Origin of the sequence: Agrococcus sp. BE272 (genome assembly GCF_031457935.1) — a bacterium.
GTDB lineage: Bacteria > Actinomycetota > Actinomycetes > Actinomycetales > Microbacteriaceae > Agrococcus > Agrococcus sediminis.
This window is the reverse complement of the sequence record NZ_JAVDXL010000002.1, coordinates 54,092-276,553: the sequence shown is the minus strand read 5'-3', so window position 1 is coordinate 276,553 and position 222,462 is coordinate 54,092. Positions and strand designations below refer to the sequence as shown.

Annotated in this window: 213 protein-coding genes, 2 tRNA genes, 1 other RNA gene, 2 pseudogenes and 1 riboswitch (2 of these 219 only partly in view); of the genes and pseudogenes, 90 read left to right on the top strand and 128 right to left on the bottom strand. The window is 74.0% G+C overall.

From position 1 onward, the window contains the following. The 7 genes from lepB to rpsP all read right to left on the bottom strand — a co-directional run. A protein-coding gene (lepB, locus tag J2X49_RS07715; RefSeq protein ID WP_146356877.1) for a signal peptidase I crosses the window boundary here: on the bottom strand, positions 1–581 show its 5' portion. Its footprint begins 193 nt before the window's first position; 581 of the gene's 774 nt are visible here — the first part of the coding sequence; its start codon is at positions 579–581; its stop codon lies off the left edge, out of view. A gap of 134 nt (positions 582–715) precedes the next feature. Further along, entirely contained in the window at positions 716–1,066 is a 351-nt protein-coding gene (gene rplS / locus J2X49_RS07710) for a 50S ribosomal protein L19 (protein ID WP_128188717.1), read from the bottom strand. Between the two features lie 169 nt (positions 1,067–1,235). Further along, on the bottom strand, positions 1,236–1,877 hold the full coding sequence (locus tag J2X49_RS07705; RefSeq protein ID WP_310124600.1) for a hypothetical protein: 642 nt from the start codon (positions 1,875–1,877) through the stop codon (positions 1,236–1,238). A 10-nt stretch (positions 1,878–1,887) separates the two neighbouring features. Further along, complete coding sequence (trmD, locus tag J2X49_RS07700; RefSeq protein WP_310124598.1) at positions 1,888–2,652, bottom strand: tRNA (guanosine(37)-N1)-methyltransferase TrmD; 765 nt, start codon at positions 2,650–2,652, stop codon at positions 1,888–1,890. A 3-nt stretch (positions 2,653–2,655) separates the two neighbouring features. After that, a complete protein-coding gene (gene rimM / locus J2X49_RS07695; protein WP_310124595.1) occupies positions 2,656–3,375 on the bottom strand; it encodes a ribosome maturation factor RimM in 720 nt (239 codons plus the stop codon). A 7-nt stretch (positions 3,376–3,382) separates the two neighbouring features. Beyond that, positions 3,383–3,619, bottom strand: a complete 237-nt coding sequence (locus J2X49_RS07690; protein ID WP_128188720.1) for an RNA-binding protein — start codon at positions 3,617–3,619, stop codon at positions 3,383–3,385. 2 nt (positions 3,620–3,621) lie between these two features. Then, positions 3,622–4,068 (bottom strand): 30S ribosomal protein S16, encoded by a 447-nt coding sequence (gene rpsP / locus J2X49_RS07685; protein ID WP_310124591.1) that lies wholly within the window; start codon positions 4,066–4,068, stop codon positions 3,622–3,624. A 185-nt stretch (positions 4,069–4,253) separates the two neighbouring features. Here rpsP and J2X49_RS07680 point away from each other — a divergent pair, with 185 nt between their 5' ends. Beyond that, positions 4,254–5,348 (top strand): glutamate--cysteine ligase, encoded by a 1,095-nt coding sequence (locus J2X49_RS07680; RefSeq protein ID WP_164877046.1) that lies wholly within the window; start codon positions 4,254–4,256, stop codon positions 5,346–5,348. On the opposite strand, the gene J2X49_RS07675 is transcribed toward J2X49_RS07680, so the two are convergent. Beyond that, a complete protein-coding gene (locus J2X49_RS07675) occupies positions 5,345–6,154 on the bottom strand; it encodes an LLM class F420-dependent oxidoreductase (RefSeq protein ID WP_128188723.1) in 810 nt (269 codons plus the stop codon). The two genes, J2X49_RS07680 and J2X49_RS07675, sit on opposite strands and share 4 nt — an antisense overlap. Positions 6,155–6,192: 38 nt before the next feature. Between J2X49_RS07675 and J2X49_RS07670 the strand changes: the two genes are divergently transcribed. Beyond that, positions 6,193–7,296, top strand: coding sequence for a GNAT family N-acetyltransferase (locus tag J2X49_RS07670; protein WP_310124586.1), 1,104 nt, complete (start codon positions 6,193–6,195; stop codon positions 7,294–7,296). Here the strand turns inward: J2X49_RS07670 and J2X49_RS07665 are convergent. Further along, positions 7,293–7,958 carry an NAD(P)H-binding protein gene (locus J2X49_RS07665; RefSeq protein ID WP_310124584.1) on the bottom strand — a complete coding sequence of 222 codons (666 nt, stop codon included), beginning with the start codon at positions 7,956–7,958 and terminating at the stop codon, positions 7,293–7,295. The two genes, J2X49_RS07670 and J2X49_RS07665, sit on opposite strands and share 4 nt — an antisense overlap. Before the next feature lie 38 nt (positions 7,959–7,996). Continuing rightward, entirely contained in the window at positions 7,997–9,538 is a 1,542-nt protein-coding gene (gene ffh, locus J2X49_RS07660; RefSeq protein ID WP_310124582.1) for a signal recognition particle protein, read from the bottom strand. 85 nt (positions 9,539–9,623) lie between these two features. On the opposite strand from ffh, the gene J2X49_RS07655 reads away from it, so the two are divergent. Next, on the top strand, positions 9,624–10,787 hold the full coding sequence (locus J2X49_RS07655) for an AMP-binding protein (protein ID WP_310124580.1): 1,164 nt from the start codon (positions 9,624–9,626) through the stop codon (positions 10,785–10,787). 94 nt (positions 10,788–10,881) lie between these two features. Here the strand turns inward: J2X49_RS07655 and ftsY are convergent, their stop codons facing one another. Continuing rightward, positions 10,882–11,751, bottom strand: coding sequence for a signal recognition particle-docking protein FtsY (ftsY, locus tag J2X49_RS07650; protein WP_128188728.1), 870 nt, complete (start codon positions 11,749–11,751; stop codon positions 10,882–10,884). Positions 11,752–11,957: 206 nt separating this feature from the next. On the opposite strand from ftsY, the pseudogene J2X49_RS07645 reads away from it, so the two are divergent. Then, positions 11,958–12,881: pseudogene (locus J2X49_RS07645) on the top strand (TerC family protein); the annotation flags it as partial. Positions 12,882–13,218: 337 nt separating this feature from the next. After that, the gene (locus tag J2X49_RS07640) at positions 13,219–14,043 is read left to right on the top strand and encodes a hypothetical protein (protein ID WP_310124576.1); all 825 of its coding nucleotides are present in this window, start codon (positions 13,219–13,221) and stop codon (positions 14,041–14,043) included. A 290-nt stretch (positions 14,044–14,333) separates the two neighbouring features. Here J2X49_RS07640 and J2X49_RS07635 read toward each other — a convergent pair whose 3' ends face one another. Beyond that, positions 14,334–15,449 (bottom strand): methyltransferase, encoded by a 1,116-nt coding sequence (locus J2X49_RS07635; RefSeq protein ID WP_310124572.1) that lies wholly within the window; start codon positions 15,447–15,449, stop codon positions 14,334–14,336. Between the two features lie 60 nt (positions 15,450–15,509). Between J2X49_RS07635 and J2X49_RS07630 the strand changes: the two genes are divergently transcribed. From J2X49_RS07630 to J2X49_RS07620, 3 genes are all read left to right on the top strand, one after another. Further along, a complete protein-coding gene (locus J2X49_RS07630) occupies positions 15,510–16,880 on the top strand; it encodes an FAD-binding oxidoreductase (RefSeq protein ID WP_310124570.1) in 1,371 nt (456 codons plus the stop codon). 67 nt (positions 16,881–16,947) lie between these two features. Continuing rightward, on the top strand, positions 16,948–17,616 hold the full coding sequence (locus J2X49_RS07625) for a hypothetical protein (RefSeq protein WP_310124568.1): 669 nt from the start codon (positions 16,948–16,950) through the stop codon (positions 17,614–17,616). A 196-nt stretch (positions 17,617–17,812) separates the two neighbouring features. After that, a complete protein-coding gene (locus J2X49_RS07620) occupies positions 17,813–18,109 on the top strand; it encodes a GIY-YIG nuclease family protein (protein ID WP_310124564.1) in 297 nt (98 codons plus the stop codon). A gap of 215 nt (positions 18,110–18,324) precedes the next feature. Here J2X49_RS07620 and smc read toward each other — a convergent pair whose 3' ends face one another. Continuing rightward, a complete protein-coding gene (gene smc, locus J2X49_RS07615) occupies positions 18,325–21,807 on the bottom strand; it encodes a chromosome segregation protein SMC (RefSeq protein ID WP_310124561.1) in 3,483 nt (1,160 codons plus the stop codon). A 123-nt stretch (positions 21,808–21,930) separates the two neighbouring features. On the opposite strand from smc, the gene J2X49_RS07610 reads away from it, so the two are divergent. The 3 genes from J2X49_RS07610 to J2X49_RS07600 are packed head-to-tail and all read left to right on the top strand — an operon-like array spanning position 21,931 to position 25,540. After that, positions 21,931–23,010: a hypothetical protein gene (locus J2X49_RS07610; protein WP_310124559.1), complete on the top strand. Its 1,080-nt coding sequence runs from the start codon at positions 21,931–21,933 to the stop codon at positions 23,008–23,010. Further along, the gene (locus J2X49_RS07605; RefSeq protein ID WP_310124556.1) at positions 23,007–24,140 is read left to right on the top strand and encodes a GNAT family N-acetyltransferase; all 1,134 of its coding nucleotides are present in this window, start codon (positions 23,007–23,009) and stop codon (positions 24,138–24,140) included. The genes J2X49_RS07610 and J2X49_RS07605 overlap by 4 nt, the downstream gene beginning before the upstream one ends. Continuing rightward, a complete protein-coding gene (locus J2X49_RS07600; RefSeq protein ID WP_310124553.1) occupies positions 24,137–25,540 on the top strand; it encodes an aldehyde dehydrogenase family protein in 1,404 nt (467 codons plus the stop codon). Before J2X49_RS07605 ends, J2X49_RS07600 begins: the two co-directional genes overlap by 4 nt. Positions 25,541–25,555: 15 nt before the next feature. On the opposite strand, the gene J2X49_RS07595 is transcribed toward J2X49_RS07600, so the two are convergent. From J2X49_RS07595 to J2X49_RS07575, 5 genes are read right to left on the bottom strand one after another with little or no spacing between them, the layout of a single operon-like run. Then, complete coding sequence (locus J2X49_RS07595; protein WP_310124550.1) at positions 25,556–26,188, bottom strand: DUF2461 domain-containing protein; 633 nt, start codon at positions 26,186–26,188, stop codon at positions 25,556–25,558. A 37-nt stretch (positions 26,189–26,225) separates the two neighbouring features. After that, entirely contained in the window at positions 26,226–27,158 is a 933-nt protein-coding gene (gene mutM / locus J2X49_RS07590) for a bifunctional DNA-formamidopyrimidine glycosylase/DNA-(apurinic or apyrimidinic site) lyase (RefSeq protein WP_310124548.1), read from the bottom strand. Between the two features lies 1 nt (position 27,159). Then, complete coding sequence (rnc, locus tag J2X49_RS07585) at positions 27,160–27,882, bottom strand: ribonuclease III (RefSeq protein ID WP_310124546.1); 723 nt, start codon at positions 27,880–27,882, stop codon at positions 27,160–27,162. Positions 27,883–27,904: 22 nt separating this feature from the next. Continuing rightward, positions 27,905–28,108, bottom strand: a complete 204-nt coding sequence (gene rpmF / locus J2X49_RS07580) for a 50S ribosomal protein L32 (protein ID WP_128190241.1) — start codon at positions 28,106–28,108, stop codon at positions 27,905–27,907. A 3-nt stretch (positions 28,109–28,111) separates the two neighbouring features. Further along, entirely contained in the window at positions 28,112–28,672 is a 561-nt protein-coding gene (locus J2X49_RS07575; protein ID WP_128190240.1) for a DUF177 domain-containing protein, read from the bottom strand. Positions 28,673–29,018: 346 nt separating this feature from the next. Here J2X49_RS07575 and J2X49_RS07570 point away from each other — a divergent pair, with 346 nt between their 5' ends. Next, entirely contained in the window at positions 29,019–30,527 is a 1,509-nt protein-coding gene (locus tag J2X49_RS07570; RefSeq protein ID WP_310124537.1) for a DUF222 domain-containing protein, read from the top strand. 37 nt (positions 30,528–30,564) lie between these two features. Here J2X49_RS07570 and J2X49_RS07565 read toward each other — a convergent pair whose 3' ends face one another. Further along, a complete protein-coding gene (locus tag J2X49_RS07565; RefSeq protein WP_310124534.1) occupies positions 30,565–31,353 on the bottom strand; it encodes a ZIP family metal transporter in 789 nt (262 codons plus the stop codon). Positions 31,354–31,438: 85 nt separating this feature from the next. Here J2X49_RS07565 and J2X49_RS07560 point away from each other — a divergent pair, with 85 nt between their 5' ends. Both J2X49_RS07560 and J2X49_RS07555 read left to right on the top strand, forming a co-directional pair. Then, entirely contained in the window at positions 31,439–32,881 is a 1,443-nt protein-coding gene (locus J2X49_RS07560; RefSeq protein ID WP_310124531.1) for an MFS transporter, read from the top strand. 40 nt (positions 32,882–32,921) lie between these two features. Beyond that, complete coding sequence (locus J2X49_RS07555) at positions 32,922–33,272, top strand: YciI family protein (protein ID WP_310124528.1); 351 nt, start codon at positions 32,922–32,924, stop codon at positions 33,270–33,272. Positions 33,273–33,301: 29 nt separating this feature from the next. Here the strand turns inward: J2X49_RS07555 and J2X49_RS07550 are convergent, their stop codons facing one another. Continuing rightward, complete coding sequence (locus J2X49_RS07550) at positions 33,302–34,075, bottom strand: SDR family oxidoreductase (RefSeq protein WP_310124526.1); 774 nt, start codon at positions 34,073–34,075, stop codon at positions 33,302–33,304. A 170-nt stretch (positions 34,076–34,245) separates the two neighbouring features. Between J2X49_RS07550 and J2X49_RS07545 the strand changes: the two genes are divergently transcribed. After that, positions 34,246–35,565 carry a bifunctional o-acetylhomoserine/o-acetylserine sulfhydrylase gene (locus J2X49_RS07545; protein WP_146356838.1) on the top strand — a complete coding sequence of 440 codons (1,320 nt, stop codon included), beginning with the start codon at positions 34,246–34,248 and terminating at the stop codon, positions 35,563–35,565. A gap of 22 nt (positions 35,566–35,587) precedes the next feature. Further along, the gene (locus tag J2X49_RS07540) at positions 35,588–36,814 is read left to right on the top strand and encodes a homoserine O-acetyltransferase (RefSeq protein ID WP_128189668.1); all 1,227 of its coding nucleotides are present in this window, start codon (positions 35,588–35,590) and stop codon (positions 36,812–36,814) included. A 294-nt stretch (positions 36,815–37,108) separates the two neighbouring features. Here the strand turns inward: J2X49_RS07540 and J2X49_RS07535 are convergent. The 5 genes and pseudogenes from J2X49_RS07535 to J2X49_RS07515 form a co-directional block, all read right to left on the bottom strand. Continuing rightward, positions 37,109–37,819, bottom strand: a pseudogene (locus tag J2X49_RS07535) (glycosyltransferase 87 family protein); the annotation flags it as partial. 167 nt (positions 37,820–37,986) lie between these two features. After that, on the bottom strand, positions 37,987–39,030 hold the full coding sequence (locus J2X49_RS07530; RefSeq protein WP_310124522.1) for a hemolysin family protein: 1,044 nt from the start codon (positions 39,028–39,030) through the stop codon (positions 37,987–37,989). After that, a complete protein-coding gene (locus tag J2X49_RS07525) occupies positions 39,027–40,340 on the bottom strand; it encodes a hemolysin family protein (protein ID WP_310124519.1) in 1,314 nt (437 codons plus the stop codon). The genes J2X49_RS07530 and J2X49_RS07525 overlap by 4 nt, the downstream gene beginning before the upstream one ends. Positions 40,341–40,403: 63 nt before the next feature. Continuing rightward, entirely contained in the window at positions 40,404–41,846 is a 1,443-nt protein-coding gene (locus J2X49_RS07520; protein ID WP_310124516.1) for a GuaB1 family IMP dehydrogenase-related protein, read from the bottom strand. A gap of 18 nt (positions 41,847–41,864) precedes the next feature. Further along, the gene (locus J2X49_RS07515) at positions 41,865–43,442 is read right to left on the bottom strand and encodes a bifunctional 3'-5' exonuclease/DNA polymerase (protein WP_310124514.1); all 1,578 of its coding nucleotides are present in this window, start codon (positions 43,440–43,442) and stop codon (positions 41,865–41,867) included. A 90-nt stretch (positions 43,443–43,532) separates the two neighbouring features. Here J2X49_RS07515 and J2X49_RS07510 point away from each other — a divergent pair, with 90 nt between their 5' ends. The 5 genes from J2X49_RS07510 to J2X49_RS07490 all read left to right on the top strand — a co-directional run bounded on the left by J2X49_RS07510 (position 43,533) and on the right by J2X49_RS07490 (position 51,875). After that, positions 43,533–44,039, top strand: coding sequence for an HNH endonuclease (locus tag J2X49_RS07510; protein ID WP_310124510.1), 507 nt, complete (start codon positions 43,533–43,535; stop codon positions 44,037–44,039). A gap of 93 nt (positions 44,040–44,132) precedes the next feature. Next, positions 44,133–47,984 carry a multifunctional oxoglutarate decarboxylase/oxoglutarate dehydrogenase thiamine pyrophosphate-binding subunit/dihydrolipoyllysine-residue succinyltransferase subunit gene (locus J2X49_RS07505; protein WP_310124508.1) on the top strand — a complete coding sequence of 1,284 codons (3,852 nt, stop codon included), beginning with the start codon at positions 44,133–44,135 and terminating at the stop codon, positions 47,982–47,984. A gap of 299 nt (positions 47,985–48,283) precedes the next feature. Then, complete coding sequence (locus J2X49_RS07500) at positions 48,284–49,666, top strand: sugar transferase (protein ID WP_310124507.1); 1,383 nt, start codon at positions 48,284–48,286, stop codon at positions 49,664–49,666. Between the two features lie 11 nt (positions 49,667–49,677). After that, positions 49,678–50,862 (top strand): glycosyltransferase, encoded by a 1,185-nt coding sequence (locus tag J2X49_RS07495; RefSeq protein WP_310124505.1) that lies wholly within the window; start codon positions 49,678–49,680, stop codon positions 50,860–50,862. Continuing rightward, positions 50,859–51,875 carry a hypothetical protein gene (locus tag J2X49_RS07490; RefSeq protein WP_310124504.1) on the top strand — a complete coding sequence of 339 codons (1,017 nt, stop codon included), beginning with the start codon at positions 50,859–50,861 and terminating at the stop codon, positions 51,873–51,875. Before J2X49_RS07495 ends, J2X49_RS07490 begins: the two co-directional genes overlap by 4 nt. Here J2X49_RS07490 and J2X49_RS07485 read toward each other — a convergent pair. Next, positions 51,855–53,285 (bottom strand): polysaccharide biosynthesis tyrosine autokinase, encoded by a 1,431-nt coding sequence (locus J2X49_RS07485; RefSeq protein ID WP_310124502.1) that lies wholly within the window; start codon positions 53,283–53,285, stop codon positions 51,855–51,857. The two genes, J2X49_RS07490 and J2X49_RS07485, sit on opposite strands and share 21 nt — an antisense overlap. 206 nt (positions 53,286–53,491) lie before the next feature. On the opposite strand from J2X49_RS07485, the gene J2X49_RS07480 reads away from it, so the two are divergent. From J2X49_RS07480 to J2X49_RS07470, 3 genes are read left to right on the top strand one after another with little or no spacing between them, the layout of a single operon-like run. After that, on the top strand, positions 53,492–54,562 hold the full coding sequence (locus J2X49_RS07480) for a polysaccharide pyruvyl transferase family protein (protein WP_310124499.1): 1,071 nt from the start codon (positions 53,492–53,494) through the stop codon (positions 54,560–54,562). After that, the gene (locus J2X49_RS07475) at positions 54,559–55,773 is read left to right on the top strand and encodes a Coenzyme F420 hydrogenase/dehydrogenase, beta subunit C-terminal domain (protein ID WP_310124497.1); all 1,215 of its coding nucleotides are present in this window, start codon (positions 54,559–54,561) and stop codon (positions 55,771–55,773) included. The genes J2X49_RS07480 and J2X49_RS07475 overlap by 4 nt, the downstream gene beginning before the upstream one ends. Then, on the top strand, positions 55,770–57,260 hold the full coding sequence (locus tag J2X49_RS07470) for a lipopolysaccharide biosynthesis protein (protein ID WP_310124496.1): 1,491 nt from the start codon (positions 55,770–55,772) through the stop codon (positions 57,258–57,260). Before J2X49_RS07475 ends, J2X49_RS07470 begins: the two co-directional genes overlap by 4 nt. Here the strand turns inward: J2X49_RS07470 and J2X49_RS07465 are convergent. The 3 genes from J2X49_RS07465 to J2X49_RS07455 are packed head-to-tail and all read right to left on the bottom strand — an operon-like array spanning position 57,199 to position 62,785. Beyond that, positions 57,199–58,485 (bottom strand): hypothetical protein, encoded by a 1,287-nt coding sequence (locus J2X49_RS07465; RefSeq protein ID WP_310124493.1) that lies wholly within the window; start codon positions 58,483–58,485, stop codon positions 57,199–57,201. The two genes, J2X49_RS07470 and J2X49_RS07465, sit on opposite strands and share 62 nt — an antisense overlap. Before the next feature lie 55 nt (positions 58,486–58,540). Continuing rightward, positions 58,541–62,062: a PKD domain-containing protein gene (locus J2X49_RS07460; RefSeq protein WP_310124490.1), complete on the bottom strand. Its 3,522-nt coding sequence runs from the start codon at positions 62,060–62,062 to the stop codon at positions 58,541–58,543. Between the two features lie 15 nt (positions 62,063–62,077). Then, entirely contained in the window at positions 62,078–62,785 is a 708-nt protein-coding gene (locus J2X49_RS07455; RefSeq protein WP_310124488.1) for a hypothetical protein, read from the bottom strand. A 177-nt stretch (positions 62,786–62,962) separates the two neighbouring features. On the opposite strand from J2X49_RS07455, the gene J2X49_RS07450 reads away from it, so the two are divergent. After that, a complete protein-coding gene (locus tag J2X49_RS07450) occupies positions 62,963–64,015 on the top strand; it encodes a glycosyltransferase family 1 protein (protein ID WP_310124485.1) in 1,053 nt (350 codons plus the stop codon). Positions 64,016–64,029: 14 nt separating this feature from the next. On the opposite strand, the gene J2X49_RS07445 is transcribed toward J2X49_RS07450, so the two are convergent. Genes J2X49_RS07445 through J2X49_RS07435 form a run of 3 tightly spaced genes read right to left on the bottom strand, consistent with a single transcriptional unit; the run spans position 64,030 to position 66,319 of the window. Beyond that, positions 64,030–64,647: a hypothetical protein gene (locus J2X49_RS07445; protein ID WP_310124483.1), complete on the bottom strand. Its 618-nt coding sequence runs from the start codon at positions 64,645–64,647 to the stop codon at positions 64,030–64,032. Next, positions 64,644–65,591, bottom strand: coding sequence for a glycosyltransferase family 2 protein (locus J2X49_RS07440; RefSeq protein WP_310124479.1), 948 nt, complete (start codon positions 65,589–65,591; stop codon positions 64,644–64,646). Before J2X49_RS07440 ends, J2X49_RS07445 begins: the two co-directional genes overlap by 4 nt. Then, on the bottom strand, positions 65,591–66,319 hold the full coding sequence (locus J2X49_RS07435) for a CDP-alcohol phosphatidyltransferase family protein (protein WP_310125985.1): 729 nt from the start codon (positions 66,317–66,319) through the stop codon (positions 65,591–65,593). The genes J2X49_RS07440 and J2X49_RS07435 overlap by 1 nt, the downstream gene beginning before the upstream one ends. A gap of 127 nt (positions 66,320–66,446) precedes the next feature. Between J2X49_RS07435 and J2X49_RS07430 the strand changes: the two genes are divergently transcribed. From J2X49_RS07430 to J2X49_RS07420, 3 genes are read left to right on the top strand one after another with little or no spacing between them, the layout of a single operon-like run. Beyond that, the gene (locus tag J2X49_RS07430) at positions 66,447–67,490 is read left to right on the top strand and encodes a glycosyltransferase (RefSeq protein ID WP_310124476.1); all 1,044 of its coding nucleotides are present in this window, start codon (positions 66,447–66,449) and stop codon (positions 67,488–67,490) included. Next, on the top strand, positions 67,487–68,416 hold the full coding sequence (locus tag J2X49_RS07425) for a glycosyltransferase (RefSeq protein WP_310124473.1): 930 nt from the start codon (positions 67,487–67,489) through the stop codon (positions 68,414–68,416). Before J2X49_RS07430 ends, J2X49_RS07425 begins: the two co-directional genes overlap by 4 nt. Positions 68,417–68,470: 54 nt before the next feature. Next, positions 68,471–68,929, top strand: coding sequence for an adenylyltransferase/cytidyltransferase family protein (locus J2X49_RS07420; RefSeq protein ID WP_310124471.1), 459 nt, complete (start codon positions 68,471–68,473; stop codon positions 68,927–68,929). A gap of 9 nt (positions 68,930–68,938) precedes the next feature. On the opposite strand, the gene J2X49_RS07415 is transcribed toward J2X49_RS07420, so the two are convergent. After that, on the bottom strand, positions 68,939–70,426 hold the full coding sequence (locus J2X49_RS07415; protein WP_310124468.1) for a helix-turn-helix domain-containing protein: 1,488 nt from the start codon (positions 70,424–70,426) through the stop codon (positions 68,939–68,941). 151 nt (positions 70,427–70,577) lie between these two features. Between J2X49_RS07415 and aceA the strand changes: the two genes are divergently transcribed. Together aceA and aceB are read left to right on the top strand one after the other, a co-directional pair. Next, entirely contained in the window at positions 70,578–71,876 is a 1,299-nt protein-coding gene (gene aceA / locus J2X49_RS07410) for an isocitrate lyase (protein ID WP_310124467.1), read from the top strand. 26 nt (positions 71,877–71,902) lie between these two features. Next, the gene (gene aceB, locus J2X49_RS07405; protein WP_310124464.1) at positions 71,903–73,543 is read left to right on the top strand and encodes a malate synthase A; all 1,641 of its coding nucleotides are present in this window, start codon (positions 71,903–71,905) and stop codon (positions 73,541–73,543) included. Between the two features lie 69 nt (positions 73,544–73,612). On the opposite strand, the gene J2X49_RS07400 is transcribed toward aceB, so the two are convergent. Together J2X49_RS07400 and J2X49_RS07395 are read right to left on the bottom strand one after the other, a co-directional pair. Beyond that, entirely contained in the window at positions 73,613–73,873 is a 261-nt protein-coding gene (locus tag J2X49_RS07400) for a zf-HC2 domain-containing protein (RefSeq protein ID WP_310124462.1), read from the bottom strand. Then, positions 73,870–74,505: a sigma-70 family RNA polymerase sigma factor gene (locus tag J2X49_RS07395; protein ID WP_146356973.1), complete on the bottom strand. Its 636-nt coding sequence runs from the start codon at positions 74,503–74,505 to the stop codon at positions 73,870–73,872. Before J2X49_RS07395 ends, J2X49_RS07400 begins: the two co-directional genes overlap by 4 nt. Positions 74,506–74,568: 63 nt before the next feature. Here J2X49_RS07395 and aroA point away from each other — a divergent pair, with 63 nt between their 5' ends. The 4 genes from aroA to J2X49_RS07375 are packed head-to-tail and all read left to right on the top strand — an operon-like array spanning position 74,569 to position 78,419. Then, a complete protein-coding gene (gene aroA / locus J2X49_RS07390; protein WP_310124458.1) occupies positions 74,569–75,879 on the top strand; it encodes a 3-phosphoshikimate 1-carboxyvinyltransferase in 1,311 nt (436 codons plus the stop codon). A 7-nt stretch (positions 75,880–75,886) separates the two neighbouring features. Further along, positions 75,887–76,927, top strand: coding sequence for a ribosome small subunit-dependent GTPase A (gene rsgA / locus J2X49_RS07385; RefSeq protein WP_310124456.1), 1,041 nt, complete (start codon positions 75,887–75,889; stop codon positions 76,925–76,927). A gap of 22 nt (positions 76,928–76,949) precedes the next feature. Further along, positions 76,950–77,726, top strand: a complete 777-nt coding sequence (gene hisN, locus J2X49_RS07380; RefSeq protein WP_310124452.1) for a histidinol-phosphatase — start codon at positions 76,950–76,952, stop codon at positions 77,724–77,726. A 48-nt stretch (positions 77,727–77,774) separates the two neighbouring features. Further along, a complete protein-coding gene (locus J2X49_RS07375; RefSeq protein ID WP_310124450.1) occupies positions 77,775–78,419 on the top strand; it encodes a methyltransferase domain-containing protein in 645 nt (214 codons plus the stop codon). A gap of 1 nt (position 78,420) precedes the next feature. On the opposite strand, the gene J2X49_RS07370 is transcribed toward J2X49_RS07375, so the two are convergent. Continuing rightward, positions 78,421–78,900, bottom strand: coding sequence for a VOC family protein (locus tag J2X49_RS07370; RefSeq protein ID WP_310124447.1), 480 nt, complete (start codon positions 78,898–78,900; stop codon positions 78,421–78,423). A gap of 47 nt (positions 78,901–78,947) precedes the next feature. Between J2X49_RS07370 and J2X49_RS07365 the strand changes: the two genes are divergently transcribed. Genes J2X49_RS07365 through J2X49_RS07355 form a run of 3 tightly spaced genes read left to right on the top strand, consistent with a single transcriptional unit; the run spans position 78,948 to position 80,637 of the window. Beyond that, the gene (locus tag J2X49_RS07365; RefSeq protein ID WP_246991600.1) at positions 78,948–79,238 is read left to right on the top strand and encodes a rhodanese-like domain-containing protein; all 291 of its coding nucleotides are present in this window, start codon (positions 78,948–78,950) and stop codon (positions 79,236–79,238) included. Between the two features lies 1 nt (position 79,239). Further along, positions 79,240–79,785, top strand: coding sequence for a TetR family transcriptional regulator (locus J2X49_RS07360; RefSeq protein ID WP_310124438.1), 546 nt, complete (start codon positions 79,240–79,242; stop codon positions 79,783–79,785). Between the two features lie 51 nt (positions 79,786–79,836). Next, positions 79,837–80,637, top strand: coding sequence for an SDR family oxidoreductase (locus J2X49_RS07355; RefSeq protein ID WP_310124435.1), 801 nt, complete (start codon positions 79,837–79,839; stop codon positions 80,635–80,637). Positions 80,638–80,661: 24 nt separating this feature from the next. Here J2X49_RS07355 and J2X49_RS07350 read toward each other — a convergent pair whose 3' ends face one another. From J2X49_RS07350 to ftsE, 6 genes are all read right to left on the bottom strand, one after another. Beyond that, positions 80,662–82,029: an aldehyde dehydrogenase family protein gene (locus J2X49_RS07350; protein ID WP_310124434.1), complete on the bottom strand. Its 1,368-nt coding sequence runs from the start codon at positions 82,027–82,029 to the stop codon at positions 80,662–80,664. Between the two features lie 79 nt (positions 82,030–82,108). Next, positions 82,109–82,479: a transfer-messenger RNA gene (gene ssrA, locus J2X49_RS07345) on the bottom strand. Between the two features lie 108 nt (positions 82,480–82,587). Beyond that, positions 82,588–83,616 (bottom strand): 6-phosphofructokinase, encoded by a 1,029-nt coding sequence (locus J2X49_RS07340; RefSeq protein WP_246991608.1) that lies wholly within the window; start codon positions 83,614–83,616, stop codon positions 82,588–82,590. 87 nt (positions 83,617–83,703) lie between these two features. Continuing rightward, on the bottom strand, positions 83,704–84,180 hold the full coding sequence (gene smpB / locus J2X49_RS07335) for an SsrA-binding protein SmpB (RefSeq protein ID WP_128188461.1): 477 nt from the start codon (positions 84,178–84,180) through the stop codon (positions 83,704–83,706). Positions 84,181–84,245: 65 nt separating this feature from the next. Beyond that, positions 84,246–85,160, bottom strand: a complete 915-nt coding sequence (gene ftsX / locus J2X49_RS07330) for a permease-like cell division protein FtsX (protein WP_128188460.1) — start codon at positions 85,158–85,160, stop codon at positions 84,246–84,248. Beyond that, positions 85,157–85,885 (bottom strand): cell division ATP-binding protein FtsE, encoded by a 729-nt coding sequence (gene ftsE, locus J2X49_RS07325; protein ID WP_128188459.1) that lies wholly within the window; start codon positions 85,883–85,885, stop codon positions 85,157–85,159. Before ftsE ends, ftsX begins: the two co-directional genes overlap by 4 nt. A gap of 494 nt (positions 85,886–86,379) precedes the next feature. On the opposite strand from ftsE, the gene J2X49_RS07320 reads away from it, so the two are divergent. Continuing rightward, positions 86,380–87,930 (top strand): hypothetical protein, encoded by a 1,551-nt coding sequence (locus J2X49_RS07320; protein ID WP_310124425.1) that lies wholly within the window; start codon positions 86,380–86,382, stop codon positions 87,928–87,930. Positions 87,931–87,994: 64 nt separating this feature from the next. On the opposite strand, the gene J2X49_RS07315 is transcribed toward J2X49_RS07320, so the two are convergent. Both J2X49_RS07315 and prfB read right to left on the bottom strand, forming a co-directional pair. Beyond that, positions 87,995–89,395, bottom strand: a complete 1,401-nt coding sequence (locus tag J2X49_RS07315; protein ID WP_310124424.1) for a 4-hydroxyphenylacetate 3-hydroxylase N-terminal domain-containing protein — start codon at positions 89,393–89,395, stop codon at positions 87,995–87,997. A gap of 21 nt (positions 89,396–89,416) precedes the next feature. Continuing rightward, the gene (prfB, locus tag J2X49_RS07310) at positions 89,417–90,532 is read right to left on the bottom strand and encodes a peptide chain release factor 2 (protein ID WP_128188457.1); all 1,116 of its coding nucleotides are present in this window, start codon (positions 90,530–90,532) and stop codon (positions 89,417–89,419) included. A gap of 65 nt (positions 90,533–90,597) precedes the next feature. Between prfB and J2X49_RS07305 the strand changes: the two genes are divergently transcribed. Both J2X49_RS07305 and J2X49_RS07300 read left to right on the top strand, forming a co-directional pair. After that, positions 90,598–91,827, top strand: coding sequence for an MFS transporter (locus tag J2X49_RS07305; protein WP_310124420.1), 1,230 nt, complete (start codon positions 90,598–90,600; stop codon positions 91,825–91,827). 127 nt (positions 91,828–91,954) lie between these two features. Then, the gene (locus tag J2X49_RS07300; protein ID WP_310124418.1) at positions 91,955–94,816 is read left to right on the top strand and encodes a PKD domain-containing protein; all 2,862 of its coding nucleotides are present in this window, start codon (positions 91,955–91,957) and stop codon (positions 94,814–94,816) included. Between the two features lie 14 nt (positions 94,817–94,830). On the opposite strand, the gene J2X49_RS07295 is transcribed toward J2X49_RS07300, so the two are convergent. The 14 genes from J2X49_RS07295 to J2X49_RS07230 all read right to left on the bottom strand — a co-directional run bounded on the left by J2X49_RS07295 (position 94,831) and on the right by J2X49_RS07230 (position 104,673). Then, the gene (locus J2X49_RS07295; protein ID WP_310124414.1) at positions 94,831–95,067 is read right to left on the bottom strand and encodes a hypothetical protein; all 237 of its coding nucleotides are present in this window, start codon (positions 95,065–95,067) and stop codon (positions 94,831–94,833) included. A 17-nt stretch (positions 95,068–95,084) separates the two neighbouring features. Further along, a complete protein-coding gene (locus J2X49_RS07290; RefSeq protein ID WP_310124411.1) occupies positions 95,085–95,531 on the bottom strand; it encodes a pilus assembly protein TadG-related protein in 447 nt (148 codons plus the stop codon). Further along, positions 95,528–96,001: a hypothetical protein gene (locus tag J2X49_RS07285; protein WP_310124409.1), complete on the bottom strand. Its 474-nt coding sequence runs from the start codon at positions 95,999–96,001 to the stop codon at positions 95,528–95,530. Before J2X49_RS07285 ends, J2X49_RS07290 begins: the two co-directional genes overlap by 4 nt. Further along, complete coding sequence (locus J2X49_RS07280) at positions 95,976–96,356, bottom strand: TadE/TadG family type IV pilus assembly protein (protein WP_310124406.1); 381 nt, start codon at positions 96,354–96,356, stop codon at positions 95,976–95,978. The genes J2X49_RS07285 and J2X49_RS07280 overlap by 26 nt, the downstream gene beginning before the upstream one ends. Further along, on the bottom strand, positions 96,356–96,544 hold the full coding sequence (locus tag J2X49_RS07275; RefSeq protein ID WP_310124403.1) for a hypothetical protein: 189 nt from the start codon (positions 96,542–96,544) through the stop codon (positions 96,356–96,358). Before J2X49_RS07275 ends, J2X49_RS07280 begins: the two co-directional genes overlap by 1 nt. A gap of 10 nt (positions 96,545–96,554) precedes the next feature. Beyond that, positions 96,555–97,490, bottom strand: coding sequence for a type II secretion system F family protein (locus J2X49_RS07270; protein ID WP_310124399.1), 936 nt, complete (start codon positions 97,488–97,490; stop codon positions 96,555–96,557). Then, positions 97,487–98,344, bottom strand: a complete 858-nt coding sequence (locus tag J2X49_RS07265; RefSeq protein ID WP_310124396.1) for a type II secretion system F family protein — start codon at positions 98,342–98,344, stop codon at positions 97,487–97,489. The genes J2X49_RS07270 and J2X49_RS07265 overlap by 4 nt, the downstream gene beginning before the upstream one ends. Further along, entirely contained in the window at positions 98,341–99,570 is a 1,230-nt protein-coding gene (locus J2X49_RS07260) for an ATPase, T2SS/T4P/T4SS family (protein WP_310124393.1), read from the bottom strand. Before J2X49_RS07260 ends, J2X49_RS07265 begins: the two co-directional genes overlap by 4 nt. A 55-nt stretch (positions 99,571–99,625) precedes the next feature. Continuing rightward, entirely contained in the window at positions 99,626–100,552 is a 927-nt protein-coding gene (locus J2X49_RS07255; RefSeq protein ID WP_310124389.1) for a hypothetical protein, read from the bottom strand. A gap of 39 nt (positions 100,553–100,591) precedes the next feature. Next, positions 100,592–101,395, bottom strand: coding sequence for an alpha/beta hydrolase (locus J2X49_RS07250; protein ID WP_310124386.1), 804 nt, complete (start codon positions 101,393–101,395; stop codon positions 100,592–100,594). Between the two features lie 10 nt (positions 101,396–101,405). After that, positions 101,406–102,110: a flavodoxin family protein gene (locus J2X49_RS07245; protein WP_310124383.1), complete on the bottom strand. Its 705-nt coding sequence runs from the start codon at positions 102,108–102,110 to the stop codon at positions 101,406–101,408. 66 nt (positions 102,111–102,176) lie between these two features. Next, positions 102,177–102,950, bottom strand: a complete 774-nt coding sequence (locus J2X49_RS07240) for a glucose 1-dehydrogenase (RefSeq protein ID WP_310124379.1) — start codon at positions 102,948–102,950, stop codon at positions 102,177–102,179. Between the two features lie 89 nt (positions 102,951–103,039). Continuing rightward, the gene (locus J2X49_RS07235; protein ID WP_310124376.1) at positions 103,040–103,897 is read right to left on the bottom strand and encodes a 3-hydroxyacyl-CoA dehydrogenase family protein; all 858 of its coding nucleotides are present in this window, start codon (positions 103,895–103,897) and stop codon (positions 103,040–103,042) included. Next, on the bottom strand, positions 103,894–104,673 hold the full coding sequence (locus J2X49_RS07230; protein WP_310124373.1) for an SDR family NAD(P)-dependent oxidoreductase: 780 nt from the start codon (positions 104,671–104,673) through the stop codon (positions 103,894–103,896). Before J2X49_RS07230 ends, J2X49_RS07235 begins: the two co-directional genes overlap by 4 nt. 64 nt (positions 104,674–104,737) lie before the next feature. On the opposite strand from J2X49_RS07230, the gene J2X49_RS07225 reads away from it, so the two are divergent. After that, positions 104,738–104,820: transfer RNA gene (locus J2X49_RS07225), tRNA-Leu, on the top strand. Between the two features lie 31 nt (positions 104,821–104,851). Next, complete coding sequence (locus J2X49_RS07220) at positions 104,852–105,577, top strand: DedA family protein (RefSeq protein WP_310124371.1); 726 nt, start codon at positions 104,852–104,854, stop codon at positions 105,575–105,577. A 16-nt stretch (positions 105,578–105,593) separates the two neighbouring features. Here the strand turns inward: J2X49_RS07220 and J2X49_RS07215 are convergent, their stop codons facing one another. The 7 genes from J2X49_RS07215 to murI are packed head-to-tail and all read right to left on the bottom strand — an operon-like array spanning position 105,594 to position 110,991. Further along, positions 105,594–106,247 carry a metal-dependent transcriptional regulator gene (locus J2X49_RS07215; protein WP_128188441.1) on the bottom strand — a complete coding sequence of 218 codons (654 nt, stop codon included), beginning with the start codon at positions 106,245–106,247 and terminating at the stop codon, positions 105,594–105,596. Further along, a complete protein-coding gene (locus tag J2X49_RS07210; RefSeq protein ID WP_310124365.1) occupies positions 106,228–107,100 on the bottom strand; it encodes a metal ABC transporter permease in 873 nt (290 codons plus the stop codon). The genes J2X49_RS07215 and J2X49_RS07210 overlap by 20 nt, the downstream gene beginning before the upstream one ends. After that, positions 107,100–107,828 (bottom strand): metal ABC transporter ATP-binding protein, encoded by a 729-nt coding sequence (locus J2X49_RS07205; protein WP_128188439.1) that lies wholly within the window; start codon positions 107,826–107,828, stop codon positions 107,100–107,102. Before J2X49_RS07205 ends, J2X49_RS07210 begins: the two co-directional genes overlap by 1 nt. Then, complete coding sequence (locus J2X49_RS07200) at positions 107,825–108,751, bottom strand: metal ABC transporter solute-binding protein, Zn/Mn family (protein ID WP_310124358.1); 927 nt, start codon at positions 108,749–108,751, stop codon at positions 107,825–107,827. Before J2X49_RS07200 ends, J2X49_RS07205 begins: the two co-directional genes overlap by 4 nt. 52 nt (positions 108,752–108,803) lie before the next feature. Continuing rightward, the gene (gene rdgB, locus J2X49_RS07195) at positions 108,804–109,421 is read right to left on the bottom strand and encodes an RdgB/HAM1 family non-canonical purine NTP pyrophosphatase (RefSeq protein WP_310124355.1); all 618 of its coding nucleotides are present in this window, start codon (positions 109,419–109,421) and stop codon (positions 108,804–108,806) included. Beyond that, positions 109,418–110,143, bottom strand: coding sequence for a ribonuclease PH (rph, locus tag J2X49_RS07190; protein ID WP_310124353.1), 726 nt, complete (start codon positions 110,141–110,143; stop codon positions 109,418–109,420). Before rph ends, rdgB begins: the two co-directional genes overlap by 4 nt. A gap of 11 nt (positions 110,144–110,154) precedes the next feature. Continuing rightward, entirely contained in the window at positions 110,155–110,991 is an 837-nt protein-coding gene (murI, locus tag J2X49_RS07185) for a glutamate racemase (RefSeq protein WP_310124351.1), read from the bottom strand. Between the two features lie 91 nt (positions 110,992–111,082). On the opposite strand from murI, the gene J2X49_RS07180 reads away from it, so the two are divergent. From J2X49_RS07180 to J2X49_RS07165, 4 genes are read left to right on the top strand one after another with little or no spacing between them, the layout of a single operon-like run. Next, entirely contained in the window at positions 111,083–111,895 is an 813-nt protein-coding gene (locus tag J2X49_RS07180) for an ABC transporter ATP-binding protein (RefSeq protein WP_146356745.1), read from the top strand. A gap of 9 nt (positions 111,896–111,904) precedes the next feature. Then, positions 111,905–112,546, top strand: coding sequence for an ABC transporter permease (locus J2X49_RS07175; protein WP_146356743.1), 642 nt, complete (start codon positions 111,905–111,907; stop codon positions 112,544–112,546). Next, positions 112,543–113,253 carry an ABC transporter permease subunit gene (locus J2X49_RS07170; RefSeq protein WP_310124343.1) on the top strand — a complete coding sequence of 237 codons (711 nt, stop codon included), beginning with the start codon at positions 112,543–112,545 and terminating at the stop codon, positions 113,251–113,253. The genes J2X49_RS07175 and J2X49_RS07170 overlap by 4 nt, the downstream gene beginning before the upstream one ends. Then, positions 113,250–114,182, top strand: coding sequence for an ABC transporter substrate-binding protein (locus J2X49_RS07165; RefSeq protein ID WP_310124340.1), 933 nt, complete (start codon positions 113,250–113,252; stop codon positions 114,180–114,182). Before J2X49_RS07170 ends, J2X49_RS07165 begins: the two co-directional genes overlap by 4 nt. Positions 114,183–114,209: 27 nt before the next feature. Here the strand turns inward: J2X49_RS07165 and J2X49_RS07160 are convergent, their stop codons facing one another. Beyond that, on the bottom strand, positions 114,210–114,767 hold the full coding sequence (locus J2X49_RS07160) for a GNAT family N-acetyltransferase (RefSeq protein ID WP_310125982.1): 558 nt from the start codon (positions 114,765–114,767) through the stop codon (positions 114,210–114,212). A gap of 81 nt (positions 114,768–114,848) precedes the next feature. On the opposite strand from J2X49_RS07160, the gene J2X49_RS07155 reads away from it, so the two are divergent. Then, positions 114,849–116,138 (top strand): nicotinate phosphoribosyltransferase, encoded by a 1,290-nt coding sequence (locus tag J2X49_RS07155; RefSeq protein WP_396131269.1) that lies wholly within the window; start codon positions 114,849–114,851, stop codon positions 116,136–116,138. An 18-nt stretch (positions 116,139–116,156) separates the two neighbouring features. On the opposite strand, the gene J2X49_RS07150 is transcribed toward J2X49_RS07155, so the two are convergent. Further along, positions 116,157–116,450: a DUF3039 domain-containing protein gene (locus J2X49_RS07150; RefSeq protein ID WP_146356735.1), complete on the bottom strand. Its 294-nt coding sequence runs from the start codon at positions 116,448–116,450 to the stop codon at positions 116,157–116,159. Between the two features lie 97 nt (positions 116,451–116,547). On the opposite strand from J2X49_RS07150, the gene J2X49_RS07145 reads away from it, so the two are divergent. After that, positions 116,548–117,495 carry a hypothetical protein gene (locus J2X49_RS07145; protein ID WP_310124337.1) on the top strand — a complete coding sequence of 316 codons (948 nt, stop codon included), beginning with the start codon at positions 116,548–116,550 and terminating at the stop codon, positions 117,493–117,495. Here the strand turns inward: J2X49_RS07145 and J2X49_RS07140 are convergent. Continuing rightward, positions 117,492–118,880: a trypsin-like peptidase domain-containing protein gene (locus J2X49_RS07140; protein ID WP_310124334.1), complete on the bottom strand. Its 1,389-nt coding sequence runs from the start codon at positions 118,878–118,880 to the stop codon at positions 117,492–117,494. The two genes, J2X49_RS07145 and J2X49_RS07140, sit on opposite strands and share 4 nt — an antisense overlap. Positions 118,881–118,972: 92 nt before the next feature. Here J2X49_RS07140 and J2X49_RS07135 point away from each other — a divergent pair, with 92 nt between their 5' ends. Further along, a complete protein-coding gene (locus tag J2X49_RS07135) occupies positions 118,973–120,181 on the top strand; it encodes an aminotransferase class I/II-fold pyridoxal phosphate-dependent enzyme (protein WP_310124330.1) in 1,209 nt (402 codons plus the stop codon). A gap of 4 nt (positions 120,182–120,185) precedes the next feature. Here J2X49_RS07135 and J2X49_RS07130 read toward each other — a convergent pair whose 3' ends face one another. Further along, a complete protein-coding gene (locus J2X49_RS07130) occupies positions 120,186–120,995 on the bottom strand; it encodes a nitrilase-related carbon-nitrogen hydrolase (RefSeq protein ID WP_310124327.1) in 810 nt (269 codons plus the stop codon). 73 nt (positions 120,996–121,068) lie between these two features. On the opposite strand from J2X49_RS07130, the gene J2X49_RS07125 reads away from it, so the two are divergent. Then, complete coding sequence (locus J2X49_RS07125; RefSeq protein ID WP_128188425.1) at positions 121,069–121,374, top strand: thiamine-binding protein; 306 nt, start codon at positions 121,069–121,071, stop codon at positions 121,372–121,374. After that, positions 121,371–122,084, top strand: a complete 714-nt coding sequence (locus J2X49_RS07120) for an AIM24 family protein (protein ID WP_310124326.1) — start codon at positions 121,371–121,373, stop codon at positions 122,082–122,084. Before J2X49_RS07125 ends, J2X49_RS07120 begins: the two co-directional genes overlap by 4 nt. 5 nt (positions 122,085–122,089) lie before the next feature. Here J2X49_RS07120 and J2X49_RS07115 read toward each other — a convergent pair whose 3' ends face one another. The 4 genes from J2X49_RS07115 to J2X49_RS07100 form a co-directional block, all read right to left on the bottom strand. Next, positions 122,090–122,857, bottom strand: a complete 768-nt coding sequence (locus J2X49_RS07115; protein ID WP_310124323.1) for a class I SAM-dependent methyltransferase — start codon at positions 122,855–122,857, stop codon at positions 122,090–122,092. Between the two features lie 78 nt (positions 122,858–122,935). Continuing rightward, positions 122,936–123,009, bottom strand: a tRNA-Met gene (locus J2X49_RS07110). Between the two features lie 46 nt (positions 123,010–123,055). Next, the gene (locus tag J2X49_RS07105) at positions 123,056–125,956 is read right to left on the bottom strand and encodes a UPF0182 family protein (RefSeq protein WP_310124320.1); all 2,901 of its coding nucleotides are present in this window, start codon (positions 125,954–125,956) and stop codon (positions 123,056–123,058) included. 121 nt (positions 125,957–126,077) lie between these two features. Further along, a complete protein-coding gene (locus J2X49_RS07100) occupies positions 126,078–127,214 on the bottom strand; it encodes a PDZ domain-containing protein (RefSeq protein ID WP_128188422.1) in 1,137 nt (378 codons plus the stop codon). 20 nt (positions 127,215–127,234) lie between these two features. On the opposite strand from J2X49_RS07100, the gene J2X49_RS07095 reads away from it, so the two are divergent. Both J2X49_RS07095 and J2X49_RS07090 read left to right on the top strand, forming a co-directional pair. Beyond that, positions 127,235–128,698: a zinc-dependent metalloprotease gene (locus J2X49_RS07095; RefSeq protein ID WP_310124316.1), complete on the top strand. Its 1,464-nt coding sequence runs from the start codon at positions 127,235–127,237 to the stop codon at positions 128,696–128,698. A 67-nt stretch (positions 128,699–128,765) separates the two neighbouring features. Further along, positions 128,766–129,473 (top strand): hypothetical protein, encoded by a 708-nt coding sequence (locus J2X49_RS07090; protein WP_310124315.1) that lies wholly within the window; start codon positions 128,766–128,768, stop codon positions 129,471–129,473. On the opposite strand, the gene J2X49_RS07085 is transcribed toward J2X49_RS07090, so the two are convergent. Both J2X49_RS07085 and nudC read right to left on the bottom strand, forming a co-directional pair. Beyond that, positions 129,400–131,139, bottom strand: coding sequence for an ATP-dependent helicase (locus tag J2X49_RS07085; protein WP_310124314.1), 1,740 nt, complete (start codon positions 131,137–131,139; stop codon positions 129,400–129,402). The two genes, J2X49_RS07090 and J2X49_RS07085, sit on opposite strands and share 74 nt — an antisense overlap. Further along, on the bottom strand, positions 131,106–132,020 hold the full coding sequence (gene nudC / locus J2X49_RS07080; protein WP_310124313.1) for an NAD(+) diphosphatase: 915 nt from the start codon (positions 132,018–132,020) through the stop codon (positions 131,106–131,108). Before nudC ends, J2X49_RS07085 begins: the two co-directional genes overlap by 34 nt. A gap of 58 nt (positions 132,021–132,078) precedes the next feature. On the opposite strand from nudC, the gene J2X49_RS07075 reads away from it, so the two are divergent. Further along, positions 132,079–133,119, top strand: a complete 1,041-nt coding sequence (locus tag J2X49_RS07075) for a phosphotransferase (RefSeq protein ID WP_310124311.1) — start codon at positions 132,079–132,081, stop codon at positions 133,117–133,119. A gap of 11 nt (positions 133,120–133,130) precedes the next feature. On the opposite strand, the gene J2X49_RS07070 is transcribed toward J2X49_RS07075, so the two are convergent. Then, on the bottom strand, positions 133,131–136,277 hold the full coding sequence (locus J2X49_RS07070; RefSeq protein ID WP_310124308.1) for an ATP-dependent DNA helicase: 3,147 nt from the start codon (positions 136,275–136,277) through the stop codon (positions 133,131–133,133). Then, positions 136,274–139,363: a PD-(D/E)XK nuclease family protein gene (locus J2X49_RS07065; protein ID WP_310124307.1), complete on the bottom strand. Its 3,090-nt coding sequence runs from the start codon at positions 139,361–139,363 to the stop codon at positions 136,274–136,276. Before J2X49_RS07065 ends, J2X49_RS07070 begins: the two co-directional genes overlap by 4 nt. 113 nt (positions 139,364–139,476) lie before the next feature. Between J2X49_RS07065 and J2X49_RS07060 the strand changes: the two genes are divergently transcribed. After that, a complete protein-coding gene (locus tag J2X49_RS07060; RefSeq protein ID WP_128190749.1) occupies positions 139,477–139,695 on the top strand; it encodes a DUF3107 domain-containing protein in 219 nt (72 codons plus the stop codon). Beyond that, on the top strand, positions 139,695–139,997 hold the full coding sequence (locus J2X49_RS07055) for a hypothetical protein (RefSeq protein ID WP_310124306.1): 303 nt from the start codon (positions 139,695–139,697) through the stop codon (positions 139,995–139,997). Before J2X49_RS07060 ends, J2X49_RS07055 begins: the two co-directional genes overlap by 1 nt. A gap of 36 nt (positions 139,998–140,033) precedes the next feature. On the opposite strand, the gene J2X49_RS07050 is transcribed toward J2X49_RS07055, so the two are convergent. After that, positions 140,034–140,756 carry a ferritin-like fold-containing protein gene (locus J2X49_RS07050; RefSeq protein WP_246991701.1) on the bottom strand — a complete coding sequence of 241 codons (723 nt, stop codon included), beginning with the start codon at positions 140,754–140,756 and terminating at the stop codon, positions 140,034–140,036. A 121-nt stretch (positions 140,757–140,877) separates the two neighbouring features. Here J2X49_RS07050 and J2X49_RS07045 point away from each other — a divergent pair, with 121 nt between their 5' ends. After that, positions 140,878–142,317, top strand: coding sequence for a DEAD/DEAH box helicase (locus J2X49_RS07045; RefSeq protein WP_192575897.1), 1,440 nt, complete (start codon positions 140,878–140,880; stop codon positions 142,315–142,317). A 380-nt stretch (positions 142,318–142,697) separates the two neighbouring features. Here J2X49_RS07045 and J2X49_RS07040 read toward each other — a convergent pair whose 3' ends face one another. Then, positions 142,698–143,567, bottom strand: a complete 870-nt coding sequence (locus J2X49_RS07040) for a PHP domain-containing protein (protein WP_310124301.1) — start codon at positions 143,565–143,567, stop codon at positions 142,698–142,700. A gap of 23 nt (positions 143,568–143,590) precedes the next feature. Here J2X49_RS07040 and J2X49_RS07035 point away from each other — a divergent pair, with 23 nt between their 5' ends. Further along, complete coding sequence (locus tag J2X49_RS07035) at positions 143,591–144,598, top strand: endonuclease/exonuclease/phosphatase family protein (RefSeq protein ID WP_310124299.1); 1,008 nt, start codon at positions 143,591–143,593, stop codon at positions 144,596–144,598. Here J2X49_RS07035 and J2X49_RS07030 read toward each other — a convergent pair. Beyond that, positions 144,586–145,365 carry a hypothetical protein gene (locus J2X49_RS07030; protein ID WP_310124297.1) on the bottom strand — a complete coding sequence of 260 codons (780 nt, stop codon included), beginning with the start codon at positions 145,363–145,365 and terminating at the stop codon, positions 144,586–144,588. The genes J2X49_RS07035 and J2X49_RS07030 overlap by 13 nt on opposite strands. A 57-nt stretch (positions 145,366–145,422) precedes the next feature. On the opposite strand from J2X49_RS07030, the gene J2X49_RS07025 reads away from it, so the two are divergent. Further along, positions 145,423–146,874, top strand: coding sequence for an aminopeptidase P family protein (locus J2X49_RS07025; protein WP_310124293.1), 1,452 nt, complete (start codon positions 145,423–145,425; stop codon positions 146,872–146,874). A gap of 3 nt (positions 146,875–146,877) precedes the next feature. Here J2X49_RS07025 and J2X49_RS07020 read toward each other — a convergent pair whose 3' ends face one another. Continuing rightward, entirely contained in the window at positions 146,878–147,546 is a 669-nt protein-coding gene (locus J2X49_RS07020) for a LysE/ArgO family amino acid transporter (RefSeq protein WP_310124291.1), read from the bottom strand. 85 nt (positions 147,547–147,631) lie between these two features. Between J2X49_RS07020 and J2X49_RS07015 the strand changes: the two genes are divergently transcribed. Next, positions 147,632–148,513, top strand: coding sequence for a LysR family transcriptional regulator ArgP (locus J2X49_RS07015; protein ID WP_310124287.1), 882 nt, complete (start codon positions 147,632–147,634; stop codon positions 148,511–148,513). Here J2X49_RS07015 and J2X49_RS07010 read toward each other — a convergent pair. Beyond that, on the bottom strand, positions 148,496–149,092 hold the full coding sequence (locus J2X49_RS07010) for a general stress protein (protein ID WP_310125976.1): 597 nt from the start codon (positions 149,090–149,092) through the stop codon (positions 148,496–148,498). The genes J2X49_RS07015 and J2X49_RS07010 overlap by 18 nt on opposite strands. Positions 149,093–149,178: 86 nt before the next feature. Between J2X49_RS07010 and J2X49_RS07005 the strand changes: the two genes are divergently transcribed. From J2X49_RS07005 to J2X49_RS06995, 3 genes are read left to right on the top strand one after another with little or no spacing between them, the layout of a single operon-like run. Then, positions 149,179–150,408, top strand: coding sequence for a magnesium transporter MgtE N-terminal domain-containing protein (locus J2X49_RS07005; protein ID WP_310124285.1), 1,230 nt, complete (start codon positions 149,179–149,181; stop codon positions 150,406–150,408). Positions 150,409–150,454: 46 nt separating this feature from the next. Continuing rightward, positions 150,455–150,886: a DUF1003 domain-containing protein gene (locus J2X49_RS07000; RefSeq protein ID WP_310125973.1), complete on the top strand. Its 432-nt coding sequence runs from the start codon at positions 150,455–150,457 to the stop codon at positions 150,884–150,886. Further along, positions 150,883–151,968 carry an Mrp/NBP35 family ATP-binding protein gene (locus J2X49_RS06995; RefSeq protein WP_310124282.1) on the top strand — a complete coding sequence of 362 codons (1,086 nt, stop codon included), beginning with the start codon at positions 150,883–150,885 and terminating at the stop codon, positions 151,966–151,968. The genes J2X49_RS07000 and J2X49_RS06995 overlap by 4 nt, the downstream gene beginning before the upstream one ends. Positions 151,969–151,981: 13 nt before the next feature. Here the strand turns inward: J2X49_RS06995 and J2X49_RS06990 are convergent, their stop codons facing one another. Next, positions 151,982–152,344: a Sec-independent protein translocase TatB gene (locus J2X49_RS06990; RefSeq protein ID WP_246991717.1), complete on the bottom strand. Its 363-nt coding sequence runs from the start codon at positions 152,342–152,344 to the stop codon at positions 151,982–151,984. A 97-nt stretch (positions 152,345–152,441) separates the two neighbouring features. On the opposite strand from J2X49_RS06990, the gene J2X49_RS06985 reads away from it, so the two are divergent. Then, complete coding sequence (locus J2X49_RS06985; RefSeq protein WP_128189916.1) at positions 152,442–153,083, top strand: O-methyltransferase; 642 nt, start codon at positions 152,442–152,444, stop codon at positions 153,081–153,083. Between the two features lie 81 nt (positions 153,084–153,164). Here the strand turns inward: J2X49_RS06985 and J2X49_RS06980 are convergent, their stop codons facing one another. From J2X49_RS06980 to dapE, 3 genes are all read right to left on the bottom strand, one after another. Beyond that, positions 153,165–153,338, bottom strand: a complete 174-nt coding sequence (locus J2X49_RS06980) for a DUF3117 domain-containing protein (protein WP_128189917.1) — start codon at positions 153,336–153,338, stop codon at positions 153,165–153,167. Between the two features lie 83 nt (positions 153,339–153,421). After that, positions 153,422–154,606 carry a hypothetical protein gene (locus J2X49_RS06975; RefSeq protein ID WP_310124272.1) on the bottom strand — a complete coding sequence of 395 codons (1,185 nt, stop codon included), beginning with the start codon at positions 154,604–154,606 and terminating at the stop codon, positions 153,422–153,424. Next, complete coding sequence (gene dapE / locus J2X49_RS06970; protein WP_246991721.1) at positions 154,588–155,670, bottom strand: succinyl-diaminopimelate desuccinylase; 1,083 nt, start codon at positions 155,668–155,670, stop codon at positions 154,588–154,590. The genes J2X49_RS06975 and dapE overlap by 19 nt, the downstream gene beginning before the upstream one ends. Positions 155,671–155,693: 23 nt before the next feature. Here dapE and J2X49_RS06965 point away from each other — a divergent pair, with 23 nt between their 5' ends. Genes J2X49_RS06965 through J2X49_RS06955 form a run of 3 tightly spaced genes read left to right on the top strand, consistent with a single transcriptional unit; the run spans position 155,694 to position 158,949 of the window. Beyond that, positions 155,694–156,605, top strand: a complete 912-nt coding sequence (locus J2X49_RS06965; RefSeq protein WP_310124268.1) for a tetrahydrodipicolinate N-succinyltransferase N-terminal domain-containing protein — start codon at positions 155,694–155,696, stop codon at positions 156,603–156,605. Continuing rightward, the gene (locus J2X49_RS06960; RefSeq protein WP_310124265.1) at positions 156,605–157,396 is read left to right on the top strand and encodes an ABC transporter ATP-binding protein; all 792 of its coding nucleotides are present in this window, start codon (positions 156,605–156,607) and stop codon (positions 157,394–157,396) included. The genes J2X49_RS06965 and J2X49_RS06960 overlap by 1 nt, the downstream gene beginning before the upstream one ends. Next, on the top strand, positions 157,372–158,949 hold the full coding sequence (locus J2X49_RS06955; RefSeq protein ID WP_310124263.1) for a hypothetical protein: 1,578 nt from the start codon (positions 157,372–157,374) through the stop codon (positions 158,947–158,949). Before J2X49_RS06960 ends, J2X49_RS06955 begins: the two co-directional genes overlap by 25 nt. A gap of 17 nt (positions 158,950–158,966) precedes the next feature. On the opposite strand, the gene J2X49_RS06950 is transcribed toward J2X49_RS06955, so the two are convergent. From J2X49_RS06950 to msuE, 6 genes are all read right to left on the bottom strand, one after another. Next, complete coding sequence (locus J2X49_RS06950) at positions 158,967–160,418, bottom strand: NCS2 family permease (RefSeq protein ID WP_310124261.1); 1,452 nt, start codon at positions 160,416–160,418, stop codon at positions 158,967–158,969. 64 nt (positions 160,419–160,482) lie between these two features. Continuing rightward, a complete protein-coding gene (locus J2X49_RS06945; protein WP_128189928.1) occupies positions 160,483–161,739 on the bottom strand; it encodes a citrate synthase in 1,257 nt (418 codons plus the stop codon). Between the two features lie 127 nt (positions 161,740–161,866). Then, positions 161,867–162,943 carry a succinyldiaminopimelate transaminase gene (dapC, locus tag J2X49_RS06940; RefSeq protein ID WP_310124258.1) on the bottom strand — a complete coding sequence of 359 codons (1,077 nt, stop codon included), beginning with the start codon at positions 162,941–162,943 and terminating at the stop codon, positions 161,867–161,869. A 15-nt stretch (positions 162,944–162,958) separates the two neighbouring features. Beyond that, positions 162,959–163,276, bottom strand: a complete 318-nt coding sequence (fdxA, locus tag J2X49_RS06935; protein ID WP_128189925.1) for a ferredoxin — start codon at positions 163,274–163,276, stop codon at positions 162,959–162,961. After that, a complete protein-coding gene (locus J2X49_RS06930; protein ID WP_310124255.1) occupies positions 163,273–164,394 on the bottom strand; it encodes a PIG-L family deacetylase in 1,122 nt (373 codons plus the stop codon). Before J2X49_RS06930 ends, fdxA begins: the two co-directional genes overlap by 4 nt. Before the next feature lie 47 nt (positions 164,395–164,441). Continuing rightward, on the bottom strand, positions 164,442–165,011 hold the full coding sequence (msuE, locus tag J2X49_RS06925; RefSeq protein ID WP_310124254.1) for an FMN reductase: 570 nt from the start codon (positions 165,009–165,011) through the stop codon (positions 164,442–164,444). Positions 165,012–165,132: 121 nt separating this feature from the next. Between msuE and J2X49_RS06920 the strand changes: the two genes are divergently transcribed. Both J2X49_RS06920 and J2X49_RS06915 read left to right on the top strand, forming a co-directional pair. Then, the gene (locus tag J2X49_RS06920; RefSeq protein ID WP_310124251.1) at positions 165,133–166,518 is read left to right on the top strand and encodes an LLM class flavin-dependent oxidoreductase; all 1,386 of its coding nucleotides are present in this window, start codon (positions 165,133–165,135) and stop codon (positions 166,516–166,518) included. 161 nt (positions 166,519–166,679) lie between these two features. Then, the gene (locus J2X49_RS06915; RefSeq protein ID WP_310124249.1) at positions 166,680–167,585 is read left to right on the top strand and encodes a DUF559 domain-containing protein; all 906 of its coding nucleotides are present in this window, start codon (positions 166,680–166,682) and stop codon (positions 167,583–167,585) included. 112 nt (positions 167,586–167,697) lie between these two features. Here the strand turns inward: J2X49_RS06915 and typA are convergent, their stop codons facing one another. Beyond that, complete coding sequence (gene typA / locus J2X49_RS06910; protein WP_128190585.1) at positions 167,698–169,602, bottom strand: translational GTPase TypA; 1,905 nt, start codon at positions 169,600–169,602, stop codon at positions 167,698–167,700. A gap of 90 nt (positions 169,603–169,692) precedes the next feature. After that, on the bottom strand, positions 169,693–171,393 hold the full coding sequence (locus tag J2X49_RS06905; protein ID WP_128189800.1) for an ABC transporter ATP-binding protein: 1,701 nt from the start codon (positions 171,391–171,393) through the stop codon (positions 169,693–169,695). A gap of 56 nt (positions 171,394–171,449) precedes the next feature. Here J2X49_RS06905 and J2X49_RS06900 point away from each other — a divergent pair, with 56 nt between their 5' ends. Beyond that, entirely contained in the window at positions 171,450–172,052 is a 603-nt protein-coding gene (locus J2X49_RS06900; protein ID WP_128189799.1) for a PH domain-containing protein, read from the top strand. 10 nt (positions 172,053–172,062) lie between these two features. On the opposite strand, the gene J2X49_RS06895 is transcribed toward J2X49_RS06900, so the two are convergent. The 3 genes from J2X49_RS06895 to J2X49_RS06885 all read right to left on the bottom strand — a co-directional run bounded on the left by J2X49_RS06895 (position 172,063) and on the right by J2X49_RS06885 (position 176,769). After that, on the bottom strand, positions 172,063–173,202 hold the full coding sequence (locus J2X49_RS06895; RefSeq protein WP_128189798.1) for an ABC transporter permease: 1,140 nt from the start codon (positions 173,200–173,202) through the stop codon (positions 172,063–172,065). After that, complete coding sequence (locus J2X49_RS06890; RefSeq protein ID WP_310124239.1) at positions 173,202–174,773, bottom strand: ABC transporter permease; 1,572 nt, start codon at positions 174,771–174,773, stop codon at positions 173,202–173,204. The genes J2X49_RS06895 and J2X49_RS06890 overlap by 1 nt, the downstream gene beginning before the upstream one ends. 163 nt (positions 174,774–174,936) lie before the next feature. Further along, positions 174,937–176,769 (bottom strand): ABC transporter family substrate-binding protein, encoded by a 1,833-nt coding sequence (locus tag J2X49_RS06885; protein WP_310124237.1) that lies wholly within the window; start codon positions 176,767–176,769, stop codon positions 174,937–174,939. Positions 176,770–176,986: 217 nt separating this feature from the next. Here J2X49_RS06885 and J2X49_RS06880 point away from each other — a divergent pair, with 217 nt between their 5' ends. Continuing rightward, positions 176,987–177,796, top strand: a complete 810-nt coding sequence (locus J2X49_RS06880; RefSeq protein WP_310124234.1) for a CPBP family intramembrane glutamic endopeptidase — start codon at positions 176,987–176,989, stop codon at positions 177,794–177,796. Positions 177,797–177,814: 18 nt separating this feature from the next. Here J2X49_RS06880 and J2X49_RS06875 read toward each other — a convergent pair whose 3' ends face one another. From J2X49_RS06875 to J2X49_RS06830, 10 genes are all read right to left on the bottom strand, one after another. Continuing rightward, entirely contained in the window at positions 177,815–179,617 is a 1,803-nt protein-coding gene (locus J2X49_RS06875) for an ABC transporter substrate-binding protein (RefSeq protein ID WP_310124232.1), read from the bottom strand. After that, positions 179,617–182,460, bottom strand: a complete 2,844-nt coding sequence (gcvP, locus tag J2X49_RS06870) for an aminomethyl-transferring glycine dehydrogenase (RefSeq protein ID WP_310124230.1) — start codon at positions 182,458–182,460, stop codon at positions 179,617–179,619. The genes J2X49_RS06875 and gcvP overlap by 1 nt, the downstream gene beginning before the upstream one ends. Further along, positions 182,460–182,819, bottom strand: coding sequence for a glycine cleavage system protein GcvH (gene gcvH, locus J2X49_RS06865; protein ID WP_146356661.1), 360 nt, complete (start codon positions 182,817–182,819; stop codon positions 182,460–182,462). The genes gcvP and gcvH overlap by 1 nt, the downstream gene beginning before the upstream one ends. Then, entirely contained in the window at positions 182,816–183,943 is a 1,128-nt protein-coding gene (gene gcvT, locus J2X49_RS06860) for a glycine cleavage system aminomethyltransferase GcvT (RefSeq protein WP_310124227.1), read from the bottom strand. The genes gcvH and gcvT overlap by 4 nt, the downstream gene beginning before the upstream one ends. A gap of 62 nt (positions 183,944–184,005) precedes the next feature. Continuing rightward, a riboswitch (glycine riboswitch) is annotated at positions 184,006–184,092 on the bottom strand. Positions 184,093–184,121: 29 nt separating this feature from the next. Then, on the bottom strand, positions 184,122–184,472 hold the full coding sequence (mnhG, locus tag J2X49_RS06855; protein WP_310124225.1) for a monovalent cation/H(+) antiporter subunit G: 351 nt from the start codon (positions 184,470–184,472) through the stop codon (positions 184,122–184,124). Continuing rightward, positions 184,469–184,804 carry a monovalent cation/H+ antiporter complex subunit F gene (locus tag J2X49_RS06850; protein WP_310124223.1) on the bottom strand — a complete coding sequence of 112 codons (336 nt, stop codon included), beginning with the start codon at positions 184,802–184,804 and terminating at the stop codon, positions 184,469–184,471. Before J2X49_RS06850 ends, mnhG begins: the two co-directional genes overlap by 4 nt. Continuing rightward, positions 184,804–185,334: a Na+/H+ antiporter subunit E gene (locus tag J2X49_RS06845; RefSeq protein ID WP_128189789.1), complete on the bottom strand. Its 531-nt coding sequence runs from the start codon at positions 185,332–185,334 to the stop codon at positions 184,804–184,806. The genes J2X49_RS06850 and J2X49_RS06845 overlap by 1 nt, the downstream gene beginning before the upstream one ends. Further along, entirely contained in the window at positions 185,331–186,839 is a 1,509-nt protein-coding gene (locus J2X49_RS06840) for a Na+/H+ antiporter subunit D (protein ID WP_310124220.1), read from the bottom strand. Before J2X49_RS06840 ends, J2X49_RS06845 begins: the two co-directional genes overlap by 4 nt. Beyond that, positions 186,839–187,282 (bottom strand): Na(+)/H(+) antiporter subunit C, encoded by a 444-nt coding sequence (locus J2X49_RS06835; protein WP_128189787.1) that lies wholly within the window; start codon positions 187,280–187,282, stop codon positions 186,839–186,841. The genes J2X49_RS06840 and J2X49_RS06835 overlap by 1 nt, the downstream gene beginning before the upstream one ends. Next, the gene (locus tag J2X49_RS06830) at positions 187,279–190,116 is read right to left on the bottom strand and encodes a Na+/H+ antiporter subunit A (RefSeq protein ID WP_310124217.1); all 2,838 of its coding nucleotides are present in this window, start codon (positions 190,114–190,116) and stop codon (positions 187,279–187,281) included. The genes J2X49_RS06835 and J2X49_RS06830 overlap by 4 nt, the downstream gene beginning before the upstream one ends. A 113-nt stretch (positions 190,117–190,229) precedes the next feature. Here J2X49_RS06830 and J2X49_RS06825 point away from each other — a divergent pair, with 113 nt between their 5' ends. From J2X49_RS06825 to J2X49_RS06810, 4 genes are all read left to right on the top strand, one after another. Continuing rightward, a complete protein-coding gene (locus J2X49_RS06825; RefSeq protein ID WP_310124214.1) occupies positions 190,230–191,384 on the top strand; it encodes an exonuclease SbcCD subunit D in 1,155 nt (384 codons plus the stop codon). Then, positions 191,381–194,368: an SMC family ATPase gene (locus tag J2X49_RS06820; RefSeq protein ID WP_310124211.1), complete on the top strand. Its 2,988-nt coding sequence runs from the start codon at positions 191,381–191,383 to the stop codon at positions 194,366–194,368. Before J2X49_RS06825 ends, J2X49_RS06820 begins: the two co-directional genes overlap by 4 nt. Positions 194,369–194,378: 10 nt before the next feature. After that, on the top strand, positions 194,379–195,539 hold the full coding sequence (locus J2X49_RS06815) for a Rossmann fold nucleotide-binding protein (protein WP_310124208.1): 1,161 nt from the start codon (positions 194,379–194,381) through the stop codon (positions 195,537–195,539). An 89-nt stretch (positions 195,540–195,628) separates the two neighbouring features. Then, positions 195,629–196,138, top strand: coding sequence for a general stress protein (locus J2X49_RS06810; RefSeq protein WP_128188884.1), 510 nt, complete (start codon positions 195,629–195,631; stop codon positions 196,136–196,138). Here the strand turns inward: J2X49_RS06810 and J2X49_RS06805 are convergent. Next, on the bottom strand, positions 196,086–197,669 hold the full coding sequence (locus J2X49_RS06805) for an MDR family MFS transporter (protein ID WP_310124203.1): 1,584 nt from the start codon (positions 197,667–197,669) through the stop codon (positions 196,086–196,088). The two genes, J2X49_RS06810 and J2X49_RS06805, sit on opposite strands and share 53 nt — an antisense overlap. Positions 197,670–197,749: 80 nt before the next feature. Further along, a complete protein-coding gene (locus J2X49_RS06800) occupies positions 197,750–198,157 on the bottom strand; it encodes a VOC family protein (RefSeq protein ID WP_310124200.1) in 408 nt (135 codons plus the stop codon). Between the two features lie 73 nt (positions 198,158–198,230). Here J2X49_RS06800 and J2X49_RS06795 point away from each other — a divergent pair, with 73 nt between their 5' ends. Genes J2X49_RS06795 through J2X49_RS06775 form a run of 5 tightly spaced genes read left to right on the top strand, consistent with a single transcriptional unit; the run spans position 198,231 to position 201,303 of the window. Then, positions 198,231–198,878 carry a TetR/AcrR family transcriptional regulator gene (locus tag J2X49_RS06795; protein ID WP_310124197.1) on the top strand — a complete coding sequence of 216 codons (648 nt, stop codon included), beginning with the start codon at positions 198,231–198,233 and terminating at the stop codon, positions 198,876–198,878. A gap of 60 nt (positions 198,879–198,938) precedes the next feature. After that, the gene (locus J2X49_RS06790) at positions 198,939–199,592 is read left to right on the top strand and encodes a CDP-alcohol phosphatidyltransferase family protein (RefSeq protein ID WP_246991771.1); all 654 of its coding nucleotides are present in this window, start codon (positions 198,939–198,941) and stop codon (positions 199,590–199,592) included. Further along, positions 199,589–200,044 carry a hypothetical protein gene (locus tag J2X49_RS06785; protein ID WP_246991772.1) on the top strand — a complete coding sequence of 152 codons (456 nt, stop codon included), beginning with the start codon at positions 199,589–199,591 and terminating at the stop codon, positions 200,042–200,044. The genes J2X49_RS06790 and J2X49_RS06785 overlap by 4 nt, the downstream gene beginning before the upstream one ends. Before the next feature lie 58 nt (positions 200,045–200,102). Beyond that, the gene (locus tag J2X49_RS06780) at positions 200,103–200,594 is read left to right on the top strand and encodes a GyrI-like domain-containing protein (protein WP_246991774.1); all 492 of its coding nucleotides are present in this window, start codon (positions 200,103–200,105) and stop codon (positions 200,592–200,594) included. 49 nt (positions 200,595–200,643) lie between these two features. Then, entirely contained in the window at positions 200,644–201,303 is a 660-nt protein-coding gene (locus tag J2X49_RS06775) for a DsbA family oxidoreductase (protein WP_310124188.1), read from the top strand. Positions 201,304–201,319: 16 nt separating this feature from the next. Here the strand turns inward: J2X49_RS06775 and J2X49_RS06770 are convergent, their stop codons facing one another. The 3 genes from J2X49_RS06770 to J2X49_RS06760 form a co-directional block, all read right to left on the bottom strand. Then, positions 201,320–202,069, bottom strand: a complete 750-nt coding sequence (locus tag J2X49_RS06770; protein WP_310124185.1) for a class I SAM-dependent methyltransferase — start codon at positions 202,067–202,069, stop codon at positions 201,320–201,322. A gap of 23 nt (positions 202,070–202,092) precedes the next feature. Further along, positions 202,093–204,219: an SNF2-related protein gene (locus J2X49_RS06765; protein ID WP_310124184.1), complete on the bottom strand. Its 2,127-nt coding sequence runs from the start codon at positions 204,217–204,219 to the stop codon at positions 202,093–202,095. Positions 204,220–204,485: 266 nt separating this feature from the next. Next, positions 204,486–204,935, bottom strand: a complete 450-nt coding sequence (locus J2X49_RS06760; protein WP_310124182.1) for an SRPBCC family protein — start codon at positions 204,933–204,935, stop codon at positions 204,486–204,488. Between the two features lie 136 nt (positions 204,936–205,071). Between J2X49_RS06760 and J2X49_RS06755 the strand changes: the two genes are divergently transcribed. Both J2X49_RS06755 and J2X49_RS06750 read left to right on the top strand, forming a co-directional pair. After that, complete coding sequence (locus J2X49_RS06755) at positions 205,072–205,494, top strand: Hsp20/alpha crystallin family protein (protein ID WP_310124181.1); 423 nt, start codon at positions 205,072–205,074, stop codon at positions 205,492–205,494. A gap of 5 nt (positions 205,495–205,499) precedes the next feature. Further along, positions 205,500–205,808 (top strand): biopolymer transporter Tol, encoded by a 309-nt coding sequence (locus J2X49_RS06750; protein ID WP_310124179.1) that lies wholly within the window; start codon positions 205,500–205,502, stop codon positions 205,806–205,808. Positions 205,809–205,821: 13 nt separating this feature from the next. Here the strand turns inward: J2X49_RS06750 and J2X49_RS06745 are convergent, their stop codons facing one another. Genes J2X49_RS06745 through J2X49_RS06735 form a run of 3 tightly spaced genes read right to left on the bottom strand, consistent with a single transcriptional unit; the run spans position 205,822 to position 207,255 of the window. After that, positions 205,822–206,535, bottom strand: coding sequence for a hypothetical protein (locus J2X49_RS06745; protein WP_310124176.1), 714 nt, complete (start codon positions 206,533–206,535; stop codon positions 205,822–205,824). A 17-nt stretch (positions 206,536–206,552) separates the two neighbouring features. Then, positions 206,553–207,008, bottom strand: coding sequence for a YdeI/OmpD-associated family protein (locus J2X49_RS06740; RefSeq protein ID WP_310124173.1), 456 nt, complete (start codon positions 207,006–207,008; stop codon positions 206,553–206,555). A 40-nt stretch (positions 207,009–207,048) separates the two neighbouring features. Continuing rightward, positions 207,049–207,255: a DUF2945 domain-containing protein gene (locus tag J2X49_RS06735; RefSeq protein WP_310124171.1), complete on the bottom strand. Its 207-nt coding sequence runs from the start codon at positions 207,253–207,255 to the stop codon at positions 207,049–207,051. 79 nt (positions 207,256–207,334) lie between these two features. Between J2X49_RS06735 and thpR the strand changes: the two genes are divergently transcribed. Together thpR and J2X49_RS06725 are read left to right on the top strand one after the other, a co-directional pair. Then, on the top strand, positions 207,335–207,886 hold the full coding sequence (gene thpR / locus J2X49_RS06730) for an RNA 2',3'-cyclic phosphodiesterase (RefSeq protein WP_310124170.1): 552 nt from the start codon (positions 207,335–207,337) through the stop codon (positions 207,884–207,886). A 51-nt stretch (positions 207,887–207,937) separates the two neighbouring features. Further along, positions 207,938–208,315, top strand: coding sequence for a nuclear transport factor 2 family protein (locus J2X49_RS06725; RefSeq protein WP_310124168.1), 378 nt, complete (start codon positions 207,938–207,940; stop codon positions 208,313–208,315). Positions 208,316–208,435: 120 nt separating this feature from the next. On the opposite strand, the gene J2X49_RS06720 is transcribed toward J2X49_RS06725, so the two are convergent. Further along, positions 208,436–208,582, bottom strand: a complete 147-nt coding sequence (locus J2X49_RS06720) for a hypothetical protein (RefSeq protein ID WP_310124166.1) — start codon at positions 208,580–208,582, stop codon at positions 208,436–208,438. Next, on the bottom strand, positions 208,579–208,776 hold the full coding sequence (locus J2X49_RS06715; RefSeq protein ID WP_310124165.1) for a hypothetical protein: 198 nt from the start codon (positions 208,774–208,776) through the stop codon (positions 208,579–208,581). Before J2X49_RS06715 ends, J2X49_RS06720 begins: the two co-directional genes overlap by 4 nt. A gap of 171 nt (positions 208,777–208,947) precedes the next feature. Between J2X49_RS06715 and J2X49_RS06710 the strand changes: the two genes are divergently transcribed. Continuing rightward, positions 208,948–209,277, top strand: coding sequence for a transcription initiation protein (locus J2X49_RS06710; RefSeq protein WP_310124163.1), 330 nt, complete (start codon positions 208,948–208,950; stop codon positions 209,275–209,277). Positions 209,278–209,304: 27 nt separating this feature from the next. On the opposite strand, the gene J2X49_RS06705 is transcribed toward J2X49_RS06710, so the two are convergent. The 3 genes from J2X49_RS06705 to J2X49_RS06695 all read right to left on the bottom strand — a co-directional run bounded on the left by J2X49_RS06705 (position 209,305) and on the right by J2X49_RS06695 (position 211,814). After that, a complete protein-coding gene (locus tag J2X49_RS06705) occupies positions 209,305–209,712 on the bottom strand; it encodes a VOC family protein (RefSeq protein ID WP_310124161.1) in 408 nt (135 codons plus the stop codon). Between the two features lie 88 nt (positions 209,713–209,800). After that, positions 209,801–211,462 carry an ABC-F family ATP-binding cassette domain-containing protein gene (locus tag J2X49_RS06700; protein ID WP_310124159.1) on the bottom strand — a complete coding sequence of 554 codons (1,662 nt, stop codon included), beginning with the start codon at positions 211,460–211,462 and terminating at the stop codon, positions 209,801–209,803. A gap of 40 nt (positions 211,463–211,502) precedes the next feature. After that, positions 211,503–211,814: a 4a-hydroxytetrahydrobiopterin dehydratase gene (locus J2X49_RS06695; RefSeq protein WP_310124158.1), complete on the bottom strand. Its 312-nt coding sequence runs from the start codon at positions 211,812–211,814 to the stop codon at positions 211,503–211,505. Positions 211,815–211,885: 71 nt separating this feature from the next. Here J2X49_RS06695 and arfB point away from each other — a divergent pair, with 71 nt between their 5' ends. Then, positions 211,886–212,326: an alternative ribosome rescue aminoacyl-tRNA hydrolase ArfB gene (gene arfB / locus J2X49_RS06690; protein ID WP_310124155.1), complete on the top strand. Its 441-nt coding sequence runs from the start codon at positions 211,886–211,888 to the stop codon at positions 212,324–212,326. 15 nt (positions 212,327–212,341) lie between these two features. Here arfB and J2X49_RS06685 read toward each other — a convergent pair whose 3' ends face one another. The 3 genes from J2X49_RS06685 to J2X49_RS06675 form a co-directional block, all read right to left on the bottom strand. Next, positions 212,342–212,818, bottom strand: a complete 477-nt coding sequence (locus J2X49_RS06685; protein WP_310124153.1) for a GNAT family N-acetyltransferase — start codon at positions 212,816–212,818, stop codon at positions 212,342–212,344. A gap of 72 nt (positions 212,819–212,890) precedes the next feature. After that, positions 212,891–213,184 carry a hypothetical protein gene (locus tag J2X49_RS06680; RefSeq protein ID WP_310124151.1) on the bottom strand — a complete coding sequence of 98 codons (294 nt, stop codon included), beginning with the start codon at positions 213,182–213,184 and terminating at the stop codon, positions 212,891–212,893. 127 nt (positions 213,185–213,311) lie between these two features. Continuing rightward, complete coding sequence (locus J2X49_RS06675; protein ID WP_310124149.1) at positions 213,312–214,145, bottom strand: FAD-dependent oxidoreductase; 834 nt, start codon at positions 214,143–214,145, stop codon at positions 213,312–213,314. A gap of 61 nt (positions 214,146–214,206) precedes the next feature. Here J2X49_RS06675 and J2X49_RS06670 point away from each other — a divergent pair, with 61 nt between their 5' ends. After that, complete coding sequence (locus J2X49_RS06670) at positions 214,207–214,545, top strand: TraR/DksA C4-type zinc finger protein (protein ID WP_310124147.1); 339 nt, start codon at positions 214,207–214,209, stop codon at positions 214,543–214,545. 48 nt (positions 214,546–214,593) lie between these two features. Here the strand turns inward: J2X49_RS06670 and J2X49_RS06665 are convergent, their stop codons facing one another. The 5 genes from J2X49_RS06665 to ychF form a co-directional block, all read right to left on the bottom strand. After that, positions 214,594–217,134 carry an excinuclease ABC subunit UvrA gene (locus tag J2X49_RS06665; protein WP_310124145.1) on the bottom strand — a complete coding sequence of 847 codons (2,541 nt, stop codon included), beginning with the start codon at positions 217,132–217,134 and terminating at the stop codon, positions 214,594–214,596. 75 nt (positions 217,135–217,209) lie between these two features. Continuing rightward, positions 217,210–217,935 carry a molybdopterin-binding protein gene (locus tag J2X49_RS06660; protein WP_310124143.1) on the bottom strand — a complete coding sequence of 242 codons (726 nt, stop codon included), beginning with the start codon at positions 217,933–217,935 and terminating at the stop codon, positions 217,210–217,212. A 239-nt stretch (positions 217,936–218,174) separates the two neighbouring features. Beyond that, the gene (locus J2X49_RS06655) at positions 218,175–218,591 is read right to left on the bottom strand and encodes a heme-binding protein (protein ID WP_128188852.1); all 417 of its coding nucleotides are present in this window, start codon (positions 218,589–218,591) and stop codon (positions 218,175–218,177) included. A gap of 140 nt (positions 218,592–218,731) precedes the next feature. Further along, a complete protein-coding gene (locus J2X49_RS06650) occupies positions 218,732–219,772 on the bottom strand; it encodes a serine hydrolase domain-containing protein (protein ID WP_275065522.1) in 1,041 nt (346 codons plus the stop codon). Positions 219,773–219,795: 23 nt separating this feature from the next. Continuing rightward, positions 219,796–220,869: a redox-regulated ATPase YchF gene (gene ychF / locus J2X49_RS06645; RefSeq protein ID WP_128188850.1), complete on the bottom strand. Its 1,074-nt coding sequence runs from the start codon at positions 220,867–220,869 to the stop codon at positions 219,796–219,798. Positions 220,870–220,990: 121 nt separating this feature from the next. Between ychF and J2X49_RS06640 the strand changes: the two genes are divergently transcribed. From J2X49_RS06640 to J2X49_RS06630, 3 genes are all read left to right on the top strand, one after another. Continuing rightward, positions 220,991–221,323: a hypothetical protein gene (locus tag J2X49_RS06640; protein ID WP_128188849.1), complete on the top strand. Its 333-nt coding sequence runs from the start codon at positions 220,991–220,993 to the stop codon at positions 221,321–221,323. A gap of 7 nt (positions 221,324–221,330) precedes the next feature. Further along, positions 221,331–221,612 (top strand): acylphosphatase, encoded by a 282-nt coding sequence (locus tag J2X49_RS06635; RefSeq protein WP_310124138.1) that lies wholly within the window; start codon positions 221,331–221,333, stop codon positions 221,610–221,612. 206 nt (positions 221,613–221,818) lie between these two features. Then, positions 221,819–222,462, top strand: partial view of a Glu/Leu/Phe/Val dehydrogenase dimerization domain-containing protein gene (locus J2X49_RS06630; RefSeq protein ID WP_310124136.1) — the 5' portion only. Its footprint extends 430 nt past the window's final position; 644 of the gene's 1,074 nt are visible here — the first part of the coding sequence; its start codon is at positions 221,819–221,821; its stop codon lies beyond the right edge, outside the window.

Sequence of the window (222,462 nt, the reverse complement as noted above, 5' to 3'; positions counted from 1 at the left end):
CCCGAGTGGTTGCGGTTGTCGCCGAGCACCCACAGGTGGCCCTCGGGCACCGTCACGTCGAACGACATGGAGCTCGCGGGCTGGCCGGCGAGGTCGAGGTGGAGGTAGGGCTCGTCGATGGGCACGCCGTTGACCGTGAGCTGCCCGAACTCGTTGCAGCACTGCACGCGGTCGCCGGGCAGGCCGATGACGCGCTTGATGAGGTAGCCGTGGTCGTCCTCGGGCGCGAGGCCGACGAAGGTCAGGAACCAGTCGATCGCGCCGACGAGGCCCGTCTCCTCCTCCTGCTCCGGCTCGGGCAGCCAGCCGCCCGGATCCTCGAACACGACGACCTCGCCGCGGTCGATCGCGAAGACCGTCGGCGTCAGGAGGCTCACGATGATGCGGTCGTCGACCTGCAGGGTGTCGTTCATCGACTCGGACGGGATCCAGAACGGCCGGATCAGGAACGTCTTCACGAGGAACGAGATCAGCAGCGCGACCAGGAAGATGACGGCCAGGTCGCGCAGGAACAGCAGGAAGCCGCGCCCGGATCCGCCGTCGCCCCGGCCCGTCTCGCCGGTCTCGACCGTCTCCGTCATCCCCGCCCTTTCGCCCTCGGCAAGTCTAGGTGCGAGCGCGTGCCCGCCCCGCGCCGCGCGCGCCGCCGTCGATCACGATTCGGCCACGAGCACGACGAACGGGGCCGGCATGCCGCCGGCCCCGTTCGCGTCGATCAGGAGTGGTCGCGCTTCTCGCGGATCTTGGCGGCCTTGCCGCGCAGGCCGCGCAGGTAGTAGAGCTTCGCGCGGCGGACGTCGCCGCGGCTGACGAGCTCGATCCGGTCGATGACCGGGGAGTGCACGGGGAAGGTGCGCTCGACGCCGACCTGGAACGACACCTTGCGGACCGTGAAGGTCTCGCGGACGCCGTGGCCCGAGCGGCCGATGACGACGCCCTGGAAGATCTGGACGCGCGAGCGCGAGCCCTCGATGATGTTGACGTGGACCTTGACGTTGTCGCCGGGGCGGAAGTCGGGGACGTCGGTGCGGAGGCTGGCTGCGTCGACCTTGTCGAGGATGTGCATGGCGGTATCGCTCTCTGCAGCCGCCACAGGTCGGCCGCGTTCTGGGTTCGGGGTGGGGTGCCGGTGTGCTCTCCCCTGTGGCAGAGGCCGCTCGAGAGCGGGAGCAGTGCATGGCACCAACGGGCCATTCTGCCACACGCGGATGCCCGGCGCGAACCCGAGCGCGGCGTCAGCGCCGGTCGTCGTCCTCGATGCGGATGACGCGGCCCGCCTGCGGGCCGTCGATGCGCTCGAAGGCGGCGTCCTCCTGGCGGGCGCGCTGCTCGATGACAGGCGCCTGCAGGTCGGCGACGACGCGCTCGACGCGGGCGCGCGTCTCGCGGCCGAGCTCGAGCACCTGGAGCCACGCGAGCACCGCGCCGCCGATGATGGTCGCCATCACCGCGATGGCGGTGAACGACTGGGATGCGGTGAGCCAGCCGTCGCCGAGCCACGCGGTGAGCGCGCTGCCGGTGCGGCCGCCGGCGGTGTCGACCACCGTGAGGCCCATGAGCGCGATGACGAGCAGCCAGGGGCCGATGAGGCGCACGTCGCGCCACGTGACTGCGCGCGGCCGGCGCACCTCCTTGCGGGCGACGGTGAGCCCCACGACGAGGCCGATGAGCAGCGCGAGGCCCGGGCCGAGGAAGGCCTGCAGCAGCAGCGCGTCGCCGAGCGGCGCACCGGCGAGCCCGCGGCCGAACATGATCCACGCGGGCAGCGCGATGATCGAGGCCACCATCGTCCAGAAGAAGGCGCGCAGCGGCCAGGGGCGGTCGGCGCCGGTCGCTGCCGGGCGCCGGCTGCCGGGGGTGCTCGCGCTCGTGGCCATGCCCCCGAGGCTACCGATCGGCGGCAGGGCGCGCCCGCGTGTTCGCTGAGGGCTGGCCGCCCTCCCCCGCCTCGTCGGCGGGCAGCAGGTCGGGTCGCACGCGGCGCGTACGCTCGAGCGCCTGCTCGTGGCGCCAGGCGGCGATCGCCGCGTGGTTGCCGCTGCGCAGCACCTCCGGCACCTCGAGCCCGCGCCAGGTCTGCGGCTTCGTGTACGACGGGTGCTCGAGCAGGCCCGCCTCGTGGCTCTCCTCGACGAGCGACTCCGGATTGCCGACGACGCCCGGCACGAGCCGGCCGATCGCCTCGATCATCGCCATCACCGCGACCTCGCCGCCGTTGAGCACGTAGTCGCCGAGGCTGACCTCGAGCACGCGCGCGCGGCCGGCGACGTGCTCGGCGACGCGCGCGTCGATGCCCTCGTAGCGGCCGCACGCGAAGACGATGCGCGGCTCGGCGGCGAGCTGCCTGGCGAGCGCCTGGGTGAAGGGCACGCCCGCGGGCGTCGGGAACACGACCAGCGCATCCGACCCCGCGCCGTCGTCCGACGGGCCGAGCAGCGCGTCGAAGGCCTCGCCCCACGGCTCGGGCCGCATGACCATGCCGGCGCCGCCGCCGTAGGGGGTGTCGTCGACGGTGCGGTGCCGGTCGTGGGTCCACTGCCGCAGGTCGTGCACGCCCAGCTCGAGCAGCCCGTCGCGGCGGGCCCGCCCGAGCAGCGAGACGTCGAGCACCCCGAAGAACTCCGGGAAGATCGTGACGATGTCGAGGCGCACGGCTCAGCCCCGCGCGGGCGGGTCGCCGGCGCCGTCGGCGGATGCCTCGGGCTCGGCGGGCACGTCGGCCACCATCGCGTCGGCCAGGGCCGCGTCGGCCTCGGCACCCGTCGCTGCGGCGGGCGCCTCGTCGTCGTCCGCCGCGGCGTCGTCGGACGTCGCCGGCGCGGTCGGCTCGTCGTCAGCGGCCTCGAGCTCCTCGAAGAGCCCGGGAGGCGGCGTGACGGTGATGCGGCCCGCGCGGAGGTCGACCTCGGGCACGATCGCCTTCACGAACGGCACCATGACCTCCTCGCCGCGGTGCTCGACGATCAGCATGTCCTGCGCGGGCAGCGGGTCGACGCGGATGACGCGGCCGACGCGCTCGCCGTCGCGCCAGACGTCGAGGCCGGCGAGCTGGTGCACGTACCAGGCGTCGGGCTCGGCGGGCAGCTCGGTGGCGTCCTGCTCGACCCACAGCACGGCCTTGATGAGCGACTCGGCCTCGGTGCGGTCGGTGACGCCGGCGAAGAACGCGACGGGGCTGCCGTTGTAGACGCGCAGCTCGAGCAGCTCGATCGACTTGCCGTGCCACTTCGACGACGTCGGCACCTGCAGCGCGAAGCGCGCGCCGGGCACGAAGCGGCGCTCGGGCTCATCGGTGTAGAGCTCGACCTTGATCGCGCCCTTCAGCCCGTGGGCCCTGGCGAGCCGGCCGACGCGCAGCTGCGTGCGCGCGGGCACGGCGGGCCTAGCGATCGGTGTCCACCACGTCCACGCGGACGCGGCGTCCTCCGGGGAGCGCACCGATGACCGTGCGCAGGGCGCCGGCGGTGCGACCGCCGCGCCCGATGACGCGGCCGAGGTCCTCGGGGTGCACGCGCACCTCGAGGACCTCGCCGCGCTGCGAGTCGCGCGCGCCGACGCGCACCTCGTCCGGGCGATCGACGATCCCCTTCACGAGGTGCTCGAGAGCATCGCGCAACATGCTCAGGACTCGGTCTTCTCGGCCTCGTCGGCGGCCGGGGCGGCCTCCTCGGCGTCGGTCGACTCGGTCGCGGCCGGGGCGGGCGCCTCGGCGGGCTTCTCGGCCTTGGGCTTCAGCACCGGCTTCTTGGCCTCGTCGGCGACGAACGCCTTCTTGCCCTCGCGCTGCTTGACCTGGTTCTCGGTCGAGCCCTCGCCCGAGAACTTGCCCCAGTCGCCGGTGAGCTTCAGCAGCGCGGCGACCTGCTCGGTCGGCTGCGCGCCGACGCCGAGCCAGTACTGGGCGCGCTCGCTGTCGATCTCGATGAGCGACGGGTGCTCGGTCGGGTGGTACTTGCCGATCTCCTCGATGACGCGGCCGTCGCGCTTGGTGCGCGAGTCGGCCACGACGACGCGGTAGTAGGGCGCGCGGATCTTGCCGAAGCGCTTCAGACGGATCTTGACTGCCACAGTTCTCCTGCTTTGTGTTCTCGTGGTTGCACCGCGGCCTGCGCACGTGGGTGATGCGCGACCCGCAAAGCTCGGTGAGCGGCGCGCGCCGGAGTAGAGGGTCGGGGCGCGTGCTCGACCCCCCATTCTGGCACACCCTGGCACGACCCGCGCGACATCCGGCCGCGCGGCCCTACCCTCGAGCCATGGAGTTCGCACCGTCCGCCCGCTCGACGCTCGGCGTCGAGTGGGAGCTGGCCGTCGTCGACCCGGCGACGGGCGAGATGGTGCCGCGGGCCGAGGAGCTGCTGCGGGCGATCGGCGACCGCCGCTTCGACCACGAGTTCCTCACGAGCATGATCGAGCTCATCACGGGCGTGCACGACACCACCGACGACGCGGTCGACGAGCTGCGGCGGATGCGCGACACGGCCGTCGAGGCGGCCGGACGGATCGGCGCGGCCCTCGTGGGCACCGGCACGCACCCGACGAGCCAGTGGCGCGACCAGCGCCAGGGCGACGACCCGCGCTACCGGCGCGTGATCGAGAAGGCCGGCGACTGGGGCCGCCGCCTCGTCATCTTCGGCGTGCACAACCACGTCGGCGTCGAGCAGCGCGACAAGGTCGTGCCGCTGCTGCGCACGATGCTCGACCGGCTGCCGCTCATCCTCGCGCTCTCGGCCTCGAGCCCCTTCTGGCAGGGCGCCGACACCGGCTACGCCTCGCACCGCACGATGCTGTTCCAGCAGCTGCCGACGGGCGGGCTGCCGCCGATGCTCGAGGACTGGGCGGAGTACGAGCGAACCCTCGCCGACATGCTGCGCGCGGGCGTGATCGACGACCTCGCTGAGCTGCGCTGGGACGTGCGGCCATCGCCGACGCTCGGCACGCTCGAGGTGCGCATCGCCGACGGCGCGCCGTCGATCGACGACCTCGCCGCGGTGACCGCGCTCACGCACTGCCTCGTCGAGGAGGCGTCGCGGGCGCTCGACGCCGGGCACGAACCGGCCCACCTGCCCTCGTGGCTCGTGCGCGAGAACAAGCTGCGCTCGGCCCGCGACGGGCTCGACGCGACCGCGATCGTCGACGCCGACGGCACGCTGCAGCCGGTGCGCGACGCGCTCGGCGACGCGGTCGAGCGGCTCGCGCCGATCGCCGCCGACCTCGGTGCGACGCGCTCGCTCGCCGCGGTCACGCGCGTCGTCGAGCGCGGCGGCTCGGCCGCGCTGCAGCGCGCCGCCTTCGCGCGCGGCGGGCACCGCGCGGTGCTCGACGAGCTGCTCGAGCAGCTGCGGGCCTAGGCGTTCTTCCGGTCGCGCCACTCGAGGAAGGCCGGCACGCGGTCGAGGGCGTAGCCGTCGGGCGTGTCGTCGCCCGAGAGGGGGATGGTCAGCAGCCGGGTTCCCGCCGCGTGCAGCGCGTCGAGGCGCTCGAAGCCGACGCCCCCGACGCCGTCGCGCACGCTCGCGCCGTTCGACACCTCGATCTCGTCGACGTCGCGCCCGAGCGCGTCGCACTGCTCGCGCAGCACGTCGAGCTTGTGCGGCAGCTCGTCGGGGCCGACGAAGGAGTGCCAGATGTCGGCGTGCCGCGCGACGAGCGGCAGCGTCTTCCGCTCCCCCTTGCCGCCGATGAGGATGGGCATCGCGCCGACCGGCGGCGGGTTGAGCCGCTCCCAGCGGGCACGGATGCGCGGGAGCGCCGCCGCGAGGGCGTCGAGCCGCGATCCGACCGAGCCGAAGTCGTAGCCGTACTCCAGGTAGTCGCGCTCGAACCATCCGGAGCCGATGCCGAAGACGAACCGGCCGCCGGAGATGTGGTCGATCGTGCGCGCGACATCGGCGAGCAGATCGGGGTTGCGGTACGAGTTGCAGAACACCAGCGGGCCGATCTGCACGCGCTCGGTCGCGACGGCCCACGCCGCCAGCTGCGCCGTCGCCTCGAAGTGCGCGCCGTCGGCGTCGCCCGAGAGCGGGAAGAAGTGGTCCCAGCCGAAGACGGCGTCGACGCCCATCTCCTCGAGCCGCCGCGCGGCGTCGATCGTGGCCTGCATGGTCGTGTGCTGCGGCGCGAGCTGCACGCCGATGCGAGTGGGTCGGTGGGTCATGCCTCGACCCTAGGGCCACCGCCTCATAGCCTGGTCGGGTGACCGCCGACCTCGCCCCGATCGCCGAGCGCGCCGCCGCGCCCGACACCCTCCCGCCGCTCACCGCCGGAGGCCTCACGTGGCGCCCGGCGACCGTCGACGACGCACCGGCGCTCACCGCGCTGCTCGGCGCCGTCGGCGAGGCCGACCGCGAACCGTACCGCGAGTCGCTCGACGAGGTGCGCGACGGCCTCGCCGCACCGTGGAAGCGGCTCGAGACCGACTCGATCCTCGGCTTCGACGCCGACGGCCGCCTCGTCGCATCCGGCTTCGCCGAGACGCGGCCCGGCGACGCGCGCACCGTGCGCGCCTTCGTCTTCGGCAACGTGCACCCCGAGCGCCGCGGCGAGGGCATCGGCGCGCAGCTGCAGGCATGGCTCATCGCCCGCGCCCGGCAGCTGCTCGCGGCCTCCGGGAAGGAGCTTCCGGCGCGCATCGCGACGTTCGCCGAGGACGACGCGCCCGAGTCGAAGCTGCGCCTGCACGAGGCGGGCGGCTTCGAGCCGCGCCGCTGGTTCGCCGACCTCAAGCGCCCGCTCGGCGCCGAGCACCCCATCCCGGAGGTCGAGCTCGCCGGCTCGCTGCGCCTCGTGCCGTGGAGCGCCGAGCTCGACGAGCCCACGCGGCTCGCGCACAACGACGCGTTCCGCGACCACTGGGGCAGCGAGCCGACCACCCCCGAGCAGTGGACGAGCGGCCGCAGCGAGTTCGCACCGGGTTGGTCGTGGCTCGTCGTCGACGACGCGCCCGACACCGCGGCGCTCCTCGCCGACCCCTCGACCGACGACGACACCCGCGCGGCCCTCGAGGCGGGCGCGCCGCTCGTCGTCGGGTACCAGCTCGCGAGCCGCTACGAGGGCGACTTCGCGCTGCGCGGCTACCGCTTCGGCTACACCGACCTGCTCGGCGTGCGCCGCGCCTACCGCGGCCGCCGCGTCGCGCTCGCGCTGCTGTCGGCCGGGATGCGCTCGTTCGCGGCCGACGGCATGGAGGCGGCGGTGCTCGACGTCGACACCGCGAGCCCGACGGGTGCCGATGGGCTGTACGCGAGCCTCGGCTACGCGAAGGTGTCCGGCTCGCACATGGCGTCGATCGAGCTCTAGCCCATGTTGGGCAGCGACCCGAGCGCCTCCGCGACCGGGGTGCCGCCGCGGTTCGCGCGGAGCGTCAGCCCGCGCACCGCGGGGTGCGCGACGACCTCGGCGATCATCCGCGCGACGGTGGCGCGCGAGATCTCGCCCGGCTCCAGCGACCCGGCCGGCGCATCGAGCTCGATGCCGGTCTCGTCGTCCATCGTCAGGGTCGACGGCGCCAGGATCACCCAGTCGGCGCCGGAGTCGCGGATCGCCTCGTCGACGATGGACTTCGCCTCGGCGTAGGCGAAGAACGGGTCGTCCTCGGCGATGCCGTGGTCGCGGCTCGCGCCGAAGTACGACACCATCACGAGCCGCGCGCCCGACCGCGTCACCGCATCCAGCACCCGCAGCGCCGCGTCCTGGTCGACGGCGCGCGTGCGCTCGGGCGAGCCGCCGCCGGCGCCGGCCGACCAGACGACGACGTCGAAGCCCTTCAGCAGCTCGTCGACGCCCGCCTGCTCGAGCCGCTCGAGGTCGCGCACGATCGGCTCGGCGCCGGACTCGGCGACCTCGGCCGCGTGGTCGGGGTTGCGGATGACGCCGTGGACGGTGTGCCCGGCGTCGCTGAGCATGCGCTGGGCGAGGAGGGCGACCCTGCCGTGGGCGCCGAGGACGAGGATGCGTGCCATGCGCCCACCGTACGCGCCGCGGGTGCGCGCCCGCTGGGTCAGCGGTTGCCGAGCATGCGCTGCAGCGCCTCCTGGTCGGTGTCGGAGAGCTGGCCGAACGCGCCGTCGGGCTTCGGCGCGCCGAACGCGCTGCCCTGCGGCTGCGCGGCGGGCGCGTCGGTGCGCTTCGCGGGGTTGCCCGAGCGCTTCAGCTGCTTGCCCTGCGGCTTGCCGCCCTTCTTGGGCGGGCGCATGCCCGCCGGCATCGGGCCCATGCCGGGCATGTTCGGCACGCCGCCCTTCGCGACCGTCTTCATCATCTTGGCGGCCTGCTCGAAGCGCGCGATGAGCTGGTTGACGTCGGTGACGGTGACGCCCGCGCCGCGGGCGATGCGCAGCCGGCGCGAGCCGTTGAGGATCTTCGACTGCTTGCGCTCCTGCGGCGTCATCGACTGGATGATGGCCTCGGTGCGCACGAGCTCGCGCTCGTCGAACGAGTCGATCGCCTCGCGCATGCCCTTCGCGCCCGGGAGCATGCCGAGCATCTGCTTGAAGTTGCCGGCCTTGCGCAGCTGCTGCATCTGCTTGAGGAAGTCCTCGAGCGTGAAGCCGTCGGTGGCGATGGCCTCGGCGAGGCGGTGCGCCTCCTCCTCGTCGAACGCCTTCTGCGCCTGCTCGATGAGGGTGAGGATGTCGCCCAGGTCGAGGATGCGGCTCGCCATGCGGTCGGGGTGGAACGGCTCGAAGTCGTCGAGCGTCTCGCCCGTGGAGGCGAAGAGGATCGGCTTGCCGGTGAGGCCGCGGATCGAGAGCGCCGCGCCGCCTCGGGCGTCGCCGTCGAGCTTCGTGAGCACGACGCCGGTGAAGTCGACGCCCTCCTGGAAGGCCTTCGCGGTCGCGACCGCGTCCTGGCCGATCATCGCGTCGATGACGAACAGCACCTCGTCGGGCTGCACGGCCTTCCGGATGTCGGCGGCCTGGCGCATCATGTCGGCGTCGACGCCGAGGCGGCCGGCGGTGTCGACGATGACGATGTCGTGCTGGCGGCGACGCGCCTCCGCGACGCCGTCGCGCGCGACGCGCACGGGGTCGCCGACGCCGTTGCCGGGCTCCGGGGCGAAGACGGGCACGCCCGCCTGGCCGCCGACCACCTGCAGCTGCGTGACGGCGTTGGGGCGCTGGAGGTCGCTCGCGACGAGCAGCGGCGTGTGCCCCTGCCCGGCGAGGTGCTTGGCGAGCTTGCCCGCGAGCGTCGTCTTGCCCGCGCCCTGGAGGCCGGCGAGCATGATCACGGTCGGCGGCGTCTTCGCCAGCTCGAGCCGACGGCTCTCGCCGCCGAGGATCGTGACGAGCTCGTCGTTGACGATCTTCACGACCTGCTGCGCCGGGTTCAGCGCGTCCGACACCTCCGCGCCGAGCGCGCGCTCGCGCACGGCGGCGGTGAAGGACTTGACGACCTCGAGCGCCACGTCGGCGTCGAGCAGGGCGCGACGGATCTCGCGCACCGTCCCGTCGACGTCCGCGGCGGAGAGCTTGCCCTTCGTGCGGAGCTTGGCGAGGGTCTCGGTGAGGCGGGTGGAGAGGGAACCGAACGCAGCCATGGTGGGCCCGAGTCTACCGCCGCGCCGCGCCGCCCTCGGGCGCGGCCGCCTGGCATGCTGGGTGCGTCACCACGAGGAGGACGGGATGCGCCTGAGAGGCATGCCGCCGACGCACGCGAGGTCGCTGTGGCGCAGCGTGCGGCGCCACGGCTTCACGATCACCGCGCTGGCGCGGCACGCCGCGCGGGTGCACGGCGACCGGCTGGGGCTGGTGGTCGACGGCTGGAGCGCCACGTTCGACGAGCTGTGGCGGGCCGCCGAGGGCGCGGCCGCCGTGCTGTACCTCGATCCGCTCGAGCGCCGCCCGCGGCCCGTGGTGGTCGCGGCCGCGGGCCCCGCGATGCCGGTCGCACTCCTCGGCGCGGCGCGGCTCGGCCTCGACGTCATGCCGATCAGCCCCGGCTCCCTCGAGGAGCTGCGCCCGGCGATCCCCCGCGACGCGCTGCTCGTGCACGACGGCGACGCACCCGAGTGGCACCGGGGGCCGACGGTCACGGGCGCGCAGATCCTCGAGTGGTCGGCGGCCGACGGCTCGGGGCTCGGGCGCACGCGCCGCCGCGCGCGGATCGCGCTGCCGTCGCAGTCGCTCGCGGGCACCGTGACGACGCACGTGCAGGGGGCGATGGGCGTGCAGGGCCTGCGCCAGCTCGCCGGCATCCACGACCGGCTGGGCGTCGAGGGCACCGACGTGATGCTCGCGTGCGCTCCCCTCCACCGCGGCAAGGGGCTGCAGCTGCTCGGCATGGCGCTGCTCACCGGCGCGACGCTCGTGAGCGCCGCCCACACGCCGCCGGCCGACCGCATCCGCATCATCCGCGACCGCTTCGTCTCGGTCGTCTCGGCGTCGCCCGGGCAGCTCACGGGCATCCTCGACGAGCTCGAGCGCACCGGCGAGGCGCCGCCGCGGCTGCGGCGCATCCTCGTCGCCGGGCAGGACCTCGACGCCGACCTCGTGCGCCGCCTGCACGCCGTGTGGGGGCCGATCGTGCTCACCGCCTACGGGTCGGTGCAGACCGGCACGGTCGCGCTCGCGACGCCGGAGGTGCTCTCGTCGCACCCGGGCACCGCGGGCCGCCGCCTCCCGGGCAGCGACTTCGGCATCGTCGGGCACGCGGGCCGCGGCGACGCGACCGGCCTGCTGTGGGTGCGCGGAGCGCACGCGACCGTCATCACGGAGGACCAGGCGCGCATCGAGGACGGCATGCTGACGATCGTCGGGCCGCTCACGCGGCCGGACACGGCCGACTGAGGGCTGCCCCGGGGTCTCGCGACGCGTGCGCCTGCGGCGCGCGCTCCTCGACCTTGAGCCCTCCGCGCTCACCGCGAGGGTGAGCGCTGCGGGCTCAACCCACCAGCTGCTCGACGAAGACGTGCGGCGTGAAGCCCGTCAGGTCGTCGATGCCCTCGCCCTGCCCGATGAGCTTGATGGGGATGCCGGTGCGCTCCTGCACGGCGAGGATGAAGCCGCCCTTGGCCGAGCCGTCGAGCTTCGTGATCACGAGGCCCGTGATGCCGGCGTGCTCGATGAAGGCCTGCGCCTGGCTGACGCCGTTCTGGCCCGTGGTCGCGTCGAGCACGAGCAGCACCTCCGAGATGGGCGACTGCTTCTCGATGACGCGCTTGATCTTGCCGAGCTCATCCATGAGCCCGCCCTTGGTGTGCAGGCGGCCCGCCGTGTCGACGATGCACATCGCGTGGCCGTGCGCCTTCGCTGCCTCGACCGTCTGGAAGGCGACGGATGCCGGATCCTGGCCCTCGCGCTCGGGGCGCACGATCGCGCTGCCGGCGCGCTGCGCCCACGTGGCGAGCTGCTCGACCGCGGCGGCGCGGAAGGTGTCCGCCGCGCCGACGACGACCGACTGGCCGTTGCGGACGAGGAAGCGGGCGAGCTTGCCGATCGTGGTGGTCTTGCCGACGCCGTTGACGCCCACGACGAGGATGACGGCCGGACGCTCCTGCAGCGACAGCGTCGGGTCGTAGGCGGCGAACCGCTCCTCGAGCCGCTCCCGCAGCATGCGCCGGAGGTCCTGCGGGTCGTCGACCATGAGTCGCTCGACGTCGGCGCGCAGCGCCGCGACCAGCTGCTCGGTGATGTCGGGGCCGAAGTCGGCGGTGATGAGGGCCGTCTCGAGGTCGTCCCAGGTCTCCTCCGTGATGGTCTCGCGCTGGAACATGCCCCGCAGGGCGCCGGAGAGAGACCACTTCGCTGCCATGGCTCCATGCTAGGCGGCGGGCCGGGTAGACTCGTCCCCTGGCGAAGGGGAGTATCCCGTCACGCCGCGATCGTCATCACGGAGCCCTCGGGCTCCCGGTCGCGGAGGCGCAGCAGCTTGCGCGGGAGAGACGTTCGCGTCCGTTCGCGCACCCCACTCGAGAGGCGTTCCGCTTGACTCCGTACCAGATCTTCGAGATCGCCTCCATGGCGATCCTCGTCGCCATCCTCATCTTCGACCTGCTGATCGTCGTGAAGCGGCCGCACGTGCCCTCCATGAAGGAGGCGACGACCTGGGTCGGCGTCTACGTCGGCCTCGCGCTCGTGTTCGCCGGCGTGCTGTGGGTGATGGGCGACGGCGTCAAGGCCGGCGAGTTCGTCACCGGCTGGCTGCTCGAGTACTCCCTCTCGATCGACAACCTGTTCGTCTTCATCATCATCCTGAGCCGCTTCACGGTGCCGAAGGAGATGCAGCAGCGAGTGCTCATGATCGGCATCATGATCGCGATCGTGCTGCGCGGCATCTTCATCCTCGTCGGCGTGCAGATCATCGAGCAGTTCTCGTGGGTGTTCTACATCTTCGGCGCCTACCTGGTCTACGTCGCCTGGAAGCAGGCCTTCGGCGACGAGGACGAGTCCGGCGAGAAGGACAACCTCGTCGTGCGGCTGCTGAAGCGCCGCGTGAACTTCACCGACCAGTGGAACGGCGGCAAGACGTCGATGCAGATCGACGGCGTGAAGTACTTCACGCCGTTCCTGATGGTGATCATCGCGCTCGGCACGACCGACCTGCTGTTCGCGATCGACTCGATCCCGGCGATCTTCTCGGTGACGACCGACCCGTTCCTGGTCTTCGCCTGCAACATCTTCGCGCTCATGGGCCTGCGCCAGCTCTACTTCCTGCTCGGCGGCCTGCTCGACCGCCTGGTGTACCTGCACTACGGCATCGCGGCGATCCTCGCCTTCATCGGCGTGAAGCTCGTCTTCCACGCCATGGAGGTCAACGAGCTCCCGTTCCTCAACAACGGCGAGCCGATCGAGTGGGTGCCCCACATCGAGACCTGGCACTCGCTCATCGTCATCCTCGCGTCGATGGTCGTCGCGACCGTCGCGTCGCTCGTGCGGATGCGCGTGGCGGCGAAGGAGACCGGCGACGCGTCGCTGCACCTAGGCCTCTCCGAGGCGGAGCTCGGCGCCGACGGGCACTACCACATCGTCGACGCCACGGGCACGACGTTCTACCGCCCGCTGCGCGTCGAGTCGACGCACACCGGCGGCCTCAAGGTCGTCGACGCGAAGGGCAAGGAGGCGCCCGCCGCCGACTTCCACGAGGACGTGCTCCGCGAGGCGGCGCACGAGGACATGGAGCCGGAGGCCATCGACGAGGTGCGCCGGCGCCTCGCGGAGGGCCACATCCTCGGCGAGCGCGAGCTCGACGAGCGCGACGACCGCAACGTCTGACCCGACCGTGACCGGAGCGCCCGGCATCCTCGCGTGGCTCGCGCCGCGCGCGGTGCCGGGCGTCGAGGTCGTGGCGCCCGACGGCTACCGGCGCGCGCTCCCCGGCCCGCGGGTGGCGCGCGCCGAGGTCGTCGACGGGGTCGCGCGCACCGCCGATCCCGACCTCGCGCGCGTGTTCGACCTGGGCGTCGACGGCATGGGCGGGGCGGATGCGCGACGCGCGGCCGACGAGCGGCTCGCGTGGGCCGCGGCGCGGCACGGCGTCCCGGCACTGGCGGCCGCGATCGCGGCGGCCCCCGCCCTGGCGCAGCCCGGCTGCGCGGACGCGCACGAGATGCTCGTGCGCGCGATCGTCGGCCAGCAGATCACCGTCGCGGCGGCGACGCTGCAGCTGGGGCTGCTGGCAGCGCTCGGCGATCCGCTGCCGCCGGCGCTCGCCGAGGAGGGGGTCGACCGCTGCTTCCCGACGATGGCGCAGGTGGCGGCGGGGGCCGACGTGCTGCGCGGCCCGGCCGCCAAGACGGCCGCCGTGCGACTTGCCGCCGAGGCGGTCGCGAGCGACGCGATCGACGTCTCCCCCGCATCCGACCTCGACGCCATGCGGCGGCAACTGCTCGAGCTGAAGGGCATCGGACCGTGGACGGTCGGGTACCTCTCGCTGCGGCTCGGCGACCCGGATGTGCTGCTGCTCGGCGACGTGGCCGTGCGGAAGGGCGCCGGGCGGCTCGGGATCGCCGACCTGCCCGCGCTCGCGGCCGACTGCGCCGGTCACCGGTCGGCGCTCATGCTGCGCTGCTGGGCGGCCAGCGCCAAACCTTCGACCGCAGGTTGAACCCACTTCTACCGGCCCTCTTGCGCCGCGGGTCGGCCGGGCGCATGATGATCCCACCTTCTTCGGAAGGGGATCCTCTTCGGAGGATCGGAGGCCCCGAGCACTCATACTGCTCGGGGCCTCCGCCTGTTCGGGGACGCCCCACCAGCCCCCGGAAGCACGAAGCCCGGCCACCTCATACGTGGCCGGGTTCCTGTGCCTCCATTCGAGCAGGCGCGTGCGACCCCGCGGTGGAGCGCGGTCGGCGTGTCGGTGACGCGCGGGTGAACGCGCGGTGAACCGGGCCGGGGTCAGGTGCGCCGCGTGGCCGTGACGGTGAACTTCGGGTCGCGGTGCACCTGCCGCGTCGGGCCGATGCGGTCGAGCTGCTGCCGGTAGCCGAGGTGGCTGTTCCAGACGCACCACAGCTCGCCGCCCGGCGCGAGGGCGCGGCCGGCGTCGGCGATGAGGCGCTCGGCCGCGCCGGTGTGCACCGCGGCGCCGATGTGGAACGGCGGGTTGAGCAGGATGAGCGGCGCCGAGGCGTCGGGCACGCCCTCGAGCCCGTCGGCCCGGCGCGCGCCGACGCGGTCGGCGACACCGTTCGCCTCGGCGGTGGCGCGCGTCGAGGCGATCGCCGCCTCGGAGGCGTCGAGCGCGAGCACCTGCACGTGCGGGCGGCGCAGGGCGAGCGCGACGCCGAGCACCCCCGTGCCGCACGCCAGGTCGATCGCGCGGTGCGCATCCGGCATCGCGTCGAGGTGCGCGAGCAGCGCGCGGGCGCCGATGTCGATGCCGGTGCCCGCGAACGCCGCGCCGTGCGCGACGACGACGAGCGGCAGACCGTCGAGGTCGTGCCGCCTGCTGCGCGGCCACGAGATGCCGGGACGCGTGGGGTCCTCGGCATGCAGCACGCGCGACTTGCGGCGGCCGAGCGACGCGTGCACGCTGCGGAAGCTGCGGCCGAGCAGCGCGTTCATGCCCATCGTCATGTGCTTGACGCGGCCGCCGGCGACGATCCGCACCCGGTCGTGGGCGTACGTGGCGACGAGCTCGGCGATCTCGTCGAGGGCGTCGAGCGAGCGCGGCAGCTGCAGGAGCACGAGCCTGGCGCCCTCGACGAGGGATGCGTCGAGGCCGTGGTGCGCGAAGCCGGCGATGCCGAGCTCGGCCGCGTTGGCGTCGAGCGCGCGCTCGCCCACGATCGAGTCCTGGTGCACCCGTACACGCTCGGCACCTGCCTGCAGCGCGCCGAGCGTGAGGGCCCCGTGGCGGTCGCCGATCACGACGACGTCCGCGGGCAGCCGGCCGCCGCGCATCGCCTCGTCGAGGATGAGGGCGTCGGATGCGTCGTGGGCCTGCAGCGTCGGATCCTCCACGTCGGGCCTGCGGCGCAGGCGGGCGAAGAGGGCGTCGCGGTCGGTCACGTCGTCGATCCTCCCAGGTCGGCCCTGGTGCGGGCGCGGGCGCGGCAGTACGGTCGCCGCGTGCCACTCCCGCAGCGCCCGCCGGCCACCGGATCGCTCGAAGCGCTGCGTCGCGCGCACCGGGGCGCGATCGCGCTGCCGGAGGACGACGGCTACGACGAGCAGCGCGCCCCGTGGAACCTGGCCGTCGAGCAGCGGCCCGCCGCCGTCGCCCATCCGCGGGACGTCGACGACCTGCGCGCGCTCCTCGTCGCGGCGCGCGACACCGGGGCGACCGTCGCCGTGCAGCCGTGCGGCCACGGCGCCACCGCGGCGCTCGACGGCGCGATCCTCACCCGCATGGCCGCCTTCGACCGGCTCGAGGTCGATGCGCGCGCCCGCACGGCGACGATCGGCGCGGGCGTGCCGTGGGCTCGGGTCATCGAGGCGCTCGACGGCACCGGGCTCGTCGTGCCGTCGGGCTCGAGCCGCGTGGTGACCGCCGCGGGCTACCTGCTCGGCGGCGGGCACTCGCTGCTCAGCCGCTCCACCGGGCTCGGCGCGCAGTCGCTGCGCGCCGCGTGGATCCTGCGGCCGGACGGCACGCACGAGCGCGTCGACGACGCATCCGACCCCGACACGATGTGGGCGATGCGCGGCGCCGGCGGCGTGGTGGGCATCGTCACGGCGCTCGAGCTCGACCTGCGCCCGGCGCCGGGGCTCGTGGGCGGCTCGATGGTGTTCGCCGAGGCCGACGGGCCGGCGGTGCTGCGCGCCGTGCGCGACGAGGCCGTCGACGCGCCGCGGGGCCTCAACGTCGCCGTCAGCTCGATGCGCGTGCCGGATGCGCCGATGGTGCCCGAGGCGGTGCGCGGGAAGCGCTTCATGAGCGTCGACGTCATTGCGATGGATGCGTCGGACCTCGGCGCGCTCGACGCCTTGCGTGCCGCCGCGACGCCCGTGCAGGAGCGCGTCGGCCCGACCTCCCAGGTGGTCCTCGCGGCCGCATCCATGGAGCCCGAGGAGCCCTCGCCGAGCCGCGGCACCGCGACCGCCCTCGATGGGCTCGACGACGCGACGATCGACGCGCTGCTCACGTGGCGGGCGCTGCCGGAGCAGGCGCCGCTGCTCGGCATCGCCATCCGGATGCTCGGCGGCGCGCTGGACGCGCCGTCTCGGCCCGCGTTCGCCTCGCTCGAGGGCGCCGCGTGGCTCACGATGGGACTCGCGCCGCTCCTGCCCGGCGTGCCGGCCGAGCCGGGCGACGCGAGCCTCGCCGGCCTCGACGCGCTGCTGCGGCCCGCCGCGTCGACGAGGCTCGTGCCGACCTTCCTCTCCCCCGGCGCGACGCTCGACGCGTGCGCCTCCCCCGCCGACCTCGCGAGGCTGCGGGCGATCCGCGACGCCGCCGACCCGCACGGCGTGCTGCACGAATGGCGCCTGCCCCGCTGAGGCCGGACGCGCGAATCGCGCCGAACGTTGGGATGTGGTTCGGGCTCCGCAGACCTACCGTGATGCCATGAGAAGCATCGTGCTGGCCGGCTGCGTCGCCGCCGCTGTCGTCTTCGCCGTCGCGGGCTGCGCGGCGAACCCCGGGGCGAGCCCCGGCACCGAGCCCACCGCATCCGACTCCCCCACCGCGCCCGCGCCGCCGGTCGTGACGGGCGAGGAGGCGCAGGCCCGCCTCGCCGACCTGCCGATGCCGAGCGCGGTCGAGCCGCTGATCGCGATCGGCACCGTGCTCGAGGGCGCCGACGGCACGCCGATGCTGTGCCTCGGTGCGGTGGCGGAGTCGGCCCCGCCCCAGTGCGCCGGGCCGGCGCTCGCCGGCTGGGACTGGGCGGCGGTCGAGCACCAGGAGACGTCGGGCGTGCGATGGGTGCAGGGCGTCGCGATGCAGGCGACCTACGACGCCGAGTCGCAGACCGCGACCCAGGTCGGCGAGCTGCTCGACCTCGCCGCCATCACGCTGCCGGCGATCGAGCACCCGACGGGCGACCTCGACGAGGCGACGATCGCCGCGGTGCAGGAGGACCTCATGACCCTCGACCGGCCGGATGTGCTGGGGCAGTTCGGGCTGGACGGCATCGTCGTGCTGCAGGTGCTCTACGACGACGGCTCGATGCAGGCGGCCGTCGACGACATCTACGGCGAGGGCGTCGTCTCCCTGGAGTCGGCCCTCCGCTGACCCCGCTCCCGCTGGTCGAGCCCCACCTCCCGCTGGTCGAGCCGCCGGCTCACCCCACCTCCGCTGGTCGAGCCGCCGGCCGCAGGCCGGCGAGTCGAGACCATCCGTCGCGCCCCTACCGGCGCGCCGAGTCGCCATCCACAGGCCGTCGCACCGCCCGCCCAGCCCCGCGCATCCACCTGCCAGCCTCAAGCGCATGGGATGGGTGTACATGCTCCGCTGCCGCGACGGCAGCTACTACGTCGGGAGCACGCGGGATCTCGATGCGCGCCTCGATCTCCACCGGCGCGGTCTCGGGGCGCAGTACACACGGCACCGCCTGCCGGTGGAGCTGGTCTGGTGCGAGGGCCTCGAGAGCATCGCCGACGCGTTCGCGATGGAGAAGCGGATCCAGGGCTGGAGCAGGGCGAAGCGGGAGGCGCTGATCCGCGGCGACTTCGCGGAGATCTCGCGGTTGGCGCATGTGCGGGGCGGGCGGCAGGCGCGGGAGTGAACGGGCGCTCGCCCGGGGGATCTCCCCCGGCGAGTGGTCTCGACTCGTCGGCCTGCGGCCGACGGCTCGACCAGCGGAGTGGGCCATCCGCCCGGGTGGTCTCGACTCGTCGGCCTGCGGCCGACGGCTCGACCAGCGGAGGGAGGCTCGACCAGCGGAGGGGTGGAGCCGACCGCTCGACCAGCGGAGGTAGCGGGGGCAGCGGGGGCGAGGGGCTACGCGTCGACGGGCTCGCGCTCGCGCGTCGTGCGCTGCCCGACGACCGCCGAGACGCCGTCCTGCCGCATCGAGACGCCGTAGAGCGCATCCGCGATCTCCATCGTGCGCTTCTGGTGCGTGATGATGATCAGCTGCGAGCTCTCGCGCAGCTGCTCGAAGACGGTCAGGAGGCGACCCAGGTTGGCGTCGTCGAGCGCCGCCTCGACCTCGTCCATGATGTAGAACGGGCTCGGCCGCGCCTTGAAGATCGCCACCATGAGCGCCACGGCCGCGAGCGACCGCTCGCCGCCCGAGAGCAACGAGATGCGGTCGATCTTCTTGCCGGCGGGCCGCACCGTCACCTCGACGCCGGTGTTCAGCAGGTCGTCGGGGTCGGTGAGCGCGAGCGCGCCGGAGCCGCCCGGGAACAGGATCGGGAAGACCTCGGTGAACGCCGCCTTCGTGTCCTCGAAGGCCGCCGCGAAGATCGACTCCATCGTCACGTCGAGGTCGGCGATGATCTGCTCGAGGTCCTTGCGGGTCTTCGCGAGGTCGGAGAGCTGCTCGGTGAGGAACGTGTGGCGCTGCTCGAGCGCCGCGAACTCCTCGAGCGCGAGCGGGTTGACGCGGCCGAGCCGCGCGAGCTTGCGCTCGGCGTCCTGCAGCCGCGCCTGCTCGGCCTTGCGGTCCCAGCCCTCCTCCGGCGCGTGCTCGGCGACCAGCACGGCCTCCTCGAGCCCCAGCTCGCTGCCGGCGCGCTCGAGCAGGTTCGACAGGTGCAGCCGCTGCTCGTACGTCTCCATCTCGGCGACGTGCACGTGCTCGGTGAGCTCCTGCAGCCGCTCGCGCAGCACGGCCTCGTCGCGCCGCAGCCGCCCGAGCTCCTCGTTGCGGTCGCGCCGGGCGGCCTCGCGCTCGGCGAGCACCGCGCGCGCCTCCTGCACCGAGCGCTCGGCGACGCCGAGCACCGGCGGGATCGCCGCGAGCACGCGCGACGCCTGCTCCCGCTGCCGCTCGCGCAGCACCGCGCGGCGCGCGGCCTCCTCGGCGCGCGCGCGCTGCGCCTCGACGTCGCGCTCGAGCGCTGCCGCGCGCGCGAGCTCGGCCCGCACGCGCTCCCGCGCGGTCTCGAGCTCGACGCGCAGGTCGGTCTCGGCGCCCCGCGCCGCCTCGAGCTCGGCCAGCAGGCCGTCCCGGGCGGATGCGTCGAGCATCGGCCGGGGCTTGTCCTGGAAGCGCTCGAGGGCGAGCTCGGCCGCCTCGACGGCTCGCCGGGCCTCGTCGATGCCGCCGCGCGCCTCCGCGAGCGCCGCGGCCGCGCGGTCGTGCTCGCCGGTGGCCGCCTCCAGGCGCGCGCGAGCCCGGCTGCGCTGCTCGCCCCGCGCCGCCGACGCCGCATCGTGGGCGCGGAGCGTCTCGAGCGCCTCGGCTGCCGCGCGCTTCGCCTGCTGGTGGGCCTGGCGGGCGTCCTCGAGCGCGCCCGCCTCGCGCTCGATCGCGGCCCGGAGCTCGTCGAGCCGCTCGATGGCGGCGTCGCGCTCGGCGAGCAGCTCGAGCCGCGACTGCGCGTCGTCCGAGCCGCCGCGCATGAGGTACTCGCTCACGTAGTCGCCGCGCCGCGTGACGATCGTCACCGGGGCACCGAGCTCGAGCGCCGCGATGCGGGGCCCGGCGTCGCGCGCGGCCTCGATCGTGTCGACCACGAACGTGAACGCGAGCACGCCGAGCACGCCGGCCGGCGCATCCACCACCGTCGGCGCGTGCACGGCGCCCTCGACCTCGGGCACCTCGGGGCGCATCGGCACCGCGTCGCCGACGACGGCCTCGATGCGGCCGAGGCCCGCGTCGTGCGCGTGCTCGATCGCCGCGGCAGCGGCATCGCGCGTCTCGGCGAGCACGGCCTCGCCGAGCGTGCCGAGCGCAGCCGCGATGGCCGCCTCGAAGCCCTTGCGCACCTTCACGCGCTCGGCGACGAGCCCGGTGACGCCAGCGATGCCGGCGTCGAGCAGGCCGGCGGATGCGTTGCCCGTCTCGAGCGCGGACGTCAGGGCCGACGTGCGGGCGGCGAGGGCGTCGCGCTCGCGCTCGACCGCGTGCAGCGCGTCGCGCCGCTCGTCGAGCGCGGCCGAGAGGGCGGCCTGCGCCTCGTCGGCGTCGCGGTAGGCGCCCGCGAGCGACTCCGCGTCGCCCGCCTCCTGCTCGTCGCCGAGCGCGCCCGCGGCCTCGGTCGCCTCGGCGAGCCGCTGCCGGGCGTTCGCGAGCGCGGTCTCGCGGCGCGCGACCTCCGCCTCCCGGGCGGCGAACGTCGACTGCGCGACCTCGACCTTCGAGCGGTGCCCCGCGGCCTCCAGGTCGTGCTTCGACACGAGCGCCGCCTGCGCGGCGATCTCCTCGTCGAGCGAGTCGAGCTCGGCGCGGGCGAGGGCGGTCGCGGCCGCCGCCTTGCCCAGCCGGCCCTCCGCATCCGCCACCCGGTCGCCGAGCGCGGCGGCCTCGTCGCGCGCGGCCCGCACCATGTCGGGCGTCACGAGCGGTGCAGCGTCTCCGAGGTCGGGCGCCTCCTCGAGCAGCGCGAGGCGCTGGCCGGCGAGCGCGTGCAGCGACTGCAGGCGCGAGAGCTCGCGCTCGAGGCCGTGCGCGACGGTGCGGGCGCGGTCGACGTCGTCGCCGACCATGGATTCCTCGATGCGGCCGGCGCGCAGCCGCGCCTGCTCGAGCTGCTCCTGCAGCACGATGCGCTCGGACTTCCGCTCCGACTCGGAGCGGGCGGCCGACTCGAGCTGGGCGCGCAGGCCCAGCACCTCGTCGGCGATGAGCCGGGCGCGCGCGTCGCGCACCGTCGCCTGGATGGTCGCCGCCTCCTTGGCGATCTCGGCCTGCTGGCCGAGCGGCTTCAGCTGCCGCCGGATCTCGCCCGCGAGGTCCTGCAGGCGCGTGAGGTTGGCCTGCATCGCGTCGAGCTTGCGGAGGGTCTTCTCCTTGCGGCGACGGTGCTTGAGGATGCCGGCGGCCTCCTCGATGTAGCCGCGGCGGTCGGCCGGCGTCGCCTGCAGCACGTTGTCGAGCTGGCCCTGACCGACGATGACGTGCATCTCGCGGCCGAGGCCGGAGTCGCTCAGCAGCTCCTGCACGTCGAGCAGCCGGCACGACTCGCCGTTGATCGCGTACTCGCTCCCGCCGTTGCGGAACAGGGTGCGCGAGATCTGCACCTCGGCGTACTCGATCGGCAGCGCGCCGTCGGCGTTGTCGATCACGAGCTCGACGTGCGCGCGGCCCAGCGGACCCGAGGTCGCCGTGCCGGCGAAGATGACGTCCTCCATCTTGCCGCCGCGGAGCGTCTTCGCCCCCTGCTCGCCCATCACCCACGCGAGCGCGTCGACGACGTTGGACTTGCCGGAGCCGTTGGGGCCGACGACGCACGTGACGCCCGGCTCGAACTGGAAGGTCGTGGGGCGCGCGAACGACTTGAAGCCCTTGACGGTGAGGGTCTTGAGGTGCATGCGGCTCCCGGGTCGTGCTCAGGCCACCGTAGCCGCGCGGTGGCTCGTTGCGCGCCAGGCGCGCGCGCGGCTAGTCTGCAAGGCTGCCCGCCGGCACGGTGCCGGTGCGAGCGGCGGAACCCCATGCAGATCGACATCCGCCCCTTCCCGCTGCCCGCGAGCCCCGACGAGCCCGGCGAGGCCGGCGAAGCGCTTCGTCGCTCGCACGAGTTCAACGAGCGCAGCAACGTGCTCCGCTACACCGAGGGCGTCTACGTGAACACGCTCGTCGAGCACCTGGCGTCGCTGCGACCCACCCATGACGGCCGCGTCGACCGCCTGCTGGCCTGGGACGGCGACGACCTCGTCGGGGTGCTCACGATGTACGCGCGGCTGCTGGACTCGGTCGACATGACGGAGGTGACGGTCGAGCCCGAGCCCCGGCTGCCGCTCGACGCGCAGCGCGAGGTGGCGGAGGCGCTCGTCGCCCGCGCGCACGAGGAGGCGGCCCGCGACGGCCGCACGACGATCGTGGTGTCGGCGATCGGCGCGGCGAACGGGCCCGTGACGGCGCGGACCGGCTTCGGCGGCGCCGACCCGTCGGAGCCCGGCACCGCGCCGCTCGTCGCGCGCGGCTACGAGCTCGAGCAGGTCTACCGCGTCTCGGTCGCCGAGCTCGCGGCGCTGCCCGACCTCGACGAGCGGCACGCTGCGGCGCTCGCACGGGCGAGCGCGTACGAGCTCGTGCGCTGGCAGGGCGAGACGCCTGCGGAGCACCGCGAGAGCATGCGCGCGCTGCACGAGCGCATGTCGATCGACGCCCCGGTCGCCGGGCTCGCCCTGGAGCCCGAGACGTGGGACGACGAGCGGCTCGCGGCGTTCGAGCAGTCGAAGCAGGAGGGCGGGCGCACGCTCCTGACCGTCGCCGCCCGCGAGCGCGCGACGGGCGAGCTCGCCGGCTTCACGACGCTCATCCTGCCCACGAGCGGCGCGACCGCGCGGCAGCACGACACGCTCGTCACGACCCCGCACCGCGGCCACGGCCTCGGCATGCTCATGAAGCTCGACAACCTGCTGCGCCTGCGCGAGCTGCGGCCCGACCTCGTGCGGGTCGTGACCTGGAACGCCGAGGAGAACCGTCCGATGCTCGCCGTGAACGAGGCATCCGGGTTCCTGCCCGTCGCCTACGAGGCGCAGTGGCAGTGGAAGGAGCAGCAGCCGTGACCGGCCACCGCGAGCTCGAGTGGATCGAGCTGCAGCGCCCCGCCGACGACTTCGACGAGCCGGCGCTCGCGCTCGTCGCGCGCTACGCCGACACCGCCAACCGCGTGACGCAGCACTTCTGGGGCGACGAGGCGTTCGACACGACCGTCGACGAGCTCGTCGCGAAGCTGCGCCACGACGAGGACTCGATCTCGCGCCGCTTCCTCATCGTCGAGGACGGCGTCGACGTGGCCCGCTGCGTCGCCGCGATCGGCCGCGAGGAGGGCGCGCGGGCCGCGTACCTCTCGGCGTGGGTCGTGCCCGAGGCGCGCGGCCGCGGCATCGGGCGGGCGCTCATGGAGCGCCTCGAGCGGGTCGGGGCCGAGCTCGGCGCTACGAGCCTGCAGGTGTGGGTCGACCACCGGCCGCCCGCCGAGGGCGACGCGGGCCTCGCGCCCGAGAGTGGGCACGGCGCGATCGCGGCCGACGCGCCCGCCCACCTGCTCACCTCCCTCGGCTACCGCCTCGAGCAGGTCGAGCGCATCTCCGAGCTCGACGTCGAGCGGGCCCGGCACGAGCTCGAGCGGCACCGGGCGGATGCGTCGGCGCACGCGGGCGAGGCCTACGAGGTGCGCTCGTGGGAGGGCGCGACGCCGCCGGAGCTGCGCGATGCGATGGCCGCGCTGCACGCCCGCATGGCGACCGACGCCCCGGCCGCGGGCCTCGACGTCGACGAGGAGACGTGGGATGCGGCCCGGCTGCAGCGCTACGAGGCCGAGATGGCCGAGGCCGGCCAGACGCCGCTGCAGGCCGCCGCGCTCCACCGCGCGACGGGCGAGGCGGTCGCGTTCACGATCCTGGTGCTGCCGGAGCCCGGCAAGCCGGCCTTCCAGGAGGACACGCTCGTGCACGCCGACCACCGCGGGCAGCGGCTCGGCATGCTCGTGAAGGCCGAGAACCTGCTGCAGCTCGGCCGCCGCCACCCCGACCGCACCCGCGTCATCACCTGGAACGCCGAGGAGAACCGGCCCATGCTCGCCGTCAACGAGGCGCTCGGGTTCGCGCCGATCGGCGTCGAGGGCGGCTGGCAGCGGCGGCTGCGCGCCGGCGACGAGGTGGGCACAGCCGCGCCTGGCACGATGAGCGCATGACCGACGCCGCCCCGAAGGCCCAGCCCGACGCATCCACGACCGGCATCGCCGCCGAGCTGCGCGAGGCGGTCGTGCGGGGCCTGACGCGCCCGCGCGCGTACCGCGAGCAGCAGCTCGACGCGCTCGGGCGGATGCTCGTGCAGCACGTGAGCGCGTGGGAGTCGGCGCTGCGCGACGACCTCGGCAAGAGCGCGATCGAGGCGCACCTGAGCGAGATCGGCTTCACGATCGCCGAGGCGCGCCACGCGCGCCGGAGCCTGCGCCGGTGGATGGCCGCGACGCCCGTGCCGGTGCCGGTCGCGCTGCAGCCGGCGAGCGCGCGGATCGTGCCCGAACCGCTCGGCGCGACGCTCGTCATCGCGCCGTGGAACTACCCGCTGCAGCTCGCGCTCGGTCCCGTCATCGGCGCGATCGCCGCCGGCAACGCCGTCGTCATCAAGCCCAGCGAGCTCGCCCCGGCGACGTCGCGGCTGCTCGCGACGCTCGTGCCGCAGTACCTCGATCCGCGCTCGGTGCGCGTCGTCGAGGGCGGCGTGCCCGAGACGACGGCGCTGCTCGAGCAGCGCTGGGACCTCATCTTCTACACCGGCAACGGCCGCGTCGCGCGGATCGTCGCGGCCGCGGCGGCGAAGCACCTGACCCCGACGGTGCTCGAGCTCGGCGGCAAGAGCCCCGTCTACGTGCACCGCTCCGCCGACATCCCGGCGGCGGCCCGCCGGATCGCCTGGAGCAAGTGGCTGAACGCCGGCCAGACGTGCGTCGCGCCCGACCACATCCGCGTCGACCGCGAGGTGGAGGCCGAGCTCGTCGAGGAGCTGCGCCGCGCGACCGCCGAGCAGCTCGGCGACGCGCGCACCTCGCCCGACTACGCGCGCATCATCAGCGCCGCCCACGCCGAGCGCCTGCAGGGGATGCTGGCAGACGGCACCGTCGTCACCGGCGGCGAGGTCGACGCCGAGGCCCGCTACGTCGCGCCGACGATCCTCACCGACGTCGACGAGTCGGGGGCGGCGATGCAGGAGGAGATCTTCGGCCCGATCCTGCCCGTGCTCCCCGTCGACGGGGTCGACGGCTTCCTCGAGACGATGCGCGGCGCCGACAAGCCGCTCGCGCTGTACGTCTTCGCCCGCGACGCCGACGTGGTGCGTCGCGTCGAGCGCGAGACCTCGTCGGGCGCGGTCGGCGTCAACGTCGCGCTCGCCCAGTACGGCGCGCGCACGATCCCCTTCGGCGGCGTCGGCGAGAGCGGCTCGGGCACGTACCATGGGCGGCACTCGTTCGAGGCGTTCAGCCACCGCAAGCCTGTGTTCTCGAAGCCCACCGCCATCGACACGCTGCGGATGGTCTACCCGCCGTTCACGCCCTGGCGAGAGCGGCTCACGCGCCGGCTGATGGGCTGACGGCGCCTCAGCGGTTCAGCGCTTGGGCGCGATGTGCGCTGCGGCCCAGCCGACGAGCGGCTGCAGGTCGTCCACGGTGTCGAAGAGGGCGTCGAGCAGGCCCGGGCCGGAGGCGTCCGCCGGCGACAGCTGCCGCCTGGCCGTGAGCCACTTGCGGCGCAGCAGCGCGATGCGCGGGTGCGCCGGGTCGACGCCGCGCGGCGCGGTCTTCAGCTGCTCGCCGCCGAGGTCGTACCCAGCCTGCTCGAGGTCGGCGACGATGCGCTCGAGCTCGGTGCCGGGCGCGGCCGCCTCGACCGCCGCCCGGTAGGCCTTCGTGAACGTCGCGTCGCCGAAGAAGCCGCCGCCGAGCGAGACGCCCGAGGCGTCGAGGTTGACGAACCAGCCGATGCCGGGCGCGCGCTGCGCGAAGAGCCCCTGCCGCGTCTTGTACGGCGTCTTGTCGTGGCTGAAGCGCACGTCGCGGTACGGCCGGTAGAGCTTGACGGCGCTCGCGATGGGCTCGAGCTCCTCGGCGAGCGCCTCGAACGGCGCGCGCACGGCCGCGTCGTAGCGCGGCTTGTTCTCCTGCCACCACGGCTTCTCGTTGTGCGCCTCGAGCTCGCGGTAGAAGGCGAACGCGTCGGGGGTGAATCCTTCGAAGGCCATCCCTCGAGCCTACGCGCGGCCGCCTCTGCCGGCGCCGTCAGGCGGCGATGCCGCGGGGCCTGCGCTGGCAGCGCGGGCAGCGCGTCGACGAGCGGTTGGCCCACGGCTCGCGCACCATCGTCGCCCCGCAGCGCGGGCACGGCAGGCCGCCGCGGCCGTAGGCGTTCAGGCGGTGCTCGAAGTAGCCGGCCTGGCCGTTGACGTTCACGTACTGCGCGTCGAACGACGTGCCGCCCTCGGCGAGCGCCTGCTCGAGCACGTCGCGCACGTCGGCGAGCAGCGCGAGCGCCCGCGCCTGCGTCAGCCGCTCCCCCGGCGTCGCGTAGTGCAGGCGGCTGCGCCAGAGCGCCTCGTCGGCGTAGATGTTGCCGATGCCCGACACGAGCGTCTGGTCGAGCAGCGCCGCCTTCACGCCCTGCCTGCGGCGGCGGAGGCGCCGCGCGACCGCGGATGCGTCGAAGGCGGGGTCGACCGGATCGAGCGCGATGTGCGCGGCCTGGTCGGGCACGCCGTCGACGAGCGGGCGCACGGCGAGGCCGCCGAAGATGCGCTGGTCGGCGAAGCGCACCTCGAGCGGACCGCGACCGGCAGCGTGCAGCGACGGCTGATCGAGGAGCAGGCGGATGCGCGTGTGGCGGTCGGCGGGCGCGCCGACCTCCCGCACCAGCAGCTGGCCGGACATCCCCAGGTGCGCGAGGAGCGCATCCGTCATGCCCGGGCCCCGGCCGCCGTCGGGCCCGTCGGCCGGGCCATCCCCAGGGGCGCCGAGCAGCGGCACCCACAGGAACTTGCCGCGCCGCGCGGGCGCGCCGAGGGTGCGGCCGACGAGGGCGGCCTCGAAGGCGGCGGCGTCGCCGGGGTGGCGGGCGATCGAGCGGCTGTCGAGCACCTCGACGCCCTCGACCCGGGCGCCGGTGACGGCGGGCGCGAGGCCCGCGCGCACGACCTCGACCTCGGGCAGCTCCGGCACGTCAGGCGCCCGGGGCGGCCGGAGCCGCCTCGGCGGTGAGGCGGCCGTGCGCGGCCAGCGCTGCCGCCATCTCGGCGACCTTCTTGCTCGTGCCCGTGCCCTCGGCGACGACCTCGCCGTCGATCCGCACCCGCGCGGCGAACGTGCGGGCGTGGTCGGGGCCGGTCGCCTCGAGCTCGTAGACGGGCGCGCCCATGCCGAGCGCGGCCGCGACCTCCTGCAGCGCCGTCTTCGGGTCGAGCGCGGCGCCGGTGCGGCCCGGATCGTCGAGCAGCGGGCCGACGAGGCGCAGCACGAGGTCGGCGGATGCGCGGTGGCCGGCGCTCAGGAATGCGGCGCCGAAGAGCGCCTCCATGGTGTCGGCGAGGATCGACGCCTTGCCGGCGCCGCCCGACGCGGCCTCGCCCTTGCCGAGCAGGATGTGCTCGCCGAGCCCGATCGCGCGCGCGACCTCGGCGAGCGCGACCGTCGACACGACGCCGGCGCGGCGCTTCGCGAGCTCGCCCTCGGTCGAGTCGGGGAATCGGCGGTACAGCTCGATCGTGATCGCCTGGCCGAGGATCGAGTCGCCGAGGAACTCGAGGCGCTCGTTGTGCGGCACGCCGCCGTGCTCATAGGCCCAGGAGCGGTGCGTGAGCGCCAACGACAGCAGCTCGGGGTCGATGTCGACCCCGAGCTGCTCGAGCAGTCGGCGCTGGCCCGCGGGAACCGCGTGGTCCGTCATGCGACGAAGGATCCGCGAGGGATCAGACGTCGGCGACCCTGCGGCCCTTGTACTCCATGTACAGCGGCGTGCCGGCCGAGTCCTCGACGACCTTCGCGCGGTGCGGGAGGCTGTAGACGGTCTTGCCGCCCTCGACGGTCTTGACCAGCTTGGGCGCCTCGGCCTTCCACTGCGAACGGCGCGCACGGGTGTTCGACCGCGACATCTTCCTCTTGGGAACAGCCATTGCTCACTCCTTCTTCGACGCCTGGGCGTCATCATCCGACGGTTCGTCGGCTACGTCTTGTGCGAATCCCTGGAGTGCTGCCCATCGCGGATCGATGGTCTCCTCCGGCACGAGATCGGTGCCCGGCTCGAGCCGCTCCCCTGTCTCAGGATCGAGCCCTGAGCAGTCCGGTCGGTCGACCGGCTGGAACGGCAGCGCCAGCACGACCGCGTCCCTGACTACCGGAAGGAGGTCGACAGTTTCGTCGACCACGAGATAGTCGGATTCCGACGCACCATCATACGCGAAGAGCTCGAGGAAGTCGACATCGACGTCCAGGTCGAACTCCGCGAGGCAGCGCGCGCAGGTCGCAAGGGCGGTGACGGAGGCCGTGCCCGTGGCGAGGATGCCCTCGTGGACGCTCTCGAGGCGCACGTCGAGGTCGATCGGCTGGTCGGGCAGCACCGCGGCGAGGCCCTCGCCGACCTTCTCCCCGAAGGGGGCGGTCTCCTCGACCTCGCGCATCCGGCCCGGCTTGTGCACGATGTCGCGCACGCTGAGCGCGAACGGGTGGGGGGTGGCCATGCCTCCAGTCTACGTGCGGCGCGGAGGTGCTCCCGCCGCGCCCGCCTCCTCCCCTCGCCCCGCTCGCCCTCACGCCACTGGTCGCGCCGCGGCGCCGCCGCTTCCGCTCCGCTGGTCGAGCGCGGCGCCGCCGAAGGCGGCACCGCGAGTCGAGACCACTCCGCGGGTTGCCCGCCCGCTCCCCTCCTCCCGCTTGGTCGAGAAGCACGCGGTCGCAGCCCGCTCGCGTCACGAGACCACGTGCGGTCGGCAGCGGGGTGGTCTCGAGACGGCCGGCTCCGCCGGCCTCCTCGACCAGCGGATGGGGGGCGGATGCCATGTCAGTGCCCCGTGGTTCCATGCCTGCATGGACGGCGACTGGGGCCTCGACGCGGAGGACTACATCGCGTCGATCCGCGCCGGCGCGATCGACCCGTACGGGCGCACCGCGGCCGAGCTCGAGGACGAGCTCGCGGCGTTCGACCGCGACTGGGGCGAGCGGCTCGCGGCGCTCACGCCCGACGAGCTCGAGGCGGTCATCGAGGGCCGCATGCAGGTCCCGCCGCTGCCCGGCCCGGCCGAGTCCGAACGCGCCGCCTGGCTGCGCCGCGAGGAGCAGTTCACCGGCCAGATCAAGGCGCTGCAGGCGCAGCGGGCGCGACTCGAGGCGCGCGAGCGGGAGCTGCTCGCCGCGCGCTTCCAGCGCGTCCGCGACGAGGGCGGCGAGGTCGTCACCGCGCTGCGGGAGGCGGCGTCGCTGCTCGCGGCGGAGCTGCGGCAGTCCGACCGGGCCGTCGAGCGGCGGATCACCGACGCGTGGCAGACGGTGACCGAGCTGCCCGCCGCCCACGAGGCCCACAAGTGCGGCCGCATCTCCGCCGGCCACCTCCGCGTCATCGAGCAGGCGACCCACCCGCTGCGCAGCGACGTCGACGCCGACCAGGCCGAGCGCGCCCGCGTCGAGCGGGAGCTCGTCGCGATCGCCGAGACGACCACGCCCGCCCGCCTGCGGTCGCGGTCGAAGCGGATCGTCGACCAGGCGCTCACCCAGCCGCTGCAGCAGCGGCACCGGGCGGCGATGGAGCGGCGCGACGTGTGGATGGTCGACGCCGGCGACGGGATGGTCGACATCGGCGCCCGCGTGCCCGCGATCGTCGGCGCCGGCATCTTCGACCGGCTCACGCAGGCCGCTCGATCGAAGCCGAAGGACGACCCGCGCACCTGGGACCAGTTCCGCGCCGACGCGTTCTGCGAGCTGCTCCTCACCGGCCAGACGCCGGATGACCTGCACGCGACCAACGCACTGACGGCCACCGTCGCGATCACCGTGCCCGCGACCGAGCTGCTGCGCGACACCGACGACGCGGACGAGCCGCAGCTGCGATTCCCGGCGCTGCTCGACGGTCGCGTGCTGGTCGACCCCGCCACCGTGCGCACGCTCGCGGCGGACACCGCCACCTGGGAGCGGCTCTTCACCCATCCGGTCACCGGGCTGCCCGTCACCGTCGACACCTACACGCCCAACCGCGCCCAGCGACGATGGCTCCGCGCGCGGGATGGCCGCTGCCGCTGGCCTGGGTGCGGCAACCCCGTCTCCCGCGCCGACCTCGACCACACGATCGACCACGCTGCGGGCGGGCCGACGAGCATCGAGAACTTGGCGCACCTCTGCCGAAGGCACCACACCATGAAGCACTCGACACGATGGAGCGTCCGGCAGCTGTCCGACGGCGTGCTCGAGTGGACGACACCCCTCGGGAAGGTCATCCGCGACGAACCGGAACCGCAGGGCCCGGCCTTCGCTGAGCGCGACCCGGTCTGGGGACTTCCCGTCACCTCCGGCACCGCACCACCCGGCGTCCCGCCACCCTTCTGAGCCTCGTGGGTTGCGCGGGCGCGGCAGCCCCGGCAGATCAGGCGAGCGACAGCACGAACGACAGCACGAAGCCCGCTGCCGTGCTCATCGCGACGGCTGGCCCTCCGTGCTCGTAGGCCTCCGGCATCAGCGTGTCGGCCAGGGATGCGATGACCGCGCCCGCCGCGAAGGCGAGCGGCAGCGAGATGGTCTGCTCGTCGACCACCGCGAGGGGGCCGGCGCCGAGCACCACCCCGCCCACGAGCAGCAGCGCACAGACCGACCACAGCCCCAGGATCTTGCCCCTCGACAACCCCTGCGCGCGCATCGACGACGCACCGACGAGCGCTTCCGGCAGGTTCGAGACGAAGATGGCGGCGAGCAGCGCGAGCCCCCCGGAGCCTTCGCTCAGAGAGACGCCCATCGCGACGTTCTCCGGCACGCCGTCGAGCGTGACCGCGGCGAGCAGCGCCAGCCCCGCCGCACCCCGCGTCGTCGCCTTCGTCGCCGGGCGATCGGACGCCGCCGCGTCCGTGTCGAGCTTCGCGCTCCCCGGGTGCTCGTCCGCCGCCTTCCCCGTGCCCGGCTGCGCGGCCCGGTCGAGCAGCGCACTCAGCAGCGTGAAGACGAGCGCGCCGACGAACAGGCCGATCGCCGCGCGCCAGATGCCGCCCTTCTCGAAGGCGTCCTCGAAGAGCTCGAACGCGAGCGCCGTGATGAGCGCGCCCGCCGCGAACGAGAGCAGCACGGCGAGCAGCCGCTTCGGCAGCTCGAACCGCACGCCGATCAGCGCGCCGATGATCAGCGCGCTCGAGGCGATGGCGCCGAACAGCAGAGACTGCCCCATGCGGTCAGGGTACGACCGAGGCGGCCGGCGTGGGGGACGGATCCCGTCGCGGCTCGAGGGCGGGTGTCGGTGCCATGATGCTCACGTGTCAGCGACCCGCGCCGTGCCCCTCGCGCTCATCGGCTGGCTCGTGTGCGTCGAGCTCACGAGCGGCGTGCTGCAGGGCTGGTACGTCACCCTCACCCCAGACATCGCCCGCCACCTGTCGGTCACCGATGCCGACGTCAACTGGTTCGAGGCCGGGCAGCTGCTGCTGTCGGCGCTCATGGTGCCCGTGCTCGCCAAGCTCGGCGACATGCAGGGCCACAAGCGCATGCTGCTGCTCTCGACCGTCATCACCGCCGCCGCGAGCTGGTGGATGGCGTTCTCAGGCGACTTCTGGAGCTACCTCATCGCCTTCTCGCTCCAAGGCGCGTACTCCGTGTGGCTGCCGCTCGAGGTCGCCCTCATCTTCGACCGCGGCCGTCGCGCCGGCGCCGCCGCCTCGACCACCCGCCGTGCCGCGGGCCTGCTCGTCATCGCGCTGCAGGCGGGCGCGATCCTCGGCGCCCTCGGCTCCGCGGTCGCGCTGGGCGCCTTCGACGAGGCGATGAGTCCGACGCTCATGGTGCCCGCTGCCATGGTGACGCTGACGTTCTTCGCGATCCTCTGGGGCGTGCCGGAGTCCGAGCCGCTCCCGGGCCGCAGCCTCGACGCCGGCGGCTTCGTGCTGCTCGCGCTCTCGCTCCTCACCATCACCTCCGGCCTCACGTTCCTCAAGATCGGTGGGGCGGATGCGTGGTGGGGCTGGGCCGTCATGCTCGTCGGCGTGGCGCTGCTGCTGCCGTTCGGCCGCTGGGTGCTCGGCCGCGACGACCCGGCGATCGACCTGCGCGTCATGCGCCGGCCCGAGATGTGGCCCGTGCAGCTCACCGCGGGGCTCGTCGGCGTCAGCCTGCTCGGCGCGCAGACGCCGCTCGCCACCTACGCCGGCACCGACCCGGCGCTCGGCTACGGCCTCGGGCTCGACGCCTCCGGCCGCTCGATCCTCATCGGCGTCTACCTGCTCTCGCTCATCGTCGGCGCAGGCCTCCTCGCGGCGCTGTCGGCGCGCATCCGTCCCCGGCTGCTGCTCATCGTCGCGGCGACGCTGGTCGGCGTCGGCTACCTGCTGCTCGTGCCCTTCCACCTCGAGGTGTGGCAGGTCTTCGCCTGCATGGCGATCGCCGGCGTCGGATCCGGCGCGCTCGTCGGCGCGCTGCCGGCGGCCGCGGCGGCCGCAGCGCCGCGCGGGCAGACCGGCGTCGCAGCGGCCATGACGAACACCACGAAGACGATCGGCGGCTCGTTCGCGTCGTCGGTCTTCGCGATCGTGCTCGCGGTCGGCGCGATCGGCACGGCCGCGAGCATCGGCGGCTACATCGTCGTCTGGATCGTGTGCGGCGTCACCGCGCTCGTCGCAGCCGCGGGACTCATCGCCGTGCCGCGCCTCGCCTTCGCCGACCCCGAGCCCGAGCCGGAGATCGCGCCCGCAGCATCGACCCGGTGACCCCTGACACCCCGACGCCCCGACGGCCTGAGGAGGACCCATGCCGCTCTACGCAGTGCTGATCTACGCCGACGACTCCGCGCACGCGCTCGACGCGAGCGAGGCCGACCTCGCCGAGCCCGACGGGCACGGCGACGAGCTCGCCGCATCCGGCGCCATGCGCGCGGCCTACGCGTTCACACCGCGGGCGCTCGCCAAGGCGATCCGCCCCGACGGCGTCGCCGACGGCCCGTTCATCGACGCACCCCAGGCGGTCGCCGGCGTGTACGTCATCGAGGCGGCCGACGAGGCTGCCGCGCTCGCGATCGCCGGCACCAACCCGGTCATCCGCGGCAGCGGCGGGGTCGAGGTGCGCCTCGTGCACAGCGGCGGCACCATCCCGCAGCCGTAGCCGGCCCCCGCACGGCGCGGGGCGAGCGCTCAGGCCTTCGCCTGCAGCGGCCCCTTGTGCACCATCCACGGGTGCGTCTGCGCGACCGGCTTGATGATGGTCTCGTCGACCGACACGTGCCCGGGCAGGGCGAGGATGTCGGTCATCACCTGGGCGACGTCGTCGGCCGAGAGCGGGTCCTGCACGTCCTTGTAGACGGCGTCGGCCTTCGCCCGGTCGCCGCCGAAGCGCACGAGGCTGAACTCCTCGGTCCACACCATCCCGGGCGCGACCTCCATCACCCGGATCGGCTCGCCGTGCAGCTCGAGCCGCAGCACGTCGACGAGCTGCTTCTCTGCCGACTTCGCGGCGTTGTAGCCGGAGCCGTTCTGGTACGCGACGGTCGCCGCGATCGACGTGACGACCATGATCTCGGCGTAGCCGCCATCGGCCGTCGACGCGCGCAGCAGCGGCAGCACCGCGTCGATGACGCGCTTCGTGCCGATGACGTTCGCCTCGAACATCCACCGCCAGTCCTCGATCGTCGTCTCGGCGAGCGGCGCGGCGCCCTTCGCCCCGCCCGCGACCTGCACGAGCCCGGTGGGGCGGAACGCGGCAGCCGCGTGGGCGAGCCGCTCGATGTCGGCCTCGTCGGTCAGGTCGGCCGAGAGCACCTCGCAGCCGGTCTCCGCGCGCAGCGCCTCGAGCCGCTCCGCCCGGCGCGCGACGGCGAGTACCGTCCAGCCGCGCGCGACCGACTGCCGCACCACCGCCTCCCCGATGCCGCTCGACGCCCCCGTGATGATCAGCCGCTTCTCGCTCATGCCGCCATGCAAGCATCCGACGGCCGCCCGGCGCCACTCGGCGGCCCCGCCCGGCAGGACCGCGCCCGCGCCCGAGTGTTACGCCGCGCGTCGCACCCGCCTGGCGCGCAGCGCCCGGACGGCGCACGCTGGAGCACGACCTGAGCCCCAGCCCACCCGAGGAGACCGCCATGAGCGACTGGAAGTTCGAGACCCTGCAGGTGCACGCGGGCGCGCAGCCCGACCCCACCACCAAGGCGCGCATCACGCCCGTCTACCGCACCACCTCCTACGTGTTCGACAACGCCGACCACGCCGCCCGCCTGTTCGGCCTCGCCGAGTTCGGCAACATCTACTCGCGCATCATGAACCCGACCAACGAGGTCGTCGAGCAGCGCATCGCCGCGCTCGAAGGGGGCAGCGCCGCCCTCCTCCTCGCCTCGGGCCAGGCCGCGACCACCTACGCGATCCTCAACATCGCGAACGCCGGCGACCACATCGTCTCGTCGTCGTCGATCTACGGCGGCACCTACAACCTCTTCCACTTCACGCTGCGGAAGCTCGGCGTCGAGGTGACCTTCGTCGAGGACCAGGACGACCTCGACGAGTGGCGCCGCGCCATCCGCCCCAACACCAAGGCGCTGTTCGCCGAGACGATCGGCAACCCGCGCATCAACCTGCTCGACATCGCGGGCGTCTCGAGCGTCGCGCACGACGCCGGGGTGCCGCTCATCGTCGACAACACGATCGCGACGCCGTACCTCATCCGCCCGCTCGAGCACGGCGCCGACATCGTCGTGCACTCGGCGACGAAGTTCCTCGGCGGCCACGGCTCCGTCGTCGCCGGCGCCATCGTCGACGGCGGGCGCTTCGCGTGGTCGGCGTCGGACAAGTTCCCGGGCCTCACGACGCCCGACGAGTCGTACCACGGCGTCACCTTCACCGAGGCGCTCGGCGACGCGATCGCGTACATCATCAAGGCGCGCGTGACGCTGCTGCGCGACGTCGGCGCATCCTCCTCCCCCGACACCGCGTGGCAGCTGCTGCAGGGCATCGAGACGCTCTCGCTGCGCCTCGACCGCCACGTCGCGAACGCCACCGCCGTCGCGCAGTTCCTGCAGGCGCACCCGCAGGTGACGCAGGTGCACTACGCGGGCCTCCCGTCGAGCCCGTGGCACGAGCGCGGCCAGCAGATCGCGCCGCGCGGCACCGGCGCGGTGCTGTCGTTCGAGCTCGCCGGCGGCGTCGAGGCGGGCAAGGCGCTCGTCGAGTCGCTCGAGCTCTTCAGCCACCTGGCGAACATCGGCGACGTGCGCTCGCTCGTCATCCACCCGGCCTCGACGACCCACGCGCAGCTGACGCCCGAGCAGCAGCTCACCGCCGGCGTCACCCCGGGCCTCGTGCGCCTCTCGGTCGGCATCGAGCACGTCGACGACCTCATCGCCGACCTCGGCCGCGGCCTCGAGGCGGCCGCCGCGAAGGCGGCGGAGCTCGACGCGGCCGCGGCCTGAGACCGGGCGGAGGCGGGCACCCGTGGACTGGCAGCTGAGCGACGACGCCCAGCCCGCCGCCAGGGTGCCCGCCTCCCGGCTCGCCGACCCCGCATCCACCCACGCCGCCGCGACCGACGCGCGCCCCGTGCCGGTCACGGGCGCCTGGCGGCCCGGCGACGACCCTGGCGACCGGCGCTTCGCCCGCATCGGCGACCTCGCGGTCGAGGCGGGCGGCACGGTGGCGGATGCCGTGCTCGCCTACGAGACGTGGGGTCGCCTCGACGAGCGGCGCGGCAACGCCGTGCTCGTGCTCCACGCGCTCACGGGCGACAGCCACGTCCGCGGCCCCGCCGGCCCCGGGCACGCGACCGCCGGCTGGTGGGAGGACGTCGTCGGCCCGGGCCTGGCGATCGACACCGACCGATTCTTCGTCGTCGCCCCCAACATGCTGGGCGGCTGCCAGGGCTCCACGGGGCCCGCCTCGCTCGACCACGACGGCGTCGAGTGGGGCTCCCGCTTCCCGCGCGTCACGATCCGCGACCAGGTGGAGGCGCAGCGCCGCCTCGCCGACGCGCTCGGCATCGAGCGCTGGCACGCGGTCGTCGGCGGCTCGATGGGCGGCATGCACGCGCTCGAGTGGGCGATCGAGCACCCCGAGCGCGTCGGCAGCGCGGCGCTGCTCGCCTCGAACGCGGCGACGAGCGCCGACCAGATCGCCCAGAACACGCTGCAGATCGAGGCCGTCACGACCGACCCGGGCTGGCTCGGCGGCGACTTCTACGACCTGCCCGGCCACGCGGGCCCCGCGCGCGGGCTCGCCCTCGCGCGCCGCATGGCGATGCTCGGCTACCGCTCGCCGCACGAGCTCAACGAGCGCTTCCGGCGCGAGTGGCAGTCGAGCGTCGACCCGCTCCACGGCGGCCGCTTCCAGGTCGAGTCGTACCTCGACGTGCACGGCAACCGCTTCACGCGCCGCTTCGACGCGGGCTCCTACGTGCGGCTCGTCGACGCGATGAGCACGCACGACGTCGGGCGCGGCCGCGGCGGCGTCGAGGCTGCGCTCGAGCGCGTCACCTCACCGGCGCTCGTCGTCGGCATCACGAGCGACCGGCTCTTCCCGGTCGCCGATCAGCAGCGGCTCGCGGCCGGGCTCCCCACGAGCGTCTCGGGCCCCGAGCCCGTCGTGCTCGAGAGCGGCTTCGGCCACGACGCCTTCCTCATCGAGTCCCGCCGCGTGGGCGACCTGCTCGCGACGCTCCTCGGCTGAGACGGCGAACGGCCCGCGCCGCGCGGCCCGCAGCAGCATCCACACCGCCCCGACGAGGATGCCGACGTGCACGAGGTTCCGCACCGTGAGCAGCAGCACGGCCGCCGGATGCGCGACCACGAGCCAGTCGTAGGTCCAGGGGAACTGCACCTGGGTGAGCACCGCGACGAGCGCGATCGCCCCGACGCCCCGCCAGTGCCGGCGCGCGCCCGCCTCGGCGAGCAGCAGCGCGGGCACGACGAGCCACAGGACGAACTGCGGCGAGCCGACCTTGTTCGTGACGATGAGCGCCGCGACCATCGCCACCGCGAGCCACACGATCGCCTCGCGCCCGTGCGAGCGACGCACCGCGATCGCGCCGACCGCGCACAGCAGCACCACGACCGCCACGAGCACTGGCGTCGCGAGCGCCGAGACCGTGCGCACGCCGTCGCCGCCCACCTGGAACGTCCAGATCTGGCGGTCGAAGAACACGAGCGCCTCGTCGACCGTCGCCGCCCACATGTACGGGGTCGCCGCGATCGCCTCGATCTGCAGCCCGCGGTCCTCCTGCTGCGTCAGGAACGACAGCGGATGCTCCGACCCCAGCAGGAGCGCGACGCCCAGCACGCCCGCCGACACGAGCGCGCCCGCGGCGAGCACGCGCATCCGCTCCCGCCGCGCGATCAGCATCGCGAGGTAGAGCACGCCGGGCCACACCTTCATCCACGCCGCGACCGTGAATGCCGCCGCCGCGATGCCCGGACGGCCCCCGCGCAGCACCGCGAGGCCGATGATGCAGACCGCGACCGCGACCGTGTCGATCCGGCCGAGCGCGACGGGCCCGAGCGCGAGCTGCAGCCCGAGCCACGTCCACGCCATCGTGCGCCCGCGCGGCACGTCGAGCAGCATGCGCAGCGCGACCGCGTCGATGGCCGTCACCATGAGCATCCACACGAGCGGCAGCGCATCCGGGCCCAGCACGTCGGCCACGAGGATCGGCGCCCACGCCAGCAGCGGGTACACCCACGGCACGTCGACCCCGAGCCACTCCCCCTGCTCGCCGCGCTCCACCCACGACGGGTAGACGTAGAGCACGTCGCCGTAGGCGTCAGAGACGCTCGGGATGGAGAGGATCGCGAGCAGCGCGTGCACGCCCCCGAACGCGAGCCACAGCCACGCCCGGTCGCGCGTCAGAAGAGCCTCCTCGTGGCGTCGCGGACCTCGCCGACGAGCTCCTCGATGATGTCCTCGAGGAACAGCAGGCCGGTCGTCGCGCCCTCCGCGTCGAACGACCGCGCGATGTGCGCACCCGTCGAGCGCATGATCGCGAGCGCGTCCTCGACATCCGACTCCTCGTAGATCGAGGCGAGCTGGCGGATGCGCTTGGCCGGCACGGGCTCGTCGGCCTGCACGTCGTCGGCGCCCAGCACGTCCTTGATGTGCACGTAACCGGTCGGGTGGCCCTCGGCGTCGGAGATCACGTAGCGCGAGAAGCCGCGCTCGCGCACGGCCGCCTCGACGTCGCCGGGCGTCGCCCCCGCGGGCAGCGTGACGATCTCGTCGAGCGGCAGCGCCACGTCGCGCACCCGGCGCTCGGTGAACTCGAACGTGCGCGAGATGGCGCCCGTCGGGTCGAACAGCAGCCCCTCGCGCTTCGAGGTCTCGACGATCGTCTCGACCTCGTCGATCGTGAAGGTGCTCGACGCCTCGTCGACCGGCTCGACGCGGAAGAGCCGCAGGATGCCGTTCGCGACCGCGTTCATCAGCCAGATGACGGGCTTGAACACGCGCGAGATGAGCACGAGCGGCGGGGCGAGCAGCAGCACCGCGCGGTCGGGCACCGAGAACGCGGCGTTCTTCGGCACCATCTCGCCGAGCACGACGTGCAGGTACGTGACGAGCAGCAGCGCGATCACGAACGCCACGACCGAGACGACCTCGGGCGCGAGGCCCGTGAACGCGAGCGGCCCCTCGAGCAGGTGGTGGATCGCCGGCTCGGAGACGTTGAGGATGAGCAGCGAGCAGATGGTGATGCCGAGCTGGCACATCGCCAGCATGAGCGAGACGTGCTCCATCGCCCACAGCGCGAGCTTCGCGGCGCGGTTGCCGCGGTCGGCGAGCGGCTCGATCTGGCTGCGCCGCGCCGAGATGACGGCGAACTCGGCGCCGACGAAGAAGGCGTTCGCGATCAGCAGGATCACGAGCCAGAGGATGCCCAGCCAGTCCTCGCTCATCGGTGCCCCTCCTCGGTCGCGGTCGGCCTCGCGGTGAACCGCACGCGGTCGACGCGGCGGCCGTCGACGCGCTCGACGCGCAGGCTGCCGCCCTCGACGTCGACCGTGTCGCCGACGGCGGGCAGCGAGCCCAGCTCGGCCATGATGAAGCCGCCGATCGTCTCGTAGGGGCCGTCGGGCGGCACGGCGACGCGCGTGCGCTCGAGCAGCTCGTCGGGGCGCAGCGAGCCCGGGAACGTCACCCATCCGGGGCCCTGCACGACCTCGACGAGGTGGCGGTCGTGCTCGTCGGCCACCTCGCCGACGACCTCCTCGATGAGGTCCTCGAGGGTCGCGATGCCGGCGGTGCCGCCGTACTCGTCGACGATGATCGCCATCTGGTAGCCGCGCTCCTTGAGGTCCGACAGCAGCGCGTCGAGGTGCAGCGACTCCGGCACGCGGTGCGGCTCCTCGGCGATCGCGGCGACCGGCACGTCGGCGCGGCGATCGCGCGGCACGGCGATCGCCTGCTTGATGTGGGCGATGCCCTGCACCTCGTCGAGGTCGCCGTCGATGACGGGGAACCGCGACAGCCCGGTCGCGTGCGCGAGGGCCACGAGGTCGGCGACCGACTCGGAGCGCTCGATCGCCTGCACGCGCGGGCGGGGCGTCATGACGTCGCCGGCGCTGAGCTCGGAGAAGCGGAGCGTGCGGGAGAGCAGCGTGGCCGCGCCGGCGTCGAGCGCGCCCTCCATGGCGCTGCGCCGCACGAGCGTCGAGAGCTCCTCGGCGGTGCGGGCGCCCGAGAGCTCCTCCTTCGGCTCGAGGCCGATGGAGCGCAGGATGCCGTTGGCCGAGCCGTTGAGCGCCAGGACCGCGGGCTTGAAGATCGCGGTGAAGGCGCGCTGGAAGGGGGTGACGGCGATCGCGGTGCCGAGCGGCCGCGCGAGGGCGAAGTTCTTGGGCACGAGCTCGCCGACGATCATCGACAGCACGGTGGCGCCGGTCATCGCGATCACGCTCGAGAGCGGATCCGCGAAGCCCTCGTCGAGCCCCCACGAGACCAGCACGGGCGTGAGCTGGCGCGAGATGGCCGGCTCCATCGTGTAGCCGGTGAGCAGCGTCGTGAGCGTGATGCCCAGCTGCGCGCTCGAGAGGTGCGTCGAGGTCTGGCGAAGCGCCTTGATCGTGCCCTCGAGCCGGCCCTCGCCGCGGGCGCGGCGCGCCTCGAGCTCGGAGCGGTCGAGGTTGACGAGCGCGAACTCGCTCGCCACGAAGAGGCCGGTCCCGATCGTGAGCACCACGCCGATGGAGATGAGGATCGCATCCATCAGCGGATCGGGTCCGGCGAGGGACTATGACTGTCGTCGTTCACCCGGGCATCCTACCGGGGCTCACCACGAGACCGGCAGCGCCTTGCCCTCCTCGTAGCCGGCCGCCGACTGCACGCCGACCCGCGCCCGCTCGCGGAACGCCGGCACCGTGTCGGCACCCGCGTACGTGAACGACGAGCGCACGCCGGCGGTGATCATGTCGACGAGGTCCTCGACGCTCGGCCGCTGCGGGTCGAGCAGGATCGTCGACGACGAGATGCCCTCGGCGAAGAGCCGCTTGCGCGCGAGCTCGTAGGCGTCGAGCTGGCCGAAGCGCCCGAGCACCGCGCGCGTCGACGCCATGCCCCACGACTCCTTGTAGAGGCGGCCCTGCCCGTCGCGCTGCAGCCGCCCCGGCGCCTCGATCGTGCCGGCGAACCACGAGCCGATCATCACGCTCGAGGCGCCGGCGGCGAGCGCGAGCGCGACGTCGCGCGGGTAGCGCACGCCGCCGTCGGCCCACACGCGCGCGCCGAGCTCGATCGCGGTCGCCGAGGTGTCGAGCACCGCCGAGAACTGCGGCCGCCCGACGGCCGTCATCATGCGCGTCGTGCACATGGCGCCCGGACCGACGCCCACCTTCAGGATCGACGCGCCCGCCGCGACGAGGTCGCGGACGCCGTCGGACGAGACGATGTTGCCCGCGGCGACCGGCACGTCGTCGCCCACCGCGGCGCGGACCGCCTCGAGCGCTCGCAGCATCCCCTCCTGGTGGCCGTGCGCCGTGTCGACGACGATCACGTCGGCGCCCGCGTCGACGAGGGCCTTCGCCTTCGCTCCGGGGTCGCCGTTGATGCCGACCGCGGCGGCGACGCTCAAGCGGCCGGATGCGTCGAGGGCGGGACGGTAGATGTCGGAGCGGATGGCGCCGAGGCGCGAGGCGATCCCGACCGCCCTGCCCTCCTCGACGACCGGCGCGACGTCGACGCCCTCGCGCTCGAGCGCGGCGAACATCGAGCGGCCGTCGACCGCGTCCGCCGGCGACAGGTGCGGCAGGTGCGAGTGCAGCAGGTCGCCGAGCCGCGCGTCGCCGAGCGCCGAGCCGAGCCGCTCCGCCGGGATCGCGCCGAGCAGCGTGCCGTCGGCGTCCTCGACGACCACCGCGTGCCCGGCCATCGCCGGCACCCGCTCGAGCACGTCCTGCACGACGTCGTCGGCGCTCGCCCGGTGCGGCGACTCGAGCCGCACCGGCTGCGCCTTCACCCAGTCGATCGACGCGACCGTCTCGTCGAGCGGCGGGTCCTGCGTGAGCACCGCCATGCCGCCGCGCCGCGCGAGCGTCGCCGCCATGCGCGGGCCGGTGACCGAGCTCATGTTCGAGGCGACGATCGGCAGCGACGCGCCCGTGCCGTCGTCGGGCGAGAGGTCGACGCTCATGCGGGAGCCGACGTCGCTGCGGCTGGGGACCAGGAACACGTCGGAGTAGGTGAGGTCGTGCTCCGGCAGGTCGTCGATGAAGCGCATGCCACCAGGGTAGAGCGGTCAGTCCTTCGCCTGACCCCAGTCGTCGACGACCGCGGTCTGCACCGGGAAGTCGACCGGGAAGTCGCCGAAGAGCACGCGGCCCGCGAGCGCCGCCGCCTCGCGCACCGACTCGGCCACCGCATCCGCGTGCTCCGCCGGCGCCTGCACGATCACCTCGTCGTGCAGGAAGCACACGAGCGCCGCGCCCTCGACGTCGCGGATCGCGCGGCGCACGCCGGCCATCCAGGCGAGCGCCCACTCGGCGGCGGTGCCCTGCACGACGAAGTTGCGCGTGAACCGGCCCCAGGCCCGCGCCTGCCGGGCGCCGCGCTCGTCGTCGCGCCAGCGCGGCGGCAGCGGCGACGTGCGCCCGAGCCACGTGCGCACGCGCTCGCGCCGCTCACCGGCCCGCGCCGCCTGCTCGACCGCCGCGAGCGCCTTCGGATAGGCGCGGGCGAGGCGCGGCAGCACCACCGCCGACTCGCCGGTCGTGCCGCCGTAGAGGGCGCCCAGCATGCCGAGCTTGCCGTGCTGGCGGCTGTCGACCACGCCCCGGTCGACGAGCCCCTGGTAGAGGTCGGCACCGCGCCCCGCCTCCGCGAGCGCCTTGTCGCGGGCGAGCGCGGCGAGCGCGCGCGGCTCGAGCTGCGCGGCGTCGGCGACCACGAGGCGCATGCCGGGCTCGGCCGCGACCGCGCCGCGGATCTGCCGCGCGATCTGCATCGCCCCCGAGCCCTCCGTCGCCCACCGGCCGGTGACGACGCCTCCCGGCACGTACTCGATCGCGAGCCGGCAGCGGCCCCGCTCGTCGACCCGCGCCCACCGCTGCGCCCACGCCCAGCCGTTGGCCGTGTGGAGCCGCGAGAGCCGCTTGTACGCCAGCAGCGGCCCGATCGCGGGGTGCTCGAGCTCGCGCAGCTCCCATCGCGACGTCGAGGACGCGTCGAGGCCGGCGCGCCGCAGCGCCCGCAGCACCTCCTGCGGCGAGTCGGGGTTGAGGCCGGGCTCGCCGAGCGCGGCGCGCACCTCGCCGGCGAGCTGCTCCATGCGCCGCGGCCTGCCGCCGGCGCCGGCGCCGCGCTCGCCGAGCGCCTCGACGAGCAGCGCATCGTGCCTCGCGCGGTCGAACGGCAGGCCCTCGCGGCCGAGCTCGGTCGCGACCACCGCCCCCATCGACTCCGCCCCGGCCAGCATCGCGAGGCCCGTGTCGGCCCCGATCGCGCGCTCCTGGGCGCCGAGCTGCAGCGCGAGCTCGCCGAGCGGCTCGGCCTCGGGCGCGAGCGAGAAGAGGCCCTCGGCGTCGCGCCGGAGCGGCCGCGACCAGCGCTCCTCGAGCGGGAGCCCGCGCGCATCGACGAGGATGCGGTGCACGAGCCGCACGTCGCGCGCGCGCTCGATGCGCACCCCGGCCGCGAGCAGCGCCGGCACGACCGCCCGCGCGTCCTGCCACACGAGGCGCGCGCCCGCCTGCGCCAGGCGCTCGTCGTCGGCGATGCGCTGCGCGTCGTGGGCGCGCACGTCGACGGCCCGCTCGCCGTCGAGCGTCGCCACCGCCATGCGCTCGCCGTGCGCCAGCGGCACGACCGCGACATCCATGGCCCGAGGCTACGCCGCGCCGCCCACGCGCTCGCGCGCCCATAGCCCCCGTTCACCGGCGTGGTGCACCATGTCCCTGGAGGCAGTGCGATGACCGCGCAGGTGGTGGTGCTCAACGCGACGCTCGAGCCGATCGGCGTCGCCTCGCTGCAGCGCGCCGTCGCCTTCATCGTCAAGGAGCGGGCGCAGATCATGCTCGCCGCCGACGGCACGATCCGGTCGAACTCGCTCGAGCTGCCCGTGCCGCGCGTCGTGGTCTTCAACGAGTACGTGCAGATCCCCCACACCCGGCTGTACGACCGCATGCCGTGGAGCAGGCGGGGCGTGCTCGACCGCGACCGCCGCCGCTGCGCCTACTGCGAGGGGCCGGGCGCGACGATCGACCACATCCACCCCGCCTCGCGCGGCGGCGCATCGACGTGGCTCAACACCATCACGGCGTGCGTGGCGTGCAACGGCGCGAAGGGCGACCGCACGCCGAGCGAGGCCGGCATGCCGCTGCGCTTCGAGCCGCGCGTCGTGTGGCGCCGCGAGGTCATGCTGCTCGCCGTCGAGGCCGCCGGCGTCGACCTCACGGAGCTCGGCCTGCGGCACTGAGCGCGGCCTCAGCGCGACTATGCTGGAGGGCGATGTCGCCGCGGACTGCCTGCGGCATGCCCGAGAAGAACATCGGAAGAGGCGATCGATACCGTGTCCAGCCCGGCGGACGACAGTGACTTCGGAGCGAACGAGTGGCTCGTCGAGGAGCAGTACCAGCTCTTCGTGAAGGACAGGGGGTCGGTCGCCCAGTCGTGGTGGCCCATCCTCGAGCGGTACGCCGCGCAGCGTGACGGCGGCGGTGCTGCCACCGGCATGAGCGAGGCGCCCAAGGCCGCGACCGCGACCGCCACGGCGGAGCCGCCGAAGCCCGCGGCGGCGACCGAGGCGCCCGCCGCTCCCGCCGCGACGCCCGCCCCGCCCAAGCAGCCCGCGCCGCCGCGGAAGCCCGTCCGCGCCGAGTCGCGCCCCGACCAGCCCGTCGACTCCGGCGAGGGCCAGCGCAACCAGGACGCGCCGCAGGAGAACACCGAGGGCCAGGCCGACACGCCCGCCCCCGCCAAGGCCGACGGCGGCATCGTCGCTCGCACGACGCGCCAGGCGGCGCGCCCGAAGCCCGTGCCCGCCGACGCGCCGACCGCGAGCGACAAGCAGGCGGCGAAGGAGGCGAAGCCGACCGAGGAGCCGGTCGTCACCACCCTCCGCGGCATGCCGAAGTCGCTCGCCGCCAACATGGACAAGTCGCTGTCGGTGCCGACCGCGACGAGCGTGCGCACCGTGCCGGCGAAGCTGATGATCGACCAGCGCATCGTCATCAACAACCACCTGCGCCGCACGCGCGGCGGCAAGGTCTCGTTCACGCACATCATCGGCTACGCCCTCGTGCAGGCGCTCAAGGCCTTCCCGAGCCAGAACGTCTACTACGACGAGATCGACGGCAAGCCCGCGATGGTCGCCCCGCCGCACATCAACCTCGGCATCGCGATCGACATGCCGAAGCCCGACGGCTCGCGCGCGCTGCTCGTGCCGAGCATCAAGAGCTGCGAGACGATGGACTTCTCGGAGTTCGTGGCCGCCTACGAGGCGCTCGTCAAGAAGGCGCGGGCAAACAAGCTCGAGGCCGGCGACTTCGCCGGCACCACCATCTCGCTCACGAACCCGGGCGGCATCGGCACCGTGCACTCGGTGCCGCGCCTCATGCAGGGCCAGGGCGCCATCATCGGCGTCGGCGCGCTCGACTACCCGGCGGAGTTCATGGGCTCGAGCCCCGAGCGGCTCGCCGAGGCGGGCATCGGCAAGACGGTCACCATGACCTCGACCTACGACCACCGCGTGATCCAGGGCGCCGGCTCGGGCGAGTTCCTGAAGATCGTGCACGGTCTGCTCGTGGGCGAGCAGGACTTCTACCGCGGCATCTTCGCCGACCTGCGCATCCCGTACGAGCCGATCAAGTGGTCGACCGACGTCTCCGTGCGCGCCGCCGACGAGCTCTCGAAGCAGACGCGCGTGGCGCAGCTCATCAACTCGTTCCGCGTGCGCGGCCACCTCATGGCGGACATCGACCCGCTCGAGTACGTGCAGCGCACCCACCCCGACCTCGAGATCGAGCAGCACGGCCTCTCGTTCTGGGACCTCGACCGCGAGTTCGTCACCGGCGGCTTCGGCGGCAAGCGCTCGGCGCTGCTGCGCGACATCCTCGGCGTGCTGCGCGACACCTACTGCCGCACCATCGGCATCGAGTACATGCACATCGCCGACCCGGCGCAGCGCCAGTGGTTCCAGAGCCACCTCGAGGTGCCGTACGTCAAGCCCACGCACGACGAGCAGATGCGCATCCTGCGCAAGCTCAACGAGGCCGAGGCCTTCGAGACGTTCCTGCAGACGAAGTACGTCGGCCAGAAGCGCTTCTCGCTCGAGGGCGCCGAGTCGATGATCGCGTTCCTCGACGCCGTGCTCGCCGGCAGCGCCGAGGCGGGCCTCGACGAGGTCGCCATCGGCATGCCGCACCGCGGCCGCCTCAACGTGCTGACCTCGATCGCCGGCAAGACCTACGGCCAGGTGTTCCAGGAGTTCGAGGGCGCCGCCGTCTTCCAGGGCTCCGGCGACGTGAAGTACCACCTGGGCAACCAGGGCGAGTTCACCGCCGCCGACGGCTCGACCGTCCCGGTCTACCTCGCCGCGAACCCCTCGCACCTCGAGGCGGTCAACGGCGTGCTCGAGGGCATCGTCCGCGCCAAGCAGGACCGCATCGGCGACGGCGAGCACTCGGTGCTCCCGATCCTCGTGCACGGCGACGCGGCGAACGCCGGCCAGGGCGTGGTCTTCGAGACGCACCAGCTGTCGCAGCTGCGCGCGTACCAGACCGGCGGCACCATCCACCTTGTCGTCAACAACCAGCTCGGCTTCACGACGCCCCCGAGCGAGTCGCGCTCGTCGACCTACGCGACCGACATCGCGAAGTCGATCCACGCGCCCGTGCTGCACGTGAACGGCGACGACCCCGAGGCCGTCGTGCGGGTCGCCGAGCTCGCGTTCCAGTACCGCCAGGAGTTCAAGCGCGACATCGTCGTCGACCTCATCTGCTACCGCCGCCGCGGGCACAACGAGGGCGACGACCCCACCATGACGCAGCCGCTCATGTACTCGCTCATCGAGGCCAAGCGCTCGGTGCGCACGCTCTACGCCGAGAACCTCGTCGGCCGCGGCGACATCACGAAGGACGAGTACGAGGCGGCGCAGGCCGACTTCCAGGGCAAGCTCGAGCAGGCGTTCATGGAGACGCACGCCGCCGCCACCGGCTCGATGCCCATCGTCACGCCGCACGCCGAGCAGGCGGTCGCGGGCGAGCCCGAGACGACCGGTGTCGACGCATCCGTCATCGCCGCCATCGGCGACGCGCACGGCAACGCGCCCGAGTCGTTCACGGTGCACCCGAAGGTCAAGCAGGTGCTCGACAAGCGCGTCAAGGCGAGCCGCGAGGGCGGCGTCGACTGGGCGTTCGGCGAGCTGCTCGCGCTCGGCTCGCTGCTGCTCGAGGGCACGCCGGTGCGCATGTCGGGCCAGGACACGCGTCGCGGCACCTTCGTGCAGCGCCACGCGGTCATGCACGACCGGCACAACGGCCAGGAGTGGCTGCCGCTGGCGAACCTCGGCGAGCAGCAGGGGCGCCTGTCGATCTACGACTCGCTCCTGAGCGAGTACGCGGCGATGGCCTTCGAGTACGGCTACTCGGTCGAGCGGCCCGACGCGCTCGTGCTGTGGGAGGCGCAGTTCGGCGACTTCGCCAACGGCGCGCAGATCGTGATCGACGAGTTCCTCGCCTCGGCCGAGCAGAAGTGGAACCAGCAGTCGTCGCTCGTGCTGCTGCTGCCGCACGGCTACGAGGGCGCGGGCCCCGACCACTCGTCGGCCCGCATCGAGCGGTTCCTGCAGCTGTCGGCCGAGAACAACATGACGATCGCCCGGCCGTCGACGCCCGCGAACCACTTCCACCTGCTGCGCCGCCAGGCGTACGCGCGCCCGCGCCGCCCGCTCGTGGTCTTCACGCCGAAGGCCATGCTGCGCCTGCGCGACGCGACGAGCGCGGTCGAGGACTTCACGAGCGGCCGCTTCCAGCCGGTGATCGACGACCAGCAGGTGCAGGATGCGGGCGCCGTCACGCGCGTGCTGCTGCACTCGGGCAAGATCCACTACGACCTGAAGGCCGAGCTCGCCAAGCGCGGTCGCAGCGACATCGCGCTCGTGCGGGTCGAGCAGCTCTACCCGCTGCCGGTGGACGAGATCAACGCCGCCGTCGACCGCTACCCGAACGCGCAGCTCGTCTGGGTGCAGGAGGAGCCGCTCAACCAGGGTGCGTGGCCGTTCGTGCACCTGGCGCTCCCCCGCCACCTGCACGGCCGCACGCTCAAGGTGGTCGGCCGCGCCGCATCCGCGAGCCCCGCGACCGGCTCCGCGAAGCGCTCGTCGCAGGAGCTGCAGGCCATCCTGGAGGCATCGCTCGGCTGAGCATCCTTCGGCTGAGCAACGCCTCAGCGCCGCCTGACGATCCCCGCATGAGTCCGCTCATGCGGGGATCGTCGCTTGCCGCCCCCATCCATCCCGCGCATACTCTGTTCTAGAACGGTGTTACGACGGTCGAGCGGGTGGTGCAGGTGGTCCAGGTGCAGGGAGCTGCGGCTCCGCCCGGAGTCCGCGCTCGCGCTCGCGCCGCCGCCGCCCTGACCCTCCCCGGTGCGCAGTCGCCCCGCGCGACGCAGACGCTCGCCAGGCGGTTGCAGTGGGAGCGCCGCAGCCGCATCCGCCTGGTGGCGTCGGACACCGCGATCGTGCTCGCCGTGACGGCGCTCGTCGCCCTCGGCGGCCTCGACACCGCCGCCATCGAGGTCGCCGCCTGGCCCGTGGAGCCGGCCCTCGCAGCGCCCCTCGCGACCATGATCGCGTGGCTCGTCGCACTCGCGGCCTTCCACTCCCGCGACTCGGCGATCCTCGGCGGCGGCGCGACCGAGTACCGCCGCGTCGCGCACGCGACCGGCATCGCCTTCGCCGTGCTCGCGGCCGCCGCGCTCGTCGCCGAGTGGCCGGAGCTGCGGCTGCAGCTGCTGCTCGCACTGCCCGTCGGCCTCGTCGGCCTGCTCATCAGCCGCTGGCAGTGGCGGCGCTGGCTGCTCGCCCGGCGCCGCGAGGGCGAGTGGGCGTCGCGCACCATCATCATCGGCGACCGCGACGAGGTCGCGTACGTGCTCGAGCGGCTCGGGGGCACCCGCGACCTCGCCTACCGGGTCGTGGGCGCCGCGGTCACGGGAGACCCCGGCGACCCGCTCGAGCTCGACGGCCGGCCGGTCCCGGTGCTCACCTCGAAGGCATCGATCGCGGAGAACGCAGAGCGGATGGGCGCCGACACGGTCATCGTCGCGGCGAAGCCCGACGCCGATCCCGACTACCTGACGCGCGTCAGCAGGCAGCTCGAGGGCACGTGCGCCGAGCTCGTGCTCTTCAGCAGGCTCACCGACGTCGCGGGGCCGAGGATCTCCTTCCGGCCCGTCGACGGCCTCCCGCTCGTCCAGGTGCGCATCCCCACGTTCGAGGGCGGCCGCCACGTGCTGAAGCGCGCGCTCGACATCGTCGTCGCGACCTGCGCGCTGCTCGCGATCGCGGTGCTCGCGGTGCCGATCGCGATCGCGATCCGGCTCGACTCCCCCGGCCCGGTGCTGTTCCGGCAGCAGCGGGTGGGGCGCGACGGCCGCACCTTCGGCATGCTGAAGTTCCGCACCATGCGCATCGACGCCGAGCAGCAGCTCGAGGCCCTGCGGGCGCAGAACGAGGGCGCCGGCCCGCTGTTCAAGCTGCGCAGCGACCCCCGCGTCACCCGGGTGGGCGCCGTGCTGCGCAAGTACTCCCTCGACGAGCTGCCGCAGTTCTGGAACGCGCTGAAGGGCGACATGAGCGTCGTCGGGCCGCGGCCGCCGCTGCCCGGCGAGGTCACCGCCTACGACGGCACCGTCATGCGCCGGCTGTACCTCAAGCCCGGCATCACCGGCCTCTGGCAGATCAGCGGGCGCAGCGACCTCTCGTGGGACGAGAGCGTGCGGCTCGACCTGCGCTACGTCGAGAACTGGTCGGTCATGCAGGACCTCATGATCATGGTCAAGACCGCCCGGGTGATGGTGCGCCCGGCCGGCGCGTACTGAGGCGGCCCCCGATGCGCATCGCGATGCTCGGCACCCGGGGCGTCCCCGCCGCCTACGGCGGCTTCGAGACGGCCGTCGAGGAGATCGGCTCGCGGCTGGCCGCGCGCGGGCATGAGGTCACCGTCTACGGCGACCGCGCGCATCCGCGCCTCGACGAGCACCTCGGCATGCGCCTCGTGCACGTGCCGTCGCTGCCGGTGAAGCAGCTCGAGACCCTCAGCCGCACCGGGATCGCGACGCTGCACGCGATCGCCGGCCCGCCACCGGACGCCGCGTTCGTCTTCAACGCCGCGAACGCGCCGTTCGTCTCGCTCCTGCGCGCCCGCGGCATCCCCGTCGCGGTGCACGTCGACGGGCTCGAGTGGCGGCGCGCGAAGTGGGGCGGCGCGGGCCGCGCCTACTACCGCTGGGCCGAGGCCCGCTCGGTGCGCACCGCCGACGCGCTCATCGCCGACGCTCCCGGCATCGCCGACTACTACCTGCGCGAGTTCCGGGTGCCGACCGAGCTCATCCGCTATGGCGCGCCGGTGCTGCACCGCTGCTCGACCGCACCGCTCCGGGCGCTGGGGCTCGACGCCGAGCGCTTCCACCTCGCGGTCGCGCGCTTCGAGCCCGAGAACCACGTGCTCGAGATCGTCGAGGGCTACCGGCGCAGCAGCGCCCGGCTGCCGCTCGCGGTCGTGGGGTCCGCGCCCTACAGCGCCGACTACACGCGCGCGGTGCGCGACGCGGCCGACGGCGACGACCGAATCCGCCTCCTCGGCGGCATCTGGGACCAGGAGCTGCTCGACGCGCTCTACGCCCACGCCTACACCTACGTGCACGGGCACTCGGTCGGCGGCACGAACCCGTCGCTGCTGCGCGCGATGGGCGCCGGCACCGCGACGATCGCCTTCGACGTCGACTTCAACCGCGAGGTGCTCGCCGACGACGCGTGGACCTTCCGCGGCCCCGAGCAGCTGGCCGCGGCACTCGCGCGGGCGGAGGCCGACGAGCCGCTCGTCATCGCGCGGGGCCTGCGCGCCCGCGAGCGCGCTGCGCGCGCCTTCCGCTGGGAGGACGTCGCCGACGAGTACGAGCGGCTCGCCGAGGAGCTCGCGACGGGCGCGTCGATGCATCCGCTCGGGCGTCGCGCGCAGCGGGCAGGGCGCGCGGCGGAGGCCACGGGGATCGCGCAGCCGGAAGTGCTGCTGTGACCGGCAGGCACGCGGGTGGCGGGCCCGACGGCGCGTCGATGCCGGCCGTCGAGCCCGGGCTCGCGTTCGTGACGGTGGTGTTCGAGCCCGAGCTGCCATTGCTGCGGCTGCAGGCGCGCTCGTTCCGGCAGCACCTCGCGCCCGACGACGTCGCCGAGCTGGTCGTGCTCGACAACTGCGCGGGCGGCATGGGCAGATCGGCGCAGCGCGCCGTGCTCGACGAGCTGGGCGAGGAGCTCGCGGCGCGCACCGCCTTCGTCCGCACCTCGGCCCTCGGGGTCGACGGCGGCACGAAGGGCTGGCGCAGCCAGCAGGCGGCGAAGCTGCTCGTCGCCCGCCGCCTCCGGAGCGAGCACATCGTGATCCTCGACGCGAAGAACCACCTGATCGGGGCGGCCTCCGCCGCGGACTTCGTCGGCCCCGACGGCCGCGTGCACGGCGCGACCCACCCGTACACCGAGCATCCGCTCCGGGCCGACCTGGAGCGCACGCTGCGGTACCTCGGCGCCGACGACGCCCGGATCGCCTCGCTGCTCGAGGCGTTCCCCCCGACCACCACGCCGTTCGTCATCCGCACTCAGGACGCGCGCAGGATGCTGGACGACGTCGAGCTCACCTCCGGCCGGCCGTTCGGCGAGGAGTTCGAGCGCGCAGGGCTCCTCGAGTTCTTCCTCTACTCCGGGTGGTGCATCCTGCGCGGATCCGGCATGCCCGTCGACGGCGAACCCATCCGGGCCCCCCTCGTGTGGCCACGGAAGGCCGACGAGCGGGGCGCCGCCGAGGCCATCCGCGACGCGAGCGACAGCGGCGCCGCCTGGTTCGCCGTCCACCGCCGCGCCCTCGCGCGCGCCGATGGGGCGACCACCGACCGGATCGTGGCGTTCTGGGTCGAGCGGGGGCTCATGACCGCGCCGGAGGCGCGCCGCTTCGTGCGCCGCTTCCGGCTCGGGTACATCCCCGCCGTCGGCCGGGCGCGGGCGGCGGAGCGCCTGTCACGCCTCCGCAGCCGGTGAGCCACCGGCCCGCACGAGCCGCCGGCGTCCCCACGCCGTGCGCCGCGGGGTCTGCACGTAGTAGGCAGCGCGATGGCTCGTAGTGCGCGCCTTGTTGAGCACGATGCCGAGGATCCTGCCGCCGGCGGACTCGATCGAGCGGATCGTGTTCGCGAGCTGCGGACGCCGGGTCCGGGACGCATCGACCACGATGACCACGCCGTCGACCAGCGGCGCCAGCAGGTTGGAGTCGGCGACCGTCAGGACCGGCGGGGAGTCGATGAGCACGACGTCGTAGCGGTGCGCGGCGCTGTCCAGCAGCGAGCGCAGCGCGAGCGAGGTGAGCACGGCGGCCGGGTTGGGCGGCAGCGCGCCGGTCGTGAGCACGTCGGGGCCGTCGTCGCGCCACGGCACGACCGCCTCGGCGAGCTTGACCTTGCCGAAGAGTGCCGTGGTGAGCCCGACCTCGCCGTCGATGCCGAAGAGCTCCGCGACGCGCGGGCGACGCAGGTCGCCGTCGATGATGAGGGTGCGCTCGCCGGCCGCCGCGAGCGTGAGCGACAGGTTGGCGGAGAAGGTCGACTTGCCCTCCGACGGGGACGCCGAGGTGATGAGCAGGCGGCGCGACTGGCCGTCGAGCGCCGAGAAGGCGAGCGCGGACTGGATGCGCCGCATGTCCTCCGCCACCGGGCTGTGGGGCTCCCGCGCGACGATGAGGCCCGCGGCTCCCGCGCGCTTCGTCCTCGTGACCGCGCCGAGCACCGGCAGGTTCGTGACGCGCGCCACCGCGGCCTCGTTGCGGACCCGCGTATCGGCCATGGTCGCGACGAAGGCGGCGAGCGCGCCGACGAGGAAGCCGACGGCCGCCGCGAGCAGCGCGTCGCGCGGCTTGTTCGGCACGGACTGCACCTCCGGCGGCACGGCGTCGTCGATCACCGAGGCGCTGATCGTCGCGGCACCGTCGGTGCTCTCCGCCGCGACCTCCTGCACGACCGCGGCCAGCTCGTCCGAGACGGTGTTGGCGATCTCCGCGGCTCGGTCGGGATCGGTCGAGGTGGCCGTGACGTCGAGGATGACCGTGTCCTGCGGGATCGTGATGGCGATCGATCGCGCCAGATCGCGAGGGGTCGTCCCGAGTGCGAGCCGCTCGATCACGGGCTCCAGCACCCGCGACGAGGTCGCGAGCCTCGCGAACGACAGCATCTGGTTCTGCGTGTAGGCGGAGCCCTGGTTGAGGTCGGCTCCCGAGGTGCCCTGGTTCAGCGCGAAGTAGAGCGACGCCCGCGCCTGGAACTCCGGCTCGACCGAGGACGACACGAGGTACCCCGCCGCACCGCCGAGCACGGTGAGGCCGGCCACGAGCGCCCAGAACTTGCGCAGCGCCTCCCAGACGTGGCCCAGCGTCCACTGCGCCGGCTCGGAGGCGGTCATGCCGGCGCACCGATCGCGGCAGCGCGCCCCGGGCGCGCGATGAGGACGCCCTCGCGCAGGAGCATGAGCCTCATGTCGGAGAGACTACCCACGGCGGGGCCGACTTCGACCCCGGCCACGGCTATCGTTTCCCCAGCAGGACCCGTCACGCGGCCCGCGAGTCGGACGACGCTGAGCCGCCGCTCGGGCAAGACGAGGAGGATGCGATGCGAGTCCTGATCGCGTGGGCAGACGACTCCTCCCCCAACCTCGGCGTCCGCGCGCTCGAGCAGGGCTCCGTCGCCCTGCTGCGCCGCGTCTGGCCCGCCGCGGAGTTCACCGCGATGAACTATGGGAGCCGGCCGGCCCAGATCCCGTGGGGATCGGACCGCTCGCTGCTCGCGGAGCGCGCGCTCGGACGCCTCGGCATGATGCGCTGGCTGGCGCAGTTCGACCTCATGTGGGACACGAGGTCGGGTGACAGCTGCTCCGACATCTACGGGCTCCCCCGGCACGTGACGATGTCGCTCGTGCACGAGTTCGCGGCGCAGGCGGGAGCGGCCGTCGCCCTGGCACCCCAGACCATCGGCCCCTTCCGGACCGCGCGCGGCCGCCTGCTCGCGCGCCGCAGCCTGCGGCGGAGCCGCTTCGTCTTCGCCCGTGACTCGCGCAGCGCCGACGCGGCCGCGCGCCTCGGGCGGCGCCCGGACGCGATCACGAGCGACCTCGCCTTCGCGCTGCCGCAGCCCGCGGGAGGAGAGGCGCACGACGTGCTGCTCAACGTCTCCGGTCTCCTGTGGGGGGACGACGCGCACGGCGACGCCTCGCGCTACCGGGCGACCATCCGGTCGGTGATCGACGGGCTGCTCGCCGACGGGCGATCGGTGACGCTGCTGCCGCACGTGCTCGACTCGGCGAAGGCCGACAACGACGTGCCCGTCTCCCGGGCGCTCGCCGAGGCCTACGGCGGGCGCGTCGGCCTGCGCATCCCGGCCGGCCTCGAGGATGCGCGCGCGGCGATCGCGGGCGCCCAGCTCGTGATCGGCGCGCGCATGCATGCGTGTCTCAACGCGCTCTCGACCGGGACGCCCGCCGTCGCGATGGCGTACTCGCGCAAGTTCGCGCCGCTCATGGCCGCGCTCGGGTGGCCGCACGTGGTGCAGCTGCACGCCGAGGATGTCGCGGCGACCGTGCTGGCCCGTTCCCGCGAGCAGGGGCTCGCGGCCGACGCGGCCGCGGCACGGGAGCGCGGGCGGCGCATGCTCGAGCCCGTCGCCGAGCGGCTGGCGGAGCGATGAGCGCGGCGCTGGAGCAGGAGATCGCCGACGTGCTCGGCCGTCGCGCCTGCTCCGGCTGCGGGCTGTGCACGCATCTCGATCCCGCGCTCCGCATGGAGCTCGACGCCGAGGGCTTCGCTCGGCCGCGTCTCGTCGGCGCCTCGCGCGCCGTCCCCGACGCCGCGGCGGTGTTCCGCCGCAGCTGCCCCGGGGTCGTGGTCCGCGCGCCGGACGCCGCGCCGGGCGCCGCCCGCGACCCGCTGCTGGGCGCGCAAGTGGGCGCGTGGCGGGCGTGGGCGGCGGATGCGGAGCTGCGCCACGCGGGCAGCAGCGGCGGAGCGCTCACCGCGCTGCACGCCTGGCTCGTGGCGAGCGGCAGAGCGGCTCGCGTCACCGGGGCTGCGGCGGACGCGGCCGAGCCGCGGCGGACCGTGCCCGTCACGATCGTGAGCCGCACCGACGCGCTGCGCGCGGCGGGCTCTCGCTACGCGCCCGTCGCCGCCCTCGACTCCCCGGACGTGCTCCGGCCCGGCAGCGCCGTGTGCGCCAAGCCGTGCGAGGTGTCTGCGCTCCGGCAGGCGGCCGCGGACCTCGTGCCCGGGGAGCCGCCCCTGCTGCTGTCGTTCTTCTGCGCCGGGACCCCGAGCCAGCGCGCGACCGACGAGCTGCTGCGGCAGCTCGGCGTGCAGGCCGATGAGCCCGTGACCGCGCTCCGCTATCGCGGGCTCGGCTGGCCCGGCCGCTTCCGCGCGCGGGCCGGCGGGCGCGAGGTCTCCGCGGACTACGAGGAGTCGTGGGGCTCCGTCCTCGGCCCGACGACGCAGTGGCGCTGCAAGGTGTGCGCGGATGGCGTGGGCGAGGCCGCCGACGTCGTGTCGGCGGATGCCTGGGAGGCCGACGAGCACGGCTACCCGTCCTTCGCCGACGGCGACGGGACGAGCGCGCTCATCGCGCGCACCGCGCGCGGCCGCCGCGCCGTGCTCGACGCCGCGGCCGCCGGCGTGCTCGAGCTCGCGCCGCTCGACATGAGAGCCCTCGCCGCAGCCCAGCCGCTGCAGACGCAGCGCCGGAGGTTCCTCCGGGCGCGGCTCTGGGGCTCGGCGCTCGCCGGGCGCCGGCCGCCCCGCTACCCGGGGTTCCAGCTGCTCGCGCTGACGCTCGCATCGCCACGCACGGGGCTGCGGGTGCTGCGCGGCACCTTCCGGCGCGTCCGGGCGGAGCAGGGGCGATGACGTCCTCCTCGCTCGCGCACGATGCCGCACGCGGCGCGCTCTTCACCCTGATGGCGCAAGGTGCGCGCATCGTGCTGCAGCTCGTCTCCGTGGTGGTGCTCGCCCGCCTGCTGAGCCCGCACGACTTCGGCATGCTGGCGATGGTGCTCGTGCTGGTCGGTCTCGGCGAGATCCTCCGCGACTTCGGCCTGACCTCCGCGTCGATCCAGGCGCCGCACCTCTCCGACGGCCAGCGCGACAACCTCTTCTGGCTGAACTCCGCCATCGGCCTGGGCCTCGCAACGGCCATGGTGCTCGCCTCCTGGGCGCTCGGCTCGATCACCGGCGAGCCCGAGATCGTGGGCATGGCGCAGTGGCTGTCGGTGCTGTTCCTGCTGAACGGGCTCGCCTCGCAGCATCGAGCGGGGCTCATGCGGCAGCTGCGGCTGCGACCGCTCGCGATCGTCGACGTCGCTGCCGCAGCGCTCGCCCTCGCCCTCGCCATCGCCGCGGCCGCGCTCGGCGCCGGCTACTGGGCGCTCGTGGTGCAGCAGCTCACCAACGGGCTCATCGGGCTCGTCGGCGTGCTCATCGCCGGCCGCTGGCTGCCGGGCCGCTACTCCCGTGCGCACAGCGTGCGCACGATGGTCACCTTCGGCGGCAGCCTCGTCGCGTCGAGCCTGGTGCAGTACGCGGCACGGCAGATCGACACGGTGCTCGTCGGCCTCCGGTTCGGCACCGCGCCGCTGGGCCTGTACAACCGCGCCTACCAGCTCGTGATGACGCCGCTCGGCCAGGTGCGCTCGCCGCTCCAGTCGGTGGCGCTCCCGCTGCTGTCGCGGCTGCAGCAGGACGCGCCGCGGTTCGAGAGCGCCGTCGTCGCGGCCCAGCTGGCGCTCGGGTACGTGCTCGGCATCCCGCTCGCGCTGCTCGCCGGGCTCGCCGAGCCCGTGGTGGCGATCATGCTCGGCGAGCCGTGGCTGCCGGCCTCGCCGCTCCTGCGCATGTTCGCCATCGCCGGCCTGCTCACGACGCTCGCCTACGTCGGCTACTGGGTCTACGTCGCGCGAGGGCTCGGAGGGCAGCTGCTGCGGTACACGCTCGTGACCGCCGCGATCAAGATCGTCTGCATCGTCGTCGGGTCGTTCTTCGGCATCGTGGGCGTCGCGATCGCCTTCGCCGTGCACCCCGCGATCGCCTGGCCGATCTCCCTCGCATGGCTCTCGCGCGTCACGCCGATGCCGACCCGGCAGCTCTACCTCGGCGCGGCCCGCATCGTCGCGGTCGCGTCGGTCGCCGGCCTCGGTGCGTGGGCGACCGGTCAGGCGGTCGCTTCGGCTGGATGGTGGGCGGAGGCGGGGGTCGGCGCAGCAGCAGGGCTGGCACTCGCCTCGATCGCGCTCGTGGTGCCCGCGTACCGGCGCGACGCTCGCTCGCTGGCCGCGTTCACGCGACTGATGGTGCGGCGCCGACGCCCGGCAGGCGAGTCGGGCGCAGCGCCGCGCTGAGGTCGCGATCTGCGGCATGCTCCCGGGCGTCCGGCTCCCGGGCGGGCCACGAGACCGCGAGGCCGAGCAGGAACCACAGCAGCATGCCGTACTGCGTGATGAGGGCGACGGCGAAGAGCGCCGGCAGCTGCGCGACGACCGCGATCGCGGCGGGGTTGCCGCGACCGCGGAGCACCGTCACGACGACGCCGGCGAAGGCGAGCGCCACGAGCGCGGTCGGCACCCAGCCGAAGCGCAGCGCGATGAGCAGGAGGGTGTTGTCGACCGACTGCGAGTACGTGCCGAGGTATGCCCCCTCGACGACCCTGTTGGTCCAGTCGCCGGCGCTGCCGAGCAGCTGGATCTCCGGCACGAGCGCGAGCAGGCCGGAGCGGTACTCGGCGCTGCCGCCGGCCTCGTCGCCGGCCTCGACGAAGACCGCGTCGAGGAAGGGCACGAGCAGCGCGACGGCGAGCGCCCCGCCGCCCACGATCCCCGCGCGGACCCCCCGGCGGATGCCCGGCAGCGCCACGAGGCTCAGCGCGATCGTGATCGCGGCGGTGATGAGGCCGATGCGGCTGAACGTCACGACGATGGCGCCGACGACGGCGACGAGCGCGAGCAGCACCACGGGCGCTCGCCAGCGCGAGGCGATCACGCACGAGCACGCCATCGCGAGCGACGCTCCGAGGGCGATCGAGTGGCCGAATGCGCCCTCGGCCCGCAGGAACGCCCCGCGCGGCTGCAGCGGCGACCACTCCGCGACCGGGCCGGAGCCGGGGATCAGCACGAAGGCGTTCGTGCCCGTCGCGAACTCCACGAGCGCGAGCACCGCAGCCGCGGTCGCGACGGCGGCGAGCGTGCGGGTCATGAAGTCGGCGCCGACGCGCTCGAGCACCAGCCTGCCCCACACGTAGGGCACGACCCACTGCAGCAGGGCGATGACGGTCGCCGAAAGCGTGGCGAGCTGCAGCGCGTGCAGGGCGACGACCAGCAGGGCGAAGCCGGCGACGGCGCCGTCGACTGCTCGCAGGCGCACATCCGAGATGCTCGCGACGATCGCCGCGAGCGTGAGGAGCGTGATCGCCGCCCAGAAGAAGCCGACGGATGCGCCGACCCAGATCGGCACGAAGAAGAGCGCGAGGGTCCAGGCGACGACCGTCGCCCGCGGGCTCGCCCGCAGCAGCAGGAGCATGACGAGCCCGCCGACGAGGCCGAGCGAGACCAGGAGCAGCGATGCGGTCATCGTCGCTCCTGGCTCGGCCGGCTCACGGGGCCAACCGTATCCGGCGCCTCACCGATCAGCCGAGGTCGGTCACCCGCACGGCGTCGAACGAGAACTGCCCGGTCGAGGTGGCGGCGCCGGCACGGTTGGCGTGGATGCCGATCGCGCCCACCGTGTTGGAGCCGGCGGTGTCGGTCACCGAGGTCTGCCAGCCGCTCGGCCGGGGCGTGCCGGTGCGCCACAGGCTCGCCGACATCGTGGTCGACGACGAGCCGGTGACCTCGACCTCGAGGGTGAAGGTGTCGCCTGCCGCCCTCGTGATGCCCGGCACCTGGTAGGTGCGCAGCACGGTCGTGCCGTGCTGCAGCACCAGCCAGACGGTGCCGTTGTCGCGCAGCCACGTGCGCACCCGGTAGTCGCCGGCGGAGGTCGAGCGCAGCAGCAATCCGGCGTAGGCGTTCCCGGAGGCCGGCGCCTCGGCGAGGCTCAGGTTCACCGAGACGCGCACGTCGCTGGCCGAGACACCGGCGAGCATCATGTTGCGGGTCGAGCCGGCCGGCAGTGCCATCCGGCCGGCTCCCGCGGAGACGGAGGTCGGCGCGGCGGTGCCGCTCTGCAGGGTCCAGCCTCCGCCGATGTCGGCGGTGCCCCATCCCTGCGCCACCGTGCGCGAGAAGTCGTCCGCCGCGACGAACTGCGCGGGCTGCGGCGCGGTGACGGTGACCGAGCGGGTCGCGGTGTCGGATGCGCCGCGGTCGTCGGTGACGGTGAGGGTCACCGTGTAGGTCCCCGCGGTCCCGTAGCCGTGCGTGGCGGTGCGCCCCGAGCCGTCGGCGGTGCCGTCGCCCCAGTCCCAGCTGTACGAGCCGATGGTGCCGTCCGGGTCGGTCGACGCCGAGGCGTCCACCGCGATGGAGAGCGCCGACGCCGAGGCAGTGAACGACGCGGTGGGCACCGCGTTCGCCGCCTGGACGGTCACGCTCCGCGTCTCGGTGTCGCTGATGCCGCGGCTGTCCGTCACCGTCAGGGTGATCGGGTACGTGCCGGCGGCGCCGTAGGTGTGCGACGCCGTGACGCCGCTCGCCACCGGCGTGCCGTCGCCGAAGTCCCAGCGGTACGACGCGATCGTCGCGCCCTCGTCGGCCGTCGATCCGGAGCCGTTCACATCGACGCGCAGGTTCGCGGTCGTCGACTGGAACTGCGCCGTCGGCGCCTCCTGGCCCTCGCCGACGGCGTGGTGCTGCTGCACCTGCACGTCGGTGAGTGCCGTCTCGTAGACCGCCACCTCGTCGATCAGACCCTCGAAGTACGCCGACGAGGGCGCGCTCGGCCAGCTGCCGAGGTTGTCGCCGCCGATGCGCCAGAACCCGGTGTAGGTCTGCGCGGAGGTCACCGACGCATCCTGCGCCACGCGCACGCCGTCGACGTAGAGCGCGATGCCGCCCGAGCTCTGGGTCGCGACCACGTGGTGCCACTGGCCGTCGTTGTAGGCGGCGCCCGAGGTGACCGTCCTGACCTGCCCCGGGTAGACGCCGAACGTGAGCCGCCCGTCGTTGCGCATGTAGACGTGGCGGTCGTAGCTGCTCGACGATCCCGTCTGCGCGCTGCCGAGGCCGATGAGCTTGCCGCCCCTCGTGGTGGTCGAGTTGAACCACAGCTCCACCGAGAACGCGGAGCCCGGCCGCCCGCTCGTGGCCGAGGAGACCCGGCCGTTCGTGGTGCCGTTGAAGTCCGACGCCGTCTGACCGGTCACGCCCGGCACGGCGCCCGGCGAGGCGTTCGAGACGCCGCTGCCGAACAGCGGGGCGGCGCCCCCGGTCCAGTCGGAGCGGATGCTGCCGAGCGGGTAGTAGAGGGTGGCTCCGTCGTCGAGCACGCGGTCGGCGTAGGCGGACGACTCGCCCGCCGCGACCGTCACCGTGGTGGACTGGCTCGTGACGCCGTTGCCGTCGCCGTCGACGGCGCGCACCGTGTAGGTGTAGGTCGCGCCCGGTGTCAGCCCGGTGTCGTCGAACAGCACACGGGGCTGCGACCACCAGCTCGACGGGACGATGCGCGACGTCACGACGCCCGCTGTGCCGGAGCGGCGCAGCTCGTACGTGAGGTCGCGGTCGTCCCGATCCCAGTTGCCGGGCATCGAGATGCGCACGCGACCGGCGACGACCGACGACGCGCTCGGCGCGCCCCACGCCGCAGCGGCGATGCGCGGCCCCTGCCGCGGGCCGTTGGGCGGCGAGGTGGAGAAGCGCACGATGCCCTCGTACCGCTGGTTGTTCACGCTCGTGAACTCGCCCGCGATCGCGATGAAGTCGCCCGTGCCGGTGATGTGGAGGCCGGCCTGGTTGAGGCCCGACGTCCGGCCGATCGTGAAGTCGGGGTACCAGGCGGTCGGCTCGGGCGCCGGGTAGCCGCTCCAGTCCTTGTAGATCGAGCTGACGCTCGGCGAGCGCGTGAGCGTGCCCTCGGCGGTGGCGGAGAACGCCTCGACGTACCGGTAGGTGCGGGGGCTGAGCTCGGGCGCGAGCCCGACGGTGTCGCACTGATGCGTGTGGCTCGTGGCGTAGACCGTCACCCCGGTCGAGAACACGCCGTAGTGGTCGCCGTGGCAGTCGGCGATCCAGCGGATCGCACCGGAGCCGGCCTCTGCGGCGAACACGCCCTCGAGGTTGCCGACGGTGGTGTTCGCGTAGACCCAGCCGGTGCCGTAGACGCCCGTGGCGTCGGTGGCCAGGGCGAAGATGCCCGCGCGTCCCGCGTTCGTGGTCCCCGACCATCCGTTGATGACGGTCTTGGGGGCGAGCCACCCGGAGTCGAGTGCGCCCGAGACCGGATCGATGGCAGCGAGGCCGCGCTGCACGACGCCGTTGGTCAGGTAGAAGCGGCCACCGACGATGATCTTGGCGCCGCCTGGCTCCACCACGATCGCGTCGCCCTGCCGGTCGGTCGTGGGAGCCCACGGGCGCAGCGCGCCGTTGGAGGTCGCGAAGGCCGCGAGGTTCTGCCGCGCGACGCCGTTCGCCTGGCTGAAGAGCCCGGTCAGGTAGACGGTGTCGGCCCGCACGGCGATGCCGTAGACGCCGGTGCCGCCGATCGCCGGGGCGAACCCGGGCACGAGCTGACCCGTGGCGGCGTCGAGCGCCGCGAAGTTCCACCGGGTCTGGCCGTTGACCGAGCTGAAGGAGCCGCCGATGTAGATGCGCGAGCCGTCGGGCGAGGCGGCGACGCCCTTGATGACCCCGTTCACCTGCGGGGCGAAGGGCAGCAGGTTCCCCGTCCGGATGTCGTAGGCGAGGATGTTGCTGCGCGGCGTGAGGTTCGTGCCGGGTGCCGCGAGGGGCGCGCGCGCGTTGGCGAAGCTGCCCACGGCGTAGACCGTGTTGCCGATCATCGCCTGCGACCAGACGTAGCCCTTGTCGATCTGCACCGTCGGCAGCGGATCGGCGGTGACCACGTCGTCGTCGCGCTGCTGCAGCGTCACCGGACCGGGCGGGACCTCGGCGGCGCCGACGACCGTCAGGCCGGAGACCAGCATCGCGCCGGTGGCGATGCCCGCGCCGAGCGCGAGCATCGCGGAGCGGAGGGGACGTCGGATGTGCATGGCAGGACCCATCTCTCAGGGAGTCGTTCCGGTGAAGACCGCGACCGGTTCGCCCGCGGCGTAGTTGATGGTGACCGTGACGTCGCGGCCGGAGGCCGGATCGAGCATGAAGACGTAGGTGCCCGTCGACGTCTGCCCGGGGGCGACGACGCCGGCGAGCGGCGACGGGGAGCCTGCGGTCGTGCCGATGCCGAGATCGCCGTCGGCGGTCTCGACGGTGACGACCGCGGAGTCGACCGACTGCGCCGAGGCGGAGCCGTTGCGCGCCTCCACCTCGACCACGAGGGCCGGACCGTCGACCTCGCCCGGGGTCTCGGCGGTGACCTGGATGACGCGCATCGCCACGACCTCCACCGTCATGCCGGTGTCGAAGGCGACCTCCTCGTCGAGCGAGGCGGCGGTGGTGGGCAGCGACGGAGCCGTCACCGGCGCGGCGGCGGGCGGGCCGCTCGGTGCGGGTGCCGGCACCATCGTCGCGCTGGGGACCGGGGCCGGCGGCCCTGCGGGCGCGGGCGTCGATGCGGGGGTCGAGGGAGCCGGGGTGGCCGCGGCGCTCGGCGGGCTGCTGCTGCCGACGGGATCGGAGGCCGGCGGGCCGGATGCGGCCGGGTCGACGGCGGGACCGCAACCGGCGAGGCCGAGGGCGAGCGCCGCCGCGAGGCCCGCGACCGCGACGGGCGCCGCCCATCGCCGCATCCGCGCTGCGCCCGGCTGCCGGTCCATGTGGCCCACTTCCCTCGCGATGCAGCCACGCCGGGTCGCGATGCGTCGCCGGGGCTGCCGTCACCCACGAGCGTAGCCATAACGCCGTTATTCCACGCTGTCGGACTCCCCTAAGATCTGCACAAGGCGGCGTTCGCCGCTCGAGCGCGACGGCTCGACCGACCAGCATGGAGACCGATGCGCATCCTCTTCGACGGCTACTGGTGGCATCAGGGGCCGCACGCGAACCGCACCGTGCAACGGGAGCTCATCCGCGCCTGGGCGCAGGAGTTCCCGGAGGACGAGCCGGTCGTCGCGCTCCGCTCGGACGCGGAGGCGAGCGGGCTGCCCGCGGGCGGGATCGTCGCCCGCACGCGCCTGTGGCCCCACGCGCTCTCCAACCGCTGGGAGCTGCCGCGGCTCGCGCGCCGCACGGGCGCCGACGTCGCGGTCGTGCACAACTACACCCCCGCCTCCGGCCGGTCGGTCGTGTTCATCCACGATGCGATGTTCGCCGAGCACCCGGAGTGGTTCTCGAGGCGGGAGCGGCTGTACTTCGCGCCGATGCTGCCATGGGCGGCGGACGCGTCGGTCGTGGCGACCTCGACCCGCACCGAGGCGGCCCGGATCCGGCGCCACGCGCCGTCCCTGGCGGCGCCGGTCGTGACCGGGCTCGGCATCCCGCCGGGGCTCGAGGTCGAGGGCCGGCGCCCGCCGGCGATCGCCGAGGGCACCGCCTTCGCCGTCTCCGTCGGCCGCCTCAACGTGCGGAAGAACCTCGAGACCGTGATGGCGGCGGCCGCGCGATCGTCGCGCATCACCTCCGCGAGGCCGCTCTGCATCGTCGGCGGCGACGCCCACTCCGGAGTCGGCTCCGCGGTGCCGGAGGAGGCGCGCCCGCTGCTCGACGACGGCAGCATCCTGATGCTGGGCCCCGTGCCCGACGAGGAACTCGCGTGGCTCTACGCGCACGCCGCCGTGACGGTGTCGCTCAGCCTCGACGAGGGGTTCGGCATGCCGTGCCTCGAGGCGGTCCGGTTCGGCTCGCCGCTCATCGCCAGCGACATCCCGGTGTTCCGCGAGACCGTGGGCGGATGCGCGGTGTTCGTGGATCCGCTCGATGCCGACGCGGTGGCCACGGCCATCGACGCGGCATGGGGCCACCGGCCCGAGCCGGCCGCGGTCGAGGACGTCCTGCGACGCTTCACCTGGGCCTCGGCCGCGCGCTCGCTGCGGGCCGCGATCGTCTGACGCTCGCCTCGGGACTACCTCGAGCCGGTGATGAGCGCGGCGATCTCGTCGGCCGCCGAGCGCACCGCGCGCACTGTCGAGCGGTGGACCCCGGTGCGCGACCGGTGCGCGTCGGCGATGTCCACGGGGTCCTGCAGCCGGCGGGTCAGCCCGGCGCGGCGAGGGGCGGGGAGCGGCCGGAGGCCGCGGCGGCCGTCGATGTGCCGCGCGAATGCCTCCACGGCCCAGGCGCCCTGCGGGCCCTCGTCGCCCCGGTAGCCGGCCCCGAGCCACGCGGCCTCGCGGAGCGTGAAGACGCGGCGCCGGCTCGCAGGTGCGGCGGCGACGACGGCGGCACGGATCTCGCGCGACGCGGCGAGCACGAGCGCTGCGCCCAGCGCGTCGTCGGGGTCGAGGTGCCGCGACCGGTGCGCGTCGGCGAGCTCGCCCCACCCCGGGCCGCCGTCGAAGTCGCGCACCTCCGCGCACACCGGCCACTCGGCCATCGCGCTGATGCCGGCGCTCGCCACCTCGACGCCGGCGAATCCGGCGCCCGCATCCGAGAACGCCTGGCGAAGGGAGAGCTCGGCCATCGGCGATCGGCAGACGTTGGCCGCGCACACCACGAGGATGCGCCCCTCCCCGGCGTTCACGGCAGCCGCTCCACGTTGCGGGGCGCGGTGCGCGCCGCGGCGCGGACGAGCCGGCGCCCGTCCCGCAGGCCGCGCAGGTACGCGCGCCAGGGGCGCACCGACGTCACGAGCTGACGGCGGCCGCCGCGCTTCAGGACGCCGTACGCGACGCGCGGCGCAGAGCCGCTCCACCGTTGGACCGCCTGGGCGTCGAGCCGCTTCACCGCGTAGAGCAGCCGGTTGCGGATGTTGTAGTAGTAGTACAGCTCGGACTTCGCCCTCGAGCGGCGCTCGCGCTCCTGCGTGCCGCCCCAGTCGTGCTCGACGACGGCATCCACGAGGGCGAGCCTGGCGCCCTGGTCGAGGGCCCGATGGGAGAGGTCGATGTCCTCCCAGTAGAGGAAGTAGTCCTCGTCGAAGCCGCCGAGGCGGCGCCACAGCGCAGCCGACATCGCGAAGCACGCGCCGGTCGCCCACTCGCGGCGCGGCGCACCCTGGAACCGCTCGCGGGCGGCCGCGCCGCGGGTGACCCCGTCGGCGAGGTAGAGGTCAGAGCCGGCGAACCAGGGGCTGCCGTCGCCGGAGAGCACGGTCGGCGACGCGAGGAGCATGGGGTCGGCCTCGACCGCGGCGACGAGCGCCTCGAGGGAGCGGTCGTCGATGCGGGCGTCGGGGTTGAGCGCGACGAGCACTCGAGCGCCGAGCTGCAGCGCCCGCGCGGCACCCGCGTTCGTGCCGCCGCCGAACCCGGCGTTCGCGTCGAGGAGGAGCGCCTCCCAGCCCTGCTGCGCCGCGAGCGCCCGGACCTGCTCGCGCTCCGCCTCGCCGCTGAAGCAGTCGACCACCACCAGGCGCGCGTCGTCGGGCAGCTCGAGCGCGGCGGCGTTGCGCCGGAGCAGGTCGCTCGAGGCGAAGCTCACCACGATCACCGCGAAGCGCAGCGCCTGCGCCGACCCGGCGCCCATCACGGACCCGTGCCCTGCGCTGCGTCGATCGAGCGCATCTCGCGGAACCACCGCACTGCCGCCAGCGCGAGGAACGCGGTGTTCGCCGCCGCGAGCGCCGCGTACGCCCAGAGGAACCCGGGCGTCCAGCCCCACAGCACGAACGCGAGGCACAGCACGCCGAAGTCGGTCGGCACGAGCAGCAGCGACCTCCCGAGCGTGCCGCCGCCGCGGGCGTGCGTCGAGACGACCCCCGCCTTGCCCTTCAGGAGGTCGTTGAGCAGCATGCCGAAGAACGCGACCACGCCGACGACCGAGAAGAGCATCGGCACCAGCAGCCACCAGGTGTCGCGGTACGGGGTGTGCAGCCAGAGCGCGACGAGCACCGCCAGGTGGAGCGCCGCGATCTTGACGGCGTCGACGAAGTGGTCGAGCCACTCCCCGGCGAGCGTGCCTCCGCCCCGCAGCCGAGCGACCTGGCCGTCCGCGGAGTCCCAGGCGTAGCCCAGCACGAGCAGTCCGGCCACGACCACGCCCGTCCACCACTGCGCCGGCAGCGCGACGAGCAGCACCAGGGCCGCGAAGGTGTGGGCTGCGCTCACCGCCGTGACCCGGTTGGGGCTCCAGCCGGCGCGATGCGCGGCCGCGGCGAGCACGCGGCCGATTTTGCGGTTGACGTAGACCGAGTACGCGGGCGCTCCGCGGGCGTGGCCCTTCTGCGCGGCCGCGAGCCGTCGGTGCGATGCCATGAACGACTCGGTCACGTCCGCCACCCCTGTCAGCTGGACCCGGAAGCCTCCGGCTCGCAGGCCGGTCGGTTGGCGCTGAGTCTAGGGCCATGCCCCCGGCACCCGGCAAGGTGGCACACTGTGGCCCGTGAGCACCCAGGCGCGGCCGCGGGCGCGGCCGATCCGCGTGATGCAGTCCTTCCGCACGCCCGGGCCGACGACGAATCCCTACATCCACCTCCTGGATCGGGCGCTCGCTGCGACCGAGGGCGTCGAGCACCTGCGGTTCGACCGGCGGAGGGCCATCCTCGGCAGGTACGACGTGCTGCAGCTCCACTGGCCCGAGACGCTCCTCGGCGGCTCGACGCCCGCCCGCGCGGCCGCGCGGCGCGCGTTCGCGCTGCTGCTGCGCCTTCGGCTCGCGCGGAGCCGCATCGCCGTGGTGCGCACGGTGCACAACGTGCAGCCCCACGAGGCGCTGCCCCGCTGGCAGCAGCGCCACCTCGACTGGATCGAGCGACGCACCGATCTGCGGATCGTGCTCAACGACCGCACGCCGGTGCCCGCCGGCAGCGCGACGGCGCTCATCCCGCACGGCCACTACCGCGACTGGTTCGCTCGTGCCGCCCCGCGCGAGCCGGAGCCGGGCACGCTCGGGTTCGTGGGCCTGGTGCGCCCCTACAAGGGCGTCGAGCAGCTGCTCGACGCGTTCGCGACGACCGCCTCGATCGCCCCGCACCTGCGCCTGCGCGTCGCAGGCAGCCCCGCGGACGCGGCCGTCGAGCGCGAGGTGCGCGACCGGGCCGCGAGGGATCCGCGAGTGGTGCTCGACCTGCGGCACCTCTCCGAGGCGGAGTTCGCGGACACCGTTCTGCAATGCGCCGGACTGGTGCTACCGTACCGTTCCATGCACAACTCGGGCGCAGTGCTGGCGGCCCTCTCGCTCGGCCGCCCCGTGCTCGTGCCGCGCAACGGGATCACCGAGGCGCTGGCCGCGGAGGTCGGCCCCGGGTGGGTCGAGGTGTTCGACGCCCCGCTCGACGGCGCGCACCTCGAGGCGTTCGCCGAGGTCGCCGCGCGGCGGCCGTCGACCCCGCCCGACCTCACGGCGCGCGAGTGGGACGGCGCAGGAGCAGCGCACCGCAGCGCCTTCGACCGCGCGATCGCGATCCGCCGGCGGAGCCGCGCATGACGGCGCCGCGCCTCCGGGTGGTCGTCGCCGTGCCCACGTTCCGCCGCAGCGAGCGCCTGCCGCGGCTCGTCGAGGCCATCCGCGCCGACGCGGCATCCGTCGACGTCGACACGCGCATCCTGCTGGTCGACAACGACCCGGCCGGCTCGGCGCGCGACGTCGCACGGGCCCTCGCCGCCGACTACCTGCTCGAGGAGACCCCCGGCATCGCCGCCGCGCGCCAGGCCGCGCTCGACGCAGCCGCAGGTGACGAGCTGGTGGTCATGCTCGACGACGACCTGATGCCCGAGCCCGGCTGGCTCGAGGGCCTCGTGGATGCGTGGCGGCAGCATCGCGCGGCCGCGGTCATGGGCTACGTGCGGTACGTCTGGCCCGAGGGCACCGACCCCTGGATCGCGGCTGGCGGCTTCATGCGCCGCACGCGCTTCCCGACCGGCACCCCGCTGCGCTCGCTCGCCACCGGCAACGTGCTCATCGACGGAGCGCAGGTTAGGGCCCTCGGTGTCGCGTTCGACGCCTCGCTGGGCCTGTCGGGCGGCTCCGACCTCGACTTCGGCCGCCGGCTGCTGGCAGCCGGCGGCCGCATCGTCGCGTCGGCGGAGTCGGTCGCCCGCGACGACATCGTCGAGGCGCGGACGACGCTCGCCTTCGTGCGCCGGCGCGCGATCTGCCAGGGGCAGGTGCGAGCGCGGCTCCTCAGCCGCGACGACCGCGTCGACGCGGAGCTCGCGAAGCGGGCTGGACACCTGGTCGGCGGCCTCGTGCGCATGCCGGTGTTCGCCCTCGCGGAGGGCTGGGCCCGGGCGCGCGGCGACCTGCCCGCGAGCGCGGTATTCCGGCGGCGCCTGTGGTTCGCCCAGGGGCGCGTGCTCGGCGCCGTCGGACGCGTCACGCACGAGTACGCCCGCGCTGCTCCTGCGGGCTGACCCGAGCCCTGTGCTAGTCTCCGTAACAACGTTCGTAAACGTACGGAGGTGCACATGCCGCAGCGCATCGGCTACGCCGCAGGCGCCTTCGACCTGTTCCACGTCGGCCACCTCAACGTGCTGCGGCACGCGCGCGAGCACTGCGACGTGCTCATCGCCGGCGTCGTGAGCGACGAGATGCTGCTGCAGGTGAAGGGCGTCGAGCCAGTGATCCCCACGCTCGAGCGCGTCGAGATCGTGCGCTCCATCCGCTTCGTGGACCGCGTGCACGTCGAGACCGTGCCCGACAAGCTCGACACCTGGCGCGAGGTCGGGTTCACGCACTTCTTCAAGGGCGACGACTGGCGGGGCACCGAGCGGGGCCTGCGACTCGAGCGCGAGCTCGGCGCGGTGGGCGTCGAGGTCGTCTACTTCCCCTACACGGCGCACACGTCGAGCACGGCCCTGCGGCGCGCGCTCAGCCTGCTCGAGGGCACGGCGGATGCGTCGCCCGCCCTCGCCCAGCACTCCTGACGCCGGGCGCTACGCCCGCGACGCGAGGAAGCTGTAGACCTCGGTCTCGTCGACGCCCGGGAAGGCCCCCGGCGGCAGCGCGGCGAGCAGGTGCGAGTGCGCCCGCGCGCTCGGCCACGCCTGCCCGGCCCAGGCCTCGGCGAGCTCGGCCGGCGGCGTGCGGCAGCACGAGGGGTCGGGGCAGCCCGAGATCGACCGCTCCTTGGTGCCCCTCCCCCGGAACCACTTCGCCTGCGAGAACGGGACGCCGATCGAGAGCGAGAACTCCCCCGACGGGCTTCGCTCGGTCATCGCCGTGCACCAGAAGGTGCCCGAGGGCGTCTCGGTGTACTGCTCGAAGGCGTTGACCTTGTCGGCGACGTCGAACACCTCGCGGCTCGTCCAGCGCTTGCAGACCGGCTGGCCCTCGATGGCGCCGGTGTGATCGGAGGGGAAGGTCACGTCGTCGTTCTCGTACGCCTTGTAGATGATCCCCGACTCGTGCACCTTCTGGAAGTGCAGCGGGATCCCGAGGTGCACGGTCGCGAGGTTCGTCAGCCGGTGCGCGGCCGTCTCGTACGAGACGGCGAACGCGTCGCGCAGGTCCTCGACCGCGAGCTGTCGCTCGTCCTTCGCCGCGCGCAGGAACTCGACGGCGGTGCGCTCGGGCATGAGGAGCGCCGCCGCGAAGTAGTTCGTCTCGATGCGCTGCCGCAGGAAGGCGCCGTAGTCGGCGGGCACCGAGTGCCCGAGCACGTGGTGCCCGAGCGCCTGCAGGAGCACCGACCGCGGGTCGTGGCCGATGCGGGAGGAGCGCGAGAGGTAGATGCGGCGGCGCTTGAGGTCGGTCACCGAGCGCGTCGAGTGCGGCAGGTCGCCGACGTGGTGCACGGTGAAGCCGAGCCGCTCGACGATCGCCGCGATGAGGTGCTGCGAGAGCGGCCCCGACTGGTAGCCGACCTTGTCGAGCATGCGCGCCGCCGCCGCCTCGATCTCGGGGAAGTGGTTGTCGCGCGCGCGCATCTCGGCCCGCAGCTGCGTGTTGGCGCGCCGCGCCTCCTCGGGCGTCGCGACCCGCTCCTCGGCGACCCGGTCGAGCTCATCGACGAGCGCGAGCATCGTCTCGAGCACGTCGTCGGGCGTGCGGGGGCCGATGCGCATCGTCGGCAGCCGCTTCTGCTGCCAGGTCGACGACTGCATGGCGCGCTCGAGCCGCAGCTCGAGCTCCGCGCGCCGCGACGGCGGCTCGATGCCCGTGAGGCGCTCGAGGCTCACGCCGTAGAGCGCGGCGAGCTGCTGCAGCTGCGAGAAGCGCGCCTCGCGCTTGCCCGTCTCGAAGCCCGACAGCTGCGACGGCGCGAGGCCGATGGCGTCGTGCACCGCATCGAGCGTGAGTCCGGCCTGCTTGCGCGCGTGCCGCAGCGCCTTGCCCAGCTGCAGCGCGTCGACCTGCGTGGGCGCGGGCGCCGAGCGCGCCGGTCGGTCCCAGGTGGCGGATGCGGTGCCTCGGTCGGTCATGCGAGCACCATACGGCAGTTCTGCGGGATCTGGCAGAAGTGATGATCTTCACCATGCGAACCGCCGCTCGCTGTGCAGTTCTGCACGCACAGTGGTGGCACGACCGGACGCCGAGGGCGCAGGAGCCCCGGCGCGACAGCAGGAGGACACCATGACCGAGCAGCACGACACGACGATGGCCACCGAGGCGGCCGAGCTCGAGCTCGAGTGGGCGGCGGACGCCCGCTGGAGCGGCATCGCCCGCGACTACAGCGCCGCCGACGTCATCCGCCTCCGGGGCTCCGTCGTCGAGGAGCACACGCTCGCCCGCCGCGGCGCGGAGCGCCTCTTCGACCGGCTGCACGCCGACGAGGCGCCGGTGCGCGCGCTCGGCGCACTCACCGGCAACCAGGCGGTGCAGCAGGTGCGCGCGGGGCTCGAGGCCATCTACCTCTCGGGCTGGCAGGTCGCGGCCGACGCCAACCTCTCGGGCCAGACCTACCCCGACCAGTCGCTCTACCCCGCCAACTCGGTGCCCGCGGTGGTGCGCCGCATCAACAACGCGCTGCAGCGCGCCGACCAGATCGAGCGCAGCGAGGGCCGCCGGGCCGTCGACGACTGGCTCGTGCCGATCGTCGCCGACGCGGAGGCCGGCTTCGGCGGACCGCTCAACGCGTTCGAGCTCATGCGCTCGATGATCACCGCCGGCGCGGCGGGCGTGCACTGGGAGGACCAGCTCGCGAGCGAGAAGAAGTGCGGGCACCTCGGCGGCAAGGTGCTCATCCCCACCCAGCAGCACGTGCGCACGCTCAACGCCGCGCGCCTCGCGGCCGACGTCGAGGACGTGCCGACCGTCATCATCGCCCGCACCGACGCCGAGGCGGCGACGCTCCTGACGAGCGACGTCGACGAGCGCGACCGCCCGTTCCTCACCGGCGAGCGCACGAGCGAGGGCTTCTACGAGGTGCGCAACGGCATCGAGCCGTGCATCGCCCGCGGCCGCGCCTACGCCGAGTACGCCGACCTGCTCTGGATGGAGACCGGCAAGCCCGACCTCGAGGTGGCCCGCCGCTTCGCGGAGGGCATCAAGGCCGAGTTCCCCGACCAGCTGCTCGCCTACAACTGCTCGCCGTCGTTCAACTGGCGCAAGCACCTCGACGACGACCAGATCGCCGCGTTCCAGCGCGAGCTCGGCGCGATGGGGTTCCGCTTCCAGTTCATCACCCTCGCCGGCTTCCACGCCCTCAACCACTCCATGTTCGACCTGGCGAAGGGCTACGCCGAGCACCACATGACGGCCTACGTCGACCTGCAGGAGCGCGAGTTCGCGGCGGAGGCCGACGGCTACACCGCCACGAAGCACCAGCGCGAGGTCGGCACCGGGTGGTTCGACCTCGTCGCCACCGCCCTCAACCCGAGCTCCGGCACGCTCGCGCTCGCCGGCTCGACCGAGTCCGAGCAGTTCCACTGATCCGCACCCACGTCAGGAGCCAGACCATGGACACCACGCGCATCCGCATCACCGCCCACGCCCCCGGTCAGGACCGGGTGCTCACCGACGAGGCGCTCGGCTTCCTGCTGCAGCTGCACGACGCGTTCGAGTGCACGCGCCAGCAGCTGCTGCAGGACCGCCGCCGGCGCCGCGCCGCGTTCGCCGACGGCGACAGCCCCCGCTTCCTCGAGTCGACGCGGCGCATCCGCGAGGACGCGAGCTGGCGGGTCGCCCCGCCCGCTCCCGGGCTCGAGGACCGCCGCGTCGAGATCACCGGCCCCATCGAGCGCAAGATGACCATCAACGCGCTCAACTCGGGCGCGAAGGTGTGGCTCGCCGACTGCGAGGACGCCTCGAGCCCCCTGTGGCGCAACGTCATCGCGAGCCAGGTGAACCTGCAGGACGCGATCCGCGGCACCATCGGGTTCACGAGCCCCGAGGGCAAGGAGTACCGGGTGACGGCCGCCGAGACGCCGACGATCGTCGTGCGGCCGCGCGGCTGGCACCTCGACGAGCACCGCATCCTCGTCGACGGCAAGCCCATGTCGGGATCGCTCGTCGACTTCGGGCTCCACGTGCTCCACAACGCCGACGACCTCATCGCCGCCGGCCGGGGCCCGTACTTCTACCTGCCGAAGCTCGAGAGCCACCACGAGGCGCGGCTCTGGAACGACGTGTTCGTCATGGCGCAGCAGCTGCTCGTGCTGCCGCAGGGCACGATCCGGGCCACCGTGCTCATCGAGACGATCACCGCGGCGTTCGAGATGGAGGAGATCCTCTTCGAGCTCCGCGAGCACTCGGCGGGCCTCAACGCCGGCCGCTGGGACTACCTGTTCTCGATGATCAAGGCGTTCCGGCTCCGCGGGCCGGAGTTCGTGCTCCCCGACCGCGCACGCCTCACGATGACCGCGCCGTTCATGCGCGCCTACACCGAGCAGCTGGTGCGTGCGTGCCACCGCCGCGGCGCGCACGCGATCGGCGGCATGGCGGCCTTCGTGCCGAGCGCGAAGGACCCGGAGGCGACCGAGCGCGCGCTCGCGGCGGTCGCGAGCGACAAGGCGCGCGAGGCGGGCGACGGCTTCGACGGCTCGTGGGTCGCGCACCCCGGCCTCGTCGAGACCTGCCGGAGCGCGTTCGACGCGGTGCTCGGCGACCGTCCCAACCAGCTCGAGCGCACCCGCGAGGACGTGCCGGTCGACGGCGCGGCGCTCATCGACCTCTCGACGACCGAGGGCGACATCACCGAGGCGGGGCTCCGCTCGAACATCGAGATCGGCATCCGCTACATGGAGGCGTGGCTGCGCGGGCACGGCGCCGTCGCGATCCACTCCCTCATGGAGGACGCGGCGACCGCCGAGATCTCGCGCTCGCAGGTGTGGCAGTGGATCCACAACGAGTCGGCCACCGCCGACGGCCGCACGATCACGCGCGAGCGCTGCGAGGCCATCGTCGACGAGCTGGCCGCGGGCTTCGACCGGAGCCCGGGAAACCGCTACCGCGAGGCGATCGCGCTGTTCCGCGAGATCGCGCTCGAGGAGACCTACCCGGCCTTCCTCACGCTCGCCGGCACCGAGCGCTACCTGGGCGACGGCGCCGAGCGGCCCATCACCGGTCCCATCCCGGTGCAGGAGCGCGTCGCGGCCTGAGCGGCGCGGGTGCAGACCGGCGACGGATGCGCGGGGCGGGGTCCGAGGGATCCCGCCCCGTCGTCCGTGTCAGGCGTGGCTCGCCTTCGCGGCCCGCAGGCTCTCGAGCAGCTTCGCTCGCAGCTCCTCGGGGGCGCGGTCCTTGCAGGCGCCCTGCAGCGCGGCGGTCAGCATCTCGCCGACGTGGTGCTCGGCCGAGCACTCCTCGCACTCCGCCAGGTGCGCGCGCACATCCGCGGCGTCCTCGGCGCAGAGCTCGTGGTGCAGGTACTCCTCGAGGGCGGCACGGGCCTCGGTGCAGTCCTTCTTGGCCTCAAGCGTCTCGCTCACGGCTTCTTCTCCTTCACGATGGTGTCCTGCACGGCGATGCCCTGCTCCCGGGCGTAGTCGGCCAGCAGGCCTCGCAGCAGCTTGCGGCCGCGGTGCAGGCGGCTCATGACGGTGCCGACGGGGGTCTCCATGACCTCGGCGGTCTCGGCGTAGCTGAGCCCCTCGACGTCGACCCAGTAGACCGCCATGCGGAAGTCGACCGGCACCTGCTGCAGCGCGTCCTTCACGATCCCGGAGGGCATCCGGTGGATCGCCTCGGCCTCGGCGCTGCGCGACGACATGGCGGTGAACGACTCGGCGTCGCCGATCTGCCACTCCTCCAGGTCGTCGAGGGGCGCCTCGAACGGCCTGCGCTGCTGCTTGCGGTAGGTGTTGATGTAGGTGTTGGTCTGGATGCGGTACAGCCACGCCCGCAGGTTCGTGCCCTGCTGGAACGAGTCGTACGCGGCGTAGGCCTTGAGCAGGGTCTCCTGCACGAGGTCGGCGGCGTCGGCCGGGTTGCGCGTCATGCGCATGGCGGCCGCGTAGAGCTGGTCGGCGTACTGCATCGCCTGCTCCACGAAGTCGTCGCGCTTGGCCTCGTCACGCTGCTCGTCCATCGCGGGCGAGTCTAGTGTCGCCGTCGGCGCCATGACCGTCGTCCCTGCCACAGGCCCCTCCTCTGCTGTCGCTGCCCGACCGATAGATTGCAACCGATGAGCCCGCTCGAGCATTCCCGCCCCTGGACCGCGCCGACCGCGACCGCGCGCCTCGACGCCCGCGTGCAGCTGCCCGGCTCGAAGAGCCTCACGAACCGCGCGCTGCTGCTGGCGGCCCTCGCCGACGCGCCCTCGACGCTGCACCGGCCGCTGCGCAGCCGCGACGCGCAGCTCATGACCGCGGGGCTGCGCGCGCTCGGAGCCGACATCCGCGAGGCGCCCGGCGACGGCCGATTCGGCCCCGACCTCGTCGTCGCCCCCGGCCCCGTCGTGGGCGGCGCATCCATCGACTGCGGGCTCGCCGGCACGGCGATGCGCTTCCTGCCGATCATGGCGGCGCTCGGCGACGGCCCGGTCGCGTTCGACGGCGACCCGCACGCGCGGAAGCGCCCCATGGACCGGACGATCGAGAGCCTGCGCGGCCTCGGCGTGCGGGTCGACGCCGACGAGCCGCGCCTGCCGTTCACCGTGCACGGCGCGGGGCGGGTGCGCGGCGGCGAGCTCGAGATCGACGCGAGCGCCTCGAGCCAGTTCGTCTCGGCGCTGCTGCTCGTCGCCGCCCGCTTCGACGAGGGCCTCACGCTGCACCACCGGGGCGAGCGGCTGCCGTCGCTGCCGCACATCGAGATGACGCTCGCGGCGCTGCGGCAGCGCGGCGTCGACGCCCGCGCGATCGGCGAGGCCTCGTGGCGGGTCGAGCCCGGCCCGATCGGGGCGCTCGACGAGCGCATCGAGCCCGACCTGTCGAACGCCGCGCCGTTCCTCGCGGCCGTGGTCGCGGTGGGCGGCCGGGTCGTGCTCGACGGCTGGCCGGACGGGACGACGCAGGTGGGGCGGCTGCTGCCCGAGCTGCTCGCCCCGTTCGGCGCCACGTCGTCGGTCGCCGACGGCTCGCTCACGATCGAGGCCGTCGGCGGCGAGATCCCCGGCGCGACGCTCGACATGCACGCCGCGGGCGAGCTCGCGCCGACCATCGTGGCGCTCGGCGCGCTCGCGTCGGGCCCGGTCGAGGTGACCGGGATCGGCCACATCCGCGGGCACGAGACCGACCGCATCCAGGCCCTCGTCGACGACATCGCCGCGCTCGGCGGCACCGCGACGGCGCTGCCCGACGGCATCCGCGTGGAGCCGGCACGCCTGACCGGCGGCCCGTGGCGCGCCTACGACGACCACCGCATCGCGACCGCCGGCGCGGTCGTGGGCCTCCGCGTGCCGGGCGTCGAGGTCGACGACATCGGCGCGACGGCGAAGACCATCCCGGAGTTCCCGGAGCTGTGGGCCGCGATGCTCGCGGGTGAGCTGGAGTGAGCCGCGCATGAGCTGGATGACCGAGCACGAGGACCCGTACGAGCAGTACGACGAGTCGAGCGTGCGCGAGCGCCCGAACCCGAAGGCCAACCGGCCGCGCTCGAAGCAGCGCCCCGAGCACGAGGACGCCGTCACCGGCATCGTCACCGCCGTCGACCGCGGCCGGTACACGCTCGCGGTGCGGATCGACGAGCAGGACGAGGCGATCGTCACGGCCGCCCGCGCGCGCGAGCTGCGCAAGCAGGCGATCGTCGCCGGCGACCGCGTCGACGTCGTGGGCGACACGACCGGCGAGACGGGCTCCCTCGCCCGCATCGTGCGCATCCAGCCGCGCACGACCGTGCTGCGCCGCTCCGCCGACGACACCGACGTGGTCGAGCGGGTCATCGTCGCGAACGCCGACGTGCTGCTCATGGTCGTCGCCGCCGCCGACCCCGAGCCGCGGCCTCGGCTCGTCGACCGCTACCTGGTCGCCGCGCTCGACGCCGGGATCACGCCGATCATGGTCGTGACGAAGACGGATGTCGCCGACCCCGAGCCGTTCCTCGCGAACTTCGCCGGGCTCGACATCGAGGTGTGGCGCTCGTCGATCGACGACCCGCCCGTCGACGCGCTCCGCGAGCGGCTCGACGGCCACACGACCGTCGCGGTGGGGCATTCGGGCGTCGGCAAGTCGACGCTCGTCAACGCGCTCGTGCCGGATGCCAAGCGCGCCGTCGGCCACGTGAACGCCGTCACCGGCCGCGGCCGCCACACCTCGTCGTCGACGGTGTCGTTCAAGCTCGGCTCCGGCTGGATCATCGACACCCCGGGCGTGCGCTCCTTCGGGCTCGGCCACGTCGCCACCGCGAACGTGCTGCGCGGCTTCCCCGACCTCGCCGAGGTCGCCGAGGACTGCCCGCGCGGCTGCACGCACCTCGTCGACGAGCAGTACTGCGAGCTCGCGATCGCGGCCGCGGACGGCCGCCTCGAGCCGCGCCGCGTCGACTCGATGCAGCGCATGCTCGGCACGCTCGTCGCCGCGCGCGAGCAGCGCCATCAGGAGTGACGCGCCGCCGTACGCTGGGATCGTGACCGGCTACGACGACGACCTCGACCTCGCCCTGCGGCTGGCGGATGCCGCCGACGCCATCTCGATGGAGCGCTTCGGCGCGCAGGACCTCGAGGTGACGACGAAGGCCGACACCACCCACGTCACCGACGCCGACCGCTCGGTCGAGCAGCGCATCCGCGCCGTGCTCGCCGAGGAGCGCCCCGACGACGCGATCTTCGGCGAGGAGTTCGGCACCTCGGGCGACGCGAGCCGCCAGTGGATCATCGATCCGATCGACGGCACCGCGCACTTCCTGCGCGGCGCACCCATCTGGGCGACGCTCATCGCGCTCGCGGTCGACGGGCGCCCGGTCGTGGGGGTCGTCTCCTCCCCTGCGCTCGGCGCGCGCTGGTGGGCCGCCGAGGGGCAGGGCGCGTGGACCGACCCCGCGCGGCCGCGGCCCATCCGGGTCTCGGGCGTCGGCGCGCTGTCGGACGCGGTGCTGTCGTACAACGCGATCCAGGGCTGGGACGGCGCGGGCCGGATCGACGACCTCGTCGCGCTGCAGCGCGACGTCTGGCGGGCGCGCTCCTACGGCGACGCGTGGAGCTACATGCTGCTCGCGGAGGGCAAGGTGGATGCGGTGGCCGAGTTCGACCTGAAGCCGTACGACATGGCCGCGCTCGTGCCCGTCGTGCAGGAGGCCGGCGGCACCTTCACCTCGGTCGACGGGCAGCCGGGCCCCTGGCACGGCTCGGCGCTCGCCACCAACGGGCGCCTGCACGACGCGCTGCTGGAGCGACTCGCGCGCTGAGGCTCGCCGCGGCTGTCGCTCCGATCGCGACGGGCGCATACTGGCGCCATGGCCGACTGCTGCGACTCGCGCGGGTGCGCGGAGGAGTTCGACGCCGCGTTCGCCGAGCGGATGGCGGCGCGCTACCGCCGGCGCGGCCTCACCCGCGCCGAGCGGCGCCTCGTCGACTTCCTCGCGGCCGAGGGCGTGCGGGGCGCGACCGTGCTCGAGATCGGCGGCGGCGTGGGCGAGATCGGGCTCGAGCTGCTGCGGCGCGGCGCCGAGCGCTGCACGACGCTCGAGCTGTCGTCGGCCTACGACGAGCAGGCGGCGCGGCTCGCCGCCGATGCGGGCGTGACCGACCGGGTGCGGCGGCGCATCGTCGACCTCGCAGCCGAGCCCGAGGCGGTCGAGCGGGCCGACCTCGTGGTGCTGCACCGGGTCGTGTGCTGCTACCCCGACGCCGGGCGCCTGCTCTCGGCCGCGGCCGGCCGGTGCCGCCGACGGCTCGCGTTCACCCACCCGAGCCGCGATCCCGCCTCGCGCCTCGGCTCGGCGGTCGAGAACGCGCTCGCCGGCACCCGCGGCATCCGCTACCGCTCCTTCCTCCACGCGCCGAGCGCCATGCTGCGCGCGCTCGAGGAGGGCGGGATGCGTCCGGTGCTGCCCGGCCGCGGGTGGCCGTGGCGGGTGCAGGGCCTCGTCGCGGCCTGAATCAGCCCGCGGCGGCCGCCTCGAGCGCCGCGACGTCGAGCTTCTGCATCGTGAGCATCGCGCGGGTGACCTCCGCCGAGCGCGGCGTCTGCATGAGCTCGCCGAGCTGCTTCGGGATGACCTGCCACGAGACGCCGAAGCGGTCGCGGCACCAGCCGCACTGCGACTCGGCGCCGCCGTCGGCGATCAGCCCCTCCCAGAGCCGGTCGACCTCCTCCTGCCCGTCGACGGTGACCGAGATCGACACCGCCTCGGACTGCGGGAACTGCGGCCCGCCGTTCAGCAGCTGGAAGGGGGCGCCGCCGATCGTCAGGTCGACCGTGAGGGCCTCGCCCGCGGGCGCGTCGCCGGGCCACGGGTTGTCGCCGGCCGGGATCCGCAGCACGTCGGTGATCTGCGAGCCCGGCACGAGCGAGACGTAGAGCTCGGCGGCCTCCTCGATGCGGCCGTCGAACCAGAGCACTGTGCGCACGTCGGTCATGGGGGCCATGATGCTCCTCGGCGCGCGCCTTGGGTAGCCTCGGATCCATGCGCGAGATCACGCCCGCCGAGGCCGCCGCCCTGCCGATCGTCGACGTGCGTGAGCCGCACGAGTGGCAGGCGGGGCACGCCGACGGCGCCATCCACATCCCGATGACCGAGATCGTCGCCCGCGTGGCCGAGGTGCCCGACGGCGCGGCGATCATCTGCCGCTCCGGCGCCCGCAGCGCCCAAGTGGTCGCCTACCTCGCGCAGCAGGGACTCGACGCGGCGAACGTCGAGGGCGGCACGCTGCGGTGGGCGGCCGAGGGCCGGCCGATGACCGGCCCCGTGGTCTGAGGTGGCGCGCTCCCCCGCCGACTCCGACGCGATCGCCCGGGCCGCGGCCCGGCTGTTCGTCGACCGTGGCTACGCGGCCACGACGGTGCGCGACATCGCTGCCGCGGCCGACGTCGATCCCGCGGTCGTCATCCGCCGCTTCGGCTCCAAGGAGGCGCTGTTCCTGCGCACCATGGAGTCGGAGGAGCTCGCGCGGGCATGGCGGGCGACGCTCGACGGCCCGCTCGGCACCTTCGGCGAGCGGTGCGCCGCGGCGCTGCTCGACAGCCGGCAGGACACCCGCGGCGTCTTCCTCGCGCTGCTGCGCGCGAGCGACGCCGAGGGCGTCGGCTCGCGGCTGCGCGACGCGCACGAGGAGCGCTTCGTGGCGCCGCTGCGCGAGCGGCTGGGCGGGGGCGATGCCGCCGACCTCCGCGCACGGCTCGCCGCGGCCGCGGCCGGTGGGCTGCTCTACGCCCTGTGGGCGGTGGGCGACGAGGCGCTCGACGCCGATCGGGACGCGCTCGTGCGCCGCTACGGCGCGGTGATCCAGGCGGCGATCGCGTAGCATCGCCTCAAGGCGTCAACTTAGTTGACGACCGACTCGAGGAGGAGACCCATGGAGATCACCGAGCGCACCTTCGTCGTCACCGGCGGCGGCAACGGCATCGGCCGCGAGGTCGTGCTGCAGCTGCTGCGCCGCGGCGCGCGCGTCGCAGCCGTCGACCTGAGCGAGGAGGGCCTCGCCGAGACCGCGCGGCTCGGCGCCGCGGGCGCCCGGCTCTCCACGCACCGGCTCAGCGTCGCCGACCGCGCCGCCGTCGAGGCGCTGCCCGACGCGGTGCTCGCCGCGCACGGCCAGGTCGACGGCCTGCTCAACGTCGCCGGCATCATCCAGCCGTTCCAGCGCATCGGCGAGCTGCCCTTCGAGCAGATCGAGCGCGTCATGCAGGTGAACTTCTGGGGCGTCGTGCACACCGTGACCGCGTTCCTGCCCCTCCTGCGCGCGCGGCCCGCCGCATCCGTCGTCAACGTGTCGAGCATGGGCGCGCTCGCGCCGGTGCCCGGCCAGTCGGCGTACGGCGCCAGCAAGGCGGCCGTCAAGCTGCTCACCGAGGGCATGCACGCCGAGCTCGAGGGCACGCCCGTCGCCGTCACGGTCGTCTTCCCCGGCGGCGTCGGCACGAACATCACCGGCAACTCGGGCGTCACGATGCGGCGCACCGCCGATGCCTCGGCGTCGGCCGGCTCGCTCACGAGCCCCGAGGACGCGGCGCGGCAGATCGTCGAGGCCGTGGCCTCCGGCGCGCCCCGCGTCGTCATCGGCAAGGACGCCCGGGCGCTCGACCGGCTCGCGCGCCTCATGCCCTCGAAGGTCGGCGGCATCATCGCCAAGAAGATGCGGGGCCTGCTCGACTGAGCAGACCCCGCAGTGCTCGCGTGCTCAGCCGACGACGAGCTTCTTGTTCATGAACTCCTCCATGCCGTGCGGGCCGAGCTCGCGGCCGAAGCCCGAGCGCTTCGTGCCGCCGAAGGGCATGTCGACGTCCTCGGAGCCGGCGCCGTTGATCGACACCATGCCGGCGTCGAGGCGGTCGGCGACCGCGAGGGCGAGCTCGGGGTCGGTGCACCAGACGCGCGCGCCGAGGCCGAAGGGCGTGCCGTTCGCGATGCGCACGGCGTCGTCGACGTCCTTCGCACGGTAGACGGTGCCGACCGGCCCGAAGAGCTCCTCGCGGTAGGCCTGCATCTGCTCGGTCACCCCGCCGAGCAGCGCGGGCGCGACGCGGGCGTCGCCGCCGTCGTCGAGCGAGCCGGCGAGCACCTCGGCGCCCTCCGCGACGGCCGACGCCGTCTGATGGCGCAGCCGCTCGGCGGCGGCCTGCGACGACAGGGGGCCCACGAGGGCGTCCTCGTCGCCCGGCTCCCCCACCGGCACCGCGGCGATCGCGGCGCCGAGCCGCGACGCGAAGTCGTCGTAGAGCTCGTCGAGCACGATGAAGCGCTTCGACGCGTTGCAGGACTGGCCCGAGTTCTCGAGCCGCGTGTCGACCGCCGCCTGCACCACGGCATCCATGTCGTCCGCCGACAGCACCACGAAGGGGTCGGAGCCGCCGAGCTCGAGCACGACCTTCTTGAGGTGGCGGCCGGCGACCTCGGCGACGGCCGCGCCCGCGCGCTCCGAGCCGGTCAGCGAGACGCCGCGCACGCGCGGGTCGGGGATGACGATGTCGGCGATCTGCTCGTTCGTCGCGAAGATGTTCTCGTACGCGCCGGCCGGCAGGCCCGCCTCGGCGAGGATCTCGGCGATCGCGGTGGCCGACCACGGGCACTGCGGCGCGTGCTTCAGCAGCACCGTGTTGCCGAGCATGAGGTTCGGGAAGGCGAAGCGCGCGACCTGGTAGTACGGGAAGTTCCAGGGCATGATGCCGAGGACCACGCCCTGCGCCGACTTGCGGATGCGCGCGTCGACGCCGGAGCGCACCTCGAGCACCTCGTCGGCGAGGAAGGCCTCGGCGTTGTCGACGTAGTACTGCACGATCTCGCCCGAGAACTCCGCCTCGGCGATGCCCTGCCCGAGCGGCTTGCCCATCTCGGTGCGGATGATCTCGGCGAGCTCCCGCGAGCGCGACGCGAACGCGTCGGCGGCCCGGCCGAGGATCGCCGCGCGCTCGGCCATCGGCGTCGTGCGCCACGGCTCGTACGCCGCGTCGGCGCGCTCGATCGCGGCGCGGATCTCCTCGTCGGTCGCCGTCGGGAACTCCTTGACGACCTGGCCGGTGTAGGGGTCGGTGACCCGGTACTCGCTCACGCTGCCTCCTCGCAGGATCGGATGATCCCAGCGTAATGGGGCGGCGGCGAGGGGCTCTCACAGCGTGCGACTCGACCGATGGTGGAGATGGGGGGAATCGAACCCCCGTCCAACGCTCGGACCGTGCGGCTTCTCCGGGTGCAGCTCAGGGGTGGCGTTCTGCTCGGCTCCGACCTTTGTCCTGAGCACCTAGGTCGACGAGCCCAGTCACAGGAAAAGTCCCGCGATGCCCTGTGACGCAGCATCGCAGCAAGCCCTCTTCATGACGCCAGGGTCCGGAGCGAGGGCGTCTCCGGTCTGACGGACTTCAGGCTCGCTTAGGCAGCGAGGGCGAAGTCGGTGCGCTTTGCGTTGGCACCTATGGGTTTGCAGGGGGCGTTGAAGAGATGACCCTGCATCCTCTACCCGCTTCCCGCAGCGACTGAGACGATGTCGAAACCGATCATCCCCGTGCTGGGTGCGAGTCGCACGCTGTGGAGTTGTCAAGGCCGGATGCGTCCGGCGCGCTGGCGGGGCCAGCCCACCATGGTACCGCGCCGGGCCGTCGCCCGGCAAGCGTCAGCCGAACAGCAGCTCCGCCTCGCGGTAGCGGTGGTCGGGCACGCGCTTGAGGTCGCCGAGCGCATCCGCCATCCGCACGCGCACGATGTCGGTGCCGCGCAGCGAGACCATCGAGCCCCACGCCTCGTCGGTGATCGCGTCGATCGCCGCGAGGCCGAAGCGGGTCGCGAGCACGCGGTCGGCGCCGCTCGGCGCGCCGCCGCGCTGGATGTGGCCGAGCACGGTCGCGCGCGACTCGATGCCGGTGCGCTCCTCGATCATCGGCGCGATGACCTCGCCGATGCCGCCGAGGCGCGGACGGTTGAAGGCGTCGAGCCCCTTGCGCGAGTACTCCTCCTCCATCCCCTCGAGCTTGAAGCCCTCGGAGACGACGACGAGCGGCGCGCGCCGGCGGTCGTAGACCGACTGCACGTACTCGCAGATCCACTCGATCGAGCGCGGCTGCTCGGGGATGAGGGTGACGTGCGCGCCGGTCGCGATGCCGGTGTGCAGCGCGATCCAGCCGACGTGCCGGCCCATCACCTCGAGCACCATGCAGCGCATGTGCGAGTCGCCGGTGGTGCGCAGGCGGTCGCCCGCCTCCGTGGCGATCTGCACGGCGGTGTCGAAGCCGAACGTGTAGTCGGTGGCGTCGAGGTCGTTGTCGATCGTCTTCGGCACGCCCACGATCGGGATGCCGTCCTCGGCGAGGCGGTTGGCCGCCGCGAGGGTGCCCTCGCCGCCGATCGCGATCACCGCGTCGATGCCGAGCCGCTCGAGCGTCGCGGCGATCTTGGCCGGCCCGCCGTTCGGCCCCTCGTAGGGGTTCGTGCGGCTCGTGCCGAGGATCGTGCCGCCGATGCGCGACGTGCCGCGCACCGACGAGCGGTTGAGCACGCGCACGTCGCCCTCGACGAGGCCGCGGTAGCCGTCGCGGATGCCCACGAACTCGAGGCCGTGGTGCACCATGCCGGTGAGCACGGCGGCGCGGATGACTGCGTTGAGTCCGGGGCAGTCGCCGCCGGACGTGAGGATGCCGACTCGCATTTCGCCTTCCACCGGAGGGCCCTGGGTGAATCCTGCCGGTGCCGACCATTCAACCCGTCGGCGCATGGCGATGTCGAACCGGTGCCGCTATTCGTTGAGGCGGTTCCTCGTGCGCATCGCCCGCTCCGCCTCGCGCTTGTCCTGCCGCTCGCGCAGCGCGTGGCGCTTGTCGTACTCCTTCTTGCCCTTCGCCACGGCGAGCTCGACCTTCGCCCGGCCGTCGGAGAAGTAGAGCGACAGCGGCACGAGCGTGTAGCCGCCCTGCGCCACCTTCGCGGCGAGCTTGTCGATCTCGTCGCGATGCAGCAGCAGCTTGCGCTTGCGGCGCGGCGGGTGGTTCGTCCAGGTGCCCTGGCCGTACTCGGGGATGTGCACCGCGTCGAGCCATGCCTCGCCGCGGTCGACGTAGGCGTAGCCGTCGACGAGCGACGCGCGCCCGGCCCGCAGCGACTTCACCTCGGTGCCGGTGAGCACGAGGCCCGCCTCGATGCGGTCCTCGATCGTGTAGTCGTGGCGCGCCTTGCGGTTCTGCGCCACGACCTTCTGGCCCTGTTCGCGAGGCATGGCGTGCTCCTGGGGTGTGCGGTCGTCGGATGCCCGGACGGGCAGCCGGCCAGTCTAGCGCGCGATCAGATCCGGAGGTACCGGCGGATCGCGACCGCCGCGGCCACTCCGGCGAAGAGCACGCCGATCCCGACGAGCACGGGCGCCACCACGAGCGCGTCGTCGATCGTGACGATGGCGATCGTCTGCAGCATCGGGGCCACGTAGCCCTGCAGGAAGAAGTGCACGAGCGCCACCACCGATCCGGCGGCGAGCACCGCTCCGATGAGCGCCGCGACCACCCCCTCGATGATGAACGGCGTCTGGATGAACCGGTTCGACGCGCCCACGAGCCGCATGATGCCGAGCTCCCGCTTGCGCGAGAAGGCGGAGAGGCGGATGGTCGTGGAGATCAGGAGCACGGCCGCGACGAGCATGAGCACGGCCACGCCGATCGCCGCGAGGCTCGCGGTGTTGAGCACCTGGAAGATCGGCTCGAGCAGCGCGCGCTGGTCGCGTACCTCCAGCACCCCCGGGAGCGCGGAGGTCGCCTCCCGGATGAGGTCGGCGTCCTGCGGCGAGGTCGGGCGCACCCACAGCGCCTCGTTCATGGTCTCGGGGCTCGCGAACTCGGCGCTCGCGGTGCCGCCGAACTGCTCCATGAAGTGCTCGTAGGCGAGCTGGCGGTCCTCGAACTCGACCGCCGCGACGTACGGCTCGATCGCGCCGCTGTCGAGCACGTCGCGCACCGCCTGCACCTGCTCCTCGGTGGCGGCGGTCTGCGTGCAGGTCGCGGTCGAGTCGACCGGCCCGCAGAAGTAGATCCCCACCTGGGCCCGGTCGTACCAGAAGCCCTTCATCTGGTTGATCTGCATCTGCAGCAGGATCGCCGCGCCCACGAACGAGAGCGAGATGAACGTGACGAGCACGACCGAGACGACGACCGAGAGGTTGCGGCGCAGGCCGTTCCAGACCTCGTTCGCGATCAGCTGGAGCCTCACGCGGTCTCCTCCTCGAGCTCGTCGACGCGCAGCTCCTCGAGGTGCCGGCGGTAGCTGCCGTGCGCCTCGTCGCGCATGATGCGGCCGGCGTCGAGCTCGACGACGCGCTTCTGCAGCTCGTCGACGATCGACGCCTCGTGCGTGGCCATGACGACCGTCGTGCCGCCCTCGTTGATGCGGGCGAGCAGCGCCATGATGCCCGCGCTCGTCGAGGGGTCGAGGTTGCCGGTGGGCTCGTCGGCGAGCAGGATCGGCGGGCGGTTCACGACCGCGCGGGCGATCGCCACGCGCTGCTGCTCACCGCCGGAGAGCTCGTGCGGCAGGCGGCTCGCCTTGCCGGCGAGGCCGACGATCTTCAGCACGTCGGGCACCGCCTCCGAGATGAAGCCGCGGCTCTTGCCGATCACCTGCAGGGTGAACGCGACGTTCTCGTACACCGTCTTGTTGTTCAGCAGGCGGAAGTCCTGGAAGACGACGCCGAGGTTGCGGCGGAAGAAGGGCACGCGGCGGCTCGGCAGCGCCTTCAGCCGCTGGCCGAGCACGTGCACCTCGCCGCTCGTGGGGCTCTCCTCGCGGAGCACCATGCGGATGAGGGTGCTCTTGCCGGAGCCGGAGGCGCCGACGAGGAAGACGAACTCGCCCTTGAGGATCTCCAGGGAGACGCCGTCGAGGGCCGGGCGGGCCTTGCGGGAGTAGGTCTTCGAGACCTCGTCGAAGCGGATCATGGCCTGTCGAGGGTATGGGCGGAGCGGCACCGGGCGGCGCATCGGCGCGGCGGGTCACGAACCCCGGATCGCGAACCGTGACACGCCGTGAGCGAATCCTGAGCCTTTACTGAGTCGTTATGGGGCTGTTACATTGACTCGGTCACGCACGGATCGGCTGTCTCGACCGCCTGGTCCTCTCACTCGTGCAGCACATCCCGACGAGGGTCACGAGCTCGTCGCAGGATCGGCACGGGGGCGCGCTGTCGCGCGCCGCAACCCCCCATACGCGTGGCCCACCCGTGGGCCCGCTTCCGCGCGCCCTCAGCGCGGGTTCGTCACCGATCACAGATTGCGAGAGCGCCTTGACTCAGCGCATCCCCGCCACCTCCACCGCACGCAGCATCCCGCACGGCCCGGACCACGCGCCGCGCGCCTCCCCCGCTCCACGATCGCTGTCGCGCCGCTCGCGCGCAGCGGCCGGCGCGGGCCTCGCGCTTGCCGCCTCCTCGGTCGTGGCCCTGGCAGCCCCCGGGGTCGCCAGCGCCCAGGGCCTCGAGGTCGGCGGCTCCGGCAACGACTACTACCTGAACGACGCCTTCACCGCCGTCGCGAACCACGAGTTCGAGCTCGGGCTCGACAGCGACCGCGTCTACTTCGGCGACTGGGACGGCAACGGCACCGACACGGCCATGGTCCGTCGCGGCGCGCAGTACTTCCCCACGCAGAGCAACGGCGCCCCGTCGCTCGGCGCCGGCGTGACCTACGGCCGCTCGACCGATCAGGTCGTCGTCGGCGACTGGGACGGCGACGGCCGCGACTCGCTCGCGATCCGCCGCGGCACGCAGTTCCACATCTCGAACACGATCTCCAGCGGCTCGGCCGAGCGCGTGGTGACGTACGGCCGCGACGGCGACGTGGTGCTCGTCGGGGACTGGGACGGCAACGGCACCGACACGTTCGCCGTCCGGCGCGGCGCCCAGTACCACATCCGCAACTCCCTGACCAGCGGCTTCGCCGACGAGGTCGTCCAGTACGGCCGGGCCTCGGATGCGGTGCTCGTGGGCGACTGGGACGGCGACGGCGACGACACGTTCGCGGTCCGTCGCGGCGCGACCTACTACGTCGCGAACACCATCCGCTCCGGCGCCGCCGACATCACCTTCACCTACGGGCGCTCGAGCGACATCGCCTTCGCCGGCGACTGGGACGGCGACGGCGAGCACACGCTCGGCGTGCGCCGCTCCGACTCCGCCGCGGCGGCCCAGCCCGCGCCCGCACCCGCGCCGAGCACCGGCATGCCCGGCCCCGACAACACCGGCGTGCCCGCCGGCGTGAGCCTCCGCGTGCACCGCGGCGACATCGTCGTGACCCAGCCCGGCACCGTGCTGAGCGGCCTCGACATCCACGGCTACGTCGACGTGCGCGCGGCGGACGTCACGATCCGCAACTCCATCATCCGCGGCGGCGCCGCGGGTGGACAGGACGCCCTCGTCCGCAGCGCGACGGCCGGCGCGAGCCTCACGATCGTCGACAGCGAGCTCGTCGCCGCCAACCCGAACCCGGGCATCGACGGCCTGCGCGGCTGGAACATCGACGCGGCTCGCCTCGACATCCACGGCGTGATCGACCCGGCGCACTTCTGGGGCTCCGGCAACGTGCAGCTGCGCGACTCCTGGCTGCACGACACCCTGCACTACGAGAACGACCCGGGCTGGAACGGCGGGCCGAGCCACGACGACGGCATCCAGATCCAGGGCGGCTCCGGCTACTGGATCACGGGCAACCGCATCGAGGACGCCGTCAACACCGCGATCATGATCACGCAGGACCAGGGCACGGTGTCGAACGTCGCGATCTCCGGCAACTTCCTCGACCACGGCGCGTGCACGGTCAACCTCGCGCAGAAGGACCGCGGCGCGTTCCAGAACATCGACATCGTCGACAACGTCTTCGGGTCGAACTCGCGGTACAACTGCCAGGTCATCCGCCCGACCTCGGGCGACATCTCGATCGGCGACAACACGACCGTCTCCGGCGCAGCGCCGCGGATCAACTTCCACTGATCCCCTGCCGTACGACAGCGCGGGCCGTCTCCTCCGGGAGGCGGCCCGCGCTGTCGTTGGGGGGTCAGTCCCGCCAGGCGTCGAGGCGCCCGGTCGCGCGGGCGTGGCCCAGGATGCCGACGTGGGTGCGCTCCGGCTGGCCCCAGTGGCTGCGCTCGTACAGCTCGTGCCGGGCGCCGAAGCCCGACGCGACCGCGTCCCACAGGGCGCCGAAGACCGCCAGCCGCTCCGACGCATCCGCCCCGCCCGAGCCGCGCAGCAGCCGCGCCGCGTCGGGGTGGTCGGCGAGCGCGCCCGCGGGCAGCGGCAGGTGCGCGAGCCCGGAGGCGAGCGAGGTCTGCAGCAGCGCGCGCATGCGGCCGTAGGCGTCGGGCGCGAGCGCCGAGAAGGCGAGCGCCGGCTCGACAGCCGGTCCCCAGGCGCGCCCGGCAGGGTCGTCGTCGCCGACCGGCCCCGCCTGCTCGATCATCGCGTCGCGCAGCCCCGCGACCGTGTGCCGCAGCGCGATGAGCTCGCCGAGCGCCGCCTGCACGCCACGCAGCTCGCCCGTGCCCATGATCTCCGTCGCCCGCACCGCGAGCCCGGCGATCCACTCGAGCTTGGCCTCGAGCCGCGTCGCCGACTGGAAGGCCAGCCGCGCGTTCCAGCCGACGGCGCCGCGGTTGTGGCCGAGCATCGTCTCGGCGTCGCGGATGAGCACGTCCTCCCACGGCACGAGCACGTCGTCGAAGACGACGAGCGCGTCGTGCTCGGCGAAGCGCGTCGCGAGCGGCTGGTCGTCGCGCGCGGGCGCGCCGCGCGTGTAGAGCGTGAGGCCCGGCGCGCCGACCGGCACCGTCGCGGCGATCGCGAAGTCGTCGTCCTGCACCTCGCCGCCGAAGTGCGACACGAGCAGCCGCTGCGCGGTCGCGGCGCCGGTGACGACCGCCTTCGCGCCGCGCAGCACGACGCCCTCGTCGGTCTCGCGCACCACGTGCAGGAAGACGTCGCCGACCTCGTCGGGCGGCAGGTCGCGGTCGACGGGCGGGTTGACGAGCGCCTGCGCGTAGTGCGTGACGGCGGCGGCGTCGCGCGCGAGCGTGCCGCGCACGCCGTCGGCGAAGCGCCCGTAGAACGAGGCGTGCGCGGCCATCGACGTCAGCACCGACGCGAGCGTCTCGGGCGTGCGGCCCATCCACCCGTGCGTCGTGCGCTGCCAGGCGCGGATCGCGTCGCGCTGCGCCCGGAGGTCGTCGCGCGAGCGCGGGATCGCGTAGAACGCATGGGTGCGCACGCCGTCGACGACCGTGGTGAGCGCATCCGCCTCGTCGCCGTGCAGGCGGTCGTAGAGCGAGGCGATGGTGGATGCGGCGCCGGCGAAGGCGGGATGGTCGGCGACGCGCTCGACGCGCGCGCCGTCGTGGACGACCGCCCGCCCGTCGTCGAGGCTCGCGAGGTAGTCGCTGCCGGTCTGCGGCTCGGTCATGGCGCTCCCCTGCCGCTCGGCCTAGTCGTCGGCGAGCTGCTGCTGCTTGCGCCAGCGGATGCCGGCGGCGATGAAGCCGTCGAGGTCGCCGTCGAAGACCGCGCTCGGGTTGTTGACCTCGTGCAGCGTGCGGAGGTCCTTGACCATCTGGTACGGCGCGAGCACGTAGGAGCGCATCTGGTCGCCCCAGCTCGCGCTGATGGTGCCGGCGAGCTCCTTCTTACGCGCCGCCTCCTCCTCGCGCTTGAGCAGCATCAGGCGGCTCTGCAGCACGCGCATCGCGGCGGCGCGGTTCTGGATCTGGCTCTTCTCGTTCTGCATCGAGACGACCGTGCCGGTCGGGAGGTGCGTGATGCGGACGGCGGAGTCGGTGGTGTTGACGCTCTGGCCGCCGGGGCCCGACGAGCGGAACACGTCGACCCGGATGTCGCTCTCGGGCACCTCGACCTCGTCGACCTGCTCGAAGAGCGGCACGACCTCGACGGCTGCGAACGAGGTCTGGCGCTTGCCCGCGGCGCCGAACGGGCTCATGCGCACCAGGCGGTGCGTGCCCGCCTCGACCGACATGTTGCCGAAGGCGTAGGGGGCGCTCAGCTCGAACGAGGCCGACTTGATGCCCGCCTCCTCCGCGTAGCTCGTCTCGTAGACGGTGACCGGCATGCCGTGCTGCTCGGCGTAGCGCAGGTACATGCGCAGCAGCATCTCGGCGAAGTCGGACGCGTCGACGCCGCCGGCGCCGGCGCGGATCGTGACGACGGCCGGCAGCGGGTCGAACTCGCCGTCGAGGAGCGTCTGGATCTCCATGTCGGCGACGATGCGCTGGATCGCGGCGAGCTCCTTCTTGGCCTCCTGCTGCGTCTCCTCGTCGCCCTCCTCGTTGGCCATCTCGACGAGCACCTCGAGGTCGTCGATGCGCGACTCGGTCTCGGTGATGCGCTTGAGGTCGGTCTGCGCGTGGCTCAGCTGGCTCGTGACCTTCTGGGCGGCGTCGGGGTCGTCCCAGAGGTCGGGGGCGCCGGCCTCCTCGGAGAGCCGCTCGATGTCGGCGGCGAGCCTGTCGACGTCGGCCACCGCCTTGATGTCGGCGAAGGTGGAGCGGAGGGCGGCGATGTCGCCGGCGATGTCGAGATCGGCCATGGTCCCCCCAGCCTACCGACGAGCGACCGCGCGGCCGCCCCGCGCATCCGCCGTAGGCTCGGATGGTGAGCGGCGTCGACCAGTCCGAGCGGTTCCCCTGGCGCAGGGTCGCCGGCGCCGCCTATGTGCCCACCGCCGCGTTCGCGATCGGCGAGGGCGCGGTCATCCCGTACATCCCGCTGATCGCCGGCGACCTGGGCGCGTCGCTCGCGGTCGCGGCGGTCGTCGCCGCGATGCTGACGGTCGGCCAGCTGGCCGGCGACTTGCCGGGCGGCGCGGTCGTGGGGCGCTTCGGCGAGCGCCCGACGATGATCGGCGCGGGCCTGCTCGTGCTCGTCGCGCTCGCGCTGGCCTTCGTCGCGAGCGAGGTGTGGATGCTCGGGGTCGCGATCTTCGTGCTCGGCCTCGGCCACGCGGTCTTCGGGCTCGCCCGCCACGCGTTCATGACGACGTACGTGCCGCTGCGCTACCGCGCCCGCGCGCTGTCGACGCTCGGCGGCATCTTCCGGATGGGCATGTTCGTGGGTCCGCTCATCGGCTCGGCCGTGCTCGGGCTCGGGCTCGGGCTGAGCGCCGTGTGGGTCGTGTGCGCGATCGGCACGGTGATCGCGATCGCCGTGCTCGTGGTGCTGCCCGACCCGACGTCGGTCTTCGAGCGCACGCCCGCGACGACCGGTGTGATCGAGCTCGCGTCGGAGCGCGCCGGCGTGTGGCAGGTGGTGCGCGAGCACGCGCGCGTGCTCGGCACGGTCGGCGTCGGGGCGGCGATGCTGTCGCTCGCCCGCTCGGCGCGCAGCGTGCTGCTGCCGCTGTGGGCGGTGTCGATCGGGCTCGACGGCGTCACCACGGGCCTCGTGATCGGCATCGCGGGCGGCGTCGACTTCGCGCTGTTCTTCGTCTCGGGCTGGGTGATGGATCGCTTCGGCCGGCTGTGGAGCGTCGTGCCGTCGCTGTCGATCATGGCGATCGCGTTCGTGCTGCTGGCCGCGTCGCACGACCTCGACGCGGCCACGACCTGGTTCATCGCCGCGGCGATCGTGCTCGCGCTCGGCAACGGGCTCGGCTCCGGCATCCTCATGACGCTCGGCGCCGACCTCGCCGACCGGCAGAACCCGGCGCCGTTCCTCGGCGCCTGGCGCCTCACCGTCGACCTCGGGGGCGCGGCCGCGCCGCTGCTCATCTCGCTGCTGGTCTCGGTCGCGTCGATCGCGTGGGCCGCGGGCGGCCTCGCCGTGCTGTGCGTCGCGGGGGCGGGGATGCTGCTGCGCTGGCTGCCGCGGAAGCCGCGGGAGTAGCCCCGGCAGGACCTGACGCAATCCTGCGTTGCCGGTCGTCCGGGCAGGTGGGATCATCGGCGCAGGAGGCGCTCGCCCCGATGCGCCGCACATCCGACGGCGTCACGGGCCAGAGCTGGAGGAGCTCGTGATCCTCGGACCCCGGTCCCGGCCCGCCGCGGCGATGCTCGCCTCGCTGGCCATCGTCGTCGGCCTCGCCGCGCCGACCGCCGCGAGCGCCGCGCCGCCCTCGGCGGCGCAGCTCGTCGGTCCCGCCGACGGCAGCACCACCACGAGCACGACCCCGACCATCAGCGTCTCGGCCACCGACCCGGACGGCGGCGCGCTCGAGGTCTCCTTCGAGGGCCGGCAGCTCGGAGCGACCGTGCCGGGCTCCACCGATGCCGATCCCTTCACGCTCGTGGTCGTGCCCGACACGCAGAACTACAGCTACGCGAACTTCGAGCACCTCGGCGCGCAGATGGACTGGATCGTCGGCAGCCGCGACCAGCTCGACACCGCGTTCGTCGCGCAGGTGGGTGACCTCGTGAGCGAGTGGACCATCCCCGGGCACTGGGCCGCCGTCTCGCCGGAGTTCGCCACGCTCGACGCGGCCGGCGTGCCGAACACCGTGCTGCCGGGCAACCACGACTTCGACAACGCCACGGGCGACATGAGCGTCTACAACCAGCACTTCCCACCGTCGCGCTACTCGAGCGCCTCCTGGAACACGGCCTCGACGCGGTACGGCGGCTATCTGGGCCAGTCCCAGTTCGGGCCCGACCCGGTCGATCGCGGCAACGCCGACAGCTACGCGCTGTTCACCGCCGGCGGGCACGACTTCCTCCTGCTCAACCTCGAGTGGGAGGCGCCCGGCTACGCGCTCGACTGGGCCGAGCGCGTGCTCGACGCGCACCCCGACCGCACGGTCATCATGGCGACCCACAGCTTCCTCACCGTCGCGGGCGCTCGCATGGCGACCGCGCAGCGCCCCGGCGGCACCCCGACCGCCGAGCTCTGGGAGGAGTTCGTGCGCACCAACTGCCAGATCCGCCTGGTCGTCGCCGGGCACGCGCACCAGGGCGACCTCGGCGAGGCGCACCGCACCGACGCCAACGCCTGCGGCGAGCCCGTGCACCAGATCCTGTCGAACTACCAGGGGCGGGCGAACGGCGGCGACGGGTGGCTGCGGTACTACACGTTCGACCCCGGCGCGGGCACCATGCGCGCGACGACGTACTCGCCGTCGCTCGACCAGCACGAGACCGACGCAGACTCGGCCTTCACGCTGCCGTTCGAGCTCGCCGCCGCGCAGCCGGCCCCATTCGTCCCGATCGCGACCCGCACCATCGCGTCGGGGGCGACGGCGTCGGCAGCCTGGCCGGGGCTCGAGCCGGACACCGCGTACGAGTGGCGCGCGGTCGTCGACGACGGCACCAGCAGGACGGTCTCGGCCTCCTGGACGCTGCGCACGCCCCCGCCCGCCGAGACCGTGCTCGCCGCAGACGCCTTCGCCCGCACGGTGACGGGCGAATGGGGCACCGCTGACGTCGGCGGTGCGTGGACAGCGGGCGGCGGGAGCGCCTCGCCGCTCTCGGTCGGAGGCGGACGCGGCGTGATGTCGCTGATCCCATCGCAGACGCGCGCGGCGATGCTGCCCGGCGTCGTCAGCGACGACGTCGTGCTCGAGGCTCTGGTCGCCTCGGACGTGGCCTCCTCCGGCGGCGCCGCCCACACCACGATCATCGGCAGGCAGATCGGTGCGTCGAGCTACGGGCTGAACGTGCGCTTCGAGCCGAACGGGGTGCTGCGCCTGTACCTCCTGCACGACAACACGGCCCTCGCGACCCGGCTGTCGACCTGGACGCCGGGCGCGCAGCTCGCGGTGCGGCTGTCGGTGACGGGCACGGGGCCGACGGCGCTCGCCGCGATGGTGTGGCCGAGCGGCACGGCACCGCCCTCGGACTGGCAGCTCACCGCCACGAGCACCGCGAGCGCGATGCAGGCGGCGGGCACGATCGGCATCAAGGCGTCGGTGAGCGGCACGTCGCGCGTCGCCACCACGCGGCTCTCCTTCGACGACCTGCGGGCCGTGACCGCCGCCGCGCCCACCCCGGTCAACGCATCCCCCACCGCGTCGTTCACGACTGCGGCGACGGGGCTCTCCGTCACGGCCGACGGCAGGGGCTCGCGGGACGCGGACGGCTCGATCGCGTCGTACGCGTGGCGCTTCGGCGACGGCGCGACCGCGTCGGGAGCGACCGCGGAGCACACCCACGCCGCCGCGGGCACCTACCCCGTCACGCTGACGGTCACGGACGACGACGGCGCGACGGCGAGCACCTCGCGCGAGGTGACGGTGACCGCTCCTCCGCCCCCGCCGGGCGCGGCGGTCGCCGCCGACGACTTCGAGCGCGCCGTGACGAGCGCATGGGGCAGCGCCGACGCCGGCGGCGCGTGGTCGACCACGGGCGGCACGGCGGCGTACAGCGTGGCGAGCGGGCGCGGCATCATGGCGCTCGCCCCCGGCTCGACGCGGCAGGCGACGCTCGGCGCGGTCGCGGTGACGGACTCGGTGGTGACGGTGCAGGTCAGCTCGAGCGCTGCGGCCGCCGGTGGCGCCGTCAGCGCGACCGTGCTGGGCAGGGCGGTCGGCACCGCGCACTACGCCGCGCGCATCCGGCTCGAGCCGGGCGGCGCCATCCGGCTGTTCCTGCTGCGCAACGAGACGGCCCTCGGCGGGCGCAGCTACGTGCTGCCCGGCGCGTCCGTGCCGGGCGAGCCGATCGCGCTGCGCCTGAGCGTGCAGGGCGCTTCGCCGACGGTGCTCGGCGCCCGCATCTGGCGCGTGGGGTCGCCGGAGCCGTCGAGCTGGCAGATCGAGGCGACGGATGCGACCGCTGCGCTGCAGACGGCGGGTTCGGTCGCGCTCAAGGGCTCGGTGTCCTCCAGCTCGACCGTCGCGACGACGCTGCTGCGCTTCGACGGCTACCGGGTCACCGCGGAGTGAGCCGCCGCCTGGCCTCACGCATCACGACGGAGCTCCTGCCTGGCCGCGAGGTCGTGGGCGATCGAGGTGGCCTCCTCGCGCAGCTCGTCGTCGCCGAGCTCGCCGGCCTGCACCTGCTGCACGAGCTGACGGAACCCGGGATGCTCCATCAGAGCGCGCAGGCCTGCGGCGGCCCGCTCGGGCTGGTCGGTCGGCAGGCTCGCCGCGACCGCGTCGACGTCGAACGGCAGCTCGTCGGGGTTCGCGCTCATGCCCGCGAGGGTACCGCTCAGTCGACGAAGACCGCCCGCGCGGTCGACGTCACGTCGAGGCGGATGCCCTCCGGCAGGAAGAGGGAGACCACCGGCGGGCGCCACGCGCTCGAGACCGTGACGGAGGCGCTGCGAGCGTCCGCGCTCGCGCCGTCGACGCGCACGTCGTGGAGGCCGGCGGCAGCGCGCGACGCCCACGCCGCGGCCGCCTCGTCGACGGCCGCGTCGGCGAGCTCGGGCGCGACGGCGGTGCCGTCGAAGCGCACCTGCTCGAGCGCGAACGCCTCGGCCGCCGCGAGCGCCGCGCCGTCGGCGACGGTGAAGAGCCGGCGCCGCTCGATCAGCATGCTGGTCGCCGCCGTCACCGCGAGGATGAGCGCGAGCGCGAGCGCCGCGAACCCCATGGTGAGCACGAGCGTCGAGCCGTCGTCCTCGCGCGCGAGGCGCCGCAGCACGCTCCTCACGGCGCACCGCCGAACGCCGAGACCGGCTGCGACGCGAGCGCCGAGACCGGGACGCCCATCCCGACGTCGAGCGCGAGCACGGGCGGCGCGAGCGGCAGCGGCACCGTCGCGTCGACCTGCACGGTGACGGTGCCGCGCGGCGTCTGGCAGTCGCCCGCCGCCGGCGCGCACGTGATCGCGACCTCGGCGGCCGCGGGCTCGACCCCGGCGTCGGCGAGCGCGACGCGGATCGCGCGGTCGGCGGCGGCGAGCCCCTCGTCGTGCCCGTCGGCCGCGGCGATGACGCGCGCCGCGTGCCGCGCCGCACCCTCGATGCCGAGCACGGCGTGCTGGATCTGCCCGAGCGAGAGCGCCAGGTAGACGAGCGGCACGAGCAGCAGCATCCCGACGGTCAGGAACTCGAGCGAGGCGCTGCCGGCGTCGTCGCCGAGCACGCGCCGCAGCTCAGCCCAGCGACTCGAGCGGCGCATGGCCGCGCACCTCCAGTCCGACCGGCCCGACGAGCCCGATCACCGGCAGCGGCGCCGCGACCCGGATCTCGATCGTCTCGAGCCCTGCGACGACCGCCGTCCCCGCCGACACCTGCTCCGCGTAGGCGGGCCCGACGGCGGTCGTGATCAGCTCGCGCGTGCGCGCGATGCCGGCCGACGCATCCGACCCGACCAGCGACGCGTGCCGCGCCCCCTCCGCGGCCGCGTCGGCGAGCGTCGCGCGCACGTGCAGCGCGAGCGAGAGCTGCACGACCGAGAGCACGAGCAGCACGAGCAGCCCGGCGACCATCGTGAACTCCGCGACCGCCGAGCCCCGCTCGTCGGCCAGGCGCATCAGAAGCTCGTGACCCTCGCGATGGCCTGCTCGAAGACGCCCGACAGGGCGGGCCCGGCGACCGTCCAGATGACGATGACGAGCCCCGCCGTCATGAGGGTGACGAGCACCCAGCCGGGCACGTCGCCGCGCTCCTCGTCGCGCATCCTCCCGACGAGGCGGGCGAAGCGGTAGCTGTCTGTGGACATGTCTCCTCCTTCAGAATCCGACCTGCAGCACATGGATGCCCGGCCACATCGCGAACGCCACCGTGGTCGGCAGCAGACCGAACACGAGCGGCACGAGCATCGAGATCTCCTTGCGGCCCGCCGCCTCGAGCAGGTCGCGCTTCGCGGCGTCGCGCGCGTCGAGCGCCTGCGCCTGCAGCGTCTGGGCGAGCGGCGTGCCGCGCTCGATCGCGCCGCGCATCTGCTCGACGCTGCGCGTGACCCCGGGATGCCCGAGCTCGTCGGCGAGTGCCCCGAGCGCGCTCGAGAGGCTCTCCCCCGCCGCCGACTGCGCGACGACGCCCGCGAGCTCGCTCCCGAGCGCGCTGCGGCCCGCGGCGCCGACCCGGCGCAGCGCGTCCTGCAGGCCCTCGCCCGCGGCGAGGCTCAGCGACAGGAACTCGAGGATCGACGGCAGCTCGCTCGAGATGCGCGCGAGCCGCCGCTTCGCGCGTCGCTGGAGCAGCCAGTCGACGGTGGCGGCGCCGATCGCGGCGCCGAGCAGCGCGAGCCCAGCGGGCAGCGCGAGCTGCCCCTGCTGCAGCGCGCCCACCACCCCGAGCGCCGCGCCGACGGCGGCGCCGAGCACCGTCCAGCGCAGCTGGCGGCCGCGGAAGTCGCTCACCGTCTCGCTCGCCGACGCCTGGCGCAGCCGGAGGCGGATGCCGTCGGGCGCGCCGAGCACCGCGTGCACGAGCGGCGCCAGCCGATCGCCGACCGGCGACGCGACCGCGCCGAGCACGCGCGCCGGGTCCACGCGCCTGCGTGCGAGCAGGTCGCGCGCGCCCGGCGAGACGTCGAGCACGTACGGCGCGACCCGGTGCAGCAGCAGCGGTCGGCGCAGGATCGGCACGAGGCTGACGAGCATCCACAGCCCGAGCCCGAGGCCGGCGCCGAGGATCAGTGCCCATCCGAGCGACGCGGTCACGCGAACCACCGCGCCTCGGTCGGCAGCGCGCCGATGCGGAGCATCACGCGGTAGGCGATGAAGGTCACGACCGCGCCGCCGCCGATGAGCGCGAGACCGCCGGGCGCGTTGTACGCCTGCGCCGCCTCGGGCCTGGTCGAGAGGATGAGCAGCACGATCCACGGCGCCGCGACGCCCAGCCGCGCCGCGCTGACGATCCACGTCTGCCTCGCCTCCAGCTCGCCGCGAGTCGCGAGGTCGACGCGCAGGTAGGCGGCGAGCTCGCGCAGCACCGTCGTCACCTCCGTGCCGCCGACCTCGCGCGCCATCCGGAGCGTCTCGAGGATGCGGTCGGCGACCGGATCGGCCAGGCGGTCCTTCAGTCGGTCGAGGGCGTAGCCGAAGGAGCCGGTCGCGCGGTGATCGGCCGCGTAGGCGGTGAAGGCCGCTCGCGTGATCTCCGGACCGGCGTGCGCGAGCTGCGCCACCGCATCCGGCAGCGCGAGCCCGCTCCGCACGGCGGAGACCAGGTGGTCGACGACGTCGGGCCAGACCGACGCCTGCGCTCGGCGGCGCCGCTTGGCGCGCCAGCGCACGGCGATCACGGGCCCGGCGGCGCCGGCGGCGAACGCGGCGGCCGCGACCGCCACCACCGGCGCGAGGGCGAGCGCGACGCCCGCGGCGAGGACGCCGGCCAGCACCGACACCGCCGCGAGCGCGAGGGGCGGGATGCCCTCGAGGCCCGCGTGCGTGAGGCGGTCGAGCAGTCGGCGGCGCGGCTGCGGATCCGGCGTGCGGGCGCTGCGCGGCCACAGCCACGGGCTGACGGCGAGCACGATGCCGAGGCCGAGGAGGCAGCCGAGCAGCCACGTCATGCGCGGCCCCCGAGCAGCCCGACGGGATCGATGCCGACCGCGGCGAACTTCGCCGTCCTCGCCGGGTGCGACCCGGTCGGCTCGAGCAGCCCGTCGCGCAGGGCGAACAGGGCGGATGCCTCGATGACACCGGCGGTGACCTGCCCCGTCGGCGCGAGGATCTCGACGACGCGGCGGTTGCCGCGCGCGTCGATCGCGAGGTGGACCACGAGGTCGACGCACTGCGCGACGGTGGGCACGACGAACCCCGCGTCGATGTTGCGCCCCGCGAGCAGCGGCAGCGTGGTGAGCTTCGTGAGCGCGTCGCGCGCGGAGTTCGCGTGGATCGAGCACATGCCGGAGACGCCGCAGTTGAGCGCCACGAGCAGGTCGAGCGCCTCGGCCTCGCGCACCTCGCCGACGACGAGCCGGTCGGGGCGCATCCGCAGGCTCTCCTTCACCAGCCGCCGCAGCGAGATCTCGCCCGTGCCCTCGAGCGACGGCTGCCGGCACTGGAGCCCCACGATGTCGTCGACGGGCGGATCGAGCTCGAAGGTCTCCTCGACCGTCACCACCCGCTCGCTCGGCCGCACGGCGGCGAGCAGGGCGTTCAGCATGGTGGTCTTGCCGGCGTGCGTCGGCCCGGAGACGAGGATGTTGCAGCCGGCGACGACCGCGCTGCGCAGGAACGCGGCGGCCTGCTGGCTGAGCGCGCCGCGCTCGACGAGCGCCGAGAGCGCGGCGAGCCGCCGGGCGAACTTGCGGATGTTGATCGACATCGCGCCGCGGGCGACGTCGCCGGATGCGACGTGGAGCCGGGAGCCGTCGGGCAGCGACGCGTCGACGAAGGGCGACGAGAGGTCGACGCGGCGGCCCGTCGTCGACAGCATCCGCTCGACGAGGTCGCGCACCTCGGTCTCGGTGAGCCGGATCGGCAGCTGCTCGCTGACGCCGCCGCGCGCGCAGAAGACGCGCGAGCCGTGGTTGACCCACAGCTCCTCGACCTCGGGATCGTCGAGGTAGGGCTGCAGCGGCCCGTAGCCCGAGACCGCCGCGAGCACGTCGCGCTCGGCCTGCCGCTCGTCGGCCAGCAGCGGCACGCTGCCGCCGAGCGAGCGCTCGGCGTAGGAGCGCACCGCGTCGCGCACGTAGCGCTCGGCGAGGTCGCCGGAGCGGGCCAGGTCGACCCCGTCGCGGCGCACCCTCGCCCGCACGGTGGCGGTGATCTCGGCGACGGCCTGGCGCATGCGAGCCAGTGAACCGCGAGCGCGTCAGCCCTCGCGGAAGTTCTCCACAGCCGCCTCAGCCCCCGTCAGCCCACCGCAGCACCCGCAGCGCCTTGAGCGTGATCCAGCGGCTCGGCTCCCCGACCGACCCGTAGTCGACGACCCGGTCGCCGCCGTGCACGACGTCGAGCGGCCAGCGGCCGTCGTCCCGCCGCTTCGAGCGCACGAGCTCGATCGCCTCGGCCATCCGCTCGTCGGGGCGGGCGCCCACGGCGCGGAAGTGCTCGAGCGCCCGCAGCGCGTCGTACTCGTGGCGCGGCGGGAAGGCGAAGCGCAGGTAGCCCTCGTCGACGATCTCGCCGGTCGAGCGCCGTCGCAGCAGCGAGCGCTCGAGCAGGTAGGCCTCGCCGCTCGCCCGCGCCTCGGGCACGCGCGGGTCGTCGCTCACGCGCTCGAACGCCGCGAGCGCTTCGAGCACCGCGATCGTCGTGTCGAACGACGAGCGCACCGAGCCGCGCTCCTGCTCGCAGTTCCAGCCGCCGTCCTCCATGCGCTCGCCGAGCAGCCGCTCGACGACCGGCGTCGCGTCCTCGCCGTAGTAGACGGCGTTCGTCACGAGCGCGCCGTTGATGCACGGCTCGACCTCGCCCTCGAAGAACGGCTCGTCGTCGTACTCCCAGCGCGTCACCCGCGCGACGTCGTCGATCGCCTGCCGCACCGCCGCATCCGCCGGGTCGACGCCCAGCAGCCGCAGCTCGGTCAGCACGTGGGCGGTGGATGTCCACGGCTGGCCGGGCAGCTCCGGCTCGGCCTTCGGGAAGTGCGCGCCGCCCGCCCACTGCCCGTCGGTCCCGCGGGCGGCGAGCAGCGCCGCGCCGTGGCCCTCGTGCGCGACCCTCGCGCGCTCGCGGGCCACGGCATCCGGATCCTCGTCGAGCAGGTCGGCCATCGCCTGCCAGCGGATCGAGGGATCGCCCCGCAGCAGCCAGTCGGTGACGCTCATGGCCGCATCCTGCCCCTCGCCGCCGACACGCGCCACGGGTCAGTCGAGGAACGCCAGCAGCGCCCGGTTGAACTCGTCGGCGTGGCTCACGTTGCAGCCGTGCGGTGCGCCGGAGATGACGTGCAGCTCGCTGTGCTCGATCGTCTCGTGCGTGCGGCGGCCGGAGCCCTCGAACGGCACCGTCTGGTCGCCGTCGCCGTGCAGCACGAGCACCGGCACGGTGATCGTGCCGAGGTCGTCGCGGAAGTCGGTGGTCGCCCACGCGTCCATCGCCCCGAGCGCCGCGGGCTGGTGCGACTGCAGGGCGAGCCGGATGCCCTCCTGGCGCTGCGCCTCGCTCACCTGCAGTCCCTCCTCGGTCGAGAAGAAGCCGGTCGTGAACTCGTCGAAGAACGCCTCGCGGTCGGCCTCGAGCCCCTTGCGGAGCGAGCGGTAGGCCTCTTCGGTGAGCGGACCCTCCGGGTTGTCGTCGGCGTGCAGCAGGTAGGGCGGCACCGCTGCCGCGAACACCACCGAGCGCACGCGCTCCTCGCCGTAGGTCGAGACGTAGCGCGCGACCTCGCCGCCGCCCATCGAGAAGCCGACGAGCGCGACGTCGCGCAGGTCGAGCTCGGTGAGCACCCGGTCGAGGTCGGCCGCGAGCGTGTCGTAGTCGTAGCCCTCGTCGGGCTTGTCGCTGCGGCCGAAGCCGCGGCGGTCGTAGGCGACGACGCGGTGGCCGGCGGCGGTGAGCGCCCCGGTCTGCGCCGCCCATGCCTCGGCCGAGAGCGGCCAGCCGTGCAGCAGCACGACGGGGCGGCCGTCGCCGCCCGAGTCCTCGATGTGCAGGCGGATGTCGGTCATGGTCGCGCTCCTATCTGTACTCGGGGTTCTGGAACCCGAAGCGCTCGCCGCGCTCCCAGGCGTTGCGGTCGTTGCCCTCGGTCGGGATGCCCCCGCGCAGCATGCGCGCGAGGTGCAGCAGGTTCCACGTCATGATCGTGATGTTGCGCTGCGTGAAGTCGTTGTCGGCGCCCGCGTGCGAGCCGTCGTCGAGCTCGTCGCCGTAGGAGGGGCCGGGGCCCGCCTCGCCCACCCAGCCCGCGTCGGCCTGCGGCGGGATGGTGCAGCCGAGGTGCTGCAGGGCGTAGAGCACCTCGCGCGCGACGTGCTTCATGCCGTCCTCGTTGCCGCCGACGAGGCATCCGCCGACCTTGCCGTAGTAGATCGACTGGCCGTGCTCGTTGAGCTCGCCCGACTCGGCGTAGAGGCGCTCGACCACGCGGCGCGTGGCGCTCGAGGCGTCGCCGAGCCAGATGGGGGTCGCGATCACGAGGATGTCGGCCCCGAGCACGCGGTCCCAGATGGCGGGCCAGGCGTCCTCGGCGGCGCCGTGCTCGGTCATGTCGGGCTGCACGCCCGGGGCGATCGCGTGGTCGACCGCGCGCACCACCTCGACCTCGACGCCCTGCTCGCGCAGGATGCGGGCGCTCGCCTCGATCAGCAGGTCGGTGTGGCTCTCGCCCGGCGACGGCGTGAGGCTGCCGTTGAAGTAGACGGCCTTGAGGGTCTCGGTCATGCACTCCACGCTGGCACGGAGCGGCTGGGAGCGCCATGGCAGTTCGGCGCTCCCGGCCGCGTCGGCTCACATGGCGCCGGTGTACCCGCCGTCGACGTGCAGCGTCGTCCCCGTGACGTAGGAGGAGGCGTCGCTGGCCAGCCACAGGCTCGCCTGCGCGATCTCGGCCGGCTGCGCGAAGCGGTGCAGCGCCGAGAGCTGCTTCGGGTACTCCTGCGGGTCGAGGCCGAACTGCTCGATGGCGCCGCGCAGCATCGGCGTGTCGACCGCGCCGGGGGCGACCGAGTTCACGCGGATCCCGTGCGGGCCGTTCTCGACAGCGGCGGTCTTCGTGAGCGCGTTCACGCCGTGCTTGGCGGCGTTGTACGCGACCGTCATCGGCTGCACGCGGAAGCCCGACGTCGACGAGATGTTGACGATCGAGCCGCCGTCGCCCTGCGCGAGCATCTGGCGCAGCTCGTACTTCAGCGTCAGCGCGGTGCCCTTCAGGTCCACCGACATGAGGCGGTCCCAGTAGGCCTCGTCGATCTCGGAGACCAGGCCCTGGTCGGGCGTGAGCGCCGCGTTGTTCACCGCGACGTCGAGCCGGCCGTAGCGCGCGACGGTCGTCGCGACCATCGCCTCGACCTGCTCGCCCTTCGAGATGTCGACCTGCACGAAGAGCGCATCGCCGCCCTTCGCGCGGATGTCGGCGGCGACCTCCTCGCCCTTCTCCACGTTGAAGTCGGCGACGACCACCTTCGCGCCGGCCTCGGCGAACAGCCGCGCCGTCGCCTCGCCCATGCCCATGGCGGCGCCGGTCACGATCGCGACCTTGTCCTGCAGCACCGGGAACGTCATCTTCGGATCCTCTCCCTCACGGGCGGCGCTCGTCGTCGCCCTCCATGAGGGGCAACACCCCGTGTACGGGGTTATTCCGAATTTGAACGTTACGGCTCGAGCGCGTCGCGGGCCGCGATGAGCGCCGCGAGCCTCGCCGCGAACCGCGCCGGCGCATCCGCCTCGCGCTCGAGGAAGCCGCGCCCGGTCTTCGCGCCGAGGTCGCCGCGCTCGGCCCGGTCGCGCAGCATCGCGGGGGCGGCGGATGCGTCGCCGAGGCTCGGCAGGATCCCGTCGGCCACGCTCGTCCAGACGTCGAGGCCGCCGAGGTCCATGATCTCGAAGGGCCCCGCGAGCGCCCAGCGCGGCCCGAGCCCGGCGGTCACCACGCGGTCGACCTGCTCGGGGCTCGCGACGCCCCGCTCGACGAGGTGCATCGCCTCGCGGTAGAGGGCCGCCTGCAGGCGGTTCGCGATGAAGCCCTCCACCTGGTGCGCGAGCGGCACGGCCGTCTTGCCCGCCGCGGTGAGCAGCGCCACCATCCGCTCGACGGTCTCCGGCGGCGTCGCGGGCCCCGGCACCACCTCGACGAGCGGCACGGTGTCGGCGGGGTTGAAGAAGTGCGCGATGACGAGCCGCGACGGGTCGCGCATGCCCGCCGCGAGCGCGTCGGCCCCGATCGACGAGGTGTTCGAGGCGATCACCGCGTCGGCGTTCGCCGCCTCGACCTCGGCGAGCAGCGCGCGCTTCAGCTCGAGCCGCTCGGGCGCGGCCTCGAGCACGAGCGTCGCGCCCTCGACCGCCGAGGCGACCGAGTCGTGCGCGGATGCGCCGGCCGAGTCGGCGGCACGGGCGGCGGCCGCCGGGTCGACGTCGAAGACCCGCACCTCGTGGCCGGCGCGCGCGAGCACCCGCGCGATGCCGGCCCCCATGACGCCGGCGCCGAGCACCGCGACGACCTCGCTCATCGGCCGCTCCCCCGCTCGATCCTCGCGCCGAGCCCGAAGCCGGCGATGAGCCGCGACGGCACGAGCGGCAGCAGCGGCGCCGCGAGCCGGTAGCGCCAGTCGCTCACGACGACGCCGCGCCGCCGGCGCAGGGCCGTGAGCCCCTCGCGCACGACGGTCGGCGCATCCGCCCACCCGGCACGCGGCACGGTGTCGGCCGCGACGCCCATCCGCTCGTGGAACTCCGTCGCGACGAAGCCGGGCAGGAGCGCCGTGACGGTCACGCCGTCGCGGCGGTAGCGGGCGTCGAGCGCGCGCGACAGGGCGATCACCTGCGCCTTCGCCGCAGCGTACGAGCCGCTCGGCAGGCGCCCGGCGAGGCTCGCGACGTTGAGGATGCCGCCGCGGCCGCGCTCGCGCATGCCGGGCAGCGCCGCGTGCGCGAGCCGCAGCGGCACCCACGTGAGCAGCTCGTGCATGGCGCGCTCGTCGGCGATGGCGGATGCGTGGAAGGGCTCGGCGACGGCGTGCCCGGCGTTGTTGACGAGCACGTCGACCGGCCGCGCGACGTCCTGCAGGCGCGCGGCGACCCGCTCGAGCCCGGCCTCGTCCGTGAGGTCGGCCGGCAGCACCTCGACGTCGGCCGCGCCGAGCGCGGGCAGCTCGGCCGCGAGCTCCCACAGGCGGTCGGCGCTGCGCGCGACGAGCACGAGCGCGAAGCCGTCGGCGGCGAGCTGGCGCGCGAACTCCGCGCCGAGCCCGGCCGAGGCGCCGGTCACGAGGGCGCGCATCTGCATGGCACAACCTTGGCAGAGCCGGAGCGTGGGGACCTGCGCGAAAAGGTACGCTGATCACACCCACGCGGGAGTGGTGGAATTGGCAGACACGCAGGATTTAGGTTCCTGTGCCCACGTGGCGTGGGGGTTCGAGTCCCCTCTCCCGCACGGCGACCGCCCATCGCGCGAAGGAGCGTCCGTGCCCCACCTGCCAGCCGAGTTCCTCATCGACATCGAGGGGCTGATCTCGGGCGCCGGCGTCTGGGCGCTGCTGCTGGTGTGCGCCATCGTGTTCGTCGAGACGGGGCTGCTCTTCGGCTTCCTGCTGCCGGGCGACACGCTGCTCGTGATCGCCGGCGTGCTCTCCTACACCGGCGTCATCCCGCAGCCCATCTGGCTCGTCATGCTCTGCATCTGGGCGTGCGCGGTCGCGGGCGACCAGCTGGGCTACTTCATCGGGCACAAGGCCGGGCCGCCCATCTTCCAGCGCAAGTCGTCGGGGCTCTTCTCGCATCGCACGATCGAGCGCACCAACCGCTTCTTCCTGAAGTACGGCGCGGCGGCGGTCATCATCGCCCGCTTCATCGGCATCGTCCGCACGTTCATGCCGGTCGCCGCGGGCGTCGGGCGCATGCCGTGGCCGCTGTTCTTCCGGCTCGACGTGCTCGGCGGCCTGCTGTGGGGCGCGGGGCTGCCGCTGCTCGGCTGGGGCGTCGCACACATCCCGGGCGTCGCCGACCTCGTCACCGAGTACATCGACCTCGTGCTGCTCGGCGTCGTCGCGATCGCCATCTGCTTCATCGTGTGGCACGCGATCCAGTCGCGGCGCGACGTCGAGCGCGAGATCCGCGACGGCAGCGCGACGGGCGCCGTCGAGACGCTCGACCTCTCGGGCACCGGCCAGCAGCCGGGCATCGAGCGCTGATCGCGCGAACCTCGGGTCAGGCGGCGAGCCAGATCGCCTGCGCCACGTCGGGGCCGACGTCGATCGTCGTCGAGCCGCTGCGCACCTGGATGGAGCCCGAGTAGGGCTTCTGCCCGAGCACCGTCAGCCGCGCGTCGAGCGCGACCCCGGCCCCGGCGAGGAACCGCAGCATGGCCGGGTCGGCGTCCGAGATGCGCACCACCGCGCCCGCGTGGCCGACCTCCGCATCGGCGAGCAGCACCGCATCCGGTCGCCGCACCGTGCCGTCGGCGGCCGGGATCGGGTCGCCGTGCGGGTCGCGCTCCGGGTCGCCGAGCGAGCGGGCGATCGAGTCGAGCAGCCGGTCGCTCAGCGCGTGCTCGAGGATCTCGGCCTCGTCGTGCACCTCGTCCCAGTCGTAGCCGTGCCGCTCGACGAGCCACGTCTCGACCACCCGGTGGCGCCGCACCTGCCGCACCGCGAGCGCGCGACCGTCGTCGGTCAGCTCGACCGCGCCGTAGGGGCGGTGGCGCACGAGGCCCGCGGCGGCGAGCTTCTTCACCATCTCGGTCACGGTGGAGTTCGCCAGTCCCAGGCGGGACGCGAGCTGCGAGGGGGTGATGGGCTCGGGCTGCCACTCGGTGTGGTGGTAGATCGCCTTGACGTAGTCCTCAGCCGCCGTCGACTGCATGACGCCTCGCTCTCGCCCACCGGATGACGAGCCCCCGGCGGGGCCCGAACAGCAACGCTAGCCCGAACGCGAGCCCCTGGGTCAGCACCACCGCGCCGCCCGGCGAGATGTCCATCCAGAAGGCCGCGATGAGCCCCACCATCGACGCGGCGACGGTGATGCCGACCGACCACGCGAGCAGCGCGTCCCACCGCACGGCGATGAGCGACGCGGTCGCGCCGGGGATGACGAGCATCGCGACGACGAGGATGATGCCGACCGCCTGCAGCGCGGTGACGACGGTGAGCGCGAGCGCGCCGAGCAGCACCGCGTGCAGCAGCCGCGGCCGCAGGCCGATCGCGTGGGCGTGGCCCGGGTCGAAGGCGACGAGGGTCAGGTCGCGGCGCAGCACGGCGAGCGTCGCGCAGACGATCGCGCCGACGACGAGCACCTGGGCGATGTCGGCGTCCGAGACGCCGAGCACGTTGCCGAAGAGGATGTGCTGCAGGTCGGTCTGGGCGGGCGTCACCGACACGATCACCAGCCCGAGCGCGAACAGCGTCGTGAACACGACGCCGATCGCCGCATCCGCCTTGATCCTCGACGCCGCCCGCACGCCGCCGATGAGCGCGACCGCGCCGATGCCGAACACGGCGGCGCCGATCGCGAACGGCAGCCCCAGGATGTACGCGAGCGCGACGCCGGGCAGCACCGAGTGCGAGACCGCATCGCCCATGAGCGACCACCCCATCTGCACGAGCCACGTCGACAGCAGCGCGCAGGCGACGGCGGCGACGAGCGTCACGAGGATCGCCCGCAGCATGAAGTCGTAGGCGAAGGGCGCGAGCAGCGCGTCGACGAGCCCCGCGTCCATCACCGCTCCTCCCTCGTGCCGGCGCCGAAGGCAGCGGCGATGCGCTCGGGTGTGAGCGTCTCGGCGGGCGGCCCGTGGTGCAGCAGCCGCCCGCGCAGCAGCAGCACCGAGTCGGCGAGCTCGGCCACCCCCGAGAGGTCGTGGTGCACGATCACCACGGTCCGGCCCTGGGCGCGGATGCCGCGCAGCACCTCGGTGATCTGCGCCTCGCTCGTGCGGTCGACGCCCGCGAACGGCTCGTCGAGCAGCAGCAGCTCGGCGTCCTGCGCGATCGCGCGGGCGACGAAGGCGCGCTTGCGCTGCCCGCCCGAGAGCTCGCCGATCTGCCGGTCGGCGAGGTCGGCGATGCCGAGCAGCGCGAGGGCCTCGTCGACGGCCGCGCGGTCGGCGGCGCGCGGGATGCGCAGCAGCCCCATCCGCCCGTAGCGGCCGGTCGTGACGACGTCGCGCACCGTCACCGGGAAGTCCCAGTCGACGGTCTCGGCCTGCGGCACCGAGGCGACGAGGCCGGCGCGGCGCGCCTCTGCAGGGGTGCGCCCGAGGATGCGCACCGTGCCCTCGTGCGGCACCCGCTCGAGCACGGCCGCGAGCATCGACGACTTGCCGGAGCCGTTGACCCCGACGAGCCCGGTGATCTCACCGGTGCGGATGCGCGCGGTCACGTCGGCGAGCGCGCGCACGTCGCCGTAGCGGACGCCGAGGTGCTCGGCGACGATGGCGTCGGTCATGCTCCCAGCCCCTCCAGGATGATGTCGATGTCGTGCGCGATGAGCGCGAGGTAGGTGGGCGCCGGACCGTCGGGCTCGGAGAGCGAGTCGACGTGCAGCCCGCCGTCGAAGCGCACGCCGGCGTTCCGCGCGATCTGCTGCTGGGTGCCCGGATGCGTCGTGGACTCGCAGAAGACCGTCGGCACGCGCGTCTCGGCGACGACGCCCGCGACCGCCGCGATCGACTGCGGCGTGCCCTGCCCGCCGGCGTTCACGGGCCACAGGCTCGCCTCGGCGAGCCCCGCGTCGCGGGCGAGGTAGCTGAAGGCGCCCTCGCACGTGACGAGCACGCGATGCTGCTCGGGCAGCAGCGCGACGCCCTCGCGCAGCCGCTCGCCCTCGGCCTCGAGCGCGGCCGTCACGGCGGCGGCGCGCGCGTCGATCGCGTCGCGCTCGGCGGGCACGAGGTCGCCGATCGCGACGCGCAGCGCCTCGACGTAGCGCGCCCCCTCGGCGGGCGAGACCCAGGCGTGGGCGTTGGGATTGCCCGCGTAGTGGCCGGTCTCGATCGGGATCGGGTCGACGACGTCGCTCAGCACGACGTGCGGCGCATCCGCGCGCTCGACCAGGGTCAGCAGCCAGTCGTCGATGCCCATGCCGTTCGTGACGACGAGGTCGGCGCCCTCGGTGCGCACGAGGTCGCCGGGCGTCGGCTCGTAGTCGTGCACCTCGACGCCGACCCGGGTGAGCGACTCGACCCGGGCGGCGTCGCCCGCGACCTCGCGCGCGATGTCGGCGATCACCGTGAAGGTCGCGAGCACGAGCGGCCGGCCGTCGTCCTCGACCGCGGCCGGCGCCGGCGACGCGCAGCCCGTCAGCGCGGCGACGGCGCACGCGATGGCGACGGCTACCCTTCGCCGTCCCGCACGCTGTGTTTTCGGCACACCGAAATCATGGCACAGGGATGCGCGAGCCGCATCCGCGAGGACAGCGCCGTCAGCGCCCGAGCACGCGCTCCGCGAGCGCCGTGAACGCGAGCCGCCGGTGGCTGCGCGCGTCCTTCTCCTCCGGGCTCAGCTCGGCGGCCGCCCTGCCGTCGGCGTCGTGCGGCACGAACACCGGGTCGTACCCGAACCCGCCCTCGCCGCGCGGCGCCTCCGCGATCTCGCCCCGCCAGTCGGCCCGCACCGCGAGCTCGCCGTCGGCGTCGACCCACGCCGCGGCGCAGACGAACTGCGCCCCGCGGTCGGCGTTCCCAGCGAGGTTCTCCAGCAGCAGCTCGAGGTTGTCGCGGTCGTCGCGCGTGCCGGCATAGCGCGCCGAGTGGATGCCGGGCGCGCCGTCGAGCGCGTCGACCTCGATGCCCGAGTCGTCGGCGAGCGCGGGCAGCCCGGTGCGCTCGTGCGCGGCGCGCGCCTTGATGAGCGCGTTCGCCTCGAACGTCTCGCCGTCCTCGACGGGCTCCGGGCCGCTGTCGGGCACGAGCTCGACGCCGGGCAGCAGCGGCGCGAGGATGCGCTGCAGCTCCTCCACCTTGTGCGGGTTGCGCGTCGCGACGACCACCTGCAGGCCCCCGCCGACGACATCGATGCCGGTCGCTCCCAGGTCGGTCATGCGCCGAGCGCCTCTCGCTGCAGCTCGGTCAGGCGTGCCGTGCCCGCGAGCGCCAGGTCGAGCATCCCGTCGAGCTCCGCGCGGTCGAAGGGCGCGCCCTCGGCGGTGCCCTGCACCTCGATGAGGAGGCCCCGGCCGGTCGCGACGACGTTCATGTCGGTGCCGGCGCGCACGTCCTCGACGTAGGCGAGGTCGAGCATCGGCTCGCCGTCGATCATCCCCACCGACACGGCGGCGACCGAGTCGATCAGCGGCGTCGCGCTCTTGGGCACGCGCCCCTCGGCCTGCGCCCAGCGGATCGCGTCCGCGAGCGCCACGTAGGCGCCCGTGATCGCGGCGGTGCGGGTGCCGCCGTCGGCCTGCAGCACGTCGCAGTCGACCGCGATCGAGAGCTCGCCGAGCGCCCGCATGTCGACGCCGGCGCGCAGGGAGCGGCCGATGAGGCGCGAGATCTCGTGGGTGCGGCCGCCGACCTTGCCGCGCACGCTCTCGCGGTCCATCCGCTCGTTCGTCGAGCGCGGCAGCATCGCGTACTCGGCCGTCACCCAGCCCTTGCCCTTGCCCGCCATCCAGCGGGGCACCGTGGGCATGACGGATGCGGTGCACAGCACCTTCGTGGCGCCGAAGGAGACGAGGGCGCTGCCCTCGGCCTGCTGGCTCCAGCCCCGCTCGATCGTCACGTCGCGCAGCTCGTCGAGCTGCCTGCCGTCCTTGCGTGCCATGCCTGGTCCTCTCAGTCGGTGCGGCCGGGGAGCTGGATGACCCCGGTCTGCGTGAACTCCACGTGCGTCACCTCGGGCCCGAGGAACCGGCGCGCGAGCCGCAGGAACGGCTCCTGCGCAGCGGTCGTCGCCTCGAACGCGTAGGCGGGCACGGCGTGCTCGGGCGCGAGCATGCGCCGGTCGCTCAGGATGCGGTAGACGTCGGCGGCGGTCTCCTCCGCGCTCGACACGAGCCGCACGCCGGGGCCGGCGACGTAGCCGATCGCGCCGGCGAGCAGCGGGTAGTGCGTGCAGCCGAGCACGAGCGTGTCGAGCTCCTCGGCCAGCAGCGGCTCGAGGTACTCGTGCGCGGCGGCGAGCACCTCGTCGCCGGTAGTGACGCCCGCCTCGACGAACTCGACGAAGCGCGGCGCGGCGCCGGCCGCGACGTGCGGCACGCCCGCCTCGGCGAACGCGCGCTGGTAGGCGCCCGAGCCGATCGTGCCCGCGGTGCCGATGACGCCGATCCGCCCGGAGCGGCTCTGGCGCACAGCCGCCCGCACGGCCGGGTCGATGACCTCGACGACCGGGATGCCCATCCCCTGCTCGTAGCGCTCGCGCGCGACGTCGAGGGTCGCCGCGGATGCGGTGTTGCAGGCGATGACGAGCATCTTCACGCCCTGCGCGACGAGCGTGTCGAGCACGTCGAGCGCGAGGCGCCGCACCTCCGACTGCGCGCGCGGGCCGTAGGGGCCGTTGGCGGTGTCGCCGATGTACGTGATCGACTCGGCGGGCAGCTGGTCGATGATCGCCCGCGCCACGGTGAGCCCGCCGACGCCGCTGTCGAAGACTCCGATCGGCCGCTGCACGTCGGCAAGCCTAGCCGCGGGGCGCGGGCACAGGATCCCGGAGGGGCTCGCGCGGTAGTCTCGGCACCCCGCGACCGGGAGGAGCCCCCGCGTGATCGAGTTCGCAGCCGTGCGCAAGGAGTACCCCGACGGCACGGTCGCCGTCGAGGACTTCAGCCTGGTCGTCCCCTCGCACGCCGTCGTGGTGCTCGTCGGCTCCTCCGGCTGCGGCAAGACGACCCTGCTGCGCATGGTGAACCGCATGGTCGATCCCACGAGCGGCACGGTCTCCATCGACGGCGACGACGTGCGCGCGATGGACAAGGTGCAGCTCCGCCGCTCGATCGGCTACGTGCTCCAGGCGGGCGGCCTGCTCCCCCACCGCACCGTCGCCGACAACGTCGCCACGGTGCCGGTGCTCGAGGGCGCGAACCGTCGCGAGGCGCGCCGCGCCGCGCTCGGCCTGCTCGAGCGCGTCGGCCTCGATCCGGCGCTCGGCGACCGCTACCCGCTGCAGCTCTCGGGCGGCCAGCAGCAGCGCGTCGGCGTCGCGCGAGCGCTCGCCGCCGATCCGAACATCCTGCTCATGGACGAGCCCTTCGGCGCCGTCGACCCCATCGTGCGCGACCAGCTGCAGGAGGAGATGCGCACGCTGCAGCGCGAGCTCGGCAAGACGATCCTCTTCGTCACGCACGACATCGACGAGGCCTTCGCGCTCGGCGACGAGGTGCTCGTGCTGCGCAAGGGCGCCGAGATCGCGCAGCGCGGCACGCCCGCCGAGATCCTCGCCCACCCCGCGGACGAGTTCGTCTCGCGCTTCGTGGGCGCGGGCACCGCGCGTCGCACGCTCTCGGTGCGCGAGGTCGACGGCCGCCGGATCGTCGTCGACGGCGACGACCGCCCCACCGGCGTGCTGGCGGAGTAGGCCCAGCCCATGAACTGGCTGAGCCAGAACCTGCACATCGTGTGGTCGCTGCTGCTCGACCACCTGTGGCTCTCGATCGTGCCCATCGTGCTCGCGCTCGTGATCTCGATCCCGCTCGGCTGGCTCGCCGCCCGCTATCCGCGCGCCCGCACCGCGCTGCTGACCGGCACCGGCCTCCTCTACGCGATCCCCTCGCTGGCCCTGTTCATCATGATCCCCGCGATCGTGGGCCTCTCGGCGCGCTCGCCCTGGGTCGCGATCATCGGCCTCACGCTCTACGGCTGCGCGTTGATGGTGCGCGGGGCCGCCGACGCCTTCGGATCGGTCTCGCGCGAGACGATGCTCGCCGCCGACGCCCTCGGCCACTCCCCCTGGGCGCGGTTCTGGGCGGTCGAGCTGCCGCTCTCCGGCCCGGTGCTCGTCTCCTCGCTGCGGGTCATGGCGGTCTCGACCGTCAGCCTCGTCACGATCGGCGCCGTGATCGGCATCTCGAGCCTCGGCACGCTCTTCACCGACGGCTTCCAGCGCGGCATCGACGCCTCGATCATCACGGGCATCGTGCTCACGGTCGTGGTCGCCTTCGCGATCGACGCGGTCGTGCTGCTGCTCGGCAGGCTCGCCATGCCCTGGCAGGCGGCGGTGCGCGCATGAACCTGTTCGCCGAGGCCCTCGCCTACCTCTTCGACCCCGCGAGCTGGCAGGGCACGAACTCGCTCGGCCTGCGCATCCTCGAGCACCTCGGCTTCTCGGGCGCCGTGCTGCTCGCCGCGGCCGCCATCGGCATCCCCGCCGGCGTGCTCATCGGTCACACCGGCAGGGGTCGCGGGCTCGTCGTGGCGCTGACGAGCGGCGCGCGCGCGATCCCCACCCTGGGGCTGCTCACGATCTTCGGCCTCGCCCTCGGCATCGGGCTCGAGGCCCCCTTCCTCGCCCTGCTCGTGCTCGCGCTGCCGCCCGTGCTGGCCGGGGCGTACGCCGGCGTCGAGGCCGTCGACCGGCAGGTGGTGGGCGCGGCGCGCGCGATCGGCATGACCGAGCGCGAGATCGTGCAGCGCGTCGAGCTGCCGCTCGCGGCGCCGGTGCTCATCGGCGGCGTGCGCTCGGCGGCCCTCCAGGTCATCTCGACCGCGACCCTCGCCGCGTACGTCTCGAACACGGGCCTCGGCAGGCCGATCTTCCAGGGCGTCAAGGCGGGCGACTACGAGGTCATGCTGGCCGGCGCCCTGCTCGTGGCGCTGCTCTCGCTCGTCGTCGAGCTCGTCTTCCAGGCGATCCAATCCGCGGCCGGCCGTCGTGCCGAACCGCACACCGTCCCCGCTCGGGCGTCCGCCCGCGCTCCAGAGAGGAACACCGCATGACCAGCATCCCCCGCAAGGCGGGCGCCGCCCTCGCCGCGATCGCAGCGACGGGCCTCGTGCTCACCGGCTGCGCGAACGCCGACCCGCTCGAGGAGGGCTCCGCCGAGCCCACGACGAGCGGCGAGGCGACGAGCCTCGTCGTCGGCTCGCAGGACTACTACTCGAACGAGATCATCGCCGAGCTCTACGCCCAGGCCCTCGAGGCCGGCGGCTACACGATCGAGCGCGACCTGCGCATCGGCCAGCGCGAGGTCTACCTGCCCGAGATCGAGTCGGGCGCGATCGACGTCTTCCCCGAGTACACGGGCCCGCTGCTGCAGGTGTGGGCCGAGGAGCCCACCGAGCGCCTCAGCGAGGACGTCTACGCGGCCCTCACCGAGGCCGCGCCCGAGGGCATCACGGTGCTCGACCAGGCGCCGGCCACCGACCAGGACTCCTACGTCGTCACGCGCGAGTTCGCCGAGGAGCACGACCTCACGACGATCGCCGACCTGGCGAACGTCGACGAGCCGCTCACGATGGGCGCCAACTCCGAGGCCGAGACCCGCCCGAACGGACCGCAGGGCCTCGCCGACACCTACGGCATCGAGGTCGGCTTCACGCCCATCGAGGACAGCGGCGGCCCGCTCACGATCCGCGCGCTGCAGGACGGCGACGTCCAGCTCGCGATCGTCTACACCGGCGACCCGTCGATCGCCGCGAACGACCTCGTCGTGCTCGAGGACCCCGAGGGCCTGTTCCTCGCCTCGAACGTCGTGCCGGTCGTGAGCGACCGCGTCGACGAGGAGGCGCAGGGCATCATCGACGAGGTGAGCGCAGCGCTGACCTCGGAGGAGCTCCTCGCCCTCAACGGCCGCTCGGTCGACGAGCAGGCACCGGCCGCCGACATCGCCGCCGCATGGCTCGAGGAGCAGGGCCTGCTCGGCTGAGCCTCCGCGACGACCCGGGAAGGGCGCTCACCCTCGCGGTGGGCGCCCTTCCCGCACCATGCGGTGCATCGGGATGCCGCCCCACGTCGGGCCCGTCGACACCCGCTCGTCGAGGTGCCGGAAGCCGCGGCGCTCGTAGAAGCGGCCCGCGCGCTCGTTGCCGTCGATGAGCCACAGGTACAGCGCGCGGTCGTCGACGACCGCGTCGAAGAGCGCGGCGCCGACCGCGGTGCCGTGCATCTCGGCGGCCACGTAGAGCCGGTCGAGCTCGCGCTCGGCGGGCGGCGGCACGAGCCCCAGCTCGACCTCCCAGCGGGCGGGCGCGGTGCTCGTCGCCGCGAGGCCCACGATGCGGTCGCCCTGCCAGGCGATGCGGCGCACGGCGTCGCCCGGCTCGGCGAAGGCGCGCGCGAGCCCGACCACGTTGGCCTGCGCGAGCCCGCGCACCCCGAAGTCGTCGGGCAGCCGGCCCGCGTACGTGCGCTCCTGCTCCCGCACGAGGAAGGCGGCCCAGGCGGGCGCGTCGGCGGGTGTCGGCTCGCGCAGCGCGACGCCGTCGGGCAGGGGGCGGATGGTTCGGGGCACCGAGCCACGCTACCGGGCGTCGTCGAGGCGGTCGCTCCAGGCCGCCGTCGTAGGCTGGCGCTCGTGACCGACACCGCGCTCATGACCGACCGCTACGAGCTGACGATGATCGATGCCGCGATGCGCTCCGGCACCGCGTTCCGGCCCTCCGTCTTCGAGGCCTTCGCCCGCCGCCTGCCGGGCGCCCGCCGCTACGGCGTGGTCGCCGGCACGGGCCGCTTCCTCGACCGGGTCGCCGAGTTCCGCTTCGGCGAGGAGGAGCTGCGCTTCCTCCGCGACCACCGCATCGTCTCGGCCGAGCTGCTCGACTGGCTGGCCGACTACCGCTTCTCGGGCGACATCCGCGGCTACGCGGAGGGCGAGCTCTACTTCCCCGGCTCCCCGATCCTGGTGGTCGAGGGCACCTTCGCCGAGGCGGTCGTGCTCGAGACCGTGGCGCTCTCGGTGCTCAACTACGACTCGGCCGTGGCGAACGCCGCGACGCGCATGACGCGCGCCGCGAAGGGGCGGCCGGTCGCCGAGATGGGCTCGCGCCGCGCGAGCGAGGAGTCGGCCGTGGCGGCCGCCCGCGCCGCGTACATCGCCGGCTTCGACGCCACCAGCAACCTCGCCGCGGGCGCCCGCTGGGGCATCCCCACCATGGGCACGGCGGCGCACTCGTTCACGCTGCTGCACGACTCCGAGGCCGAGGCCTTCCAGGCCCAGATCGACGTGCTCGGCGTCGGCACGACGCTGCTCGTCGACACCTACGACATCGAGCAGGGCATCCGCACGGCGATCGAGGTCGCCGGCACCGGCCTCGGCGGCATCCGCCTCGACTCCGGCGACCTCGCCGAGGTGGCCGCCGACGCCCGCGCGCTGCTCGACTCGCTCGGGGCGACCGGCACGCGCATCACCGTCACGAGCGACCTCGACGAGTACGCGATCGCGGGCCTGCAGGCGAGCCCGGTGGATGCGTACGGCGTCGGCACGAGCGTCGTCACCGGCTCGGGCGCGCCCGCCGCCGGCATGGTCTACAAGCTCGTCGCGCGCCAGGGCGACGACGGCGCCTGGGTGGGCGTCGGCAAGCGGAGCGAGGACAAGGCGTCGCACCCGGGCGAGAAGGTCGCGGTGCGCCGCCTCGAGGACGGCGTCGCCGTCGAGGAGGCGGTGCTCGTCACCGACCACCGCGCGACGCTCGACGCGGCGGCCGCCGGCGGCCGCGCGCTGCAGGTGCCGCTCGTGGCCGGCGGCGAGATCGACGACCGCTGGCTCGGCCACGGGGGCGTCGAGCTGGCGCGCGAGCGCCACGCCGCGTCGGTCGAGGAGCTGCCGGTCGAGGCGCACCGCCTCGCCCGCGGCGAGCCCGCCATCCCGACGGTGTTCCGCTGAGGCGCCGAGCGCCGGCGGCTACTCCTCGCGCAGGCGCTCGTAGATCTCCTTGCAGCTCGGGCAGATCGGGAACTTCTCCGGGTCGCGGCCCGGCGTCCACTTCTTGCCGCAGAGCGCCCGCACCGGCTTGCCCGAGAGCGCCGACTGCAGGATCTTCTCCTTCTTGACGTAGTGGGAGAAGCGATCGTGGTCGCCGTCCTCCACCGACTCCTCGTTGAGGAGCTTCTCGAGCTCGCGGTCGAGCACGTCGGTGCTCCCGCCGGAGCCGACGCTGCCGGGGCCAGGGCTGTCCGGTCCGAACGTGTCAGTCATGGGTCCATGATCCCACGCTCAGCCCGTTCCCGGCTCTCCTGGGCCATGCTTCTGGGGTACGCCGGGCACGGCCCGGACCGACGGGCAGGGGGACGCCATGCGAGAGATCGACCGCGACGAGGACCTGGGCTGGATGGTCAGGACGCTCGAGGGCATCCTGGGCGTGCAGCGGCCGCTCGTCGTCAACCACCTGCGAGCGCTGCGGCGCCGCAACCCGCAGATGACCCCCGCCGAGATGCTCGGCCGGCTCGAGCGGCAGTACCTCGCCGCCGTCTCCACCGGCGGCGCCGCGGTCGGCGCGAGCGCGGTCGCGCCCGGCATCGGCACGGTCGCATCGCTCGGGCTCACGATGGCCGAGACGATCGGCTTCCTCGAGGCGAGCGCCTTCTACGCGCAGGCGGTCGCCGAGGTGCACGGCATCGTCGTCGAGGACGAGGAGCGCGCGAAGGCGCTCGTGATGGGCATCATGCTCGGCAACGGCGGCACGGCGCTCGTGAAGCGGGCGACCGAGCGCGCCCTCGGCCGCGGCGCGGCCGGCAACGCGTTCTGGGGCGAGCTCATCACCTCGCGCCTGCCGAGCGGCTCGATGGGGCAGGTCGTCGACTTCCTGCGCCGCGCGTTCCTGCGGCGCATGGCGCGCAACACCGGTGCGTCGATGCTCGGCCGGGCGATGCCGTTCGGCATCGGCGCGGTGGTCGGCGGCGTCGGCAACAACATCCTCGGCCGGCAGATCGTGAAGGCCGCGAAGGAGGCCTTCGGGCCCGCGCCGGTCTCGTTCGACGCCAACCTCACCCCCGTCATCAAGGAGGTGCGGCCCAACCTCGGCCAGCGCATCCGCGAGGCGCGCGACATCGAGCGCGAGGGCCTCGCCGGGGGCCCGCGCCGGCTGCGCGAGCGGCGCGGGCAGGAGCAGCAGCACGAGCCGGGCCTCGGCCCGGACGAGGAGGTCGGCGGCGACGTCACCGAGCTGCGACGCGGCGACGGCGCGTCGCAGATGCAGGATGCACCCGGCGACGCGCCGTCGGACGAGAGCCGCGCGGGCTAGAGCCCGCCCAGCGTCACCTCGGCCTCGGCCTCCTGGCCGTCGCGCTGGTAGGCGACCGTCACGGTCGCGCCGGCGGCGTGGGCGCGCACCTGCGCGGTCGCGTCGATCGCGTTCGTCACCGGGGCGCCGTCGACGGCGGTGATCACGTCGCCCGGCTGCAGCCCGGCCGCCTCCGCGGCGCCGCCCTCCGACAGCTCGCGGATCTGCGCGCCGACCGTGCCGACGGAGGCGTCGGTCACGTCGCTGACGGTCGCCCCGAGCAGGCCGTGCGTCGCCTCGCCCGAGCCGATGAGCTCCTCGACGACGCGCTGCACGAGGCTCGACTCGATCGCGAAGCCGATGCCGATCGAGCCGGCCGACTCGCCCTGGCCCATGCTGGCGATCGCGACGTTGACGCCCACGAGCTGCCCGGAGGCGTTCAGCAGCGCGCCGCCCGAGTTGCCGGGGTTGATCGACGCATCCGTCTGCACGACGGGGATCGAGATGGCCTCCTGCGCGGCCTGCGCGCCGTTCTCCTGCCAGAAGCCGAACGGCGACTGCTCGGACTGCTGCTCGTCGCCCTCGGGGGCCGCGCTGCCGGCGATGCGCAGCCCGCGGTCGACGGCGGAGACGATGCCGTCGGTGACCGAGTTCGACAGGCCGAGCGGCGCGCCGATCGCGATCGCCGTGTCGCCGACGCGCACGTCGTCGCTCGAGGCGAAGGTCACGACCGGCAGGTCGGCGTCCACCTTGATGACCGCGAGGTCGACGACGGGGTCGGTGCCGACGACCTCGGCGGCGAGCAGCCGGCCGTCGCTCGTCTCTACGGTGATGGATGCGTCGGCCGCCTGGCCGTCGAGCGTCACGACGTGGTTGTTGGTCACGATGTAGCCGCCGGCCGCGACGGCCACGCCCGAGCCCTCGCCCGAGCCCGCTTGCGACGACGCCTGCACGGTGACGACCGAGGGGCCCGCGGCGGCCGCGACGTCGGCGATCGTCTGCGGGTCGGCGACCGTCTCGCCCGTGGTGCCGGCGTCCTGCGTCGCGGACTGCGACTGCGCCTGCGGCTGCAGCGTGCCGGCGAGCGCGCCGCCGCCGAAGCCGGCCGCGCCGCCGAGCAGCGCCGCCGCGACGACCGACGTCACGACGAGGCCGGTGCGCCGGCGCGGAGCGGCCGGCGCCGGGTGCGCCTGCGCCTGCGCCTGCGCCTGCGGGACCGGCTGGAACGGCCGGGTCGCGGCCCAGGGGTCGGGCCGGTCGGCCTGCGGCGCGGCAGCGGCCGGGGTGCCGGCGGGGGCGCCGGCGGGGACGGATGCGGTCGGGTGCTGCCAGCGCCAGTCGCCCTGGGGCGGCTGCGCGGGCTGCGGTCCCATGGGGTTCGGGACGCGGTCGTGCGGGTTGCTCATGGCTTCGAGGATCGCACCGGAGCCCATGCGATTCCCATGCGGTCCCGATGTCGATCCACCGGAAGGGATGCCGGAGCGGGTAGCGTCGGAGCATGGAGCAGGCACCCTGGCAGCGGACGGCGGCGGGCGCGGGCCTGCTCGGGGCGGACGGCCGGCTGGCCCCCACGATCTTCGCCGAGATGACGGCGCTCGCCACCAGGACCGGGGCGCTGAACCTCGGCCAGGGCTTCCCCGACGAGGACGGCCCGCGCGCCGTGCTCGACGCCGCGAAGCACGCGATCGACCACGGCCGCAACCAGTACGGTCCCGGCCGCGGGGCCCCCGAGCTCATCGACGCGATCATCGAGCACCAGCGTCGCTTCTACGGCATCGGCCTCGGCCGCGGCGACGTGCTCGTCACCGCGGGCGCGACCGAGGCGCTCGCCGCGACGATGCTCGCGTACCTCTCCCCCGGCGACGAGGTGATCGTCTTCGAGCCGTACTACGACGCCTACGCGGCGGTGGCGGCGCTCGCCGGCGCCGTGCTCGTGCCGGTGCCGCTCGCCGCGCCCGACTTCCAGCCGGACCCCGACCGCCTGCAGCGCGCGACGAGCCCGCGCACCCGGATGATCATCGTCAACTCGCCCCACAACCCGACGGGCGCGGTGTTCAGCGAGGAGGCGATGCGGCACATCGTGCGCGTCGCCGAGCGGCGCGACGCGATCATCGTCACCGACGAGGTCTACGAGCACCTCGTGTACGACGAGCGGCACGTGCCCGTGGCGGCGTTCGAGGCCGCGCGCGAGCGCCTCGTCTCGATCTCGTCGGCGGGCAAGACGTTCTCGATCACGGGCTGGAAGGTCGGCTGGATCATGTCGACGCCCGAGCGCATCGCGCAGATCGGCGCGGTGAAGCAGTACCTGACGTTCGTCAACGCGTCGCCGCTGCAGCCGGCCGTCGCGGTGGGCCTCCGCCTCGCCGACGAGCACTACGACACGATCGTGCAGACCTTCGCGCGCAAGCGCGACATCCTCGCGCGCGGCCTCCGCAAGGCCGGCTTCGCCGTCCACGACGCGATGGCGGGCTACTTCCTGCTCGCCGACGCCGCACCGCTCGGCATCGACGACGCCGCGGCGCTCGCGCGGCGGATGCCCGAGCTCGTCGGCGTGGTCGGGGTGCCGCTGTCGGCGCTCGCGCGCCCGTCGCGGCGCGACCTGCGCTCGACGATGCGCTTCGCCTTCTGCAAGTCGGACGACACGCTCCACCGGGCGGCATCGCAGCTCGCGGGCCTGAAGGACGCGGTGCTCGAGCCCGCGCGCTGAGCCCTCAGGCGACGCGGTAGCGCCGGTTCGCGAGCGACGGGTTCCGCGCGCGGGTCGCCGCCGTCACGGCCGGGTCGATCGGCGCGACGGCGATGCCCTCGCCGTCGCCGAGCGCGGCGAGCGCGACGCCCATCGGGTCGACGATCGCCGAGCAGCCGACGCCGAGCGGCGGGGCCTGGTCGGCGGCGACGACGTGCACGGTCGACTCGATCGCGCGCGCCGTCACGAGCGTCGTCCAGTGGCGCTCCTTCTGCGGCCCGCGCACCCACTCGGCGGGCACGACGACCACGTCGGCCCCCGCATCCACGAGCCTGCGCGTCGCCTCCGGGAAGCGCAGGTCGTAGCAGGTCTCGATGCCGATGCGCGTGCCGAGCGCCTCGACCACGGGCGCCTGCGCGACGTCGCCGGCCGTGAGCCAGTCGGACTCGCGGGTGCCGAACGCGTCGTAGAGGTGCACCTTGCGGTACGCCTCCCGGATGCCGTCGGCGTCGACCGCGACGACCGTGTTGGCGACGCCGCCCTCGATCCGCTCGAGCATGCCGGCGATCACGAGCGCGCCGTGCGCCGCCGCACGCTCGCGCAGCATCGCGGTGAAGGGCCCCTCGAGCGGCTCGGCGGCCGCGGGGGCGGTCGCCGCGAGGTCGGCGGAGCAGTGCTGCGAGTACTCGGGCAGCACGATGAGCCGCGCCCCGCGCTCGGCCGCGCGGTCGATCCACGCCGCGGCCGCGGCGCGGTTGGCCTCGACGTCCTCGCTCGGCGCCCACTGCACGGCGGCGGCCAGCAGCGGCGGCTCGGATGCTCTCGGGTCGCTCACGCCTCCAGCCTACGCAGGCGCGGTGGCGCGCTCAGGGTCGGGGTGCGAGGATCGCGGGGACGAAGGGAGCAGGATGCTCGTCGCATTCTCCATCGCCCCGGCCACCGCGGGCCCCGACGGCTCCGTGCACGACGCGGTCGCCGCCGCCGTGCGCGTCGTCCGCGAGAGCGGGCTGCCGAACCGCACCGACGCGATGTTCACGACGCTCGAGGGCGAGTGGGACGAGGTTTTCGACGTGGTGCGGCGCGCCACCGACGCCGTCCTCGCCGTGAGCCCCCGCGCATCCCTCGTCCTGAAGGCCGACATCCGACCGGGATGGACCGGCGAGCTCGACGGCAAGGTCGTCAGGCTCGAGCACGCCCTGGAGGGGGACGCATGAGGAGTGAGCTGTTCGCCGAGGCGAACCAGGAGGCCCAGTCGACCGATCGGTGGGTCAAGCAGTCGAGCAAGATGCTGCGGGTCAACGTGTCGAACGGCGGCGACGTGCTCGCCGCGAAGGGCGCGATGGTCGCCTACCAGGGCCAGATCGAGTTCCAGCACGAGGGCGCGGGCGCCGCGCGCATGCTGAAGAAGCTCGTCACCGGCGAGGGCGCCCCGCTCATGCGGATGCGCGGCCAGGGCGAGGTGTTCCTCGCCAGGGATGCGGCGAACGTGTTCACGGTGCTGCTCGAGAACGAGGGGCTGTCGGTGAGCGGCAAGAACCTGCTCGCCTTCGACCCGAACCTGCAGTGGGACATCAGGATGCTCCGCAGCGGCAACATCATGGCCGGCGGGCTCTTCAACCTCGAGCTCGGCGGGCACGGCACCGTCGGCGTCTCGTGCGAGGGGCAGCCGCTGCTGCTCGACTGCTCGCGCCAGCCCACGTTCGTCGACCCGAACGCGGCGGTCTGCTGGTCGTCGAACCTCAGCCCGAGCGTCGTCAGCAGCATGAACATGCGCTCGATGCTGCGCGGCGGCACGGGCGAGGCCTTCCAGCTGGCCTTCCACGGCCCGGGCTTCGTCGTCGTGCAGCCGAGCGAGGGCCGGCAGCAGCCGTCGGGCTCGAACGGCGGCGGCGGGGGCGGCGGCATCGGCGGCCTGTTCGAGTAGCCGGCTCAGCGCATGCCGACGGCCGCCCACGCGACGGCGCGCACCTCGAAGGGCGCTGCCGGCAGCAGCGCTCGGCAGCGCGCCGCGAGGTGCTGCCGAGCGGCGCGGTCGAGACCCGCGACGTGATCGCCCGCGGGCCCCACGCCCAGCTCGAACGGCGCCCACCAGTCGTCGAACGAGGCGAACGCGACCGTGACCGCGATGGGCACCTCGCGCGCGCGTGCGATGTCGGCGTCGGCGAGGATGCGCGCGAGGTCGCCCTCGCGCGATCCGGGGCGCGCCGCCTCCGAGGGCGGCGGGCCGTCTGCGATGTGGAGTGACGCCACCGCCTCCCAGAAGACCCCGAGCGGCCCCGTCGCGTGATCCCACACGCAGCACGCGACGGGGCCGCCGGGACGGGTCACGCGCACCATCTCCCGGACGCCCTGCACCGGGTCGCGCATGAAGTGCACGACGAGCTGCGCGAGCGCGGCGTCGAACGCGGCATCGGCGAAGGGCAGCGCCTCGGCCGCCGCCTCGAGCACCTCGACGCCCGGGTGCCGGGCGCGCGCCGCGGCCACGAAGGGCGGCGACGGGTCGACGGCCGCGACGTCGGCGCCGCGGCGCAGCAGCTCCGCCGTGAGCGCCCCCGGGCCGCAGCCGACGTCGAGCACGCGCGGGCGGCGGTGAGCGCCGGCGGGCACCCCCGCGAGATCCGCGAACACCGCGGCGAGCGGCTCCGAGAACCTGCCCATGAACCGGTCGTACGACTCGGCCGAGACCGCGAACCCCATGCGCAGAGGCTACGCCCGGACATGCAGAAGAGGCGCCCTCTCGGGCGCCTCTTCTCGTGCCGCAGTTCGCGGACTTCGTTGCGGGGACAGGATTTGAACCTGCGACCTCCGGGTTATGAGCCCGGCGAGCTACCGAGCTGCTCCACCCCGCGGCACAAGAAGAGACGTTACCAGGGATGTCGCCGCTCGGCAACTCGGCTACGGCGCGGGTGACTCCGTGGGCGCCGGCTCGGCAGGAGCGGACTCCTCCGGCAGCGGCTCGCCCTCGATCTGCGCCGAGAGCTCGACCGCCTCCTGCAGCGCCGCCGTGAGCCGCTGGTCGGCCTCCGCGGCCGCGACGAGGTCGTTCTCGGCGTAGGCCGCCTGGCGCTCCTGGAGCGCGGCGCCGGCCTCCTGCAGCACGGCGTCGAGCTGCGCCTGCAGATCGGTCGAGGGCTCCTGGCCCGGCTCGGCGGGCTCCTCCCCCGGCGCCGTCGGGTCGACGTCGGAGTCGCCCGCCTCGGCGCCCGAGTCGCCGCCGAAGAGCGAGTCGAGCGCCTCGTCGAGGGTGTCCTCGAAGGCGATGTCGTCGCCGAACGCCACCAGGATCTTGCGCAGCACCGGGTACGAGGTGGCACCGGTGGACTGCAGGTAGACCGGCTGCACGTAGAGCAGGCCGCCGCCGACCGGCAGGGTCAGCAGGTTGCCGTTCAGCACGTCGGAGGCGCCCTGCCGCAGCAGGTTGAGCTCCCGCGACACCTCGTCGTCGGTGTCGAAGGTGTTCTGCACCTGGCCGGGCCCCGGGATCGATCTGTCCTTGGGGAGCATCTGCAGCGTGAGCCTGCCGTAGTCCTCGGAGACCTCCCCGTCGGTCGAGCCCGCGTCGGCGTTCACCGAGAGGTAGCCGTAGAGGATCTCGCGGCCGTCGCGCGGGATGAACGTCGAGTAGAGCGTGAACGCCGGATCCTGCCCGTCGACCGACATCGTCAGGTAGTAGGGCGGCTGCGGCGGCGCGGGCACCTGCGAGTTCGACCACGTCGGGTCGGCGGGCGTCGACCACTGGTCGTCGCCCGAGAAGAACGTCGCCGGGTTCGTCACGTGGTAGTCGCCCAGGATGTTGCGCTGCAGCTTGAACATGTCGGCCGGGTAGCGCACGTGGCTCATGAGGTCGCCCGACATCTCGCTGATCGGCCGGATGGTGCCCGGGTAGATCTGCTGCCACGCCTGCAGCACCGGGTCCTCGGTGTCCCACGCGTAGAGCGTGACCGAGCCGTCGTACGCATCCACCACGGCCTTCACCGAGTTGCGCATGTAGTTGATGATGTCGCCGGGCACGAGCGACGGGTTCGCGTTCGTGGTGTCGGCGATCGTCTGCGAGAACGACCGGTGCGACGAGTACGGGTAGCTCGACGAGGTCGTCATGCCGTCGACGATCCACACGAGCCGCTCGTCGACGACGGCCGGGTAGGTGTCGGAGTCGAGCGTCAGGTACGGCGCGACGGCCGCGACGCGGTCGCGGGGGTGGCGGTCGTAGAGGATCTGCGACTCGGAGGTGACGGCGTCGGAGAGGATGATCTGCTCGGACTGGAACTTCAGCGCGTACGCGAGCCGGTTGATGACGCTGTCGAGCCGCGGGCCGCCGTCGCCCGAGAAGGTCGTCGTCGCGTTGCCGCTGCCCTCCTCGGTCGAGCGCGGGTAGTCGAGCTCGAGGTCGGGCGAGCCCTCGGGGCCGCCGACGATCGAGTAGTCGGGGGTCGACTCGCCGAAGTACACGCGCGGCTCGAACTCGCCGAGCGCGCCGTCGGTGGGGATGCCGCCCTGCAGGAAGACGGGCTGGCCCTCCTGGCCGCGCTGGTTGCCGTACGCCGCGACGGCGCCGTAGCCGTGCGTGTAGACGATGTGGCGGTTGTACCAGCTGTCCTCGTCGAGCCCCGAGAGGTCGAGCTCGCGCAGCGCGATGACGGTGTCCTGGATCTCGCCGTCGATCTCGTAGCGGTCGACGTCGAGCTGCTCGGCGAAGCCGTAGTACTGGCGGTACTCCTGCAGGTTGGCGAAGGCGTCGGAGACGAGCGCGGGGTCGATGATGCGGATGTTCGCCGTCGTCTCGGCGTCGGCGCGGAGCGCGCCGGGCTCGGCGTCGGTGCGGGCGTCGGAGTCGGTCTCGACCATGTCGTCGACGTCCCACGCGGCCCGGGTCGCGTCGATGTTGCGCTGGATGTACTCGGCCTCGAGCGTGCGCGCGCTCGGGTCGACCTGGAAGCGCTGCACGATCGCCGGGTAGGCGACACCGACCACGAGCGAGGCGGCGATGAGCAGGGCCGTGCCGACGACGGCGATGCGCCAGCGGCCGATCACGGCGGTGACGATGAAGAAGACGCCGACGAGCGCGGCGATGCCGGCGAGGATCTGCGCGCCGGGGATGGTGGCGTTGACCTCGGTGTAGCCCGCGCCGGTGGCGAGGAAGCCCTGCGAGGTCTGCGCGAGCGCCGCGTACTGGCCGAGCCAGATCGAGGCGCCGAGCGCGAGCATGTAGAGCGCGCCGATGACGGCGAGCTGGATGCGCGCCGACCGGGAGACGCGCACCTCGCGGCCCGTGACGCGGATCGCGCCGTAGAGGTAGGCCGTGGCGAGCGAGGCGACGGCCGAGATGAACAGCACCGCGAGCGCGAAGCCGAGCGCCTGCTGGTAGAAGGGCAGCTCGAAGACGTAGAAGCCGATGTCGAGGCCGAACTGCGGGTCGACCTCGCCGAACGGCTTCCGGTTGAGCCACAGCTGCGCCGACTCCCACTGCGAGGCCGACGCGAGGCCCGAGAAGAGGCCCAGCGCGACCGGCGCCGTCCACATGCCGACCTTCCGCAGCGGCTCGACGAGCTCCTGGTAGCGGTCGAGCTGCGAGTTGAGCTGCGCGTAGACGGGGCGCGAGCGGTAGGCGATCTGCACGCTGAGGGCGACCGGCACGGCCATCGCGACGAAGCCGATGAGGAACATCACGAGCATCGACAGCCAGCGCGTCTGGAGCACCTGGATGAAGCCGAGCTGGTCGAACCAGAGGATGTCGGCGTAGAAGCCCGAGAACATCACGAAGGCGCCGATGATGGCACCCACGATCAGCACCGTCACCAGGAGCGGCGAAGGGCCCCTCCTGCCCGTCGTCGAGGCGGTCGGTCGTTCGGCGTTGGCGGACACGTCGTGGAGCTCCAAGCTGTGGTGCGGGCGGTGCCGCCCATCGTATCCGCCGAGCCTATGAGGCCGGTGCGGCTCCGCAGACCGGCAGCCCCGAGGTGTCGGCGTTCATCGCCACCGCCTCGACGGCGGCGATCGCGTCGTCGAGCGTCTCGACGGCGTACACGGTGAGCCCCTCCGGCACATGCCCGACGACCTCGCCGCAGTTGTCCGCCGGCGCCAGGAAGTGCGTCGCGCCCGCGTCGACCGCGCCGTGCATCTTCTGCACGATGCCGCCGATGCCGCCCACGTCGCCGAGCGCCGAGATGGTGCCCGTGCCCGCCCACTGCGTGCCCGCGGTGAGCGCGCCCGGCGTCAGCTCGTCGACGATGCCGAGCGCGAACATCATGCCGGCGCTCGGCCCGCCCACGTTGGGCAGCTGGATGTCGACCTCGAAGGGGAACTCGAACTCGTTGGCCGGGTAGATGCCCACGAGCCGCTGGTCGCCCTCCACGAGCGGCGTCACCTCGACCGTCAGCGGCTCGCCGTCGCGCTCGATCTCGAACGACGTCGCGCCGTCGACGGCGGCGATCGACTCGCGGATCGACCACACGTCGTAGGCGGTGTCGCCGTTGACCCGCAGGATGCGGTCGTCCTCGCGCAGGACGCCCTCGGCGGGCGAGCCGTCGATGACGCCCGCGACGCGCACGTCGCTGTCGACCGGGTAGCCCTCGTGCAGCAGCGCGGCCGCGATCGCGGCTGCCTGCGAGTTCTGCATCTCGATGCGGCCGGCCTCGTTCGAGTCCTGCACCGACACGTCGGGCGGGAACGCCGCGTCCATCGGGATGATCGAGTCGGAGGGGTCGAGGTATGCCTCGGCGACGTCGACCCACGTCAGCGGCCGCTCGGGGTTGCCGAAGAGCGAGACGGTGAGCAGCCGCAGCTCGCCCTCCGTGGGGTAGGTCTCGACGCCCTCGATGGAGATGAGCGGTCCCGCATCCGTCTCGCCCAGGGTGTCGAACGTCGGCCCCGGCACCTCGACCACGTAGGGCGACGGCACGAACGCGAGCGCGAGCGAGGCGGCGCCGGCGGCCGCGAGGCCGACCCAGCCGATGCGCCGGAGGCGCCTCGGGCGGATGTCGGGGAAGCGCGGACGCGCGTGCTGTTCGCGGACGGCGGAGGGCGTCAGGGGCGCGATCCCGGCGGGTTCAGACATGACGGGGCTAGCGTAGTCGCATGCCTGAGGACTCCGACGACCGCCGCCCTGAGGACGAGCTGCGAGAGATGCTGCAGCGCTTCCTCTCGGGCGAGGGGCCCATCGACCCGGCCCGCCTCGCGGGCGCGGCGGGCATGCCCGCCGACCCCGCGCAGCTGCAGGCGCTCATGGCGCAGCTGCAGGCGGCGCTCTCGCGCACGGAGGACGGCATCGACTGGTCGGCCGCCACGCGGCAGGCGTCCGCCGCCGTGCAGCGCGACCCCGGCTCCGTCACGAGCGCCGAGCGCGACGCCGTGCGCCAGGCCGCCGACCTCGCCGCCCTGTGGCTCGGCGAGACGACCGACATCGGCGTGGCCGCGACCGAGCTGCAGCTGCTGTCGCGCCAGCAGTGGGTCGACGCCACGATGCCCGTCTGGCAGGAGATGAGCGAGCCGGTCGCCAACAGCATCGCGAGCGCCCTCACGCGCGCCATGCAGGAGCACGCGCCGGAGGAGGCGCAGGAGATGCTCGCGGGCGCCGAGCGCATCCTGCGCAACGTGGGCGGCACGATGTTCGCGATGCAGCTGGGCACGGTCGTGGGCCAGCTCGCGCGCGAGACCGTCGCGGGCGGCGACTTCGGCTTCCCGCTGCTCGAGGGGCACGGCGCGCTGCTCCCCGTGAACCTGCGCACCGCCGCGGAGGGGCTCGAGATCCCCGAGGACCAGGTGCGCATCTGGATGGCCGTGCGCGAGCTCGCCCACGCGCGCCTGTTCCACCACGCGCGCTGGCTGCGGCTGCACGTGCTCTCCTCCGTGCGCGAGTACGCCGAGGGCATCCGCATCGACGTCGACCGCCTCGAGGAGCTCGCCGAGACCTTCGACCCCACCAACCCCGAGGAGCTGCGGCAGGCGCTGCAGAGCGGCGCGCTCATCCCGCCGAAGACCGACGAGCAGGTCGAGACGCTCGCGCGGCTCGAGACGACGATCGCGCTCATCGAGGGCTGGGTCGACGCCGTCACCGAGTCGGCGACGCAGCGGCTGCCGCGGCGCGACGCGATCGCCGAGACCGTGCGGCGCCGCCGCGCCTCCGGCGGGCCGGCCGAGAAGGCGTTCGGCACGCTCGTCGGCCTCGAGATCCGCCCGCGCAGGCTGCGCGAGGCCGCGGCGTTCTGGCGCGCGGTGACGGACGCGGTGGGCCCGCAGGTGCGCGACTCGCTCTGGGACCAGCCCGACCTCATGCCCGGCTCGGCCGACATCGACGACCCCTCGCGCGTGATCGCCCGCCTGCAGGGCGCGGGCGAGCTCGATGAGATGGACCTCGCGCTGCAGGAGCTGCTCGACGACGCCGAGCGCGACGCGGCGGAGCCCGCGGCGGGGTCCGAGCCGGCCGACGGCGGCGAGCCCGCTGCCGAGGAGGCCAGCGCCGACGAGGCCGGCGCCGAGGAGCCCGGCGCCGACGAGCCCGAGCCCGACGGCGACGCGGACGGCGGGCCGACCCGGGCCTGAGCCGGGGCGCCGACGCGCCTGTGGAGAGCCGCCGACGCGACCGCGGCTGCTGGCGCACCATGCCGCCATGCTCCGACTCGATCCGCACCTCGCCGTCTTCCGCACCTCCCCCGACCGGATCGCGATCGGCGCGCAGCAGCCGGTCGTCGAGCTCGACGCCGACGAGCCGACGCTGCGCGGCGTCGCCCTGCTGACGCGGGGCGTCGTGCGCCGCGAGCTCGAGCAGCTGCTCGGCGACGAGCCGGCCGGGGCGCTGCTCGAGCGGCTCGCGCCCGCGCTCCTCGAGACCGCGCCGCGCCTGCCCGCCCGCGTGCGCGGGCGCATCCGGCTCGCCCTCGACGTGCACCGCGCGGTGCGGGCCGCGGGGCACCCGGCCGCCGACGACGGGCTCGTGATCCCGGTCGCCGCGTGGCGCCTGCCGCCGCGCGAGCAGGAGCGGCTGCTCGACGCCGACGTCGCGCACCTGCCCGTCGTCGTCGGCGACGCGTGGGTGCAGGTCGGCCCCTACGTGCCGGGCGGCGCCGGCTGCTCGGCGTGCGCGCCGGTCGACGATGCGCTCGTGCCCGGCCATCTCGTGCCCGTGCCGAGCCCGAGCGCCGCCGCGCAGACCGTCGTGACGGTGCTGGATGCGCTGCGGCGGCTCGAGGCGGACGGCCTGCCGGCGGGGTGGGGCGCCCGGATCGCGCAGCGCGACGGCGCGGTCAGCGCGCTGCGCCGCCCGCGGCCGCGGGCCTGCCCGCACGCAGCTCGGCGAGGAACCGGGATGGCTGCCTGACGGCGTGCCCCGAGTGCTGCGCCCACGTCAGCGACAGGCTGCGCTGGGCGCGGGTGATCGCGACGTAGAGGAGCCGGCGCTCCTCGTCGATCTCGGCGAGCGTCGTCGCGTGCGAGATCGGCAGCAGCCCCTCGGCGAGGCCGCACACGTGCACGTGCTGCCACTCGAGGCCCTTCGCCGCGTGGATCGTGGCGATCGTGACGGCCGCGACCGTCGGCTCGTGCTCGGTCTGGGCCCGGCGCTGCAGGTCGGCGGCGAACGCGGGCAGGTCGGTGCCGCCCGCCTCCTCCGCGAGCGTGACGAGCGCGTGCAGCGCATCCCACTGCGAGCGCTCCTCGCCGTGCGTGGCGGGCGGCTCCGCCCGGTAGCCGAGCCCCATCACGATGTCGGTGACCGCCTGGAAGACCGGCCGGCCGTCGGCAGGGGCGCTCCGCAGCATCATGACGGCGCGCTTGATGACGGGCAGCTCGAAGAAGCGCACCGAGCCGCGCACCGTCGACGACAGGCCGACGCCGGCGAGCGCCTGCTCGATGAGGCCCGACTGCGCGTGGAAGCGCGTGAGCACGGCGATGCTGCCGGGGTCGGCGCCCGCGTCGACCTGCGCGCGGCACGCGGCCGCGATCGCCGCCGCCTCGGCCGTGTCGTTGCCGTGCACCGCGACCGCGGGCTCGAGCCCGTGCTCCCACGACGCGGCGGTGAGCGTGAGCGCGTCGCGGCCGCGCATCAGCCGGTTGGCGCAGCCGACGATCGCGGCCGTGGAGCGGTAGGAGCGCTCGAGCCGCACCACCTCGGCATCGGGGTGGTCGTGCACGAAGCGCGACAGGCTCGCGGGGTCGGCGCCGGCGAACGAGTAGATGGTCTGGCTCGGGTCGCCGACGACGCAGACGTCGCGGCGGTCGCCGAGCCACGCGGCGAGCAGCTGCTGCTGCATGGGCGAGACGTCCTGGTACTCGTCGACGGTGAAGTGCCGGTATCGCGAGCGCACCTCGTCGGCGACGACGGGCTCGCGCTCGAGCATGCCGGTGGTCGCGAGCAGCACGTCCTCGAAGTCGATCTGCCGGCGCTCGTCCTTCACGCGCTCGTACGCCATGTGCAGGTCGATCATCGTCTCGGCGTCGACGCCCGTCGGCATGGAGCGGATGCGCGCCTGCAGCCCGTAGTCCTCCATCGTCATCGCCTGCGACTTGCGCCACTCGATCTCGCCCGCGGCGTCGCGCAGCTGCGCCGTCGGCAGCCGCAGCCGCAGCTGCGCGGCGGCGTCGGCGAGCAGCTTCGCCTTCTGCGGCAGCAGCTGCGGCATGCGCGAGCCGGTGATGCGCGGCCAGAAGTGCGACAGCTGCGCGAGCGCGGCGGCGTGGAAGGTGCGCGCCTGCACGCCGCCGGCGCCGAGGCGCGCGAGGCGCGTGCGCATCTCGCCCGCGGCGCGGCTCGTGAAGGTGAGCGCGAGCGAGGCGTGCTCGACCTGGTCGCCGGTCGCGACCGCGTAGGCGATGCGGTGCGTGATCGCGCGCGTCTTGCCCGTGCCGGCGCCGGCGAGGATCGCGACGGGGCCGCCGAGGGTGGTCGCCGCCAGCCGCTGCTGCTCGTCGAGACCGGCGAGGATGCGGTCGGCGTCGGGCTTCGCGCCCGCGGTCACCGCGCCGAGCCCGGCTGCCGGGCGAGCCACGCGTCGAGGATCCAGGAGGCGATGGAGGTGCGGCCCGGCAGCTGCACCGCGCCCGCGCGCAGCTCGTCGCGGGTGAACCACCGCACGTCGAGGATCTCGACGCCGTCGGGCACGATCGTGCTCGGATCGGGCGCCACGCACTCGAAGCCGATCATGAGGCTGCGCGGGAACGGCCACGGCTGCGAGCCGAGGTATCGGGGCCGCTCGACGCGCAGGCCCGTCTCCTCCAGCACCTCGCGCACGACGGCCGCCTCGAGCGACTCGCCGGGATCGACGAAGCCGGCGATGAGCGAGTACCGCCCCTCTGGCCACGCCGCGTTGTGGCCGAGCAGGATGCGCTCGTCGGCGGGGTCGTGGATCGCCACGATCACCGCGGGGTCGGTGCGCGGGAAGTGCGCACCGCCGCCGCCGTCGCGCCGGACCCAGCCCGACTCCTCGAACGCCGCGGCACTGCCGTCGACCGGGCTGTGGTGGCTCTCGCGCTGCCAGACGCCGAGCGCGACCGCCTGCACGAGCACGCCGGCGTCGGCGTCGTCGAGGTCGGCCCCGACCTCGCGCAGCGACCGCCACTCGGCGCCCTCGACCTCGAACGGCTCGGCCACGAGCAGGCTCAGCACCACCCCGCCCGGCGTGCCGTCCGGGAGCGGGCGCAGCCTGCCGAGCCAGCTGAGCGGCACGTGCGGCTCGACGCGCACCACGGCATCCGGCAGCTCGTCGTGGGCGAGGCGCACGAGCCGGCCGTCGCGCACGGGCGCGCGATCGCCGGCGATCACGACGATCCGCGTCGAGGGGTCCTCGAGCGCGCGATCGACCGCGTCGTCCGCGATGCGGGTCGCGTGGTCGCGATCGAGGCCCGATCGGGCGAGCGGGGGAACCTGCACGTCACCTCCGTCGCGTGGCGCGTCCGCCTCGGGTCGAGGTCGGCCTAGCCTGGCATCCATGAGCACGAACCCCTTCACTCTAGCCGCGCTCGCCACCACCGCCGTCGAGGGCCTGGACGTCGTGGGCGCCTCGGAGGACGGCTCGGACGAGCACCGCTCGGTCGTCGCCGCGCGGCTCGCGGACGGCGAGACCGTCCAGGTCGTGCTCCCCCGCTCCGTGGCGGCGCTGCGCTCCGCCGAGGAGCACGCGGCCGCCCTCGCGGCCCTGACGCTCGCGACCCGCTCGCGCCTGCCGTTCGAGGTGCCGTCGGTGCTCGGCACCGTCGACGCCGGCCGGTCCCGGCTGTTCGTGCTCACGCGGCTCGGCGGCGAGGTCATGCGGCTCGGCGACCTCTCCCCCGCGCGCCCCGGGCTCGCCGCCGCCGTCGGCCAGGCGATCGCCGCGATCCACGAGCTGCCGACGTCGGTCGCCGCCGACGCCGGGCTCCCGCACGAGGGCGCGCCGGCGCTCCGCCAGCAGCTGCTCGACATGTTCGACCGCGCCGCCGCGACCGGTGCGGTGCCCGCGGCGCTGCTCGAGCGCTGGGAGGGCGCGCTCGGCGACGACCGCCTGTGGCAGTTCAAGCCGACGCTCGTGCACGGCGACCTGCAGGCGCCCGCGTTCCGCGTGGAGGGCGCGCGCGTCGTGGGGCTCGACGGCTGGCACGCGCTCTCGGTGGGCGACCCCGCGCGCGATCTCGCGTTCCTGCTCGGCTCGACGGAGTTCGGCAGCGTCGACGAGGCGTTCGACGCGCACGCCGCCGCGCGCGGCATCGGCGACCGGCAGGTGCGCCAGCGCGCGATGCTGCACGCGGAGCTCGACATCGCCCGCTGGCTGCTGCACGGCGTCGCGAAGGGCGACGAGTCGATCGTCGACGACGCGAAGGGCATGCTCGCCGGCCTCGTCGCCCGCGTCGACCGCGATCCGGGCGCCGCGATCGCCCCGCAGCGGCTCGAGACCATGGACCTCACCGGGGTGCAGGAGTACCTCGGCGAGTCGCCCGCCGCCACGGGCGAGGTGCCCGGGGCGCCCGACCGCGCGGACAGCGACCGGCCCTAGCGGGACGGCGCTCAGGCGAGCGCCGAGGCCTCCGCCACCGCCTGCTGCGCCCGCAGCCACCGGGCCTCGAGCTCGGCGAGCGACTCGATGCGCTCGGGCCGCACGACGCGGTCGTGCTCGACGAAGTACAGCTCCGCGTCGACCTGCTCGGGGTCGAGCCCGGCGTGCGCCGCGTAGGCCGCGCGGTACAGCGCGAGCTGCAGCTGCCTCGCCTCGAGGTCGGCCGCGCCCTTCGGGAGGGCGCCGGTCTTCCAGTCGACGACGGTCGCGCGGTCGCCGTCGCGGTAGACGGCGTCGATCTTGCAGACGACGGTCGTGCCCGCGAGCGGCAGGTGGATCTCGATCTCGGTCTCGGCCGGCGCGCGGTCGCCGTAGGGCGAGGCCGCGAACGTGCGCTTCAACCGATCGAGGCGCTCGGCGTCGATGCCGACGAGCTCCTCATCGAGGGCCTCGTCGTCGATCGCGTCGCCGAGGCCGACGGCGCTCCCGCGCCGCTCGACCCAGCCGTGGAACAGCGTGCCCAGGCGCGTCGCGGCGAACGGCTGCTGCGGCATGGGGCGTGCGATCTGGCGGGCGACCGCGACGGGGTCGGCCGCCCAGTCCTTGAAGCCGGATGCGGCGATGCGGGTCGGGAGCGTGAGCTCGGTCGCGCCGCGGTCGGCGAGCAGCAGCTCGATCGCCTCGTCCCACGGGGTCGGCGTCGACGCATCCGCCGCCTCGACGCTCGCGGCGGCCGCCTCGACCGCGGCGCGCCGGGCGCCGAGCGGATCGACGGGCCACGCGAGCGAGGGGCTGCGGTCGCCGAGCGGGTTCTCGGTGCCCTTCTCGGGCTGCTCGAGCAGCTCGGCGCGCATGGCGCGGGCCGCGAGCTCGAGCAGGCGCTTGGGCTTCGCGGGCGTGCGCGCCATGCCGTACCACTGCGCGCCGGAGAGCCACAGCGCGCGGCGGGCGCGCGTGACGCCGACGTAGGCGAGCCGGTCCTCCTCGGACTGGTAGTGCTCCCAGAGCTGCCCGAGGAAGCGCTCGCGCGCGAGCGCGTAGTCGTGCTGCGTCGCGTGCCCCTGCCACTCGAGGTGCGGCAGCAGGTCGACGTCGCCGCGCAGCGGGTAGGGCAGCGTTGCGTGCGTGAGCCAGCCGAGCGGCTGGTCGTCCTGCTTCGCGGCCGCGAGCCGCGGCAGGGCCACGACGTCCCACTCGAGCCCCTTCGACGCGTGCATGGTGAGCACCTGCACCCAGCCGGGCTCCGGCTCGGGCTCGGGCACATCGGGCCCGCGGCCCGCCTCGAGCACGTCGAGGTAGGTGAGGAAGGCCTCGAGCGAGCCGCGCTCGTCGGCGGCGGCGAACGCCTGCACCTCGCGACCGAACGCGTCGAGCGCGCCGTGGGCGTGGTGGCGCTTCGCCGCCACCTCGATGTCGAGCCGCAGCGCCTGCTCGACGCTGCGCACGAGCTCGGCGAGCGGCATGCCGGCGCGTCGGCGCAGCTCGCGCAGCAGCGACCCGGCCTCGCGCATGCGCGCGATCCCGACCTCGGTCGCGCCGTCGAGGCGCGGGTCGTCGACGAGCGCATCGAGCGCGTCGACGATCGACACGTGGGCCTCCGGCGCGATCGCACCGCGGTCGGCGCTGCGCTGGTCGTCGCTCAGGCCGCGCTTCGCGAGCGCGGCGGCGTGGCGCTGCAGCGCCGCGAGGTCGGCGACGCCGACGCGCCAGCGGCTGCCGGCCAGCAGCCGCACGAGGCTCGAGCCCTCCTCCGGCCGGCCGAGCACGCGGAGCGCGGCGACGAGGTCGACGACCTCCGGCTCGTCGAGCAGCCCGCCGCCGCCGGAACGGAAGACGCGGATGCCCTCGGTACGGAGCGCGCGCGTGAGCTCGACGCCCTGCGAGTGGGAGCGCACGAGCACCGCGCCCGTCACCGGCGAGCCCGCGACGCCGGCGCCGTGCGAGCGCAGCCAGCCCGCGAGCTCGCGCGACTCGTCCTCGATCGTCGGCAGGTGGCGCACGACGACGTCGCCCGGGCCGGCGCCCCGGCGCGGCTCGAGCCGCTTGACCGGCACGCCCGGCTGCTCTGGCAGCTCGCTCGCGACGGCGTGCGCGAGCGCGAGCACGTCCTCGTCGTTGCGCCAGCTCGTCGAGAGCGCGAGGGTGCGCTCGACGCGGAAGCGCTGCGCGAAGAGGGCGAGGGTGCCGGCGCTCGCGCCGCGGAAGCCGTAGATCGCCTGGTTCGGGTCGCCGACGGCCATGACGGGCGAGCCGTCGAAGAGCGCGTGGATGAGCTGCAGCTGCAGCACGGAGGTGTCCTGGAACTCGTCGAGCAGCACGGCGCGGTGGCGTGAGCGCAGCTCGTCGACCGCGCCCGCGTGCGCGCTCACGGCGTCGAGCGCGAGCCGCACCTGGTCGCTGAACTGCACCGCGCCGCGTCGGCGCTTGGCGTCGTCGAACGCGTCGACCAGGTCGGCGAGCGGCTCGAGGCCACCGATGCGCTCCACGTCCTGCGCGATCGCCTTCGCGTGGGCCGCCCGGAAGTCCTTCGGCTCGTCGGCGGTCGGCAGCTCGAGCAGCGCGCGGAAGCGCTCCGGGTAGCGCCCGCGACGCAGCTCCGCGGTCGAGACGCGGTGGTCGCCGAGCGTGCCGGCGAGCTGCACGACGCGGTCGGCGATCGTCTCGGCGCGGCCGAGCGCCGCGAGCCGCAGGTCGTCGGAGGCGCGCGCGACGCGCAGCGCGAGCAGGAAGGCCGCGGGGTCGGTGAGCACCTCGGACTCGGGGTCGCGGCCGATGAGCAGCGCCCACTCGCGGAACAGCGCGCTCGCGAAGGAGTTGTAGGTCTGCACGACGGGCCTGCGCGTCGCGGCGACCTCGGCGTCGACGAGCCCCGCCTGCGCCAGCGCGCGCAGCTCGGCGTGCAGCCGCTCGCCGAGCTCGCCGGCGGCCTTGCGGGTGAACGTGAGCCCGAGCACCTCGTCGGGCGCGACGGAGCCGTTCGCGACGAGCCACAGCACGCGCTGCGCCATCGTGTGCGTCTTGCCGCTGCCGGCGCCCGCGACGACGAGCGTGGGCGCCTCGGGCGCCTCGATGACCGCGATCTGCTCGTCGGTCGGCAGCTGCGGCTCGCGGCCCCGCACGGCCGCGATCGCCTGGGTGATCTCGATGGCGCTGATCACTCGGTGACCTCCGGGATGACGTGGATGGCGCACTGGCCGAAGCTGTAGTCGCCGCTGCAGTGCAGCTCGGGCCGGGCGACGAACGTGGCGCCGCCCATGGTCTCGACCGCCGTCCGCAGGTGCTCGCGGAACGCATCCGCCACCTCGTCGAACGGCTCGGAGTCGACCGTCTTCTCCTTGCGGGCGAGCTTGGGCATGACGAGCCGCGCCGTGGTCTGCGCGCCCGCCTCGATGCCCTCGATGCCGCCGAGCGCGACGGCGAGCTGGTAGGCGCGAAGCTGGAGGTTGCCGAGCCCGGGCATGGTGCTCGGCACCTTCTTGCCCGTCTTCAGGTCGACGATGCGCACCTCGCCCGCCGGCCCGTGCTCGATCCAGTCGATCGCGCCGGAGAGCACCGCGCCGCCGACCTCGACCGAGAAGCGGGCCTCGCGCTCGTCGCGCTCGATCCTCCAGCCGGCGCCGCGCAGCACCTGGAAGTAGCCGGCGAGCGCGCCCGCCATCGGCACGACCTCGTCGCGCTGCTGCGCCGCCTCCCACGTCGAGGGGTGGTCGAGCTCGGCGAAGCGCGCCTCGACGGCCGCCTCGATCGCCGCGGCGTCGGTCGCGTCGACGCGCTCGACCGCGTCGTGCACGATCGTGCCGAGCGCCGCGGCGCGGTTGGAGGTGCCGCCGGCGAGCCGGCCCACCACCCACGAGAGCTCGCACTCGACGAGGCCCTGCAGCGCCGAGGGGCTCACGCGCACCTGCTCGCTCGCGTCGAGCCGCTCGGTCGTCGAGACCGCCAGCAGCCCGGCCCACTCGGCGGGCGAGGCGCCCGGCACGCCCGCATCGGCGAGGCGGCGGAGCGCCGCCGCCGCCCGGTCGGCGTCGGGGCGGCGGTCGACGACCCGCCGCCGCAGGCTCGCGACGAGCGAGCGCAGCGAGTGCCAGCTGTCATCGGCGCCGGGGACCGGCTCCGGCTCGACCGCGAGCACGAACGGCGACGGCTGCTCGTCCTCGCTCGCGACCGCCGTCAGCAGCACGGCGGCGCGCGCGGTCGAGACCGCCTTCACGAACGTGCGCAGCTCGTCGTGGAGCACCCCCGCACGGGCGTCCTCGGTGGGGTCGCCGTCGAGCCGGTTGGCGCCCAGCAGCGACCCGCGCGGCCGGAGGTTGGGCCACACGCCGTCCTGCAGCCCGGCGACGATCACGGTGTCGAGCTCGCGCCCGACGAACTGGCCGGGGGTGCCGATCGCGACGCGGGCGCCCTCGGCGCGGGCGGCGAGGGAGTCGTCGTCGACGCTCGACGCGAGCCACGCGTCGACGAAGGCGCCCGTGTCGGCGTCGGGCCGCCGTTCGATCAGGCGCGCCACCTGGTCGAAGAGCGCCACGACCGCGTCGAGCCGCCGGTTCGCGAGCGCGCTCTCGACGCCCGAGCCCGCGAGCGCCGCGCGACGCCACGCCTCAGCGACGCCGGCGGCGCTCCACGCGGCCCACAGCACGCGGTCGGCTCCCGCCGGATCGTCGGCCGTGAGCAGCGCCCGCGCGTCGGCGAGCATGCGCGCGAGCCGGCGGGCGCCGGCGGCGCCCTGGCGGGCGGCGGCGAGCCCCTCCAGATGCTCGTCGTCGCCCGCCGCGGCGGCGACGATCGCATCGCGCACGAGCTCGGCCCCTGCGACGTGCACCTGGCCGCCGGCAGCGACGATGCGGTGCCGCAGTGCGCGCTTCAGCCGGCGCACCGCGAGCGCGTCGAGGCCGAGCAGATCGCTGCGCAGCAGCTGCTCGGCGAGCTGCGCGTCGAGCACTCGGCGGCCGGTGGCGACGGCGAGCACGCTCACGAGCGCCTCGACGACCTCGGCCTCGCGCAGGCGGGTCGGGCCGCCCGACGCGACCGGCACCTCGAGCGCCGACAGCAGCGAGCCGAGCTCGGCGGCGGCTCGGCCGGTGCGCGCGATCACCGCGATCTCGTCGAACCCGACGCCCCGCGCCCGGCGCTCGTGGATCAGCCGCGCGATGCGGCGCGCCTGCTCGTCGAGCGACTGGGCGAGGTGCAGCTCGAGCACGTCGTCGCCCGCCTCGGCGCGCGGCGCGGCCTGCCGGTGCGTGCCCGCCCCCGCGGTGCCGATGCCCTGCACGGACCTCGCGAGGAAGGCGCGCACCGTCTCGCCGTGGCGGTGGTCGTGCGCGAGCTCGAGCCGGTGGCCGTGCTCGTGCGCGAACCCGAGCCGCGCGGGCAGGGCCGCGAGCAGCGCGGCGTCGGCGCCGCGGAAGCCGCCCGTCGTCGTGTCGGGGTCGCCGAAGGCGACGACCGCGGCGCCGCGCGCGCGGAGCGCCTCGAGCACGACGACCGCGCCCTCGGTGAGCTCCTGCGCGTCGTCGACGAGCACGAGGCTCGGCAGCGGCACCCGGGTCTCGGCGATGGCGCCGGCCGCGCGGCGCAGCAGCGACGCGGCGGTCACGGCCTCGGCGCCCCGCCGCTCGAGCCGCTGGAGCCGCTGGAGCTCGGCCATGAACTCGGCGGCCGCCGCCCACTCCGGCACCCCGCGCTCGGCCGCGCGCGCAGCGAGCGCCGACGCATCCATGCCCCGCTCCTCGGCCGCCGCCATGAGCTCGCGCAGCTCGGCGCGGAAGCCCGCCTGCTCGCGCACCTCGGCGTGCAGGTGCTCGGGCCAGCGCGGCCCGCGCGCGACGCCCTCGGCCGCGTCGTCGGCGTGGCCGGCGAGCATCGCCGCGATGATGCGGTCCTGCTCGGCGCCCGAGAGCAGCTGCGGCGCGGGCCGCTCGTCGGCCATCGCGGCCGCCGTGAGCAGCGCGTGCGCGAACGACGGCATCGAGCGCGCGAGCGGCCCGGGCGTGACGAGCGCCGTGCGGCGCGCGAGCCGGTCGCGCAGCGCCGTCGCCGCCTGCCGGGAGCCGGCCACCACGAGCAGGCCCGACGGCTCGAGCCCGCCCGCGAGCCGTGCGGCGGCGAGCTCGACGAGCGCGGTGGTCTTGCCGGAGCCGGCGACGCCGAGGACGATGGCGGATGCGCCCTCGGGCAGCGCGAGCACGGCGCGCTGGGACTCGTCGAGGTCGACGCTCGTCTCGAGCAGGCTCTGGCTGGGCATGCGGCCACGGTATCCGCGGCCGCCCACAGGCGGCGCGAGCGCCGCGCGCGGGCGGTGATCGCCCTCGGCGGACACGGCGGGACGGCCGCATCCGATCGCCTATCCTCGGGAGCATGGACATCCGCATCGGCATCAAGGACTCGGCACGCGAGATCGCATTCGACTCGTCGCAGACCGCCCAGGAGGTCGAGTCCGCGGTGCTCGCCGCGCTCGAGGCCGGGCACCTCGCGCTCGACGACGCGAAGGGGCGCCGCTACATCGTGCCGAGCGCGAACATCGCCTACGTCGAGATCGGCAGCGAGTCGACGCGCAAGATCGGCTTCGTCGCCTGATGCCCATCCTGGTCATCGTGCCGATGGTGTTCGGCGCCGCGATCGGGCTCGTGGCCCGCTACCTGCTGCCGGGCCGCGAGTGGGTGGGCCTCTTCCTCAACGTGCTCGCGCCCGCCGCCGCCGCCGGCGTCGTGTGGACGGTCGCCGCGATGCTCGGCGCCGCAGCCGACAACGGCTGGGCCTGGATCGGCAGCCTCGTCGCCGCGCTCGTCGTCGCGGTCGCGCTGCCGAAGGTCCTGCCGCAGCGCCGCGAGCGCGCGGACGCCGCGTACCTCGCAGAGCTCACCGCCCGCAAGGCCTGACGCCCACCAACACGGCCTGAGCCGCGGGGCTCGGCCTCAGGCCGTGAGGCCCAGCTCGTCCATGCGGCGGGTGTGCGACGCGACGATGTCGTTGAACGCGGGCTCGAGCCGCGGCTGGCTCGGCACGGCGCGGCCGGAGTCGTCGGGCCCGTTGACCGCGAGGTACATCTGCAGCAGCGCGTCGCCCACGAGCCGGCGGCCCCACACGGCCAGCCGGTCGGAGAGCCGCGGCGTCGCGTGGATCGCGGCCTGGAGGATGCGCACGAGGTGCCCGTGCGCGCTCTCGCCGCGGAGCGCCCGCAGCATGGCGTCCTGGTCGTCCTCGGGCAGCCCCGGCACGATCGCGACGAAGAAGTCCTCGAGCAGGCCGCTGATGACGTGGATCGCGAGCACCTGCTCGTACCAGTCGGCGCCCTCGACGAGGTTCGAGAAGTCGCGCGTGGCGTCGGCGAACGGGCGCATCGCCTCCTCGGGCTCGACGCCCTCGCCGTCCAGGATGCGCGCGAACGCCCCCGCGCGGGTCGCGTGGATGCGCACCACGTCGGCGAGCGCCACCTGCGTCTCGAGCGACGGCGCCTGCTCCAGCACGCGGCCGGCCTTCGCCACGAGGTCGAGCTCGAGGCCGAGCGCCTGGCCGACGAACGGCACGAGCGCGGGCCGCACGTCCTGCAGCAGCACGCGGTCGCCGACCACCGGGACGCGGTGATGCCGCAGCAGCTGGCGCGTCACGTCGCGCGGCGTCCTGTCGAACCACTTCACCACAGTCGAGCAGTCTAGGGCCGCGATGCGGCCCCGCCCGCACGCCCCCGGGTACGCTGGTCGGAGTAGACGAACAGGCGGAACCCTCTTGACCTTCCAAGACCTCTCCATCGACGCCGACATGGTCCAGGCCCTCGCCGACCGCGGCATCCTCGAGCCCTTCCCGATCCAGACGCAGACGATCCCGCTCGCGCTGTCGGGCCAGGACATCATCGGCCAGGCCAAGACCGGCACCGGCAAGACCTTCGCGTTCGGCCTGCCGCTCGCGCAGCGCCTCGGCGCCGAGCCCGCGGCCGGCGTGCAGGCGCTCATCGTGGTGCCCACCCGCGAGCTCGCCGTGCAGGTGACCGAGGACATGGAGCTCATCACCTCCAACCGTCCGACGACGGTCGTCTCCATCTACGGCGGCAAGGCGTACGAGGGCCAGATCGACCAGCTGAAGGCCGGCGCGCAGATCGTGGTCGGCACCCCCGGCCGCCTCCTCGACCTCGTGCAGCAGCGCATCCTCGACCTCTCCAACGTGAAGGAGATGGTGCTCGACGAGGCCGACAAGATGCTCGACCTCGGGTTCCTGCCCGACGTCGAGAAGATCTTCTCGAAGACCCCCGCGGTGCGGCACACGATGCTGTTCTCGGCCACCATGCCGGGCGCGGTCGTCGCCCTCGCGCGCCGCTTCATGTCGCGGCCGCTGCACATCCGCGCGACCGACGTCGACGAGACCATCGCGCAGGCCAACATCCAGCACGTCGTCTACCGGGCGCACTCGCTCGACAAGGACGAGGTCGTCGCCCGCATCCTGCAGGCCGAGGGCCGGGGCAAGGCCGTCGTCTTCACGCGCACGAAGCGCGCCGCCTCGCGGCTCACCGAGGAGCTCATCGACCGCGGCTTCTCGGCCGCCGCCGTCCACGGCGACATGAGCCAGGAGGCGCGCGAGCGCGCCATGGCGCAGTTCAAGGCCGGCAAGAAGGACGTGCTCATCGCGACCGACGTCGCCGCCCGCGGCATCGACGTCGATGACATCACGCACGTCATCAACCACACGATCCCCGAGGACGAGAAGGCCTACCTGCACCGCGTCGGCCGCACCGGCCGCGCCGGCCGCACCGGCATCGCCGTCACGTTCGTCGACTGGGACGACCTGCACAAGTGGGCGCTCATCGACCGCGCGCTCGAGTTCGGGCGCCCCGAGCCGGTCGAGACCTACTCGTCGAGCCCGCACCTCTACAGCGACCTCAACATCCCGGCCGGGGTCAAGGGCCGCCTGCACGCGACGCCGCCCAACAAGGAGGCCAAGCGCGAGGGCGTCGCGCCCGGCGCGCGCGCCGAGGCGCCCGGCCGCGAGCGCGCCGAGGGCGACCGCCCGCGCCGTCGTCGCGGCGGCCGCGGCCGCTCGGGCGGCGAGGGCCAGCCCCGGACCACGGACGCGGTGCCCGCGCCCGAGGGACGCGGCACGCACGACGGCGGCGGCACCGAGCACCACGACGGCAACGCCGCCCCGGCGCGCCGTCGGCGCCGCCGCAGCCGCTCGGGCTCGGCCACCCCGCCGCCCGCGCAGGCCTGACCGCCCGCCGCGCACCGCGCATCCGCTCGACGGCCGCTCCGCACTCCGCGGGGCGGCCGTCGTCGTGCGCCCCGCCCGCGCCCCGCCTCCCCCGAGTGGCGCCTCCCGCGATCGAGTGGCGCCCCGCGCGATCGAGTGGCGGCTTGTGCGATCGAGCGGCGACGGCCGGCTGACCTCGCGCTTCCGCCTGTCGATGACCGGAGGCGCCAGTCATTCCCCGGAAGCGCCACTCGATCGCCGGGGGCGCCACTCGATCGCCGCGGGCGCCACTCGATCGCCGGGGGCGCCACTCGATGACCGCAGGCGCCACTGGACCGCCGGGGGCGCCACTCGACCGGTCGCGCTGCGGACGGGGCGCGGACGGGGCGCCGCCGCGCGTGTCAGGCGGGGATGACCGGGGCCCAGCCGGTCGCGCGGCGCACGATCTCGGCGAGCACGGCGGGGTCGGTGGTGTGCTCCCCCAGCCGGTTCGGCTTGCCGTCGCCGTGGTAGTCGCTCGAGCCGGTGACGAGCAGCGACAGCCGCTCGGCGTCGGCGAGCAGCTGGCGCCGGGAGGGCTCGTCGTTGTCGCGGTGCCACACCTCGACGCCGTCGAGGCCGGCGCCGACCAGGTCGCCGAGCGAGCCCATCCGCATCACCGCGCGCCCGCGCGCCGCCGGGTGCGCGAGCACGGCGACGCCGCCCGCGTCCTTGATGATGCCGATCGCCTCCTCGGGCGCCGGCGCGTGGTGCGGCTGGTAGTAGCCGCCCTGCCAGTGCAGGATGCCCTCGAACGCGGCCGACCGGTCCGCGACGATGCCGAGCGTGACGAGCGCGTCGGCGATGTGGGGGCGGCCGATCGTGGCGCCGGGCGCGGAGTGCTCCTCGACGTGCTGCCACGTGAGCGGGTAGTCCTGGCCGATCGCGTGCACCATGCGCTCGGCGCGCTCGACGCGCTCGAGCCGGATGCGCTCGCGCTCGCCGATGAACGCCTCGGCCTCCGGGTCGAGCAGGTAGCCGAGCACGTGCACGCTCGCCGGACCGATCTGCGCCGAGAACTCGACGCCCGGGATGAGCACGATGCCGCTGTCGATCGCCGCGACCGCGGCCTCCGCCCAGCCTGCGACCGTGTCGTGGTCGGTGAGGGCGACGGCACCGAGCCCCGCGGCCGCGGCCGCCCGCACGACGTCGCCGGGCGCATCCGTGCCGTCCGACTCGCGCGAGTGCGCGTGCAGGTCGATGGGGCCGATGCCCTCCCAGTCGTGCTCCACCCTGGAAGACTACGCTCGCCGTGATGCTCGTGATCCTCGGCTGGCTGCTCGCCCTCGTGATCGCCGCGTGCCTCGCGCTCGCCGCGTGGCCCCAGGCGCTCGGGCTCGAGCAGGCGCCGGTCGTGGCCCAGGTGGTGTCGATGCGGGTGGGCGTCATCGGCATCGCGCTCGCGCTCGCGGTCGTCGCGCTGTGCTTCGTCGGCTGGCGGCGCGTGCGGCCCTTCGTGCTCGGCGTCGTGTCGATGCTGCTGGTGTTCGCGCTCGTCTCGGGCGGCATCCACGCCTCGCGCGGCCTCGACGACGCGCAGTCGCTCGACCGCGCCTCCGACGACCTCATCGTGCTCACCTGGAACACCCTCGGCGACGAGCCCGGCGCCGAGGAGATCGCGCGCGTCGTCGACGAGACGGGGGCGGATGCGGTGATGCTGCCCGAGACGACGCTGCCGTTGGGCGTCGAGGTCGCCGAGCTGCTCGGCGCGCGCGGCAACCCGTTCTGGGTGCACACCACCGACTACTCCCCCAGCTACGGCGCGCTCAACACGACGCTGCTCATCTCGGCCGCCCTCGGCGAGTATACGACCGACCTGTCGGTCGGCGGCACGCGCACGCTGCCGACCGTCGTGGCGCGACCCGACGACGGCGACGGGCCGGTGCTCGTGTCGGCCCACCCGGTCGCGCCGGTGCCGCAGCAGATGCGCAACTGGCGCGCCGACCTCGACTTCGTCGCGGGCCTCTGCGACGGCTCCGACTCGGTCGTGATGGCCGGCGACTTCAACTCGACCCTCGACCACTGGTGGTCGACGCGCACCGACGGCGGCGACCTCGGCACGTGCCGCGACGCCGCGAGCGCCGTGGGCGCGGGCGCGGTCGGCTCGTGGCCGACGTGGGCGCCGCCGTGGCTCGGCGCGCAGATCGACCACGTGGTCGCGACGCCCGACTGGGAGCCGGTCGCCGCGCGCGTGCTGACGGGGCTCGACGACGTCGGCACCGACCACCGGCCGGTGCTCGTGCAGCTGCGCTACCGCGGCTGAGCCGGGGGTGCGGGCGACGCGGCCGACTCGCCCGTGAGCTCCGCGATCGCCGCGAGCACCGCATCCGCCGCCTCCCGGGTCGCGAGCGGCCGGAAGTGCCCGGCGGCCTCGAGGCGCACGCCGCGCATGCCCTCGGGCACGCGGTTCTGCGGCACGTGCGGGTCGATGCGCGGCAGCACGACGCGGATGCGGGCGTCGGCGCTGCGCTCGGCCGCGAGCGCGGCGAGCATCGCGTTCGACGGGTCGAACTCGCGGATGTAGCCGCCCGGCAGCAGCCTGGCGCGCGACGAGCCGGCGAACGGCGTGGCGAGCGCCACGAGGCCGGCCGGCTGCGCCTGCGCCGCGTCGAGCGCGCGGTCGACGAGCACGCGCTTGCCGATCAGGCCGCCCTTCGAGTGGCCGACGAGCACGATGCGCGCGTGCGGGTGCGCGGCGGCGACGCGATCGACGACCGCCCCGACGACGGGCGCCGACTCGAGCACCGGGCGCAGGTTGCGGCCGAGGTCGGGCACGAAGTGCACCGCGTGCCCGGCGTGCACGAGCCGCTTCGCGAGCGGCTCCATGAAGCGCCACGTCTCGACGACGCCGGGGATCAGCACCGCGTGCACGCGGGCGCCCGGCATCCCCGTGAGCCGCGGCGGCGACGGGTCGAGCGCGGAGCGCACGTGCATGTGCGCCGCGAAGGCGTAGTCGCGCGCCCACACGCGCACCTCCTCGGGCGCGATCGGGTCGATCCCGCTGAGGTCGATCGGTGCCGGCACGCGCATCGGGGAAGTCTAGATCGCGGGCCTGCGAGCCTCCTCGGCGGTGGGATGATGGGGCCCATGAGCGAGTCGACGACGATGCAGGGCACGACCAACCGTTCCACCACGCCGACGGGATCGGCGTTCACCGAGCAGGTGCAGACCGGCTGGGCCGAGCGCGAGGCGACGACGCCCGCGCCGCGCGCATCCGCCGCCCCCGCCGCCGAGCGCCGGGCGCGCATCTCGGCGATGCACCCGGGCGTGCGCCTCGTGATCCCCGCGGGCGGGCTCAAGGTGCGCTCGAACGACACCGACTACCCGTTCCGGCCGCACCCCGACTTCACCTACCTCACCGGCTGGGGCTCCGACGCCGAGCCCGACTCGGTGCTCGTGCTCGAGCCCGCGGGCGACGGCCACGAGGCGACCCTCTACTTCCGCGGGCCCGCCGGCCGCGGCACGACCGAGTTCTACGCCAACCCCGCGATCGGCGAGTTCTGGGTCGGCCCGCGCCCGTCGCTCGACCACGTCGCCGCGGAGCTCGGCCTCCGCGTCGCCGACCTCGACGGCCTCGCGGGCGCGCTCGAGGCCGGAGGCGAGGCGGATGCACTGGTCGTCACCGGCGCCGACGCCGCGGTCGAGGCGATGGTCGCGGGCGCGAACCCCGACGGCGACGTGCTCGCGCGCGACCTGTCGGAGCTGCGGCTCGTGAAGGACGCGCACGAGATCGCCGAGGTGCAGGCCGCGGTCGACGCGACCGCGCGCGGCTTCGACGACGTGATCGCCGACCTCGCCGAGGCGACCCGGCACGAGCGCGGCGAGCGCGTCGTGGAGGGCGCCTTCCACCGTCGCGCGCGGCTCGACGGCAACGCGGTCGGCTACGACACGATCGCCGCCTCCGGCCACCACGCCTGCTACCTGCACTGGACGCGCAACGACGGCCGGGTGCGCGAGGGCGACCTGATCCTGCTCGACGCGGGCGTCGAGGTCGACAGCCTCTACACCGCCGACATCACGCGCACGCTGCCCATCTCGGGCGAGTTCACCGAGCTGCAGCGCAAGGTCTACGACGCGGTGCTCGAGGCGGCCGACGCGGCGTTCGCGATCGTGCGGCCGGGCATCGTCTTCAAGGAGGTGCACGCCGCCGCGATGGAGGTCATCGCGCGCCGCACCGCCGAGTGGGGCCTGCTGCCGATCCCGGCCGAGCAGAGCCTCGAGCCCGACCAGCAGCTGCACCGTCGCTGGATGGTGCACGGCACGAGCCACCACCTCGGCCTCGACGTGCACGACTGCGCCGCCGCCCGCCGCGACTTCTACCACGACGGCGTCGTGCGCGAGGGGATGGTCTTCACGATCGAGCCAGGCCTCTACTTCCAGGCCGACGACCTCACCGTGCCGGAGGAGCTGCGCGGCATCGGCGTGCGCATCGAGGACGACATCGTCGTCACCGCCGACGGCGCCCGGAACCTCTCGGGCGCGATCCCCCGCACCGCCGACGAGGTGGAGGCGTGGATGCGTCGAGTGCGCGAGCGCTGACGCTCAGCCCGCGACGAGGGCGATGGCGATCGCGAGCATGACGGCCGCGATGCCGGCGTCGAGGATGCGCCACGCGCGTCGGGTGCGGAGCACGGGGGCGAGCAGGCGCGCGCCGAGGCCGAGCGCCGTGAACCAGACGACCGAGCCCGCGATCGAGCCGGCGAGGAACCACCAGCGGTCGTCGGCGAAGCCGGTCGAGACGGAGCCGAGCAGCACCACCGTGTCGAGGTACACGTGCGGGTTGAGCCAGGTGATGGCGAGCGTCGTGCCCGCGACCGACAGCGCCGACGCCGAGCGCCGGGCGACCGCGGTGCCGGCGGGCGCGCCCGGTGCCGCCCGGCCCTCCCCGACGGGCTCCGGCGTGAGTTCGAGCCGGTCGTCGCCGCGCCACGCGCGGCGCGCGGCGAGCGCCGCGTAGACGAGCAGGAAGAGCGCGCCGCCCCACCGGGCGACCGCCTCGAGCCACGGGATGCCCGAGATCACCGCGCCGAGGCCCGCGACGCCCGCGGTCTCGAGCAGCGCATCCGACACCGCGCAGATCGCGATCACGAGCCCGACGTGCTCGCGGCGCATGCCCTGCCGCAGCACGTGCACGTTCTGCGCGCCGATGGCGATGATGAGCCCGAGCGAGGCGCCGAGGCCCGAGGCGAGGGCGATGAGCTGCTGATCCACGGGCTCGAGGCTATGCTCGCCGGCACCTGCAGACCAGCGAAGGATCCTGCAGCATCGGAAGCTCCGCTTCATCTACGATCGGGACATGGACCTGCCCCTCGATCAGCTGCGCACGCTCGCCGCCGCCGTCGACGCGGGCACGCTCGACCGGGCCGCCGCGCAGCTCGGCATCACCCCGAGCGCCGTGAGCCAGCGCATCCGTGCCATCGAGCAGCGGGTCGGCCGGGTCGTGCTGCGCCGCACGAAGCCGGTGCGCGCGACCGAGGCCGGCGAGCCGCTCGTGCGCCTCGCGCGGCAGGTCGCGCTGCTCGAGCATGACACCCGCGTCGCGCTCGGCGAGGAGGCCGCCGCTCCCCGCATCCCGCTCGCGGTCAACGCCGACTCGCTCATCACGTGGTTCCTGCCGGCGCTCGGCGCGGTCGCCGCCCAGCGCGACGTGACCTTCGACATCCGCCGCGAGGATCAGGAGCGCACCGCGCAGCTGCTCGAGCAGGGCTCGGTCATGGCCGCGGTGACCTCGCAGCGCACGCCCGTCGCGGGCTGCGTCTCGAGCCCGCTCGGCCGGATGCGCTACGTCGCCGTCGCCGAGCGCGCCTTCGCCGAGCGCTGGTTCGCGGACGGGCCGACGCGGAGTGCCCTCGAGCGCGCGCCGATCGTCGACTTCGACCTGCACGACACGCTGCAGGCGGCCTTCGCGCGGCGCCACCGCGCCCGCGCCGAGGCGCCGCGCCACATCATCAGCGCCTCGGCCGAGTACGCCGAGGCGATCCGGATGGGCCTGGGCTGGGGCATGCTGCTGCCGGGCCAGTACGAGGCGGGCGTCGCCGACGGCTCGCTCGTGCAGCTCGCCGATGACGGCATCGAGGTGCCGCTGCACTGGCAGCGCTGGAACCTCGCCTCGCCGCTGCTCGACCTCGTCACCGACGCGGTGCGCGAGGCGGCGCGCAGCTCAGCGGCGCTCGTCTGAGGGCTGCTCGGGCGGGGTCGCGGCACCCGGGGGCGGCAGTTGCTCGGGCATCGGCGGCGCTGCCGGCTGCTGCGCGGTCGGCGCGGCCTCCGGCTCCTCGGTCGGCACCGGCGTGCCGCGCTGCCCGATGATGTGCATGGCCTTGCCTGCGGTCTGCTGCGGCGCCATCACGTCGTAGCGGCCCGCGAGCACCTGCTGCACCGAGGCGTAGTCGCGCTTGCGCCGCGTCATCGCGTGCGAGAGCACGCCGAGCAGGATGCCGAAGGCGAGGCCGAGGAGCGGGAACAGCAGCACCGAGCTGATCGCCTCGGGCACGAAGAGCATGTAGACGAGGCCGATGAACGCGCCGAAGCCGAGGCCCCGCAGCGCGCCCGCGCCGGCGACCTTGCCCCAGGTGAGGCGGCCGGTGATGCGCTCGACGATCTTCAGGTCGTTGCCGACGATGGCGAGGCCCGCGAGGTCGGCGTCGGCGCCCGACACCTTCGCGATCGCCGCCTGCGCCTGCTCGTACGTCTCGAACGACGCCACGACCACGCCGCGCGGCAGCTGCTGGTCTCCGCGCGCTGCTCCCTGGAACATGCTCACCTTCCCAGTCTCCCACGCCCGTCCCGCGCGGCCCGGTCCGGTTCGCTGTCGGCGTCACCGCGCGCGGTACGTTGGACGGCATGAGCGCACCCACCGTCTTCGTCGCGCGCCTCGCCGGCGCGGGCGTCTTCGACCCCGCCGGGGAGCGGATCGGCAAGGTGCGCGATGTGGTGACGGTGCCGCGGCAGGATGCCTCCCCGCGCGTCGTCGGCCTCGTCGTCGAGGACACGAGCCGCCAGAAGGTCTTCCTCTCGATCGGCCGGCTGCTGTCGATCGGCGGCGGGCAGCTCATCGCCTCCGCCATCAGCGACCGCCGCTTCCGCCAGCGCGGCGGCGAGCGCCTGCTGCTCGCCGACGTGCTCGGGCGCCAGGTGCGCCTGCGCGACGGCTCGGGCGCGACGCTCGAGGACCTCTCGATCGCCGAGCGCGGGCCCGGCGAGTGGGAGGTCGACGAGCTCTTCCTGCGCAAGCCGAAGACCGGCCCGTTCGGCAAGGGCCCGACGGCGCTCGCGCGCTGGCACGAGGTGCAGCACGAGCCGGGCGCCGAGCACGACACCGAGCACCTGCTCGCCTCGCTCGAGGAGCTGCCCGCGGCCGACGCCGCGTCGGCGATGCTCGACCTGCCGCAGCAGCGCATGATGGAGGTCGCCGAGGACCTCTCGGACGACCGGCTCGCCGACATCCTCGAGGAGATGCACGAGGATCGGCAGATCCAGATCCTCAACGCGCTCGAGGACGACCGCGCCGCCGACGTGCTCGACCAGATGGAGCCGGACGACGCCGCCGACCTCATCGCGCACATGCCCACCGACCGCGGTGAGGCGCTCCTCGAGCTCATGGACCCCGAGGAGGCGGAGGACGTGCGCATGCTGCTCGCGTTCGGCGCCGACACCGCGGGCGGGCTCATGACGACCGAGCCCATCATCCTCGCCTCGGACGCCACCGTCGCCGAGGCCCTCGCGCTCATCCGCCGCCACGAGGTCGCGCCGGCGCTCGCCGCCGCCATCTGCGTCACGCTGCCGCCGTACGAGGCGCCGACCGGCCGCTTCCTCGGGATGGTGCACTTCCAGCGCCTGCTGCGCTACCCGCCCAACGAGCGCGTCGGCACGCTGCTCGACGACCAGATCGAGCCCGTGCTGTCCTCCACCTCCGCCGCCGAGGTCACGCGCCAGCTCGCCGCCTACAACCTCGTGTCGGTGCCCGTCGTCGACCCGGCGGGCCGGCTCGTGGGCGTCGTGACGATCGACGACGTGCTCGACCACCTGCTGCCCGAGGACTGGCGCGCGCAGGAGGAGGCGCCGCGTGGCTGAGCGCGACGACCGGTTCGCGCGCCCGAAGTCGCGCCGCGGCATCCGCATGCCCGAGTCGAAGGACCGCTTCGGCCGCTTCACCGAGTCGTTCGCGCGCGCGATGGGCACGCCCGCGTTCCTGATCGGGATGACGATCTTCGTCACCTTCTGGCTCGGCTACAACTCGCTCACGCCACCCGAGGCGCAGTTCGACCCGCAGGATCAGGGCTTCCCGCTGCTGACCCTCGTGCTCAGCCTGCAGGCCTCCTACGCCGCCCCCCTGCTGCTGCTCGCGCAGAACCGGCAGGACGACCGCGACCGCGTGCAGATCGAGCAGGACCGCCTGCGCGCCGAGCGCAACCTCAACGACACCGAGTACCTCGCCCGCGAGGTCGTGGCCCTGCGCATGGCGATGCGCGACATGGCCACCCGCGAGTTCATCCGCGCCGAGCTGAAGTCGTTCGTCGACGACCTCGACGAGCGGCGCGCCCCGCAGTGACGATCGATCCTGCGCTCGCCCGGGCGCTCGCGACGGTCGTCGACCCCGAGATCCGGCGGCCGCTCGTCGAGCTCGACATGATCCCCGAGGCCGTCCTCGACGGCCCGGTCGCGCGCATCCGGCTCGAGCTCACGGTGGCCGCGTGCCCGGCGGCCGACCGGATCCAGGCGGATGTGCGGCAGGCGGCCGCGTCGGTGCCGGGCGTCGAGCGCGTGGAGGTCGAGGTCGGCGTCATGGCGCCCGCCGTGCGGCAGGCCCTCGTCGAGCGGCTGCGCGGCTCGCGCCCGGCGCAGCTTGGCCCCGGCACCCTGACGCGCATCATCGCCGTCGCGAGCGGCAAGGGCGGCGTGGGGAAGTCGACCGTCACGGCCAATCTCGCGGTCGCGCTCGCGGCGCGCGGGCTCTCGGTCGGCGTGATCGACGCCGACGTGCACGGCTACTCGATCCCGGCGCTGCTCGGCACCGACGCCCGGCCCACGCGCGTCGGCGACATGATGATGCCGCCGGAGGCGCACGGCGTGCGGCTCGTCTCGATCGGCATGTTCGTCGACGGCAACCGCTCCGTGTCGTGGCGCGGGCCCATGCTGCATCGCACGCTGCAGCAGTTCCTCGCCGACGTCTGGTGGGGCGACCTCGACGTGCTGCTCATCGACATGCCGCCGGGCACCGGCGACGTGGCGATCTCGCTCGGCCAGCTGCTGCCGCACGCGGAGGTGCTGGTCGTGACGACCCCGCAGCGCGCGGCGGCCGACGTCGCCGAGCGCGCCGCCGAGGTGGCGCGGCAGACCGGGCAGCGGGTGCTGGGCGTCGTCGAGAACATGGCCGGGCTCGCGCAGCCCGACGGCACGATCCTCGAGCTCTTCGGCGCGGGCGGCGGCGACGAGGCCGCCAGGCGGCTCGGCGTGCCGCTGCTCGCGCGCATCCCGCTGTCGGTCGCGCTGCGCGCCGGCGGCGACGCGGGCGCGCCGGTCGTCGCTGCCGAGCCGACCGACCCGGCGGCCGCCGCGGTCATCGCGCTCGCCGAGGCGCTCCGCGGCACGCGGCCGATCGCCCGCCGCAGCCTGCCGCTCGCACCCGCGTGAGCCCCGCGCGGGGCTAGGTCGCCTCGTCGTCGAACCGCATCGGGCCCGACGGTCGCGCGGGCAGGCCCGTGACGGTCGCGACCGACGCCTTCGCCGACGCGCTCGCGAAGTCCTCGGGCGGGTCGCGCAGCGCCTCCATCACGATGCGGCGGGGGTCGTACTGCCGCGGGTCGAGCTTCTGCCAGTCGACCTCGTCGAACTCCGGCCCCATCTCCTCGCGCATCCGCTCCTTCGCGCCGCCGGCGAGGTCGCGCAGGCCACGCACGAGGGCGCCGAGCTTCTCGGCGAGCGCGGGCAGCCGCTCGGGGCCGATGAGGAAGGCCGCGAGCAGCGCGATGAGCAGCAGCTTGTCGAGGGTGATGCCGGCGAAGGACACCCCTCCAGGGTAGTCGAGCCGCACTGGTGCTCCTCCGGGCGGCGAGCCGCGGGGCGCCGGATGCGCCGGGCTCGGTAGGCTCGCGGGCGGAGGAACCGTGCAGACACCATCGCTCATCGCCAAGTACCTCGACGACCTCGCCGCCGAGGACGAGGTGCTCACCGCAGCACGAGACGCCTCCGGCGAGCTCGGCATCACCGCCGTCGCGCCCAGCGTCGGGGCGCAGCTCGCCGCCGTCGCCGCGGCGACGCAGGCGAACGCCATCCTGGAGGTCGGCACCGGCGCCGGCGTGAGCGGCCTGTGGCTGCTGCGCGGGGCCCCGGGCGCGACCCTCACCTCGATCGACACCGAGCTCGACCACCAGCAGCACGCGCGCGCCGCGTTCTCGCAGGCCGGGATCCCGGTCACGCGCGCGCGGCTCATCACGGGCAAGGCGCGCGACCTGCTGCCCCGCATGAACGAGGCGAGCTACGACATCGTCTTCCTCGACGCAGACACCGCCGGCATCCTCGAGTACGTCGAGCACGCCCTCGCGCTCGTGCGCGTGGGCGGCTCGGTGCTCGTCGCGCACGCCCTGCTCGGCGGTCGCGTCGCCGATCCCGCGCAGCGCGACGACAGTGTCGCCGACGTGCGGGCGCTGCTGAAGGAGCTCTCGACGAGCGACGCCGTGCGCGCCGCCGTGTCGCCCGTCGGCGACGGCCTGCTGCAGATCGTGCGGCTCCCCGAGCCCACCCGCTGAGCCTCGCCGCACCGACGGCGAAGGGGCCGATCCGCCAGTGGATCGGCCCCTTCAGCTGTCGGGCTCAGCGGCCCGCCGGTGTCATGCGGAGACGACGACCTCGCCCAGCGCCCTGTGGAGCGCGGCGGCCTCCTCGTCGTTCACGGAGACGACCAGCCGGCCTCCGCCCTCGAGCGGGACGCGGACGACGATGAGCCGGCCCTCCTTGACGGCCTCGAGCGGTCCATCGCCGGTGCGTGGTTTCATGGCGGCCATGCGGCTCCCCCTTCAGTTCTCGTGGCTCTATTGTCTCATGTCCCGCTGACAGTTCCGGCAGGCGCGGCGCATGGCCGTGCGCCCTACGGCACGCTCCAGTCCGGGGCGATGTGGTGCCAGCAGAACCAGATCCACACCGGCTGCAGCGCGATCGACGCGGCGAGCACGAGCGCCCGCGCCCATCCCGGCCGAAGCGCCGCGACGATCGCCGCGGCGGGGAAGATCGGCAGCAGCAGCCGCCACGTCGACGACTGCGGGAACCAGACCGCGGCGAGGTAGACGAGGTACGCGATCGTCCAGAGCCGCCCCTCGAGCGCGACGCCGCGCGCCCAGGGGCCGGCGAGCAGCGCGACCGCCGCCGCGACGATGCCGACGAGCCACACGGGCCACCACGGCCCGAACCACCACTCGAGCCCGATCGGCCACGGCGTGAACGGCACGAGCTCCTGCCGGCCGATGTACGCCGACCGCCAGCTGAGCTCGGTCTCGAGGTAGGAGTCGATGCTGCCGGTGACCACGGTGCACGCGATGAGCCAGCCGAAGCCCCACAGCGCGCTCCACGCCCCGAGCGCCACGAGCATCCACCGCTCCCTCGGCGCGAACGCGTCGCGCTCGCGCACCCAGCGCACGAGGAACCACAGCCCGAGCGCGAGCGCGAACGCGAGCCCGCCCGGGCGCGTGAGCGACATGATCGGCACCAGCACCCACAGCCACTCCCACGCGCGCAGCCGCCATGCGAGCAGCGCGCCCGCGAGCAGCAGCAGGAAGAGCGACTCGGCGTAGCCGAGCTGCAGCACGGGCGCGACGGGCGACAGCAGCACGAGCGCGAGCGCGAACCGCTCGCGGCCCGGCGCGATCTCCTGCAGGAGCCGGTAGGCGACGAGGGCGAACGCCGCCGAGGCCGCGACCGACAGCAGCACCGCGGCCGCATCCCACGACAGCCCGAGCGCCATGATCGCGCGCGCGAGCACCGGGTAGACGGGCATGAACGCCCAGGCGTTCTCCCCCACGTGCCCGTCGTCGTCGAGCGGCAGCTCGGCCGGGTAGCCCGACATGGCGACGATGTAGTACCAGTGGGCGTCCCACATGGTCGAGTAGTCGAGCAGGCCCGGGCCCGCGGGCGTCCAGAACGAGCGCCCCTGCACGCCCGCGAAGGCACCGAGGAACGCCGTGCTCACGAGCCGCGAGACGAGCCACAGCGCGAGGGGCCACAGCCACCAGCGCTCGGCGAGGCGGGCGCCCCGGTCTGTCAGGCCCGCGAGAGCCACGTGCGGAGGCTCTCCTCGGTCGCGACGATCTGCGCGACCGGCACCGACTCGTCGTCGGCGTGCGCCTTCGTCGGGTCGCCGGGGCCGAAGTTGACGGCCGGGATGCCGAGCGCCGAGAAGCGGGCGACGTCGGTCCAGCCGTACTTCGGCTGCGGCGTCGCGCCGACGGCGTCGATGAACTCCTGCGCGAGCGGCGCGTCGAGGCCGGGGCGGGCGCCCGCTGCCGCGTCGACGACGCGCACGTCGAAGCCCTCGAAGAGGTCGACGACGTGCTCGGTCGCCTCCTGCACCGAGCGCGACGGCGCGAAGCGGTAGTTGACCTGCACGACGCACTCGTCGGGGATGACGTTGCCGGCGACGCCGCCGGAGATCATGACGGCGTTCAGGCCCTCGCGGAACGTCAGCCCCTCGACCTCGATCGACCGCGGCCGGTACGACTGCAGCACCTGCAGCACCTCGGCGGCGTCGTGGATGGCGTTGTGGCCGACCCACGAGCGCGCCGAGTGCGCGCGCACGCCCCGCGTGCGGATCTCGGCGCGGAGCGTGCCGTTGCAGCCGCCCTCGATGTGGCCGTTGGAGGGCTCGCCCAGGATGGCGAAGTCGCCCTCCATGAGCTCGGGATGGGCGGCGGCCAGCAGGCGCAGGCCGTTCCGGTCCTCCCCCACCTCCTCGTGGTCGTACCAGATCCACGTGAGGTCGACGTTCGGCTCGGCGAGCTCGACGGCGAGCTTGAGCTGCACGGCGACGCCCGCCTTCATGTCGACGGTGCCGCGGCCCCACAGGTGCGGCTCGCCGTCGACCTCGACGTCGCGCACCGGCACGTTGCCGTTGATCGGCACGGTGTCGATGTGCCCGGCGATCACGACCCGCCGGTCGCGCCCGAGGTGCGTGCGCGCCACGACGGTGTCGCCGACGCGCGACACGTCGAGGTGCGGGTGCGCGCGCACGGCCGCCTCGATCGCGTCGGCGAGGGGTCCCTCGTTGTCGGAGACGGAGTCGATGTCGCAGAGCTGGCGGGTGAGGTCGACGGCGGTCGCGGACAGGTCGAGCGAGGGAGCGGCCATGGCCTCCAGCCTAGACTCGGAGCATGGCTCGCCCCGCACACGGACATGCGCTCGTCACCGTCTTCGAAGGGCGCACCCTCGATGCCTGGTACCCCGCGCCGGCGCTCGGCGCGGCCGACGGCGCCGCCGCTCCCGAGGGCCTGGCCGAGCAGGCGAGGCCCGTCCCCGAGCGCGGCGTCGACGTCGAGCACCGCCTGGTGGAGATCGACCTGGATGCGCCGCCGGCGTCGGTCGAGGACGCCTTCCTGCGCCTGCACCTGCTGAGCCACCGCCTCGTGCGCCCGAACTCGATCAACCTCGACGGCATCTTCGGCGCGCTGCCGCTCGTCGCGTGGACGAGCGCCGGCCCCGTCGACCCCGCGTGGGCGGCCGCCCACCGCGTGCAGCTGCAGCGCGCGGGCATCCAGGTGCAGGTGCTCGACCGCTTCCCGCGCATGACCGACTACGTGCTGCCCGAGGGCGTGCGCATCGGCGACGCCGCGCGCATCCGCCTGGGAGCGCACCTCGCGCCCGGCACCGTCGTCATGCACGAGGGCTTCGTGAACTTCAACGCGGGCACGCTCGGCGCCTCGATGGTCGAGGGCCGCATCTCGCAGGGCGTGGTCGTCGGCGACGGCACCGACATCGGCGGCGGCGCGTCGATCATGGGCACGCTCTCGGGCGGCGGCACCGAGCGGGTGGTGCTCGGCGAGCGCGTGCTGCTCGGCGCGAACGCGGGCGTCGGCATCTCGCTCGGCGACGACTCGGTCGTCGAGGCGGGGCTCTACGTCACCGCGGGCACCAAGGTCACGGTGCAGCCAGGCGGCGAGACGGTGAAGGCGGTCGAGCTCTCGGGCCGTCCGGGGCTGCTGTTCCGCCGCAACTCGGTCTCGGGCGCCGTCGAGGTCGTCGCGCGCGACGGCCGCGGCGTCGAGCTGAACGCGGCCCTGCACTGATGGTGGCGGCCGAGCCCGCCGCGGCGCCCGTCCCCGCGCTGCACCTGCAGCAGCTCGCGAAGCGCTTCGGGCAGAAGGTCGCGGTCGACGGGCTCACGCTCGCCGTGCCGCAGGGCTCGCTCTTCGGGCTCGTCGGGCCGAACGGCGCCGGCAAGACGACGACCCTCTCGATGGCGACGGGGCTCCTGCGCCCCGATCACGGCAGCGCCGCGGTGCTGGGGCGCGACGTCTGGCACGACCCGGCCGCCGCCAAGGCGATCATGGGCGTGCTGCCCGACGGCGTGCACCTCTTCGACCGGCTCACCGGCGCGGAGCTGCTGCGCTGCACGGGGCTGCTGCGCGGCATGCCCGAGGCCGACGTCGTCGCCCGCGCGGCCGACCTGCTCGGTGCGCTCGGCCTCGACGGCACGGGCGGCACGGCGGTCGCCGACTACTCCGCCGGCATGCGCAAGAAGATCGCATTGGCGTGCGCGCTCATCCACGCCCCGAGGCTCCTCGTGCTCGACGAGCCGTTCGAGTCGGTCGACCCGGTCTCCGGCGAGGCGATCCGCGCCATCCTGCGCGGCTTCGTCGCCTCCGGCGGCACGGTCGTGCTCTCGAGCCACGTGATGGAGCTCGTCGAGTCGCTCTGCGACCGCGTCGCCGTCGTGGCCGAGGGGCGCCTGCTCGCGACCGGCACGCTCGACGAGGTGCGCGCCGGCACGAGCCTGCAGCAGCGCTTCGTGCAGCTGGTGGGCCGCGAGGCGCTCGGGACGGAGACGCTCGCGTGGCTGCGCTCTGCATCGCGCTGAGGTACCGGCTGCTCGTCGGCTCGCTGCGGCAGAGCCCGTGGGCGGTCGTCGCGCTCGTGCTCAGCGTGCTCGGCGCGCTGTCGCTGCTCGGCTCGAGCGCGCTCGGCGCGGTCGCGATCCGCGTGCTCGTGCCCGAGCTCGGCGCGCACGCCGCCGTGCTCGCGGGCGCCGCGCTCACCGTGGGACTCACCGCGATCGCCGTGCTCGTCGGCACGAGCGACCCGCTCGCGCCCGAGCGCTTCAGCCTGCTGCCGGTGCGCGTGCCGCAGCTGCGGCGCGGGCTGCTCGCCGCCTCGCTGCTCGACCCGTGGGGCGCGGTCGCGGTGCTCGCGGTCGCGATCGGCCTCATCGTCTGGTCGACCTCGGCGGCGGCGCTCGTCGCCGGCGCGCTGCTGCTGCCGGTCGCGGTGCTCACGGTGCTGCTCATCACCCGCGTGATCGCCGACCTGCTCGCCCGGCAGCTCGCGAGCCGACGCGCCCGCGACGTCATGGCGCTGCTGCTGCTCGTCGCGATCGCCGCCGCGGCGCTCGGCATGCAGTCGTTCGCCGCGGGCGTCGGCGAGCTGGGCGACGCGGCGCCGGTCGTGGCGGATGCGTCGCGCGTCGTCGGGTGGACGCCGCTCGGGGCCGTGTTCGACGTGCCGCGCGCCGTCGCGGCGGGCGCCTGGCCGGAGGCCGCCGCCAAGCTCGCGATCGCCCTCGCCACGGTCGCGCTGTGCTGGTGGGCGTGGGGCCGCATGCTCGCGGAGCGGCTGACGAACCCGATCGTGCTCCGCGGCGGCGGACGGGTGCGCGAGGGGCGCCTGCTCGACCGCCTGCTCCCCGCCACCCCGGCCGGCGCGATCGCGGCCAGGAGCATCCGCTACCGGCGCCGCGACGTGCGGCACCTCATGAACGTGATCGCGGTGCTCATCGTGCCCGCGATGATCGCGGGCCTGCAGCTCGTCGCCGACGAGGTGCCGCGCGAGCCCATCGCGCTGCTGCCGCTGCTGATGGCGGTCGTGGCGGCGAGCATGCTGCAGATCGACGTCGCCTACGACAGCAGCGCGTTCGCGTGGCACCTGCTCGCCGGGGTGCGCGGCGTCGACGACCGCGCGGGCCGGCTGCTGGGCACCTCGGTCGTCTTCGTGCCGGCGCTCGCGATCACCGCGGTGCTCGCGTGCTGGGCCGCCGGCCGCTGGGACGTGCTGCCCGCGAGCCTCGCCGTCGGCGTCGGCACGTACGGGCTCGTCGGCGGAGCGCTGCTGTGGCTCGGCGCCTACCTGCCGGGCGAGGCGCCCCCGCCCGGGTCGAACCCGCTCGGCCGCGGCTCGTCGGGCGGCGTGCAGTCGCTCGCCGGCGTGGCGCTCTCGCTGCCGGTGCTCGGCATCGCGGGCGCGCCGTTCCTGCTGCCGGCGGTGGCCGCGCTGTGGATCCCGTGGCTCGGCTGGGTCGCGCTCGCGGCGGCGCTCCTCATCGGCGGGCTCGCGTCATGGCTCGGCGTTCGCCTCGGCGGCGCCGCGCTCGACCGCCGCGGCCCCGAGGTGCTGGCGCAGGTCTCGAAGGCGCACTGAGCCGGCGCCCGACGGCGTCAGCCGATGAGCGCCTGCAGCGGGCCGCGCACGAAGAACACGACGAAGAGCGCCGCGACGATCCACAGCAGCGGCGAGATCGTCTTCGCGCGCCCGGAGACGGCGTTGATGATCACCCACGCGATGAAGCCGACGCCGATGCCGTTGGCGATGTTGTAGGTGAGCGGCATCACGACGATCGTGAGGAACGCGGGCAGCGCGACGCGGAAGTCGGTGAAGTCGATGTCGGCGATCTGGCTCATCATCATCGCGCCGACCACGACGAGCGTCGCGGCCGCGACCTCGAGCGGCACGATCTGCGTGAGCGGCGTGAGGAACATCGCGGCGAGGAACAGCACGCCGGTCACGACCGAGGCGAGCCCGGTGCGGGCGCCCTCGCCGATGCCGGCGGCCGAGTCGACGAAGACCGTGTTCGACGACGCGCTCGCGCCGCCGCCCGCGATCGCGCCGACGCCCTCGACCACGAGGGCGCGCTTCAGGCCCGGGAACTGGCCGTCGGGCGTCGCGATGCCCGCCTGGCGCGCGAGGCCCGTCATGGTGCCCATCGCGTCGAAGAAGTTGAGGAACAGCAGCGTGAAGATGAACATCGTCGTCGCGAGCATGCCGATCCGCTCGAACGAGCCGAACGAGACCTGGCCGACGAGCGAGAGGTCGGGCAGCGCGACGATGCTCGTCGGCAGCGCCGGGGCGTTGAGGTTCCACGCGTCGGGGTTCTGGCCGAGCGACGGGCCGACGCGGAAGATCGACTCGAGCACGATCGCGATGACCGTGGTCGCGACGATGCCGATGAGGAGCGCGCCCTTGACGCGCAGCGCCATGAGGATGCCCATGAGCACCACGCCGATGACGAACGTCGCGGTCGGCAGCGACGTGATCGAGCCGCCGTCGCCGAGCTGCACGGGCGGGGCGGCGATGCCGGTCGAGCGCACGAAGCCCGAGTCGACGAAGCCGATGAAGGCGATGAACAGGCCGATGCCGACCGCGATCGCGCTCTTGAGCGCCGCGGGCACGGCGTCGAAGATCATCCGCCGCAGGCCGGTCGCGGCGAGCAGCACGATGATGAGGCCGTTGAGAGCCACGAGGCCCATCGCCTCCGGCCACGTCAGCTCGCCCACGAGCCCGAAGGCGAGGAACGAGTTGATGCCGAGGCCCGCCGCGAGGCCGAAGGGCACGTTGGCGATGAGCCCCATCGCGAGCGTCATCAGGCCGCCCACGAGCGCCGTGACGGCCGCGACCTGGCCGTTGGGGAGCCATCCGCCCTCGACGTCGGTCGCCGCCTGGTCGGCCGAGAACCCGCCGATGATGAGCGGGTTCAGCACGATGATGTACGCCATCGCGAAGAACGTGACGAGGCCGCCGCGGATCTCCTGCGAGACGCTCGAGCCGCGCTCGGAGATCTTGAAGAAGCGGTCGACGGCGCCGGTGGGCGTCGCCTGCGTGGTGCTGGTCATGGATGCTCCGGGTCAGCCGCGCAGGCGGCACGGGGCGAGCGGCGGGGCCGCAGGCCGGGGTGGGTCAGATGTGGCGCTCGGTCGGGCCGACGTACAGCTGCTGCGGGCGGCCGATCTTCGTCTGCGGGTCGAGCATCATCTCGCGCCAGTGCGCGATCCAGCCGGGCAGGCGGCCGATGGCGAACAGCACCGTGAACATGCGCTCCGGGAAGCCCATCGCCTTGTAGATCACCCCCGTGTAGAAGTCGACGTTCGGGTAGAGCTTGCGCTCCTTGAAGTAGTCGTCGGCGAGCGCGACCTGCTCGAGCTCCTGCGCGATGTCGAGCAGCGGGTCGCGCACGCCGAGCTGCGCGAGCACCTCCTCGGCGGATGCCTTGACGAGCTTCGCGCGCGGGTCGTAGTTCTTGTAGACGCGGTGCCCGAAGCCCATGAGCTTCACGCCCTGCTCCTTGCGCTTCACGCGCTCGACGAAGCGCTCGACGCCGTCGCCGGAGTCGCGGATGCCGCGCAGCATCGCGAGCACGGCCTCGTTCGCGCCGCCGTGCAGCGGGCCCGAGAGCGCGTGGATGCCGGCCGAGACCGAGGCGAACAGGTTGGCGTCGGTCGAGCCGACGAGCCGCACGGTCGAGGTCGACGCGTTCTGCTCGTGGTCGGCGTGCAGGATGAGCAGTCGCTCGAGCGCGCGCACCATCACAGGGTTCTGGATGTACTCCTCGGCCTGGATGCCGAAGTTGAGCTTGAGGTAGTTCTCGACGAACGAGAGCGAGTTGTCGGGGTAGAGGAACGCCTGCCCGATCGACTTCTTGTGCGCGTACGCGGCGATGACCGGCATCTTCGCGAGCAGCCGGATGGTCTGCTTGTCGACCTTGTCGGCGTCGCGCGGGTCGTGGTCGTGCTCGTAGTACGTCGACAGGGCGCTGACGGCGCTCGAGAGCGCGCTCATCGGATGCGCATCGCGCGGCAGCGCGTCGAAGAAGCGGCGCAGGTCCTCGTGCAGCAGCGTGTGGCGACGCACGCGCTGGTCGAAGCCGGCCAGCTCGTCCTCGCTCGGCAGCTCGCCGTAGATGAGCAGGTGCGCGACGTCGAGGAACGTCTTCTGCTCGGCGAGCTCCTCGATCGGGTAGCCGCGGTAGCGCAGGATGCCCTCGTCGCCGTCGATGTAGGTGATCGACGAGCGGGTGGCGGAGGTGTTGACGAAGCCGTAGTCGAGGGCCGTGAGCCCGGTGTCGCGCGTGAGCTTCGACACGTCGATCGCGGAGCGGCCGTCCGAGGCCTCGAGCACCTGCAGCTCGGTGGAGCGGCCGTCGTGCTGGAGCGTCACGCTGCGGCCGGCGGCGGTGCCGGCGTCGCTCGCCCGCGTCGAGATGGCAGAGCTGGTTGCGGTGTCCTCGGTCGTCACCAGGACAGCCTACCCGCCCTCCGGCGGCGCCCTCTCACGCCGCCGGTGCTCAGCCGCGCAGGCGCGCCGCGGCCTCCGCGATGTCGTCGTCGGATGCGGTGAGCGCGACCCGCACGTGGGTCGCGTCGCCGTAGAAGGTGCCCGGGGCGACCAGGATGCCCAGCCGCGCGAGCGCGTCAACCTGCGCGAGCGCATCCGTGCCGTCGGTCGCCCACAGGTACAGGCCGGCCTCCGACTCGACCGCGAAGCCGCGCTCGCGGAGCGCCGGCAGCAGCAGCGCGCGCCGCGCGCGGTAGCGCTCGCGCTGCTCGTCGACGTGGCTCGCATCGCCGAGCGCGACCGCGAGCGCGTGCTGCACGGGGCTCGGCGCCATGAGGCCGAGGTGCTTGCGCACCGCGAGCACGCGCTGCACGACCGCCGGGTCGCCGGCGATGAACGCGGCGCGGTAGCCGGCGAGGTTGGACTGCTTGCTGAGCGAGTAGACGGCGATGAGGCCCGACAGGTCGCCGTCGGTGACGCGCGGGTCGAGGATCGAGGGCGCCTCGTCGACCTCCCACGGCAGCAGCGCGTAGCACTCGTCGCTCGCGACCACGACGCCCCGCTCGCGCGCCGCGCGCACGACGCGCCGCAGCGCATCCACGCCCAGCACCGCTCCGGTCGGGTTCGACGGCGAGTTGAGCCACACGAGCCTCGTCGACTCGGGCCAGGCGCCTGGGTCGTCGGCCGGCACCGGCGTCGCGCCGGCCATGCGCGCGCCGATGTCGTAGGTCGGGTAGGCGACGGCCGGGTGCACGACCGCGTCGCCCGGGCCGAGGCCGAGCTGCTGCGGGAGGCCGGCGACGAGCTCCTTCGAGCCGACCGTCACGAGCACGCTCTCGTCGGTCAGGCCCGGCACGCCGCGCACGCGGGCGAACCAGTCGACGATCGCCCGGCGCGCCTCGGGCGTGCCCCAGTTCGTCGGGTAGCCGTGCGCGTCGGTCGCCTCGCGCAGCGCCCGCTGCAGCAGCTCGGGCGTCGGGTCGACCGGCGAGCCGACGCTCAGGTCGACGAGGCCGCCGGGGTGCGCGCTCGCGAGCGCCTTGGCGTCGGCGAGGGTGTCCCAGGGGAAGTCGGGCAGGCGGAGCATCGGCTCGGCCGCGGCTCAGGCCTGCGGCGGCAGCGCGGCCACGATCGGGTGGTCGTGCTTGATGACGCCCACCTTCGCGGCCCCGCCGGGCGAGCCGATCTCGTCGAAGAAGTGCACGTTGGCCTCGTAGTACTCGGCCCACTCCTCCGGCGTGTCGTCCTCGTAGAAGATCGCCTCGACCGGGCACACCGGCTCGCACGCGCCGCAGTCGACGCACTCGTCGGGGTGGATGTACAGCATCCGCTCCCCCTCGTAGATGCAGTCGACGGGGCACTCGTCGACGCAGGCGCGATCCTTGACGTCGACGCACGGGAGCGCGATCACATAGGTCACTGCCGGTCCCCTTCCGTCGGCTCGGTGTCCGGCCGGCGCTGCTGCGCCTGGCTCATCGCTGCCATCCTAATCCGGCGCGTGGCCTCGGCGTCCGGCCACGCCAGGGCGAGCAGCGATGCGGCGGCCGGCACGATGGTCCAGAGCCAGCCGGGCAGGTTCGTCGGCACGAGCGCGCGCTCGGTGCCGAACGTGCCGCGGCCGAGCGGGTCGATCGCGATGAGCGCGATCACGCCCACGACGCCGAGCACGGCCGCGATCGTCATCGGCCGGGAGCCGGATGCCGCGCGCACGCCGCCGATGAAGCCGACGGCGGCGACGAGCGACAGCAGGATGCCCCACGGCACCTGCTGGTGCGAGAAGGTGCCCACGACGCCGATGACGATGCCCGCGAGCAGCGCGCCGGCGCGCAGCAGCCAGCGGGTGCGGCGCGGCGGCCGGGTCTCGATCAGCCGGTAGTGCTCGACCGCGTCGAGCGGCCGGCGCTGGCCCCCGACGTGCACGACGTCGTCGCCCTCGACGGTGAGCTGCGAGCGGTGCGCGGCGAGCGCGTCGAGCACGCGCTGCCGCACGGGCTCGAGCGGGAACGCGACGTCGGCGGGCCGGTCGGTGCGCACGTAGAGCGGCAGGTCGTAGCGGCGGGCGACGATGACGGATGCGCGGTGCGCGGCCACGTGGTCCGGGTGGCCGTAGCCTCCGTCGGCGTCGTAGGTGACCATCGCCGTCGGGTCGGTCTCCTCGATGACGACGCCGAGCGCATCCGCGAGGTCGTCGGGGTCGGCCATGCCCATCGCGGTCGGCGGCGCGTCGGGCGCGGGGCCGGCGACGCCGCTGCGGATCCACGACATGCCGGAGTCGTCCCAGCCGTGGATGCGGCGGCCGCGGGCGCCGAGCGCGCGGAGCGCCTGGTCGAGCTCCTGCCGGCGCACCTCGCCGACGCCGACGTGGTCGACGTCGGGCTGGCGCTCGGCGCGCACCTCGCCGCGCTCGCCGAGCGTGAACGTCACGACGACCGCGTCGCCGCCGCCCGCGGCGACGGTCGCGATCGCGGCGCCGGTCGAGAGCGTCTCGTCATCGGGGTGCGCGTGCACGAACAGCACGCGCTCGAGGCGGGGGTCCATTCCTCTCATCCAACCACCGCCGCACGCCCTCCGATGACGCGCGCGCGTCAGAACGCGGCGGGGCGCACCGGCGCCGGCACGGCGCGCAGGTACGGCAGCGCGCGGTCGGCGGCCGCCTCGATGCGGTCGAGCACCGCGGCGCAGCGCACGCGGCCGTGCTCGAACTCCTCGCTCGAGGCGTAGACGCCGACGGGCAGCGTGAGCGCCTGGAAGAACGCGAAGAGCGGCCGCAGCTGGTGCTCGATCGTGAGCGCGTGGCGGTGGGAGCCGCCCGTCGCGGCGAGCAGCACCGGCACGTCGACGAGCGCGCGCTGGTCGACGAAGTCGAACAGGTGCTTGAACAGGCCCGTGAAGCTCGCCCGGTACACCGGGCTCCCCACCACGAGCAGGTCGGCCTCCTCGATGGCGCTGATCGCGCGCTCCGCCTCGGCCGGCAGCGACTCGCGCCGCAGCGCGCCCCCGAGGTGCGGCCCGACGTCGACGAGCTCCACGAGCTCGATCGTCGCGTCCGTGCGCCGCGCGACCGCGTCGGCGAGCGCGGCGACGAGCGCCGTCGTCGACGACGGCCGGTGCACGCTGCCGCTCACGGCGACGATGCGGAGGGTCGGATGCGTCATGGCGGCAACGCTAGGCCCGCGCGGCCCCGGGCGGGCGAGTGTGACGCACCGTGACGCGCCATGACGCCGGGCGTCGCCCATCCGTTGCCCCGCCCCTCCGGCGCCCGCCACGATGCCGGGCATGACACGCCAGATCCGCTTCAACGCCTTCGACATGAACTGCGTCGCGCACCAGTCCTCCGGGCTGTGGCGCCACCCCGACGACCGGTCGCGGCACTACAACACCATCGGCTACTGGACCGAGCTGGCCCAGCTGCTCGAGCGCGGCGCCTTCGACGGCCTCTTCATCGCCGACGTGCTCGGCACCTACGACGTCTACGGCGGCACCCGCGAGGCTGCCGTGCGCAACGGCGCGCAGGTGCCGGTCAACGACCCGATCCTGCTCGTGAGCGCGATGGCCGCGGTCACCGAGCACCTCGGCTTCGGCATCACCGCCGGCACCGCGTTCGAGCACCCCTACCCCTTCGCCCGCCGCATGTCGACGCTCGACCACCTCACGGGCGGCCGCGTGGGCTGGAACGTCGTCACCGGCTACCTGCCGAGCGCCGCGCGCAACATGGGGCAGGACGACCAGCTCGCGCACGACGACCGCTACGACCACGCCGACGAGTACCTCGAGGTGCTCTACAAGCTGTGGGAGGGCTCGTGGGAGGACGACGCCGTCGTCGAGGACCGCGAGCGGGGCGTCTTCGCCGACCCGGCGAAGGTGCACGACATCGACCACCGCGGGCGCTTCTTCACCGTGCCGGGCGCGCACATCTCGGAGCCGTCGCCGCAGCGCACGCCGGTCATCTACCAGGCGGGCGCCTCGCCCCGCGGGGTCGCGTTCGCGGCCGAGCATGCCGAGGCGATCTTCGTCGCGGCCCCCTCGAAGGAGGTCCTCGCCGGCACCGTGCGGCGCATCCGCGACGCCCTCGAGGCCGCGGGCCGCGACCGCCGCTCGGCCCGCATCTACACGCTGCTCACCATCATCACCGCGGCGACCGGCGAGGAGGCGCTCGCGAAGGAGGCGGAGTACCGCTCCTACGCGAGCGAGGAGGGCGCGCTCGTGTTCATGTCGGGGTGGATGGGCGTCGACCTCGCCGCCTACGACCCCGCGGACCCGGTGGGCGACGTCGAGTCGAACGCGATCCAGTCGGTGCTCCACCACCTGCAGGCCGAGGCCGAGCTCGGCCGCGAGTGGTCGGTCGGCGACCTCGGCCGCCACGCCGCGATCGGCGGGCTCGGGCCGACGCTCGTCGGCAGCGGCGAGGAGATCGCGGATGCGCTGCAGGAGTGGGTCGAGGAGACCGACGTCGACGGGTTCAACCTCGCCTACGCCGTCACGCCCGGCACCTGGGAGGACGTGATCGAGCACGTCGTGCCGGTCCTGCGGGAGCGGGGCGCCTACCCCGAGGCGTACGCCGAGGGCACGCTGCGCCAGAAGCTGCACGGCCGCGGTGCCCGCCTCCCGGACGAGCACCGCGGCGCATCGCACCGCATCCGCCCGGCCCCCACCCCTGCCTGACGCCGATTGGTCACGAATCGCTGTCGCGGGCCCCTGCGCACAGCGATTCGTGACCAATCGATCGGGGGCGGCTCGGGCTGGGCTGCGCCGGGCGGCAGGGCGATCCACAGCGGGGTCGCTCGGCGCGGCGGGTGCGGGGCCGGATGCGGCATGGTCCGCGGATGGATGCGGAGCGCACGGTGTTCACGACGAGGCAGGGGAAGGCCTCGGGCCTGACCGCCGCGCAGCTGCGCGGAGCGGCGTTCCGACGCCCGGCGAGCGGGTGCCGCGTCGTCGGGCCGCCGCCGACCACCGTCGAGGAGGGCCGCGACGAGCTGATCGCCGCGCTCACGGCGCTCGCGAGGCCCGACCAGTTCTTCTCCCACGCGACCGCAGCGCTCCTCCACGGCATGCCGATCCCGCGCCGGCTGGAGCGCGGACCGGTGCACCTCGCATCCCCCTCCTTCACCGGGCGGATGCGCCGGCCCGGCGTGGTCGGACACCGCATCAAGTCGGAGGTCGTCGAGGTCGCCGGGCTCCGCGCGGAGGCCGTCGCCGACACCTTCGTCCACCTCGCGACCCTGCTCAGCGTCGAGGAGCTGGTGGCGGTCGGCGACTGGATCGTCGATCCGCGGCGCACCGGCAGCCTCACGATCGACGCGCTCGCCGACGCGACGCGACGCTACCGAGGAGCCCGCGGCATGGCGGTGGTGGACCGCGCGCTCGCGCTCGTGCGCCCCGGCGCCGAGTCGGCGAAGGAGACGCAGCTGCGCCTGCGCATCATCGGCGCAGGCCTGCCCGAGCCGGTGCTGCAGCTCGAGCTCCGCGAGCCCGACGGCCGCGTCTGGGCGCGGATCGACCTCGCCTACCCCGAGCTGCGGCTCGCGATCGAGTACGACGGCGAGCAGCATCGGACCGACGACGCCCAGTACCAGCGCGACATCCGTCGGCTGCGGAGGCTGCAGTCCGAGGGCTGGTACGTCATCCGCGTCACCAAGGACGACCTGCGGGGCGGCGCTCGCGGCGTGCTCGCGCACATCGCGCACGTGCGTGCGCTCCGCATGGCCGCGGCTGCCGCGACCCGCTGAGCCGGGGCGCCCGCCCAGCCATCGCCGACCGGCGACGGCTCAAGACCGAGTGGTCACGAAGTGCTGGGCGGAGCGCTCACGACCAGCACTTCGTGACCAATCGACGGGAGGGTCAGCCCTGCTTCTTGAGGCGCGACGCCTCGCGGGCGCGGGTGGTCGCGTCGAGCGTCACCTTGCGGATGCGCACGGCGTGCGGCGTCACCTCGACGCACTCGTCGTCGCGCGCCCACTCGAGGCACTCCTCGAGCGAGAGCGTCTTCGGCGGCGTCAGGCGCTCGAGCTCCTCACCGGTCGACGACCGGATGTTGTTGAGCTTCTTCTCCTTGGTGATGTTGACGTCCATGTCGTCGGAGCGCGCGTTCTCGCCGACGACCATCCCCTCGTAGACGTCGTCGCCGGGCTTCACGAAGAAGACCCCGCGCTCCTGGAGCGCCATGATCGCGTTGGGCGTCGCGACGCCCGTGCGGTCGGCGACGAGCGCGCCGTTGTTGCGCGTCGTGATCGCGCCCGCCCACGGCTGCCAGCCGTGCGCGATCGCGTTGGCGATGCCCGTGCCGCGCGTGCTCGTCAGGAACTCGGTGCGGAAGCCGATGAGGCCGCGGCTCGGCACGACGAACTCCATGCGCACCCAGCCGGTGCCGTGGTTCGTCATCCCGTCCATGATGCCCTTGCGGCCCGCGAGCAGCTGGGTCACGGCACCGAGGTGCTCCTCGGGGACGTCGATCGTGAGGTGCTCGAACGGCTCGTGCAGCACGCCATCGATCTTGCGCGTGACCACCTGCGGCTTGCCGACGGTCAGCTCGAAGCCCTCGCGGCGCATCTGCTCGACGAGGATGGCGAGCGCGAGCTCGCCGCGGCCCTGCACCTCCCACGCGTCGGGGCGGCCGATGTCGACGACGCGCAGCGACACGTTGCCGATGAGCTCGCGGTCGAGTCGGTCCTTCACCATGCGGCCGGTGAGCTTGGAGCCCTTGATCTTGCCGGCGAGCGGCGACGTGTTGGTGCCGATCGTCATCGAGATGGCCGGCTCGTCGACGGTGATCGCCGGCAGCGGGCGCACGTCGTCGGGGTCGGCGAGCGTCTCGCCGATGGTGATCTCGGCGATGCCGGCGACCGCGACGATGTCGCCGGGGCCGGCGCTCTCGGCCGGCACGCGGTCGAGCGCCTTCGTCTCGAGCAGCTCGGTGACGCGCACGTTCTGCACCTCGCCGTCGTGCCGCACCCAGGCGACCGTCTGGCCCTTCTTGAGCGTGCCCGCCTTGATGCGCAGCAGCGCGAGGCGGCCGAGGAAGGGGGATGCGTCGAGGTTGGTGACGTGCGCCTGCAGCGGCGCCTCGTCGTCGTACGTCGGCGCCGGGATGTGCTCGAGGATCGCCCCGAAGAGCGGCTCGAGGTCCTCGCTGTCGGGCAGCGAGCCGTCGGCGGGCTTCGCGGTCGACGCGCGCCCGGCCTTGCCGGATGCGTAGACGACCGGCACGTCGAGGACGGCGTCGAGGTCGAGGTCGGGCACGTCGTCGGCGAGGTCGGAGGCGAGGCCGAGCAGCAGGTCCTGGCTCTCCCCCACGACCGCGTCGATGCGCGCGTCGTGGCGGTCGGTCTTGTTGACGAGCAGGATCACGGGGAGCTTGGCCTCGAGCGCCTTGCGGAGCACGAAGCGCGTCTGCGGCAGCGGGCCCTCGGAGGCGTCGACGAGCAGCACGACGCCGTCGACCATCGACAGGCCGCGCTCGACCTCGCCGCCGAAGTCGGCGTGGCCGGGCGTGTCGATGACGTTGATCGTGACGGGGCCGTCGGCGGCGTGCGCGCCGGTGTAGCGGATCGCCGTGTTCTTGGCGAGGATCGTGATGCCCTTCTCACGCTCCAGCTCGTTCGAGTCCATGGCGCGCTCGTCGTGCGTGTCGTGGGCCCCGAAGGAGCCGGTCTGCGTCAGCATCGCGTCGACGAGGGTCGTCTTGCCGTGGTCGACGTGGGCGACGATCGCCACGTTGCGGAGGTCGGATCGCGCGGCGATCGGCATGCAGGTGCCTTCCGGTTCTGGGGAGTTCGCGACGAACGGCCGCGGCGCCCATCCTAGCGGGCGGCCGCGGCCGTGCGTGCGGGGTGCCGGTCAGCTCGCCCGGCGCGACTCCCTGCGCTCGGCCTGCGCGACCGGGTCGGGCAGCGGCACGGCGGAGATGAGGCGCTGCGTGTACGCGTCCTGCGGGTTGCGCAGGATCTGGTCGCGCGTGCCCTCCTCGACGATGCGCCCCTTCCGCATCACGACGATGCGGTGCGCGAGCGAGTCGACGACCGCGAGGTCGTGGCTGATGAAGAGGCACGCGAACTGCAGCTCCTGCTGGATGCCCGTGAGCAGCTCGAGGAAGCGCGCCTGCACCGACACGTCGAGCGCGGAGGTCGGCTCGTCGGCGATGAGCAGCTCGGGCGCGAGCGCGAGCGCGCGGGCGATGCCGACGCGCTGCTTCTGGCCGCCGGAGAGCTCGTGCGGGTAGCGGTTGCGGTAGGAGGTCGGCAGCTCGACCGACTCCAGCAGCTCCTGCACGCGCTTGTCGAGCGCCTTGTGGTCGATCGCGTCGCCCGCCGCGCGGCGGGAGAGCAGGATCGGCTCGCCGATCGACTCGCCGATCGGCATGCGCGGGTTGAGCGACGACGACGGGTCCTGGAAGACGATGCCGGTCTTCTCGCGCAGCGGCCGCAGGTCGCGCATCGAAGCGGCCGAGATGTCGTGGCCGGCGACGGTCAGCGTGCCCGACTTGATGGGCAGCAGGCCGATCGCGGCGCGGCCGAGCGTCGTCTTGCCGGAGCCCGACTCGCCCACGAGCCCGACGATCTCGCCCGGGTACACCGACAGGTCGATGTCCTCGGCGGCCCGGAACGCCGGCACGCGGCCGCGCTTCGGGTACTCGATCACGACGTCCGCGAAGCGCAGGATCGGGTCGACGGTGTCGGAGACCTTCGACGCCTCGAACGCGCGGCCCGTCTCGTCCTCGTGCACGCCGAGGTACGGCACGGCCGCCAGCAGCTCCTTCGTGTACGGGTGCGAGGGGCGCTGGAAGACGTCGAGCGCCGAGCCGCGGTCGACCATCTCGCCGTTGCGCATGACGATGATGCGGTCGGAGAGGTCGGCGACGACGCCCATGTCGTGCGTGATGAGGATGACCGCGGAGCCCAGCTCGTCCTTCAGCTTGCGCATCAGGTCGAGCACCTCGGCCTGCACCGTCACGTCGAGCGCGGTGGTCGGCTCGTCGGCGATGAGCAGCGCCGGGTCGCACGCGAGCGACTGGGCGATCATGGCGCGCTGGCGCTGGCCGCCCGAGAGCTGGTGCGGGTACTTGTTGAACGCGGTCGGCGGGTCGGGGATCTCGACCTTCGCGATCAGCTCGATCGCGCGCTCCTTCGCCTGGTCGACCGTGAGGTCGTAGTGGCTGCGGAGCGCCTCGGAGATCTGGAAGCCGATCGTGTAGACGGGGTTGAGCGCCGTCATCGGCTCCTGGAAGATCACCGCGATCTCGTTGCCGCGGATGTGGCGGAGGTCGCGCTCGGGGATGCCGAGGATCTCCTTGCCCTTGAGCCGCACCGAGCCGTTCACGCGCGCGTTCGGCGGGAGCAGGCTGATGAGCGCCATCGCGGTCGTCGACTTGCCGGAGCCCGACTCGCCCACGATCGCCAGCACCTCGCCGGCGTGGACCTTGAACTCGGCGTCCTTGACGGCCGGGTAGAACTTGCCGTCGACCCAGAAGTCGACGTTGAGGTCGCGAGCCTCGAGGATGACGTCGCGGTCGGCGACGGGGGCGGCTGCCGTGTCGGTCACGGGAGCTCCTCTCCTGCGTTGTCTGCAGTGCAGTGGTGGTCTGCGAAACTGGATGGATGGCCTATCAGCGAGCGGTGTTCCGATCGTCCTTCGGCAGGGTGATCACGGTGGTGATCGGGGTGCTCATGGGGCTCGCCCTGGCGAGCATCCTGCTCGCCGACGACCCGGTGGGCCTGCTGTGGTCCGCGCCGTGGCCGCTGCTCGGGGCCGCGGTCACGTGGGCCTTCATGTGGCGCCCGCGGGTCACGATCGACCACGGCGGCGTCGAGGTCGTGAACCCCTTCAGCACCTGGGAGGTGCCGTGGGGCGCGATCAAGCGCATCGACACCAAGTGGGCGCTCGAGCTCACGCTCGAGGACCGTCGCCTGACCGCGTGGGCGGCGCCGGCGCCGAGCCGCTACGGCATCGCGCGCGTCACGACCGAGGACATCCGCCTCGCCCGCGAGTCGAGCACGGTGGGCGGCGCGATCCGCCCCGGAGACGCCGTGCACAGCGTCTCCGGCGCGGCCGCGCACGTCACCCGCACCCACTGGGAGGAGCTGCGCGACGAGGGCCTGCTCGACGAGGCGGCCACGGCGACCCGCAGCTGGCACTGGCCTACGATCGCGATCGTCGCCGTGCCGGCGCTGCTGGCCGCCGCGGGCCTCGTGCTTCGCTGAGCGCAGCACGTCAGCCCCGGTCGCGGTCGCCGCGGTCGCCCGCGGTGTCGCCCTCGGCGCGCGGCGCACGGGCGTCCGGCCCCGGCGCCTGACCGTCGGCCGCAGCGGCGAAGGCCGGGTCCTCGGCCTCGTGGCCGCGGAGCGCGGCCGCGTCGGCCGCGGCCACGTCGGCCTGGCGCATCGCCCGCTCGGACGGCATCCGCTTCTGGCGCGGGTCGAACGCGTCGCGCAGGCCGTCGCCGATGAAGTTGATGCACAGCGCGATCACGATGATGAACGCACCGGGCCACCAGAACAGCCAGGGCCGCGTCTGGAACGCCTCCTGGTTGAGGCTGATGATGAGGCCGAGCGACGTGTCAGGCGGCTGCACGCCGAACCCGAGGAACGACAGGCCCGTCTCCGCCAGGATCGCGCCGGCCATCAGCAGCGTCGTGTTGACGATGATGACGCCCATGGCGTTCGGCAGGATGTGCTTGAAGATGATGCGGCCGTTCGAGGCGCCGGCCACGCGGGCCGCGTCGACGAACTCGCGCTCGCGGAGCGAGAGGAACTCGCCGCGCACGAGTCGAGCGAGGCCCGTCCACGAGAACAGGCCGAGCACGATCGCGAGCACGAAGGCGCCGAGCTTGCCGAACGTCGAGCCGATGACGGCACCGATCACGATGAACGGGATCGTGATGATCACGTCGGTGAAGCGCATCAGCACCGAGTCGACCCAGCCGCGGAAGAAGCCCGACAGCGCGCCGATGACGATGCCGATCGTCGCGCCGATGAGGCCGACGAGCACCATGATCATGAGCGACTGCTGCGTGCCGCGCATGACGAGCGCGAACAGGTCCTTGCCGATCGAGTCCTGGCCGAACGGGTGCTCCCACGAGGGGGTGCCGCCGTTGACCGGGCGCGGGTTCTGCGTCCAGTCCCATGCCCACCAGCCGGGGATGCGGACGGGGCCGGCCGAGATGCCGACGGACGTGAACGCCAGGATGATGATGAGCGCGAGCACGATCATCGACGTGACGGCGCCCCAGTGCCGGAAGAAGCGCTTCCGGACGATCTGGCCCTGGCTGAGGCCCTCGATCTCCTTGAGCTCGAGGTTGGCCTCGGCGTCGGTGACGTGCGGCTCGTTGGTCTGCGGGATGTTCGTGGTCATCAGCTCACCCGGATCCGGGGGTCGAGGGCCGCGTATGCGATGTCGGCCAGCATGTTGAACAGGAGCGCGAGCGCTCCGGTGACGAGGAAGAACGCCATCACCGGGTTGGGGTCGACCTGGTTGAGGCCGTTGATGAACATCGATCCCATGCCGGTCCAGCCGAACACGCGCTCGGTGATGACGGCGCCGCCGATGATGCCGGCGATGTCGAACGCCACGATCGTGGTGATCGGGATGAGCGCGTTGCGGAACGCGTGCCGCACGATGACGGTGCGCTCGGTGAGGCCCTTCGCCCGCGCGGTGCGGATGTAGTCCTGGTTGAGCACCTCGAGCAGGCTCGCGCGGGTGTACCGCGTGTAGCCGGCGAAGGAGATGACCATCAGCGCGATCGTCGGCAGCAGCAGGTGCGTGAACGCGTCGACGCCCTGCACGAAGAAGGACGACTGCGAGAAGCCCGGGTTGCTCGCGCCGATCGTGGCGATCGGGCGGCCGCGGATGTAGCCGGACTGCGAGTAGGCCTGCCACAGCTGCATGTGCCGGTCGACCACCATGATCGCGCCGACGAGGAACGCCGTCCATCCGCCGATCTTCATGTTGACGGACTTGTTGTCGCCGCCGAAGACCCAGCCGGCGCCGACGCCCACGAGGATCGTCACGACCGCGAGGCCGGCGAGGATCCAGAAGTTCATCGGCACGACCTGCGGGTTGAACAGGAAGTAGTTCACCGGGTAGTACAGCGCGATGCCGACCACGGCGACGCCGAGGCCGATCATGAGCGAGCGGCGGTTCTTGATGCCGGCGAGGATCGCCGTGACGATGAGCGCCACCGAGAGCATGAGGAACGCGATCGCGAGCAGCGAGAAGTCGAGCCCGAAGAGGATGAAGCGGGGGTTCAGGAACCAGCCCGACATGCTCATGTAGCCGAGCACGAGGCCGCCGGCGAGCGTGCCGAGGGCGAAGGTGATCGCCTTGCGCTTCGGATCGCCGCCGAGCACCGACATCCAGAACAGGCCGGAGACGAGCGCGACGACCACGATCACCCACCAGTCGATCTGCGCGCCGGTCTGCAGCCAGTCGTTCGCGCCGATGGCGAGGAACTGCTTGAGCAGCACCGCGAACCAGAAGATCGGCAGCGAGAAGAAGAGGAAGGAGATGAACGTCACGCCGTAGTCGTACGAGGAGTACTGGCGCAGCGCGGTCGTGATGCCGATGACGATGCCGAGGATGATGGCGACGATCGTGGCGATGGTCACGAGGCGGAGGGTCTGGTCCATCGAGTTCAGGAGCACGTTGAGCACGGGCTGCTGCTGGATGGTCATGCCGAAGTCGCACTGGCCGATGAAGCATCCGCCGATGCCCCCGAGCCAGATGAAGTAGCGCAGCGGCGGCGGCACGTCGAGGTGCAGCAGTCGGATGCGGGCTTCGATGAGCTGCGCTGTCTGCGGGGTCTGGACGCCGCGGAGATCCTCGAGCGGGTCGCCTGAGAAGGCCACCATGTTGTACATGAGGAAAGTCGCGGCGAGCAGGATGAGCACTGCCGCGATCAGGCGCCTGACGATGAATGTCGCCACCGGTTCGCCTCCTTGAGTTCCGGTCTACGGGTGGATCCGAGATCGCTGATCGAGCGAGTCGGAAGAGTTCATGCGAGAGGCGCCGGGCCAGGTGGTCCGGCGCCTCTCTGCCTGAAGCCACATCACACTAGCAGTGGATGGGACTGGAGGCGGGTGTGGTGGATCAGCCCTCCGAGGCGTTCGTCTCGGTCGGCGTCCAGTCCCAGACGTTCCAGAAGATCGTCGGGGCGAGCGGCGACGAGTCGATGCCCGTGATGCGGTCGGAGAACGCGGTGACCTCCGGGAACTGGAAGATGGTGATGCCGAACGCGTCCTCGACGAGGATGCGGTCGATCTCCATCAGCAGCTCCATCTGGCGCTCGGTGTCAACGGTGGTGTTGAGCTCCTGCACGACAGCGTCCATCTCCTCGTTGGAGTAGTAGGACAGGTTGTTGATGCCGCCGGTCTCGAAGTTCGGACCGACCGAGGCGACGCCGAGCGAGGTCGACTGCCATCCGAAGAGCGACGCGTCGTACGCACCGGGAGCGCCGAGGAGGCCACCCCACTCGGGCGACGAGCAGTCGGTCACGGTCCAGCCGGCCTCAGCAGCCGACTCGCGGATGAGCTCGAACTCCGACACGCGACGAGGGTTCGTCGAGGCGAACAGGAGGCAGACCTCGGTGCCCTCCTCCAGGCCGGCCTGCTCGCGCAGCGCCGTGGCCTGCTCGATGTCGACCTCGGAGTACATGTCGAGGATGCCCGAGTTCTCGACCGACTCGTCGTAGCCCTCGGCGCCCGGGACGAACACGGCCGAGTTGCGGACCGTGGCCTCCGGGTTCAGCGGGATGATGAGGCGGTCGATGATCTCCTGGCGCGGAATCGTCAGCAGGAACGACTGGCGAGCCTCGAGCGTCTCGAAGACGCCCGGGTTCTTCGACTGGTCGAACTGCAGGTCGACGTGCTCGTACGTCGCACCCTCGCCGTAGTTCACCGTGATGCCCTCGGTGCCCTCGAGGGCAGCGCGGACGTCAGGCGTAGCCTGCGGCTGGATGATGTCGACGTCGCCGTTCTGGAGCGCCGTCACCGCAGCCATGGCGTCGGTGATGAAGCGGACCGTGATGGTCTCGACCTGCGGCTGGTGGTCGCCGACGTAGTTCTCGTTGGCCTGCAGCGTGATGTACTGGTCGGCCACGAAGTCGCTGATGATGTACGGGCCGTTGGCCGTCAGCACCGACGTGTCGGAGGGCATCTCGGTGAAGTTGAAGCCCGTGTTCCAGTAGGACGCGAGCTGCGCGATGACGCCCATGTCCTCGTTCTGGATGGCGTCGATGACGGCCTGCTTGGCCTCCGTCGGGTCCTCGATGCCGAGCGCGTTCATCGCGATGACGTGCGCGGGCAGGCCGGCGCCGAACGCGAGCTCCCAGTCGACGTAGAAGTCGGAGTACGTCATGAGGATGCCGCGGCCGTCCTCGTTGATCTCCGGGGTCTCCTGCACGAGGCCGAGTCCCGACGTGGGCGTGGCGCCCGAGTCGAAGAAGACCGTGCCCTCGGGGAACTCGGTGGTGAACTCACCGGTCTCCGGATCCTGGTACTCCTCCGGAGCGAAGTCCTCCGTGTTGAACGCGCCCGAGATGGCTGCCCAGTTGAGCAGCATGTCGGCGGCGTCGACGGGAACCTCATCGCTCCACTGGACGCCCTCGTTGATCGTGTACTGGACCTGCAGCGGGTCCTCCGACACGAGCTCGTACGAGCCGAAGGAGGTGTCCTGCTGGAGCTCGGGGGTGTTGTCGTAGAAGTTGAACCCCGAGTAGGTCATGTAGTTGATGTTGTTGTTCGCGGTGGCGTTGCCGAACGACGTGTTGCCGTTCGCTGAGTAGAACGGCTGGCTCCACGCTGCCGTGATGGACGTGCCCTCGACGATCTCCGCTCCTGGCGCCGTAGTCGGCGTGCAAGCGGAGAGGACGAGCGCGCCCGTCGCGAGCAGCACGCCGCTCGCAGCGAATCGCTTGATCCTCAATGTTCCTCCTGTGCAAGGTGAGCGCGCGGCCAGACAGCCGCTGTGCTCTGGATGAGTGCCACTGTAGGCCCGAGAGCAAGCCCGATCGGGCGCGGCAACCGGATCGTTACCAAGTCGGTGCAGAACCGTGATCGAATGCGCCGCCGCCGCTCTCGCGCAACAGATGTGCACGAGGGCACCGATCGGCGCGCAGAAGTCGCGGCCCTACCCTGGAGCGGTGACCGAGCCCATCCGCCTCGACCCCGTGCGCGAGCACGCCCCCTCGCAGCGCCGCCTGTGGTGGGAGCTGGCGATCGTGCTGCTGCTGTCGCTCGGCGCGAGCGCCCTCTGGTCGGTGCTGCAGTTCCTCGACGTCTCGACGCGCGCGACGCCCATCGGCGAGCAGCAGGTGGCGCTCAACCCGGCGCGCTCCGACCGCGCGTGGCTCGACCTCTCGTACCAGCTCACCGGCATCGCGCTCGACCTCGTGCCGGTGGCGCTCGTGTGCTGGCTGCTCTGGCGCTCGCGCCGGCCGCACCTGGGCGCGCTCGGCATCGACGCGACGCGACCGGTGCGCGACACCCTCTCGGGCGCAGCCCTCGTGCTCGTGATCGGCATCCCCGGCCTCGCCCTCTACCTCGCGGGGCGGGCGATGGGGCTCACCGTCGACGTCGTGCCGTCGCCGCTCGACGCGCAGTGGTTCACCGTGCCCGTGCTGCTGCTGTCGGCGCTGCGCGCCGGCCTCACCGAGGAGGTGATCGTGATCGGCTACGCCTTCGAGCGGCTGCGGCGGCTCGGGTGGGGCGCGGGCAGGCTCGGCGCCTGGCCGATCATCGTCGCCGCTGCGGCGCTGCGGGGCGTCTACCACCTCTACCAGGGCGTGCCCGCGCTCTTCGGGAACTTCGCGATGGGCGTGCTCTTCGGCTGGCTCTACGCCCGCACCGGCAGGCTCGTGCCGCTCATCGTCGCCCACACGCTCATCGACGTGGCCGTCTTCATCGGCTACCCGTGGGCGTACGGCGCGTTCCCGCAGCTGTTCGCGCGGTAGCCGCCGGACCGGGCGGTCTCAGGGTGCGGGCGTGGCGCTCTCGAGGCTCCACTCCCACGCGTTCCAGGTGAGGGATGCGGGGGCCGGGCGGGGCGCGACGCCCTGGAGTCCCGCGGCGCTCACGGTGAGGCGGATCGGCTCGGCGATCGGCAGCGCGAGCGCGTCGGCGACGAGCGACGTCTCGACCTCGAGCAGCGTCTGCTCGAGCGCGTCGGGGTCGGCCGTGGAGAGCGCCTCGTCGAGCAGCGCCTCGCGCGCGGGGCTCTCGGCGCCCGTGATGCCGCCGCCGCGCCAGCGGTCGGCGACCGCCTCGGCGTCGGCGGGCGCCGCGACGACGCGCAGCACCGCGTGCCAGTCGTCCTCCGCGAGCCCGGCGGCGAGGTCGTCGACGCCGCAGTCGCGCACCTGCCAGCCGGCCTCGGCCGCCTGCGCGGCCATGGCAGGGAGCGCGGCCGCCGCGAACGCATCCGACCGGTCGTAGCGCACGCACACCTCGGTGCCGGCGGGGATGCCGAGCCGGTCGCGCTCGGCGGCGGCGGCCTCGGGCTCGGCGCCGCCGAAGGCCTGCGGCAGGCCCGCGTCCTCGAGCGCGTACTCGTAGACGCGGGTGCCGGGGCGGAACAGCAGCGCGTCGACGCGGTCGGCCTCCTCGGCCCGCTCCCCCAGCGCCGCCTCGACGAGCGCCTGCCGGTCGATCGACTGCAGCAGCGAGCGGCGCGCCTCGGCCGAGCGCAGCGGCGCGCGGTCGGCGCGCAGCGCGAGCTCCCAGCGGAGCCCGGTCGCGCCGGCGATGAGCGTCGCGTCGTCGCGCTCGAGGTCGCGGATGGCCGTGCGATCGCCGTCGACCGGCTGCACCGCGGCCACGTCGAGCGCGCCGGAGGTCAGCCCCTGCAGCGCCGCCGCGTCGTCGGCGACGTCGTGCAGGACGAGCCGCTCGACCTGCGGCAGCTGGGCGCCCACGTACCGGTCGTTCGCGACGAGCTCGACACGGCCGTCGCGCAGCTGCTCGAGGCGGTACGGGCCGCTCGCCACGAGCGCGCCGGGCGCGGGGTCGGCTGCGCTGATCGGCAGCCCGGCGCTCCAGGCCTCCGCGATCGGCGCGAGCGCGAGCGGGTCGGCGCGGTCGATCGCGTCGAGCACGCGCTGCTTCGCCTCCATCGGGTCGGCGATGCCGAGCACCTGCTGCCCGAGCACGTGGGCCGGCACCGCGACCTCGAGCGCCTCGCGCCAGTCGGGCACCGGCTGCGCGAACGCCACGTCGATCGCGCGCCCCCAGTCGTCGCGCACCGGCGCCTCCACCGCGTGCACGAGCCCGCCGGGATCGGCGACGTCGAACCACACCGCGTCCTCGGGCAGGTCGAGGCGGGCGTCCTCGCCCCGCAGCGCCGCGAGGTCGAGGTCGGGCGTCGACAGCGCGTTCGACGACGCGGCCCACGCGAGCGCGAGATCGGCGGCGTCGATCGGCACGCCGTCGGACCAGCGCACCCCGTCGGCCAGGTCGTAGCGCACGGTGAAGGGCGCCTCGGAGACCACGGTCGCGGTGCCGAAGGAGGGGTCCTCGCGCAATTCGCCGTCGGCGCCGACGGTGGCGAACGCCGCGCGCGTCAGCGCGGCGACGTCGCGGTTGCCGGCGGTCGCGGCCGGCACGCTCGCCGCGCTCGCCGCCGTGAGCTCGCCCTCCCACGCCACGTCGACGCTCGAGCCGGGCAGGACGCGCGCCTCGACCTGCGGCCCGCACGCGCTCAGCGCCATCGCGACGACCGCCGCCCCGGCCACCGCGGACGCGGTGCGGGCGGCGATCGAGCGACGGCCGCGGAGCATCAGGCGAACGCCTCCACCGGCGGGCAGCTGCAGACGATGTTGCGGTCGCCGTAGGCCTGGTCGACGCGCGCGACCGGCGGCCAGTACTTCGCCCGCTCGACGCCCGCGACGGGGAAGACCGCCTGCTCGCGCGTGTACGGGCGGTCCCAGTCGCCGTGCACGATCGAGCCCGCCGTGTGCGGCGCGCGCCGCAGCGCGCTCTCGGCCAGCGGCGTCTCGCCGCGACCGATCGCATCCGCCTCGGCCTTGATCGCGATCATCGCGTCGACGAAGCGGTCGAGCTCGCCGAGGTCCTCCGACTCCGTCGGCTCGACCATGAGCGTGCCCGCGACGGGGAACGACATCGTCGGCGCGTGGAAGCCGTAGTCGACGAGCCGCTTGGCGACGTCGTCGTTCGAGACGCCGGTCGCCTCCTTGAGCGGCCGCAGGTCGAGGATGCACTCGTGCGCCACGAGGCCGTGCTCGCCCGTGTAGAGCACGGGGAAGTGCTCGCGCAGGCGCGCGGCGACGTAGTTGGCCGCGAGCACCGCGCTCGCGGTCGCCTTCGTCAGGCCGTCGAGCCCCATCATGCGCACGTACGCCCACGAGATCGGCAGGATCGACGCGGAGCCCCACGGCGCCGACGAGATCGGGTTCGCGCCGACGCGCAGGCCGTCGATGACCTCGGACTCCTCGCGCGGGTCGCGCGGCAGGAAGGGCGCGAGGTGCGCCTTCGCCGCCACGGGGCCGACGCCCGGACCGCCGCCGCCGTGCGGGATGCAGAACGTCTTGTGCAGGTTGAGGTGCGAGACGTCGCCGCCCATGTCGCCGAAGGTGGCGTGGCCGAGCAGCGCGTTGAGGTTGGCGCCGTCGATGTAGACCTGCCCGCCGGCCTCGTGCACGAGGTCGGTCACGCGCCGGATCTCGGACTCGTAGACGCCGTGCGTCGACGGGTACGTGACCATGAGCGCCGCGAGCTGCCCCGCGTGGGTGCCGATCTTGGCCTCGAGGTCGGCCACGTCGACGTCGCCGTTCTGGCTCGTCGCCACCACCACGACGCGCATGCCCGCCAGCACGGCGCTCGCCGCGTTGGTGCCGTGCGCCGAGGCGGGGATGAGCACGACGTCGCGGTGCCGGTCGCCGCGCGAGTCGTGGTACCCGCGGATGGCCATGAGCCCCGCGAGCTCGCCCTGCGCGCCCGCGTTCGGCTGCAGCGAGACGGTGTCGTAGCCGGTGATGCGCGCGAGCCAGTCGCCCAGCTGGTCGATGAGCGCGAGCGAGCCCTCGGCGTCCTCGAGCGGCGCGTAGGGGTGCAGCTGCGAGAACTCGGGCCACGTGATGGCCTCCATCTCGGCCGCGGCGTTGAGCTTCATCGTGCAGGAGCCGAGCGGGATCATGCCGCGGTCGAGCGCGTAGTCGCGATCGGCGAGCCGCTTCGCGTAGCGCATGAGCTGCGTCTCGGAGCGGTGCGCGTGGAAGACCTCGTGCGTCATGAACTCGCTGCGGCGGGCGAGCGTCGACGGGATCGCGCGCTCCCCCTCGCCCGCGTCGGCGAGGCCGAGCGCGGGCAGCAGCACGTCGAGCAGCACGCCCGTGCCCTCCTCGGCCCACGTCTCGTCGAACGAGACGTGCAGCACGTCCTCGTCGACGGCGTGCACGAGGATGCCGGCCTCGGCCGCCGCCGACCGCAGCTCGGCCGCCCGGCCGGGCACGCGCATCCGCACCGTGTCGAAGAACGCGTCGTGCACGAGCTCGACGCCGGCCTCGCGGGCCGCGCGCGCGAAGCGGGTCGCGACCGCGTGGACGCCCTCGGCGATCGCGCGGATGCCGTCGGGCCCGTGGTAGACGCCGTACATCGACGCCATGACGGCCAGCAGCACCTGCGCGGTGCAGATGTTGCTCGTGGCCTTCTCGCGGCGGATGTGCTGCTCGCGCGTCTGGAGCGTGAGCCGGTAGGCGGGGTAGCCGTCGGCGTCGACGGAGACGCCCACGAGCCGGCCCGGCATCTGGCGGGTGAGCGACTCGGCGACGGCCATGAACCCCGCGTGCGGCCCGCCGAAGCCCATCGGCACGCCGAAGCGCTGCGACGAGCCGACGACGATGCGCGCGCCCTCACTGCCGGGCGCCTCGATGAGCGCGAGCGACAGCAGGTCGGCGGCCGCCACCGGCACGCCGCCCATCTCGGTCGCCGCGGCGAAGGCGCCGCTCGCGTCCCAGACGCGGCCGGATGCGCCGGGCAGCTGCGCGATGAGGCCGAAGGCGTCGGGCAGGTCGGCCGGGTCGGTCTCGGCGAGCGGCAGCTCGACGAGCTCGATGCCGGTCGCGTGCGCGCGGTGGCGCAGCAGCGCCTTCGACTGCGGCAGCAGGTCGGTGTCGACGACGAAGACCGACGACGACGCCTTCGAGGCTCGGCGCGCGAGCAGCATCGCCTCGACGACCGCGGTGCCCTCGTCGAGCATCGACGCGTTGGCGATGTCGAGGCCCGCGAGGTCGGCGACCATCGTCTGGAAGTTGATGAGCGCCTCGAGGCGGCCCTGGCTGATCTCGGGCTGGTACGGCGTGTAGGCGGTGTACCAGGACGGGTTCTCGAGGATGAGGCGCTTGATGGGCGGCGGCGTGACGGTGCCGTGGTAGCCGAGGCCGATCGCGCTGTGGCGCACCCGGTTGCGGGCGGCGAGGGCGCGCAGCTCGGCGAGCGCCTTCGTCTCGGTGGCGGCCTCGCCGATGCCCGTGCCGGCGCTGCGGATGCCCGCGGGCACGGCGGCGTCCATCAGCGCCTCGAGCGACTCGAAGCCGACGGCCGAGAGCATGCGCTCCTCGGCCGCCGCATCGATGCCGATGTGGCGGTCGACGAACGGGCGCATCAGGCGGTGAGCTCGCGGTAGGCGGCCTCGTCCAGCAGCTCGGGCTCCTCCGAGAAGCGCACCTTGACGAGCCAGCCGGCACCCTCGGCGGCGGAGTTCACGAGCGTCGGGTCGCCCGCGACCTCGTCGTTGACCTCGAGCACCTCGCCGGCGGCGGGAGCGAGCAGCTCGCCCACCGACTTCGTCGACTCGATCTCGCCGATCGCCTCGCCGGCGGCGAAGCTGCGGCCCACGCCCGGCAGGTCGACGAACACGACGTCGCCGAGCGCGGCCTGCGCGTAGTCGGTGATGCCGATCGTGGCGGTGTCGCCCTCGACGCGGATCCACTCGTGGTCTGCGGTGTACTTGGTCTCGCTCATGCTCGGGCCTCTCGGGTGTAGAACGGCAGCGCGGTGACGGACGCCGGCAGCTGCGTGCCCCGGACGTCGACGGACAGGGAGTCGGAGGTCACCGAGCCCGGCTCGACGAGGGCCATCGCGATCGGGTGGCCGAGCGTCGGCGACAGCGCGCCGCTCGTGACCGAGCCGACGACGCGGTCGCCGTCGAGCACCGGGTAGCCGGCGCGGGGCGCGCGTCGGCCCTCGGCCGTGAGGCCGACGAGCACGGGCGCGTCGGCCGCGGGACCGGCCTCGACGGCGGCGCGGCCGACGAAGTCGCCCTTCGTCTTGAGCGCCACGACCCGGCCGAGGCCGACCTGCGCGGGCAGCACGTCGAGCGACAGCTCGTGGCCGTAGAGGGGCATCCCCGCCTCGAGCCGCAGCGTGTCGCGCGCGGCGAGGCCGCAGCGGGCGAGCCCGTGGCCCTCCCCCGCGAGCTCGATGGCGCGCCAGAGGTCCTCCGCGGCGTGCGCGGCGATGTACAGCTCGAAGCCGTCCTCGCCCGTGTAGCCGGTGCGGGCGACGAGCACGTCCTCGCCCTCGAAGACGGCCGGCAGGCTGCGGTAGTAGCGCAGCCCGTCGAGCGGCTCGGACTCCAGGCCGATCGCACCGACGATCGCCGCGGCGGCCGGGCCCTGCACGGCGATGAGCGCGGTCTGCTCGGTCTCGTCGACGACCGTCGCGTCGAAGCCGGCGGCGCGCTCGGTGAGCGCGTCGAGCGCGGCGTGGCGGTTGGATGCGTTGGCGACGACGAGGAACTCGGCGTCGCCGGTGCGGTACACGATGAGGTCGTCGACGATGCCGCCCTGCTCGGCCAGCAGCAGCGAGTACTTCGCCTGCCACAGCTCGAGCGCCGAGAGGCGGCCGGCGAGCGCGTGGTCGAGCATCGCGCCCGCGTCGGGGCCGCTCACGCGCAGCTCGGCCATGTGGCTGAGGTCGAACAGGCCCGCGCGCTCGCGCACCGCCTGGTGCTCGGCGAGGTCGGAGCCGTAGCGCACCGGCATCTGCCAGCCGGCGAAGTCGATCAGCTGGGCGCCGGCCGCCTCGTGCACGGCGAGCAGCGGCGTCACCGGGGCCGTGCGATCGATGGATCCCTGCGCGGTCATGAGTCCTCCTGTGGTCTGGACTCCCCCACTGTCGCCGATCGTCTCGAACGGCTCCAGTGTGGCCTTCCCGTGCGGTTCGAGGACCTGAGAGTTTGGCGGGGAGGCTTGCTCCTTCGGTGCCCCCGGAGGGGCTCTCCCGCACGGGCGTGCAGCGGCCGGCTGTGCTGTCGGTGCGATCCTATCGGGTCTCGTCGTCGCGATCGCGACCCGCGTCCTCCACCAGCAGGTCGCGGCGGAACTGCCCCGTGCGGTACGCCGCCCTGCCCATCATCTGCGTCGCGACCGGCGCGGTCACCAGCTGCAGGCCGCACGCCAGGGCGAGGAGCGCCGAGGCGGCGCCGTCGCGCAGGATGAGCGACAGCCCGACGCACAGCAGCAGGAAGCCGAGCGTCTGCGGCTTCGACCCCGCGTGCATGCGGTTGAGCACGTCGGGCAGCCGCACGAGCCCGATCGCGGCGGTGAGCGCGAGCGCCGCGCCGATCAGGATCAGCACGCTGCCGACGACGTCGAGCACGGGCTCCCAGCTCATCGCGGGCCCCCGTCCTCGTCCGTCGGCGCATCGCCCTCGAGCCCGCTCGCCGAGGCCGGACCGGTGCCGACGACGCCCTCCCTGCCGGCGACGAACCGCGCCATCGACACCGTGCCCGCGAAGGCGAGCAGCGACAGCACCAGGATCACGGCGATCGTGTGGGGATGGCGGTTGATCGCGGCCTCGACGACGAGCGCGCCCGCGACCACGGCGACGAGCACGTCGGTCGCGACGACCCGGTCGCTCGGCCCCGGCCCGCGCACGATCCGCACGAGCGTGAGCACCGCGGCCGCGAACAGCATGAGCCCCGCGACGATGAGCACGGCATCCATCAGTCCTCCTCCAGCAGCGCGCGATCCTCGGGTGTGCCGAAGGCGAGCAGCACGGTCGCCTCGGTCGAGCGCACGCGCTCGCGCGCGTGCGCGATCGCCGCCTCGGAGCCTGCGTCGAACACGTGCACGAGCAGCTCGCCGTCGCGCGCGTCGATCGCGACCGAGCCGGGCACGAGCGTCACGAGCTCCGCGGTGATGGCGGTGATGAACTCGGAGTCGCTGCGCAGGCGCACGAGGATGATCGCGTTGCGGGTGGGTCGCCAGAACGCCAGCACCTTCGCGGCCACCTGGAACGAGGAGACGAGCAGGCCCCACATCGTGACGACCACGAGCCGCAGGAAGCCGAGCGGGCGGAACGACTCGAGCTCCGGCACGTCGGGCAGCGGGAACAGCACCTGGATGAGGAGCGCGATCGCGACCCCCCAGAGCGCCGCGCCGAGCGACAGGTCGCCCCACAGCAGCATCCAGATGAGGGCGAGGCCGATCGTCGCGAAGATCGAGACGCGCGTGCGCAGCTCGGGCCGGCTCATGGCGTCGCCTCCTCGACCGCGACCTGGTAGGCGCCGCCGCGGATGTCGACCGACGCGCGCTCCGCGTAGTCGGTGAGCGGCCCGGCGAGCGCGGTGAGCGAGACGGTGATGAGCACGAGCGCCGTCGACGCGAAGACCCACACGCGCGGGAGCACGCGCAGCGAGTGCACGCGGTCGTCGTCCTCGCCGCGGTCCTGCCAGAACGCGCGCTGCCAGACCCGCACGACCGCCAGCAGCGTGAGCAGGCTCGTCGCGACGCCCGCGACCACGGCCGCGACCGCGAGCGGCGTCGGCACCTCGAGCGCCGCATCCATGAGCGCCACCTTGCCGAGGAAGCCGGAGAACGGCGGGATGCCGCCGAGGTTGAGCGCCGGGATGAGGTAGAGCGCCGCGAGCAGCGGCACCGACGCGAGCCCGCCGAGGCGCGCGAGGCTCGTCGAGCCGCCCACGCGCTCGATGAGCCCGACGACGATGAAGAGCGCCGTCTGCACGAGGATGTGGTGGACGATGTAGAAGATCGCGCCCGCGAGCCCCGCCTCGGTGCCGAGCGCGACCCCCAGCAGCATGTAGCCGATGTGGCTCACGAGCGTGAACGACAGCAGTCGCTTGATCTCGCCCTGCGCGAGCGCGCCGAGGATGCCGAGCACGAGCGTGAGGATGGCGACCGCGAGCAGCAGCTCGGTGAGCGGGCTGTGCGGGAACAGCAGCGTCTGCAGGCGGATGATCGCGAAGACGCCGACCTTCGTGAGCAGGCCCGCGAAGACGGCGGTGACGCTCGCGGGGGCCGTCGGGTACGAGTCGGGCAGCCACGACTGCAGCGGGAAGATGGCGGCCTTGATGCCGAAGACGACGAGCAGCAGCAGCTGGATGACGAGCTGCAGGCCCGGGTCGAGGGCCGCGAGCCGCTCGGGCAGCTGCGCGAACGACACGGTGCCGGTCGCCGCGTAGACGATCGCGATCGCCAGCAGGAAGAGCGTCGACGACAGCAGGCTCACCGTCACGTACGTCGACCCTGCGCGCACGCGCTCCTTCGTCGCGCCGAGCATGATCAGCACGTACGAGGAGAACAGCAGCATCTCGAAGCCGACGAACAGGTTGAAGAGGTCGCCGGCGAGGAACGCGTGCGAGACGCCCGCCGTGAGCACGAGGAACGTCGGGTGGAAGACCGACACCGGTGCCCCGTCGGCACTGTCGGCGATGTCGCGGCGGGACGGGAAGATCACGACGATCGCGGTGACGATGCTCGACACGAGCACGAGCAGCGACGACAGCCGGTCGGCGACGAGCACGATGCCGAGCCCCTCCGGCCAGGCCCCGACCCACAGCACGATCGGCCCCTGCGCATCCGCCCCGAGGCACAGGATGAGCGCGAGCACCGCGACGAGGCCGAGCGTCGTGCCCGAGACGATGCGCTGCAGCGCGGGCCGCCGCGCCAGCGTGAGCGTGATGCCGGCCGCGAGCAGCGGCAGCAGCACCGGGATGGGGACGAGGTTCGCGAGATCCATCAGCGCGCATCCCCCGCCCGGCCGCCGGACTCGGTGTCGGGCTGCGCCTCGGGCGTGAGCTCGACGTAGGCCTCGCTCGAGAGGTCGGCCTCGGCGCGGCGGCGCACGATGGCGTCCTCGACGTCGTCGGCGACCTCGTCGTGGCCCTCGAGCTGGAACGAGCGGTACGACATCGCGAGCAGCAGCGCGCTCGCGGCGAGCGTGATCACGATCGCCGTGAGCACCATCGCCTGGGGCAGCGGGTCGGCGATCTGCTCCGGGTCCTGGCCGACGATCGGGGCGAGGCCCGCGGGGCCCGCCGCTACGAGGAAGAGCAGGTTGACGCCGTTGGAGGCGAGCATGAGGCCGGCGAGGATGCGCATGAGGCTGCGCTCGAGCAGCAGGTAGACGCCCGCGGCGATGAGCGCGCCGCCCGCGACGGCGAGGATGAGCGTGGGGGTCATCGTGCGACCTCCCGGCCGGGCAGGGAGCGGTCGGAGCGCCATGCCGGGCGGGGCGCGAGGTCCTGCTCGCCGTGCAGGTCGATGCCGGCTCCGAGGGAGCGGACGAAGTCGAGCATCGCGCCGATCACGATGAGCCAGACGCCGATGTCGAAGAAGAGCGTCGTGACGAGCTTCTGGTCGCCGAGCAGCGGCAGCGTCGCCTCGATCGCGTACGACTCCCCGATCCTGCCGCCGATGAGGATGGGCCAGACGACGCTCGCGATGACGACCGCCATGCCGCCGCCGAGCAGCTTGCCCGCGTCGAACGGCACGGCCTCGGTGAGCTCCTCCCGGCCGCCGGCGAGGTAGCGCACCGCGAGCGCGATGCCCGCGACGAGCCCGCCCGCGAAGCCGCCGCCGGGCTCGTTGTGGCCCACCGCCAGCAGGTAGATGGAGACGAGCATCATGATCGGGAACAGCAGGCGCGTGATCATCTCGAGCACCGGCGAGTCCATGGACGCGTCGCCGAAGGAGCCCGCGAGGAAGCCGCGGCTGCGCGACGCCTTCGACGGCTGCCGCAGCACGCCCGAGCCGCCCGCGACCGGGCGCCGCACGAAGATGAGGCTCGCGACGCCCGTCGCGGCGGCCAGCAGCACAGACACCTCGCCGAGCGTGTCCCACGCGCGGATGTCGACGAGCGTGACGTTGACGATGTTGGAGCCGTGCCCGAAGTCGTACGCCCACTCGTAGAACGCGGCGGAGCTGGGCGTCGCCGTGCGCGCCTGCAGGGCCGCGAGCGCCGCGAGCGCCGCGAACGTGCCGACCGCGATGCCGAGCAGCGCCCGCAGGTAGCGGGCGGCGCGCAGCGGCCGGTCGGTGAAGTACTTCGGCAGGCGCCGGAGGACCAGCACCAGGATGACGAGGAACACCGTCTCGCTGAGCGCCTGCGTGAGCGCGAGGTCGGGCGCGCCGTGCAGGAGGAACATGAACGCGACGCCGTAGCCGACGACCGACAGCAGCATGAAGGCCTTGAGGCGCCCGCGCGTCGTGGTGGCGAAGACCGCGGCGACGACGATGACGATCGCGGTGCCGACCTGCCCGAGCGTGTCGTAGGCGCGCAGGTCGGCGGTGAGGGCGCCCGCGAGCAGCAGCGCGACGCCGGGGCCCGCGACGACGACGAGCAGGATGGTCGTCAGGTGCAGCGGCAGCGAGCCCGACTGCAGGCGGCCCGTGACCTCGACCGCGAGGCGGTCGAGGCCGCGCATGCTCGCGTGGTAGCCGCGCTCGAACGGGTCCTGGCCCTGCGGCGCGCGCCGCCGGCCGCCCAGCGCGACGTGCAGCGCGGCACCCGCGAGCCACGCGAGCGCCGATGCGCCGAGCGCCGGGGTGAGGCCGTGCCAGAGCGCGAGGTGCGGCGCCTCCTCGCCCGCGGGCACCGTGGCGGCGTGCGGGAGCAGCGCCGCGGAGATCGCGTCGCCGGCGAAGCCGAGCGCGAGCCCCAGGAGCGCGAGCGCCACGGGCGCCGCGACGAGCATCGGCGAGCGCTTCGCGACCTCGGCGCCCGGGCGGCCGAAGAAGACGCCGACGATGAGGCGCAGCGAGTAGGCGACGGTGAGCGCCGCACCGGCCGCGATGCCGATGAAGGCGACCCAGCCGATCGCGACGAGGGAGCCCTGGGCGTCGGCGAGCGCGGCGTCGAGCGCGGCCTCCTTCCCGAGGAAGCCGATCATCGGCGGGATGCCCGCCATCGACGCGGCCGCGAGGATCGCGGCCCCGGCCGCCACGGGCATCCGCCGCCCCAGCCCGCCGAGCTCGCGCAGGTCGCGCGTGCCGGTGCCGCGGTCGACGACGCCGACGACCATGAACAGCGCAGCCTTGAAGACCGCGTGGGCGGCGAGCAGCGCGAGGCCCGCCTGCATCGACGCCTGCGTGCCGATGCCGAGCACCGTCACGAGCAGGCCGAGCTGGCTGACGGTGCCGTGCGCGAGCAGCACCTTGATGTCGAGCTGCCGCATCGCCCGCGCCGCGCCGAGCAGCATCGTCGCGATGCCGAGGGTCACGAGGCCCCAGCGCCACCAGGGCAGCTCGACGAACGCTGGGGTGAGCGCCGCGATGAGGAAGACGCCCGCCTTGACCATCGCAGCGGCGTGGAGGAACGCCGACACGGGGGTGGGCGCCGCCATCGCGCCCGGCAGCCAGTACTGGAAGGGCACGATCGCCGACTTCGACAGCGCGCCGACGAGCATGAGCGCGGCCGCCCACGCCGCGGCGGCGGTGCGCGGCGGGTCGGCGAGGGTCGCCGCGAGCGAGAACGTGCCGGTCTCTGCCTCGAGCAGCATGATGCCCGTGAGCATCGTGAGCCCGCCGACGGTCGTGACGATGAGCGCCGTCTGCGCGGCCCGGCGGTTGCTCGACGAGCGGTGGTTGAGGCCGACGAGCAGGTAGCTGAAGATCGTCGTGAGCTCCCACCCGATCGTCAGCACGATGAGGTCGTCGGCGAGCACGAGCAGGAGCATCGAGGCGGCGAAGCCGGTGAGGAGCCCCACCGTGCGCGCCGCGAGCGTGCGCGACTCGAAGTACCACGCGCAGTAGACGAAGATCAGGCCGCCGACGCCGAGCACGACCATCGCGAGCAGCCACTGGAGCGCGCCGAGCCGCAGGTCGATCGCGATGCCGAGCGAGGGCATCCACTCCACCCGCTCCTGCAGCACCGTTCCGGCCGCGACGGCCGGGCCCTGCAGGCCGAACCAGACGGCGGCGGCGAGGCTCGCCGCGGCGGGCAGCAGGAACACCCAGCGGCCCATGCGGCTGCTCAGGGCGCTCGCGACGACGCCGAGGACGGCGAGTGTCGTCACAGTGAGCAGCACGTGGTGCAGTCCCTCTCGAGCGCGCGGGCAGGGGCCTGGATCCAGCCTATCGGCGCGCGGCGGTGCGACCCGACGTCGGCGGCCGCACGTAGCGTGGGTGCATGCGGCTGCTCCACACCTCCGACTGGCACGTCGGGCGCACGTTCCACGGGGCCGACACGCTCGATGCGCTCGCGGATGCGTTGGGCGCGATCGCGGGTATCGTCCGCGACCGCGGGGTCGACGCGGTGCTCGTCGCGGGCGACGTCTACGATTCGGCGATGCCCGCCGGCCGGCACGTCGAGGCGCTGACGCTCGCGCTCGGCGAGATCCGCGCCGCGGGGGCCGAGATCGTGCTCGCGAGCGGCAACCACGACTCGGCCGCGCGGCTGGGCGCGAACGCCGGCTTCGCGCGGGCGGGCGGACTGCACCTGAGCACCCTCGCGCTCGAGCCGGAGTCGTGGCGCGTCGAGCTCGCCGACGAGCACGGGCCGGTGCACGTCTTCGCCGTGCCGTACCTCGAGCCGGTGGCGCTGCGCTCGTCGCTGCCCGAGGCCGGGATCGCGAGCCAGGACGACGCGATCGCGTGGGCGATGGCCGCGGTGCGGGCGTCGCTCGCCGAGTCTCCCGCGCGCTCGGTCGTGCTCGCGCACTGCTTCGCCGCGGGCGTCGCCGCGCCGGAGGACGACGCCCCGCGCGACATCACCGCAGGCGGCCTCGACGTCGTGCGCGCCTCGCGGTTCGAGGGCGTCGACTACGTCGCGCTCGGCCACCTGCACTCGCGGCAGGAGCTCTCCCGCTCGGTGCGCTACTCGGGCGCCCCGCTCCACTACTCCTTCAAGGAGCGCTCGCCGCTGCGCGGCGGCTGGCTCGTCGACCTCGACGCCGATGGCCTCGCCGAGGTCGAGTGGGTCGACCTGCCCGTGCCGCGGCAGCTCACGACGATCGAGGGCGAGCTCGACGCGCTGCTCGCGGATGCGCGCCTCGAGGGCACCGAGGAGCACTGGATCCGGGCCCGGCTCACCGACCGCGTGCGGCCCATGGACGCGATGCGGCGCCTCCGCGCCCGCTGGCCGCACGCGGCCGAGGTGCAGTGGCTCGGCGGCGACGACCTGCCCGCGATCGAGGTGCGCGCGCGGCTCGCCCGCCGCTCGGAGGCGGAGGTCGTCGGCGACTTCCTCGAGCACGTGCGCGCCGGGGCCGTCGCGACCGACGCCGAGGCCGAGCTCGTGCGCGACGGCCTCGCGCGCGCGGTCGCCGCGGAGTCCGCGCAGTGAGGCTGCTGCGGCTCGAGCTCGCCGGCTTCGGCCCGTACCGCGACCGGTTCGAGATCGACTTCGCGGCGTTCGACGCCGACGGCCTCTACCTCATCGCGGGCCCGACGGGCGCGGGCAAGTCGACGATCCTCGACGCCATCACGTACGCGCTCTACGGCGGCGCCCCGCGCTACGCGAAGGGCGCCGCGCACCTCCGCAGCGACCTCGCCGGCCCCGCCGACCTCACCTGGGTCGAGCTCGACGTGGCGGTCGGCGACCGCGTCCTGCGGGTGCGGCGCACGCCCGAGTACGAGCGGCCCAAGCTGCGGGGCACGGGGCTCACGAAGGAGCGCGCGACGGCGACGCTGTGGGAGCGCGATGGCGACGGCTGGCGCACCCTCGCGACGAGCGTCGACGACGCGAGCACCGAGGTCGTGCGGAGCCTGGGCCTCCGCAAGGACGAGTTCCTCAAGGTCATCCTGCTCGCGCAGGGCGGGTTCGCCGAGTTCCTCGCGGCCTCGAGCGACGAGCGCAAGGCGCTGCTCGAGCGGCTCTTCGGCACCGGGAGCATGCGGCGGCTGCGCGAGCTGCTCGTCGCCGACGCGAAGGCGATCACGGCCGAGCGCGAGGCGCTGGAGCGCGAGCGCGACGACCGCGCCGCCCGCGTGCGCGACGCGGCCACGTCGCTGCGCGACGACGACGAGGAGGAGGCGCTGCCCGACGGCGCCGACGAGGCGGCGCTCGCTGCGCTCGAGGCGGCGATCGACGACCGGGTCGCGCAGTCGGCCGAGGTCGCGACGGCGGCGGGAGCCGCCGAGCGCGAGGCGCGGGCGGCGCGCGACGAGGCGCGGGCGCTCCTCGAGCGCATCGCGCGGCGCGACGCGGCACTGTCGGCGCTCGCCGACCTCGCCGAGGCCGCCGCGGCGATCGACGACGACCGCGAGCGGCTCGCCGACGCCGATCGGGCCGCCGGGGTCGCCGCGGAGCTCGACCGCTGGGCGCGCGCCGACACCGGCGTCGAGCGCTCGATCGCCGAGCTCGACGCGGCCACCGCCGCGCTCCCCGCCGGCGTCGCGGCCGAGCGCCCGATCGTCGAGGCCGAGCACGAGGCCGCGGTGCGCGTCGCGTCACGCGCGACCGAGACGCGAGCGCTCGAGTCGTCGCTGCCGGGGCTCGACCGCCAGGCGACGGCGGCCGAGGAGGCGGCGGCGCAGGCGCAGGCCGCGGTCGACGCGGCGAAGCGGCGCCGCGCCGACGCGCCCGCGGCGCGCCGGCTGCTCAGCGACGCGCGCGAGGCCGCGACCGCCCTCGCCGCCGGCGCCGACGCGGCAGCCCGGCAGGTCGACGCCGCCCTCGAGCGGCTCGCGGCGCGCGACGCCGCCGACGCGCTCGCCGAGCCGCTCGCCGCCGCTCGGGCGGAGGCCGTGCGCAGCGCCGCAGCGCAGCACACCGCGGCCGACGAGCTGCACCGGCTGCAGGCCGCGCGCATCGACGGCATGGCGGGCGAGCTCGCGAGCGAGCTCGCGGACGGCGAGCCGTGCCCGGTGTGCGGCTCGATCGAGCACCCGGCGCCGCACGCGCCGGCGAGCGAGGCGGTCACGGCCGACGACGTCGCGGCCGCGCTCGAGCGGAGCCACCGCGCGCTCGCCGGGGCGGGCGCGGCGCACGAGGCGCTCGCCGCGCTCGAGCAGCGGCTCGCAGCCGCCGAGGCCCGCGCGGGGAGCGACGATCGGGCGTCGCTCGAGCGCGCGCTCGAGGATGCGCGGGCGGCGGTGCGCGTCGCCGCCGACGCCGCGGTCGAGCGCGACGAGGCCGAGCGGCGGCTCGCCGAGCACGATGCGGCCGCCGAGCGGCTCGACGCCGAGGTCGCCGAGCTCGAGCAGGTCGCTGCCGCGAGCGCCGCCGAGGCGGCGACCGCGGGCGCCCGACGGGACGACGCGCGCGATCGGCTCGCGGAGGAGCTCGGGGAGCACCCCGACGCCGGCGCGCTGCTCGCCGCCGCGACCGGTCGGCGCGATGCGCTGCGCCGCTGGCTCGACGCCGACGCGCACGCCGGCGCCGCCCGCGCCGAGCACGATGCGGCCGCGAGCACCGGTGCCGCAGCGCTCGCCGAGCACGCGCTGCCCGATCGCGAGGCGACGGCCGCGATGCGGCTCGAGCCCGCCGCGAGGAAGGCGCTGCTCGCGCGCATCACGACCCACGACGCAGCCGTCGCGAGCGCGCGCGGCGTGCTCGCGCAGCCCGACCTCGCGGGTCTCGGCGAGCCGCCGGAGCTCGAGCCGCTCGAGGCGGCGCTCGGCGAGGCGAGCGCGGCCGCGGCGCGCGCGAACCGAGCGGCAGCGGCCGCCGAGACGACCCGCGACCTCGCCGCCGCCGACCTCGCCGCCGCGAGGGAGGCCATCCGCTCCCTCGCCGAGGGCGCCGAGCACGCCGACGCCGTGCGCGGGCTCGCGCGCGCCCTCGACGGCCGCAACGAGCGCGCGCAGGACATCGAGACCTACGTGCTCGCGACGCGCCTCGCGACCATCATCGACGCGGCGAACCTGCGCCTCGCGGCGATGACCGACGGGCGGTTCACGCTCGTGCTCGACGAGGCGCGCGCCTCGCACGGCCGCGCGAGCGGGCTCGGCATCGCGGTGCTCGACGCGCACACGGGCCTCGCCCGGCCGACCCGCTCGCTGTCGGGCGGAGAGACGTTCCTCGCCTCGCTCTCGCTCGCGCTGGGCCTCGCCGACGTCGTGCAGGCGGAGGCAGGCGGGGTGTCGCTCGAGACGCTCTTCGTCGACGAGGGCTTCGGGTCGCTCGACCAGGACACGCTCGAGTCGGCGATGGCGACCCTCGACGAGCTGCGCGCGGGCGGACGCACGGTGGGCGTCATCAGCCACGTGCAGCAGATGCAGGAGCGCATCCCGTCGCGCATCCGGGTGGTGCCGCTGCCCGGCGGCGGCAGCCGCATCGAGGTGTCGCCGCCGAGCGCTCAGGGCATCGCGGAGCCCGCTCGGTAGGCTCCCCGGCATGCACGACTCCGACGAGCGACCGCAGCACGGCCGACTGCTCGACATCGGCACCCTCGAGGCGTTCGACCGCTTCGCCGCGCGGGCGCACAGTATGTACGGCTGGCGCATCCAGGACGTCGACCTGCGCGAGCGCGGCGACGTGCTCGCGCGGCTCGACGGCTACGGCGCGCTCGTGCTCGGCTCCGACCTCCCCGAGGGCGCGAAGGAGCGCCTCACCGGGCAGGGGGCGCTCGTGTTCGACGACGTGCCCGAGGTGCCGTTCAACGCCTACCGGTCGACGCTCTACTCCCCCGACGACCTCGTCGACGGCCTCGAGCACGGCTACGCCGAGAGCTTCGACGCCCGCGTCTACGCCTGGTCGCGCACGCGCCACCACGACATCGCGCACACCCTCGCTGCGGCGCTCCACGACCACTCCATCGACGACGCGCTCACAGAGTGGGTGCAGGGCAGGGCGATCGTCGGCATCATGGGCGGCCACGCCCTGGCGCGCGACTCCGAGGCCTACCGGCAGGCCGCGCACCTCGCGCACGGGCTCGCCCGCGCCGGCCGCATCGTCGCCACCGGTGGCGGGCCGGGTGCGATGGAGGCCGGCAACCTCGGCGCCCGCGCGGTCGCCCTCTCGCCCGCCGAGCTCGACGAGGCGATCGACGAGCTCGCGGCCGTGCCGTCGTTCCACGGCTCCATCCCCGAGTGGATCGCCTCCGCCCGTCGCGTGGCCGAGCGCGTCGGCGACGGCGTCTCGCTCGGCATCCCGACCTGGCACTACGGCCACGAGCCGCCCAACTCGTTCGCCACCTCCATCGCGAAGTACTTCCAGAACTCCGTGCGCGAGGACATCCTGCTGCGCGTCGCGAACGCCGGCATCGTGGTGCTGCCCGGCAGCGGCGGCACGGTGCAGGAGATCTTCCAGGACGCGTGCGAGAACTCCTACGCCGAGGAGGGCGCGTGGGCGCCGCTCGTGCTGCTGGGCGAGCGCTACTGGACCGAGCAGCTGCCCGCCTGGCCGCTGCTGCAGGCGGTCATGCGCGGCAAGCCGGGCGAGGCCGGCATCGCGCTCGTCGACGACGTGGCGGATGCCGTGGCCGCGATCGCGGCGTTCGATCCGGCCCCGGGGTCGGCGGCCATGCACCGCCCGGCACCCGAGGACCGGCGGTAGGCCCCAGCCGCCCGAATCGCTCCGGGCGCGCACTCAGCAACGGGTGCGAGGATGCACGGAGAGGCCCGGAGTGGCCGCGAGGAGGCATCATGACCGACATCCAGGACCCGCTGCGGGGCCGCACCGAGCCGACGCCGCCGTCGACCACGATCGCCGAGTTCGACACGTACGAGGAGGCGCAGGCCCTCGTCGACCGCTTGAGCGACGCGCAGTTCCCCGTGCAGCACGTGCGCATCGTCGGCACCGGGCTCACCACGGTCGAGCAGGTGCTCGGCCGCATGACCTACGGCCGCGCCGCGCTCTCGGGCGCGCTCGGCGGCGCCTGGTTCGGCCTCTTCATCGGCCTGCTCTTCGGCCTGATCATCGCCGACTCGTGGGCGTGGGTGATCTGGGCCGTGCTCATGGGCGCCGCGTTCGGCATGATCGCGGCCGTCGTGCAGCACGCCATGACCGGCGGCAAGCGCGACTTCACGAGCATCCGCGGCCTGCAGGCCGAGCGCTACGGGGTGCAGGTCACGAACGAGCACGCCGCCGAGGCCGTGCGCGTCATGGGGCGGGCTCCGCAGGCACCGACCGCGCCGCCGGCTCCGCAGGCGTAGCCGCCGCAGGCTCGGGCGCCGCGGGCAGCGGACCCGTCGCCGGGTCGCGGTGGTCGGGCTCGGCGGGCACCGCGTCGGCGGGCTTCCGCAGCCAGAGCGTGGCGATCACGCCCAGCACCCACAGCGCCGCGGCACCCGTGAACGCGATGCGCGCGCCCTCGAGCAGCGCGTCGCCGCGCGCGACGCCCTCGGCGACGAGCTGCGCCTGACGGGTCGCCATGATCGTCACGAACGCCGCCGTGCCCGCGGCGCCCGCGACCTGCTGCACGGTGCCGACCATCGCCGAGCCGTGCCCGTACAGGTGGTGCGGCAGCGAGCCGAGCGAGACGGTGAACAGCGGCGGGAACGTGAACGCGAAGCCGAGGCTCAGCACCATCTGCATGAGCAGCACGACCCACCACGGCGTCGTCACCTGCAGCTGCGTGTAGAGCACGAGCGCGGTGAGCACGACGAGCGCGCCGGGGATCACGAGCGGGCGCGGGCCCCACCGGTCGTAGAGGTTGCCCACCACGGGGCCGAGCAGGCCCGTGAGCAGCGCGCCCGGCAGCGTGATGAGGCCCACCTGCAGCGGCTCGAGCCCGAGCGCGTCCTGCAGGATGAGCGGCAGCAGGATGAGCGTGCCGAACATCGCCGCCATCGCGATCATCATGACGACGACGGATGCGGTGAAGAGCGGGTGGCGGAACGTGCGCAGGTCGAGCAGGGCCGCGTCGCTGCGCTGCAGGCGCACCTGGCGGAGCACGAACGCCACGAGGCCGACGACCCCGACGCCGAGCGCCACCGGCAGCTGCCAGGCAGGCAGGCCCTCCGCGCCCATGAGCGAGAGCCCGTAGACGAGGCCGCCGAAGCCCAGCGCCGCGAGCGGGATGGAGAGCACGTCGAGGCGCGGGGGCGTCTGCGCGTCGCCGCGGCGCAGGGTGCGCCAGCCGATCAGCAGCATGACGACGGCGAGCGGCGCGACGCCGAGGAAGATCCAGCGCCACGAGGCGATCTGCAGGATCGCGCCCGAGAGCGTCGGGCCGAGCGCGGGCGCGACCGACATGACGAGCGAGATGGTGCCCATGAACGCGCCGCGGCGGGCGGGCGGCACGAGCTGCATCACGGTGGTCATGAGGAGCGGGAAGACGATGGCGGTGCCGGAGGCCTGCACGACGCGGCCGAGCAGCAGCAGCGCGAACGACGGCGCGATGCCGGCGATGAGCGTGCCGAGCACGAACGAGCCCATCGCCGCGATGTAGAGCGTGCGGGTCGAGAAGCGGGCCATGAGCCAGCCGGTCGTCGGGATGACGACGGCCATCGTGAGCATGAACGCGGTGGTGAGCCACTGCGCGGCGCGCTCGTCGATGCCGAGCTGGGGATCCTCGACGAGGGTCGAGATGGCGACGTTCATCGCCGTCTCGTTGAGGATCACGACGAAGGCCGAGACGAGGAGGGTGGCGATGATGATCGCCCCGCCGGGGGCGAGGCGATCGGATGCGGGGCGTGCCGGGCGCGTGTCGCTGCTGCCGGCTGGTTCGGTGTGGGTCTGCATGGTGCTCCGTCATGGCAACGCGAACCCGGCCGGAGCATTCCCGCGGGTTCGCGTCGCTGCGTGGGAAGTCGGAGGGCCGGTCAGGCCGGCGGGCCCTCCATGTGGAGGAAGTCGATGATGTGGCCGTCGGGATCCGTGAGCTGGCCGCCGTACATGCCCCACTCGTTCTCCTCGACCGGCTTGGAGAGCGTACCGCCCGCCGCCGCGCCGGCGGCGCCGAACGCGTCGACCTCCTCGCGGCTGCCGAGCAGCATCGCGAGCAGGTTCTCGAGGGAGCCGCGCGGGGCGCGCTGCTGGTCGCCGACGAGGAACCCGTCGAAGCGGTCGCGCTCGAGCAGCATGATCGCGACCTCGTCGCTCACCGTCATGCAGCTCGTCGTCTCGTCGCTGAAGTCAGGGTTGCGCGTGAAGCCGAGCGCCTCGTAGAACGCCGTCGCCCGCGCGATCTCCTCGACCGCGTAGTTGGGGAACACCATCCGGACCGCCATGGCCGCTCCTGACACCTCGCCCATCGTGTGAACGGCGTTCACATTAGGCCCGGCGGCCGGGTAGCGTCAAGGGGTGGCACGATCCGGCTACTTCCACGGCGACCTGCGCCGCGCCCTCCTCGACGCGGGCCTCGACGCCGCGCGCGCGGGCGGCCCGGAGGCGGTGAGCCTGCGGGAGCTCGCGCGCACCGTCGGCGTCGCGCCATCGGCGGTGTACCGGCACTTCGCGAGCCACGAGCAGCTCATCGGCGCGATCGCGCGCCGCTCGCTCGCGATGGTCGCGGATGCGATGGAGGACGAGATCGCGCGCGTGCCGACCGGCGATGCCACCGCGTGGGCGGACGGCGCCATCGCCGCGGTCGGGCTCGGGTACGTGCGGTTCGCGTGGCGGGAGCCCGGGCTCTTCCGCCTCGCCTTCCGCGCGCACGGCGACCTCGAGGCGGCGCACGACGAGGCGGCGCGCGGCGCGAGCGGGCGCACGCCCTACGAGCAGCTCGAGCGCGCGCTCGATGCGCTCGAGGCCGTCGGCGAGCTGCCCCGCGAGCAGCGGCCCGGCGCCGAGGCGCTCGCGTGGTCGGCCGTGCACGGCTTCGCGACGCTGACCGTGGAGGGCCCGCTGCGCTCGCTCGACGAGCGCACGCGCGAGGCGCTGTCGTGGCGGATCGTCGAGATGGTGCGGCTCGGCCTCTCGGCCACGGCGCCGGAGCCGGGGCCGGCGTGAGCGGAGCCGGCTCCCCCGCCGCCTCCTGACTGCGCCCGCGCGCTGTGCTATCAAGAGGGCATGGCCCCCGCCCCGGCACGTGAGCGCGACCCGGACGACCCGTACTTCACGCGGGTCCTCACGCTGCCGAACGTCATCACGCTCGCGCGGCTGCTCCTGCTGGCCCCCGTCTGCTGGCTGATCGTCGCGGGTGCGGATGGGTCGTGGCTGCCGGTCGTGCTGCTGGCGCTCTGGGCGTCGACCGACTGGATCGACGGGGTGCTCGCGCGCGCCATGGACCAGACGTCGCGCGTCGGCGAGGTGATGGACCCGGTCGCCGACCGCATCGGCATCATCGGCGTGACGCTGTCGCTCGCGATCGCGGGCGCCGTCGACTGGTGGATCCTCGCCGTCATCGCGGGCGTCGACGTCATCGCGGTCGCCTTCGCCGGGCGCGCGGCGCGCGACGGCAGCATCCACGTGTCGTGGCTCGGGAAGGTGCGCACCGCGCTCATGCTCACGGCCGTCGTGCTGCTGCTGGTCGGCCACACGGTGCTGCCATGGGTGACGCCGATCGCGATGACGCTCATGCTGCTCGGGCTCGGCCTGCACGTGATCGCGTGCGTCGACTACATCCTGCAGGCGCGTCGCCTGCGACGGGTGCAGACTGGTGCACTGGCGCGGCCCGCTGCGGGCGACGCGCACGCGCAGGACGACACCGAGGAGGCGCGATGACCGAGTGGCACGAGGACCGCGAGCGGCTCGCGGCGCAGGTCGAGGACCTGCTGGCGGGCTGGCACGAGTCGGTCGAGCGCGTGCCGGGCGAGGACGGCGAGCCCGACACGCTCGTCGCCCGCGACGGCGACCGGGTGGCGGCGATCCTGCCGCTCGACGAGGAGAGCGTCGAGGAGATGGTCGACGCGGAGGCCGAGGGCGAGCTCGCGCAGTGGCTGCGCGACGAGCTGGCCGAGGACGCCGACCGCGACGACGACGACCTCGACGACGACGAGGACGACGACCTCGAGGCCGCCGCCGACGCGTGGCTCGGCGACGACGCCGACGGCGACGGCGACGCGGCCGTCGACACCTCCGCAGCGGCGGACGACGACGACGATGACGACGACTTCGACCTCGACGACTGGGACGACCCCGAGGCCGACGCGCTCATCGACGAGCTGCCCGCCTGAGCGGGCGCCGCGCGATCCGGCCCTGGCCGTCGCGCCGCTTCGGTGCGACGCTGGCCGCATGACCGAGAGCACCGACCCCCGGCTCGTGACGCTGCAGCCGACGACGATCGCGGCGATCCGCGAGACCGTCCCGATGGCGGGCATCACCGACTTCTTCGACCGCGCCTACCGCACGGTCGTGCGCGTGATGGCGAGCCAGGACATCCATCCCACCGGCGCGCCGGTCGGCGTCTACTGGTCGGCGCCGACCGACACGATCGAGATGAGCGCCGGCTTCCCCGCCGACGCGGCCGACGCGGCCGTCGCGGCCGAGGAGGGCGTCGCGGCGGAGCGGCTGCCCGCCGGCCGCGCCGTGCAGCTGACGCATGCCGGCGCCTACGGCACGATGCGGGCGTCGTACGACCGGCTCGCGGCCTGGGCCGAGGAGCAGGGGCTGCCGCTCGGGCCGGTGATGTGGGAGACGTACCTCACGGAGCCGCGGCCCGACGTCGACCCCGCCTCGATGCGCACGCTGATCACGTGGCCGCTGCAGGAGCCCGCCGGATCCTGATCCGGACGGATGCGGAATCCGGGCGGCCCGCCGCGCGTTGGCCGTCAGCATGCAGATCGACATCTGGTCAGACGTGGCGTGCCCGTGGTGCTTCATCGGCAAGCGGAGGTTCGAGGCGGCGCTCGCCGCCTGGGAGCACCGCGACGAGGTGGAGGTGACCTGGCACTCGTTCCAGCTCGACCCGAGCCTCCCCGAGCGCTACGACGGCACCGAGGTCGAGTACCTCTCGACCCGCAAGGGGATGTCCGTCGAGCAGGTGCGGCAGATGATCGAGCACGTCGGCGAGCAGGCGGCCGGCGAGGGCCTGCGCTACGACTTCGACCGGCTCGTGGTCGCCAACAGCCTGCGCGCGCACCAGCTGCTGCACCTCGCGAAGGCGCACGGGCGTGGCGACGCCGTGAAGGAGGCGCTGCTCTCGGCGCACTTCGAGCGCGGCATCGACATCGGCGACGTCGACGCCCTCGCGGCGCTGGGCGCGGAGGCGGGCCTCGACGAGCACGAGGTGCGCGAGGCGCTCGCCGACGAGCGCTTCCTGCCCGCGGTGCGGGCCGACATCGCGCAGGCGCGGGAGCTCGGGGTCAACGGCGTGCCGTTCTTCGTCTTCGACATGCGGCTCGGGCTCTCGGGCGCGCAGCCGGCGCAGGTCTTCACGCAGGCGCTCGAGCAAGCTCACGCGCTCGAGCTCGAGGGCGCGACCGCCGAGCGCTGAGCGGCTGTCGCCGCGCTCAGCCCGGGCGCCTCGCGAGGTAGACCCACTCGCGCCCCGGGCGGTCGGGCGCGTCGCGCACGTCGACCACCTCGAGCCCGGCGCGCGCGAGCGACCGCTCGATGGCGGCGCGCGGGCGGAAGCGCAGCGTCGTGGTGGAGTCGATGCACGTGCCGTCGCGGTGGAAGACGGTCGGCGACGAGAAGGTGACGAGCTCGCCGTCGACGCCCGTGACCTCGATCCACTCCTCCACCTGCCCCTCGTGCGGCACGTCGACGACCTGCCGCGTCGCATCCGGCGTCCACTCGAGCCACGCCCGCCGCTCGGGCCTGCGCGACTCGAGCACGAGCGTGCCGCCGGGCCGGAGCGCCCGCCGCGCCGCGACGAGCACCGAGAGCCAGTCGAGGTCGTCGAGGAAGACCTGCGCGACGTTGGCCGTCATGGTGACGACGTCGACGCCCGAGCGACCCCGCGCATCCGCCCGCGTCGCCGCGTCGGCGAGGCCGACGACCCAGCGCACCGCGTCGGCGCGGGGCTTCGCCCGGGCGACGGCGACGGATGCGGCGGCCGGGTCGACGCCGGTGACGTCGAGCCCGCGGGCGGCGAGCATGAGCGCGAAGGTGCCGGTGCCGCAGCCGATGTCGAGCGCCGATCGGGCGCCCAGCTCGTCGACGACGATCCGCTCGTAGACCTCGAGGTCGGAGCGGTCGGCGTCGAGCGCGTCGTAGACCGCCGCGAGCCTCGGATCGCCGAAGATCGCGTCGACCACGGCCGCCTCAGCCCGTCGCGCCGTCAGCGCCGCGCGATGCGGGCGGCGACGGCGTCGCGGAGCATGCCCTCGACGGCCGCCTGCCGCAGGTCGCCCGTGGTCGGCTCGTCGCCGGTGGTGCCGTCGATCGCGCGGCCGACCATGCCGGCCTTCGCGTCGAGCAGCTCGGCGATGCGCGTGTCGATCGTCTGCGCGGCGAGGATGCGCCACACGGTGACCGGCATCGACTGGCCGATGCGATGGATGCGGTCGATCGCCTGCGTCTGCTCGGCGTCGGTCCAGGAGAGCTCGGCGAGCACCATGTCGGCGGCCGCCTGCAGGTTGACACCCACGCCCGCCGCCATGAGCGAGCAGACGATGACCTGCACCGAGTCGTCGTTCGTGAACGCGTCGATCGCGCTCTGGCGCTGCGTCGGCGTCTGGTCGCCGCGGATCGAGACGGTCTTGATGCCGGCCTTCGCGAGCGTCTGCTCGGCGGCGTCGAGGACGTCGATGTGCTTGGCGAAGAAGACCACCTTGCCCACCGAGTGCGCGAGCTGGCCCGCGTAGTCGGCGGCGAGTTCGGCCTTCGCGCGGCCGATGCGGCGGGCGAGCGCGAAGACGTTCTCGCCCGTGCTGCCCTCCTGCGTCTCGACCTCGCTGCGGGCGATGCGGTGCACGAGCTCGTCGTCGACGCGGCTGTCGTCGCGCGCGTCGGCGGAGCGCTGCTCCATCGCGGCGTCGTAGCGGCGCAGCATGCGGTCGACGAGCTCGCGCTCGGCGGCGCGGATGGAGCGGCCGGATGCCTCGTCAAGCTCGACGGGGATGTCGGCGATGCGGCGGGCCGGGATGTCGGCGGCGACGTCGATCTTGCGGCGGCGCACGATGCCCATGTCGATCACGGCACGGCGCGCGGCCGGGTAGAAGCCGCGGTCCATGGGCGTCAGGCCGATCTGCTCGAGGTCGTCGGTGAGCTCGGCGTTCGGCTCCTTCTGGTCGATCCAGCCGAGGAACCGCCAGATCGCCCCGAAGTCCTCGATGTCGTTGATGAGCGGGGTGCCCGTCAGCGCCATGAGCAGCGGGTTGCCGACGCGCTCGCGCAGCGCCGCGGCGATCTGCAGCACGTGGCGCGACCGCTTCGAGCGGGTGTTCTTGATGAAGTGGGCCTCGTCGACGACCATGCCGCGGAAGCCGAAGCGCTCGAGCCAGCCGATGTGCCGGTCGAGCACCTCGTAGTTGACGACCACGACGTCGGCGAACGCGTCGAGCTGGTCGCCGTCGCCCTGCAGCACGGCGGCGCGGCGGCCGGGCACCCAGCGCTCGGTCTCGCGCGCCCAGTTGATCTTCACGACGCTCGGCGCGACGACGAGCAGCGGGAACGCATCCGCCGCCTGCGCGGCGAGCAGCGCCTGCGCGGTCTTGCCGAGGCCCGGCTCGTCGGCGAGCAGGAACGTGCGGTGCCCCTCGCGGGCGGCCTGCACGAGCTCGGCCTGGTGGTGCATGAGCTGCTTGCCGCCGGGCGCGATGCGCTGCTTGGGCTGCGGCAGGGGCATGCACGCGGGCCGGCCGTCGGCCGCGACCTCGAACGAGAGGAACAGCGGCGAGAGCAGGTCGAAGCCGGCGAGGCGGTCGCGCTCAGGCTTGCGGCGCACGTGCGACAGGTCGGGCTCGAGGAACGGGTTGGCGAGCTGCACGCGCCGCACCGAGGGCGGCACGACCTGCGGCGCCTGCGGCTCGGTCTGCTCGGGCTCGGGCGCCGAGGAGGCCTCGGGCTCGGGCTCGATGCCCGCGGCGAGCAGCATCTCGCGCTTGCGCTCGCGCACGGCGTCGGTGAGGGGCGCGCCCTCGCCGAGCAGCGGCAGCAGCGTGGGCTCGCGGCTCGCGGCCTTCGCGAGGATGACGGCGATGCCGTCGAGGCGCTTGAGCTCCTCGGCGCGCTGGGCGTCGGTGAGCTCCTTGTCGGCGCGCACGCGGGCGCGCTCCTCGCGGGCGAGGATCGCGACGACCTGCAGCTTGGTGCGGGTCGAGCGCGATGCCGCGCCGCGCTTCACACCGGCTTCGACCTGCCGGACGGCGCGGGCGAGCTGCGGGATGAGCGCGTCGCGCTCGCGCGACGGGGCGTCGGGGGATGCGTCCGTCTCGGGAGCATCGATGGTTGCGGCGTCGGCCACATGTCCTCCGTTCGAGGCGGGGCCGGCGATGCGGGCCCCAGGCGTTCAGGCTGCGACGTCGCCCGCGGAGCGCGGGCGGCTGATCGAGCCGGCGACGGCGGCTGCGGTGCACGGGCGGGGCCGCGATGCGGCTCCGGCGGTGACCGGCGGGCTGTCGCCTGCCACCATGCTACCCGCTCCGCGCCGGCGCGCGCTCCTGAGCCCCACCGGGCGCGCTGCCCGGCCGCGCCGGGCGCTCCCCCGCCCCGACGCTCTCCCCTGCGGTCTCAGCCGCCGACGACGCCCGCGAGCCGGTCGATCGAGGCGAGCAGGTTGGCCGGCTGCGTGCGCTGCGCGCGCGGGATGCGCTGCTCGTCGTGCAGGTCGGTCCAGTCGTAGGTGTGCGTCACGCGGGTGCCCGTGCCCTCGGGCTCGAGCTCCCACCGCCACACGTGGCCGATGGGCGGCGAGCCGGGCTCGGCGGGCTTCCACGCGATCGTGCGGCCCTCCTCGAACTCCACGACGTGGTTCTCGCGCACCGCGCCCTGCGTCAGCGTCATCGAGAAGACGTCGCCGACGCCCCGCACGCGCTGGCCGTCGGGCGCCTCGGCGAGGTTGTCGTTGCCGTCCCACGCCGGCTGCCTGGCCGGGTCGGCGATGTGCTCGAAGATGACGTCGGCGGGAGCCTCGATGATGCGGCTCGCCTGCACGACTCGGGTGACCTCGGTGTCGCTCATGGATCGATCGAACCATGCGCGCGGCCGAGCGCGCCATCGCGGCCCGGCCCGGCGCATCCGCTTCCTGACCGCCCGGCCATTGAAGCGACGGTCGAAGCGGAGTAGACACGAGGCAACGACGACGGAGGGAGCGGCCATGAGCGCGGAGGCCTCGCGCAGGTACCCGATCTTCCCGCCGTTCACCGAGTGGGTGGATGCGTTCGCGCTGCTCGGCGGCTGGGACGGCAGGGGCCCGCTGCCCGGCATCCGGGTGGAGGAGCTCATGGAGGACGGCGCCTTCGTCGTGCACGCCGAGCTGCCGGGGCTGAACCCGGCGCGCGACATCGACGTGACGGTCGAGCACGGCGTGCTCACGATCCACGCCGAGCGGCACCCCGACAAGCGCGAGAAGCAGCGCTCGGAGTTCCGCTACGGCGCGCTGGCGCGCGCGGTGCGGCTGCCGCAGGGCACGAAGGACGACGAGATCACCGCCTCCTACGAGGACGGCGTGCTCACCGTGCGCGTCGGTCTCGACCGCGTGCCCGCGAAGACCCGCCACATCCCGGTCGAGCGGCGCTGAGCGGCGTGCCGGCCGAGCGCACCGACGACGGGCGGTGGATCGTCGTCGACGGGCGCCGCTGGCGCGCGGAGGATCCGTCGTTGGCGGCGGATGCGTCGGCGCGGCTGCGCTCGCACCTCGGCCGGGCGCGCTCGGCCGTGCGGCTCGCTGGGGACGACGCCTCGAGGCGGGCGGCGCGCGACCGCGTGCAGCTGGCGAAGGAGGGCCTCGGCGAGCGCGGGGACGCCTGGTGGGAGCTCGGCGAGGCGGAGCGCGCCGAGCGGGCGCGCGAGCGGCTCGCGCGCCTCTACGAGCTCGCGCCGCCGGAGGCCTGAGGGCACCGCCGCCTCAGAGCAGCGAGAGGCTCGCGGCAACCGCGAAGCCGACGACGGTCGCGAGGCCCGCGCCCGTGCCGCCCTTCGCGCGGGCCTCGGGGATCATCGCGTCGACGAGCATCACGAGCAGCGCACCCGCGGCGAAGCCGTCGACGACCCCCGTGAGCGCCGGCGGCGCGCCCTCGGCGATCGCGCGCCCGCCGACGGCGGCGAGCGTGCAGACGACGGCGACGCCCAGCCACAGCAGCAGCACGAAGCGGCGCGAGCGGCCGGCGCGGAGCATGTCGGCCGAGGAGCCGACCGACTCCGGCAGGTTGGAGATGAAGACCGCCGCCAGCAGCGCCGCGCTCACGCCGTCGCCTGCGGCGAGCCCGATGCCGAGCACCGCCTGCTCGGGCACGCCGTCGAGCAGCGCGCCGAGGGCGAGCGGCACGCCCGCCGTGCCGTGGCCGCGGTTGCTGCGGCGGCCGGAGCCCGCCTCGAGGGCGCGGTCGGCGAAGAAGAAGGTGAGCGCTCCCGCGGCGAGGCCGGCGCCGACCGCGAGCGGCCCGCCCTCGGCGAGGCCGCCCTCCGCGAGCTCGAAGGCGACGGCCGCGATGAGCGCGCCCGCCCCGAACGCGAGCACGATGCCGACCACGCCATCCGACCAGCGGCGCAGCATCGCGAGCGCGGCGCCGACCACGAGCGAGGACGTCGCGACCGCACCCCAGAGCAGCGCGTCGAGCACGGTCGGCGTCCCGCGGCTCAGCTCGCGGTCGTCGCGCGCAGCTGGTCGAGCGCGCGCTCGAGGCGGCGCTGCCGGGTGGCGTCGGCCTTGGCGTCGGCGATGCCCCGAGCGAGCTCCTTGCGGCGCGACGGCGCGAGCCCCGCGAAGGCGGCGGCCGCGGTCGGATCGGCGTCGAGCGCCGCCGCGAGCTCCTGCGGCAGCTCGACCTCGCGCTCGGCCCGGTCGAGCGCGACGACCGCCTCGACCTCGTCGCCCTCGTCGACGCCGAGCGCCGCGCGCCGCTCCTTCGACAGGCCGAGCAGGTTCTCGCCGCCCATCTGCCCGATGCGCGTGCGCACGGTGGCGTCGCCGATGCTCAGCGTGACGGGCGCGTTCCTCGCGCCGCCGATCGAGGCGACCTGCTCGTCGGTGAGGATGATCGCTGCGGCCGGCCCGCGGCGCTCGACGGTGGTGCGGATGCGGAGCTCGCTCATGCGCGCCAGCGTAGGCCGCGCCGACGGCTGTGCACCAGCGTCACGAGCGCTTCCGGAGCGCCGACTCCTTGTGGGCCGCCCTCGCGCCCGTCTTCGCCGACTCGACGACGTAGTACGGCTCCTCCTCGGACGCGCGGAACTGCTGCCCGTCGAGCTGGAAGTCGCTCGTGCGGCGCTCCACCACCCTGCCGTGCGTCTCGCCCTGGCTCGTGCTCCAGCGCACCTCGTCGCCCTTCCGGAACCCCATGGCCGCTCCCCTCGCTCGTGTGCCGCACGCTACGCCCGGCTCCCGAGCGGCGCCTGGGCGGCGCGGCTAGGGTCGGCCCATGGGGCGACGGATGTTCGCGGCCGTGGTGCCGCCGGAGGACGTGCGGGAGGATCTCGCCGCGTTCCTCGAGCCCCGCGAGGGCCTGCGGTGGACGCCGTCGGATCGCCTGCACCTCACCCTCGCGTTCCTGCCCGACCTGCCGGAGCGCATCCTCGAGCCCCTGCAGGAGCGCCTGCGCGCCGCCGTGCTCGACGTGCCGCCGTTCGCGTGCCGGCTGGCCGGGGCGGGTGCGTTCCCCGACCCGGATCGCCCGGCCGTGCTCTGGCTCGGCGTCGACCGCGGCCATGCCGAGCTCGAGCACCTCGCGCAGCGCGTGCGCACCGCCGCGAGCGTCGCGGGCGCCGCGCCCGACGGTCGGCGATTCGTGCCGCACGTGACGCTCGCGCGGCCGCCGCGCCACCGCAGCGCGCTCCGCTGGCTGCGCGTGCTCGACACCTACGCCTCGCGCACCTGGACGGTCGACGAGGTCGAGCTCATCGAGTCGCAGCTGCTCGGCCGCCCGCACCAGCCGCGGCACCTCGACGTCGCGACGCTGCCGCTCGGCGGCTGACGCTCGCGCACCGCCCTACCGCCGGTGCGCCCTGTGCGGTAGGAACGCAGCATGACGCCTGCACAGCGATGGCTCGACGGGTACATCCGCGCGTGGGAGACGAAGGACCCGGCCGACGTGCGCGCGATCTTCGCCGACGACGCCGAGTACTGGTTCCGGCCCGACGACCCCTCGCCGCTGCGCGGCATCGACGCGATCGTCGAGATGTGGCGCACGGAGCGCGAGCCGACGGCGCCGCAGCACGACCTGCGCGTGCTCATCGAGGACGCGCGGCTCGCGATCGTCACCGGCACGGTCTCGTACCCGGGCCACGAGTCGTACGCGAACCTGTGGGAGGTGCACCTCGCGCCCGACGGCCGCGCCCGGCGCTTCGTCGAGTGGTACATGACGCTGCCGAAGCCCGCCGCCGGCAGCCCCGACGCCGACTGACCTCCCGCACGCCGTCGCTCGACCGGCTCCGTGCGAGTCCGGCCGGATAGTCCGGTCGGCGACGCACCTGGCCGGTCGACGAACGGGCGGCCGCCCGCAGCACGCGACCCCGCGGCCGCGTCACGCGCCCGGCGCGACCTCCATCAGCCCCCACGGACTGCCGTACTCCTCGAGCTTGTCGAGGAACGGCTTCGGCGGCATCGCCTCCGGCCCGAGCACGCCCGAGCCCGACCAGACGCCGGTCGCGAGCAGCTCGAGCGCGATCACCGGGTTGAGCGCCGTCTGCGCCTGGGCTCGCTGAAGGGCGGCGTCGTGTACCAGCCGCCGTCGACGCCGGTGCGCGAGCGCTCCCAGATGACCGGCGGGTTGAGGCACTCCTCGATCGTCGCCCAGACGGAGAACGAGGGCGCGTGGGGCGTGCGGTAGCGCGCCGAGTGCGGCTGGAGCGGCGGCTGCCCCACGGCGAAGGGGACCCCTTCCGCCGGACGGGACCCGGTGCACCGGGTCCCTGCGGGCGGAACGGGTCCCCTTCTCTGGGTCCGTCGGCGACCTTCGCGACCAGCATCCGCCGGAGGCCGGCGGAGCAAGGGCAGGCCTGGTGCACGCGCGACCGGGCGGGCAGGATGGCCGGCATGGACCACTACCTGATCTCGTTCCCGAGCGCCTCCATGGTGCTGAGCGACGAGGAGTTCCCGGATGTCGTGCGCGACTCGCACGCGGTGATCGAGGAGGCGAAGGCGGCCGGCGTCTACGTCTTCGGCGGCGGCATCGACGAGAGCGTCGACCCCGTGCTCGTGCACGCCGACGGCGCAACGTCGCCAGCGACGACGCACCTCGACGGCGGCTTCTGCGTGCTGAGGCTCGGCTCGCGCGAGGAGGCCGAGTCGTGGGCCGCGCGCATCGCCCAGGGCTGCCGCACGCCGCAGGAGCTGCGGGCGTTCATGTTCGACCCGGCGAGCTGAGTCACGCGCTGCGCTTCCCCGGTCGCGCTATCGGCGAAGCCGCTCGAGGTCGTCCTGCCCGAGCTGCATGACGGCGATGATGTTGCCCGCCGGGTCGGTCGTCCAGGCGATCTCCGGGCCGAACTCGGGGTCGGAGACGATGCCCCGCTCGTCCTGCTCGAAGCCGTCGTAGCGCTGCCAGGTCGCACCACGCGCCGAGAGCTCATCGACCGTCGCCCTCAGGTCGGCGACCGCGAGGTTGAGGATCGTGAACACCGCGGGCTGGTGATCGTCCTTCTGATACGCGGTCACCACCGCCCCGCCCGGCAGCGTCATCGCCAGCCCCATCGGCGGCTCCTCCCGCACCTCCAGCCCCAGCACCTCGCCGTAGAACGCCTTCGCCGCCGCCAAGTCGGGCACTGCGAAGCCGCTGAATCCCTGCACGTAATCGACCATCGAACCCACCTCCGTGCGCAGTATGCGCCCGTGATCGGGGCTCGGCAAGGGGTCGGATTCACCGGACGGAAGCGATCACCGCTCCCTGTCAGCGCTCCGCGACCTTGCCGGCCTCGACGTGCCAGCGACGGTCCGTGCGCACCGTCTCGAGCATCCGCCGGTCGTGCGTGACGAGCAGCAGCGTGCCGTCGTAGGTGTCGAGCGCCTTCTCGAGCTGCTCGATCGCCGCGAGGTCGAGGTGGTTCGTGGGCTCGTCGAGCACGAGCAGGTTGACGCCGCGCGCCTGCAGGAGCGCCATCGCCGCCCGCGTGCGCTCACCGGGCGAGAGCTCGTCGACGGGGCGGCCGACGTGGTCGGCGCGCAGGCCGAACTTCGCCAGCAGCGTGCGCACCTCGCCCGACGCCATCTCGGGCACGAGCGCCTCGAAGGCGGCGGCGAGCGGCGTCGCGCCGGCGAGCAGCGAGCGCGCCTGGTCGATCTCGCCGATCTGCACGCTCGCGCCGAGGCTCGCGGAGCCCTCGTCGGGCTCGCGCCGGCCGAGCAGGGCCCGCAGCAGCGTCGACTTGCCGGCGCCGTTGGGGCCGGTGATGCCGATCCGCTCCCCCGCGTTCACCTGCAGCGACACGGGGCCGAGCGTGAAGTCGCCCTGCCGGATCACCGCGCCGCTCAGCGTCGAGACGACGGTGCTCGAGCGGGGCGCGGCCGCGATCGCGAACTGCAGCTCCCACTCCTTGCGCGGCTCCTCGACCTCCTCGAGGCGCGCGATGCGGCTCTCCATCTGCCGCACCTTCTGCGCCTGCTTCTCGCTCGACTCGGTCATCGCGCGGCGGCGGTTCTTGTCGTTGTCGGGCGCCTTCTTCATGGCGTTCCGCACGCCCTGGCTCGACCACTCGCGCTGCGTGCGGGCGCGGGCGACGAGGTCGGCCTTCTTGTCGGCGAACTCGTCGTACTGCTCGCGCGCGTGCCGCCGGATCGTCGCGCGCTCCTCGAGGTAGGCGTCGTAGCCGCCGCCGTAGACGCGGTTGGTCGACTGCGCGAGGTCGAGCTCGAGCACGCGCGTCACGCAGCGCGCGAGGAACTCGCGGTCGTGGCTGACGAGCACGACGCCGCCCCGCAGACCCTGCACGAACGCCTCGAGCCGCTCGAGCCCGTCGAGGTCGAGGTCGTTCGTGGGCTCGTCGAGCAGCACGATGTCGAAGCGGCTGAGCAGCAGGGCGGCGAGGCCGACGCGCGCGGCCTGCCCGCCCGAGAGCGAGGTCATGAGCGCCTGCTCGGGGTCGCCGTCGAGCTCGAGGCCCAGGTCGGCGAGCACGATCGGGATCCGCTCCTCGAGGTCGGCGGCGCCGCTCGCGAGCCAGCGGTCGAGCGCGGCGGAGTAGGCGTCGGATGGGTCGACGCCGGCGGGTGCGAGGGCCGGGTCGCCGAGGGCGAGGGCCGCGGCATCCATGGCAGCCGTCGCCTGCGCGCACCCCGTGCGCCGGGCGATGTAGCCCACGACCGTCTCGCCCTCGACGCGCTCGTGCTCCTGCGGCAGCCAGCCGACGAACGCGTCGGCCGGCGCCAGCTGCACGGTGCCCGCCTGCGGCTCGGCCTCGCCGCCGAGGATGCGCAGCAGCGTCGACTTGCCGGCGCCGTTCGCGCCGACCACGCCGACGACGTCGCCGGGCGCGACGGTGAGGTCGAGCGAGTCGAAGAGCGTGCGGTGGCCGTGGCCGCCGGCGAGGCCCTGCGCGACGAGCGTTGCGGTCATCCCTCGATTCTCGCAGGCGCCAGAGTCTCAGCGGGTCCGTTCAGCGGACCCGCGCGATACCGAGCGCCTCGGCCTGCTCACTGATCGCGCGCGCGAGGCGAACGTCGCGGATCGTCACTGCGCCGACGTCGTGGCTGCTGAGCGTCACGTCGACGGTGCCGTAGCTGAGCGTGACGTCAGGGTGGTGGTCCACCGCCTCCGCGGCATCACCGATGCGGTTCACCAGCTCCAGGCCTGCCGCGAACGTCTTCGAGCGGAACCGCGCGACGAGCGCATCGCCGCTGCGCCGCCAAGCGTCGAGGCCGGCTGCCTCGATGTCGGAGTCGGACAGCGGCGCCTTCGGATCGCTCATGCGCCCATCCTGCGCGCTGCGCGCGCCGGCTGCCACCCTCGTCGGGGTCCATGGTGCGCCACACTCGAGGCATGGACGACCTGCACGTGGCCCCGGGGCCCGGCGCTCCCCGCGGGCTCGTGGTGCCGGCGAGCGAGCTCGTCGAGCAGTTCTCGCGCTCGTCGGGCCCGGGCGGCCAGGGCGTCAACACCGCCGACTCGCGCGTGCAGCTGAGCCTCGACCTCGCGACGACGACCGCACTCGACGACGTGCAGCGCCGGCGCATCCTGCAGCGGTTGGCTCCGCGGCTCACCGGTTCGGTGCTGACGATCGCCGCCTCGGAGCACCGCGCGCAGCTCGACAACCGCCTCGCGGCACGGCGGCGGATGGCCGACCTGCTGCGGGAGGCCGTGGTGCCGGTGGCCCCGCGCCGACCGACCCGCCCGACGCGGGGCTCGCAGCGACGGCGGCTCGACGCCAAGGCGCAGCGCTCCGAGACCAAGCGCGCCCGTCGGCGGCCCTTCAGCGACTGACCGCGGGCCTCCCGCTCACGCGGTCGGCGCGATGCGCGCCATCAGCTGCTCGGGGTTCGGCGCCACGACGAAGCCCGCCGTCGCGTAGACCTCGTGCGCGTCGGCGGTGATGAGCATGAGGCGCTTGAGCCCCATCGGCTCCACAGCGTCGACGATCGCGTTCGCGAGCGCCGTGCCGAGCCCGAGACCGCGGGCGGCGCGGTCGATGTAGACGTCGCACAGCCATCCGAAGGTCGCCCCGTCCGTGATGAGGCGCGCGAAGCCGACCTGTGCGCCGTCGGGCGCGTAGACGCCGAAGCTCGCCGAGCCCTCGACCGCGCGCCGCAGCACGTCCATCGACCTGCCCATCGCCCAGTACGCATCCGTCGACAGCCATCGGTGCACGCGCTCGAGGTCGAGGCGCGAGCGGTCGGTGTCGAGCTCGTAGCCTGCGAGCAGCTCGCGCCGCAGCGCCAGGTCGGTGACCGCCAGTGCTCCGTGCTCGCCGCCCATCGCGCCTCCCTCTGCTGCTTCGTGTGCCCAGCGTAGGACGGTCCGGCCGGTCCACTTCGCGGCCGGTGGCGGTCAGCCGGCGAGCCGCGCCGCCACCGCCGCTCCGGCGTGCTCGCCGGCGACGAGCGCACCCTGGATCGACGCGGTCTCGCGGTGGTCGCCGGTGACGAGCACCCGCTCCCCCGTCCAGACCGGGCCGCGGCGGATGGGCCCGGGCGCCTGCGCGGGCAGGGTGTGGTGCACGACGTGGTGCGCGAGCACCTCCCACCGGGCGGTCGAGGTGCCGTAGAGGCGCGCGAGATCGCGGCGCACCTCGTGCTCGCCCGCGTGCCCGTCGGGCTCGCCGAGCAGTGTCGTCGCCTGCACGAGGTGCTGCCGGGGCGGCGCGTACGACGGCGCGGCCTCGGAGATGACCGCCGTGTTCCAGATCGGTCCGACCGGGCCGCCGCCGGGCCGCGACGCGTCGAGCAGCAGGAACGGCCCCGTGCGCGGCTCACCCGTCGCGCGGAACCACCACGTCGTCAGCCCATGCGTCTCGGGCGCGCGCAGCGGCGTGAGGTCGGCGACGTGCTGCGGCCCGACCGCGACGACCGCGGCGCGCGCGCAGCGCTCCTCCGTCGGTCGTCACCTCGACGCCGTCGGCGACGTCGCGCACCTCGCGCGCGGCAGTGCCGAGCCGCACGGGCTCGCGCAGCCCCGCCGCCAGCTGCTCCGGCATCGCTTGCATGCCCTCCCGCGGCAGCCCGGGCGCACCGAAGGCGAAGGAGCGCAGCAGCAGCCGCACGTAGTTGGCGGATGCGTCGCCGCTGCTGTCGGCGAGCACGCCGGCCAGGAAGGTGTCGAGCACGTCGCGCCGCAGCCGCCCCGTGAGCCCCGCGGCGTCGAGCGATGCGCGCAGCGTCTCGTCGCTCGTCGCGCGGCTGGCGGCGCGGGCGTCGAGCAGGGTGTGCCCGAGCCACCGCGCGAGCGCCAGCAGGTCGGTCAGCGGCAGCAGGCCGCTGGTGATCGTGCGGAGCGCGTGCTGCGGATGCCGCAGCGGGTGGGCGAGGGTCGTGGTCGTCGCGCCCGTGCGGACGATCGCGCCCACGCCGAAGTCCTGCAGCTGCAGCGCCGCCACATCGATCCAGCGCGCGATCGCAGGGTAGGCGGGGTTCAGCACCTGGAAGCCGCGGTCGCACCGGAACCCATCGACGACGTCGGTGCGCACCCGGCCGCCCACCGCATCCGCCGCTTCGACGACGACGACCGCGAGGCCCGCCTGCTCGAGGTGCCGGGCGCTGCGCAGCCCCGCCAGCCCTGCTCCGATCACGATGACGTCGGCGTCCATGCGGCTCCTCCTCGCGCGTGGCCGCCAGTCTGGCGCACCGGCCTGGGGCTACCGTGGCGGCATGACCGACTCGAGGGCGGCGCGGATCGCGCAGCGGCGAGACGAGGTGCTCGCGAACCTCGCCGAGTTCGACCAGCAGCTCGCCGACCTGCGGGCGCTGCGCGAGCGCCTGCACGACGACGACGAGCACGACCCCGACGGCGTCTCGCTCTCGTCGGAGTGGTCGCGGCTCGAGGGCCTGCGCCAGGCGGAGGTCGCGGCGCTCGCGGCGATCGACGAGGCGGCCGAGCGGCTCGCGCGCGGCGAGGATGCGACGTGCAGCGTCTGCGGCCGGCCCATCGCGCCCGAGCGGCTCGAGGCGCGACCGCAGGCGACGACCTGCATCGATTGCGCTCGGTAGCGCAGGCACGCGCGACCAGGCTCGGCCGCGTGGGCTACCGCGCTGCGCTCACCCCAGCGCCGCCGCGAGGTACGGGGCGGTGCGGCTCGAGCGGCTCGCCGCCACCTGCTCGGGCGTGCCCTCCGCGACGACCCGGCCGCCCGCATCCCCCGACCCCGGGCCGAGGTCGATCACCCAGTCGGCCTCGGCGACGATGCGCATGTCGTGCTCGACCATGACGACGGTGCTGCCGCCGTCGACGAGGTGCTGGAGGTGGGCGAGCAGACGGTCGGCATCAGCCGCGTGCAGCCCGGAGGTCGGCTCGTCGAGCAGGTACAGCGTGTCGTCGCGCTGGCCGCGCTGCAGCTCGGCGGCGAGCTTGACGCGCTGCGCCTCCCCGCCGGAGAGCTGGGGCGCCGGCTGGCCGAGCGCGACGTAGCCGAGGCCGACGTCGAGCAGCGCGTCGAGGTGCCGGTTGACCTCGGCGTCGGTGAAGGACGCGCGGGCGTCGCGCACGCTCATCGCGAGGACGTCGGCGATCGAGCGGCCGTCGAGCTCGATCTCGAGCGTCTCGGCGTTGTACCGGCGCCCGTCGCACGTCGTGCACGGCGCGTGCACGGTCGGCAGGAAGAGCAGCTCGACCTCCATCGTGCCCTCCCCCTTGCACGTCGGGCAGCGCCCTGCGGGCAGGTTGAACGAGAACCGGCTCGGCGCGTAGCGGCGCCGCCTCGCCTCGGGCGTCGCGGCGAACAGCGCGCGCACGCGGTCGAAGAGGCCCGTGTAGGTCGCGACGTTCGAGCGCGAGGTGCGGCCGATGGGTCGCTGGCTCACCTGCACGACGCGCCGTAGGCGGCCGGCTGGGCCATGTGCGCGGCCGACGGTCTCCGCCTCGCCGCGCTGCGCGAGCGGGTCGGCGGCGGGAGTGTCCTCATCGACAGCCGCGTCGTCGACCTCGCTCGCGAGGCTCGCGCGCAGCAGCTCGGGCAGCGCCTGCACCACGAGTGTCGACTTCCCCGATCCGGAGACCCCGGTGACGGCGGTGAGCGCGCCGAGCGGGAACCCGACCGAGAGGTCGCGCACGTTGTGGCGGGAGACGCCCTGCAGCTCGAGGACGCCGTCGCCGGGCCGGCGATCGCGCCGCTCGCGGCTCGGCGACGGCGCGTCGAACAGGTAGCGGCGTGTGACCGAGTCGCCCGCCTCCCGCAGCCCGTCGAGCGGCCCCGAGTAGACGACCGAGCCGCCCTCGGAGCCCGCGCCTGGACCGATGTCCACGACCCAGTCGGCCTCGCGGATGACGTCGAGCGAGTGCTCGACGAAGAACACGGAGTTGCCCGTGTCGCGCAGCCGCCGCAGGATGCGCAGCAGCGACTCCGTGTCGGCGGGGTGGAGCCCGGCCGAGGGCTCGTCGAGCACGAACACGACGCCGAAGAGCTGCGAGAGCACCTGGGTGGCGAGCCGCATGCGCTGCAGCTCGCCGGAGGAGAGGGATGCGGTGGTGCGGTCGAGCGAGAGCGAGCCGAGCCCGAGGTCGATGATGGGCGCGAGGCGCGCGAGGAGATCGGTCACGAGGCGCCGTGCTGCGAGCAGCTGCTCGGGATGCTCGTCGCCGGCTCCGCCGCGCGGCCGCCAGTCGGGCTCGAGCACGTGCTGGAGGAGCGCCGCGACGTCGTCGAGCGGCATCGCGGCGAGCTCGGTGATGGCGAGCCCCTCGAACGTGACCGCGAGCGCCTCGCCCTTCAAGCGGCGGCCACCGCACTCCGGGCACGCGACGCTCACCATGAACGACGCCGCGCGCTCGCGCATCCGGGCGCTCTTCGAGCCGGCGAAGGTGCTCAGCACGTAGCGGCGCACGCCCAGGAACGTGCTCATGTAGCGCGGCTCGACGCCGGCGGCGATCGCCTTCCGCACCTCCGCCGGGCCGCGGTCGGTGTAGATCGGCACCTGCGGCGACTCGTCGGTGAAGAGCGCCCACTCGCGCTGCTCGCGCGGCAGCTCGCGCCACGGCACGTCGATGTCGTAGCCGAGCGAGATGAGGCTGTCGCGCAGCTGCTTGCCGTGCCACGCGGTGGGCCAGGCCGCGAGCGCCCCATCGCGGATCGTCAGCGAGTCGTCGGGCACCATGAGCGACTCGGGCACGTCGTGCACCTGGCCGAGCCCGTGGCACGTCGGGCACGCGCCCTGCACGGTGTTGGTGGAGAAGTCCTCCGCGTAGAGCATCGGGGCGCCGGCCGGGTAGGTGCCGACCCGCGAGTAGAGCATGCGCACGACGTTGGCGATCGTCGTCGCGCTGCCGACCGTCGAGCGCGCCGAGCCGCCCGAGCGCTGCTGCGGGAGCGCGACGGCCGGCGGCAGGCCGTCGATCGCGTCGACGTCGGGCACCCCGACCTGGCTCATGAGCCGCCGCGCGTAGGGCGCGACCGACTCGAAGTAGCGACGCTGCGACTCGGCGTAGATCGTGCCGAACGCGAGCGAGCTCTTGCCGGAGCCGGAGATCCCCGTGAACGCCACGAGCGCGTCGCGCGGGATGTCGAGGTCGACGCTCCGCAGGTTGTGCTCGCGGGCCCCTCGGACCCTCACGCGGTCCAGGCCCGACTCCCCCACTGCATCCATCCGGCCAGTCTCTCGCGAGGCGCCCGCGAGACCGCTGAGCAGTGCTTCACGGCGCTGAGGCTCCACGCACCACGCTCATCCCACCGCCTCGTGGATGGCGCGCAGCCGCTCCATCGCCTCCCGCACGAGCGTCGGCTCGGTCCCTCGCACGACGATGTTCGTGCCGTAGCCGGCGTCGTCGCGGAACGGGTACGAGCCGATGCTGAGCGTCGGCATCTCGGCCGCGAGCTCGCGCAGCGGAGCGGCAATCCGGCCCTCGCCGACGTCGAAGCGCAGCTCGCTCGAGACCACCGGCGAGCCCGCCTCGAGACCCGGCAGGAGGTCGTCGAGCATGGCGACGAAGATCGCCGGCACGCCGGCCATCACGTGCACGTTGCCGATGCTGAAGCCCGGCGCGCCGCTGATGCGGTTGGCGATCAGTGCAGCGCCGTGCGGGATGCGCGCCATGCGCAGGTGCTCGGGCGTCAGCGTCCTCCTCGCGCCGACGGCCGCCTGCAGGTGCTCTCGAGCGTCCTCGCGCACATCGATGCCGACACCGAACGCGTCGGCCACCGCATCCGCGGTGATGTCGTCATGGGTCGGGCCGATGCCGCCGGAGGTGAAGACGTGCGTGTGCGCCGCCCGCAGCTGGTCGAGCGCGTCGACGATCACCCGGGGGTCGTCGGGCACGACGCGGATCTCGCGCAGGTCGATGCCGACCTGCCCGAGCCGGCCGGCAAGGTGGTACGCGTTCGCCTCGCGAGTGCGCCCTGACAGGATCTCGTCGCCAATCACGAGCATCGCGGCGGTCGGGTTCGACATGGGTCAAGACTGGCGTGCCGGGCTGGAGGAAGCCAAACGAGAACCGCCCAAACAAGGTGCAAGCCCCTCACGCCGAAGCGGAGGGGCTGTCGCTGGGCCTTCATCCAAGACGTTTCCCGCCCCAGGAGTACCGGGGTACACACTGCCAGGCCACCGCTGAGTGCTTCCTGGGTACGAGGTGCAGATGCGGTGCGAGACCCGGTGTCCTCTTGGAGCCGACCCTGCTCGATGGGCGCTTCTCATGCGAGAGCGACCAGCGCCTCGTTCCTCTTCAGGAACCCGGGCTTCCAGGGCGGGTCGTAGCGTGCGAAGCAGACCGGACCTTCGACGGCGACGCCATCCCGGGCAAGCGCCGCCTCGAGCGCATCGGCGTTCTCCTGATACCTCGTCTCGTTGGATCCACCGCTGAACCTCCGCGCGGCGACCCGCCGCTCGGGCACTTCCACGATGCGGACGGCGGCGTCTGACGGAGCCGGAACGCGGGTGGCGCCCGCTGGCATCACGAAGCTCACCGTCCACTGCTGCGTGACGCCCGGCGCCTGGATCACGGGTGCCGTCATCGAGATGTGCGAGGCGGTGATGTAGCGGATGAGCGGGCCGAAGCCCCGGTTTCCCGCCTCGAAGAACGACCCTGGTGCTTCGACCTGCGCGAGCAGGTGCGCGGGTAGCGGCGCACCTCGTAGCCGTCATGCTCGGAGAGCACCGTGTAGCGCTGCTGCTCCGTCATGCCCCCACGGTAGGCTCGCCGGATCCCGCACGTCGAGCGGGCGGCTTGCCGGGGCTCTCCAGGGGCGACTCACCACCCCCGCAGGCGCTCGACGATCTCCACGACCTGGCCGGAGATCGCCTCGTCCTGCGGGCGCCCCGGATCGCTGTTCGTCATCACCACGACCGCGTCGCCGGAGTCGGGATATGCGCGGAGCATGCACTGGAAGCCGACGCCCCACCCGAGCGACGTGATGCGCGTGCCCGCCGGATCCCCGCCCAGGAAGGCGCCGAGCCCTGCCCATCCGGTGTCGAACTGGCCGCTGACCATGTCGCGCGCGAGCGCTCCCGGGATCCCCAGCGCGCCGGAGTCCCGAAGAGCACGGTGGAGCTCTCGCGCGATCTGGCAGAGGTCGGTCGGCGTCGACCAAAGACCGGCCGCGGCCGAGCACGGGTAGTCCGGACGCCGCCCCTCGATGACGACGCCTGCCGAGTCATGGCCATCTGCCACGTCCGCGCCGAGCTCCTCGGGCGTGCCGAACCGGCTGCGGGTCATGCCGAGCGGCTGCAGCACGAGCTCGCTCATCAGCGCGGTGAACGGTGCACCGATGACATCGGTGAGCAGCCGCTCGACGACGCCATAGCCGGCATCGGAGTACACGAACCGCACCCCCGGCTCGTGCTCCTGACGGACAGCTCGCGCGCTCGGCGCGTGCCGTCCACGCAGGACATCGTCGATCGACGGGCGGGTGCTCCCAGGAAGGATGACGTCGAAGGCGCCGTCGGCGTCCACGATGCCGCTGTGGTGGCTCAGCAGCATCCGCAGCGTGACCGCGCCACCGCTCGTCGCCCGAGGCAGCCGCCAGGTGGTCGCGTACCGATCGATGTCCTGATCGAGATCGATGTCCCCCTGCGCGACGAGCCGCAGCGCAGCCAGCGCCGTGACCAGCTTGCTCATCGACGCCGCGTGGAAGATCGACTCGGGCCCGGCCTGCCGCTGCCCGTCGGCGGCCAGGAGTCCGAAGCCCGCCGCCTCCTCGACACGTCCGTGCGCCATGACCGCGACGCTCAGCGCCGGCGGATCCGGCGGACCCGACGGTGCAGCCGCGACGCGAGCCCGCAGCTCGCCCATCGTCGAGGTCGAGGGCGGGACGCTCACACGTTGAAGCGGAACTCGACCACGTCGCCGTCGGCCATCACGTAGTCCTTGCCCTCGATGCGCACGCGGCCCGCGGCCTTCGCATCCGCCATCGAGCCGGCTGCGTCGAGGTCGGCGAAGGAGACGACCTCGGCCTTGATGAAGCCGCGCTCGAAGTCGGTGTGGATGACGCCGGCGGCCTGCGGCGCCGTCCAGCCCTTGCGGATCGTCCAGGCGCGCGACTCCTTGGGACCGGCCGTCAGGTAGGTCTGCAGGCCGAGCGTCTCGAAGCCGATGCGGGCGAGCTGGTCGAGGCCCGACTCCTCCTGGCCGAGCGACTGCAGCAGCTCCAGCGCCTCGTCGGGCTCGAGGTCGACGAGCTCCGACTCGACCTTCGCGTCGAGGAAGACGGCCTTGGCCGGCGCGACGAGGGCCTCGAGCTCGGCCTTCTTCGACGCATCCGACAGCACCTCCTCGTCGACGTTGAAGACGAAGAGCACGGGCTTCGCGGTGAGGAGCCCGAGCTCCTTGATGGGCGTCGTGTCGAAGCCTGCCTGCTGGAGGGTGCGGCCCGAGTTCAGGATCTCGTTGGCCTCGACGGCGGCCGCGAGCACCGAGGGGTCGACCTTCTTGCCCTTGACCTCCTTCTCGAGGCGCGGGATCGCCTTCTCGAGCGTCTGCATGTCGGCGAGGATGAGCTCGGTGTTGATCGTCTCCATGTCGGAGGCGGGGTTGACCGCGCCCTCGACGTGGACGACGTCGCCGTCGGCGAAGCCGCGCACGACCTGTGCGATCGCGTCGGCCTCGCGGATGTTGGCGAGGAACTGGTTGCCGAGCCCCTCGCCCTCGCTCGCGCCCTTCACGATGCCGGCGATGTCGACGAAGGAGACGGCGGCGGGCAGGATGCGCGCCGAGCCGAAGATCTCGGCGAGGCGCGTCAGGCGCTCGTCCGGCAGCTCGACCACCCCGATGTTCGGCTCGATCGTCGCGAACGGGTAGTTCGCCGCGAGCACGGTGTTCTTGGTGAGAGCGTTGAAGAGGGTCGACTTGCCCACGTTGGGGAGTCCGACGATGCCGATCGTGAGTGCCACGACAGATCAGCCTACCGGCGGGCGGCCGGCTCCCTTGTTCCCCCCAGGTGAGCGGCGTAGCGTCTGCCGCACCAGCCCCGCGGGCGCATCGCGCGCAGGGCGCAGCGCGTCAGGAGCGACGATGACCCACAACCAGAACGACCCGCACCACGACTCCCGCGACGGCGACCCCGTGTACCACGAGGCGCCACCGGCCGACAGCGGCTCGGCATCGTCGTTCGACACTCGCCACAACGAGTTCCCGCCCGGAGCCGGCCACGACGGCGCCGCGATCGACCCGAAGACCGGCAAGCCCGTGCACGGCGACGGCACGCCCGTCGAGGCGCCCAGCCACGCCTGGCCGACCGGCCCCGACGCCGAGCAGCCCGAGCAGGTCGACGGCGAGGAGCGCGTCGAGCTCGAGCAGGAGCAGTCGCACTGGTCGGAGGACAACGCACCCCGCGACCAGCACTGAGCGCGGCATGACGGCGACCGACCGCATCCGCCGCCGCTTCGTGGTGCACGGCAGCGTGCAGGGCGTCGGCTTCCGCATGGCGGCGGCGCACGAGGCCCGGCGCCTCGGCGTCGCCGGCAGCGTGCGCAACCGCTTCGACGGCACGGTCGAGGCGGAGGTCGAGGGCACGGCGGATGCGGTGCGGGCGATGGGCGCGTGGCTCGCGCAGGGCCCGCCCTCGGCCCGCGTCGACCGGGTCGACGCCGCCGAGGCGGAGCCGCGCGGCGACGAGGGCTTCCGCATCGCCTGACCGTCGCCGCGCGGCGCTCGCCACGGCAGGTCGAGGTGCGCAATCCGACGCGGTTTCCTGCGGCGCCACTGCGCTGCGCGCGCAACTGGGCTGCTCCTGCTTGCGCGCCGCGCGCATCCGCACCATGATCGAGGCAGCCGCGCGACCCGCGGCACCCCACAGCGCCGTGGGATCCACGGCGCATGCACTCAATGAGGAGAGCCGCCATGAGCGCCATCCCTGAGTTCACGCACGAGCGCGTCCTGACATCCATGGGCGCCCGCAGCGGACTCGTCATCACCGTCGCACTGCACTCGAGCGCGCTGGGCCCGGCGCTCGGCGGATGCCGGATGTGGACCTACCCGACGTGGGCCGATGGGCAGGCGGACGCGCTGCGGCTCTCGGCCGCGATGACGCTGAAGAACGCGGCAGCCGGCCTCGACGCGGGCGGCGGCAAGTCGGTGATCGCGCTGCCGATGGGCACGACGCTCGACGCCGAGCGCCGCCGCGCCGCGCTCCTCGACCTCGGCGACCTCGTCGAGGCGCTCGACGGCCGCTACCGCACCGCCGAGGACGTCGGCACGACCGAGCACGACATGCTCGTCGTGCGCGAGCGCACCGCGCACGTCGTGGGCCTCCCCGCTGAGAACGGCGGCGCCGGCGAGCCCGCGGGCGCGACCGCGCTCGGCGTCTACTCGGCGATCGCGCCGACGCTCGAGGCCGCCTTCGGCTCCGACCGCATCGAGGAGCGCTCGTTCGTGATCTCGGGCCTCGGCCAGGTCGGCGGCCGCCTCGCGCGCATGCTCGCCGGGCACGGCGCGCGCCTGTTCGTCACCGACATCGACGACCGCAAGCGCCAGCTCGCCCACGA

Excerpts from the sequence above, each read along its gene's own strand:
- J2X49_RS07550 (WP_310124526.1), bottom strand. The coding sequence starts at position 34,075 with ATGAGCGAGAAGCGGCTGATCATCACGGGGGCGTCGAGCGGCATCGGG.
- J2X49_RS07240 (WP_310124379.1), bottom strand. The coding sequence starts at position 102,950 with ATGACGTTCCCGGTGCTGCAGGACAAGGTCGCGATCGTGACCGGCGCC.
- J2X49_RS07060 (WP_128190749.1), top strand. The coding sequence starts at position 139,477 with ATGGACATCCGCATCGGCATCAAGGACTCGGCACGCGAGATCGCATTC.
- J2X49_RS07285 (WP_310124409.1), bottom strand. The coding sequence starts at position 96,001 with ATGCGCCGCTCGAGTCGCTGGGCTGAGCTGCGGCGCGTGCTCGGCGAC.
- J2X49_RS06815 (WP_310124208.1), top strand. The coding sequence starts at position 194,379 with ATGCACGACTCCGACGAGCGACCGCAGCACGGCCGACTGCTCGACATC.
- J2X49_RS06695 (WP_310124158.1), bottom strand. The coding sequence starts at position 211,814 with ATGAGCGATCCGAAGGCGCCGCTGTCCGACTCCGACATCGAGGCAGCC.
- J2X49_RS07155 (WP_396131269.1), top strand. The coding sequence starts at position 114,849 with ATGACCGACCGCTACGAGCTGACGATGATCGATGCCGCGATGCGCTCC.
- J2X49_RS06800 (WP_310124200.1), bottom strand. The coding sequence starts at position 198,157 with ATGGCGGTCCGGATGGTGTTCCCCAACTACGCGGTCGAGGAGATCGCG.
- J2X49_RS06635 (WP_310124138.1), top strand. The coding sequence starts at position 221,331 with ATGACGGCGACCGACCGCATCCGCCGCCGCTTCGTGGTGCACGGCAGC.
- J2X49_RS07495 (WP_310124505.1), top strand. The coding sequence starts at position 49,678 with ATGCGCATCGCGATGCTCGGCACCCGGGGCGTCCCCGCCGCCTACGGC.
- J2X49_RS07145 (WP_310124337.1), top strand. The coding sequence starts at position 116,548 with ATGCGAGAGATCGACCGCGACGAGGACCTGGGCTGGATGGTCAGGACG.
- J2X49_RS07090 (WP_310124315.1), top strand. The coding sequence starts at position 128,766 with ATGCTCCGACTCGATCCGCACCTCGCCGTCTTCCGCACCTCCCCCGAC.
- J2X49_RS07025 (WP_310124293.1), top strand. The coding sequence starts at position 145,423 with ATGAGCGAGTCGACGACGATGCAGGGCACGACCAACCGTTCCACCACG.
- gcvP (WP_310124230.1), bottom strand. The coding sequence starts at position 182,460 with ATGCGCCCGTTCGTCGACCGCCACATCGGCATCGATGCGGCGGCCGAG.
- J2X49_RS07470 (WP_310124496.1), top strand. The coding sequence starts at position 55,770 with ATGACGTCCTCCTCGCTCGCGCACGATGCCGCACGCGGCGCGCTCTTC.
- J2X49_RS06790 (WP_246991771.1), top strand. The coding sequence starts at position 198,939 with ATGGCCCCCGCCCCGGCACGTGAGCGCGACCCGGACGACCCGTACTTC.
- J2X49_RS07095 (WP_310124316.1), top strand. The coding sequence starts at position 127,235 with ATGCCTGAGGACTCCGACGACCGCCGCCCTGAGGACGAGCTGCGAGAG.
- J2X49_RS07395 (WP_146356973.1), bottom strand. The coding sequence starts at position 74,505 with ATGGCGCCGACGGCGACACTAGACTCGCCCGCGATGGACGAGCAGCGT.
- J2X49_RS06920 (WP_310124251.1), top strand. The coding sequence starts at position 165,133 with ATGACACGCCAGATCCGCTTCAACGCCTTCGACATGAACTGCGTCGCG.
- J2X49_RS07340 (WP_246991608.1), bottom strand. The coding sequence starts at position 83,616 with ATGCGAGTCGGCATCCTCACGTCCGGCGGCGACTGCCCCGGACTCAAC.
- dapC (WP_310124258.1), bottom strand. The coding sequence starts at position 162,943 with ATGCTCCGCCTGCCCGACTTCCCCTGGGACACCCTCGCCGACGCCAAG.
- J2X49_RS07140 (WP_310124334.1), bottom strand. The coding sequence starts at position 118,880 with ATGAGCAACCCGCACGACCGCGTCCCGAACCCCATGGGACCGCAGCCC.
- J2X49_RS07265 (WP_310124396.1), bottom strand. The coding sequence starts at position 98,344 with ATGACGTGGCTGCTCGGCTGCCTCCTCGGCCTCGGCATCGTGCTCGCC.
- J2X49_RS07680 (WP_164877046.1), top strand. The coding sequence starts at position 4,254 with ATGGAGTTCGCACCGTCCGCCCGCTCGACGCTCGGCGTCGAGTGGGAG.
- gcvT (WP_310124227.1), bottom strand. The coding sequence starts at position 183,943 with ATGACCGCGCAGGGATCCATCGATCGCACGGCCCCGGTGACGCCGCTG.
- ftsE (WP_128188459.1), bottom strand. The coding sequence starts at position 85,885 with ATGATCCGCTTCGACGAGGTCTCGAAGACCTACTCCCGCAAGGCCCGC.
- J2X49_RS06710 (WP_310124163.1), top strand. The coding sequence starts at position 208,948 with ATGGACCACTACCTGATCTCGTTCCCGAGCGCCTCCATGGTGCTGAGC.
- rnc (WP_310124546.1), bottom strand. The coding sequence starts at position 27,882 with ATGACGGACCACGCGGTTCCCGCGGGCCAGCGCCGACTGCTCGAGCAG.
- J2X49_RS06650 (WP_275065522.1), bottom strand. The coding sequence starts at position 219,772 with ATGGGCGAGCTGCGGGCTCGCGTCGCGGCTGCACCGTCGGGTCCGCCG.
- J2X49_RS06785 (WP_246991772.1), top strand. The coding sequence starts at position 199,589 with ATGACCGAGTGGCACGAGGACCGCGAGCGGCTCGCGGCGCAGGTCGAG.
- gcvH (WP_146356661.1), bottom strand. The coding sequence starts at position 182,819 with ATGAGCGAGACCAAGTACACCGCAGACCACGAGTGGATCCGCGTCGAG.
- smpB (WP_128188461.1), bottom strand. The coding sequence starts at position 84,180 with ATGCCTCGCGAACAGGGCCAGAAGGTCGTGGCGCAGAACCGCAAGGCG.
- ffh (WP_310124582.1), bottom strand. The coding sequence starts at position 9,538 with ATGGCTGCGTTCGGTTCCCTCTCCACCCGCCTCACCGAGACCCTCGCC.
- J2X49_RS06775 (WP_310124188.1), top strand. The coding sequence starts at position 200,644 with ATGCAGATCGACATCTGGTCAGACGTGGCGTGCCCGTGGTGCTTCATC.
- J2X49_RS07235 (WP_310124376.1), bottom strand. The coding sequence starts at position 103,897 with ATGAGCGAGGTCGTCGCGGTGCTCGGCGCCGGCGTCATGGGGGCCGGC.
- J2X49_RS07375 (WP_310124450.1), top strand. The coding sequence starts at position 77,775 with ATGGCCGACTGCTGCGACTCGCGCGGGTGCGCGGAGGAGTTCGACGCC.
- J2X49_RS07435 (WP_310125985.1), bottom strand. The coding sequence starts at position 66,319 with ATGGCATCGCACCGACGGCTCGCGGCCGCGCAGAAGGGCCACGCCCGC.
- J2X49_RS06835 (WP_128189787.1), bottom strand. The coding sequence starts at position 187,282 with ATGACCCCCACGCTCATCCTCGCCGTCGCGGGCGGCGCGCTCATCGCC.
- J2X49_RS07565 (WP_310124534.1), bottom strand. The coding sequence starts at position 31,353 with ATGGGGCAGTCTCTGCTGTTCGGCGCCATCGCCTCGAGCGCGCTGATC.
- J2X49_RS06665 (WP_310124145.1), bottom strand. The coding sequence starts at position 217,134 with ATGGATGCAGTGGGGGAGTCGGGCCTGGACCGCGTGAGGGTCCGAGGG.
- J2X49_RS06755 (WP_310124181.1), top strand. The coding sequence starts at position 205,072 with ATGAGCGCGGAGGCCTCGCGCAGGTACCCGATCTTCCCGCCGTTCACC.
- J2X49_RS07545 (WP_146356838.1), top strand. The coding sequence starts at position 34,246 with ATGAGCGACTGGAAGTTCGAGACCCTGCAGGTGCACGCGGGCGCGCAG.
- smc (WP_310124561.1), bottom strand. The coding sequence starts at position 21,807 with ATGCACCTCAAGACCCTCACCGTCAAGGGCTTCAAGTCGTTCGCGCGC.
- J2X49_RS07215 (WP_128188441.1), bottom strand. The coding sequence starts at position 106,247 with ATGCAGTCGACGGCGGCTGAGGACTACGTCAAGGCGATCTACCACCAC.
- J2X49_RS06685 (WP_310124153.1), bottom strand. The coding sequence starts at position 212,818 with ATGGGCGGCGAGCACGGAGCACTGGCGGTCACCGACCTGGCGCTGCGG.
- aroA (WP_310124458.1), top strand. The coding sequence starts at position 74,569 with ATGAGCCCGCTCGAGCATTCCCGCCCCTGGACCGCGCCGACCGCGACC.
- J2X49_RS07450 (WP_310124485.1), top strand. The coding sequence starts at position 62,963 with ATGCGCATCCTCTTCGACGGCTACTGGTGGCATCAGGGGCCGCACGCG.
- J2X49_RS06965 (WP_310124268.1), top strand. The coding sequence starts at position 155,694 with ATGGCTCGCCCCGCACACGGACATGCGCTCGTCACCGTCTTCGAAGGG.
- J2X49_RS07035 (WP_310124299.1), top strand. The coding sequence starts at position 143,591 with ATGCTCGTGATCCTCGGCTGGCTGCTCGCCCTCGTGATCGCCGCGTGC.
- J2X49_RS07600 (WP_310124553.1), top strand. The coding sequence starts at position 24,137 with ATGACCGACGCCGCCCCGAAGGCCCAGCCCGACGCATCCACGACCGGC.
- rsgA (WP_310124456.1), top strand. The coding sequence starts at position 75,887 with ATGAGCTGGATGACCGAGCACGAGGACCCGTACGAGCAGTACGACGAG.
- J2X49_RS07480 (WP_310124499.1), top strand. The coding sequence starts at position 53,492 with ATGCGAGTCCTGATCGCGTGGGCAGACGACTCCTCCCCCAACCTCGGC.
- J2X49_RS07065 (WP_310124307.1), bottom strand. The coding sequence starts at position 139,363 with ATGCCCAGCCAGAGCCTGCTCGAGACGAGCGTCGACCTCGACGAGTCC.
- J2X49_RS06735 (WP_310124171.1), bottom strand. The coding sequence starts at position 207,255 with ATGGGGTTCCGGAAGGGCGACGAGGTGCGCTGGAGCACGAGCCAGGGC.
- J2X49_RS07530 (WP_310124522.1), bottom strand. The coding sequence starts at position 39,030 with ATGAGCGAGGACTGGCTGGGCATCCTCTGGCTCGTGATCCTGCTGATC.
- J2X49_RS07120 (WP_310124326.1), top strand. The coding sequence starts at position 121,371 with ATGAGGAGTGAGCTGTTCGCCGAGGCGAACCAGGAGGCCCAGTCGACC.
- J2X49_RS07370 (WP_310124447.1), bottom strand. The coding sequence starts at position 78,900 with ATGACCGACGTGCGCACAGTGCTCTGGTTCGACGGCCGCATCGAGGAG.
- J2X49_RS06670 (WP_310124147.1), top strand. The coding sequence starts at position 214,207 with ATGACCGACTCGAGGGCGGCGCGGATCGCGCAGCGGCGAGACGAGGTG.
- J2X49_RS06875 (WP_310124232.1), bottom strand. The coding sequence starts at position 179,617 with ATGCTCCGCGGCCGTCGCTCGATCGCCGCCCGCACCGCGTCCGCGGTG.
- J2X49_RS07315 (WP_310124424.1), bottom strand. The coding sequence starts at position 89,395 with ATGACCGAGCCGCAGACCGGCAGCGACTACCTCGCGAGCCTCGACGAC.
- J2X49_RS07460 (WP_310124490.1), bottom strand. The coding sequence starts at position 62,062 with ATGCACATCCGACGTCCCCTCCGCTCCGCGATGCTCGCGCTCGGCGCG.
- J2X49_RS06850 (WP_310124223.1), bottom strand. The coding sequence starts at position 184,804 with ATGGATGCCGTGCTCATCGTCGCGGGGCTCATGCTGTTCGCGGCCGCG.
- J2X49_RS07245 (WP_310124383.1), bottom strand. The coding sequence starts at position 102,110 with ATGACCGAGACCCTCAAGGCCGTCTACTTCAACGGCAGCCTCACGCCG.
- J2X49_RS06805 (WP_310124203.1), bottom strand. The coding sequence starts at position 197,669 with ATGCAGACCCACACCGAACCAGCCGGCAGCAGCGACACGCGCCCGGCA.
- J2X49_RS06705 (WP_310124161.1), bottom strand. The coding sequence starts at position 209,712 with ATGGTCGATTACGTGCAGGGATTCAGCGGCTTCGCAGTGCCCGACTTG.
- J2X49_RS06950 (WP_310124261.1), bottom strand. The coding sequence starts at position 160,418 with ATGACCAGCACCACGCAGGCGACGCCCACCGGCGCCGTCGACCGCTTC.
- J2X49_RS07005 (WP_310124285.1), top strand. The coding sequence starts at position 149,179 with ATGAGCGCACCCACCGTCTTCGTCGCGCGCCTCGCCGGCGCGGGCGTC.
- msuE (WP_310124254.1), bottom strand. The coding sequence starts at position 165,011 with ATGACGCATCCGACCCTCCGCATCGTCGCCGTGAGCGGCAGCGTGCAC.
- J2X49_RS07675 (WP_128188723.1), bottom strand. The coding sequence starts at position 6,154 with ATGACCCACCGACCCACTCGCATCGGCGTGCAGCTCGCGCCGCAGCAC.
- J2X49_RS07010 (WP_310125976.1), bottom strand. The coding sequence starts at position 149,092 with ATGTTCCAGGGAGCAGCGCGCGGAGACCAGCAGCTGCCGCGCGGCGTG.
- J2X49_RS07620 (WP_310124564.1), top strand. The coding sequence starts at position 17,813 with ATGGGATGGGTGTACATGCTCCGCTGCCGCGACGGCAGCTACTACGTC.
- J2X49_RS06845 (WP_128189789.1), bottom strand. The coding sequence starts at position 185,334 with ATGAGCCGGCCCGAGCTGCGCACGCGCGTCTCGATCTTCGCGACGATC.
- J2X49_RS07125 (WP_128188425.1), top strand. The coding sequence starts at position 121,069 with ATGCTCGTCGCATTCTCCATCGCCCCGGCCACCGCGGGCCCCGACGGC.
- J2X49_RS07230 (WP_310124373.1), bottom strand. The coding sequence starts at position 104,673 with ATGCAGATGCGCGCCCTCGTGACCGGCGCCTCGGCCGGGCTCGGCGCG.
- J2X49_RS07515 (WP_310124514.1), bottom strand. The coding sequence starts at position 43,442 with ATGGATGTCGCGGTCGTGCCGCTGGCGCACGGCGAGCGCATGGCGGTG.
- J2X49_RS07575 (WP_128190240.1), bottom strand. The coding sequence starts at position 28,672 with ATGGCCACCCCCCACCCGTTCGCGCTCAGCGTGCGCGACATCGTGCAC.
- J2X49_RS06960 (WP_310124265.1), top strand. The coding sequence starts at position 156,605 with ATGGTGGCGGCCGAGCCCGCCGCGGCGCCCGTCCCCGCGCTGCACCTG.
- J2X49_RS07595 (WP_310124550.1), bottom strand. The coding sequence starts at position 26,188 with ATGGCCTTCGAAGGATTCACCCCCGACGCGTTCGCCTTCTACCGCGAG.
- J2X49_RS07055 (WP_310124306.1), top strand. The coding sequence starts at position 139,695 with ATGCCCATCCTGGTCATCGTGCCGATGGTGTTCGGCGCCGCGATCGGG.
- J2X49_RS06825 (WP_310124214.1), top strand. The coding sequence starts at position 190,230 with ATGCGGCTGCTCCACACCTCCGACTGGCACGTCGGGCGCACGTTCCAC.
- J2X49_RS06700 (WP_310124159.1), bottom strand. The coding sequence starts at position 211,462 with ATGACCGCAACGCTCGTCGCGCAGGGCCTCGCCGGCGGCCACGGCCAC.
- J2X49_RS06640 (WP_128188849.1), top strand. The coding sequence starts at position 220,991 with ATGACCCACAACCAGAACGACCCGCACCACGACTCCCGCGACGGCGAC.
- J2X49_RS07665 (WP_310124584.1), bottom strand. The coding sequence starts at position 7,958 with ATGGCACGCATCCTCGTCCTCGGCGCCCACGGCAGGGTCGCCCTCCTC.
- J2X49_RS07175 (WP_146356743.1), top strand. The coding sequence starts at position 111,905 with ATGAACTGGCTGAGCCAGAACCTGCACATCGTGTGGTCGCTGCTGCTC.
- J2X49_RS07210 (WP_310124365.1), bottom strand. The coding sequence starts at position 107,100 with ATGGACGCGGGGCTCGTCGACGCGCTGCTCGCGCCCTTCGCCTACGAC.
- J2X49_RS07355 (WP_310124435.1), top strand. The coding sequence starts at position 79,837 with ATGGAGATCACCGAGCGCACCTTCGTCGTCACCGGCGGCGGCAACGGC.
- prfB (WP_128188457.1), bottom strand. The coding sequence starts at position 90,532 with ATGGCCGATCTCGACATCGCCGGCGACATCGCCGCCCTCCGCTCCACC.
- J2X49_RS06760 (WP_310124182.1), bottom strand. The coding sequence starts at position 204,935 with ATGAGCGACACCGAGGTCACCCGAGTCGTGCAGGCGAGCCGCATCATC.
- J2X49_RS07100 (WP_128188422.1), bottom strand. The coding sequence starts at position 127,214 with ATGTCTGAACCCGCCGGGATCGCGCCCCTGACGCCCTCCGCCGTCCGC.
- J2X49_RS06915 (WP_310124249.1), top strand. The coding sequence starts at position 166,680 with ATGGATGCGGAGCGCACGGTGTTCACGACGAGGCAGGGGAAGGCCTCG.
- typA (WP_128190585.1), bottom strand. The coding sequence starts at position 169,602 with ATGCCGATCGCCGCGCGATCCGACCTCCGCAACGTGGCGATCGTCGCC.
- J2X49_RS07000 (WP_310125973.1), top strand. The coding sequence starts at position 150,455 with ATGCCCGAGTCGAAGGACCGCTTCGGCCGCTTCACCGAGTCGTTCGCG.
- J2X49_RS07520 (WP_310124516.1), bottom strand. The coding sequence starts at position 41,846 with ATGCGCTTCATCGACGACCTGCCGGAGCACGACCTCACCTACTCCGAC.
- J2X49_RS06810 (WP_128188884.1), top strand. The coding sequence starts at position 195,629 with ATGACCGACATCCAGGACCCGCTGCGGGGCCGCACCGAGCCGACGCCG.
- J2X49_RS07570 (WP_310124537.1), top strand. The coding sequence starts at position 29,019 with ATGGACGGCGACTGGGGCCTCGACGCGGAGGACTACATCGCGTCGATC.
- J2X49_RS07280 (WP_310124406.1), bottom strand. The coding sequence starts at position 96,356 with ATGCGCCTGGCCGACGAGCGGGGCTCGGCGGTCGCGGAGTTCACGATG.
- J2X49_RS07555 (WP_310124528.1), top strand. The coding sequence starts at position 32,922 with ATGCCGCTCTACGCAGTGCTGATCTACGCCGACGACTCCGCGCACGCG.
- J2X49_RS06840 (WP_310124220.1), bottom strand. The coding sequence starts at position 186,839 with ATGGATCTCGCGAACCTCGTCCCCATCCCGGTGCTGCTGCCGCTGCTC.
- J2X49_RS06930 (WP_310124255.1), bottom strand. The coding sequence starts at position 164,394 with ATGGACCCCCGCCTCGAGCGCGTGCTGTTCGTGCACGCGCACCCCGAT.
- J2X49_RS07295 (WP_310124414.1), bottom strand. The coding sequence starts at position 95,067 with ATGAGCGCGAACCCCGACGAGCTGCCGTTCGACGTCGACGCGGTCGCG.
- J2X49_RS07415 (WP_310124468.1), bottom strand. The coding sequence starts at position 70,426 with ATGACCGACCGAGGCACCGCATCCGCCACCTGGGACCGACCGGCGCGC.
- thpR (WP_310124170.1), top strand. The coding sequence starts at position 207,335 with ATGGGGCGACGGATGTTCGCGGCCGTGGTGCCGCCGGAGGACGTGCGG.
- J2X49_RS06740 (WP_310124173.1), bottom strand. The coding sequence starts at position 207,008 with ATGAGCGAGCTCCGCATCCGCACCACCGTCGAGCGCCGCGGGCCGGCC.
- J2X49_RS07610 (WP_310124559.1), top strand. The coding sequence starts at position 21,931 with ATGCAGATCGACATCCGCCCCTTCCCGCTGCCCGCGAGCCCCGACGAG.
- J2X49_RS07655 (WP_310124580.1), top strand. The coding sequence starts at position 9,624 with ATGCGCCTGAGAGGCATGCCGCCGACGCACGCGAGGTCGCTGTGGCGC.
- rdgB (WP_310124355.1), bottom strand. The coding sequence starts at position 109,421 with ATGACCGACCTGGGAGCGACCGGCATCGATGTCGTCGGCGGGGGCCTG.
- J2X49_RS07170 (WP_310124343.1), top strand. The coding sequence starts at position 112,543 with ATGAACCTGTTCGCCGAGGCCCTCGCCTACCTCTTCGACCCCGCGAGC.
- J2X49_RS07525 (WP_310124519.1), bottom strand. The coding sequence starts at position 40,340 with ATGGATGCGATCCTCATCTCCATCGGCGTGGTGCTCACGATCGGGACC.
- rpmF (WP_128190241.1), bottom strand. The coding sequence starts at position 28,108 with ATGGCTGTTCCCAAGAGGAAGATGTCGCGGTCGAACACCCGTGCGCGC.
- aceA (WP_310124467.1), top strand. The coding sequence starts at position 70,578 with ATGACCGAGCAGCACGACACGACGATGGCCACCGAGGCGGCCGAGCTC.
- J2X49_RS06895 (WP_128189798.1), bottom strand. The coding sequence starts at position 173,202 with ATGACCACGAACATCCCGCAGACCAACGAGCCGCACGTCACCGACGCC.
- J2X49_RS07420 (WP_310124471.1), top strand. The coding sequence starts at position 68,471 with ATGCCGCAGCGCATCGGCTACGCCGCAGGCGCCTTCGACCTGTTCCAC.
- J2X49_RS07205 (WP_128188439.1), bottom strand. The coding sequence starts at position 107,828 with ATGACCGACGCCATCGTCGCCGAGCACCTCGGCGTCCGCTACGGCGAC.
- J2X49_RS06660 (WP_310124143.1), bottom strand. The coding sequence starts at position 217,935 with ATGTCGAACCCGACCGCCGCGATGCTCGTGATTGGCGACGAGATCCTG.
- J2X49_RS07690 (WP_128188720.1), bottom strand. The coding sequence starts at position 3,619 with ATGTTGCGCGATGCTCTCGAGCACCTCGTGAAGGGGATCGTCGATCGC.
- J2X49_RS07045 (WP_192575897.1), top strand. The coding sequence starts at position 140,878 with ATGGTCCAGGCCCTCGCCGACCGCGGCATCCTCGAGCCCTTCCCGATC.
- J2X49_RS07115 (WP_310124323.1), bottom strand. The coding sequence starts at position 122,857 with ATGGGGTTCGCGGTCTCGGCCGAGTCGTACGACCGGTTCATGGGCAGG.
- J2X49_RS06780 (WP_246991774.1), top strand. The coding sequence starts at position 200,103 with ATGACCGAGAGCACCGACCCCCGGCTCGTGACGCTGCAGCCGACGACG.
- J2X49_RS07705 (WP_310124600.1), bottom strand. The coding sequence starts at position 1,877 with ATGGCCACGAGCGCGAGCACCCCCGGCAGCCGGCGCCCGGCAGCGACC.
- J2X49_RS07250 (WP_310124386.1), bottom strand. The coding sequence starts at position 101,395 with ATGACCGACATCCGCCTGCACATCGAGGACTCGGGCGGCGACGGCCGC.
- J2X49_RS06725 (WP_310124168.1), top strand. The coding sequence starts at position 207,938 with ATGACGCCTGCACAGCGATGGCTCGACGGGTACATCCGCGCGTGGGAG.
- J2X49_RS07365 (WP_246991600.1), top strand. The coding sequence starts at position 78,948 with ATGCGCGAGATCACGCCCGCCGAGGCCGCCGCCCTGCCGATCGTCGAC.
- arfB (WP_310124155.1), top strand. The coding sequence starts at position 211,886 with ATGGACGACCTGCACGTGGCCCCGGGGCCCGGCGCTCCCCGCGGGCTC.
- J2X49_RS07475 (WP_310124497.1), top strand. The coding sequence starts at position 54,559 with ATGAGCGCGGCGCTGGAGCAGGAGATCGCCGACGTGCTCGGCCGTCGC.
- rplS (WP_128188717.1), bottom strand. The coding sequence starts at position 1,066 with ATGCACATCCTCGACAAGGTCGACGCAGCCAGCCTCCGCACCGACGTC.
- J2X49_RS07255 (WP_310124389.1), bottom strand. The coding sequence starts at position 100,552 with ATGAGCGTCACCGACTGGCTGCTGCGGGGCGATCCCTCGATCCGCTGG.
- J2X49_RS07425 (WP_310124473.1), top strand. The coding sequence starts at position 67,487 with ATGACGGCGCCGCGCCTCCGGGTGGTCGTCGCCGTGCCCACGTTCCGC.
- J2X49_RS07510 (WP_310124510.1), top strand. The coding sequence starts at position 43,533 with ATGACCGCGCAGGTGGTGGTGCTCAACGCGACGCTCGAGCCGATCGGC.
- J2X49_RS07150 (WP_146356735.1), bottom strand. The coding sequence starts at position 116,450 with ATGACTGACACGTTCGGACCGGACAGCCCTGGCCCCGGCAGCGTCGGC.
- J2X49_RS06900 (WP_128189799.1), top strand. The coding sequence starts at position 171,450 with ATGGCCTATCAGCGAGCGGTGTTCCGATCGTCCTTCGGCAGGGTGATC.
- mnhG (WP_310124225.1), bottom strand. The coding sequence starts at position 184,472 with ATGAGCTGGGAGCCCGTGCTCGACGTCGTCGGCAGCGTGCTGATCCTG.
- J2X49_RS07455 (WP_310124488.1), bottom strand. The coding sequence starts at position 62,785 with ATGGACCGGCAGCCGGGCGCAGCGCGGATGCGGCGATGGGCGGCGCCC.
- dapE (WP_246991721.1), bottom strand. The coding sequence starts at position 155,670 with ATGGCCGCTCCCTCGCTCGACCTGTCCGCGACCGCCGTCGACCTCACC.
- ftsY (WP_128188728.1), bottom strand. The coding sequence starts at position 11,751 with ATGGCAGCGAAGTGGTCTCTCTCCGGCGCCCTGCGGGGCATGTTCCAG.
- J2X49_RS07165 (WP_310124340.1), top strand. The coding sequence starts at position 113,250 with ATGACCAGCATCCCCCGCAAGGCGGGCGCCGCCCTCGCCGCGATCGCA.
- aceB (WP_310124464.1), top strand. The coding sequence starts at position 71,903 with ATGGACACCACGCGCATCCGCATCACCGCCCACGCCCCCGGTCAGGAC.
- J2X49_RS07135 (WP_310124330.1), top strand. The coding sequence starts at position 118,973 with ATGGAGCAGGCACCCTGGCAGCGGACGGCGGCGGGCGCGGGCCTGCTC.
- J2X49_RS07625 (WP_310124568.1), top strand. The coding sequence starts at position 16,948 with ATGAGAAGCATCGTGCTGGCCGGCTGCGTCGCCGCCGCTGTCGTCTTC.
- J2X49_RS06675 (WP_310124149.1), bottom strand. The coding sequence starts at position 214,145 with ATGGACGCCGACGTCATCGTGATCGGAGCAGGGCTGGCGGGGCTGCGC.
- rph (WP_310124353.1), bottom strand. The coding sequence starts at position 110,143 with ATGGCACGCAAGGACGGCAGGCAGCTCGACGAGCTGCGCGACGTGACG.
- J2X49_RS07440 (WP_310124479.1), bottom strand. The coding sequence starts at position 65,591 with ATGGGCGCCGGGTCGGCGCAGGCGCTGCGCTTCGCGGTGATCGTGGTG.
- J2X49_RS07075 (WP_310124311.1), top strand. The coding sequence starts at position 132,079 with ATGAGCACGAACCCCTTCACTCTAGCCGCGCTCGCCACCACCGCCGTC.
- J2X49_RS07260 (WP_310124393.1), bottom strand. The coding sequence starts at position 99,570 with ATGCGCCAGGCCGTCGCCGAGATCACCGCCACCGTGCGGGCGAGGGTG.
- J2X49_RS07030 (WP_310124297.1), bottom strand. The coding sequence starts at position 145,365 with ATGCGCGTGCCGGCACCGATCGACCTCAGCGGGATCGACCCGATCGCG.
- J2X49_RS07465 (WP_310124493.1), bottom strand. The coding sequence starts at position 58,485 with ATGACCGCATCGCTGCTCCTGGTCTCGCTCGGCCTCGTCGGCGGGCTC.
- J2X49_RS06980 (WP_128189917.1), bottom strand. The coding sequence starts at position 153,338 with ATGGCCGCCATGAAACCACGCACCGGCGATGGACCGCTCGAGGCCGTC.
- J2X49_RS07275 (WP_310124403.1), bottom strand. The coding sequence starts at position 96,544 with ATGTCCACAGACAGCTACCGCTTCGCCCGCCTCGTCGGGAGGATGCGC.
- J2X49_RS07485 (WP_310124502.1), bottom strand. The coding sequence starts at position 53,285 with ATGACCGCCTCCGAGCCGGCGCAGTGGACGCTGGGCCACGTCTGGGAG.
- J2X49_RS07015 (WP_310124287.1), top strand. The coding sequence starts at position 147,632 with ATGGACCTGCCCCTCGATCAGCTGCGCACGCTCGCCGCCGCCGTCGAC.